Source organism: Stenotrophomonas pavanii, from assembly GCF_900101175.1.
GTDB lineage: Bacteria > Pseudomonadota > Gammaproteobacteria > Xanthomonadales > Xanthomonadaceae > Stenotrophomonas > Stenotrophomonas pavanii.
The window spans coordinates 1-225,634 of the sequence record NZ_FNFQ01000002.1; the positions used below are offsets into that span (position 1 = coordinate 1).

Annotated in this window: 215 protein-coding genes and 4 pseudogenes (1 of these 219 cut by a window edge); 92 read left to right on the forward strand and 127 right to left on the reverse strand. The window is 66.8% G+C overall.

The window, feature by feature from the left end; genetic code table 11:
• The 14 genes from BLS66_RS03425 to BLS66_RS03490 form a co-directional block, all read right to left on the reverse strand.
• Positions 1-501, reverse strand: a 501-nt coding sequence (locus tag BLS66_RS03425) for a flagellin N-terminal helical domain-containing protein (protein WP_462442516.1), incomplete at its 3' end; no start/stop codon positions are given.
• A 72-nt stretch (positions 502-573) separates the two neighbouring features.
• The gene (locus tag BLS66_RS03430; protein ID WP_053463213.1) at positions 574-1,791 is read right to left on the reverse strand and encodes a flagellin; all 1,218 of its coding nucleotides are present in this window, start codon (positions 1,789-1,791) and stop codon (positions 574-576) included.
• Positions 1,792-2,188: 397 nt separating this feature from the next.
• The gene (gene flgL, locus BLS66_RS03435) at positions 2,189-3,391 is read right to left on the reverse strand and encodes a flagellar hook-associated protein FlgL (RefSeq protein WP_053463212.1); all 1,203 of its coding nucleotides are present in this window, start codon (positions 3,389-3,391) and stop codon (positions 2,189-2,191) included.
• A complete protein-coding gene (gene flgK, locus BLS66_RS03440) occupies positions 3,388-5,268 on the reverse strand; it encodes a flagellar hook-associated protein FlgK (protein ID WP_064238486.1) in 1,881 nt (626 codons plus the stop codon). Before flgK ends, flgL begins: the two co-directional genes overlap by 4 nt.
• An 8-nt stretch (positions 5,269-5,276) precedes the next feature.
• Positions 5,277-6,476, reverse strand: a complete 1,200-nt coding sequence (flgJ, locus tag BLS66_RS03445) for a flagellar assembly peptidoglycan hydrolase FlgJ (RefSeq protein WP_074725089.1) — start codon at positions 6,474-6,476, stop codon at positions 5,277-5,279.
• A gap of 1 nt (position 6,477) precedes the next feature.
• On the reverse strand, positions 6,478-7,614 hold the full coding sequence (locus BLS66_RS03450; protein ID WP_053463209.1) for a flagellar basal body P-ring protein FlgI: 1,137 nt from the start codon (positions 7,612-7,614) through the stop codon (positions 6,478-6,480).
• A gap of 2 nt (positions 7,615-7,616) precedes the next feature.
• Positions 7,617-8,309: a flagellar basal body L-ring protein FlgH gene (gene flgH / locus BLS66_RS03455; protein WP_049467794.1), complete on the reverse strand. Its 693-nt coding sequence runs from the start codon at positions 8,307-8,309 to the stop codon at positions 7,617-7,619.
• Between the two features lie 22 nt (positions 8,310-8,331).
• Positions 8,332-9,117: a flagellar basal-body rod protein FlgG gene (gene flgG / locus BLS66_RS03460; RefSeq protein WP_005416457.1), complete on the reverse strand. Its 786-nt coding sequence runs from the start codon at positions 9,115-9,117 to the stop codon at positions 8,332-8,334.
• A 103-nt stretch (positions 9,118-9,220) separates the two neighbouring features.
• Positions 9,221-9,970 (reverse strand): flagellar basal body rod protein FlgF, encoded by a 750-nt coding sequence (locus BLS66_RS03465; protein ID WP_049467791.1) that lies wholly within the window; start codon positions 9,968-9,970, stop codon positions 9,221-9,223.
• Between the two features lie 32 nt (positions 9,971-10,002).
• A complete protein-coding gene (flgE, locus tag BLS66_RS03470; RefSeq protein ID WP_049467789.1) occupies positions 10,003-11,226 on the reverse strand; it encodes a flagellar hook protein FlgE in 1,224 nt (407 codons plus the stop codon).
• A gap of 32 nt (positions 11,227-11,258) precedes the next feature.
• Positions 11,259-11,942: a flagellar hook assembly protein FlgD gene (locus BLS66_RS03475; RefSeq protein WP_049467786.1), complete on the reverse strand. Its 684-nt coding sequence runs from the start codon at positions 11,940-11,942 to the stop codon at positions 11,259-11,261.
• 23 nt (positions 11,943-11,965) lie between these two features.
• Positions 11,966-12,373 (reverse strand): flagellar basal body rod protein FlgC, encoded by a 408-nt coding sequence (gene flgC, locus BLS66_RS03480; RefSeq protein ID WP_074725090.1) that lies wholly within the window; start codon positions 12,371-12,373, stop codon positions 11,966-11,968.
• Between the two features lie 3 nt (positions 12,374-12,376).
• Positions 12,377-12,772 (reverse strand): flagellar basal body rod protein FlgB, encoded by a 396-nt coding sequence (gene flgB, locus BLS66_RS03485; RefSeq protein ID WP_049467779.1) that lies wholly within the window; start codon positions 12,770-12,772, stop codon positions 12,377-12,379.
• A gap of 138 nt (positions 12,773-12,910) precedes the next feature.
• Entirely contained in the window at positions 12,911-13,855 is a 945-nt protein-coding gene (locus BLS66_RS03490; RefSeq protein ID WP_049467776.1) for a chemotaxis protein, read from the reverse strand.
• A gap of 260 nt (positions 13,856-14,115) precedes the next feature.
• Between BLS66_RS03490 and flgA the strand changes: the two genes are divergently transcribed.
• From flgA to BLS66_RS03510, 4 genes are all read left to right on the forward strand, one after another.
• Complete coding sequence (gene flgA, locus BLS66_RS03495; RefSeq protein WP_057494230.1) at positions 14,116-14,772, forward strand: flagellar basal body P-ring formation chaperone FlgA; 657 nt, start codon at positions 14,116-14,118, stop codon at positions 14,770-14,772.
• A gap of 75 nt (positions 14,773-14,847) precedes the next feature.
• Positions 14,848-15,153 carry a flagellar biosynthesis anti-sigma factor FlgM gene (gene flgM / locus BLS66_RS03500; protein ID WP_074725091.1) on the forward strand — a complete coding sequence of 102 codons (306 nt, stop codon included), beginning with the start codon at positions 14,848-14,850 and terminating at the stop codon, positions 15,151-15,153.
• Positions 15,150-15,488 carry a flagella protein gene (locus BLS66_RS03505; protein WP_049467768.1) on the forward strand — a complete coding sequence of 113 codons (339 nt, stop codon included), beginning with the start codon at positions 15,150-15,152 and terminating at the stop codon, positions 15,486-15,488. Before flgM ends, BLS66_RS03505 begins: the two co-directional genes overlap by 4 nt.
• A 90-nt stretch (positions 15,489-15,578) precedes the next feature.
• Positions 15,579-16,799, forward strand: coding sequence for an ATP-binding protein (locus BLS66_RS03510; protein ID WP_074725092.1), 1,221 nt, complete (start codon positions 15,579-15,581; stop codon positions 16,797-16,799).
• Positions 16,800-17,378: 579 nt separating this feature from the next.
• Here the strand turns inward: BLS66_RS03510 and BLS66_RS03515 are convergent.
• Together BLS66_RS03515 and BLS66_RS03520 are read right to left on the reverse strand one after the other, a co-directional pair.
• A complete protein-coding gene (locus BLS66_RS03515) occupies positions 17,379-19,151 on the reverse strand; it encodes an EAL domain-containing protein (RefSeq protein WP_049467766.1) in 1,773 nt (590 codons plus the stop codon).
• Between the two features lie 4 nt (positions 19,152-19,155).
• A complete protein-coding gene (locus BLS66_RS03520) occupies positions 19,156-21,258 on the reverse strand; it encodes a sensor histidine kinase (protein WP_053463205.1) in 2,103 nt (700 codons plus the stop codon).
• A gap of 130 nt (positions 21,259-21,388) precedes the next feature.
• On the opposite strand from BLS66_RS03520, the gene BLS66_RS03525 reads away from it, so the two are divergent.
• Entirely contained in the window at positions 21,389-24,148 is a 2,760-nt protein-coding gene (locus BLS66_RS03525) for a bifunctional diguanylate cyclase/phosphodiesterase (RefSeq protein WP_074725093.1), read from the forward strand.
• Positions 24,149-24,270: 122 nt separating this feature from the next.
• Here BLS66_RS03525 and BLS66_RS03530 read toward each other — a convergent pair whose 3' ends face one another.
• From BLS66_RS03530 to BLS66_RS03560, 7 genes are all read right to left on the reverse strand, one after another.
• On the reverse strand, positions 24,271-24,777 hold the full coding sequence (locus BLS66_RS03530) for a hypothetical protein (RefSeq protein WP_074725094.1): 507 nt from the start codon (positions 24,775-24,777) through the stop codon (positions 24,271-24,273).
• Positions 24,778-24,842: 65 nt separating this feature from the next.
• Positions 24,843-25,058, reverse strand: a complete 216-nt coding sequence (locus tag BLS66_RS03535; protein ID WP_053463201.1) for a hypothetical protein — start codon at positions 25,056-25,058, stop codon at positions 24,843-24,845.
• A 98-nt stretch (positions 25,059-25,156) separates the two neighbouring features.
• Positions 25,157-26,347, reverse strand: a complete 1,191-nt coding sequence (locus BLS66_RS03540; RefSeq protein ID WP_014647075.1) for a methyl-accepting chemotaxis protein — start codon at positions 26,345-26,347, stop codon at positions 25,157-25,159.
• Positions 26,348-26,566: 219 nt separating this feature from the next.
• Positions 26,567-27,181, reverse strand: a complete 615-nt coding sequence (hflD, locus tag BLS66_RS03545) for a high frequency lysogenization protein HflD (protein ID WP_074725095.1) — start codon at positions 27,179-27,181, stop codon at positions 26,567-26,569.
• Positions 27,178-28,320, reverse strand: a complete 1,143-nt coding sequence (gene mnmA, locus BLS66_RS03550; protein ID WP_049467749.1) for a tRNA 2-thiouridine(34) synthase MnmA — start codon at positions 28,318-28,320, stop codon at positions 27,178-27,180. The genes hflD and mnmA overlap by 4 nt, the downstream gene beginning before the upstream one ends.
• The gene (locus BLS66_RS03555) at positions 28,317-28,778 is read right to left on the reverse strand and encodes an NUDIX hydrolase (protein WP_049467746.1); all 462 of its coding nucleotides are present in this window, start codon (positions 28,776-28,778) and stop codon (positions 28,317-28,319) included. The genes mnmA and BLS66_RS03555 overlap by 4 nt, the downstream gene beginning before the upstream one ends.
• A gap of 1 nt (position 28,779) precedes the next feature.
• Complete coding sequence (locus BLS66_RS03560; RefSeq protein WP_049467743.1) at positions 28,780-29,253, reverse strand: hypothetical protein; 474 nt, start codon at positions 29,251-29,253, stop codon at positions 28,780-28,782.
• Between the two features lie 112 nt (positions 29,254-29,365).
• Here BLS66_RS03560 and clpS point away from each other — a divergent pair, with 112 nt between their 5' ends.
• Entirely contained in the window at positions 29,366-29,692 is a 327-nt protein-coding gene (gene clpS, locus BLS66_RS03565) for an ATP-dependent Clp protease adapter ClpS (RefSeq protein ID WP_006444529.1), read from the forward strand.
• 79 nt (positions 29,693-29,771) lie between these two features.
• Here clpS and BLS66_RS03570 read toward each other — a convergent pair whose 3' ends face one another.
• Positions 29,772-30,584 (reverse strand): APH(6) family putative aminoglycoside O-phosphotransferase, encoded by an 813-nt coding sequence (locus BLS66_RS03570; protein WP_074725096.1) that lies wholly within the window; start codon positions 30,582-30,584, stop codon positions 29,772-29,774.
• A 138-nt stretch (positions 30,585-30,722) separates the two neighbouring features.
• Between BLS66_RS03570 and clpA the strand changes: the two genes are divergently transcribed.
• Positions 30,723-33,008, forward strand: coding sequence for an ATP-dependent Clp protease ATP-binding subunit ClpA (clpA, locus tag BLS66_RS03575; protein ID WP_049467738.1), 2,286 nt, complete (start codon positions 30,723-30,725; stop codon positions 33,006-33,008).
• Between the two features lie 72 nt (positions 33,009-33,080).
• Here clpA and BLS66_RS03580 read toward each other — a convergent pair whose 3' ends face one another.
• The 4 genes from BLS66_RS03580 to BLS66_RS03595 all read right to left on the reverse strand — a co-directional run bounded on the left by BLS66_RS03580 (position 33,081) and on the right by BLS66_RS03595 (position 35,905).
• Positions 33,081-33,467 carry a hypothetical protein gene (locus BLS66_RS03580; protein WP_049467732.1) on the reverse strand — a complete coding sequence of 129 codons (387 nt, stop codon included), beginning with the start codon at positions 33,465-33,467 and terminating at the stop codon, positions 33,081-33,083.
• Between the two features lie 202 nt (positions 33,468-33,669).
• Positions 33,670-33,888, reverse strand: a complete 219-nt coding sequence (infA, locus tag BLS66_RS03585) for a translation initiation factor IF-1 (protein WP_005409596.1) — start codon at positions 33,886-33,888, stop codon at positions 33,670-33,672.
• Between the two features lie 86 nt (positions 33,889-33,974).
• Entirely contained in the window at positions 33,975-34,715 is a 741-nt protein-coding gene (aat, locus tag BLS66_RS03590) for a leucyl/phenylalanyl-tRNA--protein transferase (RefSeq protein WP_074725097.1), read from the reverse strand.
• A 65-nt stretch (positions 34,716-34,780) separates the two neighbouring features.
• Positions 34,781-35,905 (reverse strand): GNAT family N-acetyltransferase, encoded by a 1,125-nt coding sequence (locus BLS66_RS03595; protein WP_074725098.1) that lies wholly within the window; start codon positions 35,903-35,905, stop codon positions 34,781-34,783.
• Positions 35,906-36,097: 192 nt separating this feature from the next.
• On the opposite strand from BLS66_RS03595, the gene BLS66_RS20865 reads away from it, so the two are divergent.
• Together BLS66_RS20865 and BLS66_RS03600 are read left to right on the forward strand one after the other, a co-directional pair.
• Positions 36,098-36,385, forward strand: a complete 288-nt coding sequence (locus BLS66_RS20865; protein ID WP_244152940.1) for a hypothetical protein — start codon at positions 36,098-36,100, stop codon at positions 36,383-36,385.
• A complete protein-coding gene (locus tag BLS66_RS03600; RefSeq protein WP_244152941.1) occupies positions 36,345-37,577 on the forward strand; it encodes an N-acetylmuramoyl-L-alanine amidase in 1,233 nt (410 codons plus the stop codon). The genes BLS66_RS20865 and BLS66_RS03600 overlap by 41 nt, the downstream gene beginning before the upstream one ends.
• 106 nt (positions 37,578-37,683) lie before the next feature.
• Here the strand turns inward: BLS66_RS03600 and trxB are convergent, their stop codons facing one another.
• On the reverse strand, positions 37,684-38,655 hold the full coding sequence (trxB, locus tag BLS66_RS03605) for a thioredoxin-disulfide reductase (protein ID WP_005416486.1): 972 nt from the start codon (positions 38,653-38,655) through the stop codon (positions 37,684-37,686).
• A gap of 233 nt (positions 38,656-38,888) precedes the next feature.
• Here trxB and BLS66_RS03610 point away from each other — a divergent pair, with 233 nt between their 5' ends.
• The 5 genes from BLS66_RS03610 (at position 38,889) to BLS66_RS03630 (ending at position 45,971) form a co-directional block, all read left to right on the forward strand.
• On the forward strand, positions 38,889-41,249 hold the full coding sequence (locus BLS66_RS03610; RefSeq protein ID WP_064238502.1) for a DNA translocase FtsK: 2,361 nt from the start codon (positions 38,889-38,891) through the stop codon (positions 41,247-41,249).
• Between the two features lie 39 nt (positions 41,250-41,288).
• Positions 41,289-43,220 (forward strand): DUF3857 domain-containing protein, encoded by a 1,932-nt coding sequence (locus BLS66_RS03615; protein WP_074725099.1) that lies wholly within the window; start codon positions 41,289-41,291, stop codon positions 43,218-43,220.
• 150 nt (positions 43,221-43,370) lie between these two features.
• Positions 43,371-44,009 (forward strand): outer membrane lipoprotein periplasmic chaperone LolA, encoded by a 639-nt coding sequence (gene lolA, locus BLS66_RS03620; protein WP_074725100.1) that lies wholly within the window; start codon positions 43,371-43,373, stop codon positions 44,007-44,009.
• Between the two features lie 216 nt (positions 44,010-44,225).
• Positions 44,226-45,503 (forward strand): replication-associated recombination protein A, encoded by a 1,278-nt coding sequence (locus BLS66_RS03625; protein ID WP_210240759.1) that lies wholly within the window; start codon positions 44,226-44,228, stop codon positions 45,501-45,503.
• 96 nt (positions 45,504-45,599) lie between these two features.
• Positions 45,600-45,971 (forward strand): DUF805 domain-containing protein, encoded by a 372-nt coding sequence (locus BLS66_RS03630; RefSeq protein ID WP_049467709.1) that lies wholly within the window; start codon positions 45,600-45,602, stop codon positions 45,969-45,971.
• A 72-nt stretch (positions 45,972-46,043) separates the two neighbouring features.
• Here the strand turns inward: BLS66_RS03630 and BLS66_RS03635 are convergent, their stop codons facing one another.
• Complete coding sequence (locus tag BLS66_RS03635; RefSeq protein WP_049467707.1) at positions 46,044-46,418, reverse strand: hypothetical protein; 375 nt, start codon at positions 46,416-46,418, stop codon at positions 46,044-46,046.
• A 349-nt stretch (positions 46,419-46,767) separates the two neighbouring features.
• On the opposite strand from BLS66_RS03635, the gene BLS66_RS03640 reads away from it, so the two are divergent.
• From BLS66_RS03640 to BLS66_RS03680, 9 genes are all read left to right on the forward strand, one after another.
• Positions 46,768-47,796: an alpha/beta hydrolase gene (locus tag BLS66_RS03640; RefSeq protein ID WP_057494255.1), complete on the forward strand. Its 1,029-nt coding sequence runs from the start codon at positions 46,768-46,770 to the stop codon at positions 47,794-47,796.
• Positions 47,797-47,918: 122 nt separating this feature from the next.
• On the forward strand, positions 47,919-49,295 hold the full coding sequence (locus tag BLS66_RS03645; RefSeq protein ID WP_074725101.1) for a YncE family protein: 1,377 nt from the start codon (positions 47,919-47,921) through the stop codon (positions 49,293-49,295).
• Positions 49,296-49,346: 51 nt separating this feature from the next.
• The gene (locus BLS66_RS03650) at positions 49,347-50,393 is read left to right on the forward strand and encodes a heme/hemin ABC transporter substrate-binding protein (protein WP_074725102.1); all 1,047 of its coding nucleotides are present in this window, start codon (positions 49,347-49,349) and stop codon (positions 50,391-50,393) included.
• Positions 50,390-51,433 carry a FecCD family ABC transporter permease gene (locus BLS66_RS03655; protein WP_049449512.1) on the forward strand — a complete coding sequence of 348 codons (1,044 nt, stop codon included), beginning with the start codon at positions 50,390-50,392 and terminating at the stop codon, positions 51,431-51,433. The genes BLS66_RS03650 and BLS66_RS03655 overlap by 4 nt, the downstream gene beginning before the upstream one ends.
• Positions 51,430-52,191: a heme ABC transporter ATP-binding protein gene (locus BLS66_RS03660; protein WP_074725103.1), complete on the forward strand. Its 762-nt coding sequence runs from the start codon at positions 51,430-51,432 to the stop codon at positions 52,189-52,191. The genes BLS66_RS03655 and BLS66_RS03660 overlap by 4 nt, the downstream gene beginning before the upstream one ends.
• A 63-nt stretch (positions 52,192-52,254) precedes the next feature.
• On the forward strand, positions 52,255-53,004 hold the full coding sequence (locus tag BLS66_RS03665) for a hypothetical protein (protein ID WP_074725104.1): 750 nt from the start codon (positions 52,255-52,257) through the stop codon (positions 53,002-53,004).
• Positions 53,005-53,463: 459 nt separating this feature from the next.
• Complete coding sequence (gene fusA / locus BLS66_RS03670; protein ID WP_074725105.1) at positions 53,464-55,500, forward strand: elongation factor G; 2,037 nt, start codon at positions 53,464-53,466, stop codon at positions 55,498-55,500.
• A 297-nt stretch (positions 55,501-55,797) separates the two neighbouring features.
• A complete protein-coding gene (locus tag BLS66_RS03675) occupies positions 55,798-56,070 on the forward strand; it encodes a hypothetical protein (protein WP_005409616.1) in 273 nt (90 codons plus the stop codon).
• Positions 56,071-56,180: 110 nt separating this feature from the next.
• Complete coding sequence (locus tag BLS66_RS03680; RefSeq protein ID WP_049467690.1) at positions 56,181-56,936, forward strand: SapC family protein; 756 nt, start codon at positions 56,181-56,183, stop codon at positions 56,934-56,936.
• Here BLS66_RS03680 and BLS66_RS03685 read toward each other — a convergent pair whose 3' ends face one another.
• The 11 genes from BLS66_RS03685 to BLS66_RS03735 all read right to left on the reverse strand — a co-directional run bounded on the left by BLS66_RS03685 (position 56,937) and on the right by BLS66_RS03735 (position 68,109).
• The gene (locus BLS66_RS03685; protein WP_083348127.1) at positions 56,937-59,264 is read right to left on the reverse strand and encodes an ATP-binding protein; all 2,328 of its coding nucleotides are present in this window, start codon (positions 59,262-59,264) and stop codon (positions 56,937-56,939) included. It lies immediately after the preceding gene.
• Positions 59,261-59,887, reverse strand: coding sequence for a LuxR C-terminal-related transcriptional regulator (locus BLS66_RS03690; protein ID WP_074725422.1), 627 nt, complete (start codon positions 59,885-59,887; stop codon positions 59,261-59,263). The genes BLS66_RS03685 and BLS66_RS03690 overlap by 4 nt, the downstream gene beginning before the upstream one ends.
• A gap of 182 nt (positions 59,888-60,069) precedes the next feature.
• A complete protein-coding gene (locus BLS66_RS03695; protein WP_049467685.1) occupies positions 60,070-60,603 on the reverse strand; it encodes a lipocalin family protein in 534 nt (177 codons plus the stop codon).
• An 8-nt stretch (positions 60,604-60,611) separates the two neighbouring features.
• Entirely contained in the window at positions 60,612-61,685 is a 1,074-nt protein-coding gene (locus tag BLS66_RS03700) for an SAM-dependent methyltransferase (RefSeq protein ID WP_074725106.1), read from the reverse strand.
• A complete protein-coding gene (locus tag BLS66_RS03705; RefSeq protein WP_053463177.1) occupies positions 61,682-62,467 on the reverse strand; it encodes a DUF1295 domain-containing protein in 786 nt (261 codons plus the stop codon). The genes BLS66_RS03700 and BLS66_RS03705 overlap by 4 nt, the downstream gene beginning before the upstream one ends.
• Positions 62,464-63,009, reverse strand: a complete 546-nt coding sequence (locus BLS66_RS03710; protein ID WP_057495041.1) for a DUF2878 domain-containing protein — start codon at positions 63,007-63,009, stop codon at positions 62,464-62,466. Before BLS66_RS03710 ends, BLS66_RS03705 begins: the two co-directional genes overlap by 4 nt.
• Position 63,010: 1 nt before the next feature.
• Positions 63,011-64,270, reverse strand: coding sequence for an SAM-dependent methyltransferase (locus tag BLS66_RS03715; RefSeq protein WP_053505302.1), 1,260 nt, complete (start codon positions 64,268-64,270; stop codon positions 63,011-63,013).
• Entirely contained in the window at positions 64,267-65,034 is a 768-nt protein-coding gene (locus BLS66_RS03720; protein WP_053505303.1) for a DUF1365 domain-containing protein, read from the reverse strand. The genes BLS66_RS03715 and BLS66_RS03720 overlap by 4 nt, the downstream gene beginning before the upstream one ends.
• Positions 65,031-66,308: an NAD(P)/FAD-dependent oxidoreductase gene (locus tag BLS66_RS03725; protein ID WP_074725107.1), complete on the reverse strand. Its 1,278-nt coding sequence runs from the start codon at positions 66,306-66,308 to the stop codon at positions 65,031-65,033. Before BLS66_RS03725 ends, BLS66_RS03720 begins: the two co-directional genes overlap by 4 nt.
• A 1-nt stretch (position 66,309) precedes the next feature.
• Positions 66,310-67,260: an acyl-CoA desaturase gene (locus BLS66_RS03730; RefSeq protein ID WP_049467673.1), complete on the reverse strand. Its 951-nt coding sequence runs from the start codon at positions 67,258-67,260 to the stop codon at positions 66,310-66,312.
• An 81-nt stretch (positions 67,261-67,341) separates the two neighbouring features.
• The gene (locus tag BLS66_RS03735; protein WP_074725108.1) at positions 67,342-68,109 is read right to left on the reverse strand and encodes a hypothetical protein; all 768 of its coding nucleotides are present in this window, start codon (positions 68,107-68,109) and stop codon (positions 67,342-67,344) included.
• A gap of 134 nt (positions 68,110-68,243) precedes the next feature.
• On the opposite strand from BLS66_RS03735, the gene BLS66_RS03740 reads away from it, so the two are divergent.
• Genes BLS66_RS03740 through BLS66_RS03750 form a run of 3 tightly spaced genes read left to right on the forward strand, consistent with a single transcriptional unit; the run spans position 68,244 to position 70,244 of the window.
• Positions 68,244-68,867 (forward strand): sigma-70 family RNA polymerase sigma factor, encoded by a 624-nt coding sequence (locus BLS66_RS03740; protein WP_049467672.1) that lies wholly within the window; start codon positions 68,244-68,246, stop codon positions 68,865-68,867.
• The gene (locus BLS66_RS03745) at positions 68,864-69,538 is read left to right on the forward strand and encodes a ChrR family anti-sigma-E factor (RefSeq protein ID WP_049467670.1); all 675 of its coding nucleotides are present in this window, start codon (positions 68,864-68,866) and stop codon (positions 69,536-69,538) included. Before BLS66_RS03740 ends, BLS66_RS03745 begins: the two co-directional genes overlap by 4 nt.
• 13 nt (positions 69,539-69,551) lie before the next feature.
• Positions 69,552-70,244, forward strand: coding sequence for a Rossmann-fold NAD(P)-binding domain-containing protein (locus tag BLS66_RS03750; protein ID WP_049467668.1), 693 nt, complete (start codon positions 69,552-69,554; stop codon positions 70,242-70,244).
• A gap of 2 nt (positions 70,245-70,246) precedes the next feature.
• Here BLS66_RS03750 and BLS66_RS03755 read toward each other — a convergent pair whose 3' ends face one another.
• From BLS66_RS03755 to BLS66_RS03765, 3 genes are read right to left on the reverse strand one after another with little or no spacing between them, the layout of a single operon-like run.
• Positions 70,247-72,646, reverse strand: a complete 2,400-nt coding sequence (locus BLS66_RS03755) for a PAS domain-containing protein (protein ID WP_074725109.1) — start codon at positions 72,644-72,646, stop codon at positions 70,247-70,249.
• Entirely contained in the window at positions 72,639-73,106 is a 468-nt protein-coding gene (locus BLS66_RS03760) for a response regulator (RefSeq protein WP_049467664.1), read from the reverse strand. Before BLS66_RS03760 ends, BLS66_RS03755 begins: the two co-directional genes overlap by 8 nt.
• Positions 73,103-75,340 (reverse strand): ATP-binding protein, encoded by a 2,238-nt coding sequence (locus BLS66_RS03765; RefSeq protein ID WP_074725110.1) that lies wholly within the window; start codon positions 75,338-75,340, stop codon positions 73,103-73,105. The genes BLS66_RS03760 and BLS66_RS03765 overlap by 4 nt, the downstream gene beginning before the upstream one ends.
• A gap of 263 nt (positions 75,341-75,603) precedes the next feature.
• Here BLS66_RS03765 and BLS66_RS03770 point away from each other — a divergent pair, with 263 nt between their 5' ends.
• On the forward strand, positions 75,604-75,897 hold the full coding sequence (locus tag BLS66_RS03770; protein WP_014647137.1) for a hypothetical protein: 294 nt from the start codon (positions 75,604-75,606) through the stop codon (positions 75,895-75,897).
• 16 nt (positions 75,898-75,913) lie between these two features.
• On the opposite strand, the gene BLS66_RS03775 is transcribed toward BLS66_RS03770, so the two are convergent.
• Positions 75,914-76,399, reverse strand: a complete 486-nt coding sequence (locus BLS66_RS03775) for a TspO/MBR family protein (RefSeq protein WP_074725111.1) — start codon at positions 76,397-76,399, stop codon at positions 75,914-75,916.
• Positions 76,400-76,470: 71 nt separating this feature from the next.
• Positions 76,471-78,666, reverse strand: coding sequence for a translocation/assembly module TamB domain-containing protein (locus BLS66_RS03780; protein ID WP_074725112.1), 2,196 nt, complete (start codon positions 78,664-78,666; stop codon positions 76,471-76,473).
• A gap of 133 nt (positions 78,667-78,799) precedes the next feature.
• Here BLS66_RS03780 and BLS66_RS03785 point away from each other — a divergent pair, with 133 nt between their 5' ends.
• The 3 genes from BLS66_RS03785 (at position 78,800) to BLS66_RS03795 (ending at position 82,409) form a co-directional block, all read left to right on the forward strand.
• The gene (locus tag BLS66_RS03785; protein ID WP_074725113.1) at positions 78,800-79,279 is read left to right on the forward strand and encodes a GNAT family N-acetyltransferase; all 480 of its coding nucleotides are present in this window, start codon (positions 78,800-78,802) and stop codon (positions 79,277-79,279) included.
• A gap of 215 nt (positions 79,280-79,494) precedes the next feature.
• Positions 79,495-81,510, forward strand: a complete 2,016-nt coding sequence (locus tag BLS66_RS03790) for an alkyl/aryl-sulfatase (RefSeq protein WP_083348128.1) — start codon at positions 79,495-79,497, stop codon at positions 81,508-81,510.
• The gene (locus BLS66_RS03795; RefSeq protein WP_074725114.1) at positions 81,507-82,409 is read left to right on the forward strand and encodes a transporter; all 903 of its coding nucleotides are present in this window, start codon (positions 81,507-81,509) and stop codon (positions 82,407-82,409) included. The genes BLS66_RS03790 and BLS66_RS03795 overlap by 4 nt, the downstream gene beginning before the upstream one ends.
• A 662-nt stretch (positions 82,410-83,071) precedes the next feature.
• Here the strand turns inward: BLS66_RS03795 and BLS66_RS03800 are convergent.
• On the reverse strand, positions 83,072-83,533 hold the full coding sequence (locus BLS66_RS03800) for a hypothetical protein (RefSeq protein ID WP_229301853.1): 462 nt from the start codon (positions 83,531-83,533) through the stop codon (positions 83,072-83,074).
• Positions 83,534-83,578: 45 nt separating this feature from the next.
• Between BLS66_RS03800 and BLS66_RS03805 the strand changes: the two are divergent.
• The 4 genes and pseudogenes from BLS66_RS03805 to BLS66_RS03820 all read left to right on the forward strand — a co-directional run.
• A pseudogene (locus BLS66_RS03805) lies at positions 83,579-84,010 on the forward strand (tyrosine-type recombinase/integrase); the annotation flags it as partial.
• A gap of 75 nt (positions 84,011-84,085) precedes the next feature.
• Entirely contained in the window at positions 84,086-85,621 is a 1,536-nt protein-coding gene (locus tag BLS66_RS03810) for a hypothetical protein (protein WP_244152942.1), read from the forward strand.
• Positions 85,622-85,669 (forward strand): annotated as a pseudogene (locus BLS66_RS21035) (SEC-C metal-binding domain-containing protein); the annotation flags it as partial.
• 40 nt (positions 85,670-85,709) lie between these two features.
• Positions 85,710-87,080, forward strand: coding sequence for a hypothetical protein (locus BLS66_RS03820; RefSeq protein ID WP_074725116.1), 1,371 nt, complete (start codon positions 85,710-85,712; stop codon positions 87,078-87,080).
• 241 nt (positions 87,081-87,321) lie between these two features.
• On the opposite strand, the gene BLS66_RS03825 is transcribed toward BLS66_RS03820, so the two are convergent.
• The 3 genes from BLS66_RS03825 to BLS66_RS03835 all read right to left on the reverse strand — a co-directional run bounded on the left by BLS66_RS03825 (position 87,322) and on the right by BLS66_RS03835 (position 91,521).
• Entirely contained in the window at positions 87,322-88,755 is a 1,434-nt protein-coding gene (locus tag BLS66_RS03825) for a KAP family P-loop NTPase fold protein (RefSeq protein ID WP_074725117.1), read from the reverse strand.
• Between the two features lie 593 nt (positions 88,756-89,348).
• Positions 89,349-90,662 (reverse strand): serine/threonine protein kinase, encoded by a 1,314-nt coding sequence (locus BLS66_RS03830; protein WP_074725118.1) that lies wholly within the window; start codon positions 90,660-90,662, stop codon positions 89,349-89,351.
• 142 nt (positions 90,663-90,804) lie between these two features.
• Entirely contained in the window at positions 90,805-91,521 is a 717-nt protein-coding gene (locus tag BLS66_RS03835; RefSeq protein ID WP_074725119.1) for a hypothetical protein, read from the reverse strand.
• Between the two features lie 167 nt (positions 91,522-91,688).
• On the opposite strand from BLS66_RS03835, the gene BLS66_RS03840 reads away from it, so the two are divergent.
• The 3 genes from BLS66_RS03840 (at position 91,689) to BLS66_RS03850 (ending at position 93,729) form a co-directional block, all read left to right on the forward strand.
• Entirely contained in the window at positions 91,689-92,444 is a 756-nt protein-coding gene (locus BLS66_RS03840) for a tetratricopeptide repeat protein (RefSeq protein WP_074725120.1), read from the forward strand.
• Between the two features lie 457 nt (positions 92,445-92,901).
• Positions 92,902-93,258, forward strand: coding sequence for a hypothetical protein (locus tag BLS66_RS03845; protein WP_010485758.1), 357 nt, complete (start codon positions 92,902-92,904; stop codon positions 93,256-93,258).
• Positions 93,259-93,729 (forward strand): hypothetical protein, encoded by a 471-nt coding sequence (locus BLS66_RS03850; RefSeq protein ID WP_074725121.1) that lies wholly within the window; start codon positions 93,259-93,261, stop codon positions 93,727-93,729.
• Between the two features lie 39 nt (positions 93,730-93,768).
• Here the strand turns inward: BLS66_RS03850 and BLS66_RS03855 are convergent, their stop codons facing one another.
• Genes BLS66_RS03855 through paoA form a run of 5 tightly spaced genes read right to left on the reverse strand, consistent with a single transcriptional unit; the run spans position 93,769 to position 99,239 of the window.
• Entirely contained in the window at positions 93,769-94,395 is a 627-nt protein-coding gene (locus BLS66_RS03855; protein ID WP_074725122.1) for a nucleotidyltransferase family protein, read from the reverse strand.
• Entirely contained in the window at positions 94,371-95,432 is a 1,062-nt protein-coding gene (locus BLS66_RS03860) for an XdhC family protein (protein WP_074725123.1), read from the reverse strand. The genes BLS66_RS03855 and BLS66_RS03860 overlap by 25 nt, the downstream gene beginning before the upstream one ends.
• 8 nt (positions 95,433-95,440) lie before the next feature.
• Positions 95,441-97,645 carry an aldehyde oxidoreductase molybdenum-binding subunit PaoC gene (gene paoC, locus BLS66_RS03865; protein WP_074725124.1) on the reverse strand — a complete coding sequence of 735 codons (2,205 nt, stop codon included), beginning with the start codon at positions 97,643-97,645 and terminating at the stop codon, positions 95,441-95,443.
• Positions 97,645-98,595, reverse strand: a complete 951-nt coding sequence (locus BLS66_RS03870; RefSeq protein WP_074725125.1) for an FAD binding domain-containing protein — start codon at positions 98,593-98,595, stop codon at positions 97,645-97,647. Before BLS66_RS03870 ends, paoC begins: the two co-directional genes overlap by 1 nt.
• On the reverse strand, positions 98,592-99,239 hold the full coding sequence (gene paoA, locus BLS66_RS03875; protein WP_074725126.1) for an aldehyde dehydrogenase iron-sulfur subunit PaoA: 648 nt from the start codon (positions 99,237-99,239) through the stop codon (positions 98,592-98,594). Before paoA ends, BLS66_RS03870 begins: the two co-directional genes overlap by 4 nt.
• Positions 99,240-99,473: 234 nt before the next feature.
• Between paoA and BLS66_RS03880 the strand changes: the two genes are divergently transcribed.
• Positions 99,474-99,716, forward strand: a complete 243-nt coding sequence (locus BLS66_RS03880; RefSeq protein ID WP_074725127.1) for a type 2 periplasmic-binding domain-containing protein — start codon at positions 99,474-99,476, stop codon at positions 99,714-99,716.
• Here the strand turns inward: BLS66_RS03880 and BLS66_RS03885 are convergent.
• The 4 genes from BLS66_RS03885 to BLS66_RS03900 all read right to left on the reverse strand — a co-directional run bounded on the left by BLS66_RS03885 (position 99,692) and on the right by BLS66_RS03900 (position 103,215).
• Positions 99,692-100,360, reverse strand: coding sequence for a carboxymuconolactone decarboxylase family protein (locus BLS66_RS03885; RefSeq protein ID WP_074725128.1), 669 nt, complete (start codon positions 100,358-100,360; stop codon positions 99,692-99,694). The genes BLS66_RS03880 and BLS66_RS03885 overlap by 25 nt on opposite strands.
• 106 nt (positions 100,361-100,466) lie before the next feature.
• Positions 100,467-100,814 (reverse strand): cyclophilin-like fold protein, encoded by a 348-nt coding sequence (locus BLS66_RS03890; RefSeq protein ID WP_058983026.1) that lies wholly within the window; start codon positions 100,812-100,814, stop codon positions 100,467-100,469.
• A 134-nt stretch (positions 100,815-100,948) separates the two neighbouring features.
• Positions 100,949-102,160: an MFS transporter gene (locus BLS66_RS03895; RefSeq protein WP_074725129.1), complete on the reverse strand. Its 1,212-nt coding sequence runs from the start codon at positions 102,158-102,160 to the stop codon at positions 100,949-100,951.
• Complete coding sequence (locus BLS66_RS03900; RefSeq protein ID WP_074725130.1) at positions 102,157-103,215, reverse strand: alpha/beta hydrolase; 1,059 nt, start codon at positions 103,213-103,215, stop codon at positions 102,157-102,159. Before BLS66_RS03900 ends, BLS66_RS03895 begins: the two co-directional genes overlap by 4 nt.
• Before the next feature lie 110 nt (positions 103,216-103,325).
• Here BLS66_RS03900 and BLS66_RS03905 point away from each other — a divergent pair, with 110 nt between their 5' ends.
• The gene (locus tag BLS66_RS03905) at positions 103,326-104,219 is read left to right on the forward strand and encodes a LysR family transcriptional regulator (RefSeq protein WP_074725131.1); all 894 of its coding nucleotides are present in this window, start codon (positions 103,326-103,328) and stop codon (positions 104,217-104,219) included.
• Positions 104,220-104,642: 423 nt separating this feature from the next.
• Here the strand turns inward: BLS66_RS03905 and BLS66_RS20470 are convergent, their stop codons facing one another.
• Positions 104,643-104,927 (reverse strand): hypothetical protein, encoded by a 285-nt coding sequence (locus BLS66_RS20470; RefSeq protein ID WP_143025125.1) that lies wholly within the window; start codon positions 104,925-104,927, stop codon positions 104,643-104,645.
• A gap of 614 nt (positions 104,928-105,541) precedes the next feature.
• Between BLS66_RS20470 and BLS66_RS03915 the strand changes: the two genes are divergently transcribed.
• Positions 105,542-105,844: a hypothetical protein gene (locus BLS66_RS03915; protein WP_244152943.1), complete on the forward strand. Its 303-nt coding sequence runs from the start codon at positions 105,542-105,544 to the stop codon at positions 105,842-105,844.
• 93 nt (positions 105,845-105,937) lie between these two features.
• Here the strand turns inward: BLS66_RS03915 and BLS66_RS03920 are convergent, their stop codons facing one another.
• The 3 genes from BLS66_RS03920 to BLS66_RS03930 form a co-directional block, all read right to left on the reverse strand.
• A complete protein-coding gene (locus tag BLS66_RS03920) occupies positions 105,938-106,669 on the reverse strand; it encodes a hypothetical protein (protein WP_074725132.1) in 732 nt (243 codons plus the stop codon).
• A gap of 79 nt (positions 106,670-106,748) precedes the next feature.
• Complete coding sequence (locus BLS66_RS03925; protein WP_064238549.1) at positions 106,749-107,225, reverse strand: nuclear transport factor 2 family protein; 477 nt, start codon at positions 107,223-107,225, stop codon at positions 106,749-106,751.
• 62 nt (positions 107,226-107,287) lie between these two features.
• On the reverse strand, positions 107,288-107,857 hold the full coding sequence (locus BLS66_RS03930; protein ID WP_074725133.1) for a TetR/AcrR family transcriptional regulator: 570 nt from the start codon (positions 107,855-107,857) through the stop codon (positions 107,288-107,290).
• Between the two features lie 168 nt (positions 107,858-108,025).
• Here BLS66_RS03930 and BLS66_RS03935 point away from each other — a divergent pair, with 168 nt between their 5' ends.
• Positions 108,026-108,979, forward strand: a complete 954-nt coding sequence (locus BLS66_RS03935; protein WP_074725134.1) for an alpha/beta fold hydrolase — start codon at positions 108,026-108,028, stop codon at positions 108,977-108,979.
• 54 nt (positions 108,980-109,033) lie between these two features.
• Here BLS66_RS03935 and BLS66_RS03940 read toward each other — a convergent pair whose 3' ends face one another.
• On the reverse strand, positions 109,034-110,230 hold the full coding sequence (locus tag BLS66_RS03940; RefSeq protein ID WP_083348130.1) for a GAF domain-containing sensor histidine kinase: 1,197 nt from the start codon (positions 110,228-110,230) through the stop codon (positions 109,034-109,036).
• A 54-nt stretch (positions 110,231-110,284) separates the two neighbouring features.
• Positions 110,285-111,184 carry a GlxA family transcriptional regulator gene (locus BLS66_RS03945; protein WP_244152944.1) on the reverse strand — a complete coding sequence of 300 codons (900 nt, stop codon included), beginning with the start codon at positions 111,182-111,184 and terminating at the stop codon, positions 110,285-110,287.
• A 156-nt stretch (positions 111,185-111,340) separates the two neighbouring features.
• Here BLS66_RS03945 and BLS66_RS03950 point away from each other — a divergent pair, with 156 nt between their 5' ends.
• Complete coding sequence (locus BLS66_RS03950; protein ID WP_074725136.1) at positions 111,341-112,144, forward strand: SDR family NAD(P)-dependent oxidoreductase; 804 nt, start codon at positions 111,341-111,343, stop codon at positions 112,142-112,144.
• Positions 112,145-112,203: 59 nt separating this feature from the next.
• Here the strand turns inward: BLS66_RS03950 and BLS66_RS03955 are convergent, their stop codons facing one another.
• Positions 112,204-114,849, reverse strand: coding sequence for an excinuclease ABC subunit UvrA (locus BLS66_RS03955; protein ID WP_074725137.1), 2,646 nt, complete (start codon positions 114,847-114,849; stop codon positions 112,204-112,206).
• Between the two features lie 274 nt (positions 114,850-115,123).
• Between BLS66_RS03955 and BLS66_RS03960 the strand changes: the two genes are divergently transcribed.
• From BLS66_RS03960 to BLS66_RS03970, 3 genes are all read left to right on the forward strand, one after another.
• Positions 115,124-115,378: a hypothetical protein gene (locus BLS66_RS03960; RefSeq protein WP_064238555.1), complete on the forward strand. Its 255-nt coding sequence runs from the start codon at positions 115,124-115,126 to the stop codon at positions 115,376-115,378.
• Entirely contained in the window at positions 115,375-115,797 is a 423-nt protein-coding gene (locus tag BLS66_RS03965) for a low affinity iron permease family protein (protein WP_049469411.1), read from the forward strand. The genes BLS66_RS03960 and BLS66_RS03965 overlap by 4 nt, the downstream gene beginning before the upstream one ends.
• 87 nt (positions 115,798-115,884) lie before the next feature.
• Entirely contained in the window at positions 115,885-116,115 is a 231-nt protein-coding gene (locus tag BLS66_RS03970; protein ID WP_074725138.1) for a hypothetical protein, read from the forward strand.
• 8 nt (positions 116,116-116,123) lie between these two features.
• Here the strand turns inward: BLS66_RS03970 and BLS66_RS03975 are convergent, their stop codons facing one another.
• From BLS66_RS03975 to BLS66_RS03985, 4 genes and pseudogenes are all read right to left on the reverse strand, one after another.
• On the reverse strand, positions 116,124-116,573 hold the full coding sequence (locus tag BLS66_RS03975; RefSeq protein ID WP_057494785.1) for a BLUF domain-containing protein: 450 nt from the start codon (positions 116,571-116,573) through the stop codon (positions 116,124-116,126).
• A gap of 138 nt (positions 116,574-116,711) precedes the next feature.
• Positions 116,712-118,676 carry a DNA ligase D gene (gene ligD, locus BLS66_RS03980; protein ID WP_425513287.1) on the reverse strand — a complete coding sequence of 655 codons (1,965 nt, stop codon included), beginning with the start codon at positions 118,674-118,676 and terminating at the stop codon, positions 116,712-116,714.
• A gap of 171 nt (positions 118,677-118,847) precedes the next feature.
• Positions 118,848-119,261 (reverse strand): annotated as a pseudogene (locus BLS66_RS21040) (DNA polymerase ligase N-terminal domain-containing protein); the annotation flags it as partial.
• A gap of 13 nt (positions 119,262-119,274) precedes the next feature.
• The gene (locus BLS66_RS03985; protein ID WP_064485350.1) at positions 119,275-119,451 is read right to left on the reverse strand and encodes a DUF3606 domain-containing protein; all 177 of its coding nucleotides are present in this window, start codon (positions 119,449-119,451) and stop codon (positions 119,275-119,277) included.
• Between the two features lie 248 nt (positions 119,452-119,699).
• On the opposite strand from BLS66_RS03985, the gene BLS66_RS03990 reads away from it, so the two are divergent.
• Positions 119,700-120,197: a YciE/YciF ferroxidase family protein gene (locus tag BLS66_RS03990; RefSeq protein ID WP_005416567.1), complete on the forward strand. Its 498-nt coding sequence runs from the start codon at positions 119,700-119,702 to the stop codon at positions 120,195-120,197.
• Between the two features lie 39 nt (positions 120,198-120,236).
• Here BLS66_RS03990 and BLS66_RS03995 read toward each other — a convergent pair whose 3' ends face one another.
• Genes BLS66_RS03995 through BLS66_RS04005 form a run of 3 tightly spaced genes read right to left on the reverse strand, consistent with a single transcriptional unit; the run spans position 120,237 to position 122,195 of the window.
• A complete protein-coding gene (locus BLS66_RS03995; RefSeq protein ID WP_074725140.1) occupies positions 120,237-120,971 on the reverse strand; it encodes a DNA-formamidopyrimidine glycosylase family protein in 735 nt (244 codons plus the stop codon).
• A complete protein-coding gene (locus BLS66_RS04000) occupies positions 120,964-121,731 on the reverse strand; it encodes a DUF72 domain-containing protein (protein ID WP_074725141.1) in 768 nt (255 codons plus the stop codon). Before BLS66_RS04000 ends, BLS66_RS03995 begins: the two co-directional genes overlap by 8 nt.
• Positions 121,728-122,195, reverse strand: coding sequence for a BLUF domain-containing protein (locus tag BLS66_RS04005; protein WP_074725142.1), 468 nt, complete (start codon positions 122,193-122,195; stop codon positions 121,728-121,730). Before BLS66_RS04005 ends, BLS66_RS04000 begins: the two co-directional genes overlap by 4 nt.
• Positions 122,196-122,498: 303 nt before the next feature.
• Here BLS66_RS04005 and BLS66_RS04010 point away from each other — a divergent pair, with 303 nt between their 5' ends.
• Complete coding sequence (locus tag BLS66_RS04010) at positions 122,499-122,822, forward strand: KGG domain-containing protein (protein WP_046430680.1); 324 nt, start codon at positions 122,499-122,501, stop codon at positions 122,820-122,822.
• Between the two features lie 96 nt (positions 122,823-122,918).
• Here BLS66_RS04010 and BLS66_RS04015 read toward each other — a convergent pair whose 3' ends face one another.
• From BLS66_RS04015 to BLS66_RS04025, 3 genes are all read right to left on the reverse strand, one after another.
• Positions 122,919-123,827 (reverse strand): manganese catalase family protein, encoded by a 909-nt coding sequence (locus BLS66_RS04015; RefSeq protein WP_074725143.1) that lies wholly within the window; start codon positions 123,825-123,827, stop codon positions 122,919-122,921.
• A 36-nt stretch (positions 123,828-123,863) separates the two neighbouring features.
• Entirely contained in the window at positions 123,864-124,385 is a 522-nt protein-coding gene (locus BLS66_RS04020; protein WP_057494792.1) for a ferritin-like domain-containing protein, read from the reverse strand.
• 159 nt (positions 124,386-124,544) lie between these two features.
• Positions 124,545-124,889: a hypothetical protein gene (locus BLS66_RS04025; RefSeq protein ID WP_244152945.1), complete on the reverse strand. Its 345-nt coding sequence runs from the start codon at positions 124,887-124,889 to the stop codon at positions 124,545-124,547.
• Between the two features lie 208 nt (positions 124,890-125,097).
• On the opposite strand from BLS66_RS04025, the gene BLS66_RS04030 reads away from it, so the two are divergent.
• Positions 125,098-125,490, forward strand: a complete 393-nt coding sequence (locus BLS66_RS04030) for a response regulator (protein ID WP_074725144.1) — start codon at positions 125,098-125,100, stop codon at positions 125,488-125,490.
• A 16-nt stretch (positions 125,491-125,506) separates the two neighbouring features.
• On the opposite strand, the gene BLS66_RS04035 is transcribed toward BLS66_RS04030, so the two are convergent.
• From BLS66_RS04035 to BLS66_RS04070, 8 genes are all read right to left on the reverse strand, one after another.
• Positions 125,507-125,905 carry a BLUF domain-containing protein gene (locus BLS66_RS04035; RefSeq protein ID WP_074725145.1) on the reverse strand — a complete coding sequence of 133 codons (399 nt, stop codon included), beginning with the start codon at positions 125,903-125,905 and terminating at the stop codon, positions 125,507-125,509.
• A gap of 137 nt (positions 125,906-126,042) precedes the next feature.
• Positions 126,043-126,471: a BLUF domain-containing protein gene (locus BLS66_RS04040; protein WP_057494793.1), complete on the reverse strand. Its 429-nt coding sequence runs from the start codon at positions 126,469-126,471 to the stop codon at positions 126,043-126,045.
• 83 nt (positions 126,472-126,554) lie between these two features.
• On the reverse strand, positions 126,555-127,277 hold the full coding sequence (locus BLS66_RS04045) for a glycosyltransferase family 2 protein (RefSeq protein WP_083348131.1): 723 nt from the start codon (positions 127,275-127,277) through the stop codon (positions 126,555-126,557).
• Positions 127,274-127,861 (reverse strand): class I SAM-dependent DNA methyltransferase, encoded by a 588-nt coding sequence (locus BLS66_RS04050; protein WP_057494795.1) that lies wholly within the window; start codon positions 127,859-127,861, stop codon positions 127,274-127,276. The genes BLS66_RS04045 and BLS66_RS04050 overlap by 4 nt, the downstream gene beginning before the upstream one ends.
• On the reverse strand, positions 127,858-128,616 hold the full coding sequence (locus BLS66_RS04055; RefSeq protein WP_074725146.1) for a PIG-L deacetylase family protein: 759 nt from the start codon (positions 128,614-128,616) through the stop codon (positions 127,858-127,860). The genes BLS66_RS04050 and BLS66_RS04055 overlap by 4 nt, the downstream gene beginning before the upstream one ends.
• The gene (locus BLS66_RS04060) at positions 128,604-129,545 is read right to left on the reverse strand and encodes an acyl-CoA dehydrogenase middle domain-containing protein (protein ID WP_074725147.1); all 942 of its coding nucleotides are present in this window, start codon (positions 129,543-129,545) and stop codon (positions 128,604-128,606) included. The genes BLS66_RS04055 and BLS66_RS04060 overlap by 13 nt, the downstream gene beginning before the upstream one ends.
• Before the next feature lie 102 nt (positions 129,546-129,647).
• On the reverse strand, positions 129,648-130,154 hold the full coding sequence (locus tag BLS66_RS04065; protein ID WP_074725148.1) for a hypothetical protein: 507 nt from the start codon (positions 130,152-130,154) through the stop codon (positions 129,648-129,650).
• 10 nt (positions 130,155-130,164) lie between these two features.
• Complete coding sequence (locus tag BLS66_RS04070; RefSeq protein WP_074725149.1) at positions 130,165-131,328, reverse strand: zinc-dependent alcohol dehydrogenase; 1,164 nt, start codon at positions 131,326-131,328, stop codon at positions 130,165-130,167.
• Between the two features lie 148 nt (positions 131,329-131,476).
• On the opposite strand from BLS66_RS04070, the gene BLS66_RS04075 reads away from it, so the two are divergent.
• The 3 genes from BLS66_RS04075 to BLS66_RS04085 all read left to right on the forward strand — a co-directional run bounded on the left by BLS66_RS04075 (position 131,477) and on the right by BLS66_RS04085 (position 132,960).
• Positions 131,477-131,665, forward strand: a complete 189-nt coding sequence (locus BLS66_RS04075; protein WP_049467297.1) for a hypothetical protein — start codon at positions 131,477-131,479, stop codon at positions 131,663-131,665.
• Between the two features lie 101 nt (positions 131,666-131,766).
• Positions 131,767-132,405, forward strand: a complete 639-nt coding sequence (locus tag BLS66_RS04080; RefSeq protein ID WP_074725150.1) for a DUF6766 family protein — start codon at positions 131,767-131,769, stop codon at positions 132,403-132,405.
• A gap of 3 nt (positions 132,406-132,408) precedes the next feature.
• Positions 132,409-132,960: a cysteine hydrolase family protein gene (locus BLS66_RS04085; protein WP_074725151.1), complete on the forward strand. Its 552-nt coding sequence runs from the start codon at positions 132,409-132,411 to the stop codon at positions 132,958-132,960.
• A gap of 39 nt (positions 132,961-132,999) precedes the next feature.
• Here the strand turns inward: BLS66_RS04085 and BLS66_RS04090 are convergent, their stop codons facing one another.
• The 8 genes from BLS66_RS04090 to BLS66_RS04125 all read right to left on the reverse strand — a co-directional run bounded on the left by BLS66_RS04090 (position 133,000) and on the right by BLS66_RS04125 (position 145,537).
• Positions 133,000-133,425 (reverse strand): Rap1a/Tai family immunity protein, encoded by a 426-nt coding sequence (locus tag BLS66_RS04090; RefSeq protein WP_240908298.1) that lies wholly within the window; start codon positions 133,423-133,425, stop codon positions 133,000-133,002.
• An 81-nt stretch (positions 133,426-133,506) separates the two neighbouring features.
• Positions 133,507-134,352: an aldose epimerase family protein gene (locus BLS66_RS04095; RefSeq protein ID WP_074725152.1), complete on the reverse strand. Its 846-nt coding sequence runs from the start codon at positions 134,350-134,352 to the stop codon at positions 133,507-133,509.
• Positions 134,342-135,379: a glycoside hydrolase family 43 protein gene (locus BLS66_RS04100; protein WP_074725153.1), complete on the reverse strand. Its 1,038-nt coding sequence runs from the start codon at positions 135,377-135,379 to the stop codon at positions 134,342-134,344. The genes BLS66_RS04095 and BLS66_RS04100 overlap by 11 nt, the downstream gene beginning before the upstream one ends.
• 16 nt (positions 135,380-135,395) lie before the next feature.
• Positions 135,396-136,880: an MFS transporter gene (locus BLS66_RS04105; RefSeq protein ID WP_074725154.1), complete on the reverse strand. Its 1,485-nt coding sequence runs from the start codon at positions 136,878-136,880 to the stop codon at positions 135,396-135,398.
• 56 nt (positions 136,881-136,936) lie between these two features.
• Positions 136,937-139,555, reverse strand: a complete 2,619-nt coding sequence (locus tag BLS66_RS04110) for a glycoside hydrolase family 3 protein (RefSeq protein ID WP_208596510.1) — start codon at positions 139,553-139,555, stop codon at positions 136,937-136,939.
• Between the two features lie 74 nt (positions 139,556-139,629).
• Entirely contained in the window at positions 139,630-141,324 is a 1,695-nt protein-coding gene (locus BLS66_RS04115; RefSeq protein ID WP_083348137.1) for a glycoside hydrolase family 43 protein, read from the reverse strand.
• 53 nt (positions 141,325-141,377) lie between these two features.
• Entirely contained in the window at positions 141,378-143,366 is a 1,989-nt protein-coding gene (locus tag BLS66_RS04120; protein WP_143025126.1) for a sialate O-acetylesterase, read from the reverse strand.
• Positions 143,363-145,537 (reverse strand): alpha-glucuronidase family glycosyl hydrolase, encoded by a 2,175-nt coding sequence (locus BLS66_RS04125; protein ID WP_074725157.1) that lies wholly within the window; start codon positions 145,535-145,537, stop codon positions 143,363-143,365. The genes BLS66_RS04120 and BLS66_RS04125 overlap by 4 nt, the downstream gene beginning before the upstream one ends.
• Positions 145,538-145,629: 92 nt before the next feature.
• On the opposite strand from BLS66_RS04125, the gene BLS66_RS04130 reads away from it, so the two are divergent.
• The gene (locus BLS66_RS04130; RefSeq protein ID WP_049467279.1) at positions 145,630-146,688 is read left to right on the forward strand and encodes a LacI family DNA-binding transcriptional regulator; all 1,059 of its coding nucleotides are present in this window, start codon (positions 145,630-145,632) and stop codon (positions 146,686-146,688) included.
• A gap of 70 nt (positions 146,689-146,758) precedes the next feature.
• Here BLS66_RS04130 and BLS66_RS04135 read toward each other — a convergent pair whose 3' ends face one another.
• The 9 genes from BLS66_RS04135 to BLS66_RS04175 form a co-directional block, all read right to left on the reverse strand.
• Positions 146,759-149,320 carry a glycoside hydrolase family 3 protein gene (locus tag BLS66_RS04135; protein WP_103282317.1) on the reverse strand — a complete coding sequence of 854 codons (2,562 nt, stop codon included), beginning with the start codon at positions 149,318-149,320 and terminating at the stop codon, positions 146,759-146,761.
• Positions 149,317-150,726 carry a sugar porter family MFS transporter gene (locus BLS66_RS04140; protein WP_049467277.1) on the reverse strand — a complete coding sequence of 470 codons (1,410 nt, stop codon included), beginning with the start codon at positions 150,724-150,726 and terminating at the stop codon, positions 149,317-149,319. Before BLS66_RS04140 ends, BLS66_RS04135 begins: the two co-directional genes overlap by 4 nt.
• A 49-nt stretch (positions 150,727-150,775) precedes the next feature.
• Positions 150,776-152,110, reverse strand: a complete 1,335-nt coding sequence (gene xylA, locus BLS66_RS04145) for a xylose isomerase (protein WP_074725158.1) — start codon at positions 152,108-152,110, stop codon at positions 150,776-150,778.
• Between the two features lie 43 nt (positions 152,111-152,153).
• Positions 152,154-153,647, reverse strand: a complete 1,494-nt coding sequence (gene xylB, locus BLS66_RS04150; RefSeq protein ID WP_074725159.1) for a xylulokinase — start codon at positions 153,645-153,647, stop codon at positions 152,154-152,156.
• A 165-nt stretch (positions 153,648-153,812) separates the two neighbouring features.
• Positions 153,813-155,345, reverse strand: a complete 1,533-nt coding sequence (locus tag BLS66_RS04155) for a tryptophan halogenase family protein (protein WP_074725429.1) — start codon at positions 155,343-155,345, stop codon at positions 153,813-153,815.
• A gap of 11 nt (positions 155,346-155,356) precedes the next feature.
• Positions 155,357-156,379 (reverse strand): cupin-like domain-containing protein, encoded by a 1,023-nt coding sequence (locus BLS66_RS04160; RefSeq protein ID WP_074725160.1) that lies wholly within the window; start codon positions 156,377-156,379, stop codon positions 155,357-155,359.
• 3 nt (positions 156,380-156,382) lie between these two features.
• On the reverse strand, positions 156,383-157,141 hold the full coding sequence (locus BLS66_RS04165) for a SapC family protein (RefSeq protein WP_074725430.1): 759 nt from the start codon (positions 157,139-157,141) through the stop codon (positions 156,383-156,385).
• Between the two features lie 130 nt (positions 157,142-157,271).
• Entirely contained in the window at positions 157,272-160,400 is a 3,129-nt protein-coding gene (locus BLS66_RS04170; protein WP_074725161.1) for a TonB-dependent receptor, read from the reverse strand.
• Positions 160,401-160,761: 361 nt separating this feature from the next.
• Positions 160,762-161,622: a LytTR family DNA-binding domain-containing protein gene (locus tag BLS66_RS04175; protein ID WP_074725162.1), complete on the reverse strand. Its 861-nt coding sequence runs from the start codon at positions 161,620-161,622 to the stop codon at positions 160,762-160,764.
• A gap of 170 nt (positions 161,623-161,792) precedes the next feature.
• Here BLS66_RS04175 and BLS66_RS04180 point away from each other — a divergent pair, with 170 nt between their 5' ends.
• Positions 161,793-162,992 carry an acyltransferase family protein gene (locus tag BLS66_RS04180; RefSeq protein ID WP_074725163.1) on the forward strand — a complete coding sequence of 400 codons (1,200 nt, stop codon included), beginning with the start codon at positions 161,793-161,795 and terminating at the stop codon, positions 162,990-162,992.
• Between the two features lie 22 nt (positions 162,993-163,014).
• On the opposite strand, the gene BLS66_RS04185 is transcribed toward BLS66_RS04180, so the two are convergent.
• Complete coding sequence (locus tag BLS66_RS04185) at positions 163,015-163,227, reverse strand: hypothetical protein (protein ID WP_049467263.1); 213 nt, start codon at positions 163,225-163,227, stop codon at positions 163,015-163,017.
• Positions 163,228-163,556: 329 nt separating this feature from the next.
• Between BLS66_RS04185 and BLS66_RS04190 the strand changes: the two genes are divergently transcribed.
• Positions 163,557-164,804: an arsenic transporter gene (locus tag BLS66_RS04190; RefSeq protein WP_074725164.1), complete on the forward strand. Its 1,248-nt coding sequence runs from the start codon at positions 163,557-163,559 to the stop codon at positions 164,802-164,804.
• A 24-nt stretch (positions 164,805-164,828) separates the two neighbouring features.
• Here the strand turns inward: BLS66_RS04190 and BLS66_RS04195 are convergent, their stop codons facing one another.
• From BLS66_RS04195 to BLS66_RS04215, 5 genes are all read right to left on the reverse strand, one after another.
• Positions 164,829-166,262, reverse strand: a complete 1,434-nt coding sequence (locus BLS66_RS04195; RefSeq protein ID WP_074725165.1) for an OprO/OprP family phosphate-selective porin — start codon at positions 166,260-166,262, stop codon at positions 164,829-164,831.
• 132 nt (positions 166,263-166,394) lie between these two features.
• Positions 166,395-167,171 (reverse strand): ABC transporter permease, encoded by a 777-nt coding sequence (locus tag BLS66_RS04200; RefSeq protein ID WP_005409726.1) that lies wholly within the window; start codon positions 167,169-167,171, stop codon positions 166,395-166,397.
• Positions 167,155-167,988: an ABC transporter ATP-binding protein gene (locus BLS66_RS04205; protein WP_049467258.1), complete on the reverse strand. Its 834-nt coding sequence runs from the start codon at positions 167,986-167,988 to the stop codon at positions 167,155-167,157. The genes BLS66_RS04200 and BLS66_RS04205 overlap by 17 nt, the downstream gene beginning before the upstream one ends.
• A 14-nt stretch (positions 167,989-168,002) precedes the next feature.
• Positions 168,003-169,061, reverse strand: a complete 1,059-nt coding sequence (locus tag BLS66_RS04210) for an ABC transporter substrate-binding protein (protein WP_074725166.1) — start codon at positions 169,059-169,061, stop codon at positions 168,003-168,005.
• Positions 169,062-169,136: 75 nt separating this feature from the next.
• Positions 169,137-170,258 (reverse strand): 4-oxalomesaconate tautomerase, encoded by a 1,122-nt coding sequence (locus BLS66_RS04215; RefSeq protein ID WP_074725167.1) that lies wholly within the window; start codon positions 170,256-170,258, stop codon positions 169,137-169,139.
• Positions 170,259-170,367: 109 nt separating this feature from the next.
• On the opposite strand from BLS66_RS04215, the gene BLS66_RS04220 reads away from it, so the two are divergent.
• Positions 170,368-171,270 carry a LysR family transcriptional regulator gene (locus BLS66_RS04220; RefSeq protein WP_049410734.1) on the forward strand — a complete coding sequence of 301 codons (903 nt, stop codon included), beginning with the start codon at positions 170,368-170,370 and terminating at the stop codon, positions 171,268-171,270.
• Between the two features lie 141 nt (positions 171,271-171,411).
• Here the strand turns inward: BLS66_RS04220 and BLS66_RS04225 are convergent.
• From BLS66_RS04225 to BLS66_RS04235, 3 genes and pseudogenes are all read right to left on the reverse strand, one after another.
• Positions 171,412-171,728 (reverse strand): annotated as a pseudogene (locus tag BLS66_RS04225) (excinuclease ABC subunit A); the annotation flags it as partial.
• A 44-nt stretch (positions 171,729-171,772) separates the two neighbouring features.
• Positions 171,773-172,243, reverse strand: a complete 471-nt coding sequence (locus BLS66_RS04230; RefSeq protein ID WP_074725168.1) for a hypothetical protein — start codon at positions 172,241-172,243, stop codon at positions 171,773-171,775.
• 166 nt (positions 172,244-172,409) lie between these two features.
• Positions 172,410-172,937: a DUF6622 family protein gene (locus BLS66_RS04235; protein WP_074725169.1), complete on the reverse strand. Its 528-nt coding sequence runs from the start codon at positions 172,935-172,937 to the stop codon at positions 172,410-172,412.
• A gap of 222 nt (positions 172,938-173,159) precedes the next feature.
• On the opposite strand from BLS66_RS04235, the gene BLS66_RS04240 reads away from it, so the two are divergent.
• The gene (locus BLS66_RS04240; RefSeq protein ID WP_049467248.1) at positions 173,160-173,438 is read left to right on the forward strand and encodes a hypothetical protein; all 279 of its coding nucleotides are present in this window, start codon (positions 173,160-173,162) and stop codon (positions 173,436-173,438) included.
• A 6-nt stretch (positions 173,439-173,444) separates the two neighbouring features.
• Here the strand turns inward: BLS66_RS04240 and BLS66_RS04245 are convergent, their stop codons facing one another.
• Entirely contained in the window at positions 173,445-174,314 is an 870-nt protein-coding gene (locus BLS66_RS04245; protein ID WP_074725170.1) for a methylenetetrahydrofolate reductase, read from the reverse strand.
• Positions 174,314-175,228, reverse strand: a complete 915-nt coding sequence (locus tag BLS66_RS04250) for a LysR family transcriptional regulator (protein WP_049467244.1) — start codon at positions 175,226-175,228, stop codon at positions 174,314-174,316. Before BLS66_RS04250 ends, BLS66_RS04245 begins: the two co-directional genes overlap by 1 nt.
• A 75-nt stretch (positions 175,229-175,303) precedes the next feature.
• Here BLS66_RS04250 and msuE point away from each other — a divergent pair, with 75 nt between their 5' ends.
• The 3 genes from msuE to BLS66_RS04265 are packed head-to-tail and all read left to right on the forward strand — an operon-like array spanning position 175,304 to position 178,002.
• Complete coding sequence (gene msuE / locus BLS66_RS04255) at positions 175,304-175,897, forward strand: FMN reductase (protein ID WP_074725171.1); 594 nt, start codon at positions 175,304-175,306, stop codon at positions 175,895-175,897.
• Between the two features lie 56 nt (positions 175,898-175,953).
• A complete protein-coding gene (locus BLS66_RS04260) occupies positions 175,954-176,931 on the forward strand; it encodes a DUF1852 domain-containing protein (protein ID WP_074725172.1) in 978 nt (325 codons plus the stop codon).
• Positions 176,932-176,973: 42 nt separating this feature from the next.
• Positions 176,974-178,002: a methionine synthase gene (locus BLS66_RS04265; protein WP_074725173.1), complete on the forward strand. Its 1,029-nt coding sequence runs from the start codon at positions 176,974-176,976 to the stop codon at positions 178,000-178,002.
• Here the strand turns inward: BLS66_RS04265 and BLS66_RS04270 are convergent.
• The 3 genes from BLS66_RS04270 to BLS66_RS04280 form a co-directional block, all read right to left on the reverse strand.
• The gene (locus BLS66_RS04270; RefSeq protein WP_208596506.1) at positions 177,959-178,504 is read right to left on the reverse strand and encodes a hypothetical protein; all 546 of its coding nucleotides are present in this window, start codon (positions 178,502-178,504) and stop codon (positions 177,959-177,961) included. The genes BLS66_RS04265 and BLS66_RS04270 overlap by 44 nt on opposite strands.
• Positions 178,505-178,721: 217 nt before the next feature.
• A complete protein-coding gene (locus tag BLS66_RS04275) occupies positions 178,722-179,465 on the reverse strand; it encodes a FadR/GntR family transcriptional regulator (protein ID WP_074725175.1) in 744 nt (247 codons plus the stop codon).
• 102 nt (positions 179,466-179,567) lie between these two features.
• Positions 179,568-182,459 (reverse strand): TonB-dependent receptor, encoded by a 2,892-nt coding sequence (locus BLS66_RS04280; RefSeq protein ID WP_074725176.1) that lies wholly within the window; start codon positions 182,457-182,459, stop codon positions 179,568-179,570.
• Positions 182,460-182,521: 62 nt separating this feature from the next.
• Here BLS66_RS04280 and BLS66_RS20715 point away from each other — a divergent pair, with 62 nt between their 5' ends.
• From BLS66_RS20715 to BLS66_RS04310, 7 genes are read left to right on the forward strand one after another with little or no spacing between them, the layout of a single operon-like run.
• Entirely contained in the window at positions 182,522-182,809 is a 288-nt protein-coding gene (locus tag BLS66_RS20715; protein ID WP_167357698.1) for a hypothetical protein, read from the forward strand.
• A complete protein-coding gene (locus BLS66_RS04285) occupies positions 182,802-184,127 on the forward strand; it encodes a polysaccharide lyase 6 family protein (RefSeq protein WP_244152947.1) in 1,326 nt (441 codons plus the stop codon). Before BLS66_RS20715 ends, BLS66_RS04285 begins: the two co-directional genes overlap by 8 nt.
• Positions 184,124-186,352: an oligoalginate lyase gene (locus BLS66_RS04290; RefSeq protein ID WP_074725178.1), complete on the forward strand. Its 2,229-nt coding sequence runs from the start codon at positions 184,124-184,126 to the stop codon at positions 186,350-186,352. The genes BLS66_RS04285 and BLS66_RS04290 overlap by 4 nt, the downstream gene beginning before the upstream one ends.
• Positions 186,349-187,653, forward strand: coding sequence for an MFS transporter (locus tag BLS66_RS04295; RefSeq protein ID WP_074725179.1), 1,305 nt, complete (start codon positions 186,349-186,351; stop codon positions 187,651-187,653). Before BLS66_RS04290 ends, BLS66_RS04295 begins: the two co-directional genes overlap by 4 nt.
• 46 nt (positions 187,654-187,699) lie before the next feature.
• The gene (locus BLS66_RS04300; protein WP_074725180.1) at positions 187,700-188,452 is read left to right on the forward strand and encodes an SDR family NAD(P)-dependent oxidoreductase; all 753 of its coding nucleotides are present in this window, start codon (positions 187,700-187,702) and stop codon (positions 188,450-188,452) included.
• Between the two features lie 21 nt (positions 188,453-188,473).
• A complete protein-coding gene (locus BLS66_RS04305; protein WP_074725181.1) occupies positions 188,474-189,661 on the forward strand; it encodes a GDSL-type esterase/lipase family protein in 1,188 nt (395 codons plus the stop codon).
• 10 nt (positions 189,662-189,671) lie between these two features.
• A complete protein-coding gene (locus BLS66_RS04310) occupies positions 189,672-190,691 on the forward strand; it encodes a sugar kinase (RefSeq protein ID WP_049467222.1) in 1,020 nt (339 codons plus the stop codon).
• A gap of 17 nt (positions 190,692-190,708) precedes the next feature.
• On the opposite strand, the gene BLS66_RS04315 is transcribed toward BLS66_RS04310, so the two are convergent.
• The gene (locus BLS66_RS04315; protein ID WP_244152948.1) at positions 190,709-191,563 is read right to left on the reverse strand and encodes a retropepsin-like aspartic protease; all 855 of its coding nucleotides are present in this window, start codon (positions 191,561-191,563) and stop codon (positions 190,709-190,711) included.
• Positions 191,564-191,877: 314 nt separating this feature from the next.
• Positions 191,878-193,452 carry a S15 peptidase family protein gene (locus BLS66_RS04320; RefSeq protein ID WP_074725183.1) on the reverse strand — a complete coding sequence of 525 codons (1,575 nt, stop codon included), beginning with the start codon at positions 193,450-193,452 and terminating at the stop codon, positions 191,878-191,880.
• A 158-nt stretch (positions 193,453-193,610) separates the two neighbouring features.
• On the opposite strand from BLS66_RS04320, the gene BLS66_RS04325 reads away from it, so the two are divergent.
• On the forward strand, positions 193,611-194,624 hold the full coding sequence (locus BLS66_RS04325) for a DUF4034 domain-containing protein (RefSeq protein WP_074725184.1): 1,014 nt from the start codon (positions 193,611-193,613) through the stop codon (positions 194,622-194,624).
• A gap of 310 nt (positions 194,625-194,934) precedes the next feature.
• On the forward strand, positions 194,935-195,675 hold the full coding sequence (locus BLS66_RS04330) for a DNA/RNA non-specific endonuclease (RefSeq protein WP_049467217.1): 741 nt from the start codon (positions 194,935-194,937) through the stop codon (positions 195,673-195,675).
• A gap of 18 nt (positions 195,676-195,693) precedes the next feature.
• Here BLS66_RS04330 and BLS66_RS04335 read toward each other — a convergent pair whose 3' ends face one another.
• Entirely contained in the window at positions 195,694-196,185 is a 492-nt protein-coding gene (locus BLS66_RS04335; protein WP_244152949.1) for a hypothetical protein, read from the reverse strand.
• 85 nt (positions 196,186-196,270) lie between these two features.
• Between BLS66_RS04335 and BLS66_RS04340 the strand changes: the two genes are divergently transcribed.
• A complete protein-coding gene (locus BLS66_RS04340; RefSeq protein ID WP_049467213.1) occupies positions 196,271-196,966 on the forward strand; it encodes an HAD family hydrolase in 696 nt (231 codons plus the stop codon).
• Between the two features lie 7 nt (positions 196,967-196,973).
• Here the strand turns inward: BLS66_RS04340 and BLS66_RS04345 are convergent, their stop codons facing one another.
• The 4 genes from BLS66_RS04345 to BLS66_RS04360 are packed head-to-tail and all read right to left on the reverse strand — an operon-like array spanning position 196,974 to position 199,021.
• Positions 196,974-197,204, reverse strand: coding sequence for a hypothetical protein (locus BLS66_RS04345; protein ID WP_049467211.1), 231 nt, complete (start codon positions 197,202-197,204; stop codon positions 196,974-196,976).
• On the reverse strand, positions 197,201-197,626 hold the full coding sequence (locus BLS66_RS04350) for a VOC family protein (RefSeq protein WP_057494839.1): 426 nt from the start codon (positions 197,624-197,626) through the stop codon (positions 197,201-197,203). The genes BLS66_RS04345 and BLS66_RS04350 overlap by 4 nt, the downstream gene beginning before the upstream one ends.
• A 10-nt stretch (positions 197,627-197,636) precedes the next feature.
• Positions 197,637-198,098 carry a helix-turn-helix domain-containing protein gene (locus tag BLS66_RS04355; protein WP_074725185.1) on the reverse strand — a complete coding sequence of 154 codons (462 nt, stop codon included), beginning with the start codon at positions 198,096-198,098 and terminating at the stop codon, positions 197,637-197,639.
• A complete protein-coding gene (locus BLS66_RS04360; RefSeq protein WP_049467206.1) occupies positions 198,095-199,021 on the reverse strand; it encodes a LysR substrate-binding domain-containing protein in 927 nt (308 codons plus the stop codon). The genes BLS66_RS04355 and BLS66_RS04360 overlap by 4 nt, the downstream gene beginning before the upstream one ends.
• Positions 199,022-199,112: 91 nt before the next feature.
• On the opposite strand from BLS66_RS04360, the gene BLS66_RS04365 reads away from it, so the two are divergent.
• From BLS66_RS04365 to BLS66_RS04380, 4 genes are all read left to right on the forward strand, one after another.
• On the forward strand, positions 199,113-200,153 hold the full coding sequence (locus BLS66_RS04365; RefSeq protein ID WP_074725186.1) for a hypothetical protein: 1,041 nt from the start codon (positions 199,113-199,115) through the stop codon (positions 200,151-200,153).
• A complete protein-coding gene (locus BLS66_RS04370; protein ID WP_074725187.1) occupies positions 200,150-201,031 on the forward strand; it encodes a TolB family protein in 882 nt (293 codons plus the stop codon). The genes BLS66_RS04365 and BLS66_RS04370 overlap by 4 nt, the downstream gene beginning before the upstream one ends.
• Positions 201,032-201,093: 62 nt before the next feature.
• The gene (locus BLS66_RS04375) at positions 201,094-201,636 is read left to right on the forward strand and encodes a GFA family protein (protein WP_074725188.1); all 543 of its coding nucleotides are present in this window, start codon (positions 201,094-201,096) and stop codon (positions 201,634-201,636) included.
• Positions 201,629-201,937 (forward strand): DUF6958 family protein, encoded by a 309-nt coding sequence (locus tag BLS66_RS04380; protein ID WP_074725189.1) that lies wholly within the window; start codon positions 201,629-201,631, stop codon positions 201,935-201,937. Before BLS66_RS04375 ends, BLS66_RS04380 begins: the two co-directional genes overlap by 8 nt.
• Here BLS66_RS04380 and BLS66_RS04385 read toward each other — a convergent pair whose 3' ends face one another.
• A complete protein-coding gene (locus BLS66_RS04385) occupies positions 201,938-203,290 on the reverse strand; it encodes a sigma-54 interaction domain-containing protein (RefSeq protein ID WP_074725190.1) in 1,353 nt (450 codons plus the stop codon).
• A 396-nt stretch (positions 203,291-203,686) separates the two neighbouring features.
• Here BLS66_RS04385 and BLS66_RS04390 point away from each other — a divergent pair, with 396 nt between their 5' ends.
• The 15 genes from BLS66_RS04390 to BLS66_RS04460 all read left to right on the forward strand — a co-directional run bounded on the left by BLS66_RS04390 (position 203,687) and on the right by BLS66_RS04460 (position 217,437).
• Positions 203,687-204,217 carry a hypothetical protein gene (locus BLS66_RS04390; protein WP_074725191.1) on the forward strand — a complete coding sequence of 177 codons (531 nt, stop codon included), beginning with the start codon at positions 203,687-203,689 and terminating at the stop codon, positions 204,215-204,217.
• A gap of 44 nt (positions 204,218-204,261) precedes the next feature.
• On the forward strand, positions 204,262-204,831 hold the full coding sequence (locus tag BLS66_RS04395) for a hypothetical protein (RefSeq protein WP_401736941.1): 570 nt from the start codon (positions 204,262-204,264) through the stop codon (positions 204,829-204,831).
• 43 nt (positions 204,832-204,874) lie between these two features.
• Positions 204,875-206,191 carry a hypothetical protein gene (locus BLS66_RS04400; protein WP_049467190.1) on the forward strand — a complete coding sequence of 439 codons (1,317 nt, stop codon included), beginning with the start codon at positions 204,875-204,877 and terminating at the stop codon, positions 206,189-206,191.
• A 99-nt stretch (positions 206,192-206,290) separates the two neighbouring features.
• Positions 206,291-206,995, forward strand: coding sequence for a C39 family peptidase (locus tag BLS66_RS04405; protein ID WP_074725193.1), 705 nt, complete (start codon positions 206,291-206,293; stop codon positions 206,993-206,995).
• A 13-nt stretch (positions 206,996-207,008) separates the two neighbouring features.
• Positions 207,009-207,758: a hypothetical protein gene (locus tag BLS66_RS04410; protein WP_074725194.1), complete on the forward strand. Its 750-nt coding sequence runs from the start codon at positions 207,009-207,011 to the stop codon at positions 207,756-207,758.
• Between the two features lie 46 nt (positions 207,759-207,804).
• Entirely contained in the window at positions 207,805-209,088 is a 1,284-nt protein-coding gene (locus BLS66_RS04415) for a transporter (protein WP_074725195.1), read from the forward strand.
• Between the two features lie 51 nt (positions 209,089-209,139).
• Complete coding sequence (locus BLS66_RS04420; RefSeq protein WP_074725196.1) at positions 209,140-210,024, forward strand: NAD(P)-dependent oxidoreductase; 885 nt, start codon at positions 209,140-209,142, stop codon at positions 210,022-210,024.
• A 101-nt stretch (positions 210,025-210,125) separates the two neighbouring features.
• On the forward strand, positions 210,126-211,265 hold the full coding sequence (locus BLS66_RS04425; RefSeq protein ID WP_049467182.1) for an SPFH domain-containing protein: 1,140 nt from the start codon (positions 210,126-210,128) through the stop codon (positions 211,263-211,265).
• A gap of 20 nt (positions 211,266-211,285) precedes the next feature.
• Complete coding sequence (locus tag BLS66_RS04430) at positions 211,286-212,638, forward strand: hypothetical protein (protein WP_074725197.1); 1,353 nt, start codon at positions 211,286-211,288, stop codon at positions 212,636-212,638.
• Positions 212,635-212,892, forward strand: a complete 258-nt coding sequence (locus BLS66_RS04435; RefSeq protein WP_057494852.1) for a hypothetical protein — start codon at positions 212,635-212,637, stop codon at positions 212,890-212,892. The genes BLS66_RS04430 and BLS66_RS04435 overlap by 4 nt, the downstream gene beginning before the upstream one ends.
• A 190-nt stretch (positions 212,893-213,082) precedes the next feature.
• Positions 213,083-213,667, forward strand: a complete 585-nt coding sequence (locus tag BLS66_RS04440; protein WP_074725198.1) for an AprI/Inh family metalloprotease inhibitor — start codon at positions 213,083-213,085, stop codon at positions 213,665-213,667.
• Positions 213,668-213,736: 69 nt separating this feature from the next.
• Positions 213,737-214,696, forward strand: a complete 960-nt coding sequence (locus BLS66_RS04445; RefSeq protein ID WP_074725199.1) for a cation diffusion facilitator family transporter — start codon at positions 213,737-213,739, stop codon at positions 214,694-214,696.
• Positions 214,697-214,768: 72 nt separating this feature from the next.
• Positions 214,769-215,407 (forward strand): DNA-3-methyladenine glycosylase, encoded by a 639-nt coding sequence (locus BLS66_RS04450; protein WP_053463091.1) that lies wholly within the window; start codon positions 214,769-214,771, stop codon positions 215,405-215,407.
• Positions 215,404-215,598 carry a hypothetical protein gene (locus BLS66_RS04455; protein ID WP_074725200.1) on the forward strand — a complete coding sequence of 65 codons (195 nt, stop codon included), beginning with the start codon at positions 215,404-215,406 and terminating at the stop codon, positions 215,596-215,598. The genes BLS66_RS04450 and BLS66_RS04455 overlap by 4 nt, the downstream gene beginning before the upstream one ends.
• Before the next feature lie 120 nt (positions 215,599-215,718).
• Positions 215,719-217,437 (forward strand): sensor domain-containing diguanylate cyclase, encoded by a 1,719-nt coding sequence (locus BLS66_RS04460; RefSeq protein ID WP_083348132.1) that lies wholly within the window; start codon positions 215,719-215,721, stop codon positions 217,435-217,437.
• Here the strand turns inward: BLS66_RS04460 and xth are convergent, their stop codons facing one another.
• Positions 217,438-218,229, reverse strand: a complete 792-nt coding sequence (gene xth / locus BLS66_RS04465; RefSeq protein WP_074725202.1) for an exodeoxyribonuclease III — start codon at positions 218,227-218,229, stop codon at positions 217,438-217,440. It lies immediately after the preceding gene.
• Positions 218,230-218,388: 159 nt separating this feature from the next.
• On the opposite strand from xth, the gene BLS66_RS04470 reads away from it, so the two are divergent.
• Complete coding sequence (locus tag BLS66_RS04470) at positions 218,389-219,975, forward strand: alpha-amylase family glycosyl hydrolase (protein ID WP_074725203.1); 1,587 nt, start codon at positions 218,389-218,391, stop codon at positions 219,973-219,975.
• Here the strand turns inward: BLS66_RS04470 and BLS66_RS04475 are convergent.
• Positions 219,945-220,931 (reverse strand): TIGR03885 family FMN-dependent LLM class oxidoreductase, encoded by a 987-nt coding sequence (locus tag BLS66_RS04475; RefSeq protein WP_057494859.1) that lies wholly within the window; start codon positions 220,929-220,931, stop codon positions 219,945-219,947. The two genes, BLS66_RS04470 and BLS66_RS04475, sit on opposite strands and share 31 nt — an antisense overlap.
• 59 nt (positions 220,932-220,990) lie before the next feature.
• Between BLS66_RS04475 and BLS66_RS04480 the strand changes: the two genes are divergently transcribed.
• From BLS66_RS04480 to BLS66_RS04490, 3 genes are all read left to right on the forward strand, one after another.
• Entirely contained in the window at positions 220,991-221,374 is a 384-nt protein-coding gene (locus BLS66_RS04480; RefSeq protein WP_057494860.1) for a sensory rhodopsin transducer, read from the forward strand.
• A gap of 100 nt (positions 221,375-221,474) precedes the next feature.
• Positions 221,475-222,341 (forward strand): glucose 1-dehydrogenase, encoded by an 867-nt coding sequence (locus BLS66_RS04485; protein WP_064238623.1) that lies wholly within the window; start codon positions 221,475-221,477, stop codon positions 222,339-222,341.
• A gap of 6 nt (positions 222,342-222,347) precedes the next feature.
• On the forward strand, positions 222,348-222,941 hold the full coding sequence (locus BLS66_RS04490) for a mechanosensitive ion channel domain-containing protein (protein ID WP_074725204.1): 594 nt from the start codon (positions 222,348-222,350) through the stop codon (positions 222,939-222,941).
• Positions 222,942-223,044: 103 nt separating this feature from the next.
• Here BLS66_RS04490 and BLS66_RS04495 read toward each other — a convergent pair whose 3' ends face one another.
• On the reverse strand, positions 223,045-224,985 hold the full coding sequence (locus BLS66_RS04495; RefSeq protein ID WP_074725205.1) for an ABC transporter permease: 1,941 nt from the start codon (positions 224,983-224,985) through the stop codon (positions 223,045-223,047).
• A gap of 2 nt (positions 224,986-224,987) precedes the next feature.
• Positions 224,988-225,634, reverse strand: partial view of an efflux RND transporter periplasmic adaptor subunit gene (locus BLS66_RS04500; RefSeq protein ID WP_074725206.1) — the 3' portion only. It continues 535 nt past the right edge of the window; 647 of the gene's 1,182 nt are visible here — the last part of the coding sequence; its start codon lies off the right edge, out of view; its stop codon occupies positions 224,988-224,990.

Below are 225,634 nucleotides of genomic sequence, written 5' to 3' on the forward strand. Positions count from 1 at the left end.
GGCCTTGGCATCGATGGTCTTGTCGATGGCGATGGCCTGGCCGGCGTTGGCGCCGACCTGGAACAGCTGGCTGGAGAACGAGCCGTCCAGCAGCTTGGTGCCGTTGAAGTCCGACTGCTTGGCAACGCGGTCGATTTCGCTGACCAGCTGGGTCACTTCGGCCTGCAGCGCCTTGCGGTCGCTGGCCGAATTGGTGGCGTTGGAAGCCTGCACCGACAGCTCGCGGACGCGCTGCAGGTTGTTGCCGATTTCGGTCAGCGAACCTTCGGCGACCTGGGCCAGCGAGATGCCGTCGTTGGCATTGCGGATGGCGACGTCGGTACCGCGGATCTGCGTGCCGAAGCGCTCGGAGATCGCCAGACCGGCGGCGTCGTCCTTGGCGCTGTTGATGCGCGAACCGGAGGACAGGCGCTGGATGGTGGTAGCCAGCGAGCTGCCGCTGGTGCTCAGGTTACGCTGAGCATTCAACGACATCGTATTGGTGTTGATGACTTGTGCCATGAGGAGAGGTCCTTGAGCGGTTGCACGTGAGTTGGGTTAGACGCCCCCGACGTGCCCCGGGGGCGGCTCATGTCAGCGCTGCAACAGGCTGAGCACGTTCTGCGGTACCTGGTTGGCCTGGGCCAGCATGGCCGTACCGGCCTGCTGCAGGATCTGGGTGCGGGTCAGCTCGGCGGTCTCCTTGGCGAAGTCGGTATCGCGGATGCGGCTGCGCGATGCGGACAGGTTCTCCGAGGAGGTCTGCAGGTTGGCCACCACCGAGGTGAAGCGGTTCTGGATTGCGCCGAGGTCGGCGCGGACGCTGTTGACCGATTCCAGGGCCTTGTCGACGATCGACATCGCCTTCTGTGCGCCTTCGGCGGTGGTGACGTTCAGGTCCTTGACGAAGCTGACCGCTGCACCGGTCAGGGTGCCGCCGTTGGTGCTGGTTTCGGTCAGGCCCAGGCCGGCGATGGTCGCAGCGGTGGCGCCGGCCGGCGGGGTGGCCGCGCTGACGCCCAGGGCGAAGGTCTGGCCGTCCTTGACCGAGGCCAGGCTGATGACGCCGGCATTGACCGAGGCCACCACACCGGTTTCACCCAGCTTGTTGTTGATCGCCGCGGCGGTGGCCGAGGTGATCGACTCGCCGGCCTTCACGGTGAAGTCGCTGATGGTGACCGTGGTGGCGGTGCCGCCCGGCGGGGTCACCGAGACCTGCAGGCCGGAGTAGGTGGTGTCGGCCGTCGCCTTGTCCACCGCCAGTGCGGTGCCGGTGTAGCCGTTGGCGAAGGTTGCCGCGCCCAGCGAATCGGCCTTGGCATTGACCACGCTGTTGATCGCGATGGCCTGGCCGGCGTTGGCGCCCACCTGGAACAGCTGGCTGGTGAAGCTGCCATCGAGCAGCTTGGTGCCGTTGAAGTCGGCCTGCTTGGCGACGCGGTCGATTTCCGAGACCAGCTGGGTCACTTCGGCCTGCAGTGCCTTGCGGTCGCTGGCCGAGTTGGTGGCGTTGGAGGCCTGCACGCCCAGTTCGCGGATGCGCTGCAGGTTGTTGCCCACTTCGTTCAGCGAACCTTCGGCGACCTGGGCCAGCGAGATGCCGTCGTTGGCGTTGCGGATGGCCACGTCCAGGCCACGGATCTGGGTGGTGAAGCGCTCGCTGATGGCCAGGCCGGCCGCGTCGTCCTTCGCGCTGTTGATGCGCAGGCCGGACGAGAGGCGCTGGATGGTGGTAGCGAGCGAGCTGCCGCTGGTGCTCAGGTTGCGCTGAGCGTTGAGCGACATCGTATTGGTGTTGATTACCTGTGCCATGGGGTCGTCTCCTCTTATATGGAACCCGTTGGTGAATGGAACGAAGCGCCGCCTGTTTTTTTGTGTGGCTGTGTGCTTCGCCGTTGCCAAATGAATAACGGCGCTTTGTCAACAACCTTTAGCCGTGAATTCCGTCGAAGCCAGAATTCGTTGCCTGAAGCTGTTTTCCCGGGGTTTTCAGCCCTGATGCCAGGGTGGAAGCGGCCCCGGGAGGGGCGGTCGGGCAGGGCCTGACCAGCGCTGATGAAGGTATCGGCGGGTTCGGGCCGGGCTTGATGGAGAATCACGGAAATCGGCCGGCGACGGCCAGGTGGCCGCGCAGCGGCGGGCAGGCGCGCAAACGAAAAAGGCCGCGATGCAGGGCATCGCGGCCTTTCGGGGTGACGCAGGAGAGGCGTCAGCGCAGCTTGTTGAACAGCGACATCGACTGCATCTGCGAGAAGATCGTCTGCGCCGCCTGCAACGCGGTGCTCTGCAGCTGGTACTGGCTCAGCGCATCGGCGTAATCCAGGTCGCGCATCTGCGACAGCGTGGTTTTCAGGGTCACGCCATTGGCCTCGCGCATGTCGGCGGCATTGTCCAGCGCCTTCAGCTGCGCGCCGCCCGCAGCGCGCGAATCGATCATCCGCTCGGACGCACGCGCCACGTCGCGCAGTGCGCTCTGCAACTGGTTCTGCTGCGCGGCCATCTGTGCAGGGGTGCCAGTGTCGGCGCCCAGCGCGGCCACCAGGTTGTCCATGGTGGAGAAGATGTCGCGGCTGCTGGCCGCCTGCACGTTGAAGCTGTCGCCGGCTGCCGGCGCGCCGGTGATGCGCAGGCGCACACCGTTCACTTCCAGGTCGTCGCCGGCCTTGTAGGTGCCGGTGCCGGTCACGTTGCCCGCACCGTCCACCACCTCGTACTGGGTGCCGGTGGTGAAGCGCACGCTGAAGCCCTGGCCGTTCCAGCTGTCGCTGCCGTCGCGGGTGATGTTGGTCAGCACGCCGTTGCCGGTGTTGCCGGCCGCGGCGCTGCCGTCGACGAAGCCATCGCCGGTGGGAATGCGCATGAAGATCTCGCTGCCGGGCAGCGCGTCCTTCACGTAGGTGTCCGGACCGACTTCGACCTGCCGCTGGGTCTGGTCGCCACGGTAGACCACCTTGCCGTTGATCTTGGCAAAGGGCGGGTCACCGTCGTTGGTGCCACCAAACACGTAGCGGCCGGTGCCATCATCAGCGTTGGCCAGTGACAGCAGGCCATCGCGGATCTGGTTGACCTCGGTGATCAGCGTCTTCTTGTCCGCCGCGCTCAGCGCCGGGTTGCTGGCCTGGATGGTCAGATCGTTGACGCGCGCCATCAGCTCGTTGACCTGCGCCAGGGTGTTTTCCTGCACGCCCAGGCGGTTCTGCACGTTGCCGGCATTGAGCTTCATGCGGTCCAGTGCGGCCAGGCTGCGGTCAAGGCCGACCGCAGTGCCGGCAGCCACCGGATCGTCCTTGGCGCTGACGATCTTGCTGCCGGTGGCGATCTGCTGCTCCAGGTGGCTGAGCTTGGCCTGCTTGGCCATCATCAGCGACACCGACTGGTTGAACATCATGCTGGTGGAAATACGGCTGCTCATCGGCGGACGGCTCCCAGGATGGTCTGGAACATGCTGTCGGCGGTCGAGATCAGCTGCGAGGCGGCCTGGTAGGCCTGCTGCAGGCGCAGCATGTCCGCCGCTTCCTCGTCCAGGTTCACGCCGGAGACTTCGTCGCGGGCTTCCTGCGCTTTGTCATTGATCACCAGCTGCGCGTCGAGCGAGTACTCGGCCGAGCGGGCGGCGGCGCCGACCTGGGTGGTCAGGCCCCCCAGCGCACCATTGAGTGTCACCGTTCCGGCGTTGAAGGCCTTTGCGCTTTCCACCTTGGCCAGCTTCGACGCGTTGCTGTTGTCCGACGAGCCGGCCGGGGTGGGGGTGATGTTGAACGTGTCGCCCACCTTCGGCGCACCGTCCAGCACGAAGCTCCAGCCGTTGGCACTGATGGTCTGGCCTGGCGTATAGGTCTGCGGCGGGCCACCGTCGATGGTGTAGGTGGTGGCCGAGGTGAACACGATCGCTGCCGGATTGCGCAGGTTCGCGTGGGTCGAATCGGTGACGGTTACACCGCTCAGCTTGCCGGTGCCGGTGTTGGCGGTGGCCGCTGCACCCTTGACGGCGGCGGCGGCGGCGATGCGCGACGGATCGGTGATCGCCATTTCCAGGCTGCCGGCCACCCCCGCGGTCGGCTGCAGCAGGAAGCGGTCGTTGGCCGCCGGCGTGCCGCCGACCACCAGCTGCACGCCGTTGATCACCAGCGGATCGCCGGCGGTGCCGGTGCCGGTCAGCGGGATGCTGGCACCGGTGTCGGCACGGCTGGCCTTCCAGGTGGTGCCATCGAACTGCAGCACCACGTTCTGCGCGTCCAGCTTGCCCAGGTCGCCATAGGTTGCGGTCAGGGTGCCGGTGCCGCTGTTGCTGTTGTTGGCGGTGACGCGCGGGTTGCCGATGTTGAAGAAGTCCCCACCCATCTGGCCATACAGGTCCACGCCCTGGTGGTGCACCTGGTTGAAGCTCTCGGCCAGGCCCACCGCCAGCTTGCCCAGTTCGGCCTGGGCCGGGGTCAGCACGGTGTCGCGGAACTCCAGCAGGCCGCCGATCTGGCCGCCGACTGCCTTCGGGTCGAGGCGGATGGTGTTGCCCTGGGTCTCCAGCGCCAACTGCAAGCGCTCGGGCTGGTACGGGTCGGCCACGGTGGTGACCTTGGTCGCCGTGGTACCCACCACCAGTGCGTTGCCGCCGGCGGTGTAGACATTCATGATGCCGCCGTCCTGGATCACCGCCGTGCCACCGGTGTAGCCGATCAGCTGGGTGATCAGCTGGTCGCGGCGGTCGAGCAGGTCGGGCGCCGCGGTGGCGACATTGGTGCCGATGGCGCCGTTGATCTGGGCGATCTCCTGCGCCAGGCGGTTGACCTCGGTGGCACCGGCCAGCAGGCCGTTGTTGACCTCGCTGTTGAGGTTGTTGAGGTGCGTGTTGAGCTGCACGAAGCGGTTGGCCAGTGCTTTGCCACCGTCGAGCATGTTCTGGCGGTCGGCGGTGCCGGCCGCGTTCGACGACAGGCCACTGACCGAATCGAAGAAGTTCGACCAGACGCCAGAGACATTCGTGGCCGCATCGGAGAACAGCGCGTTGACCCGGTCGGCCATGCCCGAAAGCTGTTTCAGGCGCGCCAGTTCACCACTGCTGTCGAGCAGTCGCGAGATCGCCAGCTGGTCGGCGGTGCGGCGGATGTCGGTGATACGGGTGCCGTTGCCGACCGTGCCATAGCCGTAGTTCTGCGGGTCGGCGGTGGCGAAGTTGACCTTCTGCCGGCTGTAGCCGGGCGTATTGAGGTTGGCCACGTTGTGGCTGGTGGTCGCCAACGCACGCTGGAAGGCGAGCAGGGCACCGGTACCGGTGGAAAGTACGCTGGACATGGGGTTCCTCAACGACGGGTGATACCCAGCGCCGCGGTCGCGGTGCTGGCGAAGGTCTGGCCAAGGCGCGAACCGGCGTCGGTCACGGCCGCTACGGCACGCTCGATGGTCGGGCCACCGGCAATCGCGGCGATCTTGGCTGCATAGCGCGGGTCAGTGGCATAGCCGGCGCGCTGCAGGCCACGGGCGAAGCCCTGCACATCGGTGCCGGCCTGCAGGGCCTGCTGGTAACGCGGGCTGGTCTTCAGCAGGCGCACATAGTCGGCAAAGCTCTCGGCGGGCGAGCTGTAGGCGCGGAAGCTGGCGGTTTCGTTGCGGCGCACGCCATCCACATACTCGTGGGTGCCGGCTTCAACGCGCTGGCCGCTCCAGCCGGTGGCCTTGATGCCGAACAGATTGTGCGAGGTGCTGCCGTCGGACTGGCGGATGTGGCGCTTGCCCCAACCGGTTTCCAGCGCTGCCTGGGCTACCAGCGCCCGGGCATCCACGCCCAGTTCCCGGGCCGCGCTCTGCGCGTGCTGCCAGATGCTGGCGACGAAACCCTCCGGCGTGTGCTCGCCGAGCTGGGCGACGGCGGTCCGGGTGGCCAGCGCGTCGACCGGGCTGACGGCGGTGCCGCGGTTGCTGGCCGTGGCCGACCATTGATCGTTGTTGGCGGCCCAATTCTGGCCCTGCAGGCTGCCCATGTACGGATCCTCGGTGCCGAGCGAGCGATGCAGGCCGCTGCTTTCGCGGCCGGCGATCAGGTCCAGCGCCTGCTCCATCGGTGCCAGCGCGGCCTGCGCACCGTGCTGTGCGCCGGCCGCCATCTGCTGCAGCATGCGCACGGCCTGGCTGCCATCTTCCAGCGGCAGCGACGGTGCCGGCTTGTCCGGCGCGTTGAGCTGGTAGGCGCGGCTGGCCTTGGCCGGATCCACGCGGGTATCCAGCGCCGGGCCGTCGGCGGCCTGGCCGGACAGCTGGCGGCTGATCATGCCCGACAGCCCCAGGCCCTTGCCGCGGGTCATCGCCTCGGCGATCTTCTGGTCGTACATGTCGCGGAACGTCTTGTTCTCGCCGGGAAACAGCGAGTCGCCGAAGCTGGCATCGCGCATGCTCTTGACCAGCATCTGCGCGAACTGGCCTTCCAGCTGGCGTGCGACCTTGTCGATCTTCGCCGGATCGTTCTGCTGCGCCGGGTGCAGGTCGAATGCGGGATTGATGCGCATGTCAGATCACCTCGAGCTCGGCACTCAGTGCGCCGGCCTGCTTCAGGGCTTCCAGGATCGCGATCAGGTCACCCGGCGCCGCACCCACGGCGTTCACCGCGTGCACGATCTCGTCCAGGGTGGTGCCGCCGCTGAACTTGAACATGCGGCTGCCGTCATTGGTGGCGGTGATGGTCGACTGCGGGCTGGCGACGGTGCGGCCGCCGGACAGGGCATTGGGCTGGCTGACGTTGGTGTTTTCCTGGATCGTCACCGTCAGCGAACCATGCGAGATGGCAGCAGGGCCGACCCGTACCTGCTGGCCGATGACCACCGTGCCCGTGCGCGAATTGACCACGACCTTGGCCGGCGCGCTGCCCGGGGTCAGTTCCAGGTTCTCGATGCGCGCCAGCAGGCCGATGCGCGCGCCCGGATCGGTCGGCGCAGTGACCGCGACCGTCACGCCATCGATCGCCCGCGCGGCGCCTTCGCCGAACGCGTTGTTGAGCGCGGCGACCATGCGCGAGACAGTAGTGAAATCGTTGTTGTGCAGGTTCAGGGTGATGTCACCGCCGTTGGCCAGCGGATCGGGCAGGGCGCGTTCAACGGTGGCGCCGTTGGGAATGCGGCCGACGCTGGGCACGTTCACCGAGACGCGCGAACCATCCTTGCCCTGCGCACCGAAGCCGCCGACGATCAGGTTGCCCTGCGCGATCGCATAGATCTGGCCATCGGCGCCGCGCAGCGGGGCCATCAGCAGCGAGCCGCCGCGCAGCGACACCGCGTTGCCGATCGAGGACACGGTGATGTCGATCGGCTGGCCCGGCTTGGCGAAGGGCGGCAGCTCGGCATGGATCGCCACCGCCGCCACATTCTTCAGCTGCGGGTTGACGTTCGGCGGTACGTTCACGCCCAGCTCGCCGAGCAGGTTCTTCAGGCTCTGCACGGTGAAGGGCGCCTGGCTGGTGCGGTCGCCGCTGCCATCCAGGCCGACCACCAGGCCGTAGCCCACCAGGGCGTTGCCACGCACGCCGCCGACCTGGGCCAGGTCCTTGATGCGTTCGGCGCTGGCCGGGGCAGCCACGACCAGCAGCATCAGCGCGACGAACGACGCCACGCGGCGCTGCCAGGAAGAAGAGGAGAAGAGTTTCATGGCCATACTCAGAACGGCGTCAGGCCGGAATTGAAGAATCGGCTCAGCCAGCCCATCGCGTTGGACTGCGCGACCGGGCCGCGGCCGCCGTAGACGATGCGGGCCTCGGCCACGCGGCTGGAAGGAATGGTGTTGTCCTGGCTGATGTCGCCCGGGCGCACGATGCCCTGCACCTGCACCAGTTCATCACCCTGGTTCAGTCGCAGGTTCTTCTGCCCCTGCACCACCAGGTTGCCGTTGGGCAGGCGCTGGATCACCGTGACGGTGACGCTGCCCTGCAGGCGGTTGCTCTGCGCGCTGTTGCCCTTGCCGGTGAAATCGCGCTTGCCTGCTGCGGTGGCGCTGAGGATGTCCTTGCCGCCCAGGGTGACCGGCGCGCCGAGGATGGACGGCGTGCCCAGGCTCAGGTTCGATTCCTTGTTGGTGGCAGTGTTGGCACTGGTCTGCGCGGTGGTGTTTTCCAGCAGGGTGATGGTCAGCAGGTCGCCGACATCACGTGCGCGGCGGTCCGAGTACAGCTGCAGGGTGGGACCGGCGGCGTAGATCGCGCCGGCAGTCGGCGCGGCCTGCGGCGGCATGATCGGCTGGATCGGTGCCATCGCCGGGTAGGGGCGCACGTCGCCCGCGATCACGCAGCCACCGAGCAGGGCGACCACGGCGCAGGCGAGGGCAGTGCGGGCGAAGTTGGAAATGGGCGACATGGCGGTTTCCCGGTTGGGCCGGTCAGATCTTGTTGTTGAGGTAGCCGAGCATCGAGTCGGTGGTGGAGATCGCCTTGGCGTTCATTTCGTAGGCGCGCTGGGTTTCGATCATCGACACCAGCTCTTCGACCACGTTGACGTTGCTGCCTTCCAGCGCGCCCTGCACCACGGTGCCGAGGCCGTTCAGGCCGGGGTTGCCGTTCTGCGCCGGGCCCGATGCCGTGGTTTCCAGGAACAGGTTCTCGCCACGCGCCTGCAGGCCGGCCGGATTGACGAAGTCGGTCAGGGTCAGCGCGCCCACTTCCACCGACGCCGCGTTGTCGGCCATCTTCACGCTGATGGTGCCGTCGCTGCCGATGGTGACCGACTGCGCACCTTCAGGAATCTGGATGCCCGGCTGCACCGGGTAGCCGCTGTTGGTGACCAGTTCGCTGTCCTGGTTGATCTTGAACGAGCCATCACGGGTATAGGCCGAGCTGCCGTCGGGCATCTGCACTTCGAAGAAGCCGCGGCCGTTGACCATCACGTCCAGCGCGCGGCCGGTCTGCTGCTGGCCGCCCTGTTCGAAATTCTTGGCGGTGGCGACCACGCGAACGCCGGTACCGAGCTGCAGGCCGGTCGGCAGCTGGGTCTGCGCCGACGAAGAGCCGCCGGGCTGGCGTACCTGCTGGTACAGCAGGTCCTCGAAGCTGGCACGGTCCTGCTTGAAGCCGGTGGTGTTGGTGTTGGCGAGGTTGTTGGAAACCACCGACATGCGCATCTGCTGCGCATCCAGTCCGGTTTTCGCGATCCACAATGCCTGGTTCATCTTCGGTGTCCTGTCTGGGTGAAGCCGGCCGCGCGATGCGGCCCCTGGTAACGGGTGTGCAAGCGGTGTGCCAGCGCCGCGCCCGGGCGGCGCCGGAAATCCGTCAGCTGCCCAGGCGCAGCAGGCTGTTGGCACTGCGCGCGTTGTCGTCGCCGTGCTTGATCACCTGCACCTGCATTTCGTACTGGCGCTGCAGCTGGATCATCTGCACCAGCGCACCGGCGGCATCGACGTTGCTGCCTTCCAGCTGGCCGCTGTGCACGGCCGTGCCCTGCGCCGGGGCGAACGGCTGGCGCGGATCGGTGTTGCGGAACAGGCCATCCAGGCCGCGCTCCAGGCGCTCGTCCGGGGCCTGCACCACCTTGATCCGGCCGATCTGCGCCATCGTCTGCGGGCCTTCGCCCTGCGGGATGATCGAGATCGTGCCGTCGCCGCCGATCTCCATCGCCTGGTAGGGCGGAATGGCGATCGGGTTGTTGTTGTCATCCAGCACCGTGCGGCCGCCGGAAGTCACCAGCTGGCCGTTCGGCGTCACCGACAAGGCTGCGCCGCGCGTGTACGCTTCGCTGCCGTCGCTGGCCTGCACGGCCAGCCAGGTGCCGCTCTGCAGCGCGAGGTCCAACGGCTTGCCGGTGATGTGCTGCGCGCCAGGCCGGCGGTTGAAGCCGGCGTCGACGTGCAGCGCATCCACCCGCGAGGCAAAGCCCGGGCCGCGGATCGGGAAAGCTTCGGTGTTGGCCAGCGCTTCCTTGAAGCCGGGGGTGTCCGAGTTGGCGAGGTTGTGGCTGAGCGTTCCCTGCGCCTGCAGGGAGGCGCGGGCACCGGTCATCGCCACGTAAAGGGCTTTATCCATGCGGGGAGTTCCGTGACAGGGTCAGCAGCTCATCAACGGATGTTGATGACGGTCTGGGTGATCTGGTCCTGGGTGGTGATCATCTGCGCGTTGGCCTGGAAGTTGCGCTGCGCGGTGATCATGTTGACCAGCTGCTCGGTGAGGTCGACGGTGGACGCTTCCAGCGAGCCGGCCTGGATCTTGCCGAGGTTGGAGGTGTCCGGCATGCCGGTGCGCGGCGTGCCCGATTCGAAGGTCTCCACCCACAGGTTGTTGCCCTTCGATTCCAGGCCCTGCGTGTTGTTGAACGTGGTCAGCGCGACCTGGCCCAGCGGCTTGTCGTCGCCGTTGGAATAGCGGGCGTAGACCACGCCGGATTCGGAGACGGTGATTTCGTTGAGCTTGCCGGCGGCGTAGCCGTCCTGCTGGGTGTTGCGCAGCGCGAACTTCTCGCCGTACTGGGTCGAGCCGCTGATGTCCAGCGTCATGTTCAGCTGGCCGGCGCCGGTGGTGGGGGTGAAGGTGCCGAGGCTGACCTTGCCGTTGGCCGGGACGGTCAGCTTGCCGCTGTTGTCGAAGGTGACCGCAGTCGGGGTGCCGGCGGGCTGGCCATCGACGTAGTTGTGCACGGTCCATTCGTTGGGGTTTGCGCCCTTGACGAAGTACGAGACCTGGATGTGGCTCACGCCCAGCGAGTCGTACACGGTGATGCCACCGCTGGAATGGTTGTAGCTGTTGGAATCGGCCGGGTCGAAAGTCGCCACGGTCGGCTGCTTGGCATTGGCCGGCAGGGTGAAGCCAACCTTCACTTCGCTGGTCTGCTTCGGCGGGCTGTCGGTGGTCAGCAGCTGCAGGTCGACCAGGCGACCGGCATCGAAGTTGGTGCCATCGGCATTCGGCGCGAACACCTGCAGGCGCGCGCCCTGCGGGTTGACCACGTAGCCGGCCGAATCGGTCTGGAAGTTGCCGGCACGCGAGTACACACGCGAACCGTTCATGTTCATGGTGAAGAAGCCCTCACCGGAGATGGCCATGTCCAGGCTGCGCCCGGTCTGCTCGTTGTGGCCCTGGATGAACTGCTGGGCGACGTTGGAGACGCGCACACCCGAGCCGGTCTGGTTCTTCGACAGGCCATAGCTGGTGGAGGCGAACAGATCGGCGAACTCGGCGCGCGACTGCTTGAAGCCGGTGGTGTTGACGTTGGCGACGTTGTTGGCGGTGACGCTCAGGTCGGTGTTGGCGGCATTGATGCCGGACAGCGAGACATTGAAGCCCATGGGATGCTCCTGGTTGATGCGGGATGTGCGGCTCAGCTGACGCGGAGCACGTAGTCGATCGGGGCCGTGCCCAGGCCCTTGAGGTTCAGGTACAGGCCGTCGGAACCGACGGTCACGCTCTCCACCGGCGCCTGCACGTAGGTGGACAGCTTGGTGCTCTTGCCGGCGGTATCGACATGGTTGGCGACGATGGAGTACTTGCCCGGCTCCATGCGCTTGCCGTTGGCGTCCTTGCCGTCCCACTGGAAGGCGGTTTCGCCGGCGGCCGTGGCTTCCACGCTCAGCGAGGTGACCTTGGCGCCGTTGGCATCGGTGATGTCCACGGTGATGATGCCGGCCGACGGTGCCGCCACCGTGCCTTCGACGCTGCCTTCCTTCTCCAGCACCAGCTTTTCCGACGGGACCAGCACCTGGTGGCCGACCAGCGCCGCACCACGCAGCACCTGGTCACTGGCCATCGATTCCTGGAAGCCCTTGACCGTCTTGTTCAGATCGGTGATGCCCTGCACGGTGGACATCTGCGCCATCTGCGCGACCATCTGCGTGTTGTCCATCGGCTTCAGCGGATCCTGGTGCTGCAGCTGCTCGGTCATCAGGCGCAGGAAATCGGCCTGGTCGAGCGTGTTCTTCTTTTTCGTGGCGTTGCTGTTGGGGGCGTTCAGGCCCAGCGCGGAGTACACGTCCTGGCTGGTCTGGTTGTTGACGGCGGTGGTCATGGCGGTATCCGGTGCGGCGGGCCTCAACGGCCCATGGTCAAGGTGGCCAGGGCCAGTTCCTTGGCGGTGGTCAACATCTCCACGCCGGCCTGGTAATTGCGCGAGGTCGAGATCAGGTTGACCATCTGTGCGACCGGATCGACGTCGGGCTGGTAGATGTAGCCGTCGGCGTCGGCCAGCGGGTGGCCCGGCTCGTAGCGCTTGATCGGCGCGGCCTCGCTCTGGGTGATCTCCTTCACCTTCACCGAGGTGATGTTCGGATCGTCCTTGCTGGTGACGGCCTGGAAGATCGGTTCCAGCGGCTTGTACACGGCGTCGGCGGAACCGGCGACGGTGTGGGCGTTGGAGAGGTTGGAGGCGATGGTGCTCATGCGCACCGACTGCGCCTGCAGCGCGGAACCGGCGATATCGAAGATCGGCAGGTTGCTCATGGCTTATTGCCCCGTGATCGCGGTCAGCATGGAACGCACCTTGCTCTCGACGAAGCTGAGCGAGGCGCGGTACTCAAGAGCGGCGCGGCCATAGGCGGCACGCTCGGCATCCGGATCGACGGTGTTGCCGTCCAGGCTGGGCTGCACGCCTTCGCGCGCGATCTGGAACGGGTTCAGGCCACTACTGATCTCGTAGTGCTGCTCATGGGTGGTGGCCATCAGGCCGTTGGCATCCTGCCCCTGGGCGTGGCGCAGGGCGGCATCGAAGTCCAGGTCCTGGGCCTTGTAGCCGGGCGTATCGGCATTGCCGAGGTTGCTGGCGATCAGCTTCATCCGCTGTTCGCGCAACGGCATGGCCTGGGCGTGGACGCCCAGGTAGTCGGAAATCAGGTTGCGCACGGTGCACTCCCACGGGAACGTTGCCCGGGAAGCTGCAAGGGGTGTGCCAAATTCGAGGGGGTAGTGCCGGCCGCTGGCCGGCTCCCCGATGGATCTGCGGTTGCCGGCCAGCGGCCGGCACTACCGGATCAGTGGCTGTCAGGCCGCCATCGCCACCTTGCGCAGGCGGTCCAGCACGAAATCGGCCAGCTCGTGCGGCGAGTACTTGGCGACGAACGCGTTGGCGCCGACGCGCTCGACCATGGCGTTGTTGAATACGCCCGACAGCGAGGTGTGCAGCAGCACGTACAGGCCGGCCAGGCCCGGGTGGCGCCGGATTTCCGTCGTCAGCGTATAGCCGTCCATGGCCGGCATCTCGATGTCGGAGATGACCATGGCGTAGCGCTCGGCCGGGTTCTCGCCGGAGGCGTGCACCTGCAGCAGGTGGTCCAGTGCCTGCTTGCCGTCGGAGAGCAGCGTGGCGCCCACGCCCAGCTGGTCCAGCACGCTGCGGATCTGCTGGCGGGCCACGCGCGAGTCGTCCACCACCAGTACCTGCAGCTGCGGCCCGTCGGACGGCATGGCCATCGCCGGGTCGAGCACCGCTTCGCCGCGCACCTGGGCGATATCGGCCAGCACGCTTTCCACGTCGATCACCTGGATCAGTTCGCCCTGGAAGCGCGTCACGGCGGTCAGGTAGCTGGATTCGGCGCCAAGTTCCGGCGGCGGGTGGATGTCCTCCACCGCGATGTTGACGATGCGCTCGACGCCGCTGACCAGGAAGCCCTGGATCGAGCGGTTGAACTCGGTGACCACCAGGTAGCCCGGCGAGGTATCCGCATCGGGCTCGCGTTCGGGGTGGCCGATGGCCAGGCCCAGGTCCAGCACCGGCACCGAGCGGCCACGCACGTCGGCCACGCCAGCGAACTGGCTGGGCAGCCCGGGCACCTGGAACAGCTCCGGGCGCCGCAGGACTTCCTGCACCTTGAAGACATTGACGCCAAAAAGCTGACGTCCGCCGAGACGGAACAGCAGCAGCGCCAGGCGGTTGTGGCCGGCCAGTCGGGTCCGCTGGTCGATCCGGTTGAGCAGGTCATGGGACATGGCTGCTGTATCGGCGTGGCAGTGGCGGAACTTGAGGGCGTTCTGCCGCCCGCGCGGCCCGCACCGCGTTTGTAGAGTCGACTGTCAGTCGACTGCGCTTCGATCCGATCACGGGAAACCCCGCGCTTCGCGCGAAAGTCGACTGTCAGTCGACTCTACCCATCCGGTCGCATCCCCATCCCGGATCCGATCAACGGGCCCCGGCGCTCTGGCACACCCCTTGCACGCTGCTGGGCCAGATCCCATCGACAGGAGGCGCCATGCGCCGGGTCACATCGCTGTTCGCCATCGCGCTCGCCCTGGCCGCGCCGTGGGCGGGCGCCACCGACTGGCAGCCGGTGGCCAGCATCCGCACTGCGGCGCTGTCGACGCTGCCCGCCGGCAGCGAAGGCGAGGCTCAGGTGGCCGATGCGCTGCGGCTGCCGAAATGTGGCGGTGCGTTGCAGGTGCAGCCCACCGCCAACACCACGGTGGAGGTCAGTTGCCCCGATGCCGGCGGCTGGCGGCTGTTCGTGCCGGTGAAGGTGCGGCGCAACCAGACCGTGCTGGTGCTCAACCGCGGAATCGGCGCTGGAGAAACCCTAACGGCCGCCGATATCACTACTGCCCAGCGTGACGCTGCCCGGATTGCCGGTGCGGTGCTGTCCGATCCGAATGCTGCGATCGGCCGCATTGCCCGCCGTCCGTTGCAGGCCGGAGCCCTGCTGTCGAACAACGATCTGGTGGTCCAGCGTCTCATCAAGCGAGGAGACAATGTGGCCTTGGTTTCGCGTCGCGGCTCGGTCGAGGTCCGCATTGCCGGTCGCGCGATGGGTGATGCCGGTGAGAACGAGCGGGTCTCGGTGGAGAACCTGTCCTCGCGGCGGATCGTGCAGGGCACGGTCGACGCCGCAGGTGACGTAATCGTGGCGCGTTGATTTACCGCAAAATATCCCTAAAGATCACGGCCCTGCGGCCGTTATCCCTTGTGAACGGCAACTCCAGGACACCCCATGAGCCAGAAAATCGACGGCAACCTGCAGGTCCCCCAGGCCCTGCGCAGCGTGACGACCCCGGCCCCCAAGCCCGGCGTCAGCACCGATGCGGCGGCACGCCCGGTCGAGGCGGCCGACAGCCTGCGCCTGACCGGCGAGGCCACCAACCTGCAGGCGATCGAGCGTGAGCTGACCACCGCCCCGGCGATCGACGCCCAGCGCGTGGCGGCCGTGCGCGAGTCGCTGCAGAACGGCACCTACAAGATCAATCCGGACGCGATCGCATCGCGCATGCTCGATCTGGACCAGCAGCTGCGCGGATGACTGCGGCGATGAGCGAGCCGCTGCAGCGTCTCGCCCAGGCCCTGGACGTTGAGCGCCAGGCCCTGGTCGAGCACGACGTGCACGCCCTGATCCGTGCCACCGGTGCCAAGCTGGAAGCGCTGCGTGCGCTGGAAGGCGCGCCGCCGGTGGGCGAGGGCGAACAGCTGCAGGAGCTGGCCGAGCGCAACCGCGCCAACGGCGTGCTGCTGGCGCGCCGCCGCCGCGAAGTGAACTGGGCACTGCGCCAGCTCGGCCGCACCGAAGACGCCTCGGCCTACGACGCCAAGGGCCAGTCGCACACGGTCAGCATCGGCCGGCCGCTCGCCGTCGCCTGACGCGACGGCGATTCCACACTGCTTCCCTGCGGGCTGAACCCCGCTGCGTGACCGCGTATATTGGGCGCCTGTTCGAACGCCCGAGTCGCCGTGTCCGCTGCCAACGCCCTGGTTACCGCCCCCCTCCCGCCGCAGCCGGTGCTGCAGGCCCTGCTTGAGCGCCTGCGCGAGGGCCTGCTGCTGTTCACTGAAGACGGGCAGGTGGCCCTGGCCAACCCGGCCGCGCAGAACCTGCTGGCCAGTGGCGAGCACGGTGGCCTGCCGCCGCCGCAGCGCCTGCGCGAACTGCTGCCCCCCGATGCGCTGGAACATGCACGCCAGCATGGCCACTGGAATGGCAGCCTGCCGCTGGGCGAGGGCGTGGTCATTGCCCACCTGTACCACCACGGCCCGGTCGGCGAAGGGCATTTCCTGGCCCTGTTCCGCCACATCGAGGGCCAGGAAGATTACGAACGCGAACTGCAGCAGCGCCACGCCGAGCTGCGCCAGGCCTACCTGCGCCTCAATGGCACCCAGGAGAAGCTGCTGCAGTCGGAGAAGATGGCGTCGATCGGCCAGCTGGCCGCCGGCGTCGCGCACGAGATCAACAACCCGATCGGTTACGTGCACTCCAACCTGGGCAGCCTGCAGGAATACCTGCGCAGCCTGTTCACCGTGATCGAAGCCTACGAGCGCGCCCTGCGCGCGCCGGACCCGAAGGCGCTGATTCCGGAAATCGACGATATCCGTGACCGCCTGGACATCGATTTCATCAGCCGCGATCTGCCGCAGCTGATGGCCGAATCCCGTGAGGGCATCGAGCGGGTGACACGCATCGTGCGTGACCTGAAGGACTTCTCGTACTCTGGCCGCGACGAGTCGTGGAAGCTGGTCGACCTGCACGCCGGCCTCGAGTCGACCATCAACATCATCTGGAACGAACTCAAGTACAAGGTCACCCTGGTGCGCGAGTTCGGGCAGCTGCCGCTGGTGGAGTGCCTGCCGTCGGAGTTGAACCAGGTCTACATGAACCTGCTGCTCAACGCCGGCCATGCCATCGCCGAACGCGGCACGATCACGGTGCGCACCGACGTCGAGGGCGATCACGTGTGGGTCGAGTTCGAAGATACCGGCGGTGGCATCTCGCCGGAACTGCGCCAGCGCATCTTCGATCCGTTCTTCACCACCAAGCCGGTGGGCAGTGGCACGGGCCTGGGCCTGTCGATCTCCTACAGCATCATCAACAAGCACCATGGCCGCATCGACCTGGACAGCACCCCGGGCGTGGGTTCGCGCTTCCGCGTCGTGCTGCCGATCAAGCAGCCGCGCTGACCGCTTCCGGTCGTGCCGGCCGCTGGCCGGCAACCTCATTGAACCGGACATCCCAGAGCAGCCGGCTCTACCCAGGCCAATCGGTCGTGCCGGCCGCTGGCCGGCAACCTCGTTGAAACCGGCCACCCAAAGCACCCGCCCAGCGGCCGGCTCTACCGGGGCCAATCGGTAGTGCCGGCCGCTGGCCGGCAACCCCATTGGAACCGGACACCCAGAGCAGCCGGCCAGCGGCCGGCTCTACCAGGACCAATCGGTAGTGCCGGCCGCTGGCCGGCAACTCCATTGGAACCGGGCACCCAGCGCAGCCGGCCAGCGGCCGGCTCCACCGGGGCCAATCGGTAGTGCCGGCCGCTGGCCGGCAACCTCATTGAACCGGACACCCAGAGCAGCCGGCCAGCGGCCGGCTCTACCTGGGCCAATCGGTAGTGCCGGCCGCTGGCCGGCAACCTCATCGAACCGGACACCCCAAAGCAGCCGGCCAGCGGCCGGCTCTACCGGGGCCAATCGGCTGGCCGGCCACCTCATCGAACCGGACACCCAGAGCAGCCGGCCAGCGGCCGGCTCTACCGGGCCGCATCGTCACCGCGGCGGGCGATCCTCACCGCCGTCTCCGCTTTCCACCTGCACCGGCCCGGCATTGCTGCGGCGCTGCTCCTCGTACGTGCGGAACGCCTGGTGGATGTGCTTGCGCAACTCGTCGTCGTTCCACGGCTTGGTCAGGAAGCGATAGATCGCGCCGCGGTTGATCGCATCGGTCACCGTGTTCAGATCGGTGTAGCCCGACAGCACCAGGCGGATCGTATCCGGGTACAGCATCTTCACCCGGCCCAGGAACTCGGTGCCGCTCATGTCGCTCATGCGCTGGTCGGACAGGATCACCTGCACGTCGTTGATCGCCAGCAGGTCGAAGGCATCGCGCACGTTGCCCGCCGCCAGGATGCGGTAGCCGTCGCGGCGGAACAGGCGCACCAGCGAGCGCAGCACGTTTTCCTCGTCATCCAGCAGCAGCAGCGTCCGGTCCGGGCGCGTTTCGGCGAAGGCTTCCGGGCGCAGGTAGCGGCGGCGCAGGGTCATGCCGGCGGCATCGGCCGACATCGGCTCGCCGAACAGGTAGCCCTGGAACACGTCGCAGTCGTTGCGGCGCAGGAAGCCCAGCTGGGCCTGCGATTCCACGCCGTTGGCGATCACCGTCATGCCCAGCTGGTGGCCCATCGCGATGATCGCGCGGGCAATGGCCGCCTCGCGGTTACCGGCCGGCGCGCTCTTGATGAAGCTGCGGTCGATCTTCAGCTTGTCCACCGGGTAGCGCACCAGCGCGCTCAGGCTGGAGTCGCCGGTACCGAAGTTGTCCAGGCTCAGGCTGATGCCTTCGTTGCGCAGGTTGGCCAGCGTCTCATGGACGAAATTGACGTTGTTGGTCAGCGCGCTTTCGTTGATCTCCAGCGTCAGCATGTGTGCCGGCACGCCGGCGGCCTGCAGCAGGGACATCACCTCGGCGAAGAAGTTGGGCCGCAGCAGCTGCAACGTGGACACGTTCACTGCGATGGTGAAGTCATCAAAGCCCTGGTCGCGCCACAGCCGGGCCTGCTTCAGCGCGCCTTCCAGTACCCAGGTGCCGATCTGCACGATGATGCCCAGGCGCTCGGCGGTGCGCATGAACCGCTCCGGCACCAGCATGCCCAAGGTCGGCGACTGCCAGCGCAGCAGCGCCTCCATGCCGACCACGTGGCCGTCGCGGGCGCTCACCAGCGGCTGGTAGCGCAGCTTCAATTCGCCATTGGGAATGGCGTCGACGATCTGGCGCGCGATGATGCTCTCGCTGTGCGCGCTCGGCGGGGTATCCACCGCATGGATGCGCACGGCATTGCCGCCTTCGCGGGCGGCCTGGTACAGCGCATCCTCGGCATGGTCGAGCAGGCGCGAGGCGCTGCTGGCATGCTCCGGGCACAGGCTCACGCCCAGCTTGCCGGTCATGAACAGCGTGTACGGCAGCACCGACAGCGGCAGTTCCATCTGCTGGCGGATCTCCTCGGCGAAATCCTCCGGCAGCGGCACGTCGTCGGTGCGTGGCACCGCGATCAGGAACTCGTCGCTGCCATGCCGCCACAGCTTGCCGCGCCCACGCAGGTAGGACTGCAGGCGCTGGGCCACCAGCACCAGCGCCTGGTCGCCCACTTCGGCGCTCATGTTCTCGTTGACCGATGCGAAGTGGTCGATGTCCACGTGCATCAGCATCAGCGCGATGCCGCCGGAGGCCGCCTCGGCAACCATTGCCTGCAGCTCGGGGTTGCCGGCGCCAAGGCGGTCGGGAGCATCATCGATGCTGACCGGGGGCAGGTTGGAATTCCACATAGGCTCAGTATTCCGGTGAATCGACGGCGGCCATGCAGGCCGCCTGGTAGGGAAGATGGACGTCGACCAGGGTGCCTTCGCCATGCGCGGACTCGATCCGCACGTGGCCGCCGACGCTCTGCGCGCGCTCGCGCATCACGATCAGGCCGAGGCCGCGCGGGCCATCCGGATCGAAGCCCTCGCCATCGTCGCGGATCTGCAGGTGCAGGCCGCGCTGGCCGACATCGCGCAGCTGCAGCAGGACCTGGCTGGCGCGCGCATGGCGCAGCGCGTTGGTCAGGCTTTCCTGGGCAATGCGGAAGCAGGCCTGTTCGATGCTGTTGTCCGGGCGATGCGGCAGCGGTTCGATCTCGGCCAGCAGCTCCACCGGCGAAGAGCGGAACAGCACCCGCGCCTGCCAGCTCAGCGCCGCCTCCAGGCCCAGTGCATCCAGTTGCGGTGGACGCAGCAGGGTCGAGATGTCGCGCAGCTTGGCCACAGTGGTGTCGGCCAGGCTGACGATCTGCGCCAGATCTTCGCCGCGACGCTGCGGATCATCCTCGTCCTGCGCCGCGTGCGCGGACAGCTTGATCGCGGTGATGGCCTGGCCGATGTCATCGTGCAGGTCGCGCGAGATCGCGCGCCGCTCGTCCTCCTGCAGCGAGAACAGCCGCCCGGCCATCGCCTGCAGTTCGCGGTTGCTGGTTTCCAGCGCGCTGCGCGTGCGTTCGGAATCGCTCAGGTCGCGCACGATCAGCAGCTTGCAGTCGCGGCCGCCGTAGCGCACTTCGCCCACCGCCAGGCCGGCGTGGAAGCTGCGGCCGTCGGCACGCTGCATCGCCACCACGCTGCTGTGGCCCGGCCCCAGGTGGGGCTGGCCGGCGCGCAGCTGGCTGCGCACCCGCGGCAGGTCTGCGGCAGCAACCAGTGCCGACAATGGCTCGCCCAGCAGGGTATGGCTGCCATAGCCGAACAGGCCGGCGGCCCAGGCATTGGCGTACAGCACATGTTCGTCGGACAGGATCACCACGCCGTCGGGCAGCACCCGCACCAGCTCGCGGAACTGCTCCTCGCGCTCGCGCAGCAGGCGCCGCGACTGCTCGCGCTCGGTCACGTCCTGCAGCGTGCCCAGCACGCGGCTGCGACCGGCTTCATCGATGCCACTGGCCGCGCGCAGGTGCACCATCAGCGCGCGCCCGTCCATCGACAGCAGCGGCAGCAGCACGTCCACCTGCACCGGCTCGCCGCAGCACAGCTCGGCCAGCAGCTGTTCGGTCTGGGTGGCGGTGGCCGGGTCGGCCGGGACCAGCAGTTCGTCGAAGCGGTGCCAGCGCCGGGCCTCGGGCGGGCGCCGGCCGAGCAGGCGATAGACCTGGTTGGAATAGCGTCCCAGCCCGGTGGACGGGTCCAGTTCCCAGGCGCCGATGCGGGCCAGTTCGTGGGCTTCCTCCACCCGTGCCAGCGCCTGGTCGCGACGCAGCTGGGCCAGGTCCTCGGCAGTGCGGTCGATGGCGATCAGCAGGCGGGCGTTGTGGCCGTCGTAGCTGATGGCGTTGGAGCGCAGTTCCATGTGCCGCAGCGAGCCATCGCGCAGCTGCAGCTGCGCGCGCAGGATGCACAGCGCCTCGGGCGCCTCGCGGATCGCCTCCAGCTTGGTCTGCAGCGCCTGGTCCTGGCCCGGTGGCCACAGCGCATCGATGGTCTGCTCCAGCAGTTCGTCACGGTCCCAGCCGAACGCGCTGCAGGCGGCGGGATTGGCATCGAGGATCGCCAGCGTGTCCAGGTCATAGACCAGGATCGGGCCGGGGTTGCCCTCGAACATCTGGCGCAGGCGCAGCTCCGAGGCCTGCTGGCGGGCATGGGTGTGCAGCACGTGTTCGGCCAGCGGCCGCAGCAGCAGATACAGCAGGCCTGCGCTGGCCAGGGCGAAGAACGAACCCTTCAGGCCCTGCCACAGCGCCGCCCGCTGCGGATCGGGCACCAATGCCTGGACCACGCTGTCGGTGGAGATCATCCAGGCCAGCGCCATCACCAGGTAACTCAGCACCACCCGCCGGCGGTCACGGCTCAGCGCCTGCGCCATCCGCGGGTCGGGAACAGGGGCGTTGCCGGTGGGGTCTGCGGGCATGGGCGGGGCGGGTGACAGGGGCGCCGGTCATCTTACCCCGCAGCGTGCCGTGACCACTCAATTATCCGCCGCAGGCGCCGTTAACCACTGCGTGCCCCGCTGACGGGCGTGTCATCCGGAGCAAGATCGCGTGGACCAAGGGATCATCGCCAGCCTGCTGCAGCACCCGCTTGCGTCGGCGCTGGTCATCGTCGACCGTGCCGGGCGCCCGCTGGCGGCCAATCCGGCCGCGCGCGAGCATGGCCTGCCGGCCACCGTGGCAGCCTATGCGCCGATGCTGGAAGATCTGCGCCTGATGGCCGCCGATGGCGGCATCGTCGCCTGCACGCTGCCGGGCGGTCCGCGCGGGCACTACGACGGCCACCTGCGTGCGGTGCACGACGGCGCCGGCAACCTGCTGGCCTTCACCCTGAGCATCCCCGAGCCGGTGCCGGTGGACGGAGGCGGGCGCTGGGAGCTGGCGCTGGACAGTGCCGGCCACAGCCTGTGGGACTGGGACATTCCCGGTGACCGCGTCACACGCACGCCCGCGCTCAGCGAGGATGCTGCGACCGGCATGCTGGCACGCGTGCACGGCGAGGACATCGTGCAGGTGCGCGCCGCGCTCGACGAGCACCTGCGCGGGCACAGCGAGCAGTACAGCGCACAGTTCCGTTTCCGCCAGGCCGACGGGCAGTGGCGTTGGGTGCTCGATCGCGGCCGGGTGGTCGCCCGCACCGCCGATGGCCAGCCCCTGCGCATGGTCGGCACGCATACCGATATCGAGCAGCAGAAGCAGCTCGAATCGCTGCTGCAGGAACAGCAGCTGCACCTGAGCGAGGCCCAGCGCATCGCCAGCATGGGCAGCTGGTCGTTTGATCCCAACAGCGGGCATTTCTGGTGGTCGCCGGAACTGCGTTCGCTGCTGGCCCTGGAGCAGGGCGCCGTTCCGGGCCAGCGGCGTTGGCTGAAGCAGCTGCATCCACGCTCCCGCGGCGCGCTGCGCGCGGCATGGCGGCGGTTGTGGCGCGATGGCCGGGCTGCCAACCTCGAGCTGGAGCTGACCCGCGGCCACGAGCCCTCGCAGCACCTGCGGCTATGGATGCAGCCGCTGCTGGACATGGATGGGCAACCCAAGCGCCTGCTCGGCCAGGTACAGAACATCACCGAACAGCACCAGACCGATGCGTTGATCCGCTGGCGCACCGAACTGCTGAACCGGGTCTCCGCGCTGGGCCGCATCGGCGGCTGCGAGATCGAAGTGCAGACCCGAAGCATGCAATGGACCGAGGAGTGCTACCGCATCCATGGCCTGCGCAAGGAACCGATCACCCTCGACCAGGCGCTGGCGCTGTACACCGAGGACTCGCGCAACGCGTTCGAGGCGGCGCTCGCCCGTATCGCCAACGGCGGCCTGCCCGAGCAGCTGGACCTGTGCTTCTACCGCCAGTCCGGCCTGCGCGTCTGGGTGCAGGTGCTGATCGAACTGGACCGTCGTGACGGCCTGCCGCCGCGGTTCGTCGTCCTGTTCCGTGACATCACCCGCGAGCGCGAAGCCAACGAGCGCATCGAACTGCTGGCCCACTACGATCTGCTGACCGGCCTGCCCAATCGCGTGCTGCTCGGCGAGCAGACTGCCGAGGCCATCGAGGAAGCGCGCGATCGCGGTACCTCGCTGGCGATGCTGTTCATCGACCTGGACGGCTTCAAGACCATCAACGACAGCTTCGGCCACGCCACCGGCGATGCGCTGCTGAAGGCCGCCGCCACCCGGCTGCACCAGAACCTGCGCAACAACGACCTGTTCGGCCGCTTCAGTGGCGACGAATTCATCGTGGTGCTGCGTGACCTGGCCGAGCCGGAGGACGCCGGTCACGTGGCGCGCAAGCTGATTGCCTCGTTGGCTGAGCCGCTGCGCCGTGGCGAGACCACGTTGAAGGTCGGCGCCAGTGTCGGCATCGCCATGCTGGGCGATGCGCAGACCGATTTCGACTCACTGCTGCGCGCGGCCGACGCCGCGATGTATGCGGCCAAGGAAGCCGGGCGCAATACCTACCAGTACTACAGCCAGGACGCGCTGGCCCGCATCCAGCGTCGGCTGGACGTCGAGCATGCCCTGCATGGGGCGATCGAGCGCGACGAGTTCAGCCTGGCCTACCAGCCGCTGCTGCACGCCCACCACGGCGAGCCACCGGCGATCGAGGCACTGTTGCGCTGGCACCGACCCGGCATCGGCTACTGCAGCCCGGCCGAGTTCATTCCCATTGCCGAAAAGTGCGGCGAGATCGTGCGCATCGGCGACTGGGTGCTGAACGAGGCCTGCCGCCAGGCAACCGCGTGGGATCGTGCCGGACTGCACTTTGATCGCATCGCGGTCAATGTGTCGGCGGTGCAGCTACGGGATCGCGGCTTCGCCGAGCGCGTGATCGAGATCTGCCATGCCCATGGCTGGCCGCCGCAACGGCTGGAACTGGAGCTGACCGAGTCGGCGCTGATCCGTGACACCGACATCCTGCGCCACTGCTTCGACGTGCTGGAGCGGCACGGCGTGCCGCTGGCGGTGGACGACTTCGGCACCGGCTTCTCCAACCTCAATTACCTCAATCGCTTCCCGGTGGGGCGCCTGAAGATCGACCGCAGCTTCGTGCAAGGGATGCTGCATGACTCGGGCACGGCCGAAGTCACCCAGGCCATCGTCCACCTGGGCCACGCGCTGGGCATGAAGGTGGTGGCCGAAGGCGTGGAAACCCACCAGGAAGAAGACATGCTGCGCCGCCAGGGCTGCGACGAGATCCAGGGCTACCTGTACTCGCGCCCGCTCAGCCCACGTGATCTGGCGCAGTGGCTGCGCCAGCAGCGCCCGGCGCCGATGCGCACCGACGCCAGCGGCGAAGCGGTGCTGGTGCGCTGACGATCTGCGCTGGCAGATGCCGGCCCGGTGTGGCCTGACTCTGGTGCGCCCGGCTCCGGTGGGTGCCGGCCGTCGGTCGGCACGGATGCGCGGGCGCGCGACCATCCACGCACGGCGTGGCCCTACCTGGGAAACTCCGCCTTCAACTGCATGCGCAGGGCCTCGACGACGGCCGCGTAGCGCCGCTTCTGGACCAGGTAGCTGGCCAGGAACAGCGGCAGTACCAGCAGCATCGGCGCCACCATCGGGCGCATCGCCACCAGCGGCAACAGCAGCAGCGACAGGATCGCCACGAACCAGCTGCACAGGCCCGTCACCCGCACCTCGTGCCGTCGCACTTTGAGTACGATGCGACCGCGCATCACCGGGAAGTAGCGCAGGCCGAAGCTCGGCGCGAAGCTCTCGCGGAACGCCATGCTGCCATCGGGCAGCGCATGGAAAGCCAGTCGCAGCCACTTGTCCTGTGGCAGGTCACGTTCCAGGCTGCCCAGCGAGAGGCGGGCCTGCATGGCCGGTGACGCCGCAATGCGTTCGTTGAACAGGGTGATGCCCCAGCTGAAATAGCCGGCCACCCAGGCCATCAGAAGGATCGTTTCGATCAGGAGTACTGCGATCAGGGCGATGGCCATCGGTCTTCCATGAACGGGACCGGTGGATCATGCCATGCGCGACGGCCATCACGCAGGACGCGGATCTACTTCAGGGCTTCGCCATCCAGCCCCAGGTCCCATGCCAGGCCCAGCAGTTCATCGTCGGCTCGGGAGGGGGCGGGGCGCGCATCGGCCAGGTGCTGCAGTTCGAGCAGTTCCTCGCGGGCGACGTCTTCCAGCTGCTGCAACTGCTCACGCACGCTCGCGTTGCGCGGGCGCTCGGTGTCGGTGAGGGCGGGCAGGGCGCGGATCAGGGTCATGGTGCGCGTACAGGATGCATCCAACGGCGGGTCACAGGCAAAGGCCCCGGGTGAACCGGGGCCTTGCGGGCTGCCGGCGAGGGCAGCGGACATCAGGATCAGAACAGCTCGACGGTGCCGGCGCCCATGCTCTGCTGGGCGACCGGCTTGTGCGGCGGGCGTTCCCATTCGCTGCGCAGCTCGCGCAGGCGGTTGCCGGTGCGCTGCAGGGCGCTGGCAATCTCTTCGTCGAACACGCCGCCGTTGCGGTGCAGCAGCTCCTGCAGGGCCACCGCTTCGCGATTGATGGCGGTCAGGCGGTCCAGGTGGGTGTGCACGCCGCCCAGGGCCTGGGTGGCGATGTCTTCGAACTGCAGGGCGCGCACGGCTTCGGCCACGCTGCCATCGATCGCACGGGCGCACTCGGACACTTCGCGCATGCCGTCGCCGAGCGAGGCATTGATCTGCGCGACATTGTCGAGCATTGCCGCCGCTTCCTGGCGCGCTTCGCGGGAGCGGTCCATGTCACGCGAGGCCATGTGCGAGACCGTCTCGCGCACCTTGGCAATGGCGTCCTTGGAGCTGTGCGCCAGCTTGCGGATCTGCTCGTTGAAGGTGGTCGAGCGCTCGGACAGGTTGCGCACTTCGTCGGCGACCACGGCAAAGCCACGACCGGCTTCACCGGCACGCGCCGCTTCGATGGCCGCGTTCAGCGCCAGCAGGTTGGTCTGGTCGGCGATCGACTTGACGTCTTCCAGCAACGCGAAGATGCCATCCAGGTGCTGCGCCATCTGGTCGATGTGCTGCACGGTGGTGCTGCTCTGGCCGCTGACCTGTTCCAGCGCTTCCACCAGCTGTTCCATGCGATGGCTGGCGTGCTGGGCGAAACGGGCGACGTCGAGGCCGGCATTGCCTTCATCACCGGCGCGGTCGACGATGCGCGACAGGGCCTGGCTCTGCTGGCGCGACTTGCGGTTCATCGCATCGAAGCTGCCGCCGAGGCTGGAGACGGCCTGGCGGATCAGGTCACGGGCGCGTTCCACTTCGCCACGCGAACCGTCGATCTCGTTGCCGACGAAGTTGCGCAGCTCGGTCAGCAGCTGGTCCTGTTCGCGCAGGACACGGGCGTGCTCGGGGGAACGATGTGCCTGGGCGCGGGTGGTCCACCACGCAAAGCCGAGCCAGCTCAGCGTCATCGTGGTCAGGATCGCCCAGCGCAGGGCGGCCGGCCATTCGAAACCGATGGCGAAGGGGAGCAGCAGGGTCAGAGCCAGGGGGGCGGCCAGACGGATGAAAATGCGTGAGTACATGGACGTTCTCGGGAGGTGCACGGAGGATGTATCGGCCGTACCCCCTTTCTCTTTAACGTCGATGTGCCTCGAAGTGCATTCTGAATGCGCCGGTTTTCCGGCGCCCTGGCGGCCTCGGGGTCAGAGCCCTTTCCGTGCCGGAAAGGGATCCGACCCCTTGGGCAGGCAGCAACGGGGTCGGATCCCTTTTCCATGGAAAAGGGCTCTGACCCCACACCCTCAGGCCAGCAGGCGGTCCACGGCCTCGATCATCGCCTTTCGCCCGAACAGGAAATCCCAGTAGCTGCCACCCAGCTGCCGCCAGAGCACCGCCGCGCGCACCGCGGCCAGCAGCAGGGCGCGGATCTCCGCCACCACGCCGGCCTGGCCCAGGTAGTGCGGGTTGCCCTGGACCATCACCCGCGGCTTGAGGTGGCTGATGGTGTCGGCGTACAGGCCGCCCAGGCTGGCGAGCACGTCCGGGTGACCGCTGTCACCCAGTTCGGCGGCCTGGCGCTGGGCGCGCTCGATGCCGGAGGCGACCTTGTTCACGGTCGCCCCGTCCTGCACGAAGCGGCGCTCCAGCTGCAGCACCGACAGGGCCAGCTTGGGCAGGATCGGGTCCTGGCCCTGGCTGCGGAAGTAGTTGTGCAGCAGGCGCAGCCCCGCCTTCAATGCATGGCGGTCACCGAACACCGCCTGCGGCGAGGACGCATCCACGCGGAACACGCTGTCCATGGCGGTGCGTACGGCGGCGGCGTCGGAATGGCCGGTATCGGCGATGCGGCGGACCTGCTGCAGGGCCTGGGCAATGCCGGCCAGGGCCAGGACGCGGTCGTCGACAGTGAAACTCATGCAGCGATTACCTCAAAAGGGGAGGGGGTGGTGCGCAGGCGCTCTTCCAGCGGCGCATCGGTGGCGGCGATCACCGCGCCACCCAGGCACACGTCACCGTCATACAGCACCAACGATTGACCGGGGGTAACGGCGCGCTGCGGGCGCGCGAAGGTGACCAGCACGCTGCCGTCATCCAGCACCTGCACCGTGCAGGGCTCATCGGGCTGGCGGTAACGGGTCTGGGCAGTACATTCGAAACGCCGCGCCGGCGGCGCGCCGGCGATCCAGTGCGCGCGTTCCGAACGCAGGCGCCCGGACAGCATCCACGGGCTGTCGCGGTCCTGGTCCACGTACAGCACGTTGCTGGCCACATCCTTGCCGACCACATACCACGGTGCAGCCGGGCGGCCACGCACGCCGCCGATGTTGAGGCCCTCGCGCTGGCCCAGCGTGAAATAGAACACGCCCGGATGCTCGGCAATCACGCTGCCGTCGGCCGGGTCGAGGATCTGGCCCGGCTTGGCCGGCAAATAGCGTCCAAGGAACTCGCGGAAATCGCGCTCACCGATGAAGCAGATGCCGGTGGAATCCTTCTTGGCGTGGGTCGGCAGGCCAACGTCGCGCGCGATCCGGCGCAGGTCGCTCTTTTCCAGGTCGCCGATCGGGAACAGGGTGGCCGCCAGCTGCTCCTGGCCCAGCTGGTGCAGGAAGTAGCTCTGGTCCTTGGAACGGTCGGCGCCGCGCAGCAGCAGCCACTGGTGGCCGCGCTGGGTTACCCGGGCATAGTGGCCGGTGGCGATGCGCTCGGCGCCCAGCTCGCGGGCAGCATCCAGGAAATGCTTGAACTTCACTTCGCGGTTGCACAGCACGTCCGGGTTCGGCGTGCGGCCGGCCGCATACTCGGCCAGGAAGTGCTCGAACACGCCCTGCCAGTACTCGCTGGAGAAGTCGCGGAAGTGGAATGGGATGCCGAGCAGGCCGCAGACCGCCACCGCATCGCGGCGGTCGTCCTCGGCGCGGCAGTCACCGCTGCCGTCGTCGGCCCAGTTCTGCATGAACAGGCCAGCCACGGCCTCGCCCTGCTGGACCAGGCGCCAGGCGGCGACCGAGGAATCGACGCCACCGGACACGCCCACCATCACGCGCGGAGTGCTCATGCGACCTCCCGGACCAGTGAAAGCGGATGGCGCTGGCCACCCAGGTAATCGGCCACCACCTGCCATACCAACGGGCTGCGCTGGCGCGCGCCGGCGGCCTGCAGCTCGGCCGGGGTCAGCCACAGCGCACGGTCGATGCCGGTGTCCAACGGCTGCGCCGGGTCGTGCGAGACCGGGCGCGCCGCATAGCAGAAGCGCAGGAAGGCAGTGCCGTCGCCGGCGGTCCACTGGTAGCAGCCGATGAAGTGGGTCAGCTGCACGGTCCAGCCGGTTTCCTCGCGGGTCTCGCGCAGGGCAGCCTCGGCCAGGCTTTCGCCCGGCTCGAGGTGGCCGGCCGGCTGGTTGAGCACCGGACGGCCGTCGATGGTCTCTTCAACCAGCAGCACGCGGCCGCCGTCGACCACCACCGTGGCGACGGTGGCGTGCGGTGCCCAGCGCGGGTCCGGCGTGGCGTTCAACTCAGAACTCGTCCTTCTTGGTCAGTTCCAGCTCCATTGCGTCGGCGGTGCGGATGGCCGCATCGATGGCGTCGCTGAGCTGGTCGGGGGTGGCATCGGCGTCGATCTTCACCACGAACATGGCGGTGGTGTCCTGCTTCACCCAGCCGCCCATCTTGGCGTCCTGCGAATCTTCCAGCAGGCGGTTGGCCACGGCCACCGGGAACTGCTTGGTCTTGGCACTGTAGGCCGGCGACCAGATCTCGCGGATGTTGTGGCTGCCGAAGTCTTCCACCGCCGAGCGCACGTAGACCATCTGGGTGCGGTCACCCTCGACGTCGAAGACCATGCGGTAGTCGCCATCCTCGTCGACCTCGTAGGTGTAACCCAGCTTGTCCAGGTGGCGGGCCACGGACTTGTCGGCCTGGGGTGCGGCGGTGGCAGCACCGGCAGCGGCCAGGGTGATCAGCAGGGCGGGCAGAAGGGTCCTTTTCATGAAGATCCTGTGAAGCAGTGTTGAAAGAAGCTGCAATTGTGACGTTGGGCGTGCGTGCCGTCCAATCCGCGGCGGGCCGACGCAGGCGCGGTGCAACCTCTATAATGGGTGGATGCCCCATGAGTCCTCCCCCGATTCCCATCACGAGCACGGCGTTGCCGTGGAGCCCGCGCGCCCGGAAGTGGCGCCGCCGCCGTTCTACCAGGTGATGCTGCTCAACGACGACTACACCCCGATGGATTTCGTGGTGGATGTACTGCAGCAGTTCTTCAGCATGGACCTGGACAAGGCCACGCAGGTGATGCTGCACGTCCATACCCGCGGCCGCGGCGTCTGCGGCGTGTTCACCCGCGAGGTCGCCGAGACCAAGGTTGCCCAGGTCAACGAGTATTCGCGGATGAACCAGCACCCGCTGCTGTGCACGATGGAAAAGGCCTGACCGGCTGCCGATTCTCGTCCGGGCACATCGATCCCGGATGGGTGTGCCCACCAAGGTGGGCACCTGCCAAGCGCGGGTCTCACCTCTCCGCCAGCGCCTCCAGAGCCATCCGCGCCACCGCCTCGTCGATGTCGGCGGGGTCGCCATCGTCCCGGAACCACACGGCCGACAGTGCCGCGCTGGCGGCAATCCAGCGCAGCAGGCGCGCCCGTTCCAGCCCGGCGAGCGCACTGACCTGTTCCAGCCGGGCGGCAAACCGCTCCGGCCGCGTGGCCACGTGGATGCCCGGGCCGCACAGATCCGGATTGCTGAACAGCGTCGTGTAGTCGAACGCGCGGTCACCCAGCAGCCGTTTCGGATCGATCGCCAGCCAGCCGCGCGCACCAAAATCCAGCACGTTGTCATGGTGCAGGTCGCCGTGCAGCGGCCGGATCTCCTGTTCTTCCTGCAATACCCCTTCTGCCAGTGATCTGCACTGTTCCAGCAGTGGCGGCAGCGCGGCCCTTGGCTGCAGCAGGTCGGCGAACCATCTACGCAGGCAGACCAGGTCTGCTGGCGGCGCGCTCCGTGGCCGGTGCAGCCTCCGCAGGACCTGGCACAGGATCGTGGTGCAGGCGTCATCGGCGCCATCGATCGAGCGTTGCCGCAGCGACTGACCGCTGGCGCGCTCGATCAGGATCGCCGGCCCCTCGTGGACCAGCAGCCGGGCAGCGCCATCGCCGTCCCACCAGCGCAGCAGGCGATGGCCGTTCTGCTCCTCGGTTTCGCCGGCAATCTTCAGCATCGCCGGCTCGCCGCCGGCGGTCAGCACCGGCCAGAGCCGGGCGTGGGGCGTACGGATGGCCGGGCCATCACGCCGCAATCGCCAGCGGCTCAGGTAGGGTTCGCTCATGCCGGTTGTACGATCCTGGAGTGAATGAAGATCAAGCGATCTGCAGTGCTAACGCCATCTGAACGCAGCAATCCGCTAGGGTGATGGAAATCGCGTAGTCAGGCCGCATATTGTTCCCATCTGCCGCCGGAGTAATCCATGTTCAGCAAAGACCTCGAACACACCATCGGCCAGTGCTACAAGCGCGCCCGTGAGGCCCGGCATGAGTTCATGACGGTCGAACACCTGCTGTTGGCACTGCTCGACAACCCGTCTGCCCAGGCCGTACTGAAGGCCTGTGGTGCCGACGCCGAACGCCTGCGCCAGGAGCTGGAGCAGGCCATCGAGGCCTCCGTGTCCCGCCTGGCCGAAGATGACGGCCGCGATACCCAGCCGACACTGGGTTTCCAGCGGGTGCTGCAGCGGGCCGTGTACCACGTGCAGTCCTCGGGCAAGAAGGAGGTCACCGGCGCCAACGTGCTGGTCGCCATCTTCGGCGAAAAGGACTCCCACGCCGTCTATTACCTCAACCAGCAGGATGTGACCCGGCTGGATGTGGTCAATTACCTGTCCCACGGCATCGCCAAGCTGGGCGAGGAAGGCGAGCAGCCGTCCTCCTCCTCCGAGGGCGAGGGCCGCATGGAGGGCGGGGAGGGCGAGCCGAAGGGCGATGCACTGACCGAATTTGCCAGCAACCTCAACGAACAGGCGCGGTCCGGCCGCATCGATCCGCTGGTCGGCCGCGCCGACGAGATCGAGCGCACGATCCAGGTCCTGTGCCGCCGTCGCAAGAACAACCCGCTGTACGTGGGTGAGGCCGGCGTGGGCAAGACCGCCATCGCCGAGGGCCTGGCCCGCCGCATCGTCGAGGGCTCGGTACCCGAAGTGCTGGCCGACGCGGTGATCTACTCGCTCGACCTGGGCGCGCTGGTGGCCGGCACCAAGTACCGTGGCGACTTCGAGAAGCGCCTGAAGAGCGTGCTGACCGCACTGAAGAAGGTGCCCAACGCGGTGCTGTTCATCGACGAGATCCACACCATCATCGGTGCCGGCTCGGCCTCGGGCGGCACCATGGATGCGTCCAACCTGATCAAGCCGGCGCTGGCCTCCGGCGAGCTGCGCTGCATCGGCTCGACCACCTTCCAGGAATACCGCGGCATCTTCGAGAAGGACCGGGCGCTGGCCCGCCGCTTCCAGAAGATCGACATCGTCGAGCCGACCGTGGGCGAGACCTACGAGATCCTGCAGGGACTGAAGTCCAAGTACGAGCTGCACCACGGTGTGACCTATTCGGACGAAGCGCTGCAGGCGGCGGTGGACCTGTCGGTGAAGCACATCGGCGACCGCCTGCTGCCGGACAAGGCCATCGACGTGATCGACGAGGCCGGTGCCCGCCAGCGCCTGCTGCCGGAAGGCCAGCGCAAGGAGCTGATCGACGTCGAGGAAGTGGAAGCGATCGTGGCCAAGATGGCGCGCATCCCGACCAAGCAGGTCAGTGCCACCGACAAGGACGTGCTGCAGCACCTGGAGCGCAACCTGAAGATGGTGATCTTCGGCCAGGACCCGGCCATCGAGACGCTGTCCTCGGCGATCAAGCTGGCCCGCTCGGGCCTGGGCAATCCGGAAAAGCCGATCGGCAACTTCCTGTTCGCCGGGCCGACCGGTGTCGGCAAGACCGAGGTGACCAAGCAGCTGGCGCTGCAGCTGGGCATCGAGTTGGTCCGCTTCGACATGTCCGAGTACATGGAGCCGCATTCGATCAGCCGCCTGATCGGTGCCCCTCCGGGCTATGTCGGCTTCGACCAGGGCGGCCTGCTGACCGAGAAGATCGTCAAGACGCCGCACTGCGTGCTGCTGCTGGACGAGATCGAGAAGGCGCATCCGGACATCTTCAACATCCTGTTGCAGGTGATGGACCGCGGCGTGTTGACCGATACCAACGGTCGCGAGGCCAACTTCAAGAACGTTGTACTGGTGATGACTACCAATGCTGGCGCGGCGCAGGCCTCGCGGCGTTCGATCGGCTTCACCAAGCAGGACCATGCCACCGACGCGATGGAGACCATCCGCCGCAGCTTCACCCCGGAATTCCGCAACCGCCTCGATGCGGTGGTGCAGTTCCAGGCGCTGGGCTTCGAGCACATCCTGCGCGTGGTCGACAAGTTCCTGATCGAGCTGGAGATGCTGCTGCAGGACAAGCACGTCAGCCTGTCGGCCACGCCGACCGCGCGCGACTGGCTGGCCCACCACGGCTTCGACCCGCTGATGGGTGCCCGTCCGATGGCCCGCGTGATCCAGGACAAGATCAAGCGGCCGCTGGCCGACGAGCTGCTGTTCGGCAAGCTGGTCAATGGCGGCAAGGTGAGCATCGATGTGCGCGACGACGAACTGGTGGTCGAGACCCAGGCCGAGCCGGAGCGCTTGCTGCCGGTCACGGTGGAGTGAGCTGACCTCCGTCCGGTTTCGACGGACCTGACATGACAAGGGCGGCTTCGGCCGCCCTTGTTGTACGCGACGTCAGCGGCTGCGCTGGCGGGCTTTCTTCTTGAAGGTGGCCTCGTCGATGGGTTCGACCTGCGCCACGGTGCAGCGGTTGGCGTCGGTGCGCAGCTGGCTGCGCCCGGCGGCGCACAGCAGGCCCTGCTGGCCATCGGTGAAGAAGCTCAGCTTGCGCGAATGGGCCGCAGCGGAGCAGTCGTCCTGGAAATGCACGACATAGTGGTCCTGGCCATTGCGCAGCAGGATGTTGCGCGAGGCGCCGGCGCGCACCAGTTGCTGGTCGCCGCCCAGTTGGATGCAGTCAGCGGCGTTCGCCGCAGCGGGGGTATCGGCGGCGCGCGCAGGCAGCGCGCTGGCGGACGCGACGAGGGCGATGAGCAGGGCGGTCAGCGAGGGCATGTTCATGGCGGGGCAGGGGATGGCGATCCGGACTGGATCGGTTCCTACGATGCCGCCGCGGATGCAGATGCGAATCTGCCGCAAGCAGGGCTGACCGACGTCACGGTGAGTTCGGTCACGATGACCTCCGGCAGGGCCGGATGGCAGGCATGACAAAAGGCCAGCAACCAGGGCTGGCCTTGTCGACGTGGCGCCAGGCGCCGACCGCTTACTTCATGCGGTAGGTGATACGACCCTTGGTCAGGTCGTACGGGGTCATTTCAACCTTGACCCGGTCACCGGTGAGGATGCGGATGTAGTTCTTGCGCATGCGGCCGGAGATATGGGCAATGATCTCGTGCCCATTTTCCAGACGAACGCGGAAAGTGGTGTTCGGCAGCGTCTCGCTGACGGTGCCCTCGAACTCGATGGAATCGTCTTTCGACATGTAGTCCTGTGCGGTTCAGAAAACGGCCACGCTGGGCCTAAGGCGCAGTATTTTACGCGTGACCGGCCCAGCTTGCAAAGTTTGTGTTAACCCCCGGCCAAACGCCGAGCCGGCAGGCGTCCCACCGCCTGCGTCCACGGGCCTTCACGGCCCTTGTCGCGCACCGCCTGGCGCACGTGATCCAGAAACGCCGCGCGCGGCAGATGCGTGGCGCCCATCCGCAGCAGGTGTGGATTCTCCACCTGGGCATCGATCAGCGGCCAGCCCCAGCCGGCAAGCGTGGCCGCCAACGCGGCCAGCGCGATCTTGGAGCCCCCGCTGGCACCGCTGAACATGCTCTCGCCGAAAAACACGGTACCGATCGCCACACCGTAGATGCCGCCGACCAGCGTCTGCCGGTCCCAGACCTCGAACGAGTGGGCAAACCCGAGGTCGTGCAGCTGGCTGTAGGCCTCGATCATGGCCGGGCTGATCCAGGTGCCGTCCTGGCCGGGCCGCGGCGCGGCGGCGCAGGCGCGCATCACCTGGCCAAACGCGGTGTCGGCAGTGACCTCCCAGTCGCAGCCACGTAGCTGGCGGCGGAAGCGGCTGGACAGGTGCACGCCATCGGTGCGGAACACCATGCGCGGGTCGGGCGACCACCACAGGATCGGTTCGCCCTCGCTGAACCACGGAAAGATGCCGCCCGCATACGCGTTGAGCAGGCGCGCCGGGTGCAGGTCGCCGCCCACGGCGAGCAGGCCGTCGGGCTGGCGCAGGGCGGTCTCGGCTGGGGGAAAGGGCGCGTCCGGCGCGTCGGCCAGGCGCCAGGGCAGCTGGCGGGTCATGCCGGCATTGTATTCGTCGCGGCCCCGCGCGAATGCCGCGGCAGATGCCCACCTTGGTTGGCAGGTCACCCGTCCGCGCGAAATGGGCTGTGCCCCAGCAGCTCCTGCCGGTACCGCCGCACATCCCGTCGCTCCTGCCGGCACCAGTCCTGCAGCGCTTCGGCAAAATCCGCGTCCGCCACCCAGTGCCGGCTGCGCACCAGGGTCGGCAGGAAGCCGCGCGCCAGCTTGTGCTCGCCCTGCGCGCCCGGCTCGAAACGGCTCAGGCCTTCGCGCAGGCAGTACTCGATGCCCTGGTAGTAACAGGCTTCGAAATGCAGGCCGGGCAGGGTGGCCCCGCCCCAGTAGCGGCCATACAGAGTGCTGCCGCCCCGCAGGCAAAGTGCGCCGGCAATCGGCTGGCCTTCCTGCTCGGCCAGGAACAGCACCAGCCCACGCCCGAGCGAGATCGCCAGATGGCGCAGGAAGGGCTCGGTCAGCGCCGGGGCATTGCCGTATTCCAGGAAGGTCTGCAGGTAGAAGCGGTACATCGCCTGCAGGTCGGCGCGGCTGGCCTCGTCGCCGTGCACCACGCGGAAGGTGATGCCCTGGCGGGTGACCTTGGCCCGTTCCTGGCGGATGTTCTTGCGGTGCTTGTGGTCCATCGCGGCGAGGAACTGCTCGAACGTTGCCCACTCGCCGGGGTTCTGCCACTGGAACTGCACATCCTCGCGCAGCAGCCAGTCCTCGCCGAACAGCGCTTCGTCCGCTGCGGTGTGGAAGTTGATATGGGCCGATGACACCTCCAGTGCCGGCAGCGCATCACGCAACACCGACAGCAACGCGGCGCGATCTGAATCGTGACGGGCCAGCAGGCGCGGCCCGGTGACCGGCGAGTACGGTACCGCGCCCAGCCACTTCGGGTAGTAGTCGCGGCCATGCCGGGCATAGGCGTTGGCCCAGGCATGGTCGAACACGAATTCGCCGTGGGAGTTGGTCTTCAGGTAGCCCGGAATGGCGCCGATCAGGCGCTCGCCCTCCCACAGCGTGCAGTGCCGGGGTTGCCAACCCCAGTCCTCGCGCAGGCAGCCGTGCTGTTCCAGGCCTGAAAGGAAGGCGTGGCTGACGAACGGGTTCTGGCCGTCGTGCAGGGCATCCCAATCGGTGGCGGGAATGGACTGAAGGGAGTGGAGGAAGCGGGTGGAGGGCATGGTTGGCAAGGATAGGCCAGGTGGATCGCGAACGGTGTTGGCGGAGCTGGGTTGGTTTGTTTCGGTTGGAGGTGAGGAAAATTTGAATTCTCCATCCGTGTGCGCTGGGTGCGGAATCGCCGGCGCACGGGTCGGCAGGGTGGCGGGGCGCTGCATGAGCGGCGCGCATCCCACCACATGGAGAAATCAACGATGAAGGGATTGAAGCTTGCAACTGCCGCGGTCGCGTGCGGCCTGATCTTTGTGCCACCCGTGTTGGCTTCTGGAGATCAGCCGGCAAAAGTGCTTGAGGATCCAGGTGCCTACGCGGAGGTGGTTGCGCTGTTGGAGCGTGAAGCTGCGAACCAGCTGACGCGTCATTTGCAGGAGAGGGGTGAGCTGCGACAAATCAGCGTCAGCATCCGTCTGGATGTGAAGGCAAGATCGATGGTGATCAGCTTTGGGCCTGGATACCTTCCCGGCCGCGGATCGCGGTTATGACGAGCTCTTCCTGATTCCGATGGCGTCTACGTTGAGGCACTACGCCGAGAAGTCGGGACTGGATGTGAATGATATTGACTTCCTGTTTGACGGAAAAACCCTTGAGGAATACTACCCCGAGGATCTGGCCGTTCCGCCGAAGACGAAAGAGAAGTCGACGCATACATCAGCTTTGGTGTCAGCAAGCCATGGCTACATCAGCTTGCATCCCAGCAGAGAATGGAAGTTCCAGCGCCCAGCGCCTCTCGGCATCCAGGAAGACACGCTGAGTCCACTGTTTGGTGACGAACTGCAAGGATTGATCGAACAACGTAGCGGTTTGACGGTGCACCGGGCACGCAGCCGCTCCAAGGAACTCCATCCGGAGTCCGGGAAGCCATGGGAGCACATGTCATCCCGCTACCACCTCAAGGCGCTTTTCCCCGAACGCACCGACATGTGGAATGAGTTTCCGAACAGCCCAGAGTCTGCTCGCGAAAAGGAAGAGGACATACGGGCTCGTCCCAACTACGCAAACCATCTGGGTGTGGATGTCATGCTGAGCCTGCACACCAATGGCAGCGATTCAGCCAGCCTGCGTGGAACCGAGGTCTACTATCATCAGGACAAACCGCAGGACAAGGCGCTGGCGGATAGCATTCTCTGTGGGATGCGTGAAATCATCCGAGCGCAACCGGGCTATCGGGATTTCCCGATTCGCGAGAGTTCGACCTCGGCCAGGCACGGCGAGAACCGCATCGGGAAGATGCCCTCGGTGATCGTCGAAACCGCCTACCACTCCAATCCTGAGGATGTGGCTGCCTTGCAGGATCCCGTCTTCCGCTCGGCGTCGATGAAAGGGGTGGAGAAGGGCTATCGCCTGTGGGCAACGGGAAAGACGTGCGAGCCCTTGGCGCTGCATGCGATTCCAGACACCGATGTGCCCGTTCAATCGGCCAGGGATGTCGAAGTCCGTTATGCCGGGAACCCCCAGTATCCGTTGTCGGTGGAGCTCTCGCTGACGACCTGTTCCGAGGTGGGTGCGTGCTCCTCGTCGACGAGGACCTTTGATGATCCGATGCAACCGGTGGTGATCAATCTTGCCTGCAATGGCGTCGGCACGGGCGTCGCGCGCTGGAGTGCGCTCCTGAGGGACGCGGACGGGGTTGCGTCGGCACCTGTCGAGTTCTCGCAGGCGTGCGTGCGGACGTGAGGGTGGGCATGGCCTGGCACTCCTGAAAGCACGAAGGCCGGCGCTTTCGCGCCGGCCTTTGGTCTCGGTCGAGCATGGCTCGACGCTACAGAAGCAGGTTCGCTTCTCAGCTGGCCTTGCCCTGCGCGTCCAGATAGCGCTCGGCGTCCAGAGCGGCCATGCAGCCGAAGCCGGCCGAGGTGATCGCCTGGCGGTAGTGCTGGTCGGCCACGTCGCCGGCGGCGAACACGCCTTCCACCGAGGTCTGGGTGGCGTTGCCGCCCAGGCCCGAACGGATTTCCAGGTAGCCGTTGTTCATCGCCAGCTGGCCGTCGAACAGGGTGGTGTTCGGGTGGTGGCCGATGGCCACGAAGAAGCCGTGGGCGTCGATGTCGCGGGTGCTGCCGTCCAAGGTGGACTTCACGCGAACGCCGGTCACGCCGGCGTCGTTGCCCAGCACTTCCTCCACCTGGTGGTGCCAGACGGTCTCGATCTTGCCTTCGGCGACCTTCCTGAACAGCTTGTCCTGCATGATCTTCTCCGCCTTCAGGGTGTCGCGGCGGTGGACCAGGTAGACCTTGCGGGCGATGTTGGACAGGTAGAGCGCCTCTTCCACGGCGGTGTTGCCGCCACCGACCACGACCACGTCCTGGTCGCGGTAGAAGAAGCCGTCACAGGTGGCGCAGGCGGAGACACCGCGACCCTTGAAGGTCTCTTCGGTCGGGATGCCCAGGTACTTGGCGGTGGCGCCGGTGGCGATGATCAGCGCGTCGCAGGTGTACTCATGGCTGTCGCCGATCAGCTTGAACGGGCGCTGCGACAGGTCGGCAGTGTGGATATGGTCGAAGATGACCTCGGTCTCGAAGCGCTCGGCGTGGGCCTGCATGCGCGCCATCAGGTCCGGGCCCATCAGGCCGTGGGCGTCACCCGGCCAGTTGTCGACCTCGGTGGTGGTCATCAGCTGGCCACCCTGCTGCAGGCCGGTGATGACGACCGGCTTCAGGTTGGCACGGGCGGCGTAGACGGCGGCGGTCCAGCCGGCCGGTCCGGAACCGAGGATGACGAGGCGCTGGTGGCGGGAGGGCAGGCTGGTGCTCATGTAAACTCGCGAAAAGGTAGATGGGACAAGGCGCTGGCGATGTTTGCGCAGCATCCTCGGCAGGTCATAGAGTGGCGGCTGGGGCAGGGCGATTCAAGCCGATGAACAGAACGCCGTCATCCAGCGGTGGTTTCGGCCCGGTCCGGACCCGGCCAGATGTCGCATAACTGAAAACTGACGCCGTCTCATTTATTATCAATCACTAACAGCACATTCCAAAGGTATGGTCTAAGGTGGCGAAGCAGGTCCCTGAACGCTCCAAGTCGGACGACAGCAAGGCGTCACGTCGCACGGCCGCGGCGGCGACGACCGACAATCCACGCCGCCAGCGCCTCTGGCGCGACCTGGGCCTGATCGCCATCGCGCCGGCCCTGCTCTATCTGGCGGCCAGTCTGTTCACCTATTCAGCGACCGATCCGGGCTGGTCGCACACCGGCAGCGTGGTTGCGCCGGTGCACAACCTGGGCGGCCGCGCCGGCGCCTGGATCGCCGACGTGCTGCTGCAGCTGTTTGGCTACATCGCCTTCCTGCTGCCCATCGTGCTGGGCGCGCTGGCCTGGATCGCCATGTTCGGCCTCAAGCGCGAGAGCAAGGGCGAGAACGACCTGGATCCGGCACTGCGCCTGGTCGGTCTGGTCGGGTTCCTGATTGCCGGCACCGGCTTCCTGCATGTGCGCCTGTTCAGTGGCGATGTCGCCAGTGCCGGCGGCATCCTCGGCAAGCTGGTAGGCAACTCGCTGACGGTAGGCTTCGGCGCGCTGGGGGCCAACCTGTTCGTACTGGTGCTGCTGCTGGCCTCCATCACCCTGGCGACCGGGCTGTCATGGTTCACGGTGATGGAGAAGATCGGCCGCGGCGTGATGTCGCTGGCGCCGTTGCTGGAGCGCAAGAAGGAAGAAGTCACCGAGTGGAAGCAGACCCGGGTGATGCGCGAGGAACGCCAGGAAGTGCGCAAGGCCGACGCCGAGGTGCGCGCCAAGCGCGAGCCGGTGAAGATCGAGCCGCGTCCGGAGCCGGTGATCGAGAAGAGTGATCGGGCCAAGCGCGATACCCAGATTCCGATGTTCCGTGGCGTCAACGGCGATGGTTCCGACCTGCCGCCGCTGGCGCTGCTGGATGATCCCAAGCCGCAGCCGAAGGGCTATGACGAAGAAACGCTGGAAACGCTGTCGCGGCAGATCGAGTTCAAGCTGAAGGATTTCCGCATCGATGCGCAGGTGGTCGGCGCCAACCCTGGCCCGGTCATCACCCGCTTCGAGATCGAGCCTGCACCGGGCATCAAGGTCAGCCAGATCAGTTCGCTGGACAAGGACATCGCGCGTGGCCTGTCGGTGAAGTCGGTGCGCGTGGTCGATGTCATTCCGGGCAAGTCCGTGATCGGCCTGGAGATCCCCAACGTCACCCGCGAGATGATCTTCCTGTCCGAGCTGCTGCGCTCGAAGGAATATGACAAGTCGGCCAGCGTGCTGACCCTGGCGCTGGGCAAGGACATCGCCGGCCGCCCGACGGTGGCCGACCTGGCGCGCATGCCGCACCTGCTGGTGGCCGGTACCACCGGTTCGGGCAAGTCGGTGGCGGTCAACGCGATGGTGCTGAGCCTGCTGTTCAAGGCTTCGCCCAAGGACCTGCGGATGCTGATGATCGACCCGAAGATGCTCGAACTGAGCGTCTACCAGGGCATTCCGCACCTGCTGGCACCGGTGGTCACCGACATGAAGGAGGCCGCCAACGGCCTGCGCTGGTGCGTGGCCGAGATGGAGCGCCGGTACAAGCTGATGAGCGCAGTGGGCGTGCGCAACCTGGCCGGCTTCAACAAGAAGGTGAAGGAAGCCCAGGACGCCGGCCAGCCGCTGATGGACCCGCTGTTCAAGCCGAACCCGGAGCTGGGCGAGGCGCCGCGACCGCTGGAGACGCTGCCGTTCATCGTCATCTTCATCGACGAATTCGCCGACATGATGATGATCGTCGGCAAGAAGGTCGAAGAGCTGATCGCGCGCCTGGCGCAGAAGGCGCGTGCGGCCGGCATCCACCTGATCCTGGCCACGCAGCGCCCGTCGGTGGACGTGATCACCGGCCTGATCAAGGCCAACATCCCGACCCGTATCGCCTTCCAGGTCAGCTCCAAGATCGACTCGCGCACCATCCTCGACCAGTCCGGCGCGGAAACCCTGCTCGGCCACGGCGACATGCTGTACCTGCCGCCGGGCACCGCGCTGCCCGAGCGCGTGCATGGTGCGTTCGTGTCCGATGACGAAGTGCACCGCGTGGTCGAGCACCTCAAGGCGATGGGCCCGGCCGACTATGTCGACGGGGTGCTGGACGAGGTGCAGACGATGGGCGACGGCGTGGTCGTCGGTGCCACCGGCCTGCCCGAGACCAGTGCGGCCGGCGACGAGTCCGACCCGCTGTATGACGAAGCGCTGCGGGTGGTCACCGAGACCCGCCGCGCCTCCATTTCCGGCGTGCAGCGCCGGCTGAAGATCGGCTACAACCGTGCAGCGCGACTGATCGAGGCCATGGAAGCGGCCGGCGTGGTCAGCCCGCCCGAGCACAACGGCGACCGCACGGTGCTGGCACCGCCGCCGCCGAAGTAAGACCCGAGGTATCCCCCACGACGTCCAAGGAACCGACGCATGCTTCACCCCGTACCAAGCGCGCTGGCACTGGCGCTGGCAGCCTTGCTGGCTGCCAGTCCGGCACTGGCAGAAACCGCCACCTCCGCGCCCGCCACGGCGCCGCCTTCCACCAGCGGCGATACCGAAGCCAGCAATAATTTCAGCATTGTCCGTTACCGCGCCGACTACCAGGTCCGGCCGGATGCGGGCAATGTGCAGACCGAAACCTACGAAGTGCTGCTCAAGACCAAGGCCTCGGTCGAGCAGTTCAGCCAGGTGCGGCTGAGCTACAGCGAGAAGATGGAAACCCTGGAGGTGCTTGGCGCCTACACCATCACTGCCGACGGCCAGCGCCGCGACGTGCCGGCCGACCGCATCTACACCCAGGAAAGCTACTCCAGCGCCTCGGCGGCGATGTACGCCGACCGCAAGGTGCGGGTGATCGTGTTCCCGAACCTGGCGCCGGGCACGCGGCTGTACTACCAGGTGCGCCGGACCCAGCTGACGCCGTACTTCCCGGGCTATTTTGGCCTGTGGGAGACCTTCAATGTCTTCACCGAATACGAGGACGCCGAGGTCACCCTGAGTGCGCCGGCCAACCTGCCGATGTTCATCGACAGCCGCGGCGTGCAGGGCAGCGATCGCCCGACAGTGAAGAACGGCCAGGCGCAGTGGCGCTGGCGCTACCAGCGGCGTGAGGCGATGCCGGCGCAGAACTGGTCGGCCGCCGGGTGGGAGTTCGGCCCGAACATCATGGCCAGCACGTATCGTGACTGGGCGCAGATGGGCCGCGCCTACCAGCGCAAGGCCGGGCCGGCGGCGCAGGTCACGCCGGAACTGCAGGCGCTGGCCGACCAGATCACCGCCGGCATCAGCGACCGCCGCGGGCAGGCCGATGCGCTGTACCGCTGGGTGGCGCAGAACATCCGCTATGTGGCGGTGTACCTGGGCAATGGTGGCCTGGAGCCGAACAGCGCGCAGAGCATCCTCGACAACCACTATGGTGACTGCAAGGACCATGTGACGATCCTGGAAGCGCTGCTGGCGGCCAAGGGCATCGCCAGTTCGCCGGTGCTGATCGGTGCCGGGGGCGGTCCGACGCTGCCGAAGATTCCGGTGCTGGGCCGCTTCAACCACGCCATCACCTACATCCCCGAGTTCGATCTGTACCTGGATTCGACCACGGCATGGGCGCGCTTCGGACAGTTGCCGGAAGGCGATCTGGGGGCGCCGGTGGTGCGCACCCGCGACGCCACGCTGGCGCGCACCCCGGCCAACACGCCCGATCGCAACGCCACGTCGATGGAAGTGCGCTTCACCTTCGACGCCAATGGCGACCTGCGCGGCGAGACGATTCCGAAGCTGGGCGAGAACGCCGAGATCGGCATGCGCGCGCAGTTCTCACAGCTCAACGCGCAGAACCGTGCGCGCGCTGAGGAGCAGATCATGGCCGCGTCGGGTTTTGACGGACGGGGGCAGTTGCAGATCCAGGGCGTGCCAGGCGATCTGACCCGGCCCTTCGGCTATCGCATGGCGTTCCAGGCCGAGGACTACGCCGATTTCAGCGTGGCCGGCGGCATGGCCGTGCCGGACCCGCCGGGCGGCGAGTCGGTGCGCGGCCTGTATGCCACTGCCTCGGCGCCGGCCAACGAAACGCCGTTCTACTGCAATGCCAGCCTGCGCGAGGAAACCTATCGCCTGCAGTTCCCGGCCAATGCACCGATCATCGCCATCCCGGCCAGCCAGCGTTTCGCCAACGCCGCCGGCGAATATCGCGTGGACTGGAGCCGCGAGGGCCAGGACGTGATCGTGCACCACCGCTTGCAGCAGAACGCGGTGCGTGGCCCGGAGGCGCTGTGCCAGCCGCACGACTATCCGGCGTTCCGCGCGCTGTATCGCGAAGTGCGGCGCGGCTTCCGTGGCCAGGTGCTGTACGGTCGGCTGAGGTAGAACCGCGCCCTGCGTGGATGAAGCCGCGTTCGTGCGTGCATCGCGGTTCGACGATCAGGGCGGCATAATGTCGCCCTGATCGCCCATTCAGCTTGCACCGGGCACACTCACATCCAACTTTCCTGGCCTGCGTGCCCACAGGATTTCCGCATGAACGTCCGCTTCCGCCGTTTCCTTGCTTCCACCACCCTGGCCGTGGCCTGCGCCGCCGCCGGCAGTGCCTGGGCTGGCGCCCGCGATGACCTGAAGACTTTCACCAGCGGCCTGAAGGGCCTGGATGGCCAGTTCAGCCAGCAGGTGTTCGACAGCCGCGGCAAGGTCAAGGAATCGACCAGCGGCCGCGTGGCCCTGTCGGCGCCGCGCCTGTTCCGCTGGGAATACGTGCGCCCGCACGAGCAGTTGATCGTGGCTGACGGCAAGAAGGTCTGGATGTACGAGCCGGACCTGGAGCAGGCCACCGTGCGCGAGCAGGGCAAGGAAGAGCAGAACAGCCCGCTGACCGCGCTGATCAATCCGGCGCTGCTGGAACAGCAGTACGACGTCAGCGAAGAGGCTGCGCAGCGCGATGGCCTGCAGTGGCTGTCGCTGTCGCCGAAGCGTGAGACCGAAGCCAGCTTCCAGTACGCGGCGCTGGGCTTCAACGCGCAGGGCCTGGCCAAGATGGAAATCACCGATGCGGTTGGCCAGCGTACCGTGATCAGCTTCAGTGGCTGGAAGCGCAACCCGGGCTTCGCCGCCGGCACCTTCAGCTTCACCCCGCCGAAGGGCACCGACGTCATCGGTGATTGATCAGGGCGCCGGGCATGGCCCGGCGCTACCTGCTCTGATGGGTGCCAACCGTTGGTTGGCACGCTTGGGATCTGCCGGCCAGCGGCCGGCACTACCGGAATTGCTGGCACGCTCTCGCGGTACAATAAGCGGGTGCCAAGACATCGCTCCACTTCCTTCCCCGGTCCCGATCTGCTGAGCGTTGATCGGGAGCACCTGCGCCCGCTGGCCGAGCGCATGCGCCCGCGCACCCTCGATGAAATGGTCGGGCAGAAGCGCCTGCTGGCGCCGGACAGCGCGCTGCGCCGCGCGGTCGAGTCCGGTCGCGTGCATTCGATGATCCTGTGGGGGCCGCCGGGCTGCGGCAAGACCACGCTGGCGCTGCTGCTGGCCGAGTACGCCGATGCGGAATTCCGTGCCATCTCTGCCGTGCTGTCCGGGCTGCCGGAGGTGCGCCAGGTGCTGGCCGAAGCCGCGCAACGCTTCGCGGAGGGCCGGCGCACCGTGCTGTTCGTGGACGAGGTGCATCGTTTCAACAAGGCGCAGCAGGACGCATTCCTGCCGCACATCGAGCGCGGCACGATCCTGTTCGTCGGCGCCACCACCGAGAATCCGTCGTTCGAGCTGAACTCGGCGCTGCTGTCGCGTTGCCGCGTGCATGTGCTGGAAGGTGTTTCGCCGACCGATATCGTCGAAGCGCTGGAACGTGCGCTGGGGGATCGCGAGCGCGGCTTGGGCGAAGAGCGCATCGAGGTCGCACCCGAACTGCTGCTGGAGATCGCCACCGCCGCCGATGGCGACGTGCGCCGTGCGTTGACCCTGCTGGAGATCGCCGCCGAACTGGCGGGCGGGGAGGGGGGGCGCATCACGCCGCAGACCCTGACCCAGGTGCTGGCCGATCGCACCCGTCGCTTCGACAAGGGCGGCGAGCAGTTCTACGACCAGATCTCGGCACTGCACAAGTCGGTACGCAGTTCCAACCCGGACGCCGCACTGTACTGGCTGACCCGCATGCTCGATGGCGGCTGCGATCCGTCGTATCTGGCGCGTCGACTGACCCGCATGGCCATCGAGGACATCGGCCTGGCCGATCCGCGCGCGCAGAGCATGGCGCTGGAAGCCTGGGACATCTACGAGCGGCTCGGCAGCCCGGAAGGCGAACTCGCCTTCGCGCAGCTGGTGCTGTACCTGGCCAGCACTGCCAAGTCGAACGCCGGCTATGCGGCCTTCAACCAGGCCAAGGCTGACGTGCGTCAGAGCGGTACCGAAGAGGTGCCGCTGCACCTGCGCAATGCGCCGACCAAGCTGATGAAGGAGCTGGGCTATGGCGCCGAATATCAGTACGACCACGATGCCGAAGGTGGCATCGCGCTGGACCAGACCGGTTTCCCGGACGCGATGGGCGAACGGGTGTACTACAACCCGGTGCCGCGCGGCCTGGAAATCAAGCTGAAGGAAAAGCTGGACCGGCTGCGTGCCGAGCGCGAAGCGGCGCGGGCCGCGAAGGGCCGTTGAGCCGGCTTATGTGGGGTCGAGCCATGCTCGACGCTGCATTGTTCCCGCCGCCGGTCTTTGGCACACTGCGCGGCCACTTTTTCAAGGATCGATGCCGTGCAGGAAATGATTCTGCCGTTGAAGCGTTACGCCCAGTTCGAGGGTCGTGCCAACCGTCGCGAGTACTGGATGTTCCAGCTGTTCCTGTTGATCGTATCGGCCGTACTGATGGTGCCGCTCGTTGCCGGGCTGGTGATGCAGTCCGACGTCCTCGGCATTGCGTCGATCATCCTGTTCGTCGTGTTCTGGCTGGCCACCGTGCTGCCGGTCATCGCGGTGACCGTCCGTCGCCTGCATGACTGCAACCAGTCGGGTTGGATGTACCTGCTGGCCTTCATTCCGTTCGGTGGCCTGGTGATCTTCGTATTCGCGCTGCTGCCGGGCACGCCGCAGGAGAATGCATACGGTCCGGTGCCTTCGGGACCGTGACACGGCGCGAGTCGAGCGCGCCTCGACGCTACAGGGCAGCAGAATGAAGCCGGCATTTCGCCGGCTTCGTCTTTACTTGATGGTGCAGTCGCCAAAGGACAGGTAGTCGGTGCCCGAGCTGAACTGCAGCGTGCAACTGGCGGTGAACGTCGCGCCTTCTTCCAGCGCGCCCAGCTTGGCCGCCTGCTGTTCGTCGTCGCTGGTCAGCCGGGCCAGCACATTGCCCTGGTCGTCGCCGGCCTCGATCAGTGGCTCGCCCGCCAGGTTGCTGGAAACGCTCAGGGCTACGGCAGTGAATGTCACCGTCTGGTTGAGCTGGTCCATGCCCAGTGACGAATTGCCGGCTTCTTCAAAGGCCTGGTAGAGCGTTGGCAGGTCCTGTGCGGCATGGGCAGCCAGCGGTGCAAGCAGGCCGAGGGAAAGGGCGATCAGGGCGGTGCGCTTCAAGGTGTTCTCGCAGTCACGGGATCCATTCCCGTGGGTGGTGGTGACCTCCGCGTCATTCGCGGAGGATGGTCGGCAGATCCACGCCACGCGTGGAGGCGGGCAGCCATGGACAGGGCGCGGCCGATGGCTCGATCCCCCATCCATCCGCAGCCCTGCGAGGGCGGGGCGCTCCTGCGCCCCGGCGCCTGGGAAAATAGTGGATCCGGTGTTTCCAGCGCAACCGGGAAAATGAACACATCGCGCGCGTGATACACAGCGTGACGTTTGATCGATGTGATAATCATTCGCGTTTAAGGTAGACTGCGGTTCCCTGTGAACCGGCGGCCCCGTGCCGCGTCTGCCGCCGCTGATGAAGCATTTCGTCCCGCCTTCGCGCCGTGGTCCGCTGGCCCGCGGCCTGGCCGCCCTGATGATGGCTCTGCTCCTGGTCACCTCGTACGCCCATGCCCAGCAGCGCAATCCGCTGCAGACGATCGGCCATACCGTGCTCGACGAGCCGGCGATCAGCTATCGCTTCGAACATTTCGTGGTGGACAGCCCGGACCAGCAGCGCCGTTGGCGGGTGAATCTGGCGATCCCGGTCAAGCCTGGCAAGGCGCCCTCGCCGGTGCTGTACGCACTGGATGGCAATGCGGTGGCCATGGTGCTGGACCAGCCGTTGCTGGCCGAACTGGCCGCGCGCAAGGCGCCACCGGTGCTGGTGCTGATCGGCTACGACAATGAACTGCGCATCGATTCCAAGGCGCGCACCCGCGACTACACCGCGTGGATCGACCGTGCCGACGACGAGGGCGGCACAACCCAGGCGGTCGGCGGTGGTGCTGCGGCCTTCCTGGATGTGATCGAACGCCGCATCAAGCCCGAGGTCGAGCGTCGCGCACGCATCGATACGCAGCAGCAAGCGCTGTGGGGGCACTCGCTGGGCGGGTTGTTCGTGCTCCATGCGCTGTACACGCGTCCCGCCGCCTTCCAGTCCTATCTGGCGGCCAGCCCCTCGCTGTGGTGGAGCCAGGGTGCGGCGCTGGGTGATCCGGAACAGCAGTTCGTGCAGAACGTGCACGGCCAGCAGGCCAACCTATGGCTGATGCTGGGCGGCGCCGAACGCGTCGGCGATCGCGGCAAGCGTGACCTGACCAATCCGCGCGTGGTGGCGCACCTGCGCCGTATCGGTGGCGCCACGCCGGACGCGGCAATGCAGTTGGCCGAGCGCTTGGGCAAAGTGCCGGGCCTGAGCGTGCGCTACCGGGAATTTCCTGGCCTGGGCCATGGCCCGATGCTGCCCGCCTCGTTCCACGCGGCGCTGCACGAGCTGTACGGCGTAACCGACCGTAGTACCAGCGATGGCGCACCCAATGGCGGTGACAACGCCGCCGAGTGAGCCGACCCGCACGCGATGCCGTGCGATCCCACCACCCAGGCGAGGCTGCCGGCGTGCAGCGGCCCAGGCAACCGATGAATCCCGCGCCACGTGGCGCGGCCTACGTGTGCAAGGAGCCTGCCATGTCGTTCCGTCCGTCTTTCCGTCTTACCACTCTTGCTGCCGGCCTGCTGCTGGCGGTGACCGCCACCGCGCAGCCGGTGTTCGACCAGCCGGCCAAGGCTACCTTCAAGGGTGAGGTCGTCTCACGCGGTGAGAACGTGGTTCCCGGCAGCACCGCCGACGTGGTCGGCCGTGGTTTCGTGCCGGGCCAGAAGGTCAGCCTGCTGCGTGGCGACAGCGTGCTCAACGCACAGCCGCTGGTGGTCGATGCCGATGGCAACTTCAAGACCCAGCTGAGCATTCCGACCGACGCGGTGCCGGGCACCCACCCGGTGGTGGTGCGCGCCAGCCAGCCGGCCGCAGCCACGGTGCTGAAGCTGCGCGTGTCGCCGCAGCTGCCGCTGTCCGGCCAGGCGCAGTTCGCCACCCGGTCCAGCAAGCTGGTGCCGGGCCTGTACCAGTCCGCCTACAGCGCCGCCAGCAATGCGCTGTTCGTGACCTCGGCGGTGGGGCGCCCGCCGGTGACCCAGTCGCAGCTGCTGAAGCTGGACCCGACGTCTCTGAAGGTGACCCGGGCGATCACCCCGGCGCAGGTGCCGGGCAACACCCATGGTGCGGTCTACGCGGTTTACGGTGTGGGCGTGGATGACACCCACGGCAATGTCTGGGTCACCAATACCCGCCAGAACTCGATCGCGGTCTATCGCCAGAAGGACCTGTCGCTGGTCCATCAGTTCCCGGCCGACACTGTGCCGCACGCGCGCGACGTGGTGGTCGATGGCACCCGCGGCAAGGTGTTCGCCTCGGCCACGGGTGAAGACCACCTGTCGGTGTTCGATGCCAGGACTTTCAAGGAACTGCCGCCGGTGACGCTCGAATCCGGCGTCGATGACGGCACGTTCACCCCGATGAGCCTGGTGCTGGATGAGAAGGGCGGCAAGCTGTTCACCGTCAGCATCGGCACGCCGGAAGCGGCGGTGATCGATGTGGCCAGCGGCAAGGTCGAGAAGGTCATCGACCTGGGCAATTCGATCAGTGCCTCGGGCGTGGCCTTCGACGCGGCACGCAACCGCCTGTACGTGGCCTCCCAGGGCACCGACAACCTGCTGATCGTCGATGTGGCCGCAGGCAAGGTGCTGCACGACGTGCCGGTCGGCGCCGGCGCGCTGAACGTCGCCTTCGATGATGCCTCCGGCCTGGCCTACGTCAGCAACCGGGGCGCCGGCACGGTCACCGTGGTGAATGGTGACGGCAAGGTGGTTGCCAACCTCGATGGCGGCACGCTGCCGAACCATGTCCGTGCCGATGGCAAGGGCAACGTGTTCGCGGTGAACAAGTCGCGTGGCGCCGAAGATCCGAAGGGTGACCGCATCACCCGCATTACCCCGAAGCAGTAAATCACAGGGCGGGGCGGCCTGCACGTCGCCCTGCCAGCAAGGAGAACGAGCATGAACATCGCGTCCCGTCTGCGCCTGTGTGCGCTTCCGTTGGCTGTTTCGCTGGCGCTGGCCGCCTGTAGCGGTGCGTCGACACCGCCTGATGGCCACAAGGCCGCCGAGCCGCCCGCCGCAACCGCCGCTGCGGACACCGCGTTGCCGGCAGGCTGGCAGCGCGTGGCCGGTGCCGAGATGCCGGCGGTGCATGACCAGAAGGCGGTGCTGCCGGCCAAAGTGCATTCCGATGACGGCGCCGATATCGAGGTGACCGATACCCGCCGGATCATTGCCGGTGGCGACGACGTCATCGCGGTGATCGAAGCACTGGGCCTGGGCACGCAGGTATTCGCCGCGCCGACCAACACCACCACCCAGGCCGGCCTGGCCGCGCCGCACCAGTTCCTGTTCAACCGCACCACCGGCGTGGAGGGCGTGCTGAGCCTGCAGGGCTCGCTGTTCCTCGGCAACAGCCTGCGCCGCCACACCGAGCTGGCGAAAAAGCTGCGCGAGGTGGGCGAGCCAGCGGTGGTCATCGATGACCTGCAGCCGGCGCCGGACAAGGTGCGCAAGGTCGCCGCCGCACTAGGGCTGGCCGAAGCGGGGCAAACACTGGCCACGCAGGTGCAGCGCCAGCTCGACGAGGCTGCAGCGATTGGCAAGGGCCTGGGCCATGCGCCACGACTGATCCACGTCTCGGCCACCGGCGCTGGCGGCTCGCCTACTGTTGCCGGTGCCGACAGCGCGTCGGCGCAGCTGATCGCCCTGGCCGGCGGCATCAACATCGGCACCGAGGCCGGCGTGAAGAACTACTCGCAGCTGAGCAACGAGGGCGTGGTCGCGGCGGCACCGGAAGTGATCCTGGTGACCGAGCATGACCTGCAGCTGTTCGGCGGTGCCGAAGGCCTGTGGAAGGCCTACCCGACGCTGAAGCAGACCCCGGCCGGGCAGGCCAATCGGGTCTGGGTGATGCCGGATGTGCAGCTGAAGTACACCAGCGTGGGTTCTGGTGCGGGCGCGCTGGCGCTGGCCAAGGCCCTGGCGGCGTTGCCCAAGGCATGAGTCCGGCGGATCGGCGCCGCCGTCGCGGGCGGGCGATGTTGATGGTGGCGTTGCTGGCACTGCTGGGGGCAGTGCTGGCGTCGTTCGCCGTGGGTCCGTTGCGGTTGCCGCCGCTGGAGGTGATGCAGGCGCTGGCGGTGAAGCTGGGCCTGCTTGACCCACAGGCGGTCAGCAGTCGCGACCTGGCCGTGGTCTGGCAACTGCGTATTCCGCGTGCCCTGTTGGGCGCAATGGTGGGTGCATCGCTGGCGATGGCCGGTGCCAGCCTGCAGGGGCTGTTCGGCAATCCGCTGGCGGACCCCGGCATCGTCGGTGTCAGCCAGGGTGCTGCGCTGGGGGCGGTGGCCGCCATCGTGCTCGGCGCTGCCGGTGCGGCCGGTTGGCTGGTGCCGGTGGCGGCGTTCGCCGGCGGTGCGCTGGCGATCGGCCTCACCTACGCACTGGCCCGGCCCGGCAAAGGTTCGGGCAACGCGACGCTGTTGCTGGTCGGCATCGCGATGGCTGCATTCTGCTCGGCGCTGATCGGTTTCCTCACGTACATTGCCAGTGAGAGCGAGCTGCAATCGCTGGTGTTCTGGCAGATGGGCTCGCTGGCGCGCGCCAACTGGGCCGATGTGGCAGCCGTGGTGCCGTTGTTTGCGATTGGCGTGTTTGCGCTGCAGCGGCTGGCCACGCCGCTGGACATGCTGGCACTGGGCGAGCGCCAGGCACAGCACCTTGGGCTGGATGTCACCCGCACGCGACGTCGGCTGGTGGCGTTCAGTGCGCTGCTGGTGGGCGCAGCGGTGGCGTTTGCCGGCTCGATCAGTTTCGTTGGCCTGGTGGTGCCGCACGTCGCGCGCCTGCTGGTCGGCCCCGGGCATCGCTGGTTGCTGCCGTTGTCCGGCCTGCTGGGTGCGCTGCTGATCGTGGTGGCCGACACCGCTGCACGCACGCTTGATCCGCCCGCGGAGATTCCGCTGGGCTTGTTCTCGGCCGCGTTGGGCGCACCGTTCTTCCTCTGGCTGGTGCTGCAGCAGCGCCGCAAGGCGGCGCCATGAGCGTGCTGCTGAAGCTGCACGAGGTGGTGGTGCGCCGCCAGCAGCGCGAGATCCTGCATGGCGTCTCGCTCGCGTTCGAGCCGGGCACGGTGACCGCGCTGGTTGGCCCGAACGGCGCAGGCAAGTCAACGCTGTTGGCGGTGGCTGCCGGTGATCTGCGTGCCGACGTGGGTGAGGTGAGCCTGCTGGGCAAGCCGTTGGCCAGTTACAAGGCGGGGCCGCTGGCACGCGAGCGCGCGGTGATGCCGCAGGAGCATGGCGTGCGCTTCGCCTTCAGCGTGGAAGAAGTGGTGGCGATGGGACGGTTGCCGCATCCGCCGGATCCGCGTGTGGACGATGCACAGGTGGAAGCTGCCATCGATGCCGCCGAACTGCAGGCGCTACGCCTGCGCGAAGTACAGCAGCTGTCCGGTGGCGAGTCCGCCCGGACCACGTTCGCGCGCGTGCTGGCGCAGGACACGCCGCTGCTGTTGCTTGATGAGCCGACCGCCGCGCTGGATCTGCGCCACCAGGAGCGCACGCTGCGCAGTGTGCGTGCCTGTGCCGAAGCCGGTGCGTGCGTGATCGTGGTGCTGCACGACCTCAACCTGGCCGCCGGCTATGCCGACCGCATCGTGCTGCTGGAGCAGGGCAGGGTGGCGGCCGATGGCACGCCGCTGCAGGTGCTGACCGAAGACAACCTGCAGCGGGTTTACCAGCAGGATGTGGTGGTGCTGGAGCATCCGCGGCGCGGGGTGCCGTTGGTGGTGGTGACATAGGCCGGATCTGCCGCCGTCGCCGCGTATCATGTCCGGCCGGTATTCCCTCAATGGACTGATGCAATGATCTGTAGCATTTCGCGCGGCACTGTGCTGGCCGTGTTGGCTGGCTTCGCAGGCGCTGCGACTGCGGCTTCCACCTCGCCGGTTTCGCTGACCGATGCAGCGGAGAATGCCTCGCTGATCGAGATCCGGCATTCCGCTGGCGCGGGCTCCCCTGTTGCGTCCATCCGGACGCAGTACTTCGCCAACGAGGAAATGTCCGTGAGCTGGGACGACCAGCAGGTGCTGGTGCTTTGCAAGGAGGCGGCGTACCTGCAGATTCCCCCTGCCAAGCTCAAGGCCGCTGCGTTGAGCACCGAGCAGCGGCAGATGATCGTCTACCAGGCGCTGATGTCCGGCCTGGGCGCCGTCGCGGGCGTGGTCGGCCCGGCGGGCGAGGTGGTGGCGGTGGCGTATGACGGAAGCGAGACCCGCAGCGTTGGCGAAAACCCTTGGGCGTACGGTATCGAGCGCTACGACGTCACCACCCAGCGCATGCCGGGCGGCGCGCTGCGCGTGCATTCCCGCAAGACCGCGACCGTGAACACAACGCCCCCCGCGAGCCCGGACGACACGTTCAGCACCGAGGATGACCAGGCGGCACGCCTGTCCGAACTGGCCCCGGTCGGTAGCTGGACCGAGGTGGTGATCCATGCCGGCCCACGGCTGCCGCACATGGACCCGGCGACGTCGCTGAAGGGGTGGATGTCGATGGGTGATGACCAGGCGGCGACCGTGGCCGAGGCGCGCACGCTGCACGGCTGCAAGTAAAGGCTGAGAGGGGTCAGATCCCTTTGCCGTCGCAAAGGGATCCGACCCTGATGCCCGCCGGCCTCATCGTTCCATCTGTGTGTGCAATATTCACTTGCGCGCCAGATTGGCAGGTCTACAATGCGCGCCATGAACCGGATGCCGCTCCTGAAGTTTTTCACCCTGACCCGCGCAAGCGCGGAACGGGCGTGTCTGCCTGGAGCCCCACGAGGCCGTTGAAGCGGCCATCGCTGGACCTTCGACAGAGCGCCCTCCGGGGCGCTCTTTTCGTTTTTGATTCTTGCACTCGACTAATTTCCCGCGAGTCGACTAACAGTCGACTCTACCCAGCCGACGCTACCCAGTACCGCAAAGGAGAACGTGCCATGCACCAGATCGCCGAGACCGAACGCTAGCCGCGCACCCTGTCGCCAACCGGGGTGCGCGGCCCCCGAAGTTGGCTTTGCAGGAACCTTTCTCATGAACACCCAAGTCCTTTCCCGCCGTCGCAACCTTGGCATCATTGCCCACATCGACGCCGGCAAGACCACGCTGACCGAACGCCTGCTGTGGAAAAGCGGCGAGATCCACCGCGTCGGCGAAGTACACGACGGCAACGCGACCACCGACTTCTCGGCGATCGAGCGCGAACGTGGCATCACCATTGGCGCGGCCGCCGTGCAGGCGCAGTGGGCGCCGCGCGACCTGCCGCCGCATCGGCTGACCCTGATCGACACCCCTGGCCACATCGACTTCGCCATCGAGGTCGAGCGTTCGCTGCGGGTACTCGACGGCGCCGTGGCCGTGTTCTCGGCCGTGGATGGCGTGCAACCGCAGTCCGAAACCGTGTGGCGCCAGGCGCGTCGCCATCGCGTGCCGCTGATCGCCTTCGTCAACAAGATGGACCGCGTCGGCGCCTCGTTCGAGCGCGTGCTGGAGCAGCTGCAGGACAAGCTGCAGGCACGACCCTGGGCGCTCGGCGTTCCGCTGGGCAGCGAAAGCGGCTTCAACGGCTGGGTCGACCTGGTCGACGAGCGTGTGCTGCAGTGGCAGGACGGTGCGGCCGCGTCCATCACCGCGTGGGACGACGCGGCGCGTGCGCAGTGGCAGCCGCAGCGCGATGCGCTGGTCGAAGCCGTGGCCGATCACGATGAGCAGCTGGCCGATGCCTGGCTGGAAGGTCGCGTGATCGATGCCGGGGTACTGCGCGCGGCGATCCGCCGGGCGACGCTCGCCGGTGCGGGCGTGCCCGTGCTGGCCGGTGCCGCGTTCAAGGACAAGGGTATCGAGACGCTGCTGGACGCTGTGGTCGATTACCTGCCGTCGCCGCTGGATCGCCCTGCCGTCAGCGCCGAAAGCGATGACGGCGAGGTGGTACTGCCGCCGGACCCGGACGGTCCGCTGGCCGGCCTGCTGTTCAAGATCACCCACCAGCAGCACGGCGCGCTGAGCTTCGTGCGGCTGTACTCGGGCAGCTTGAAGGTGGGCGATGCGGTGGCCAGTTCGCAGCATCCGCAGGGTCGGCGGGTCAGCCGGCTGGTGCGGGTGCAGGCCGACCAGACCCACGACATCGACCAGGCCGTGGCCGGGGACATCGTCGCGGTGCTGGGCTGGAAGGATGCGGTCAGCGGTGAAACGCTGAGCGGTTGCGCACGCCCGCTGCGTCTGGAGAACATCCAGGCCCAGGCGCCGGTGCTGGCCTGGCGCCTGGAGCCGGCGCGTGCGGCGGACCTGATCCGGATGGCGCAGGGCCTGGCCAGCCTGGCCCAGGAAGACCCCTCGTTCCGTGTGGAAACGGACCGGGAAACGGGTGAAACCCTGGTCTGGGGCATGGGCGAGCTGCACCTGGAAGTGATGGTCGAGCGCCTGCGCAGCGAATGGAAGGTCGATGTAGGCGTGGGTGCGCCACGCGTGGCCTACCAGGAGACGCCGATGCGCCCGATGACCGGTGTCGTCGGGCGGCTGGTCAAGCAGACCGGCGGCCAGGGCCAGTTCGCGCACGTGGTGCTGGACGTATCGCCGCGCGAGGACGACCAGGTGGTGTTCAATGACCGCATCGTCGGTGGCGTGGTGCCGCGCAGCTTCATCGCGGCGGTGGAGAAGGGCGTGCGGGCTGCGCTGTCGGAAGGCCCGCACGGGCATCCGGTGGTGGGTATCGAGGTCACGCTTGTGGATGGCCAGACCCATGCGAAGGACTCGTCGGAGATGGCGTTCCATCGTGCAGGTGCCGAGGCGATCAAGGCGGCGCTGGCCGAGGGTGGCACGCAGCTGCTGGAGCCGGTGATGGCGGTGACGGTGCATTCGCCGTCGGCGTCGGTGGGTGACGTGGTCGGCGACCTCAACCGTCGCCATGGCCGCATCGCCCGCATCGAGGACCAGGACGGTCGCGCCGAGGTCAGCGGCTTCGCACCGCTGGCGCAGCTGGTCGGGTATACGACCTCGCTGCGCTCGCTCAGCCAGGGACGCGCGAGCAGCGAGGCCCACCTGCATGGCTACGAGCCGGTACGCGCGGCATGAGCAAAGTGAGGGGAGCCCGTTCACGGGCTCCCTTTTTTCTGTGCGTCCAGATTTCCGTATCCACGCATGGCGTGGATCTGCCATGTGCTGGCGGGTTTCCGCATCCACGCATGGCGTGGAGCTGCCGGGTGACCGGGTCGTGAGCTCTGCAGCAGATCCATAGGATGCGTGGAGGGAGTGCTGGCGGCGCGATTTTTGCACTGCATCGCAACAAAAGTGCAGAAAACGCTGGATTAAAGTGATGCCTCACGATAAATTGCGCACCCCCCGTTGCTCGCCGCCGCCCGCACCCTGCCCATGCGTGATGACAAAGACCCCGGAACCCTGGAGCTGACCCTGCCGCGCAAGCGCGGTCGTCCGCCCAAGTTCGGGTACGCGATGAGCGACGCGCAACGGGCCGCGCGCTACCGTGCGCGCAGGGCAGGGCAGGCCAACCACGCCGACGTCCGCTCCTGCAGCGACATGGTGCTGCTGGACAAGATCCGCGCCGCAGTGAGCGCGCGCGACACCGAGCTGGCCGGATTCCTGGTCCACGTACTCTGGCAGCGCTATCCGTTGCAGCTGAAATAGTTTGCCGGCGGGGTGGCCGTTGTCATCGTGCTTGTTGATAATGCGGGATTCAGGTTGTTCCCGCTGGCGTGCCCGGGATGGCAGGCGCGCATGATCGAACGGTTCCCAAGATGACCACCACCAGCGACACCACCACCGAAGCGGCGCCGAGCGGCGCTCCCCTGTTCTATACCCGTCCGGTGCCGCTGCAGGCCGATGTGCACGCCGATCTGCGCATCCTGCCGGGCAAGCTCGAGTTCGCCGCCGGCAACAACGCCATTCCGCTGGTGCTGGGCGAGTTCTCGCTGGCGCTGCACCACTTCCCGATCCTGTTCGCCGGCCCGGGTGCGGTCCCGATGGCTGCGGTGGGCGTGTCCGACCAGAACCTGTTCATCAAGGACGGGCTGTGGGAAGACGAGGCCTATATCCCGGCCTATCTGCGCCGCCACCCCTTCATCTTCATCGACACCGGCGCGGACAATGACTTCCTGCTGGGCATCGACGAGGAAAGCCCGCGCGTGGTAAAGGGCGGCGAAGAAGGCCAGCCGCTGTTCGTTGACGGCAAGGCCACCGAGATGGTGCAGCAGGCGCTGGAGTTCTGCGGCCAGTACACCCGCGAACACGAACAGACCCTGGCCTTCTCCAAGGCCCTGACCGACAACGGCCTGCTGGTCGAGCGCAACGCCACCGTGCGGACCCCGGATGGCCGCGAGTTCAACCTCAATGGTTTCCTGGTCGTGGACGTCGAGAAGTTCGTTGCGCTGCCGGAAGCGACCGTGGTCGAGTGGCACCGCAGCGGCTGGCTGGCGCTGATCCACCAGCACCTGATGTCGCTGGGTCGCTTCAATGACCTGACCCGTCGCCAGGTCGAGCGCCTGGCGGCCTGATCACGGCACCTGCAGGGTTCCCGCACCGCGGGAACCCTGTCCGGCCTGCAACAGGTCCAGCAGACGACGTGCGCCGGCCCAGTCCGGCGCTGCGTCATGTGCCAGATCGACCAGCTGCGCAGCGAGGGGCGCCTGCGCGTGTCGCCCCAGCATCTGCAGCGTGCCCTGCAGGCGATGCGCGTGGTGGCCCAAGCAGGGTGCGTCGGCGCGGCCGATGGCCTGCGCGATCTTCTTCAGCTCTTCGCGGACATCCGCGTCATAGGCCGCATCCATTGCAGCCACCGGCGGCACTGCATCCAGCCCCTCCGGCGCCGCAATACCGAGCGCAGCCAGCAGTTGGGCAGCGCGCAGTGGCTTGGTCAGCACCGCGTCGAAGCCCGAGCGGCGGCAGCGTGCGCGGTGACGGCGGCCGGTGCGCGCCGACAGCGCGATCAGGCGCGGCGGTTGCCAACCCTGGCGGCGCAGTTCGCGCGCCAGCGCATGGCCATCGACGCCACGCAGGCCGATATCGATCAGTGCGGCAGCGCGGGGCTGGCGCATCTGTTCGGCCAGAGCACTGGCCGCATCCTCCAGCGCACATACCTCTGCACCCCAGCGCTGCAATTGCGTGGCAAGCACGTGGCGATTGAGCGCATGGTCCTCGACCAGCAGCAGCCGCACGCCGGCCAGCGGCGTACCGCCGACGGGCATGTCCTCGACGTCCTCACCGCTGCCCGCCGGACCGGTCGGCAGGCGCAGGATGAAGCGGCTGCCGCGCCCCAGCACGCTGTGCACGGTCAGGTCGCCTCCCATCGCACGGGCAAGCTCGCGCGCGATGGAGAGCCCCAGGCCCGTTCCGCCGCGCTGGTGGCCGCCGCTGCCCTGCTGGAATGGCTGGAACAGCGTGGCGACCTGGGCCGGCTCGATGCCGATGCCGCTGTCGATCACCTCCAGCAGCAGTTCCCGCGGCCGCGCGGCGGGCGTGAGCTGCAGGCGCAGCTCGATGCCGCCGACGTCACTGAATTTCACCGCGTTGGCCAGCAGGTTGCTGGCGATCTGGCGCACGGCATCGGCATCCACCAGGACGAGGGTCGTCGCGGTGGAAGGCGCATCCAGATGCAGTGTCAGGCCCTTGCGCTGCGCCTGCGGCCGGATCGCCTCCAGCGCCTGCCGGCAGACCTGGGCAATATCACAGGGATGCGCATGTGGCTTGAACGCCCCGCTGGCCAGGCGCGAAAAATCGAGTGCGCGGTTCAGCAGGCCGCGCAGTGATTGGCTGGCATGGCTGGCAGCCGCAAGCAGATCGCGCTCGCCTTTGCGCAGGGGCGATTGTCCCAGCAGCTCGATCGAGGTCAGCACGGCCTGCGCCGAATTGCGCATCTCGTGGCTGATGACCCCGATGGCCTGCGCGCTGCGCCGGTCGCCGCTTGCCTGCCGTTGCCGGAACATGCGCCACAGCAACGGCAGGGCGATCAGCACGGGCGCCAGCAACAGCCAGCCGCGCGGGGGCGCTGACCACATCCAGTCCAGGGCGCTCCCGGCCGCCGCAGGCAGCGTCTGTCCGGCCCAGAGATGGAGCAGTCCGGCATGCTCCTCCAGCGTGATCTGCCGCAATGCCTGGTCGATGCGCTGGAGAAGCTGCTGGTCTTCCTGGCGGACGAGCAGGTACAGGTCGGTGGAAAATCCGCTGTCGAATGGCTGCAGGCGCAGGCGTCCGTTGAAGTGGCGACGGACCAGCGGGCGCAGTGTCGACTCGATGCCGATCGCCATGTCCGCCAGCCCGGATTCGACGGCCGCCAGCGCTGCGTGCCGGTCAGGCATCTGCATCAGCCGGATCTGCGGATGATGCGCGCTCAGCCAACCGGCGTAAGGCCCGCCTTCAACGACCGCGATGACCTGCCCGTCGAGCTCGCCCATCTGCCGTGGCAACCACTCGCCTGCGCGCCCGGCCACCAGAGTGGCGCCGCCGCGGAAACGGCCGGAGGCGGCGAGGCCGGGGCAGGCCAGCGACAGGTGTCGCGCGCCGTCGAACACCATGACCAGGTCGGCGTCGTGGTGGCACACGGCGAGGATCGAGGCGGCGGTCGTCGGATAGGGATGCTCCAGGAAGCGGAGCTGGGCGTGCCGGGCGACGAGGTTGGCGTAGCCATGGGCGAGCGTGGGCGGCGCTGTCGCATCGATCAGCGTCGACGGCACCGGACGCAGCGAGGGAGCGGTGGCCACCCGCACGCTGCTGCCCGGCAGCCAACGCGGCGAGCGGATGTCTTCGGCCGACGCTGCGGGCAGAAGCAGCAGCGCCAGCAGGCCGATGGACAGCAGGCGCCGGCGCAACGGTGCCTGGCGGGTCACGGCGATTCCATCCGTTCGCGCAGCGCATAGATTTCCACATCGCTGCGCAATCCCAGCTTGCGCAGTACGGCGACCTTCTGGGTACTGACGGTCTTGATGCTGCGGTGCCGGCGCAGCGCGATCTCGGACACGGTCAGGCCCTGCAGCAGCAGGCCCAGCACCTCGCGCTCGTTGCGGCTGAGCTCGCCGCGATCGCCGGCCAGCCGGACGTCCGGCGGCACCCGCAGCAACCCCTGCGACACGCGTACAATGGCATCCGACAGGGCGGCAAGCGGTTCGGCCTTGCTGACGAATCCGTGGAGCCCGGCATCGATCAGGCTATTGAGGTTGGTGGTGGGCGAGAGCGTAGCGAACGCCAGCAGCGACGTGCGCGGGAAGTCCCGGCACAGCAGCGATACCAGCTCGATGCTGCACAGATCGCCGCGGGCCAGCGAGAGGTCGATGACCGCCACATCCACCGGCGTGCAGCGCAGGCTGTGGATCAGGTCGCTGCTGCAGCCATGGCTGACGACGATGTCGAAGCGGAGGTCACCGGAGAGGTGCAGGGCGGTACCGCGGCGGACGACTTCATGGTCGTCCAGAAGCGCCAGCCTAAGCCGACGCGGTGCAGGAAATCCATTCATGCGCGGGAGGTGGTCGGCGCCCGTGGGCGTGGCCGCCATTCTGGCGCCGCTGTCGCGTCGAACATCGAATTCGTTGCGTTTTTACGACTATTCCTAAAGATCGATGGCTCTGATCCATCGATCCTTGTTCATTCATGAGCGCTACCTATCGTCAGGGCGGCGCAACACGCGTGAAACGCGACCTAGCGCACCGACTGCGGCACGCGCCGCAGCTTCCCGGTGTCGTAACCCATGGCCGCAATACGCTGCACCGCCTGCTGGTAGTCGCGCTCTGACACCTGTGGTGTCCGTGCCATGAACCAGACATAGTCACGCTTGCTGCGCGCGACGATGGTCTGGCCATAGTCATCGTCCAGCCAGGCGATCACATACTCGGCCTGGATCGGCCAGATGAACTGCATGCCCCAGATCGCGCCGTTGCCCTCCTTCTCGACCCGTCCGATGGGGTGCATCGACTTCTGCGGGGCATCGAAACTGCCCTTGCGATAGGTGAACGTGGTCTGGATGCGTCCATCCGGTTTCAGCGCATAGCTTTCCACGGCGTCGAAGGCCTCGCGCTCGGGCCATGATGGAATGTGGGCAATGACATACCAGTCGCCCATGAAGCGCGGCACCTCCACCGAGGGCGGGCGGGGCAGGGGTCGGGTCTCGCTGGAACTGCAGCCGGAACCGAACAGGCTCAATGCCAACAGGGGAAGCAGCGAACGGATGTGCATGTCACACCTCAGCGGGGACGGAACAGGTAATGGGCAACCAGCCATTGCTGGCCGTCGTCGTAGCCGAACAGCTCGGCACAGGCCATCCAGAACATGCGCCAGCGCTGCCACCAGATCTTCGCGGCGGCCTGGCCGTAGGTCGCGACCAGCACCGGCATCACCGCCTCGCGGGATGCATCCTGGTTGGCCAGCCAATGGTCGGCCGTGCGCTGGTAGTGGGTGCCGTCCAGCAACCAGCGCTGGTCAAGCCGCAGGTCGCGCTGGAAATGCAGCAGCGTGTCGGCCGCCGGCATCAGGCCGCCGGTGAAGAAATGGCGGCCCATCCAGTTGTCGCCGCCCTCGGTCTCGAACGGGTACATCAGCGTGCGGTGGGCGAAGATGTGCACGAACAGGGCGCCGTCGGGCTTCAGCCACTGGCCGATGCGCGCCAGCAGGCGCTCGTAGTTGCGCACATGCTCGAACATTTCCACCGAGACGCAGCGGTCGAAGCGTGCGGCGGGCAGTTCAAGCTGGTTGACGTCGCGGGTGATCACCTCGACGTTTTGCAGTCCCCTGGCCTGGCACTGCGCCATGATGTGCTGGCGCTGGCTGTGCGAGTTGGACACGGCGGTGATTGCTGCGTTGGGATAGCGCTCGGCCATCCACAGGGTCAGCGAACCCCAGCCACAGCCCAGTTCGAGGATCTGCTGGCCATCGGCCAGCTCGGCGCGCTGGCCGTACAGCGCAAGCATGGCCTCCTCGGCCTGGTCCAGCGTCTCGCGCCCGGTGGGGTAGTAGCAGCTGCTGTACTTCAGGCGCCTGCCCAGGCAGGCCTGGAAGAACGCCGCCGGAACTTCGTAGTGCTGGCGGTTGGCTGCCTCGGTATGCAGCGCCAGCGGGCTGTCGGCCAGCTCGGCGATGCGATGGCTGAAGCGCGCGGACTGGGCCTCGATGCCGCCCGCCAATTCCTCATGCAGGCGCTGCGCGCACAGGCGACGGATGCCGGCACGCAGCGCCGCATCGGGAACCAGTCCGCGTTCGGCCCAGGCGATCAGCCCGGTTTCCGCATCGTCGGCCGGGTTCAGTGACGGGATCGCGTTCATGCGGAATGCTCCTTGGAAGAATGGGGAAACCAGGGAAAGAACATCGGGGTGCTGCGCTGGTAGGCGCGGTAGTCGTCGCCACGGCTGCGAAGGGCCTGCTTTTCAGTGAACGGAACACCGCTGAGGTAGCGCAGGAACACGTACATCAGCAGCGGGCCGGTCCACGCCAGCCACCACAGCGGTGAGCCGACGGCGAGCAGGACGTAGCTGAACCAGTGCAGCCACTCGAAGAAGTAGTTGGGGTGCCGCGAATAGCGCCACAGTCCCTCACGGCAGGTGCGGCCCTTGTTTGCCGGGTCCGCGCGGAAGCGGGCAAGCTGGCGGTCGGCCAGGGCCTCGCCGCCGACGCTCAGCAGCCACACCAGGCCTGCGCCCACGATCCACCCGGTCACGCCGGCCTGCGGGTTGGATGCCACGGCGACGAAGGGCAGGGCGAACAGCAGCACCAGCAGCGCCTGCGCCATGAAGAAGCCGAAGATCTTGCCCTGATGGCCCTGCCAGTGTTCGCGCAGGTAGCGGTAGCGGCCGTCTTCCGGTTCGCTGCGCACCCTGTGCCACAGGTGCAGGGCCAGCCGGCTGCCCCACAGGCCACCGAGCACGCCCAGCGCAACCCGCGGCACCAGCGCGCCTTCGCCGAGCAGCGCCAGCAGCACGGCCGACACCGCCACGCCCTTGGCCCAGAGCACGTCGACCACGCCGATGTTCTGCCGGCGGCGCTGCCACGCCCAGCCCCAGCTCATCATCAGCACGGAGTACAGCAGGACCCACAACAGGTGACTCATGACGGTGCTCCGGCCAGCGGGGGTGAGGGGGTGCGTGAACCGCGGCGGGCGCACTGGCACAGCAGCGACAGCGCAATGCTCCAGCCTGCGCCCAGCACCAGCAGGCCTTGCCAGGCCGGCGCCGTGAACTGCACCGCATCGAACCCGCGCGCCGCAGACAGATAGGCCAGCGGCGCCAGCAGCAGGCCGAACACGGCCGGCAGGACCGGGTGGCGCTGCAGGAAGCGCATCGAGGTGGTCAGCGTCATGGCAAAGGCAGCCCACAGCGCCAGGATCCACGGTGGCGGCGCCCAGCCGAGTGGCGCGGCGGCATAGCGCACGGTGCCGCTGGCGGCGGCGCTGGCATCCACCAGCCAGGCGCAGGCCAGCGCGAGCACCATCAGTCGCAGGTCCAGCCGCGGATGCGGCGAGGTCAGCAGCTGGCTGCCGATGTAGAGCGACGCCGCCAGCAGCGCCGGCCACTGCCAGCCGCGTCCTGCTCCCGCCACGGCACACAGCCAGACCAGCTGGTTGCCAAGCAGATTGGCCCAGAACCGGCGCATGTCAGCCGGCCCGGCCCGCTGAGAGGGCTGGCCGATGCGCAGGGCGAGCGAGCAGCAGGTGCGAGACGCCGATCGAACGCTCGAGGAACCCGCCTTCGCAGTAAGCCAGGTAGAACTCCCACATCCGGCAGAAGCGGGCGTCGAAGCCCTGCGCCTGCACGCTCGGCAGCTGCGCCAGGAAACGCTGCCTCCAGGCCCGCAGCGTCAGTGCGTAGGAGTGCCCGAAGTCCTGCTGCGCGATCAGCTGCAGGTCGCTGGCACGGGTCTTGGCCGCCAGGATCGCATTGATCGACGGAATGAAGCTGCCGGGGAACACATAGCGCTTGATGTAGTCGACGCTGCGCCGGGCCTGCTCGTAGCGATGGTCCTCGATGGTGATGGCCTGCAGCAGGGCCACGCCGTCCGGCTTCAGCAGCCGCTGCAGCGTGGCCATGTAGGTGTCCAGGTACTCCGCGCCGATGGCTTCGATCATCTCGATCGAGACCAGCTTGTCGTACTGGCCCTGCAGGTCGCGGTAGTCCTGCATCAACAGCGTGACGCGGTCCTGCAGGCCGGCGGCGCGCACGCGCTCGGCGGCCAGTGCATGCTGTTCGGCAGAAATCGTGGTGGTGGTGACATGGCAGCCGTAGTGCTGCGCCGCATGCACGGCAAAGCCTCCCCAGCCGGTGCCGATCTCGACCACGCGGTCGCCGGGCTTCAGCGCCAGCTGTTGGCAGATGCGGTCCAGCTTGCGCCGCGACGCCACCTCCAGCGGTTCGTCTTCGTCGTCGAACAGGGCCGAGGAATACATCAGGTCCGGCGACAGGAACAGCGCGAAGAAATCGTTGCCGAGGTCGTAGTGCGCGGCGATGTTGCGGCGGCTGCCTTCCCGGCTGTTGCGGCGCAGGCGGTTCCAGCCGCGCAGCAGCCAGCCTCCCACGCGCGCCGGCCCGTGTTCCATGCCGTCGAGCAGATCGCGGTTGCGCACCAGCAGGCGGATCAATGCCACCAGATCGTCGCAGTGCCACTCACCCTGGATGTAGCTTTCACCTGCGCCGACGCTGCCCTGCGCTGCGACCTTGCGGTAGAACGCCGGGTCATCGATGGTGACCGTGACCTGCAGTTCGCCGCGCGCATCGCCCAGCCAGACTTCGCCGAGCGCGTCGCGCACGCACAGGCGGCCGTCGCGCAGCGGCGCAAGCTGGGCCAGCAGGCGGCGTCGCAGGAATGCATCCAGCGCGCCGGGGCGCGGCAGCGCGACCGAAGGAGTGATCGAATTCATCGCGGTTTCTCGGCAAGGGTGGGGTGGTCGTGCACGGGATTGCGCTTCAGCCACAGGCGCAGTGCGTGCCAGTGGATGGCGGCCACCACCTGGGTGGTCATCAGTGGATAGCAGGCCAGGACACGGGCCAGCCCGCGACCGTCGATGGCGTGCCGCTGCATGGTCTGGGTGGCGTCGAACTGGCGCACGCCGTCGCGCCAGACCTGCATGTGCACGCGCAGGTCCGCATCGGGACGGTTGAACCGCCAGTCGTAGTGGCAGTCCATGGGCATGAACGGTGACACATGGAAGCGCTTGTCGAACTGCCAGCGCAGGGAGCTGCCTTCGTCTGTGGCGGTGGCCGCCGGCAGCACATAGGCGTGCCGCTCCTTCCAGGGCGTATTGGTGATTTCGGCAACGATGCAGTCCAGCGTGCTGCCATCGGCTTGGTAGCAATAGTAGAAGCTGACCGGGTTGAACACGTGGCCGGCAAAGCGCAGATGGGTGAGCAGGCGTACCGGGCCGGCGGGCCGGTAGCCCAGGGTCACCGCGGCATGGTCGCGCACCGCATCGGCCAGCGGCTGAGCGGGATCGCCGAAGTAGTCGCTGCGCCGGAACTCGGCCAGGTTGCGGCGGTTGACCGACCACAACCAGCGCCCGGCGAACACCGTATCGAGTTCATCCAGATCGAGCAGCAGCTGCGCGATCGGGTAACGGAACGCATGCGGGTGCGGGTGATGCCGGCGGTGCATCACCTGCCCGAAGTAGAGGGCACTGGCGCTCATGCGGCGACCTCGTCCGCGGCCGACGCCTGCCGGTGCGATACGCAGGCCCGCAGCGCGTCCACCACCCGGCGGGCGCTGCGGATGCCGTCCTCGTGGAAGCCCCAGCCCCAGTAGGCGCCTGCGAACCAGGTATGGCGGCGACCCTGCACCTCCGCCCAGCGCTGTTGCGCGCGGACTGCGGCGTGGTCGTGGACCGGGTGCGCGTAGTGAAGGGTGCGCAGCACCCTGGCCGGATCGATTGCCTCGGTACGGTTGAGCGTCACCACCAGCGGCGTGTTGCCGGGCAGGCCCTGCAGCAGGTTCATGCAGTAGCTGACCGTACAGGGTGAGGTGGGGTCCTCCGGCACGTGCGCGTTCCACGCCGCCCATGCCTTGCGGTTGCGCGGCAGCAGCGATGCATCGGTATGCAGCACGGCTTCGTTGGATTGGTAGCGGATCGCGCCCAGCACCTCGCGCTCGCCGGCGTCAGCATCGGCCAGCAGGGCCAGCGCCTGGTCGCTGTGGCAGGCCAGGATCACCTCGTCGAACGCTTCCACGCCGGCCGCGCTGTGCACGCGCGCGCCCCAGGGCATGCGTTCGACCGCCGTGACCGGGCACTGCAGCCGCTCATGCACCCGCCAGCGGCGGCGCAGCGCATCCACATAGCGTGCCGAGCCGCCCTTGACCACGCGCCAGCTCGGGCGCCCGGTCATCTGCAGCATCTGGTGGTTGGCCATGAACTGGGCCAGGTAGCGGGCCGGGAAGTCCCGCACGGTGGCCGCAGGCGAAGACCACAGTGCCGAGGCCATCGGCAGCAGGTGCTCTTCGATGAAGACCTCGCCATAACGCTGACGGTGCAGGTACTCGCCGAGCGTCGGGCCTTCGGGTTCGGCCAGCAGCAAGGGCGCATCCCGATAGAACCGGCGCAGATCGGCCAGCATGCCCCAGAAGCGCGGGGAGACCAGATTGCGGCGCTGGCAGAACAGGCCGTCCAGCGACGTCGCGTTGTATTCCACGCCGCTGCGCTCGCTGTGCATGGAGAAGCTCATCGTGGTCGGCTGCGAGGCCACGCCCAGATCTTCAAACAGCGCCGTCAACAACGGATAGTGCTGCGGATTGAAGACGATGAAGCCGGTGTCCACCGCCATGGCGGTGCCATCCACCTGCACGTCGTGGGTGTGGGTGTGCCCGCCCAGGTAGTCGTTGGCCTCGAACAGGGTGACGTCGTGCTGGCCATCCAGCCACCAGGCGCTGGCCAGGCCGGCGATGCCCGAACCGATGACGGCGATGCGCATGTCAATACCTCGCCTTGGCCAGCACCCAGTCGGGGATCGGCTTGAGTCCTTTGACCAAGCCCAGCGCCGCCATCGCACGCAGGCCGTACCAGGTCAGGTCGATTTCCCACCAGCGGAAGCCCTGGCGGACCGTGCCTGGGAAGAAGTGATGGTTGTTGTGCCAGCCCTCGCCGAAGGTCAGCAGCGCCAGCCAGAGGTTGTTGCGGCTGTCGTCGCGGGTTTCGAAACGGCGGCGGCCGAAGCGGTGCGCCAGCGAGTTGATGGTGACGGTGGCGTGGAAGAGCACCACGGTGGAAATGAAGAAGCCCCACACCAACAACTGCGGGCCGGAGGTGTGCAGGCCCGGGGCCCAACGTTCCAGTCCCGCGCCCAGCGCGTACAGCGCTGCAGCCAGTACGACCGGCACGGCGGTGTCGAAGCGGTCCAGCCAGCGCAGCTCCGGGTAGCGCGCCAGGTCGGGTACCCGCGACAGGTCGGTGGCAAAGGCCTCGCGCGTCAGGAACCAGCCCATGTGGCTCCGCCAGAAGCCGCCCTCGCGCGGCGAATGCGGATCAAGCGGCTGATCGGCGTGCCGATGGTGATGGCGATGATGGGCGGCCCACCACAGCGGCCCGCGCTGCACGCTGGAAGCACCGATCACCGCGAACACGAACTGCACCGGCCGCGATGCCTGGAACGTGCGGTGCGAGAAGTAGCGGTGATAGAACGCGGTGATGGCGAACATGCGCACCGCGTAGAGAGCGGCTGCGACGATCACCGCGGTCCAGGAAATACCCACCCAGATCACCGCGATGCACGCCAGGTGCATCAGTGCGAACGGTACCGCGCGCACCCAGTCGATCCGCCCGGGGCGTTCATCCGTGACCTCCGCAGCGTTGCCGGTATCGATCCAGCGCTGCAGGGTGCGCAGCAGGCGCCAGCGTCGACGGGGAAGGGGCGCTACAGAGGCCATGGCGGATCTCGGCGGGTTTCGTGTCTTCCTCTACGCGGCAGAAGGCACACTGGATGCGGAGCGCGGCAGGAAATTTCGATTTCACCTGGCCGTAACGGCGCAGCGATCTGTCAGCGGCTGTGCCCAGGCCTGCTGCCAGTCGCTGGCGGGGCGACCCGCCGCTGCGGCGATGAAGCGCACCGTCACCTGTGGGTAGGCGCCGCGTTGATCGCGCAGGTTGCTGGTGCCACGGAACTCGAGCAGGCGCTGGTCTGCGCTGGCATACACCAGCGCAAGGCGTGGCGCGATGCCGCCGTACCAGGTGTCCAGGCTGACCTCGATCGACTGCGCATCGATCCCCTGCCAGCGCTGCGGGCCGGTGCGCCTTACCTGTACCGGGAAGTAGCGCTGCCGGGCTGGGACCAGGAAGGGCAGGGTCACACGCTCGCCGCGCATGAGCGCCTGCCAATGCAGGCGCACCGCCGCGTCGAACCCTGCGTCGATGACCGCGCCCGTCGGCAGGTCGAGCTCGCGCTGCACCGGCGGGCTGCCGGCATCCTCCTTCCACGCGATCGAGACCCTGCCGCTGGCGGCCTCGACTTCGGCCTTCTGGCCGCTGCGCCGGTCCTCCAGGGTATAGCCGCGCGCCTGTGGGTTCGCGCTGGCCGGCAGGTGCTTGCGGGCGAAGGGCCGCCCGTCCGCGCACTGGTACATCACCCAGCGCTCGGCCCCCTCGGCCGCATCGCGTCGCCAGTGCACCTCGCGGTAGAGCAGGTCGCCGCGCGCCGACGTTGCTACCCCCTCGCTTCGCAGCCAGGGCGCGGCCAGCGCGACATGGGGCAGGCACAGCAGCAGCCAGGCGGTACGCATCGCGTTCATCCGGAAAAGGAGGGCTGAGGTCATACGGCGGGGATGGGCGGTTGGATGCGCCTGCAGCGGCTGCATCCAATCACGGCCCCCGCGCGTACAGAGGACAGACCTTCACCCGCCCGCCGCGAACGCCGATGTACCCTGACGCCGCCAGCCACCCCCTCAACTTCGATACCGCACGCATCGTGTCCAGTTCCCAGCAGCCGAGCAGCGAGCCGACGAACTGGGCCGGTGACATGGACGGCGTGGCGCGTCTTCGCGACCGCGACTGTTTCATGCGCATCTATGATTACTTCATGCCGCGGCTGTGCGTGTATCTGCGTGGCCTGGGCGTGCCTGACGCGGTAGCCGAGGAGCTGGCGCAGGAAAGCCTGTTGCGCCTGTGGCTGCGGGCGGCCGATTTCGATCCGGCGCAGGGCGCGCTGAGCACATGGCTGTATCGCATCGCCCGTAACCTGCACATTGACCGCATCCGCCGCGAGCGCAGCTGGATGCAGGTGCAGGCAGCCGTGGAGGACGCAGCAACCCTGGACGTGATCGAACGCAGCAGCGCCGAACAGTTTGCCGACCAGGCCCGGCTGCGCCAGCGCATCAACGAACTTCCCGCCGTGCAGGCGCGCCTGGTGCGCATGTCCTATTTCGAGGCCAAGAGCCACAGCGAGATCGCCGAGGCGATCGGCATGCCCTTGGGCACGGTCAAGTCGCATCTGCGGCGCGCGTTCCTGCAGCTGCAGGCCAAGGTGGGAGGTGCGCTGTGAACCCGCATCACCACCTGCACGAATCGACATTGATGAGCTATGCCGCAGGCGCGCTGCCCGCGCCACTGAGCGTGGTCGCGGGTGCGCATCTGGAGCAGTGCCCGCACTGCCGCCAGCGCCTGCGCGAGGCCGAGGCGATCGGCTCGGTGCTGCTTGAGCAGACCCAGCCGCCCGCGCCTGATCCGCGCCGCGAACAGCTGCGCGAGGCCATGCTGATGCGACTGGCCACGGAAACGCCGATCACCCTGGCGGCAGCTGCTCGCCCGGCGCCGAGCGAGCGGCCCGAGGCCGATCCGGACCACCTGCCTGCCTCGCTGCACCCCTATTTCGGTGCGTCGCTCAGCGGGCTGCGCTGGCGCTGGATGGCGCCGGGCGTGCATTGCATCCGTGCCGAGCAGATGCCTTCGCTGATCATGCTGAAGATCGCCCCGGGCAAATGCCTGCCGATGCACAGCCACGGGCGCAGCGAGCTGACCCAGATCCTGCGTGGCTCCTACAACGACGCGCTGGGACTGTTCGCACCCGGCGACGTGGCAGACCTGGATGAAGACGTGGAGCATCAGCCGGTGACCGCGCCGGGGGTGCCGTGCATCTGCGTGTCGGCGCTGGATGCTCCGCTGGTGTTCAGCGGGTGGCTGGCGCGCAAGATCCAGCGGTTCGTGAAACTCTAGCGCGGCCCTGGCCATGGCTCAGGCACGGACATTGCGGATTCTCCTGACCGGCGCTGCAGGCCTGGTGGGGCAGGGCGTTGCCCTGGCCTGCCAGCGCTCGCCGCAGGTTGCCGGCCTGACCGCGCTGGTGCGGCGCCCGGGCAGCCTGCGCGGGCCCGGCAGCGAACGGGTCGTCCCGGATTTCCTGCACATCGACGCGCAGCGTGATGAACTGGCCGGGTACGACGCATGCTTCTACTGTGCCGGTGCGCCACCGGTCGGCACTGCCGAGGCCGAGTACCGGCGCGTGACCCTGGACACCACACTGGCAGTGGCCCGCGCCTGGGCTGCGGTGAATCCGCAGGGGTGCTTCCTGTATGTCTCCGGCGTAGGCGCGGACCCGCAGAGCCGGCTGATGCCGCTGCGGGTCAAGGGCGAGACCGAGGTGGCGTTGCAGGCGCTGCCGCTGCGCGCGGTGATGCTGCGTCCGGGTGGGGTCAGGCCGGTGCCGGGGACCGGTACCCGGCATGCCGTGCTGAAACCCCTGTACTGGGGCGGCGCACCGTTGATGAAACTGGCCGGTGTGCTCGCGCCCTCGCTGATGACCAGCAACCTGGCGCTGGGCATGGCCATGATCGCCCTGGCCGGAAGAGAAAACCCGCCGGCCACCATCGAGTGCGCGGATATCAACCGGATCGCGGCGGGCGTGCGCGATCCGTCCGCCTGACCTCAGCGCGGCGCAGCCTCCAGCGCGGTGCGCACTGCCAGCGCCAGGTCACTGCGGGTAAACGGCTTCGGCAGCAGGGCGGCTGCACGCCCCTGCGCGCCAACCGCATCATGGTCGCGTGGATAGCCTGACGTGAACAGGACCGCGATTGCCGGCCAGCGCTCACGCACTTCACGCACCAGCTCCCAGCCGGACATGCCCGGCATCACCACGTCCGAGAACAGCAGATCGACCTTGGTGTCCGGCCGTTCCAGCAGCCGCAACGCCGAGGGGCCGTCGTGCGCTTCCAGCACGCGGTACCCCAGCAGGCGCAGCGCATCGACCGTATGCGCACGGACATCGTCGTTGTCCTCGGCCACCAGCACGGTTTCCTCGCGTGGCGAGTAGCCGGCCAGGCCCGTCTGCGGGACGCGAGCCTCGCTAGGCAGCGCCAACGGCGAGCGCGGGAACATCATGGTGATGCTGGTACCGCCGCCTTCCACCGAATCGATCAGCACGTGGCCGCCGGACTGCTTGACGAAGCCGTGCACCATCGACAGGCCGAGCCCGGTGCCGCGGCCGACCTGCTTGGTGGTGAAGAACGGCTCGAACACGCGCGCCAGGGTGGCCGCGTCCATGCCGTGGCCGTTGTCGCGCACCCGCAGCATCACGTACTCGCCGGGGGACGCATCCGGGAACAATGCGGCGTAGTCGTGGTCGAGGTGGCTGTTGTCGACTTCGATCACCAGGCGGCCGCCGTGCGGCATCGCGTCGCGCGCATTGACCGCCAGGTTCAGCACCGAGGCTTCCAGTTGGCTGATGTCGATCTCCACGCACCAGATGTCCTCGGCGGTGCGGATGTCCAGTTGCACCAGTTCGCCCAGTGCCCGCTGCAGCATGTCCTGCATGTCCAGCAGGCACTCGTTGAGGTTGGCTGCCTGGCTGCGCAGCGGCTGGCGCCGGGCAAAGGCGAGCAGGCGCTGGGTGAGGCTGGCGGCACGGCCAACCCCCTTCAGGGCATTGTCCAGGGCGCGGCTGGCCATCGCGCCGGGTTCGCCGGCCCGTTCGCTGAGCAGCATGGCGTGCTCGATGTTGCCGGAGATCACCGTCAGGATGTTGTTGAAATCATGCGCGATGCCGCCGGTGAGCTGGCCGACCGCCTCGATCTTCTGCGACTGGCGAAGCGCATGCTCGGCCTGCCGCCGCGCAGTGGTTTCCACCGCCTCTGATACCACGGCGGTGGCCACGCCGTCGGCGTCCAGCAGCGGGCGCAGCGAGACGTCGAAGCTGCGCCGGCCGGTTGGCAGCTCCAGCTCGAGGGAATGCAGCGAGCTGCGACCCTGCGCCGCCGCGGCGACGGCCTGGTCAACCACCGCGCCGACGCCGTCGGTGTTGGCGAACCACAGGGATTCGCCGAAGCGCTGGCCGACAATGTCCTTCTTGTCCGCCAGCACGGCGGCCAATGAGGCGTCATTGGCATCGACCACGCGCCCGGACAGATCCAGCAGCACCTGATGCTGGAAGCTGGATTCGAAGATCGCCTGCAGCCGCCGCTTGCTGGCCCGCAGTTCGGCGGTGCGCGCCTGCACCTGCTGCTCCAGGGCTTGGTTGTCCTCACGCAGGGCCAGTTCGGCCTGCTTCAACACCGATACGTCGCTGCCCATGCAGATGTAGCCGACCACGCTGCCATCGGCGGCATGCTCCGGCACGCAGTCCATCTGCACGAATCGTGACTCGCCGCTGCGATGCACGAGCTCGACCTGGAAGCTGGTGCGCTCGCCCTGCAGCACGCGTTCCAGGCTGGGGAGGGCCTGTTCGAAGGCGCTGATGCCGCTGACATCGCGGGCAAGGCGGCCCAGCAGTTCGGCCTGGCTCACGCCATGCCAATCCAGGAACGCCTTGTTCGCGAAGCGGTAGCGGTGGTCCTTGTCGAGCCGGGCGATCAGTGCCGGAACGGCGTCGGTCACCTGCTGCAGCTGCGCCTGGCTTTCATTCAGCGCAGCCTGCGCCTGCACCAGCTGGTTGCGCTCGTGGGCTTCCTGCCGCGCGCGACGGATGGCATCCGGCAAGCGCTGCAGGCGCTGCTTCACCACATAGTCGCGTGCACCGCGGGTCAAGGCCTGCACGGCCAGCTCTTCGGTCAGGGTGCCGGAGACGAAGATGAAAGGCGTGTGCGGGATGCGCTCGCGCGCCAGCGCGAGGGCGGCATCGCCATCGAATCCGGGCAGCACGTGGTCGGCCAGGATGATGTCGAAGGGGCGATTGTCGATCGCCTCGATGAACGCATTGCGGGTCCACAGCCGCTCGGCCTCGAAGTCGAGGCCTGCACGCTGCAGCTGTGCGCTGATCAGCTCCGCGTCAAGCGCGCTGTCCTCCAGCATGAGGATGCGCAGGCGCTCGCTGCGGCGCGATCCATCACGCATGGTGCTGCCCCGAACCGTTGGGCCGGTGCGGCGGCGGCTGGTTGGTGATGCCCCAGAACATGCCCAGCCCCTGGATGGCATCGAAGAATTCCTTGAAATCGACCGGCTTGACCACGAATGCATTGACGCCCAGTTCGTAGCTCCGCACCAGGTCCTGCTCCTCGCGCGAGGAGGTCAGCATCACGATCGGGGTGCTGCTCAGCTGCGCGTCGCCACGGACCTGCTCGAGCACCTCCAGGCCGTTGACCTTGGGCAGCTTCAGGTCCAGCAGCACCACGACCGGGCCGCCGTGCATGGCGCCGGCGAACTTGCCTTCGCAGCGCAGGTAGTCCAGCGCCTCGGCGCCATCGCGCACGTGGACGACGTCGTTCAGCAGCTGGCAGCGTGACAACGCGGCCATCGTCAGCTCGGCGTCTTTGGGGCTGTCCTCGACCAGGAGGATCGGCCGCAGGTCCCTCATGGGTGATCTCCTGTGGAACGGGGTAGGGTGAAATGGATCGTGGCGCCCTTGCCGGGCTCGCCCTCGGCCCAGGTGCGGCCGCCGTGGCGGCCGATGATGCGGCGCACATTGGCCAGGCCGATGCCGGTGCCTTCGAATTCCTCGACGTGATGCAGGCGCTGGAATACGCCGAACAGCTTGTCCACGTAGCGCATGTCGAAGCCGCAGCCATTGTCGCGCACGAAGAAGTGGTCTTCGTCGTCGTTGCGCTCGTGGCCGATCTCGATGACCGCCGGCTCGCGCTCGCGGGTGAACTTGATCGCGTTGCCCAGCAGGTTCTGCCAGACCAGGCGCAGCATGGTCGGATCGGCCTCGACTTCCGGCAGCGGCGCCAGCGTCCACTGCACGTCGCGGCCGGCATAGTCCAAGGCGAAGGACCTGCGCACGTCCTCGGCCAGCGCAGCCATGTCCAGCCGCACCCGGCCCACCGTCGAGCGGCCCATCTGCGAGAAGCTCAGCAGGTCATCCACCAACGTGCCGGCCGATTTCGCCGATTCCACGATGGTGTCGAGGAAGCGCCGTTCGGTGTCGTTGAGACGCTCGCCCGCAGAGCTGCCCAGCAGCTCCGAGTAGCCGACGATGTGGCGGAAGGGAGCGCGCAGGTCGTGGCTGACCGAATAGGAGAACGCTTCCAGTTCCTTGTTGCTGCGCACCAGCTGTTCGTTCAGCTCCGCCATTTCCTCGGCCTTGCGCAGCACGATGTCGACAATGGCGGTGCGCATTTCGTGCGCGGCATCGCAGTCGGCATCACTCCACGGCAGGCTGCGCTGCTGCACGGTCTCCTTCCACGCCTCGAACGAGTTGCGCGGCGACAGGGCCACGCCGGGTGCCTCGGTCTTGCGCGGGTCGCCTCCCCAGCGCACGGTGCGCACGACCTCCGGCCGGAACCACATCAGGTAGCTGTGATGGAGCTGCGAGATCGACACCGCCAGCAGGCCGCTGGCCACGTCGGTCAGGCGCGCGGCAGGCGACCAGTCGGCGGCCAGATGATCGGTGCAGTACATCTCCTGCCCGGCGTGCTGGTTGGCCAGCCAGTCGGCCAGGGCCAGCACCTCGCTGGTGGGCGGGCACTGCCCCACGCGCATGCAGTCCCCCTTGTGCACGATGGCCGCGCCGGCCGCGCCGGTCAGGGACAGCAGGCTGGCCTCATCGTGGCGCAGCGCAGCCATGAACTCTTCGTCCCCGGCCATCCGTGCCAGCAGCTTGACCAGCACCGAGCGACGGGCCACGCGTTCCTCGATCGCGCGCGCGCGCTCCTTCAGCGCGATCTGCAGCGACAGGATCTGGCCCATGAACTCACAGGCCGTACGCACGTGGTACGGCAGGCGGCGCGGCTGCACCGTGTGGCAGGACACCAGGCCCCACAGCCGCCCTTCGTGCACCAGCGACACCGACATTGATGCCCCGGTGCCCATGTTGCGCATGTACTGCAGGTGCACCGGCGAGACGCTGCGCAGCACGGCCAGGCTCAGGTCGGTGGGAGGCGCGTCGCGATGCGCTTCCGCGCGCAGCAGCGGCGCAGGGGTGTAATCGTTGTCTGCGATCAGGCGCACCCGGTTGCGGCGGTACAGCTCACGCGCCTGGGCGGGGATGTCCGATTCGGGGAAGCGCAGGTCCAGATAGGAGGGCAGCAGGCCGTTGCCGTCCTCGGCCACCACCGTGCCATTCCAGCCTGCATCGAACTGGTAGACCAGGGTGCGGTCGAAGCCGGTGAGGCGTCGCACGTGCGCGGCGGCCAGCCTGCACAGGTCTTCCACCGTCGCGGCGGCTTCGATGCCGGACATCAGCTCGCGGATCGCCGGGTACAGCTCTTCCAGCGAACCGGGCTGGCCCGGAACCGGCGCTTCCAGTTCAACCAGAAGGTCGGTCGCAGACCGGTGCACGAGCAGCTGGTGGCGGCCATGGCCATCCAGATGCACCGCGCCCACGTGCGCGCTGCTGCCAACCGTGGCCTGCTGCAACACCGCCTGGAACGGCGCCAGCACGCCACCCAGCACCTCGGCGACGTGGTGCATCAACGGCTCGCCGAACTGCTGCAGCAGGCCGGGGTGGCTGATGGCGCGCTCACGCACCTGCAGCGAGTGCGGTTCCACCACCAGAAGCACACCGTACGGCTGGATCGCGCCGGGGGTATGGATCGGTTCGCGCGCGCAACGCGACAGGGCAGCGTCGTGCGTGGGCTCAGCAGAAGGCATCAAGGGCGGGACTCATGATTCGTGAAGGGCAGGAACGACCCAGCGGTGTATCCGGTAACCATGGATGGTGAAGCAAAAGAGCGTATCCGCCTACCTCCCTGTGCATGGGGCGCGTCCTCCCTCTGAAACTGAATTCTTCATACAAGCAGCGATGCACGTGCGGCAGGCGCCTTTGCCGGCTTCGCGGCCAGTGCATCTGCGCTGCACGCCGGCTCGACAGCGGCTGCCCTAGGGTGGCTCGACTTCCGTCGGATACCACGCCCGTGAACCTGCAGACCCTGCCTTCTACGCCGTACCGCATGCTGGCTGACAGCTGCCAGTTCGAACTGCTGGATGTGGATGCACTGCAGGACCCCGCCAGTGGCCGGTTGCTGCACCTGTATTCGCTGGTGGCCCGCTGCCTGTCCTGCGAGACGGTGTTCAAGGCCGAAGAAGGACAAGGCCTGGTCAGCCATTCGTCGGCGCGCGTGGTGCGTTGCCCAACCGGCTGCGGGCAGCAGGCGTTCAAGCCGGCGCTGCTGAGGAACTGGCGCCCCCAGGTCGTGGCCCAGGCGTAAGCGATGCGACGCGCTGTCACAGCAGCCCGGGGTTGGCACGCCAGACTGCGAAGTTGAGCGCCGAGGCGAACGCAATCCAGGCCAGGTAGGGCAGCAGCAGTACCGCTGCCATTGGGCGGGCGCGTACGAACGCGAGCATGGTCGCGCACACCAGCGCCACCAGCACCAGGATGTCGACGAAGGCCAGGGCGCCCAGCTTCCAGCCGAAGAACAGCCAGCTCCACAATGCATTGACGGCCAGCTGCACCAGATAGAGCCACAGCGCAGACCGCGCGCCGCGCCAGCCGCGCTCCCGCCAGACCAGCCACGCCGCAAGCGCCATCATGGCGTACAGCAGGGTCCATACCGGGCCAAACAGACCGGCAGGCGGCGCCCATGCCGGCTGGACGAGGGTGGCATAGAAGCTGGCGGCGGACGTCGAGGCCCACGCGCCCAGTGCGGCGGCGGCGAAGGTGATCGCCCCCCATCCCAGAAGGCCATAGGCCTGTGTGCGCTTGTTCATTGCGTGCAACTCGTCGATTGGGGCGTTGGTGTATACGCACCGGGGCCGCCAATGGATGCAGGCGATTGCCTTCAGTCCGAAGAGCCGACGGCGCCCGTGCCCTGGCCCGCGGGCAGCAGGGAAGGCTGCTGGTCAAACCATTCGCGTGCCTTGGCCAGATGCCATTGGCGCCGGTCGCCATCCAGCTCGATCCCTGCGCCCAGCAGCCCCCAGCGCAGGTAGAGATCGCCGCGCTTGCGCTGGTCCAGCAGATCCAGCCGCGCGCGCACCGAAAGGCGATCGTTCTCGGCCTGCAGCCCGTCAATGACCAGATGGCCCGGACGCCAGCGCAGCGTTGCCTGGGCCTGCACCTGGCCGGAATCCAGCAGGGACAAGGTCCAGCGCGGGTAATCGGTGCGCTCTGCGAACAGCGCCAGCAACGGTCGTGCATCGCTGAGATCCAGGTCCGTGGTCGCATCCACCTGGAACGGCGACTGCGCATCGATGCGCCCACGCTTGAAGTCCACGCGGCCTTTCCATGCCGTCGAGCCCTGCGTGCCCGGCACCTGCACGTTGCGCAGCTCGACCGTGGTGCCGGACAGATCGAAATGACGCTGGCTGAAGTCACCGCGGCGCAGGGTTGCGTTGACGTCGATATCGCCGCCCATGTCCAGCCCCGCAACCCTGGCGCTGGCGTTGCGCCCCAACAGCCGGGCCGTGCCATGGCCGACGCGCCCGTCGGTATCGAGGGTCGCGTCACCGCTGACGGTGCCGGTGCCACGGAGCAGTCGCACCTGGGGCGAGCCCAGGTAGCGGTTGTAGGCGGTCAGATCCGGGATGGTGGCTTCACTGAAGCGTAGCTGCGCGCGGACGCCTTTGCGCAGTTCCTGCAGGCGGCCGTCGCCGGTCAGGTCGAGGGCCAGATCCCGGCCGTCGAACAGGCGCACGTCCTTGGCATCGGTTGGTCGCGCAGTGAAGCGGGGCAAGCGGACGGCCAGCCGCGCCTGGCTGGGCGTGCCGGCCTTCAGTTCGCCGTGCGCACTGGCCGTGCCCGCCAGGCGCACACCCGCCACCTCGGCCACGGCTTCGGCCGCAGGAATGTCCACGGTGCTGCCTTCGGTCAGTTCGCCGTTGCGAAGACGCAGGTCCGCCTTCAGCGTGCCGCCACCGTCCAGTTGCAGCCACGGCTTGCGCACGAACAGGGCAGGGATCCAGTTGAGCGAGGTGAACGCCCATTCGCCGCGCACGGTACCGGAGCTGCGCTCCAGCAGCTGGGCAGGTGCCTGGAACGGGATGTCGCGGCCGTGGATATGCAGGTCGGCATCTACTTCGCTGCCCGAGCCGGGGCGCGGGGGCAGGCGCGCCTGCAGGCGCAGGTCCTTGGCCACATTGAGTTGCAGCGCCAGCAGGCCGCGATCCGGGGCGCCGTCGCCCAGGTAGAGGGGCACCTGCCAGAGTGCATGGTCGCCGGGCTGCAACTGCCCATCGATCAGATGGAGTGCGGCCTGCAGCCTTCCGGGCACTGGTGCGCTGGAGATCCTGGGCGTTGTGGCATGGGTGTCCATGCGCAGGCCCTGGCTGCGGGCATCCACCTCGAGCTGGGCATGCAGCAGCTTCAACTTGGCCAGGCCCGGCGCCTGGTCCCGATAGTGGCGCGGATAGCTGAAGCGCGCGGTGAGATTCATGGCGCCCAACAGCTGCACGCCGTCGAAACTGGTGTCGGTATCGCTGAATGTCACCTCGGATTCGAACAGTTCCGACGGACCGCCGCGCAACTGCTTGAGGAAGCCCACCGTGCCCTGGCCCTGGCCGATGATCAGCAGCTTGCCGAAGCGTGCGCTGCGAATGCTGTCGCTGTGGATGGCATCGAAGCGCAGGGTCCAGCCGCGGTCGCTGCGCGGCGGTGGCGGGATGGCGTCTTCCACGCGGCTGATCTCGGCCGAGACCCCGGTTGCCTGCAGCCGGGGCACCCGCACCTCGCGCCGGAACAGGGGCAGCACTGCCAGACGAGCGCTGGCGCGGTCGGCATGCAGCACGTAGACCGTGCGGTTCACATGGCCGCGCATGTGCACGTTCCAGGCGATCACGTGGCCGGGCAGCACGGTAATGGCCGGGCCGGTGGTCATCACGAACTTGTGCGGCTTGCGGTTGGTGACCTGGTCGAACAGCGGTGTGTTGAGGAAGATGTTGCCGGCCAGCAGGTACAGCAGGTAGATGCCCAGCAGAACGTAGGCAGGGACCCTCCACCGTCGAAGCCGGTGCGGGATGTGCGCGGAAACAGGGGGCATCTACTACTCTGAGGGCCGGAATATCTGCAACTATTGCGGAGCCGATGGCGGTGGCGCGTGAAGCAGCTACGGGGCAGGGGCTGGATTCTGGTAGTGTCCGGCCTGGTCATGGCCACAGATCTGCAGGAGTCGCATGGATATCCGGCCCGCCCGTGCAGGCGATTTCGACGTGATGTGGGGCATGTTCAAGCACGCCATTGCGACGCAGGATGCGCTGCCTTTTGCTGGCACGTTTGAGGTCGAGACCTTTCGCGCGCATTGGTTCCAGGCCCAGACGCCCTATGTGGCCGTGCTGGAGGACCGGGTTGTGGGCATGTACAAGATGGGCCCGAATTTCCCTGACCTTGGGGCGCATGTGGCCAGCGCCACGTATGTGGTCGACGCTGCGGCACGGGGGCGAGGCGTGGGCCGGGCACTGGTGGAGCACAGCCTGGAGCGGGCGAGGGCGGAAGGATTCCTGGCCATGCAGTTCAATTACGTGGTCAGCACCAACGGCCCGGCGGTGGCGCTGTACCGGAAGCTGGGGTTTGCGGTGGTTGGGACGCTGCCAGAGGCCTTCCGGCACCGGAAATCGGGACTGGTGGATGTCTTTGTGATGCACCGGTTCCTGTAATGCGCACAGGACGGCGTCACTGAAGAGTGCGGTCGGCGTGGCCAACGTCGCGCGTTGAGGTTCAATGATCCGTCGCTGACGCCGGCATCACGTCAGGTGCCTCAATAATTTGGCCCTGCGCGACACGCGCTGGCAGCGCCAGCGACTTTCGAAGGGGGTGACTGCCTTCATCGAACGCTCATTATTCGGCCAGCATCAATCGAGGGAACGCAAAGATGAACAACGGTGCGCGCGTGCCTCGTGGACATGTCCTGGGCATCCTGGTGGCTCTCACGCTGCTCGACTCCGGCACTGCACTGGCTTCCAGTACTGCTGCTTCGCAGCGCACCCCGCCAGCGAGTGCGAGCAGGGCTACCGAGGACCTCAACCGTCGCGTTCTCTCCGAGCTCGATTTCAGTGATCGTGCAGACTTCGACTCGGCCAATCGCGGATTGATCGCTCCGTTTGACGGGATCATCCGTGGCGACAAGGGCCAAGTCGTATGGGATATGCACTCCTACGCTTTCCTGCATGAAGAAGCAGCGCCGGCCACAGTGAACCCCAGCCTGTGGCGGCAGGAGCGCCTGAACCGCATTGCGGGACTCTTCAAGGTGACAGATCACGTTTACCAGGTGCGCGGGCTGGACCTGTCGAACATGACGATTATTGAGACGCCCAACGGGCTGGTCATCATCGACCCCCTCGTCTCAACGGAAACGGCCAAGGCTGCGCTGGATCTCTATCGAGCCCATGTAGGGCAGCTGCCCGTAAAGGCGGTGATCTACTCGCACTCCCATGTTGATCACTACGGTGGCGTAAAGGGCATCGTCGACGAGCGTGACGTCCAGCGGGGAAGCGTTCGGATCTATGCGCCGGCAGGCTTCATGGAGCACGCGGTTTCCGAAAACGTCTATGCGGGCAATGCCATGACCCGTCGCGCACAGTACATGTACGGCGCGTTGCTGCCCAAGGGCGTACAAGGCCAGGTGGGTGCGGGGCTGGGCAAAACGACGTCGCGCGGGACTGTAAGTCTGATCGCGCCGACCGATATCATCGGCTCCGGCGGGCAAGCGGTGGAAAGCGTGACCATTGATGGCCTGCAGCTCGAGTTCCAGCTGACGCCAGGTACGGAGGCGCCAGCGGAGATGAATGTCTACGTGCCGCAGTATCGCGCCCTTGGCATCGCAGAAAACGCAACGAGAACGCAGCACAACGTGCTGACCATTCGTGGCGCCCAGGTCCGGGACCCAAAGGTCTGGTCGGAGTATCTGGACCAGACCATCAGCCGCTATGCAGCACGTTCGGACGTGGTATTCGCGCAGCACCATTGGCCCACCTGGGGTGGGGCGGAGATCACCACCTTCCTGTCCGACCAGCGGGACATGTACCGGTACATCCACGACCAGACATTGCGGCTGGCCAACCGTGGCATGACGCCACTGGAGATTGCCGACACCCTGAAAGAACTGCCCGAGCCGCTGCGGAAACGTTGGTACAGCCGCGGATACTACGGCACGCTGTCTCACAATGTGAGAGCGGTCTACCAGCGCTATCTCGGCTACTACGACGGCAACCCCGCCAATCTCAATCCGCTGCCACCTTCGGATGTCGCGCAGCGTTACGTTGATTTCATGGGGGGCGAATCGGCAGTACTGGAGAAGGCACGGCGTTCTTTTGAACAGGGTGACTATCGCTGGGTCGCTGAAGTAGCCAAACACATTGTGTTCGCCAATCCGGATTCGCGCGAAGGACGCGCACTCCTGGCAGATGCGTTGGAGCAGATGGGATACCAGAGCGAGGCGGGCACATGGCGCAACGCCATGTTGATGGGAGCACTTGAGCTGCGCGATGGCGTACCGAAGGGCGGTGCCACCACCGCATCACCTGACGTGCTGAAGGCCATGACCGTCGGCATGCTGTTCGACTATCTCGCGATACGCCTGGACGGACCTGCGGCTGCAAGGGCAGGGAACGCAACCATTGCCTGGATCATTCCAGATTCCAAGGACCGCTACTTGATGACGCTGCGGTCGGGCGCGCTCTCGTATCGGCCGCTCGCTAACCAGGACCAGGCAGACGCGACCGTAGAGCTTCCCCGGAGCACACTCAACCAGCTTGTCATGGGGGCACAGCCGGCGCACGAGCTGCTCGCCGGGCCGGCCGTGAAGCTGCATGGCAAGCGATCCGCAGTCGAGAACCTGTTTGCGAACGTAGAAACGTTCGACGTCATGTTCAACATCGTAACCCCATGAGCACCTGCCTCCGTCCCCTGGCCGCGCTCGCCGTTGCGCTTGCCGCAGTCGGGGCGCAGCCCGACGCGCGCGCCGATGGGGCGCGCGATTGGGAGAACGTTCCCATAGATACCAACCTGCTGTTCGTCTACTACACGTATGCGCGCAACGAAATCGCTTTCGACCCGTCGCTTCCGGTCGATGGCGCCCAGATTGAATCCCAGCTGGGAATCATTCGCTATGCGCGCACCTTCGCTCTGGGCGACCGCATCGCGGGCGTCCAGGTCTTGGCGCCCTATGGGAAGGTAACCGGCAGTATCGGGGGCACACCGCTGCGCACATCCGCCTCCGGCATGGGCGATGCCACGGGAATCTTCCTGGTCAACGTGTTCGGGGCGCCCGCACTCACTCCGCAGGAATTCCGGGCCTGGGACGCCGGCGCCTACCTAACCGCGTCCGTCGCCGTTACCGCGCCCACGGGCAGCTATGACCGGGATTCCATCCTGAATCTGGGGAAAAACCGCTGGTCCTACAAGCCTCAGTTGGCGTATGGGCTGCCTCTGGGTGAGGGGACACTGCTGGCCATCAACGGCAACGTTCAATTCTATGGTGATGCGGAAAAGCCCGGAGAGGCTGCGTTGGAGCAGAGGCCGCTCTACGGGTTGGATCTGCATCTAAGCAGGGATGTGGGCGAACGGGTCTGGCTGTCGGTAGATGCCAATTACGCACACGGCGGCAGGACCGGCTCCGGCGGCGCATGGAAAGACAACGGCCAGCGGACCTTGAAGATGGGCGTGAGTGGCAATTACGCGTTTTCGCCTCGAGTCGGGTTGAGCGTATCGGCCAATCGCACCGTTCTCAGGCGGGATGTCACACCGGCAGCGACGACTGTGTCGGTCAACTGCAGCTTCGTGTTCTGAGGCTGCACCGGACTCGTCCTGCAGATACGGGGCGCAGGGTTGTCTGTATTAACGTGACGCATCACGGGCTTCAGGCGGCGATGGCCCCGAGGGCTCCCGTAATCCTTGGTCCTGAAAGCAAAGGGCCACGCGCTCGCGCGACGGGAGCCCCCGAAGTCTCGATATCAAGCCGCTGCAAGTTGCTATTCCGGACAAGCGCAGCTTTAGCGCGTACCGGCAGGCATGCTGAACGCGTTCTCGGGTGCTCTGCGGCCAGCCCAGCAGAGGCGCAGGAGCGGTAGAGTGAGGGGAACTTCGATCAAGAGCCGTAATCGCCAGAATCGGGGCGATGGCTTGCCGACCGTAACATAATATACATTATGCGAAATGCTGTATCGGGCTGTGGCCGCGTTCGTGTCCTCGGCGTGGCAATGGTGTCAGTACCAGCGCCCTGCGTTACTGGGCCGGCTGGCACGCGGCGCGCTGCGGCATCGAGTTGGAGCCGACCCAACTAAAGTTGTTACGCCGCTCAACGTATTAGTGCTACTTCTCTGAAGTTCGCGCCTCCATCAAGTAAGTAGCGCCATTAGTTGGCGTCCACTAGGCTCGACTGCAGTAGCCGAGGTGATTCGGCTCGCCTTCTGGAGGCGAGCCTTCCAAGTAAAAGTGCTACTTCAGCGCGCTCATTGCTTCGGCCGCTTGCGTTTCGGCCTAACATCAGCAGCGATGCGAACTTCTTTGGATCGCTTGAATGCAACTTCCAGCTGAGCTGGCAAATCTCGAAGCCCTGAAAGTTGTCCCTCGAGCGCGTCACATCTGCCGCGCAGGATATCGGCAGACTGACTGGCCGTGGCGGCCGCTGCTTGGGCGGTCTGGATATCCTGGCGCAGCTGCTTCTCAAGAGCTCTGTGTTGCTCGGATGCCTTGCTTAGCTGCACCTGGAGTTCTTTCACCTCCTGTCGGGCGCGATCAACATCGCTGAGCGCCCGATTCTCGACAGATCTGGTGTACTCGGCCCAGTCTTCTCGCTCAGATTTCGCCGTTTCTAGCGCCTCATGAAGCCTGGCGTCGAGTTGCTGTCTCGATGCTTCATTTCGATCGGCTCTTCGAAGCTCGACATCCCGCTGCTCTACAAGCTCTGACATCTGCAGACGGAGCTGGTCAACCAATCGCTGTAGCTCTGCAGCTTGCGTATCGGCGAAGAGGGCTATATCTACCGTCTGGAGCACAGCAAGACCCAGCAGGCCGGCGTCACCGCAACCTCGACACCGGACAAGCCGGTGCTGGATCGGGCTGCCCTCGCCCTGCAGGATTGGCTGGAGGCGTCTGGGATCACCGAAGGGGCAATCTTCCGGCGGCTGTGGAAACAGCGGGTCGGCCCTGCCCTGTCCCCGGCCGCCGTGGGTGAGATCGTGCAGCGGCGGGCGCGCCTCGCGGGATTGGAGGGGGATTTTGGCGGGCACAGTTTGCGGTCGGGGTTCGTGACCGAGGCCAGCCGCCAAGGCGTGGCGCTACCGGCGTTCATGCAACTGACCGAGCATCGCTCGGTGTCGAGTGTCGTGGGGTACTTCCAGACCGGCGGAGCTACAGCAAATCCAGCAGCTCGACTGTTGGAGGATTGATTGCCTTGAGCGTACTATGGATTTGGGGCGCTATCACCGAAAGCGGCCGGCAAGGCGCTGAACGAGCACCCCTGGATGGCGCAAGCGATCGGTTGCTTCCAGGCCGGCGAGATCACCCAAAACCCCGCGGCCCGCATGTGCTCGACGGCGATGCGGAAGCCGCCCGCTAGACTGCATCGTTCCCGTTCAGGAGTGTTACGCATGGAGGCCGGCCATAAGTCTGCGGGGGTTACTGAAACCGAGCGCATGCTCGCGGACTTCTGCGAGCGCTCCTTCCTGAAGTTGTGGACCTACCCGAACCCGTATAAGGACGACGGCAAGGAGCTCTGCGACGTCCTGGCGGCTTTTGGTGACCACATCTTCGTCTTCTTCGATCGCGAGAAGGCCTATGGGGAGAACCCGGACACCGATCCCCTGATTGCCTGGGACCGCTGGAAGCGACGCGCGATCGATCGCCAGATCATTACCGCCCACGGCGCCGAGCGCTATCTGCGCAGTGGCCGCCCCATCTACCTCGATGCCAAGCTGACCGTGCCGTTCCCGTTGTCTGTCGACCCGGCGGCCACCGTCCACAAGATCGTGGTGGCACACGGTGCCAAGAACGCGTGCGCGCGTAGCTCTGAGCAGAACATCTACGGCAGCTTGGCCATCACCTACTGCGATCCGGACAAGGGCCACGCACCGCGCCCTTTCCACGTCGACCTGGACCGGCAGGATCCGGTGCACCTGTTCGACAGCCACAACCTCCCAATCATCCTGGGCGAGCTCGATACGATCAGCGACTTCTCACGCTACCTCGATGAGAAAGTTCGAGCCATCCGACGTTTCGACGTTCTGGCGTACTGCGGCGAAGAAGATCTGCTCGGGCACTACCTATTCAACTTCGACCAGGCGACGAATGTGCATAGGATCGGCTCCGACGAGCCGGTCACCGGGGTGATGATCGGCGAAGGCGAATGGCACGGCTTCGTGAACTCCGCCCTGTATCAGAACACCAAGCGCGAAGACGAGGTCTCCTACTTCTGGGACGAGCTGATCCAGCGCACCTGCCAGAATCTGCTGGACGGCACCTTGGGCGGCAACGCCGACCTGCTCCGCGGCCAGAGCGCCATCGCCGAGATGGTGAAGGAACCGCGGTTCGTGCGACGCGCCCTGTCGAGCAAGATTCGCGAGAACGTCATCAACTTTCCCAACACTGGCGGGTTGACGCGTCACGTGTCCTTGATGCCTTCGTTCTATCCGGAGGTCGGCTACGTCTTCTTCCAGTTGCGCGCGCCCGAGGCGATCCGCGCGCAGCCCGACTATCTCGACAAGCGTCGCACTTTGCTCGAGATCGCGTGCGGCGCGGCGCGCAACAAGTTCCCGCACCTGCACAAGGTGATCGGCATCGGCATGGACGCGCCGAAGTTCGCCGGGAACACCAACTCCGAGGACTTCATCCTCATGCCCGGCGAGCCGTGGCCGGACGACGTCCGCGATCACTACCAGGCGCTGAATGAGGATTGGTGCTTCTTCGACACACCGCAGCTTCAAAAGTACGAACAGACAGTCACCCAGTTTGTCCCACCGAAGGCTGCTCTCGTCGGTGAAAAGCTTGGGCGCAATGAATAGTGCCCCTGTGGATCAGGCAAGAAGCACAAGAAGTGCCACGGCGCGTGACCCATGCGCCGGCAGGGATACCGCCTGATATCCTAGTCACATGCATCCAATTTCCCTGCCCCGGTTCAATGCGTTGGCGGCGTGGTGCCGCTTCGGCCCTTCCATGTGGATTCTGGACGAGGTCGCCTGGTTTGAATCGGCCGACGGGCAGCTACTTGGGGTGATCGTGCGTGACCGCACCGACGGCGACTTCCTCGGCATCTACTTGGCCCAGGATCGCGTCGGGCGGTTCCGCCAGATCACCCAGACCGACGCCTTTTTCGATACCGCCGAGGCTGCCGCAGCCGCGCTCGTGGGCGGAGCCCCGGCGTTGTTGACCCGCCTCGAGGCCGAACGTGGCCAAGGCGACGAAGGGCCCGCGTCGGTAGATTTCTTCCGGCTCGAGGTGGAGCGTGAACGCCTGCATCCGAGCTTCGCCATACTCTTGGATAAAGAAGGATTCAGTCCGGCACGCGCTATCGTCGAGGCGATGATGCGCTGGTACGAGGACGTCGACGGCAACTTCATCGAGCAGTTTCAGACCCGTGCCTTCGACGCGCGACTGCTCGAGCTCTATACGTACGCAATGCTCGTCGAGAATGGCTTTGAGCTCACACGCGAGCATGAAGCGCCCGACTTCCTCGCCCGGGATATCCTCGGCACGATCGCGGTAGAAGTCACTACCGTCAATCCGACCCAGGACAGTCAGGGCAATCTGCAGGCACCACCGGAGATCTCGACAGAGGACGAGCGGCTTGCCTACCTCAAGCACTACATCCCAATCAAGTTCGCCGGTGCGCTGAAGAAGAAGCTCCGCAAGGCGTACTGGAACCTGCCGCATGTCACCGGCAAGCCATTGGTATTCGTCATTCAGGACTTCCATGCGCCGGCGGCGATGACATTCGCGCGCGGCGGGTTGATCAACTACCTATACGCATACGAGCACAATGCATACCACGACGTGGACGGAAGGCTCGTCGTGGTGGCGACCAAGGTGGAAGAGCATCGTTGGAGCGACAGGAGGGCGGCGTCAGGGTTTTTCGATCTGCCCGGGGCCGAGCATGTTAGCGCCGTGATCTTCAACAGCGGCGCGACGCTGCCGAAGTTCAACCGGATAGGCTACGTAGCCGGTTTCGGTTCCCGGCGGGTCCGGATGATTCGCCACGGCACCGTCTGGAACCCCGCCCCAGACGCGGCCGAACCGATCCCCTTCGCAGTGCGCGTCGACGATTCGGACTATGCCGAATCGTGGACCGAAGGCCTGGACGTTTTTCACAACCCACGCGCGGCAATTCCGCTCAACCCTGAGCATTTTCCGGCGGCCGTGCACCATTACCTGCAGGCGGACGGCACCATCAATTCCGTTCAGTCGGCCGACCTCGTGCAGCCGTTGGCCTCCTGGACGCAGATTTTCATTTCTGAAGATATCTAGGCCCTGGACTGCAAGTGAGAATCCAGGCATCCTCCGGATGAATTTTCCTTCGCTATCTACATCGCGAGATCCGCTTTCATCCAAGAACGGAAGCTCTCAGTGACTTGCGGCTGACCGAAAAGCCCCCTCCCCTACCGCTGCGGGATGCAGCGTGATTCATCAGTCGCAAGCAACACGTCCTCAGTTCTTCATCAGCCCACGCGTCTGAGCGACTGCTGCCCTTTGACTAAACAGATTAAAGCTATGCCCTAGCGAGCCTTGAGAAGGAAGAGGTCACATCGGAAAGACCGATATTGCTGAGTTTTCTTAAGCGCGCATGGATTGGAAGCAGTTCAGGCTCATCAACACTTCCGTACTCTCTAGCATTGTTGACTATGACTGATGATTTCTGCTGACTAGGACGATCCCATGACGCGAGGGCAGTAACCCAATCCCTTAGAGGCTTTAGGCCACTGCTCTCCGGACGCTCGAAATCCATCTGACCGAGGAACGACTGCGATGTGGGATTCTTGATGATCTCGCGATACTTCTTTTCACGCCCAAAACGCATACATGCCAAGAAGACCGAGAGCTGTGGGAATGCAACCTCTTCTGGCTCGCGAGTGCGGAGGTATACGTCTATGAGAGTGAAGGCTTGCGCCTGGTCCCTTAGCTTCAGATCGAGCCAATCGGCTACTTTAGGGAAGAGGTCAAGTGCTTCAGAGTAGTCGTAGCGCCGATCAAATGACTGTATACCATGAACATACGAAGCGATCTGCTCTCGCGAACCGAAGCCCTGATCAAACAGCATGTTACCTTCAGGCACGATTCGGTCCCAGCCAAAGGACTGAAATAGCACGCCTGTGAACTGTAAGGCATTGGGTTCGGGCAGCACGTACTCATAGTCGAAGAATTTCCGAAGGTACTCCTCACTGTTTAGTCCGGAGCCGTACTGGGAGTTGACTGCAGCAGGCAGATTCTTTCCATCGGATGCTATGAGGAAGACAATGCCGTTGACGTCAAAAAAGTGCTTGACGCGCTCCAGCATGCGCACAGCGTAGTCGGGCCTGCACCTATCGAGTTCGTCGATGATAATTACCAGTGGCTTGACGATCGGGCTAACGACGCCTGGGCGCGCTCGCCCCGTTAAATAGTCCCGCGCATGCTCGATGCCAATGCGGAGATCCTTGCTAGCCTTAACCCTTCGCGATACCACCTCTTTTGCAGCAACCAATGCGCCCTTCAATGCGGCACCCGTCGCCGCGAGTAGCGGCGTGGCGACCGCAGTGGCAGCAACTCCAATCTCCGAGAGCGGGAGAGCTATCGCCAGCGAAGCCTCCAAGAGTTCATCAGGGGACCTTGTTAAGCCTCCGCCGTGAGCGGCCGCCTCATCTGCCTGTCTTTGATTGATGGCTTCGACGAGGGCGACAAGTGGATCCGCCAGATAGTCAGTTCTCCACGCATCCACCCGGACGGCGGGCACTTTTTCCTGTTCCAGCTCGAGCTGAAGCTGGTGCATAAACACCGTCTTTCCGCTTCCCCAAGGTCCGTAAATGCCTATGACATAGGGCTTGGTTGTGGCTCTAATGAGGCGTGTAAGTGTTACAGCGCATTCACGACGGCCAAGTGGGTCATCACCCCAGATGTCCTCGTTGGTCGGTGTGTGCTGCTGGAGTTTCGAAAGAAACATCACCATCGGCCTTGCTTGGGTTGCCTCATTCTGGTGCCAACGCTCGTCCGCAGCAAGAGTTTCAACGACCACGAGCAAGGTTCGCCGCGTCTCAGAATGCTTCCCAGGACAGGATTCGGACAATGTTCCACCCCTGAGCGAAATTTAGCCCAGGGACATCGAGCTGCTCGCAGACAAGCGAGCGCTCTATGGCATGGTCGGGCTGCTTCGCCATACTGAAATTGGGCTAGATCGACGCAGCTGACATGATGGTTCAGCTGTGCGGTCACGCGACCCGCCTGGTCATAGCCTGATTGCAGTCCACAGCAATCGGCCAGCTTACTTTCCAGGTTATACAACGGGCGGCGGAAGCAGCTCCCGAAGAAGCGTTAAGGTCTGTCGAACAATGGTTGGATGGGCTAAAGGCCGAAACATGCGTTTCCCTAAACGACAGCGGACCTTTCTCGACTCCGCACGCTCGTGAGACAGTCCTGCCGGCCAAAAGCCGCCCCTACCCCCGATAAATCTTCCTAATCCGGTCGATCTGACTTCCGAGCAGCTTACAGCTCTGCTCGGACGTCTAACAAGTTTTGCTGCAGAGATGCTCATTCCTCGTGTCTCTAATATTTGAGGACATCTCCGATCAAGCCCTTCCGATGCATGGCGGAGGCGAGCACAGCAGCGAACAAGGCCTTTGCCTCCCGTTGAACTTCCTCAATGAGGCGCCGCTGGTCGGCGGAGGGCCCCCTATAGTACGTGCGTGTACTGCCTCGCAGTCCAGAGATACACTCTACGGTGTCTCCGCAGGCGCGCACGACATGGGAGCCCTCAGCGCCGAACCCATGCGTTTTGTGGCGAAATCGCATGCTTGTCACCCAGGAACTATCCTGACGCCGTGGGCTACCAGCCATCATTGCAACCTCGAAACTACGCTGATCGCATAACAATCGAATGTCCCTTTCGAACACAGCCGCAGCGTCATGCAGCGCAGTCAACTGAAGGTGGCGGTTTTCCTCCTCGTGCCCATTCATCATTTCGTCGAACTGCTTGAAAACAATCTCATACTCACTTTTCGGGCAATCATTCGCGATGACTTCCTCAATCCTGGCAATCAGCTCAGCGGCAGAGGAGAAGCGCTGATTAGGATAGGTCTTGAATCCAACATCAAAGATGCTGAGGATCCTTCCAAACCTGGGATCTTCGATAGTGGCTTTCGTAAAGCGATCACGCATGTAGTCATGCGGAGGTAAACCACCTCCGCCATAACCAAGTTTGTAAGGCTTCTTGTGCGTAAGCAGGTAGAAGAGGATGCCTACTACAAACGTCACGTCGGATCGTCGATCAGCTCGTTCGTGGCCGCCAGCCATCTCAGGAAGACGGAGAAAGCGATTTCCAAGCTCCTGATTGATATCAGTCTCCTCGTCGCCATCGGGTCGCTCATCCTCAGGAAGCCATGCAATACCAAAATCAACCAGATGCACCACGCCTTCGCGGTCAACAACGATATTGTCCGGCTTAATGTCCCGATGCAGGACGTCGATTGCATGGCAGCGGCTTACGATGAGTGCAAGATCGCGCGTTATGCGAAGCGCTTCGTCAATAGCTAGTGGCTTCTTGATGTGTCGCTGAAGCGCTTCACCGTCTATCCATTCCATTACAATGAAAAGATCTTCGTCGTCCGCAGCGTGCTCAGTGTTCGAATCGAGCACGCGAGGTATACCTGCGCCTTGGGCTCTGCGAAGTCCGATGACTTCCTTCTTCATGCGCTGACGCCGCTCGGAGCTTTGGGGGGCATCCGATCGTAGCTCTTTCAGCGCACCGAACTCAGTCCCGTGCAGACGGTGAACGCGTCTAACCACTCCTTGTCCGCCACGTTGCACTTCAGCTCCGTTGTCTTCGTTCCAGTTTTTCATCCACGGAGCTTGGTGAGACATTGATACATCCATTCTGGGGTCGCAGGATTGTCCCATCAAAGCCTGAGTTGTTGTAGGTCGCCAATATTGAAAGGGCGCTACTACCCCGACTGCCGATCAGGGTCGGAGGCCGCTCTCACCCGGCACCCCCGATAAACATCCCTTATCGCGATTGGACTGACTTGGCAGGCAGAACGAATTTTTGCGCAATCTCCAGCCTACTCACGTTGTCCACTGGCACAAGAACTGCAGCTTTCTGTACCGGGTCCCAAAGCACATAGCTATCACCCAAACGCCCCACTAGGCCCAGGCTGCCTTGCACCTTCTCATCAATAGTCACATTGACCGTGTAATTGCTGCTGCCAGAAGTAATCGCCTTGGCGCGTTCGAAGCCAAGCCAGTTTGACGAGATCGGGACATAGACAATCATCACGAGCGCATACACCAGCCAGGGCGACTCCTTCACGGCGGCCGGCAACACTGGAGACAGGCGTACTGCCATTGCACATATGCCCGTCAGCGCCACACCTATCAAAACGGGCCAGGCATTGGACCACCAAAGCAAGGCACCCATTCCAACAAGACAAAGAGCCAGGATCAGCCACATCAGCAGATTGGCTTGGGACGGCGTCGTTGTCACCTTCCCCTCGACCCACCCTCCAAGCAGCAGCGCAATCAGTATGAAGAACAACACCATGCCGATCCCCGCAAGCCCTGCCAGCGCAAGCTCACTCACGGCAACAAACTGAAAGGGATCCAGGCCGAAGTGCCCCCAATACGCCTTCAGATAGAAGGCCCCTTGAATCAATCCAAAGGTGACGAGCGCCGAACCCCATCCAGCAACATCGGCCATCGTCAGTGTCTTTTTCGTACGCTCCATGTATCCGTCTTCCATCAATGCAGCCCCACCACATAGTGGCATGCAGCGCTCCGCCCTGCAGAATTCACCCCATTAACGTGACGCGTCACGCCCGATCACCTCACCCCATTGGCGCTCCACCCCTCCCCCACTATAGTGCCAACCCTCACAAGGACGAGGCGGTACACATGCCCTATATTGGAATCGGACTCCACGTACTGGCGGCCATCTACTTCGCGGTGCACGCCATCCGCTCGGGCCAGAGCCTCTACTGGCTCATCCTGCTCTTCTCGTTCCCGCTGCTCGGCAGCGTCGTCTACTTCCTGGCGATCTACTTTCCGGAAGTCCGCCACTCGCGTGGCGCCCGGCAGGTCGTCCGTTCGGCCAAGCAGCTTATGGACCCGGGCCAGGACCTGCGCAACGGCCGCGCCGAACTGGCGCGCACGCCCACCGTGCAGAACCGGGTTCGCTTGGGCATGACACTGCTGGATGCTGGCCAGGCGGAGGAAGCCAGAACCCTGCTCGAGCAGGCGGCCAGCTCGCCGCTGGGCGACGATCCTTACATCCTGACCGGCCTTGCCCGTGCCCGCCTCGAGTCCGGGCACGCTGCGCTTGCGGTGGAGACGCTGGACGGCCTGTTCGTCCGCCACCTGGATGTGCGCCGCAAGCCGGAACAAACCCTGCTTTACGCGCAGGCACTGGCGGCTGCCCAAGCGCCCGGCACCCGTGCCGCGTTCGAGCGCGCTGTTGAATGCGGAAACGATGCGGCCGCTCGCTGCCTCTACGCCGAATGGCTGATGGCGCAGCCGCAACCCGACGATCGCGAGCAAGCCCGCAGCCTGTTCGCCAGCATCATCGACGATGCCCAGCACTGGTCGCGCCACGCGCGCAGCCACAATGCCGTCTGGTTGGAGCGGACCAAGGCCGCGTTGAAGGGCTACTGACGCCTGGCAGCCGTTGGCAATCCTGTCGCATCTGCCTCGCTCACAGCCTCGCCGGGTAGATGCCGACACTCGCTAGGCTTGCACCACCGACATCGCCGATAGCGTTGCAGCGCAAGGCTCCAGCTTGGTTGCGTCGTATGCAACGATTCTGAAAATGTTGAAAGTAGTGACGTCATCAGCCCTACTGCATTGGCATCACGCATAGGTCCGCGTATTCCTTGCCCTGCCACCGTGCATCGGTGGTCGGGATTCGAAACCCCGGTTGTGTGGATGTTGCTCGCACTTGCCAGCCGGCACTGCTTCGCGCGGTGCCGGCTGGCAATCCGTCAGTCGGCTATGGCGGGCGGTGCGTGGAGGCCTTGCGCCTGCCCGGTCATCCACACACGGGGTTTCGAACCACGCATCGTCCGCCACCTTTATCGGTGGCGGCTTCTGCATGCACGCAAGGAGCCCAGCCATGACCCAGCCCCACTCCCCTGCCCCGCACCCTATCCACGACGCACCCGCCAACGGCCCGGCGCTGGACCCGAACACCCTCATCGCCCTGCTGCACAGCATCGGCTCGGGCGCTGCCTCCGATGGCCAGCCCTGGCCGGAACGCCATCAGATGCCCGGCCGGCGCATCGCCCTGGCGGATACCGACTGCTCGCTGGCGGGCCTTCGGGTGGTGCTGGAGATCCTGCTGGCCGCGCAGCGCGCCCGCGAGAACGGTGAACTGGAGCAGTACGTTGGCCCGCGCGTCATGGAGGGCCTGATCATGGCCGGAATCGGCCTTACCGCACACGCCAGTACCCGACTGCATCCGGAGGGCTGAGTGGCGTGGTGCCGCTGGGCGGCCAACGCGCTCTGTCTTGTGGTGGTGGTTGCGGCACAGGCGCAGTGGCCGGCAACGCCGGCGCCCTCGCCTGTCGCGTTCCAAAGCATCAACGACGATCGATTCTTACAACTGCGCCGCCAGGCGATGCAGTTCGTGGACTCTCGGCCACGACAGGGCTTCCAGTTCGTCGAGCGGCACCGAGATGCCGAGTTCCAGGTTCTTTGCCGAGGCATACCCGTGCTGTGGCTGGAGAGGCGCTCGCACCATCTGCTGTTGCAGGTCTCACTGGACGCGGAGCAGCGGGCGCCCGCCGTTGTGCAGCTTGGTACGCTGCTTCAATGGCAGCTGGAGCCGGTGGGCTATCTGGAGCAGGTACTGGCTGACGTGCCGGAACCTGTTCTGTTGGATCGGGTTCTGCAGATGTTCGGGGGCGAGGTGCCTGAGGGCGCGCGATGTGGCCCACACTAGTCACCTGCGCGACAGGCATTGGCCCAGTGATCATGCGGGTCACCTCCCGGCATCGATCCAGCCCGCATCGCGCGCACGCGCAAGATCTTCTGGCGTATCGATATCCAGGGCCAGTTCCGGCGCCTGCAGGACATGCACCGTATCGACAGGAAGTTGCCGCAGGCGCGCTCCGAAGCCGCGGTCACCGGCTGCACCGACAGCGGTGAACCAGGCGCGCGGCACGACTGCGGGAACGCCAAGCGCATTTCCGTGGCGGGTGCCCGCGCACGTTGACGCTGCGGCGCGGGCACCCGAAAGCAGCGCCTGCAGATGGGAGCGCTCGATTGCAGGCTGGTCGCACGCCACGACCATCACCGCGGTCACCGTGGGCAGCAGGTGTGCGCCGGCAACCTGCAGACTGCTCGCCAAGCCACGCTCCCAGTGGTGGTTGGCTACCGGAGTGGCATCCAGCCCGGCAATGCTGGATGTCACGGCCTGTGCGTTCGCGCCCACCACGACCAGTACCTGCGCTGGCGCGACCTCCCCCGCCAATCGCACCACGCGATGTACCAGGGTCTCGCCCTGCCGGGTGAGGAGCTGCTTGGGCTGGCCAAGTCGGGCGCTCCCGCCGGCAGCAAGCACGATGACAGCATGCGTGTCAGTCACCTGCCGTGCGCGCTTCGCCATTGCTGCAGCTGCGCGGCGATGCTGAGCGAAATCGCCTCTGGCCCTCGGCCACCGATGTTCAGGCCGACCGGTGACCGAAGTCTCGGGGAAAGGCGGTGGAGCTGATCCGGGGTCAGCAGCTTGAACAGGTCCTCGCGCCTTCGCCGCGGACCCAGCAGTCCAATGAACGCGACGTTGGTATCAGCCAGGGCCACCAGCGTCTCCCTGTCCAGTTCGAAATCGTGATGCATCACCAGTGCCGCGTCGCACCGGTCGCCATGAAGGGCCTCGGCCGGGCTGGTCTGAAGATGCGCATCCGCGCACTGCCCGGCTGAGGCCCAGCGCGCTCGACGTTCGGCCACGCTGACCCGCCATCCCAAGCCGCGCAGCAACGGAACCAGGAAGGGCGTTTCGGGACCGCCCCCCAACACCAGGGCGCGCGGAAGCCGGGGCAACGGCAAACGCCACTCGCCCTCGCCAAAGGGCTGCGTACCCTCCATCGGATGCAGCTGCCACGCCTGCTCGCGATGGCCGGCACGGAAAATGACCTGCCCCGACGTGCGAAGGTCGCGCTGGAGTGACACGCCCTCGCGCAGCCAAGCCTCGATGACGTCGTCGAGGCCGGCCATGGCACGCAACGGCAGGAGCGCAATCCGAAGCCGGCCGCGGCAGCCGAGCGCGGACCCGCTCAACAGGTCGTCGTCACTGCGGGTGTCGATCTCGATCCAGTCGACCTGCCCTGCCGCACTTACCTGCTCCGCGCGTCGGGCGAGCTCGGGCTCCAGGCATCCGCCGCTCAGCCAGCCGACCTGGCTGCCGTTGCAGAACAGCACCATGTCGCCGGCACCGGCGTAGGTGGAGCCATCGGTTTCCAGCACCAGCGCGAGCACGGCGTGCTCCCCCGCGCGCACGCGCGTCAAGGCCGTCTCGAGTACGCCGCGCGGGCTGCCTTCGGCGAGGAAGCCCGGCGCTGCGGACAGGTGCTCGGCAAGATCGCCGGGCTCCCCTCCGCCTGCGGCGGAGACCTCCAGAATGGGCGAGGCTGCGGGTCGGTCCATGCGCACCGTCAGCCTACGTCGGGCAAGCCGGGCAACAGCTTGTCCAAGGTGATGGGATAGTTGCGCACGCGCACGCCGGTTGCGTTGTAGATCGCATTGGCGATCGCGGCGCCAACCCCGCAGATGCCCAGTTCACCCACACCCTTGGCCTTCATCGGCGAGATCACCGGATCCAGCGTGTCGAGGAAGACCACCTCCTGGTACGGGATGTCGGCGTGCACGGGAACCTCGTAGCCCGCCAGGTCGTGGTTGATGAACAAACCAAGCCGTTTGTCGACCACCAGCTCCTCCATCAGGGTTGCGCCCGCACCCATCACCATCCCGCCGATGACCTGGCTGCGTGCAGACAGCGGATTGAGGATCCGGCCGCCATCGCATACGGCAAGCATGCGACGAATGCGCGTTTCTCCAGTGTAGGCATGCACGGCGACCTCGCAGAAATGCCCTGCATAGGTGCCGACGTCGTAGCCTTGTTTGAAGTCGCCGAAGGTAATGCCGTCCTCCGCCGACAGTGTGCCCGCCTCCGCCAGCTTGATGGTCCGCCCATCCGCCTGGATGCGGCCATTGGCGAAGTCTGCGGTGTCGCCGTCGAAGCCGAGTTTCTCGCCCACCTTGCGGCGCAGGCTGACGCACGCCGCGTACACGCCCGCGGTGGAGCTTGCCGCGCCCCACTGGCCGCCGGAACCGGCGGAGGCGGGATGACGGGAGTCACCGAGAGTGACCTGGACCTGGTCCAGCGGCACGCCCATGGTCTCGGCTGCCGTCTGCGCGATGATCGTGTAGGAGCCGGTGCCGATGTCGGTCATGTCGGTCTCGACAATCACGCCGCCCTGGCCGTCAAGCCGGACACGCGCCGCCGACTTCATCGTCGGTGCGCCGCGATAGCCCGCGGACACGCCCATGCCGACCAGCCAGTGCCCTTCCCTGACCTGTGCCGGCCGGGCGTTGCGCTTGTTCCAGTTGAAGCGCTCCGCGCCTTCGCGCAGGCAGCGCACCAGGTTGCGGTCGGAGAACTTCTTGGACGGATCGCCGGGCACGACCTCGGGCTCGTTGAGGATGCGGAACGCGATCGGGTCGAGACCCAGCTTCTCGGCCATTTCGTCCATTGCCACTTCCAGCGCCATGTGGCCCGGTGCTTCGCCCGGTGCGCGCATCGCATTGCCTTCGGGCATGTCGAGCGTGGCGATGTAGTTGGCCACCAGGCGGTTTGCGCCTGCATAGAGCTTGGGCGTCTGCAGGGTGCCGTTCTCGCCATCCTCGCCGTTGATGTTGCCCGACCAGTTCTCATGGGCGATGGCGGAGATCCGGCCATCCTTTCCGCAGCCGATCCGCACGCGCTGGAGGGTGGCGTGCCGGTGCGTGGTGTTGTTGGGCATCAACGGGCGTTGCAGCGCGATCTTCACCGGTCGCCCGACCTGCTTGGCCGCCAACGCGGCCAGCACCGCGTCGGCACGGATGAACAGCTTGCCGCCGAAGCCGCCGCCGATATAGGGCGAGTCCACGCGCACCTTGGCAGGATCGATGCCGAGGATCGCCGCCATGCCCTGCCTGGCCCAGTCGATCATCTGGTTCGCCGTCCACAGCGTGAGCGTGTCACCCTCCCAGGCGGCGATGGTGGCGTGCGGCTCCATCATCGAATGACTTTCGTCGGAGGTGTGATAGGTCTCGTCGAGCTTGACCACGGCGCTCGCGTAGGCGGTGTCGAAATCGCCCAACGCCTGCCGGTCGGGCTTGCCGTCACGCCCCTTTGCCAGCGGTGCGGACGGTGCCAGGGCCGGGAAATCGAAGCGGCCCTTGCTGCGCTCGTAGCGGGTGCGGATCAGCGCCGCGGCGGCGCGGGCCTGCTCGAAGGTCTCTGCCACCACGCACGCGATGGCCTGGTGGTAGTGGGCCACTTCGGGTCCGCCGAACAACGGCGCGTTGTTCCAGTTCGATTTGCCGACCGGCTTGGTTTCCGGTGCGGTGATGACCGCCAGTACGCCGGGCGCGGCACGTGCGCGGGAGGCATCCATCGAAATGATGCGCCCCTTGCCAATGCCCGCACCGACGATGTAGCCGTAGGCCTGGTTTGGGGCCACGTCGTGGCGCTCGTAGGCATAGGGGGCGGTGCCGGTGGTCTTGCGTGGACCGTCGATGCGCGGCGTCGACTTGCCGACGACCTTGGCCTTGTCGAACAGGTTGTCGCCGGCGGGGGCGTTGAATTCAAGGGGCATCAGCGCTCTCCTTCCACCAGCACGGCTGCGAGGGTGCGCTCGGCGAGCGCGATCTTGAACGCATTCTCCCGCGTCGGACGGGCACCGGCGAACACCTGCCGGGCCGCGGCCTTTACGCCGTCGCGCAGCAGCTGTTCGGCTGCCTCGACGCGCCACGGCTTCGGCGCAACTCCACCGAAGGCGAACCGCGCCGAGCCGTCTCGCTGCACGACCGCGGCGACCGACACCAGTGCGAACGCATAGGACGCGCGGTCACGTACCTTGTGGTACACGTGCCGACCGCCCAGAGGCTTCGGCAGCGTGACGTGGGTGATCAGCTCACCGCGCTGCAGCACGTTGTCCTGCTGTGGCCTGTCGCCGGGGGAACGATGGAAATCGGCAATCGGGATGCTGCGCGTACTGCCGTCACCGCTGACGGTCTGAATCGAGGCGTCCAGCACCCGCAGGGCCACCGCCATGTCGCCCGGATAGGTCGCGATGCAGCTGTCCGAGGTGCCGATCACGCCCATCTGCCGGGAGAATCCCTCGAGCGCGCCGCAGCCTGATCCGGGCAGGCGCTTGTTGCAGGGCAGATGGGGGTCGTAGAAATACGGGCAGCGCGTGCGCTGCAGCAGGTTGCCGCCGGTGGTGGCTTTGTTGCGCAGCTGCCCGGAGGCGCCTGCCACGATCGCGCGGGTCAGCACCGCGTAGTCGCGGCGCACGCGCTCATGCGAGGCCAGCGCGGTATTGGTGACCAGCGTGCCGATGCGCAGGCCACCCTCGTCGGTGGTTTCGATCCTGTCCAGGCCGATGTCCTGCACATCGACCAGGTGCGCTGGCGTCTCGACCTCAAGCTTCATCAGGTCGAGCAGGTTGGTCCCTCCGGCCAGGAACTTCGCGCCCTCGGTACCGGCGACGGCCTTGGCGGCCTCGGCCGGGGATTTGGCGCGTTCGTAACTGAAGGCCCTCATGAGCGCCTCCCTGTAGAGGTCACGCCAGCGACCTCTTCCATTGCCTCGGCAATGTTGGAATAGGCCCCGCAGCGGCAGAGGTTGCCGCTCATGCGTTCGCGCATTTCCATGTTGGTGGCCCGGGGCCGTGCACTGACGTCCGCCTGTACATGGCTGGGGACACCCCGCTTGATCTCGTCCAGTACCGCCACCGCCGAGCAGATCTGCCCTGGCGTGCAGTACCCGCACTGGTAGCCGTCATGCTTGATGAAGGCGGCCTGCATCGGATGCAGGTCGTCGGGGGTTCCGAGGCCTTCGATGGTGGTGATGGCATCGCCCTGGTGCTGCACCGCCAGGCTGAGGCAGGCATTGATGCGCTCACCGTTGACCAGCACGGTGCAGGCACCGCATTGACCGTGGTCGCAGCCCTTCTTGGTTCCGGTCAGCTTCAGATGTTCGCGCAGGGCATCGAGCAGCGTGGTCCGGGTGTCGAGCTCAAGCTCCCGCCGCTTGCCGTTGACGGTCAACGCCACCGTGCTGATGACCGGCGGCCTGGGCGGCGGGGGCGTCGCCAGCTCGGCGGCGAGCGATGACGCCCCCGGTGCGGCGGACATTGCCACGGTCGTGACGCCGCCGGCGATCACCTGGCGACGCGTCAACTTCATTCCTTCATCACAACTTGGCACAGTGACCTCCTGGCGTTCGGGAAAATCCCGTGGCTGGATGGACGCGCTCAGACTACCCAAGGGGCACTATGCCCATCTGCAAGGTACAGATCTGTGAAGTCGGTCGGAGGCGCGCCGGCATCATCGGCCGAGCCTGCTGGCCGGTCATCCTCAACGCCGCCTCTGGCAAGAGTGCGCCACTGACACTGATCCGCGCCACTTCCTCACTGATGCATGCACATCCGGCATCGCCCGGACGGAGCGATCCATGCCTGGGAGTTCGAAGAAAAGGGCAAGGAATTCACCGTGCGCGGCGACGAGCCGTGGGTCTTCAACAGCATGACCCACGTCATCAATGCCGCACTGGATGGCTTGGGCTTGGCATACGCACCGGAACCGCTGGTGGCCGAGCACATCGCGCAAGGCAGGCCGAAGGAGCACTTTCCCGACCATCATTCTTTTCGAACCTCAAGCTGACGTTGAATCGCGACGCGAACACGTTCGGCAGCATCGAGGCTGACGCGCTCCTCAAGCACATCGGCCAGATCGTATAGCTGCTCCGGCCCCAGGCCGATGTTCATGCTGATTCCAATGTGGGACTGCAATTGGGGCTCCACCCCGTACATGGCGGCCAGCATGCTGACCGTAGCCAATTCGCGGCTTTGCCAATCAAGATTGTCGCGCTCGAAGATGTCGCCGAAGAGGTGCGTACGGAGGTATTGATTTGCTTGCGGGGCAAAATCGAACAAAGGCCCTGAGACAGGAGCGCCGGCCAGCCTGGTCTGGTTTGCCGTGCCTGCAGCGAGCAAGGCATCGCCTGTGGGAATCGGCTTGCGGGGCTCGCGGCCGGCGTCATCCTGGATGCCCTGCTGTCTCCGCGCATCCGCCACCTTCATCAGTTCGCCCAGCGCGTTTAGGCTCCGCGGAAACCCCGCATAAGCGTAGAGCTGCATCAGGACCTCTCGCGTTTCGGCCAGACTCAATCCCGCGTCCAGGCCCTGGTTCAACGCCTGATGAAGGCCATCCAAGTCGCCGGCCGCTGCGAAGGCGCCGATCGGAATGATGGCTTTCCGGCGCGGATCCAGTTCAGTTGTGGGGGCTTGATTTGATTTGGTGTGCATCGCTATTCCTTCGTGTGCGAAAGCCATCTGACCTGGAACGGCAGCAAGCGTCGCCGCGCCCAGCAGATTGGCAAGAAGGCTGGGCCCCAAGATAGGCAGCCAGCCTCTAGAACGACTCAATGCGGACCTCCACGGCCCCGGTCTTGCGAAGGAGCTGCAGCCCTCCTTCGATGCGACCCAGCCTTACGAGACCCTTTGAATAGCCAAAAGGCCTGTGAAAAATCGCCAGGTTTCCCCAAGGCGCATAGAAGGCCATATCACCTGCCACGGGCGTGATTCCCTCCGGCTCGCCCTCCACGTTCAGACTGCGCGGCAGCTGCGCAATCTTCTCAGTCGCGGCGTAGTCTTCAAGTTGCAGGGTCAGCGGCAACTGAGCAATGAACTCGCGTGCAGGAAGGCTGTCCTCCAGGGTGGCTGACAGCACTTGATCATTGATGATCAGTCGAATTTTCATGGGATGACTCTCCTGATTGGCCTCAGTTCTGGCGGCAGCGACGGCTGGATGATCGGGCGCGGCTGAGCAAGCTGCTACCGCCCCAAAAGCAGCGAGGAGCACGAGCAGCTTCGCCGTTATCGAAGTGAGGCGTGTCATCGCTTCGGAGCCCCTGTGGCAATCGCCGCAGCTGACGTGTGCACCTCTTCAGCCGCAGTGGCGTAGGCAAGCAGCGCGGCAAACAACAGGATGCCCGCACTCGCCAAGAACGTGCTGGCAAAGCCAAGGCTGTCGAACAGCAGCCCGCCGAGGGTGGCACCCAGCGCAATGGAGCACTGAACCACCGCAACCATCAGCCCGCCGCCGGCCTCGGCATTATCGGTGAAGGTGCGCGCCAGCCAGCTCCACCAGCCGACCGGTGCGGATGTGGCCAGCAGACCCCACGCCGAGAGCAGTGCGGCGGTCGGCCAAAGGTGGGGCCCGAGTGGAACCAGAGTGACGGCAATCAGCGCCATGAGGGCGGGAAGAATCACCAGCGTGCGGTAGAGCCCGCGCCTGATGAATGCCCCGATGGCAAGTGTGCCCACGAAACCACTCACTCCGATCGCCAGCAGAACCCACGGAACCGCAGATACCCCAGCATGCGTGACACGCTCCAGGAACGGCCGCACGTAGGTGAACAGGGCAAACTGCCCCATGAAGAACGCAGCGCAGGCCATCATGCCCAGTGCCACCACGCGTCGTCGCAGCAACACGACGACCCCGCCGTGTGATCGGCCCTCCTCCGCTTCCATGGACGGGAGACAAACCCACTGCCAGGCCAGGGCGACAGCTGCCACCGGCACAAGACAGAGGAATGCGCCGCGCCATCCCATCATGCTGCCAAGATAGCTGCCCAGTGGTGCCGCAATGACCGTTGCAAGGGCGTTGCCACTGTTGAATATCGCCAAGGCTCGCGGTACCTCGGCCTCCGGTACCAGCCGCATCGCGGTTGCGGCGGACAATGACCAGAAACCGCCGATCACTACGCCGATCAGCGCACGGCCTGTCATGTAGACCGGATAGTTCTGGGCCAGCGCTACCACCAGTCCCGACACCGCCATCAACGCCGTGAGGGACAACAGCAACGTTCGGCGGTTCACGCTACCCGCCAATCGCGAGATCGACAGGCTGGTCAACACCGCAAATACACCCGAAATGGCAATGCCGTAGCCGGCAAGGCCCTCGCTCACGCCCAGGTCTGCCGCCAAGGGAGTGAGCAGGCTCACGGGCATGAATTCCGAGGCGATCAACGCGAAGACGCACAGCGTCATTGCGAACACGCCGCCCCAGTTGGCGCGATGTGCGGGGGCGTCGGTGCGGCTCATTTCCCGGCCAGGCCGCGCTGGAAGAACGTGGCCAGCTTGTCAAGGGGAATCAGCTGGATGCGGTCGTACAGATCCACGTGGCCGGCACCCTTTACCCAGTAGATCTCCTTCGGCTGCCCTGCCCTTCGGTAGGCGTCCTCGCTGAACTCGCGGGAATGCGCGACGTCGCCGGAGACGAAGAGCATTGGTCGGGGCGAGATCGTCTCGATGTCGTTGAAGGGATAGAAGTTCATGAATTTGACCAGGCTGCTGAAGAGCGGCTGGGTTGTCAGTTCGGCCTTGTCACCCTTTGGCGTATAGGCGCCGCGCGGGGTGCGGTAGAAGTCGAAGAACTCACGCTGGATGGCGGGCGTGTCAGCATCGAGGTGGTTCACGGTGCCAGGCACGAACACCGGCGCCCCGCCCTTGAATTCGGCCAGACGCTGATCTGCCGCGGACTGGATCACCGCCTTGCGCTGCTCCAGCGACTGGCCACTGTTCAGCCCCTGCCGTGCCGCCGCACCCATGTCGTACATGCTGACCGTGGCGATGGCCTTGATGCGTGGGTCGATCTTGGCGGCACTGATTACAAAGCTGCCGCTGCCACAGATGCCCAAGCCGCCGATGCGGTCCGGGTCCACAAATGACTGCGTGCTCAGGAAATCCACGGCCGCACTGATGTCGTCCGAGTAGATTTCCGGCGCCACCAGGTGTCGCGGTGCGCCGCCACTCTCGCCCCAGAAGGAAAGATCGATCGCCAGCGTGACGAAGCCCTGCTCGGCCAGCTTCTGCGCATAGAGCTGGGAACTCTGCTCCTTCACTGCGCCCATCGGGTGGCCAACGACCACTGCGGGGGCGCGGCTGCCGTCGGGCAGGCCTCGAGGGCGGTAAAGCGTACCCACCACCTGCATCTCGTACTGGTTGTGGAAGCTCACGCGCTCCCCCTTGACCGTGGGGCTGCGGTAGAAGTTGTCGGATCCATGGGGCGGGGCCGGCACCGGTGCGTCAGCGGCCATGGCCGAAGCTGGAACGTAGAGGCTGGCGAGCAGCGCCAGTAACAGCGTGGTGCGTTTCATGGGCGTATGGCCTCGGTTGGGGACACGGGTCGCCACGATAGGCCCCAGCCCCTATATCGATAAGCCGGTTGAAAGTTGATGCATTACTGAGTTGCGCTCACAATTGACCCATGAGCACCGTGAAAACCCATGACCTGCAAGCGTTCCTGGTAGTGGCGCAGGAGCAGAGTTTCACCAAGGCGGCGGTTCGTCTTGGGGTAACGCCCTCTGCGCTGAGCCATTCGATGCGCCTGCTGGAAGAGCGCCTGGGAATTCGCCTGCTCGCGCGGACCACGCGCAATGTCTCTCCCACTGAAGCGGGCGAGCGCCTGATGCGCTCCATCGCACCACATTTCGAGGCCATCGGTGCCAGCGTGGAGGCGCTGGGTGACCTGCGCGACCGCCCAGCTGGAACGCTACGAATCTCCTGCACGGATGATTCCATGGAAACCATCATCCGTCCGCGGCTTGCCGGATTCCTGGACGCATACCCGGACATTACGCTTGAGTTCTACGTAGATTACGGCTTTACCAATGTGGTGGAGCAGCGCTTCGATGCGGGCATCCGGCTCGGAGAGGCACTGAGCAAGGACATGGTTGCTGTCAGGGTCGGCCCCGATTGGCGTCTGGTCGTGGTGGGCTCACCCGACTACTTCGAGAAGTATCCGAAGCCGAAGAAGCCTGCCGACATTACGCGCCACCGCTGCATCCACATCCGGCATCGCCCAAGCGGTGCCATCTATGCATGGGAGTTCGAAGAGAAGGGCAAGGAATTCACCGTGCGCGGCGACGGGCCGTTGGTCTTCAACAGCATGACCCACGTCATCAATGCCGCACTGGATGGCTTGGGCTTGGCATATGCACCGGAACCGCTGGTGGCCGAGCACATCGCGCAAGGCAGGTTGGTGGCAGTGCTGGACAGGTGGTGCGTCCCCTTCCCCGGCTATCACCTTTACTACCCGAACCGTCGGCAGCCGTCGCCGGCATTTGCAGCGCTGGTTGCGTGGTGGAAGCTGGATAGGTGACGTGGATGCCGATGCCGGGTGCGGTCTTGATTCCCCTTTGTGCACTGTATCGGCTGGAAACGGACACCAGCCCCACCCTCGATAAATCTTCCTAATCCCCCAGCCGGGCGACAGCTTCCCTGCCCCATTTGCTAGCCATTGAACGTTATCGAGCACGCGCGGGCGGTCAATTCTGGAATCAACATGACCAGCGAAGATGGTTTCGCGTGGGTGAATTTTCAGGCACGGCCATCGTGCACCCAGCTTTCAGCTAACACTCTCCGGAGAGCTTTGCGTGACGCCTCGCCAAGTTACGCACGCCCCCTCCCGTCTCGTTGTTCGCTGGAGCATGCCCTTGGCCACCGAAGCCCATAATTCACGAGGCTCAGTTGTAGCCGTGCTGGCAATCCTGACTCTACTTTAATCTCAGCACGCCTCTTGTACTTACTCCGTCACCGAACAAAATAGACGCGCCGCGCGGGAACGCATGTTGCGCGTCCTCATGTTGAGGAAAGACACCACACACGCCACTCTCTCGCCGGGAAGAATGACGTCAACGGTACTGTCATTGATCACGAATCCGTACCAGAGCTCACCGCCGCGTCGCGACAATGCCATGGGGCGTGCGTTGTTCTGACGCATCTCAAGAACGGGTCCGCCCAAAGAATCAACCATATCCAAATGGATCTCAGCTCGCGCTGGAACCATGTTCGGGAAAACAATCGTCATCTCAGCAACTCTTCTGCTTGATGTGCGAGCCCGTACTTTGGACTCTGTGAAATTGCGTGCTTGGCACATTGATTGATTGCATCGGGACGCCATGCACGTCCGAGAGCAGGGCCTTCGATGCTGAATTTATCACGCCGGCAGGGGCTACTCCTTGGACGACGGTATGCTCTTCGCCATACAACTTCGCGTGCCCACGAGCAAGCCCCACGCGCGCAGCCACAATGCCGCGTGGCTGGAGCGGGCCAAGGTCGCGTTGAAGGCCTACTGGCGCCTGGCGGCCTTTGGTAATCCTGTCGCATCTGCCTCACTGAGGGCCTCGCCGGGCGGATGCCGACACTCTTGACGCGTGCACCGCCGGCATCGCCGATAGCCTTACAGGGCATCGCCCAGCCTCATTGCGCCGCATGCAACGATTGTGAAAATGTTGAAAGTGGTGTCGGCATCAGCCCTACTGCGTTGGCATCTCGCACAGCCAGGGGTATTCCTGTTCATGCCACCGAAAACGGGTGGCCGAGGCCTCGAAATCCTCGTGAGTGGCAGGGTGCCGATCGGCGGCCACGGCGCAGTGCCTCGTGGCGCTAGTCGCGTCGCCAACGCAGTGGCTTGCCCCGCCCGTGCCTTCGCCTATCGGGTTCCAGAACATCCCCAACGATCGCTTCCTGCAACTGCGCCGCCAAGCGATGCAGTTCGTGGAAGCTCGTTCACGACAGGGCTATCAATTCGTCGATCAGCGTGAGGGCGCCGCTTTGCAGATCTACTGCCGCGACGTTCCGGTGCTGTGGCTGGAGAGGCACCCGAATTATCTGCTGTTGCGGGTATCACTGGATGCCCGGCAGCGGGCGCCGGCCGTTGTGCAGTTGCGGGCGCTTCTTCAATGCTTTGGGCGTTCTGCAGCAGGCGCTGGCCGGGGTGCCTGAGCCTGTTCTGATGGAGCGGGCGCTGCGGGTTGTTGCTGCTGAGGTACCTGATGGGGCGCGATGTCGCCCGCAGTAGCCGAGCGTGGCTCGGCTCTACAGGGACGTTGGTTGCGAGGGTTCGGGTTCGTGGATGGAGCCTTCAAGCAGGGCGACGTAGGTATCCAGGCGCGAACGCAGCCCGATCAATAGCCATCCTGTGAGGTATAGCAGTACGAGGGCGTAGATGATGAAAGCACCCAGCGCGCCAACATCAAAGGCGCTGCTCCAGTCACCCCATCTCCATTGGCGGAACTGCAGATAGAGGGCAATCAAGAGTGGGAATGGCCCAAGGCGCTGCAGCCCTCCGTACATTAATCCCATGCGCTCGATCATACTGGATCGCAAGTGGCTGACATACTTGAGGCGGCGCTCACGCTCGACTCTGGGGAACTTCCGAAGCTCGGCGATCACCGCTTGCCACAGTGCAAATTCGCCATCCATTTCCTGCGCGTGCGACAGCCGTGGCTGTACGAACTGCCGGAGTCCGCGGCGGGCCGCGAGAAACCCGCCGATGACAAAACCTCCGATTTCCACCGCCAGGCAGACCCTGACCAAAACCAGCGCAGCCGTAAGCGGAAGCCATCGATCAGGCAGCTGGCTACCGAGAATGCCGATGGCGGCCGCCAGTGCGCCCACCCGGAACGCCCACGTCTCCACCCTGCCCGCTTTCGGGTAGATGCTGTGCTCAACCAGCCCCTGCACCCGCTGGTAGAGCCAGTGGAAGGTCAGTTCCTGCGAATCGGTCGTTGCCGGCGGATCGACGCCGCCCCCTGCCTGCATGTCCATTGCACCCGTGCCCCGGCCGGCGCAGATGCCGGCCGCCCCATCGTACCTGAGCACGCTTCGGAAGGCGCCTCAGCGGGAATCACATGCCCAGCTCCGACAACCCCGGGTGATCATCCGGGCGACGCCCCAGCGGCCAATGGAACTTGCGGTCGCTTTCCTTGATCGGCAGGTCGTTGATGCACGAGAAGCGGCGCTGCATCAGGCCGTCCTCGCCGAATTCCCAGTTTTCGTTGCCATAGGAACGGAACCAGTTGCCGGAGTCGTCGCGCCATTCGTATGCGTAGCGGACCGCAATGCGGTTTTCGGTAAAGGCCCAGAGCTCCTTGATCAGGCGGTACTCGAGTTCCTTGTTCCATTTGCGTGCCAGGAACTGCCGGGCTTCCTCCCGGCCGTTGGTGAATTCGGCACGGTTGCGCCACTGTGTGTCGAGCGAATAGGCAAGTGACACCTTGTCGGCATCGCGGGAATTCCAGCCATCCTCGGCAAGACGCACCTTCTGCGTGGCCGATTCGAGGGTGAACGGAGGAAGCGGCGGACGGGGTTGTTCTGCGGACACGGGGAGACCTCCAATCGAAATGGATATACGGGTTGCTTCAAAGGATCTGGCGTACCCAGGCGCTAACGCTTGGCCTGTTCCAACAACAGCTTCGCGACATCCTTCGCGGTGTCTGCGGCGTCGAGATCACCCATCACGCGCGACAGGGTGATGGCGCCTTCCATCAGGATCAGTAGCTGGCGGGCGAGGTCCGCCGGCTGCTGCACATCCAGTTGTTCGGTAAGTTCCAGCGTGTAATCGAGCAGCTTCTGCTTGTGATTCCGCGCGATCTGCCGGATCGGATCGGCCGGATCGCCGACCTCCCCCGCGGTATTGATGAACGCACACCCGCGATAGCCCTCGGACTGGAACCAGCTCTTGAGCGCGGTGAACATGCCGAGGATGCGCGCTTCCGGGCTGTCGGCCTTGTCGCACTCCTGCCGGAACCAGGCCAACCAGCGCACATCGCGCGCCTTCAACGCGGCGGCGGCCACGTCGTCCTTGTTCTCGAAATGGCGGTAGATGCTCTTGCGCGCCACGCCCGAGGTCTTCACCAGCAGGTCCATGCCGGTGGCATGGATCCCGTTCTGATAGATCAGCGCCTCGGCCGTGGCCAGGATCTTCTGTTGCGTGTCGGTGCTGCCGTTGCTCATGGCTGCAAGGTAGAACGCTCGTTCTACCCTGTCAACAGGCAATCGCGAGCGATGGGGGCGCGCACATCCATGCAAGACGATCTATCAAGAAATCCGGACACTTCATCACCCGGGCGCCTGATCACAGGCGCAAAGTACGTCTCACCACCCACCCATGAGAGTTCCCGCATGAACACCTTCGCCCGTACGCTGGCGGTTGCCGCCCTCGCCCTCTCGGTCCAGGCCGGCCTGTCCGCGCAGGCCGCCGAACCGGCCAAGCCGGCCCCGGTCACCACCATCGCGCGCACCGCCAGCTACATCACCACCGCCGACGGCGTGCAGCTGTACTACAAGGACTGGGGCCCGAAGGACGGCCCGGTCGTGACCTTCAGCCATGGCTGGCCGTTGAATTCGGACAGCTGGGAGTCGCAGATGATCTTCCTGGCCAATCATGGCTACCGCGTCATCGCGCATGACCGTCGCGGCCACGGGCGCTCCAGCCAGCCATGGGACGGCAACGACATGGATCACTACGCCGATGACCTGGCCACGGTGATCGATACGCTGGACCTGCACGATGTGACCCTGGTGGGCTTCTCCACCGGTGGCGGCGAAGTGGCGCGCTACATCGGCCGGCACGGCACCGGGCGGGTGAAGAAGGCCGTGCTGATCAGCTCGGTGCCGCCGTTCATGCTGAAGACCGCCGACAACCCGAACGGCCTGCCGATCGAAGTGTTCGACGGCATCCGCAAGGCACAGATGGAGAACCGCGCGCAGCTGTACCGCGACATTCCGTCGGGCCCGTTCTATGGCTTCAACCGCCCAGGCGCGAAGGTGTCGCAGGGGCTGATCGACGCATGGTGGGCGCAGGGCATGCAGGGCGGCCACAAGAACACCTACGACTCGATCGCCGCGTTCTCGGCCACCGATTTCCGCGCCGACCTGAAGAAGTTCGATGTTCCTACCCTGGTGATCCACGGTGACGACGATCAGATCGTGCCGATCGATATCTCTGGCCGTCAGTCAGCGAAACTGATCAAGGGTGCCAGGCTGATTGTCTACCCGGGTGCGCCGCACGGCCTGACCGACACCCACAAGGACAAGGTCAACCAGGACCTGCTGACGTTCCTGCAGGAAAAGTGACTGGCCAGGGCTCCGGCGCCGTGCCGGAGCCCTCCTGTTGCCTGGCGCCCACCTTCATGTGCGCGCCGCTGTCGGCATCTGGAATGTGAACATAGTGCCGTCGCTCTCACTCGACCGCACGTCCAGTGTTCCGCCGTGGGACTTGGCAATTTCCGATGCAATGTAGATGCCCAGGCCAAGCCCTAGCCTGGGCAGTTCGCCCTGCTCACGCGAAAATGGGCTGAAAATCGTCCCCAGCCGCTCAGGCGCAATGCAGCCGGCGTTATGCACATCCAGCGTGAGGCGATGGGATGCGGCCTGGACTCTCAGCGTGACAGGCGCGGAGCGCTCGCCGTGCTGGGCTGCGTTGGTCAGCAGGTTGGCCAGCAGCTGCGACAGCCTGCCGGGATCGCAGACCACGCTGCCCTCGATCCGCATCTGGACGTTGATGTCCTGCCGACCGGTAGCGATCGCCACTTCTTCTGCAACCTGTTCAAGCTCCGCCTGCAAGGTGTGGCTTTCCTGGAGCGAGACCGGAATGCCTCCTCCCAGCCGCCCCCTGGCGAAATCAAGCACATCACCGATGAGGCCATCCATCCGGGTGACGCCGGCAGCGATGTGCGCGAGCATCCGCTGCTGGCGCTCGGATGTTGCCTCACGTTCCAGCGAATCGGCGGCCACGCTGATGGCCTGCAGCGGGCTGCGAAGGTCATGGCCCAGTACCGCGATGAACTGATCGCGCAGATCGGAAACACGTTGTGCCGTTGAAAGTGCTGTCTCTGCCTCCAGCAGCTGATCCTCTTTGTCGAGGTAGTTGCCAACGAGGTCGGCAAGCAGCTCCATGGATCGTTGCACGTGCGCCTCATCGAAGTTGCCCGGCGACGAATCAATGGCACACAGGGTGCCGAAGAAGCTGCCATCCGGCCGATGGATCGGCACGGAGGCGTAACTCTCCAGCCCGTAGATCCTGGGCGTATGGTGTTCGGAATACAGCGGGTGTGCACTGGCGCGCGCGAACACCACGGAGGTCGATGACTGCCTGATCTCGTCACAGAGGGTGGTTTCGAGGACCAGTTGCCCGCCCGGAACGAGCCCGAACCCCAGGGTGTCGAGGGTGGCGCAGGCGGTCCACGTGGTTTCTGTCACCCGGGCAATCGCGGTGAATCTTGAGCCTGTGATATGGGCGACGGTCTCAAGGATGCGCGGCACTGCCTCAATACGACCGATCTCAGCGATGTCATTCAGCAGGTGGGGATCGGTCAGTGTGTGCATGTAGTGGCAGTCGGGCGCAGTGGTGCATCATCCCACGAATCCAGCCACGAACACTCAGTCCGCCCCGCCCCGTGCGTTGCGCCGTAGCGATTGCGGGGGCTGGCCAAAGGCGCGCAGGAAGGCACGTCGCATGCGTTCGGTATCACCGAAGCCCGTTTCAGTCGCGACTTCATCCATCGTGTAACGGCTTTGCTCGATCAGCACACGCGCGGCCTCCACGCGCAGGCCCTCCACTGCCTTGGCGGGGGATTGCCCGGTTTCCTCGCGGAACGCGCGACTGAACTGGCGGGTGCTCAGATGCGCGGCCTGCGCCAGTTCTTCAACGGACAAGGTGGCGCGCAGGTTGCCGCGCGCGAAAGCCAGCGCGTTCTGGATGCGATCGGACCGTGCATCCAGTTCGAGCAGCACAGAATGCTGGGACTGCCCGCCTCCGCGGCGGTGGTAGATCACCAGCTTCCGGGCCACCGCCCTGCACAGATCCGCACCGAAGTCCTGCTCGATCATGCCAAGCGCCAGGTCCAGCCCCGCACTCATGCCGGCGGAGGTCCAGATCGGGCCATCGGTGATGAAGATGCGATCTTCCTCCACCTGCGCGGCGGGAAAGCGCCGCCTGAGCGTACGTGCGTGGAACCAGTGCGTGGTGGCGCGGCGCCCGTCCAGCAACCCCGCTTCGCCGAGAAGGAATGCGCCGGTGCACACCGACGCGGTCCGGCGCGTGCGGGCGGCCGCGTGGCGGATCGAATCAATCAGCGTGCCACTGGACGGGGCTGGCTCCAGCAGGCCGGCCACGATCATGGTATCCAGCGGCTGCTGCGCAAGCGGCGCTGTCTGCATGGCCATGCCCAGCGAGCTGGGCACCAGCCCGCCCTGCTCGGACAGCATGTGCAGATCGTAAAGGCGCGCACCTTCGGTGGCATTGGCCAGTTCGAAGGCGGACGCCGCGGCGATCGCCATGGTCTGGAATCCGGCCGGCAGGACACATCCAACACTGAGCATGGCGGGTTTTCCGGCGTGACCTGAAACGAGGTATATACGACATTTACGCCCTGCACAAGCCAGCCTAGAGTCTGCCCTGACCCCGGCGACCCCCGCCGGTTTGGACCGACTCCTGTGAACGACCCTACCCATCACGGCACCGCCCTCATCACTGGCGCATCGTCCGGCATCGGGGCGATCTATGCCGATCGCCTGGCCCACGCCGGCCATGACCTGATCCTGGTCGCGCGACGCGGCGACCGCCTGCGCCAACTGGCCGAAGCGCTGGCCCGCAGTACCGGCCGCACGGTGGACATCGTCGCCGCGGACCTGACCACCTCCGACGGGCGTGCCGAGGTTGAAAAGGTCATTCAAGGCCGAGCGGACATCCAGGTGCTGGTCAACAATGCCGGCATCGGCGCTACGGCGCCCCTGCTGCAGTCGGACATCGGCGAAATGGAGCGCATGATCACGCTCAACGTGAACGCCGCGATGCGCCTGGCCTACGCCGCAGCGCCGGTGTTTGTGGCCCGTGGCCGGGGCACGATCATCAACATCGCCTCCATCGTCGCGCTGGCACCAGAGCTGCTCAACGGGGTCTACGCGGGAAGCAAGGCGTTCCTGCTGGCGTTCTCGCAGTCGCTCCACCATGAACTGGCCGACAAGGGCGTGCGTGTCCAGGTTGTCCTGCCGGGTGCCACCGCAACGGACTTCTGGCACCTTTCCGGCCTACCGGTGGAGCACCTGCCACAGGGCATCGTGATGAGCGCCGAAGCGATGGTGGACGCGTCGCTGGCCGGTCTGGCACAGGGTGAAGTCGTGACCATTCCCGCGCTTCCGGACATCGCTGAGTGGGACGCCTTCGAGCACGCACGCAAGGCGATGGCACCGGGCCTTTCGCGCGCGCAGCCGGCGCAGCGCTATCTGGGCGGCGCCTGATCGGCGAACGCGTTGCAGCCGCCCGGCGTGGCGCAGTGCGCTGGCCGGGCATGGCGTCGCTACAGCGCCAGTTCCCTGGCGAGGAACGGCGCTGTCCTGCTGCCCTTGGCGCGGGCCACCTGGCGTGGCGTACCCTTCGCCACGATGGCGCCGCCCGCGCCGCCTGCGCCCGGGCCGACGTCAATCACCCAGTCGGCCTGTGCCACGGAACGCATGTCGTGCTCGATCATCACCACGGTGTTTCCCGCGTCCACCAGCCGCTGCAACTGCACCAGCAGCCTGTCTGCGTCCAACGCATGCAGGCCGGTGGTGGGTTCGTCCAGCACATAGAGCGTGCGACCGCGTTGGCTGCGCTGCAGCTCGGTCGCCAGCTTGATGCGCTGCGCCTCGCCCCCTGAAAGCTCCGTGGCCGGCTGGCCGAGCCTGAGATAGCCCAGGCCGATCTCCTGCAGCAGCTGCAGCGGCCGGGCGATGGCGTCTTCACCGGCGAAAAATGCCTGTGCCTGGTCGACCGTCATCTGCAGGACCTCGGCGATGTTGCGGCCGTTCCAGAGCACCTTCAGCGTGGCCTCGTTGTAGCGGGCACCATGGCAGGCCGGGCACGGCGCATAGACGCTGGGCATGAACAACAGTTCGACACTGACGAATCCCTCGCCTTCGCAGGTCTCGCACCGGCCCTTGGCCACGTTGAACGAGAAGCGGCCGGCGTCGAAGCGGCGACGTCGCGCGTCCGGGGTCGCGGCGAACAGCTTGCGCACGTGATCGAACAGGCCCGTGTAGGTGGCCAGGTTGGACCGGGGCGTGCGACCGATCGGTTTCTGGTCCACCTGCACCACGCGCTGGATGGCGTCCACATCGCCGGCCAGCTGGCCCCGGGTGGCCTCGATCACCGTGGGTCCCTCGGCCGGCGCGCTGTCGGCGCTGTCGTCCACCGGCTCGTGCCCCAGGTGTAGCAGCATCAGCTCAGGCAGGGCCTGCGCCATCAGGCTGGACTTGCCCGAGCCGGAAATGCCGGTCACCGCGGTCAGCACTCCCAGCGGCACCTGCGCGTCCACGCCCTGCAGGTTGTGGCGGTGGATGCCTTTCAGCTCCAGCCAGCTGCCGGCGCTGCGTTGCCGGCTGGCAGGCGCAGGCACCTGGTCGAACAGGTAGCGCGCGGTGCGCGATGCCTCGATGCCGCGCAGGCCGTCGGGCTTGCCACTGTAGAGAACCCGCCCGCCGTGCTCGCCCGCCTGCGGCCCCACGTCCACCAGCCACTGTGCACGCCGCATCAGTTCCAGATCGTGTTCAACGACGAACACCGAGTTGCCTCCATCGCGCAGGCGGTCCAGCGCGTCGTACAGCGCCTGGCTGTCGGCAGGATGCAGGCCGGCTGAGGGCTCATCGAGCACGTACAGCACGCCGAACAGCAGGGAACTGAGCTGCGTGGCCAGCCGCAGGCGCTGCAGCTCGCCGGCCGACAGCGTGGGCGTGGCGCGGTCCAGCGAGAGGTAGCCCAGGCCCAGGTCGCGCAGCTGCCGTACCCGCGCCATGACCCCACCCGCCAGTCGCTGCGCGGCCAGGCGCTTTTCTTCGGACAGGGCCGAGGTCAACCGCACGTCGGGGGCGCCTTCGTGGGTCGCATGGCCACGGGCTGCCCGCTTCGCGCGATCGCGGGGCGTCGCACTCCTGCGCGTGCGTGCGCCGTGACCGTGTGTACTGAAGTCACCCTGCGCAATGGGCTCGAGCAGCCCGGCCAGTTGGTCCAGCGGCAGCCGCATGAATTCACCGATGTCCAGACCGGCAAAGGTGACCGAAAGCGCTTCGGGCTTCAGGCGCTTGCCCTGGCAGGCGGGGCACAGCTTGCCTTCCATGTAGCGCGATACACGCTTGCGCATCAGCGCGCTCTGGGTAGTGGCGAAGGTGTGCAACACGTAGCGGCGGGCGCCGGTGTAGGTGCCCATGTAACTGGGCTCCAGCTTGCGCTTGAGTGCGGCACGCGTCTCGGCAGGCGTGAAGCCGGCATAGACGGGCACGGTCGGCGTGTCCTCGGTGAACAGGATCCACTCCCGGTCCTTCTTCGGCAGCTTCTTCCACGGCACGTCGATGTCGTAGCCCAGGGTAACCAGGATGTCGCGCAGGTTCTGGCCATGCCAGGCCGGCGGCCAGGAGGCGATGGCGCGCTCGCGGATGCTCAGCGACGGGTCCGGCACCATCAGCGCTTCGGTCACTTCGTAGACGTGGCCCAGCCCATGGCAGGTGCTGCAGGCCCCCTGCGGCGTATTGGGCGAGAAGTCCTCGGCGTACAGCATGGGCTGATGGGCCGGGTACGCGCCTGCACGCGAATACATCATGCGTACCAGGCTGGACAGCGTGGTCACGCTGCCCACCGATGAACGTGCATTGCTGGCACCACGCTGCTGCTGCAAGGCCACCGCCGGCGGCAGGCCGTCGATGGCATCCACGTCGGGCACGCCCGCCTGGTCGATCAGGCGGCGCGCATACGGTGCGACGGATTCAAAGTAGCGACGCTGGGCCTCGGCGAAGATCGTGCCGAACGCCAACGATGACTTGCCGGACCCGGACACCCCGGAGAACACCACCAGGGCGTTGCGCGGAATGGAAACATCGACATGCTTCAGGTTGTGCTCGCGCGCGCCGCGGACCTCGATGCAACCGCTGGCCGCGGCCGCACATGACGATTTGCCAAAGGGGGTGTGGGACATCTTCGTGATCCTGCTGGCAGTGAGCGGCACGCGCAACGGCGCACCGAGGCCCCATTGTCGCCGCGACGGGGTGAACGGGGCGAGGATCCTGCACTCCCGTTCTGCTCGGCAGCAGCGCGTCGCGGATCCCCGACCCCGCAATGCGCCTGATTGTTAACGCCTGTTGGCTGAAGGGTTGACACCACGTTGCCGCGTCGTTGATGGGGCCGCTCACGGCCCGGTTCCTATGCTTGACGCGCCACTTCCACAGTGGCACTCAACCTGGAGATGCATCATGCAACGCGATCAGAAAGACCTGCCCCACCCGGACCCGGAAGCACAGCGCACCGATCCGGTCAGCCCGCTTCAGGCCAAGCTGCATAACCACCGCAATCATGAAGAGGCGTTGCAGGAGACGTTCCCGGCCAGTGACCCGATCTCGCCCTTCGTCGCAGCCCCGACGCCCGAAGAGCAGGCCACGCGCCTGGGCGAGCGGGTCAAACTGCCAGACCGCCGGACGGATGAGGAGGCCGGCGGAGGTGAGCAGTGATCCGGCGCGGCTTTGCGCGCGTCGCGGCGGCCACGGCGCGGTTGTCCGGCAGTCTTGGGGCGTTCGTCGCGGCACTGGGGGTGATCATCGCCTGGGCCGCCAGCGGGCCGGCCTTCCACTTCAATGACACCTGGCAGCTGGTGGTCAACACGGGCACCACCATCGTGACGTTCCTGATGGTGTTCCTGATCCAGCACACGCAGAACGCTGACACCGCTGCACTGCACATCAAACTGGATGAGCTGATCCGGGTCAGCAAGGACGCCAACCAGGAGCTGCTGAACCTGGAATCGATGGAGCCGGCCCATCTTGAAGAGATACGCCAGCGCTATGAGGCACTGGCGAAGACCGCTGCAGACATCAAGTCCAAGAAGGAGCGCTGCATGCCCTGCGAAGCGGATGCAGCCGCCGAAGCCTGAGGCAACCGCTGCGGCGGCGTCGGCCTACAGCGATGGCGGTGTGAGGCCCTGCCTGGTCGCTAACGTGGCTGCATGGAGGATCAGGCAGTGAGCACGCACCTGGAAATCGACCTGATGATCGCGCAACTGGAGGAAATGTTGCCCACCTGGGCAGCGTTCTATTCCGAGCCGCAGTTCATCCTCATGCTCGCCGAGGCACTGGACTACATTGCAGCCAGTGCGGACCCGGATGCCCGCCTGTATTGCGTGATGCGCACCGGGCACCTCGATGCGTGCAGCGGCGAGATTCCCTGGGCAGCGCGCTATGGCGGGCGATAGGCAGTCGCTTAGGCCGCGATGGCGTAGGGCTCGACCAACCTGGCCAGGACATCCATCGCCGTCTCAGCCACCCCGTCGTCGTCGCCATGCTGCACAAATCCCAGCCAGTCTGCACAGGCCAGGCGCTTCAACTCCGCCGGTTGTGTCGGCAGCCAGCGCATCGGCCAGAATGGCAGACGCCGGTTACCGACCCTGCCGCGCTGCAACTCGATCAGTCCTGTATGGCTGGTAGCGCCAAGCACCCGCGAGTACGCCACGCGCAAGCCGTCCTCGGGCCCCTCCATGTACTGCAGGAAGCGGCTGCCATCGAACAGCAGGACCCCGGTGACGCCGGCGTTCCGGTTGAAGCGGGCGGCATCGTCGACCAGATCGTCCAGTTTGCCGCTGCGCAGGCCCAACGGGTCACCGGCCACGGCTGGGCCCGCTTCACTTACGTATGCGACTGCCCTGATAGGCATCGGCTGCTCCGGTAGCGAATCCCCCCAGATTCCGTATCGCAAGCATAGGCCAACCACGCCGACGATAGGTTCCGGCCCTGTGTATTCTGCGAATCAGCTGGGTTCGGGCTGACAGACGGTACGCAGCACGGGCCTGGCCTACGGGTCTGCCTGGGCCCATCGGGCGAGATTCTGCTTCACTTCCGCGATGCCGGCCCAAGGATCCTTGCGTCGCCGCCTGAGCTTTGCGGGCACGTCCTTGATCGTGAACGCATCGGCGCGCTGGAGTTTCGACAGATCGCCCCAGGCGATCGGCAGCGCCACCGGCGCGCCCGGCCGGGCGCGCAACGAATAGGACGCGACCGCCGTTGCGCCGCGCCCATTGCGCAGATAGTCGACGAAGATCCGCTTGTTGCGCAGGCTCTTGGTGGCGGTTGCCAGGAACCGCTGCGGTTCGGACTGTGCCAATGCATCGGCGAAACCCTTCGCAAAACGCTTGGTCAGGTCCCAATCGCACCCTGGGTTGAGCGGCACGACCACGTGCAGGCCCTTGCCGCCGGAGACGCGCAGGAACGATTCCAGCTCCAGCTGCGCCAGCAGTTCTCGGATGTCGGTTGCCGCTTTCTTGACTTCGGCAAAGGGCACATCCGGCCCGGGATCCAGATCGAACACGACCCGGTCGGCCCTGTCGGGCGCCTCGGCGTGGCTGCCCCAGGGGTGGAACTCCAACGCGTTGAACTGCACCAGTTCAAGCAGGCTGGCTGCGTCCCGCACCACCAGGTAATGGGCGTTGATGCCGCTTTCCTCCTTCAGCCTTACCGAATCGACCAGCGCCAGCCCGGCCGTATGGTGTTTCTGGAAGAAGCAGGGTTTTGCGGTGCCACTGGGGCATCGGATGATCGACAGCGGACGATCAATCACTTCGGGCAGCAGGTGCTCCATCACTGCCGCGTAGTAATCCCATACATCCTGCTTGGTGTAACCGTCGCCGGGAAACAGGATCTTGCCGGGAGAAGACAGCCCGGGTGGCGCGCGGTCCGCTGCCGCCGCCCTTTCCACCTGGCGCCTCCGCCGCGAGGGCGCATGCGACCGCCCGGCGGCCGGGACCGTTCCGGCGCGGTCGGAATCGGCGAGGTCGGCGACGTCCTTGTCCGTCCGCACCGCCTTCAGCGACGCCTGGCGCAACAGCTGCTGCCCACCGATCCCGCGGTAGAAGACCTCGACCACGAAACGCGGTTCGAACCAGGTCGCGGCGCGCAGGTCGGTGTCCTGCGTGGGCACATGCGCGGTCGGCCTGCGGCCGCCGCCGCCCTTGATGCGCTTGCTGATGTCGCCAATCAGTTCATCCGAGAACCCGGACCCGACGCGACCGGCGTAGAGCCAGCCATGCGTTGCGTCCGGCCGGGCCAGCAGCAGCGAACCAAAGCCGGTGCGGCTGCCTTTCGGTGCGGTGTAGCCCACCACCGCGAACTCGTCGCTGGCCAGCTGCTTCGTCTTGCGCCAGTCCTCGCTGCGGCCGCTGTGGTAGCTGCGATCGCCGCGCTTGGAAATGATGCCCTCGAAGTGCTGCTCACCGGCCAGGCGGTAGGCCTCCTCACCCTCTCCCTGCACATGCGAACTGAAGGCCAGGGGACTGCCCCGCCCCTCAAGCAGCGATTGCAGCAAGGCCTTGCGTTCCAGCAGGGGCGCATCGGCAACGTCCACGCCATCAAGATGCAGCAGGTCGAACAGTGCATACGTCAGGACGCCCTGCTTCTCGCCGGAAAGCGTCGCCTGGAGCAGGTTGAAGTCCTCCTTGGTGCCGGCGCCGGCGATCAGCTCGCCGTCCAGCGCCGCCGACGTGAGGCCCAGGGTCGCGACTGCGTCACGTATCTCGGGAAGCTTGTCGGTCCATTCCAGCGCGTTCCGTGACCACAGCTGCACGTTGCCCTCGACGACAGTGGCAAGGATCCGGTATCCGTCCCATTTGATCTCGTGGACCCACTGCTCGCCCTGGGGCGGCGCCTCTCCCAGCCTGGCCAACTGCGGTTCGAACGGCCCGGATGGCGCCGCTGCCCTCCCTGCCCTGCTGAGCGCAAGGGCCTTCTTCGACCAGTTCTTTCGCCGGGTGCGTGTGGCAGGCACCGCCGTCAGCCGCTTCTTCGCGGCCTTGCCGGCCCCGGCGCGCTTCAGATCCTCCGGTGGCGGCGCAGCGACATCGGCCAGCAGGTCGTCTGCCTCAAGGTCGCTGGCGAAGGCATCGTCCTCCTTGAACAGCAGCCACTGCGGCTGGCGCGCGGGCTTTCCCGACCGAACCAGATGCCAGCCGCCTTTCAGCTTGGTACCGAACAGTTCGAAGCGAAGATGGCCCTTGGCCAGTTGGGCTTCCGGATCGCCCTGCGTGGCCCATACACCATGGTCAAACTGGGCGACATGGCCGCCGCCGTACTGGCCCTTGGGAATGTCACCCTCGAACGCCGCGTAGTCCACCGGGTGGTCTTCCACTTCCACCGCCATGCGCTTGACCTTCGGGTCGTAACTGGGGCCCTTCGGCACGGCCCAGCTCTTCAGCGCATCGCCAACCTGCAGGCGGAAGTCATAGTGCCTGCGGCTGGCATGATGCAGCTGCACCACGAAAATGGCGCGCTGGCCTTTCGGCAGCGTCTTGCCCGGCTCGGGCTCCTGGGTCTGGTCAAAACGACGCTTGCGGCGATACTCGACCAGCGACATGGCCAGCTCCGCGCTATTTGCCCAGGTGCTTGCGGACGGCAACCGCCGTGGGCCCGACCGCCGCGACGGCCGCGCGAAGCTCTTCGGCGGACACGCCCAGCGTCGTGGTCCAGTACCGCAGTTCGTAATCCTCATTGACGTTGATGCGGTCCCGGTCCGGGCTGCCGGCGTTGTTCTTGTCATCGCTCATTGGGAGTCTCCAGCGTGATCGGGGGTGGACTGACCGTACCGGCCATTCCATGCGCACGGAGCGATGCCACTGTGAAGCCATGGCGAAGGCCGCCGGCACGGCGCCGCACCCCTGCGCGAAAGACGCCGCTTCGTGAAGGCAGCGCGCAGGATCCGCGGGGGCGTTCACATGCCGCCTTCACTCCTTCCCCGCCTGCTCGCAACCGGGCAGACCCTACGCTGGCCACTCCACTCACTGCGGAGCCCAGCATGGCTATCAAGACGGCGGAAGACCTGTTCATCCACGAGCTCTCGGACATCTACAGCGCCGAGAAGCAGCTGACCAAGGCGCTTCCGCGCCTGGCCCGTGCGGCCGAGAATCCGGATCTGGCGGCAGCGTTCGAAACGCACCTGGAGGAGACCCAGGGGCAGATCGAACGCATCGACCAGGTGGTCGAGGTGCTCGGCATCCGCCTGAAGCGCATCAAGTGCGCGGCGATGGAAGGCCTGGTCGAGGAAGGCAAGGAGGTGATCGACAGCATCGACAAGGGGCCGGTGCGCGACGCTGCCCTGATCGGTGGCGCGCAGAAGGTCGAGCATTACGAAATTGCCTCCTACGGCACCATCGCCGCGCTGGCCAAGCAGCTGGGCTACAAGGATGCCCTGCCGTTGCTGCTGGAGACGCTGGAGGAAGAAAAGGCGACCGACGAGAAGCTGACCCTGCTGGCCAAGGGCGGCGGCAATGCCAAGGCCGCGCAGGCCGCCTGAGTCGCATCGCACGCCCCGCGGCTGCCACGGAAGGCGGCCTCAGGGTGGGTAGAGCACCTGGTCGTTTGGACAGAAGAACGTGCGCCGCCGCGTTGTACCCATGTACAGCTTGCTGATCGGGCCACCACAGAGCGGGCACACCTTGCGCGTGTGCACCTGCCAGTGCTTCTTCAACTCGAAGCGCCGTTTCCACTCCAGGAAGTCGAAGCTGTAGGCACGGGCCTGGGTGATCAGGGCGGTGAGCCTGCGCGGTGGCAGGTCGCCCAGTCGCGTGGCCGGATGCACGCCGATCCGGAACAGCACCTCATTCTTGATGATGTTGCCGACGCCGGCGAAGATCGTCTGGTCCAGAAGCGCATCACAGACCAGGGTGTCCGGCAGTGCCTTCAGCTTGCGCCGGGCCAGTCTTGGATCCCAGGCGTCGCTCATCACATCCGCCCGCCAGTCGTAGACGTCGTCCAACGGCTCGTCGATCAGCCGCACCGAACACGCATAGAAATTCAGTTCGCCGTTGTCGAATGCCAGCGACACCCGTGCAGGGGTCGGCTTCCGTTCGTCGATGCGCCAGCTGCCGAACATCATCAGATGGATGCGCAGCGTGACCTGGCTGAACTCCAGCAAGAAGTGCTTCCCCCAGCTGCGAACCGCCTTGACCCTGCGTCCCTGCAGCGGTGACAGGTCGATGCGGCTGTTGCCGGAGACGCCGCGCACGACGTGACCCTTGAAGTGGCTGGCGGCCTCGCGCAGCAGGACAATGGAGGGGCCCTCAGGCATTCGCGTTCTCCTGCAGCAGTGCCTGCAGGTGCAGGGCGTTGCCGGTGGCGTGGCCCAGCGCGGTGTTGTCCAGTACGCACCAGGCACGGCGCTGTGCGGCGGCTTCGCGATGCAGGTGCTGGGCCAGCCCCGCCAGCGCCTGTTCGCTGTAGGCGCTGCGATAGATCTGCGGCTGCCCGTGCCAGCGCCAGTAGCTCCACGTGCGATCACCGCCCGGGACCGCTGCTGCGGGTACCCGGGCCGGGTCAGCCGCGACCCGTGCGATGCCATGGTCGCTCAGCAGCGCATCGACGTCCGCAGTGAACCAACTGGGATGGCGCGGTTCGCAGGCGACATCAACCGAGGTGCGTGCGCGCAGTCCGTGCAGGAATTCGGTCACGGTTGCCGGCTCATACGCCAGGCTGGGCGGCAGCTGGAGCAGCAGCGGGCCCAGCCTGTCCCCCAGCGCCATCACGCCATCGAGGAACAGCGCCAGCGGCTGCATCGTGTCGCGCAGCCGGCGTTCATGGCTGATCACGCGTGGCAGTTTCACCGCGAAGCGGAAACCCGCGGGCACGCTGGCCGCCCAACGGGCGTAGGTCGCCGCCTGGTGCGGGCGGTAGAACGAGGAATTGATCTCGACCATCGGCAGGCGGGTGGCATAGCGCTGCAGCACGCTGTCGCCTGCGCCGAACGCCGCCTGCGCCGCCCGCGACAGCGACCAGCCTGCGCAGCCGATGCGTACCTGTCCTGGCGTGCCCGGGGCGTCGGCTGCGCTCATCGTGCCACCGGTCCGTCCGGTTCCAGCAACCGGCCATCGCCGGCACCTGCCGGCGCCTGCGCCACCGATTGCAATCGATCAAGCGCACTGGTGCCAGGCGCGAGCGCGGAGGCGCTGCGCACGAAGCCGGTCCAGTCGGAAATCGCGATCTTCCCCAGCGCCAGCTCATCCACGCGCACGCTGTGCATGCGCCAGTGCGGGAACTGCCGCCGCCCCACCCTGCCCCGGTTGAGTTCGACCAGTCCGTTGTGGCTGCTGGCCGCCAGGATGCGGGTGTACGCCGCGCCGACACCGGCCTCCGGGCCTTCGAGGTATTGCAGGAAGCGCGTGCCGTCGAACAGGAGGACACCGGTCACATCAACCGACTCGTTGAACAGCATCGCGCCCGTGACAAGCTGCTGCAGCCGCTCTGCAGTCAGGTTTCGGGTGGCTTCACTTACATAGGCAATGGCACGAAGAGGCATGACAGCACCGGGTTGTTGCAGATGGCTCTACCTTAGCGAGGCCGATCAAACGCGTGGTGACACTGGCGTGGAGGCGGCGTTGAACCTGGACGTGCCAACGCCGCGCTGCGTTGACACCCGGCAACAGCGCCACGGCCGACATGCCGTGTCGCCCGCTGAGGGATGTCCTTTCGTGGAGAACGCATGAGGAAGCACGCGCCTGCGCATGACACGACGTTGGCGGTGGTGCCACCGCCGTCTAGCGGCGGATCTGGAAGATGGTCGCTGCCGCCAATCGGGCGGCTCACTCCAAGGAGACTTTCCATGGCCAACCAGAACCAGAACCAGGGCAGCAGCAACCGCGGCTTCGCTTCGATGGACGAAGACAAGCAGCGCGAGATCGCCGCCAAGGGCGGCCGCGCCGCGCATGAATCGGGCAACGCCCATGAATTCAGCTCTGAAGAAGCGCGCGAAGCCGGTCGCAAGGGCGGCGAAGCGGTGAGCCAGGATCGCCAGCACATGGCCGACATCGGCCGCGAAGGCGGCCAGAACAGCCATGGCGGCGGCAACCAGGGCGGCAACCAGGGGGGGCGGCAGCAACAGCAGGAACGTGGCGGCAACAACAACCGCGGTGGCCAGCAGCGTTGATCGAGACTGACCGGTTGCACCCCAAGTGGGCGGACAGCGTGTCCGCCCACTTTTTTTGCGAGGCGCGGGGCGGACGCCCGCCCGGCCGGTTCCGCGTCAAGGCTCCCGTGGCGGCAGGTCGAGCGCGCCGGCGCCCGGGCCGGCGCCCAGTTCGGCACCGGTTGTCGGCCGTGCTTCGGGATCGGAAAGCGTTCGCAGGGTCATGGCCTGCACCGCCGCCTGCTCGCGTGGGTCCAGGCCCACCGTGGCGCTGCCGTCACCGCCGTCCACAGCGGCCTGTGCCTCGCGGTCGCTGACCCGCTCCCACAGCTCGCCGCTGTTCCAGCTGCCCAGCAGGTCATCAGCGCCGTCGCCCTGCGACATGTCCATGTACAGGTCGGTAAAGGCGGGGTCACCCGGCTGCTTGCCCGGTGGGAAGTTGGGCTGGATGCTGTGCAATGCCTTTTCGAAGGACTTCTGGTGGGCGATTTCGCGCGTCATCAGGAAGCGCAGTGCGTCCTTGATGCCCGGATCATCGGTCACCGTGATCAGGCGTTCGTAGACCAGCTTGGCGCGGGCTTCGGCGGCGATGTTCGAGCGCAGGTCAGCGGTGGGCTCCCCGATCGAATCGACGTAGGCCGCCGTCCAGGGAACACCGCTCGAATTGACCAGTGCCGGGCCGCCCCCGTACAGCAGCTGCTCGGTATGGCTGGTGCTGTTCTGGCCCAGCAGGCGCATGTCCTCGGCTTCGGCAAGCCCCTCGGACTGAATGGCCTTCGGGCCGCGGTTGAGCATGGCGATGATGGTACCGATGACCTCCAGGTGGCTGATCTCTTCGGTGGCAATGTCCATCAGCAGGTCCTTGCGTCCGGGATCGCATTCGCCCAGCCCCTGGGTGAAGTAGCGCATCGCGGCGGCCAGTTCACCTTGTGGGCCGCCGAACTGTTCCAGCATCAGGCTGGCAAGCTGCGGGTTGGATTCGCGCACGCGCACGGTGTACATCAGTTTCTTGTGGTGGAAGAACATGGGACTGTCTCCTGTGTCTGGCAGGCGGGATCGGGATCAACGCTTGGCTTGGGCGCCGGGCGTTTCGTCACGGTTGAGGAAGGCGCCGACCAGGCTGTCCTGGTGGTCTTCCAGCCAACGTGCCATGGCGATCTCTTCCTGCAGGATCTGGCCGCACACGGCCGCGATATCCGGCGCGGCGGCCCGCTCGGCCGCGATCACCAGCGCCCGGTAGGTGGCGATCTCGGTGTTTTCGAAGCCAAAGGAGATGCCGACGCTCTTGACGACTTCGTCTTCCATCAGGGTATTGCCGGCGGCGTGGATCGCTGCGGTCATGCTCGCGAACAGCCCCTTGGCGGTGGGCACGCTGCCGCCAAGTGCTTCAATGCACTCGCGCAGGGACGCGGCCTGCTGCTGCGTCTCCTGCACGTGCTGGCCGATACGTGCGGCAAGATGGGGATAGTTCTGGATGCGCGAAGCCATGGCCTTCATCATGGTCTCCGCCTCCTGCTCCATGGCGTAGGCGTCCTGCAGCCATTTCAGCAGGCGCTCGCTGCGGACGGTGTTCTGGTCTGCCATCACGGTCTCCGGTAGTGGGGCGACATGCCTCCGGAGACCATGGTGGCGAGGCCGCAATCACTGCCTCGTCGGCCGGCGTGAGCCGCCGGGCGTGCGCGCTGCACCTGGCGCTGATGCCGTCATAACATCCGCCGGTGCGTGGCAACGCCTGCGGCGCACTCAGGCGGGCATCGCGCCGGACACTACTGCACTGCCGCCGTCGCGACGGGGGCTTGCTGCGGGTGCGCGCCCGCCTGCGGACGCCTTCAACGCCTGGATCACCCGATGCTGCGCACGGTGCGCGCCACCTTCCACGCCCACGACGTAGACAAAGCGCCCATCGAACTTGGCCTGGGCACCCTCCAGCACGTCATCCTCCTGCAGGGCGCGCTTGAGCGACTTCATCCATGCCCGTTCGGGGGTGCGGTCCAGCTCCACGACGATCGCAGCGCCGCCGCAATCCAGGGACATGCATTCCACGCGCAGTGCGCAGGGGGCGGTGGCATCGGTTGCAGATCGGGGCATGGTGGTGGCTCCAGTGCTGGGGGACGGCGGCAGTATCCATGCCCGCCGCCAACGCGCTGTCAAAAAAGGCGCAGCGCCTTCCACGCCGCATCGACGGCACCGGGCGACCTGCGCAAGGCGGCTTCGCACCGGGCTGACACGGCCCACGCGCGCCGTTGATGCACTACAGCACACACTGCAGTTCCCACGGCAACACAGGCATGCGCGCATGCAATCGGAAATGAACCAGCGCAGGTGCAACCTGCTGCTGGTTGAAGACCAGCTCGACCTTGCTGCACTGATGGAACAGGCGCTGGAAGACGGCGGCGGCCGGGTGACCCACGCCTACAGCGTGTTCGATGCGCTGGGGCTGCTTGATACGCAACAGTTCGATGGCGCGGTGCTGGATGTGGAGCTTCGCGATGGCGTGGTGTTCCCGGTTGCCGATCGGCTGGCGGAACTCGGCATCCCCTACCTGTTCGTGTCTGCGGTCTATGACCAGCTGGTACCGCTGCGCCACCGCCGCGCAACGTTCGTGGCCAAACCCTTCCACATCGACCGGTTGCAGGAAGCCGTCCAGCAGGTGGTGGGTGACGCCTGCGCGCCCCCGACCACGCATTGAGCGGCCAACGCCGCGGTCACGCCAGGTGTGGAGCTACCACCTGGCCCAGCTGACGCAGCGCCCCGCCACGGGAGAGCCCGCTCCAATTGCCGCGGGCGACGCTGCGGATGTCGGCGGGGTCGGTCCAGAGCAGCCGCATCGACCAGTACGGAAAGAACCGGCCGGACACCCTGCCCCGGCCCAGCTCAAGCAGTTCGCAATGGCTGCGCGCACCGAGGATGCGGCGGTACACCACGTTGATGCCGCCTTCCGGTCCCTCGATGTACTGGAGGAAGCGGTGCCCATCGTAAAGAAGCACTCCCGTCACGCCTGCTTCAAGGTTGAAGCGGGCAGCGGCCCTGCTGAGGTCGTCCACATGGTCCATGGAAAGCCCCGGTATCGCCTCACTTGCGTAGGCGATTGCGCGGAGGGGCACGTTGATTCCTTCTGACACAGGAAATGTCCTGCGCTTGCAGGATGCCGGGCGCGCTGTAGGTGGGCATGAGGCGATTCACAACCCGGCTCGCTCCACCCTCTCCCCGGCCGCACGCCGCAGTAACACGCCCGCTGGATTCAGGCGGCCTTCGCGTAGGGTTCGACGATCAGCAGCAGCTTGTCCATCGCCGTCGCGTCAGACTGTTCCGATGCTGCGCGCTGGATGAAGCTGGTCCAGTCAGCGCCCGCGATCACGCGAAGCTGGTCCGCCGTAACGGAGAGGCAGCGCATTGGCCAGAACGGCAGCCGCCGCTGGCCGACGCGGCCACGCGCAAGTTCGATCAGGTGGGTGTGGCTGCTGGCACCGGTGACGCGGGAATAGGCCACATCCAGCCCGTCGGCAGGGCCCTCCATGTACTGCAGGAAGCGCTGCCCGTCGAACAGCAGCACGCCGGTCACGCCTGCGCCCCGATTGAAGCGGGCGGCATCCTCCATCAGGGTGTGCAGGCGCTCCGGCGTGAATCCGTCGACGGCCTCGCTGACATAGACGATCGCTCTGTTCGGCATGGCGGCACTCCTGCTCTCTCAGCCCTTAACTGTAGGGCCCGCGGCGTCGCGGGGCCGTAAAGGACAGGCGTGCAGGCCTCACGCTATCCCCAATTCAGCACCGTGTTGACCAGCTCTTCATGCGCGTGCAGGGTTCCGCGTGGCACGTCGGCACGCGCCCCCTCGATCCCGGACAGGTAGGTCGCGAATCCTCCGGTGGCGCGCCCCACCAGGCGGGCGCTGGTCATGACCACGGGCGCACCGGCCCAGCGAACGTTGGCGCCCAGGCACTGCAGCCGGCTGACCAGCGCGACATCTTCACCGCAGCGCAGGGGCGCAAAGCCCCCCGCGGCACGATAGGCGCGGGCAGAGACACCGAGGTTGGCGCCGTGGATGCGCCCGTGATCGTCGCCCCAAGGCTGCCCTTTCCGGAACGCGCGACGCAGGCGCTTGCCGTCCCGGGAAGTGCCCGCGATGTCCACCAGTCCGCAGAAGGCGTCGCAGCGGCCCTCCAGCTGGGCCGCCAGCCATTCCGGAGGCACCTCGCTGTCGGCATCGGTACTGGCCAGCCAGCGCGCTCCCTGTTGCAGCAGCTGGGCCGCAGCCGCTGCCCTGGCAACACCGACGCAGCGTGCCTGCAGCCGCACCGTATCGACCCGCTGCTGCCGGCAGATGGACGCGGTCGCATCGGAGCAATCGTCCAGCGCAACCACCACCTGCACCGCCTCGCCGCGCAGCCCGGGATGCAGCGCCGCCCTTCGGATCGATTGCAGGCACCGCGCCATGCTGGCCGCCTCGTTGTGTGCCGGTACCAGGACACCGATCACCGCAGTCCCTCGTTGCGGGCCAGCGACAGCGCGCCACGCGTCCAACCCTGCAGCACGAAGTCCGCGTCACGATAGTGGAAGGCCTCCTGCAGCCCCTCGCCCAGGCATCGATGCACGACTTCGGTGCGGCTCGCGCGTCCGGGGAAGGACGGCAGCCAATGGCAGGCCACCAGCAGCCCGTCATCGCGGAGTGCTTGGCCGATGCCCGCGCGCAGCGCCTGCAGTGCGCCTGTGCCGAGGTAGTAGCCCATCTCCCCGCAGACGATCAGGTCGAAGCGACCCGGCGGCCATTGCTCGGGGTGGCTGGCGCAGTGGACCTGGACATGCGGCAGGTGGGCCAGGTTGCGGCGGGCGCGGAAGGCCGCACGCGGGCTGATGTCGGTGGCCAGCAGCCGCTCGCAGCGGCCCGCCAGGGCCTCGGTCAGCACTCCGTTGGAGCACCCCAGCTCCCAGCCCCGATGGAACTGGCGCTGGCTCAGGCTGGCCAGCAGCAGCGCTCGCTTGCGCTCCTCATACCATCGGCTGCGGTAGCCGAAGGGGTCCTCCTGCTCATGCAGTTCGTCGAAGTACGGTTGCGCGCTCATGCCAGGAAAACCTCGTGGTTCCGGAAGAATCGGGTCAATACATGGGCTGGCAGCACCGGTGGGCTGTGCAGCCCCGGCACTGCGCCGGTCTGGGTGCGGAAGTGGGCGATCGCGTTGCGCTTGGCGGCCACGACGTCGGTGATGTCGAGCAGTTCGGGCGCCTCCCAGGCCATGTGCACACAGGCCGGGTCCAGCCAATGCCAGCCCCACACCGGATACTCCAGGCGCCGGCAGCCCACCGTACGCGCGGCCCGGCAGGCAGCACGGCCTGCCGCTTCGTGGTCGGGGTGCCCATCGAAGCGCCAGGGTGCCAGTACCAGGTCGCGCGGCTGCAGGTACTGTTGCAGCCAGTCCTCCAGGCCCTGTTCGTGCGCACTGACCGCGCCGTCGGCAATGCCAAGGTGGAACGCGGAGCCGGCCTGGATGCCGAGCTCGCCCAGCGCTGAGGCAAGCTCGGCGCGCCGTGCCGCGCGCAGGCGCTCCGGCGTCCACCAGCGCTCGTGTGGATAGCACGCCTCGCCATCGGTTACCGCGACGACGCGGACCTGCATGCCCTGGCCCGCGGCGTGGCCAAGCAGGCCGCCGCAGCCAAGGATCTCGTCGTCGGGATGGGGTGCGACCACCACCACCCGCTCATGGCCGGCCAGCAGTGTGGCCGCCGAATTGGCCGGATGCTGCCACAGCCACTGGCAGCGCAACCAGGCCTGCTCCTGTGTGCCGGTCCCCTGCAGGGGCGTGCTGGCTACAGCGCCCATGTTGCCTCCTCGGTGGCGCGCTGCTCACCCAGCCATTCCCAGTCGCGGTCGGCATGGCTCTGCCGCATGAATACCGTCAGGTCGGCCCAGCGACGGGCATGCGCCTGCTCCAGGCACATCGGCGCCGGCCCCAGCGCCCGACCTGCCAGATCGAGCACGCGCGTCGCCGCGCGCTCGACCACGCAGCGCACGCGCACCACGTCCTCCCGATGCGCTGATCCCGGCGCCGCATCGATGCGCGCCGCCAGTTCGCGCAGCAGCGCCGTGGCCGGGCCCAGGACCAGGTCCACTTCGCCCAGCAACCGCGCGCGGTGGCCCCTGCTGCAGGCCGGCCGCATGCGCTCGGCCAGGGCGACGGCCGCACCAAGCCAGACCGCGGCGATGCCCGCGCCGCCGTGCCAGAAACCGGGGCGCTGCAGATAGTCGTCGCGCGTGCCGACAAGCGCCATCTCCGCACCGTCGAACCGCACCGTGGTGGACGGAATGCCGGCCATGCCGACGGCCGGCCACGGCTCGCCCTTCAGCGTGTTCCACTGACCGGCCGACACCTGGCACAGCCATACGCCCTGCGCATTGCGGACCGTTACCAGCGCCGCGTCCACCCAGGCGCTTCCGGAGCACCACGGCTTGTCGCCGCGCAGCCTGCCCTCGCTGTCAATGCGGAGCGTGTTGGCGGGCCCCTCGGCCGCCCATACCGCCAGCAGCTTGCCTTCTGCTGCGGAAGGCGCCTTCAGTTCGGCGAGGATCGCCTGCGCGTCATGGTGCGCTTCCAGCACTTTGGCCAGGCAGAGGTCCTCTGCCCCCCAGGCGGCCAGCGCCTGCCAGCGCTGCAGTGTGCGGCCGCTTCCGGGCAACGGCAGTTCGGGCTGCTGGACCAGCACCTGGCGGGCGCGGTTGGCCAGCGGCGTAGGCGAAGACACATCCTGCATGAAGGGATCTGCAGTGGGGACAGGCGATGACCGTAGGCGGCAGGCGGTCACATCACTGTCTTGGAGGTGTGGCCGGCGCATGAATACTCTGCGCGACGATCCTCACGCACGCGCCTGCCGACGGTCTCGCCGGGCGCGGATGCAGCGCAGCAACTCCCATAGCCACGGCAGGACCACCAGGCCGAGCGCCGGCACCACGAGCAGCGCCGCCACCTCGGGCGCCGCAGGTTGCGCGCGGAATGCCCACTGCGGCTGCGCGTGCCAGCCGACCCAGACCAGCAGAATCCACGGCGCGGCATCCAGCACGCTGTGCACATGCTGCTCGGCCGGGCTGATCCGTCGCCGCCGGTCAGCACTGGCCGTATCCAGGTAGCCAGCGGTTGCATGGGCCAGGACCAGCACGGCCAGCAGGGCGGCAAGTGACCAGGTGTTGGCCAGCAGCAGCCAGGCCAGTATGCCACCGCCGATCAGCACGAGCTGGACCCCGTGCAGCACGCTCTCGCGCAGCCCCGAGGTATGTGGCAGGTCGGTGCGCCGGTGGAAATGGAAGTCCAGCGCACCGGCCGCCAGCCACAGTGCGTAGACGCCGGCCATGATGGTCGCACTCATCGCCCCGGTCTCAGGGCGTCAACACGATCTTGCGGCAGTCGTCATCCTTGGCATCGAACAGGGCATACCCCTGCGCTGCATCGGCAAGGCGCATCCGGTGCGAGATGATGTCACCCGGGTCCAGCTTTCCTTCCATGATCGCGTCAAGCAGCTCGGGCATCAGGCCCTGCACATGGGTCTGCCCCATCTTGAACGTGAGCCCCTTGTCGAACGCATCACCCAGCAGGAACCCGTGGATGAAACCGGCATAGACCCCCGGAATGCTGACCACGCCGCCGCGACGTACTGCCGCGATGCACTGCCGGATCGCAACGCCGCTGCTCCCTTCCAGCTTCACAGCGGTCAACGCTGACTCCAGCGCACTGCCCTCGGCCTCGAAGCCCACCGCCTCGATGCAGGCATCCACGCCCCGGCCGCTGGTCTGGGTAAGGATGTAGTCGGCCGGATCCTCGATTTCCCTGAAGTCGATCGGCGTCACCCCGTAGGCACGCCGCGCGTAGTCCAGGCGGTAATGCAGGTGATCGACCATGAAAATGGTCTCGGCGCCCAGCAGGCGGCAGCAGGCGGCACTCATCAACCCGACCGGCCCTGCGCCGAAGATCGCCACGGTCGAGCCTGCCTTGACGCCCGCGTTCAGTGCGGCCTGGTAGCCGGTGGGCAGGATGTCGGACAGGAACAGTACCTGCTCGTCGGCCACGCCGTCCGGAATGCGCAACGGGCCCACGTTGGCCTTCGGTACGCGGACGAATTCCGCCTGGCCGCCGGCCACGCCCCCGTACAGGTGGCTGTAACCGAACAGTGCCGCCGGGGGCAGTATGCCCTTCTGGTTCAGCGCCGCGCCCTTGCCCGGATTGGTGGTTTCGCACGCAGCATACTCGGCCAGCCGACAGTGGAAGCACTCACCACAGGCGATCACGAACGGGATCACCACCCGATCGCCCGGCTTCACCTGGGTCACGCCGCTGCCGACCTCTTCCACGACGCCCATGAATTCGTGGCCGAGGACATCGCCGTCGTGCAGATCGGGAATCTTGCCCCGGTAGAGGTGCAGGTCCGACCCACAGATCGCGGTGGCGGTCACCCGCAGGATCAGGTCATCTTCGGCGGCCAGTACCGGGTCGGGCACAGTCTCGACGCGCACATCCTTGCGGCCGTGGTAGGTCAATGCCTGCATCGTGCTGCTCCAGGAGGTCGGGCGTCCAGCATCGCAATGCCTCCATCCCGTGACAGTGACATCCGGGTGTGCACGGTGTTCATTGCGCAGCGTCGTCGCGTTAACCCGGCCTGCGGCAGGCTTCAGGTTCCCGCCGCAGGAGCTGCACATGAACGACAAACTGCCTTTCAATCCAACCACAGACGTGGACGATCAGTCGAAGGCGCATACGCCGGACAAGCGGCGCAATGACCACGCCAGGTGGAAGGACCACGACATGCCTGACGATGGCGATGGCCCCAAGGCCGTGCCGGAAGACTACGAGCGGCCCGATCCCGATCCCACCGGGCGGCGTTGAGTCCGTCTCACGCACTGGATGCGCAGGATTCACGGATGCTTGTCCGCGACCCGAGCACGCTCCATGACATGCCTTCCGGAGTGACCTGAACGAGGTGCTGCATGTGGAAACGCAATGGTCTGTCGCTGGTACTGCTTGCGCTCACTGCAGTGTTCATCATCGGGCAGGCGATAGCGGGGCACCACGTGCACAACCAGGAGCTGGTCGAGCACGGCCGCGCACCGCTTGATCTCTGGCACTACCTGGCCACGGGTCATTTCGTCAGCGCCACGTTCGAGAACTGGGAAAGCGAATTCCTGCAGATGGGGATGTACGTGCTGCTCACGGTCAGCCTGCGCCAGCGTGGCTCGGCCGAGTCGCGGCCGTTCGATCCGGCGCAGGAACACAGCCGCGTCGAGCCAGGTCCCACGCCATGGCCGGCCAGGCGCGGTGGCGTGTGGAAGGTTCTCTACGGCCACTCGCTGGCCATTGCGTTCGGGCTGCTGTTCCTGCTCAGCTTTACGCTGCATGCACTGGGGAGCTGGCGCGCCGAACAAGCCGAACAGCAGTTGCAGGGCCTGCCCGGCCCCGGTTTCCTCGAACACCTGGCCAGCAGCACGTTCTGGTTCGAATCCATGCAGAACTGGCAGAGTGAGTTCCTGGCCGTGTTGTCCCTGGTGGTGCTGACGATCTTCCTGCGCCAGAAGGATTCACCGCAGTCCAAGGCGGTCGAGGCGCCGCATGCGCAGACCGGAGATTGAGCCATGCAGACGCACCCAGCGACCGCGTTGCTGATCATCGACATGTTCAGTCGTTTTGATTTTCCCGGAGCAGCGCAGCTGGTCCCCAGCGCGGAGGCGGCGGCCAGGCAGATCCGGCGCCTGCGCGATCGCTTCGACGCACGGCAGTGGCCGGTGATCTATGCCAACGACAACTTTTCGGAGTGGAAGCAGGATTTCCGCCAGCAGGTGGCGCAGTGCGTGCAGGATGGCGGCCCGGCCGCCCGGATTGCCACGATGCTGTCTCCCACTGCCGACCACTATTTCGTGCTCAAGCCCAAGCACTCTGCCTTCCTGGCCAGCCCCTTGCCGATCCTGCTGGCCAAACTGAGCGTGCGCCGCCTCTGGCTCAGCGGGATGACGGCGGACTCCTGTGTCCTGGCCACCGCCTTGGATGCCAACGCCAGGGAATTCGAGGTGCGGGTGGCGCCAGAGGCCGTTGCCGGGCTGCCTGCCGCGAAACGGCGTGCCATGGCCCTGCTCGCCAATTCCGGTGCGGCGCAGGTGGAGCGCTTCAGGATGCCTGCGCGCGGCTGACAGCTGCGCCGGGCACGGCCGGCCGGACGCTGCACCGGCTCACTTCCCTGCCGGGCCGCACGGGAAGGCCTGCTCCAGCGCTTCCACCACCAGCACCGACGCATCCTCATGCAGACGGCGCTGCGGCAGCTGCCGGAGGTGCGTGGCAACGCGATCCACCAGTTCGTGCGGCAGGATCTGGCCCTGTCCACACCAGTGCCCACGACTGGCATCGGCGACACCCTGAATATACGCGCTGGCGCGGGCGCTGGACTGGGAGCGGCACTGCTCGCCGGCGCAGAATCCGTCCGCCGCGTTTCCCTGCAACAGCGACACCAGCTCGCTTCCAGTGACGAACCACGTACGTGCCTGCGGAGCCGCGGCCGCCGATGCGCTGCCTGCCCACAGGCAGGCAAGACCCAGTGCCCACATCGGGAAGAGGCGACGCGGCGGCGCGGTGGAGCGCCCGCTGTTGGCAGGATTCATGGTGGCCGGTCTGCTGCTGGAGGTCACAGAAGTATGTACCAGACCCTGCAGGACCCCGCCATATCCGTCCGTGCGCCCGGCTCAAGCGCCGTCGACCGACCACGCCAGTTCGAACGTCAACGCCAGCCGCTGCCCCGGCTCCAGCCGATGCGGCGCCAGGGTGAAGCCATCCGGCGGGCCACTCTGCGGCTCGACACAGGTTGCGTGTGACGCGCCGTCGTAGACCACCCAATGGTCGTGGTCCGACCGCAGTCGCAGTCGTTGGCCACCACGCAGCAGGGTGATGTCACTGTCGGCGATGAAACAATCGTCCCAGGGACCGGGAACAGGATCGACTGCGGGCAGCGTGGCGATGCCCTCCCCGTCCCGCGGGTACATCGCGCGGGGCGAGAACAGCAGCCGCTCTGGCTTGAGAAACCAGGGGTGCCAGCCCAGCACCGCCGGCATCGCGCGCTCGCCTGCCTGGACCGAAAGACGCAGCTGCAGGCGGTGAGGCTGCAGAGCGACCTCCTGCGTTGCAACGCCGCCAAAGGGCCAGTACCTGTCGCACGGCAGCGCCAGCGACAGCGTGGCCGTGGCCGCCTCCATGCGCTCGACCTGCCAGGGCCGCGTGAAGCCCACGCCATGGATGGCATGCCCGCCGAAATTGAGCGGCAGCGCATGCGGCGCGCCATCGAAGCGGAACTGTCCCCGGCGGATGCGCCCGGCCCACGGCACCATCGGGTAGCAGCCCCACGCGATGGCGGCCGGACCCGCCTGCTGCGCATCCACCAGCCACTCCATGCCGCGGTAGCGCAGGTGCGCCACGCGCCCGCCTGCCCCTGTCGCCAGCGCGACCTCCAGGTCGCCACACCTCAGCCAGTGCAGCTCACCCGCCGGCAGCGCGGCGAGCGCATCGTCCACCGCCGGCACGCGCTCACGCACCATAGGGATCGATCGTGCGGATGCTGCCGTCCGGCTCCATGTGCAGCGGCGTGCACTTGGCCGAGCGCAGGTGGGTGACGCCGCCCGACAGCAGTGCATCGTGATAGAACAGGTACCACTGCCCTTCGAACTGGCAGATGGAGTGGTGCGTGGTCCAGCCCACGACCGGCGTGAGGATCACGCCGCCATAGGTGAACGGCCCGTAGGGGCTGTCGCCCACCGCATAGCACAGCAGGTGCGTGTTGCCGGTGGAATACGAGAGGTAGTACCGGCCCTGGTACTTGTGCAGCCAGGGCCCCTCGAAGAAGCGTCGCGCGTGATCATCCGCGCGCAGTGGCTGGCCATGCTCATCCAGGATCTGTACCTCGCGCGTGGCTTCGGCCAGCTCGGTCATGCCCGCGTCCAGCCGGCCCACGCGCGGGCCCAGGGCCGGTGCGCTGCCCTCGGGCTCCTGGTGGGCGTCGTCGTACTGGTTGTCACGATACTTCTGCAACTGCCCGCCCCAGATGCCGCCGAAGTAGAGATAGTGGCTGCCGTCGTCGTCCTCGAACACGGCCGGGTCGATCGAGTAGGCTCCCTTCATCGGTTCCGCGAGGGGAACGAACGGTCCCTCGGGACGCTCACCGATGGCCACGCCGATGCGGAAGCGACCGCTGGCATCCTTGGCCGGGAAGTAGAGGTAGTAGCGGCCGTCGCGACAGGCTGCATCAGGCGCCCACATCTGCTTGCGGGCCCAGGCCACGTCGCGTACGTGCAGCACGCAGCCGCAATCGACGGCGGCGCTGTCGGGCGTATTCATCCGCAGCACATGGTAATCCTGCATGCCGAAATGGCCGCCCTCATCGTCGAACGGCTGCCCGCCGTCGATGTCATGCGACGGATAGATGTACACGCGCCCCTCGAATACATGTGCCGAGGGATCGGCGGTGTAGATGTGGGTCACCAGCGGTTGCGAAATGGCATGCGTGGCGAGCTGCGCCAGACGGGCTTCACGGGCCCGGCCGTCTTCACCGGCAGAGAGGTCGATCATGGTCGTCATCTTGGAGTTAAGCGGAAGCGTCGGCGGAGCGGCGACGCAGCAGGAGATCCTGTTCGATGCGGGTTTCGGCACGCTTGTCGATCTCGTAGGCGAACAGCAGCGCCACCGCGAGCAGGAAAGGAATGGCGCAGTACACGCTGACGGTCAGCCGTATGCCTTCCACCACCGCCTCGGGCTGCTGTGCCAGGCCCGCCTGATAGCCGTAGTGGGCAAGAATGGCGGCCACCAGTGCACCGCCCACGCTGAGGCCGATCTTCAGGCCGCACAGCATCGCCGAGAAGATGATCGCAGTGGCGCGGCGGTGGTTCTTCCACTCGGAGTAATCCGCTACGTCCGCGATCATCGCCCACAGCAGCGGGATGGTGATGCCGTAGCAGAAGCCATGCAGCATGAAGGCGCCGAAGGCCACGGCGACCGCGGTGGGCGGGAAGAAGTAGAAGGCGAGCAGGAACAACGTCGAGACGAACAGCGCGCCGCCAAAGACATCGCGCTTTCCGAAGCGGTCGGCGAGCCGTCGCGACAGGCCGATACCCAGGATCATGCAGAGGATGCCGCAGGCGTTGAACAGGCTGAAAGCCGAGGTGGCGGCATCCGTGGGCCAGGTGAATGCCGCAAAGCCGGCACGGGCCAGGCCGGCGTTCAAGCCGCCGATCAGTCCATTGAATCCCGAATCCTGCAGGAATGCGGCCAGTGCCGCTTCACTCATGTAGTACTGGAAGTAATAGATGTAGCTGCCGCCTTTCAGCGCCAGGTTGATGAACACCAGCACGGTCAGCGCGAGCATCACCTGCCACGGCCGGTTGTGCAGCAGGTCGGACAGATCCTGCAGTACGCCGCCACTCTGCTCGCGGGTCGGCACGATGCGTTCACGGGTGGTGGCGAAGGTGATCAGGAAGAACAGCGTGCCGATGAAGGCGAACGCGGTCATCACCTGTTCGAAGCCGCGCACCCGGTCGCCGTCCCCCAGGATCAGCACCAGTGGCATCAACAGCACCTGGATGATGAACTGCGCGATCATCACGGCCACGAACCGGTAGGCCGAGAGGCTGTTGCGCTGGGCCATGCTGCCGGTCAGTACACCGCTCAACGCGGAGTACGGCAGGTTGTTCGCAGCGTAGACGCAGACCAGCAGCGCGTAGGTGGTCAGCGCGTAGACCACCTTTCCACGTTCGCCCAGGTCCGGTGTACTGAACGCCAGCAGTGACAGCACGCCGAACGGAATGGCCGTCCACAGGATCCACGGGCGGAAGCGCCCCCAGCGCGTGGACGTGCGGTCGGCCGCGATGCCGATCAACGGGGTGAACACGAATGCGCCAAGCAGGCCGACCACGAAGATGATCGTTGCCGCCGTAGCAGCCGGCAGGCGATAGACGTCGGTGTAGAAGAACGCCAGATAGGTGATCAGGGTCTGGAAGATGAGGTTGGCCGCGAGATCGCCCAGGCTGTAGCCGAGCTTTTCGCGTACCGATAGCGCGTGTTCAGTGCTTGCCATGCAGCGGACGTCCTGGAAAAGGGATCTGAACGGATGGGAGTGGCCGGCGGTGACGATCAGTCATGCGTGGGCACCACCGTGAACCTGCCCTGCGCACGCACATCCGCACTGGACGCCCCGACCCTGACCTCGTAGGCACCCTGCCGCACCACGTACGCGGCGCGGGCGTCGTCATAGTGGCGCAGCGCCTGCGGCGCCTCCAGGGTGAATGCCACCGTGCGGCGTTCGCCCGGAGCCAGGTGGACACGCTGGAAGCCGCGCAGCTCCTGCACGGCGTCGCCCGTGCTGCCGCGCTCGCGACGTACATACAGCTGCACCACCTCGTCACCGGCGCGGCTGCCGGCGTTCGCCACGTCCACCTGCACGCGCAGGTGGCCGTCGGTGCGGATCGCATCCGCATCCAGGCGAAGGCCTCCGTACTCGAACCGCGTGTACGACAGCCCGTGGCCAAACGGATACAGCGGGGTACCGCGGAAGTAGCGGTAGGTGCGGCCCTCCATGGCGTAGTCGTCGAACGCCGGCATCACTTCGCCTGCCTTGTAGAAGGTGACCGGCAAGCGACCCGCCGGATTGATGTCGCCGAACAGCGCCTGGCCGACGGCAGTGCCGCCGCGCTGGCCCGGGTACCAGCTCATCAGGATCGCCGGCAGGTGTGCCTGCGCCCAGTCCACGGCGATGGCCGAACCGCCGGTGAGCACCATCACCACCGGCTTACCGGTGCCGTGCAGGGCCTCCAGCAGGGTGCGCTGGGGCGCAGGCAGCCGCAGATCGGTGCGGTCACCGCCGGCAAAGCCGGGATAGTTGACGGTCATCTCCTCGCCTTCGACATCGCCGGTAAGGCCACCGACGAACACCACCACGTCGGCATCGCGTGCGGCATCGAGCGCTTCATCGAACGGCGCCTTGGCGCCGGGCATGCGCCAGCCCAGGCGCACGCCGGCATCGCGCTGGTCGTCGTAGTACTCCAGCTTCAGCTCATAGGCCCGCCCGGCCTGCAGGTCGACTTCAATGCCTTCCGCATGCAGCCGGTCACTGTTTACCCAGTGATCGATCACGCGCTTGCCGTCCAGATACAGCCGGTAGCCATCGTCGCCGGCCACCTCCAGACGATAGCGGCCGGACACCGGCGGCAGCAGCTGGCCGCTCCAGCGGATGCTGAAGCGGTCGTTCGGGATCCCCTGCCCCGGTGCCGCTTCGCCGCGCGCCAGCAGGTTGTCGGTCGGCGAGCCGCGGTCCCAACGGAAGCCGATCTGCGCGTCGGTACGCACCAGGGCCGGAGTGCCGGACAGGTCTGGCGTGCGGAAGTACTCGCCGCGCAGGCCACGCTCGGGCGAATCCGCCGATGGCCGCAGGAAGGTTGGCTCGATCAGCGGCGTGGCACCGGGATCGTCGCGCCCTTCCACCAGGTCCACGCCGCGGGCATAGCGCACCTCGATGCCCTTGGCCGCCTCGCGTATGCCCTGCAGGATCGTGATCGGCGCCGCCGGTGTGCCGAAGTAGTTGCCGAGCAGTGCCATGGTGTCGTCGGCGGTGGGTCCGACCACGGCAATGCGCTTGAGGTCGCGCGACAGCGGCAGGATGCCGTCGTTCTTCAGCAGCACCAGCGACGCCTGCGCGGCCTTGAGGGCCAGCGCATCATGGGCCGGGGCCTGGTTCACCGACGCCGGAATGCGCGCCCAGCGCACCCGCTCCGGCGGATCGAACATGCCCAGTCGCATCCGTGCGGTGAACAGGCGCGTCACCGCATCGTCGATCTCCGCTTCGCTGATCAGCCCCTGGCGCACTGCGGCAGGCAGCGTGGCGTACTCCTGGCCACATTCCAGCTCGGTGCCGTTCCTGACCGCCAGCGCCGCGGCGGCTTCGCGCGTGGCGACGATACGGTGGTGCTTCCAGATGTCGACGATGGCCCAGCAGTCCGAGACCACGTAGCCCTTGAAGCCCCAGTCGCGCCGCAGCACATCACGCAGCAGGAAGCGGCTGGCGCTGGCGGACTCGCCGTACACGCGGTTGTAGGCGCCCATGACCGCATCCACATCGCCTTCCTTGACCAGCGCTTCGAACGCCGGCAGGTAGGTGTCGTAGAGGTCACGACGGCTCGGGCGTGCGTCGAAGTGATGGCGGTCGGCTTCCGGGCCGCTGTGCACCGCCAGATGCTTGGCGGTGGCGTCCAGCTTGCGGTAGACCGGGTCGTCGCCCTGCAGGCCGCGCACGAAGGCCACGCCCATGCGGGCGGTGAGGTAGGGATCCTCGCCATAGGTTTCCTGTCCACGACCCCAGCGCGGGTCGCGGAAGATGTTGACGTTCGGCGACCAGAAGGTCAGCCCCTGGTAACGCCCGTGCGCGCCTTCGCGGAGGAACTGGTGGTGCTTCGCGCGGGCCTCGTCGCTGATGGTCGTGGCCACCTGCCCCATCAACGGCACGTCGAAGGTCGCGGCCAGGCCGATTGCCTGCGGAAACACCGTGGCCTGCCCTGCCCGTGCCACGCCGTGCAATCCCTCGTTCCACCAGTCGTAGGCGGGTATCCCCAGGCGTTCGATCGCCGGCGCAGCGTTCTGCATCTGCGCGGCCTTCTCTTCCAGCGTCATCTGCGCGACGAGTGCGGCGGCCCGTTGCTCGAAGCTGGCCGAAGGATCCAGCCAGGGCTGCGGCGATGCCGCCGACGCGACGGTCGCCATGCACGCCAGGACCGCCAGGACCGGCAGGCCGCGCAACCTGCTGCGACGGGCGGCGATGGACAGTGACGGCAACTTCATTTGCTCCTCCCGGTGCGCTCATCGCGCGCAAAGGGACCCAGCAGTGCGCCTACGAAGCCGCCTGCCCGGTCCGTACTCAGAACGGTGCCATCCACCTTGCCTGCGAGCAGCTGCCAGCCCTGCCCGTCGCCTGTGTCGAACGAGAACGTGTAGTCCCCCTCGTTGCCGGCAATCTTCAGCCGCAACGCCTCCGGTGCCCGCACTTCGCGGGTGGCCAGTGTGCGCGTACTGCCACCGCCGTCACGGACTTCCAGGAACAGCGCAAGCCGCTCGTCCGGCAGGCTGCGAACGCCCAGGAAATACCAGTACGCCTCGCTCTGGAACGCGGCCAGGCCGGCCGCCACGCCAGGCCCGGGGCGGCTCATCGCGGTGCTCGCCTCGAACTGCAGGTGCTGCTGGCGTCGGCCAAGGAACGCCGGATTGCGCAGCGTGTCCAGGTCCTCGGCAAGCGGGTGCACGGCCAGCATTCCCGGACGCGTGGCCAGGTCGGCCCAGGCATGCTTTGGCACCCGCACGCGCAGCCACTGCCGATCAAGCGTCGGGCCATCAAAGTTGTCGCGCTCGACGAAGTTGCCGGTCGAGGGAGCCTGGGATGCCTCGCCCTGCATCCACGACGGCGCCTTGACCACGTAGGGGATGGCCTGGTCGGTCGGCAGGATCCGTGGCCAGCCGTCCTGCCAGCGCACCGGCAGCAGATAGGTCTCGCGCCCGGTGTTGTAGTGGCGCTTCTGATAGTTGCGGCTGGCCAGGAACACCGCCCACCACGAGCCATCCGGGCCTTCGACCAGGTCGGCATGGCCGGCATTGGTGATCGGCAGCGGTCGGTCGTCGGGCAGCTCGCGCTGGGTCAGGATCGGATTGCCCGCGTAGGGGACATACGGGCCCCACACGGTGCGGCTGCGCAGCACCACCTGCGAGTGCTGCGGCCCGGTGCCGCCTTCGGCATCGGACAGGTAATACCAGCCCTGGCGCTTGTAGATGTGGGGGCCTTCGATCCAGATCGGGTTCTTCGCTGGCTCCACGCCCGCATCGACCAGCACCCGTCGCGGCCCCACCGGCTGGAAGGCGGCCAGATCGATCTGCTGCATCCAGATCGCGCGGTGGCCGTCATAGCGGGGTGTGCCGGGCGGTGCGTCGTTGTTGATCAGGTACACCTTGCCGTCGTCATCGAAGAACAGTGATGGATCGATGCCGTCGATGCCGGGCAGCCAGTGCGGGTCCGACCACGGCCCGGCCGGGTCGCGCGCGGTGGCAATGAAGTTGCCGCCACTGTCGGTGGCCGTGGTCACCACGTAGAAGACCCCATCGTGGTATTCGATGGTGGGGGCGAAGATGCCGCGGGACACGCTCAACCCGTCAAAGTCCAGCTGCGCCGGCCGCTCGATCACATTGCCGATCTGCTTCCAGTGCACCAGGTCGGCACTCTCGAACACCGGAATGCCCGGGAAGTACGTGAAGCTGGAATTGACCAGGTAGAACCGGCCGTTCGCGCTCACGATGCTGGGATCGGCATGGAAGCCGGCCAGCACTGGATTGCGGTAGTGGCCGGCCGGCAGCGGCGTGTCGAACGCCGCGTCGTGGCCGCGGTATTCAAACCAGTCGAAGTACACCGGCGGTGCGTCCGGCGGCGCGCTGGCCGGGCTGGTTGCGGCCGACAGCAGGAGTACCGCCGCCAGCAGGGGGCGCACCAGTGACCTCAGGCCGGCCCTGTCGCGGGCCGGAGGGGACTGCTTGGACAACGTCATCATCGTCGCGTCTCGGCTTCGGCAATGGGAAGTTCAAAGGGGCCTGCCGGCGCCCCGCTGCGATCGCGCAGCGTGCACACCGGGCCATCGGCCCAGCAGTAGCGGACATGCGTTGCACGCCTCGACAGCGGGCCGCGCAGCAGCACCCGGTGCCCCTCCAGTGCAGCGTCGCCGTACTCGCAGTGGCGGGTATCGCGCTCCGACCCGCAGAGTTCAAAGCCGATCGGACCCACCGCGCCGGTCGCGGAGAGTGCGCCGTCGACGTCCTCGAACGCAATGGCCACGCCCGCGGGCGTCCGCACCGCGGTGACCGCCCGCGGACCTGAAGGGGCCACGTCCTGCTCGCCGTATACGACGTGGCGCGCCACGCGCGCCAGGCGGCGCCCGAGCTCCTGCTTGTTCGGTGGATGGATGTCGTAGGCATCGCCGATGTCGATGGCGATGGCGAGCCCGCTCTGCGCATCTTCGGCCGCAACCCGCCGCTGCGCCTCGCGCACCTGCGCCCAGCCGCTGTCGGCCGGCGCAACCGGTGGCTGGCCATAACCGGCCAGCTGCACCAGCAACAGGGGCAGGCGTGCGCCGAACTGCCGCCGCCAGTCGTCGCGCAGCGCACGCAGGCGCAGCGCATACGTCGCGCCCTCGCCGGTGTTCGATTCTCCTTGATACCAGAGCATGCCGCGCAGCCCGACGCCGCCGAGCGGCGCGATCATCCCGTTGTACAGCGTCGACAGCCCGGTGGCGGCCTGCCAGGGGGCAAATGGCGGCGCCTGTTGGCCCGGCGCCACCCGGTACTTCCACGGCGCCTGCAGTACCACCCGCTCACCGTTGTCGAGCCGCAGGCCGTGTGCCGTCGCGGGGCCCGCCAGGCCACCTTCGCCGTAGGTGTCGAGCACGTTGACCGCAACGCTGTTCAAGCCTGTCTTCAACAGGCCGCGGGGCAACGGGTAGCGCCTCTCGCCGGCGCCGTACTGGCTGCCCACGGCAACGCCGTTCACCCAGGTCACGTCCGCCTCGTCGGCCGATCCCAGCTCCAGGGTCGCACCGCGTGCAGCCTGTCCAGCGCTCAGCACCACCTGCGTTCGATACCAGACCATGCCGTTGTAGTCGGCAAGCGCGGGCACGTTCCACCGCTCCCACGCCCCCAACGCCGCCGGTGCGCGCGACCATCCGCGGTCATCGGTGTCCGCGCGCCAAGGCGCGTCGCCGGGCGGCGCGCCCTCACGCGTGGCCCACCAGTGCTGCCAGTAGCGGCCCCAGGCTGCGCGTGCCGCCAGCGGATCACGCGCGGACCGCGCGAGGATATCAAGGGACTCGTCCATGCCGCCCTGCCCTCGAAGTGCATCGGCACGGGTCCAGGCCTCGATCCGCGAGCCGCCCCACGCCGCCTGGATCAGCCCCATCGGCACGTCGACCGTGCGCTGCAGCTCGCGGGCGAAGTAGAAGCAGGCTGCCGAGAAGTCGCGGACCGCATCGGGCGTTGCCGGCGACCATGCGACACGACCATTGAAATGCGCCTGTGCCTGCACGGCCGCGGCGTGCGGCACAGTGAACAGCCGGATGCGTGGGATCGTGGCCGCGGCGATCTCGCTGGCTGCGTTGAGCGAGCGCCACACCGGAAGTTCCATGTTCGACTGGCCCGCGCACAACCAGACGTCGCCGACCAGCACATCGCGCACTGACTCATGCCGGGGCCCGGCGGCGGCCTCCAGGGTGTACGGCCCGCCTGCGCCGGTGGCAGGCAGCGTCGCCTGCCAGCGGCCCGTGGCGTCGGCGTGGGTGGTCACCGCCTGGCCGGCGAAGGTCACCGACACCACCTCCCCGGCCCGGGCCTGGCCCCAGACGGCGATCGGCTGGTCACGCTGCAGGACCGCGTGGTCCTGGAACAGCGGGTGCAGCAACCCTGCCGTTTCAGCGGCCGCGACCGGCACGGCAGGCCACGCCAGCACCATCATCGCCGCCGCACGCGCGGCCCATCCGATCCGGCTCATCGCCCATCCCCGGGTGCGAAAGGAAACTGCAACGCCTGGTAGTACGCCAACGGATGCGGCGGTGGCCGTTCGCCGGCTGGCAGCGGCCGTCCGCTGAGTGACTGGAAGTACGCCACGCTGGCATCACGCCACCATTGCGCTTCGTCGCGCTGGATCTGCAGGAACGCAGCAACGTGCCGATGCCGCTGCGGATCGATCCGGTCGCGCAGGCCTGCCCAGGTCGCCTGCATCGACTGCACCTGGCGCACGCCGCGCGAATAGCGCCCGACCAGTTCGTCCCAGAGCGTCCTGCCCGAGCGCATGCGGTGATCCCACGGCACATGATGGAACCACAGCAGCAGCGACTCGGGCACCCGCGCCGGGTCGCCATAGACCTCGGCCACCTGCGGCGCATACTGGCCCACCGCGTTGCTTCCGCGGGCGCTGCGGTCGAAACCAATGCCGTCGCGGCCTGCGCGGTGGTAGTACACCGACGTCCAGTCCGCGCGCGGGCCCCCGTCCACCCAGGGGCCAGGGCCGTAGTGATGCCCGCGCGCCATCAGGTGATGCAGGCCCAGCGGCGTCATGTAATCTACCGCCGCCTCGCGCGAGTCCATCATCATCCGCACGATCGGGCCGGTCACCTGCGGGTCGGGCGAGAAGGTCAGCGCGGCCCAGTCCTCGGCGATGCCACGCGCGGACTGCCGTGGATCCCAGGCCAGTCGCCCGAACGCATACCAGTTGGCCTGGTCGAAATGCGAGCCGCTCCAGGTACGGTCCACGCCGATGTTGGCGACGCCGGCGATGCCGGTCAGCGCATGGCCCTCCAGCGAGCCATCAACCACGCGGGCGACCGTGGAGCCTTCGCCACGGGCATGGGTATCGGCCTGCAGCACTTCCTGGTAGAGCGTTCCCAGATACACCAGGTGTGTCGCGAAGCCCAGGTACTCCTTGGTGATCTGCAGTTCCAGCATCAGCGGCGTGCGTGGCATGGCGCCGAACAGCGGATGGAACGGCTCGCGCGGCTGGAAGTCGATGGGGCCGTTCTTCACCTGCACGATCACGTTGGGGCGGAAGGCACCGTCGAGCCCGACGAATTCGCTGTAGGCCTGCTTGGCGCGATCGTCGGGCACTTCGTGCGAGTACACGAAGGCCCGCCACATCACCACGCCGTTGTACGGCGCCAGTGCGTCGGCCAGCAGGTTGGCACCGTCGGCGTGGGAACGACCGTAGTCCTGCGGGCCGGGTTGCCCCTCCGAGTTTGCCTTGACCAGGAAGCCACCGAAATCCGGAATGAGCGCATGGATCTCATCGACCTTGTCGCGCCACCAGCGCTGTACACCTGGATCGAATGGATCGGCGGTCGCCAGCCCGCCCAACTCGATGGGCGCACTGAAACGCGCGCTCAGGTACACCCGGATGCCGTAGGGACGGAACAGGTCGGCCAACGCGGCCGCCTTGGCCAGATAGGCCGGCGACAGGCTGAGGGCGCTGGCATTGACGTTGTTCAGGACGGTGCCGTTGATGCCGAGCGAGGCGTTGGCCCGCGCGTAATCGGTGTAGCGCGGATCCCGCCAGTGCGGCAGGGTCTGCCAGTCCCACAGCGAGCTGCCCGCATAGCCGCGCTCGACGTAGCGATCCAGGTTGTCCCAATGGTCGAGCACACGCAGGGCGACCCGTGGCGACTCACGCACCTCCAGCCCCAGCAGCGACGTGCCACGCTGCAGCAGGCGCAGCAGATGGAACGTGCCATACAACACGCCGACGTCCCCGCGCGCCGCCACCAGCAGCACATCGCGTCCGTCGATCCGGACCCGCCGGATCAGGAACCCGTCGTCGCCCAGCGTGGCGATCTCCTTGCCAAACCCGGCGACCAGGGCCGAGGACTGCGGCGTACCCAGCACCAGGGCATGGCCGGCGCTGATCGCCGTCCGCATCGGCGGGGCCGATCCCAGCAAGCCTGGCAGGCTGCGCGCCAGCTCATCGCGGGTGGCACGCTGGACCGGCGTGCGGTCCGGCGCAACCACCTCCGACAGTTGCAGCCGGTACTCGGCGGCGACCGCCGGGGCAACCGGCACGTAACGCATCCACAACGCGTAGCCGTCCTCCGCATGCACGCCGCCGGCGCACGCCAGCAGCGCCAGGAGGGCGCATAGCCGCTTGCCGACAGCGCGGAACAACGGCGTTAACATGCGCCTTTGTAGACTACGGCCGGGCCCGCGACGGTTCATCATCGTCCCGCGCACCGGCGCGGCAGCGCCACCAAGACCAAAGGGATCGTGCATTGGACAAGCCGAAGAAGTCGGTTCGCCGCAGAACCGCGGGCGTGACCATCGACGAGGTTGCGGCCCTTGCCGGCGTTTCGCCGATGACCGTGTCGCGGGTGATCAACCAGGGCAAGGTGCGTGACGTCACCCGCGAGCGCGTGCTGCGCGCCGTGCGCGAGCTGGGCTATACGCCCAATCTTGCCGCCAGTTCGCTGGCCGCCGCGCAGCACACGCGCATTGCCCTGATCTATACCAACCCCAGCGGCGCCTACCTGCGCGAGCTGCTGGTGGGGCTGCTGCGCGTCGCGTCCAGTTCCGCGCTCCAGCTGGTCATCGACTACTGGGACAACCTGGATGCCGAGTCCGAGCGCAAGGCGGCGCGTGCGCTTGCCGGGCGCGTCGACGGGGTGATCCTGCCGCCGCCCCTGTGCGAATCGCAGGCCGCGGTAAGCGAACTGGTCAAGGCAGGCATTCCGGTGGTGGCCATCGCATCGGGTCGCCTGAGCGACGCCCTGTCCTGTGTCCGCATCGACGATTTCAGCGCCGGCAGGGAAATGACCGAGCACCTGCTCCGCCAGGGGCACACCCGTATCGGCTTCATCCGAGGGCGCACTGACCTGAGCGCGAGTGCGCTGCGCTACGACGGCTTCGTCACGGCGCTGCGCGAAGCGGGGCTGGCGGTGGAACCCGGCCTGGTCCAGCACGGCGACTATACCTACCGGTCCGGCCTGGCCGCGGCCGAAAAACTGCTCTCCCAGCGCCGGCCGCCGACGGCGATCTTCGCCAGCAACGACGACATGGGCGCCGCCGCCATTTCGGTGGCGCATCGACGCGGACTGGACGTCCCCCGCGACCTGTCGGTGGTCGGCTTCGATGACACCTCGGCCGCAACCACCGTGTGGCCGGAACTGACCACGATCCACCAGCCGATCGCCTTCATGGCCAACGCGGCGATCGACATCCTGCTGCGCACCATCCGCCGTCCCAGTGGCGACACGCCCGTGCTGCGCGACCACGTGGTGCCGCACCGGTTGATCGCACGTGATTCGGTCGCCGCGCCGCCCAAGCCCCGATAGCGCTCGCGCCTGGCTCACGCGCGTGGCCTCGCGGTGCATGTACCGGCAGCGATGGCTGCGGTGCGGATGATCAACGCGCATCGCAGCGCACCGTGACCTGCGCCTCGTTCAATGCCCCCAGGGCGACGCGGGACACCGAGAGCGTCATGGCGCCGGCCGTGGCCAGCGCCCAGGGCCGGTCGAGCGCATCCAGCTTCGCACCGGCCGCGGCCAGGCATTTCAGCGGAACGCCCACCCGCGTCCACTGGCCCGCCGGCATGGCGGCCAAGGTGGGCGCGATGGCGATCCGCGCCGAACAGCCGGCACCACAGCCTACCGACAGCCATGCCTGGCCACGCGGTGCCGCATCAACGCGCAACGTGGTCAACAGCATCAGGTCACCGTTGGCCTCGCGCTGCAGGTCCAGTGGCGTGTGCGACTGCAGCGCGACCACAGCCTCGCCGTTGCCCGACCACGCCAGCCGCCGCCCGTCTTCCTGGGCCAGGTGATCGACGCCGGTGATCTTCAACCGGTCGCCGGGCAAGGCATCCGGCACGCGGGTCACGTTCAACCCCTGCCCTGCCGCATCCTCGATCCGCAGCGCGATGCCGGGGCCCGCGTCACCGCGCGCGAAGAACACGCCGGACGCGCCTTCGTTGCCGGTGAGGCCCGACGCCTCGGGCAGCACGGGCAGGTCGCCCTTGTCGGCATAGGTCAGGCCGAAGCCGAATGCGAACAACGGGTCGTAGTCCTTCTGGCCCACGTTGTTGGCGTACTGCGTAGCGGTACGCGGCCAGCTGAAACTGAGCCTGCCCTTGAAATCGTGCTGCACGCGGCCATCGGCCCCGCGCAGCAGCACATCGGCGATGCCGCCGCCTTCCGAGCCCGGCAGCCAGGCGGCCACGAAGGCATCGGCGGCGTTGATTTCCCGGTTCACCCACAGCGGCCGCCCGCTCAGGAAGACCGCAACGACCGGGATGCCCTCGGCCTTGAGCCGCCTGAGCAGCGCCAGGTCCGTCTCGTCGCCCGGTTTGTAGGCCAAGGTGGGCCGGTCCCCCTGGAACTCGGCATAGGGGTCTTCGCCAAACACCACCACGGCCACGTCGGGCTTCACCGCGTAGCGGCCGTCAACGGCAAGCACGGCCTCACCGCCGGCCGCCGTGGCCTGCCGCGCGATGCCCTCGTAGATAGAGTCCGCGTTGGGAAAGTCCTTGCGGGTGGTACCGGTGCCCTGCCAGTTGAGCGTCCAGCCGCCGGCCTGCTTGCCGACTTCGTCGGCGCCGTCGCCGGCCACCAGGATCCGCTGCTTCGGCGACAGCGGCAGCAGTCCGTTCTGGTTCTTCAGCAGCACCAGCGATTCGCGTACCGCCTGGCGGGCCACCGCGCGATGCTCGGGCGCGCCGATCAGTGCGAACTGGCCGCCAACGGCCCGCGACGACGGCCGGCCCGCTTCGAACAGGCCGAGGCGGAACTTGACCCGCAGGATGCGGCGCACCGCGTCATCCAGGCGCTGCGATGAAATCCGCCCGTCCTTCGCCGCTGCCAGCGTGGTCTCGTAGAAGCCCTTCCAGCTGTCCGACGCCATCGCCATGTCCAGGCCAGCGTTGATGGTGGCCGGGCAGTCCGTGGTGGTGCAGCCTTTGACCTGGCCATGGCCGTTCCAGTCACCGACCACGAAGCCACCGAACTGCATGCGCCCCTTGAGCACGTCGGTGAGGTAGTGCCGGTGCCCGTGCATCTTTTCACCGTTGACGCTGTTGAAGGAGGCCATGGCCGTCTGCGCGCCGGCGGCGATCGCAGGGGGATATCCGGCCGCGTGGATGCGCACCAGGTCGGGCTCGCTGATGCGCGTGTCGCCCTGGTCCTTGCCACCGGTGGTGCCACCATCGCCGAGGAAGTGCTTCACCGACGCGATCACATGACGGCCATCGAGAAACTCGGGCGTGCCCACCCTGCCCTGCAATCCCTCCACCATGGCGCCCGCGTAGCTGGCCACCACCTCGGGCGATTCCGAGTAGCCCTCGTAGGTGCGGCCCCAGCGATCATCCTGGGGTACCGCAACGGTCGGCGCGAACGTCCACTCCATGCCGGTGACGCGGGTCTCCAGGGCGGTGATGCCACCGATCTGCCGCAGCAGCTCCGGATTGCGCGTGGCACCCAGCCCGATGTTGTGCGGGAACAACGTGGCGCCAATGATGTTGCTCTGCCCATGCACGGCATCGATGCCGAACAGCACTGGAATGGCTTTCCCGCCGTTGGAGGTATCCATGGACGCGTCATAGAACGCATCGGCCAGCGCCAGCCATTCGGCCGGTGACGCGTCGTAGCGGCCACCCGGGTCGGAATTGCCACCGGCCAGGATCGAACCGAGGCGGTAGCGCCGCACGTCATCGGGAGTGAGGCTGGCGATGTCGCCCTGCACGAGCTGGCCGACCTTTGCCTCCACCGTCATGCCGGCCATCAGGTCGGTGATCCGCTTCTCCAGGGCAGGATCCTCGGCCAGTGGCCAGGTGACCTGCGGCCACGGGTCGCTGCCGGTTGCCGCAGTGGCGGCGGGCCGGTCCTGGCCGTGGCAGCCCAGCAATGCCAGCGCCAGCACGGCGACCAGGGCGCCGCTGCGGGATACGGAGGTCTGCAATGCCATGGTGCTCATCCTTCCATCTGCTCCAGTTCCTTGCCCTTGGTCTCGTGCACATGCCGCACCACGAAAATCACCGAGATGATCGCCGCCACCAGGTAGATGCCATAGGTGGCCGCCAGCCCGGCCGCAGCCAGCAGCATCGGGAACGTCACGGTCACCACGAAGTTGGACGTCCATTGCGCCGCGCCGGCCACCGCCAGGGCCGAACCGCGGATCTGGTTCGGGAACATCTCGCCCAGCATCACCCACATCACCGGCCCCCAGGACAGGTTGAAGAACACGACGTAGGCATTGGCCGCCACCAGTGCCAGCGTGCCCATGCGACCGGGCAGCTGCAGGTGCCCGTCGGCCAGCGAACCGCTGGCAAAGGCCACCACCACCAGTGCCAGTGACAGCGACATCCCGGCCGAGCCGAACCACAGCAACGGCTTGCGGCCGATCCGGTCGATCAGCAGCACCGTGACCACGCAGGCACCGATGCTCAGCGCGCCGGACAGCACGTTGATCAGCAGTGCGTCGTTCTCGGAGAACCCGACCGCCTGCCACAGCACGGCGCCGTAATAGAACACCACGTTGATGCCGACCAGCTGCTGGAAGCAGGCCAGGCCGACGCCGACCCACACGATCGGGCGGATCCGCCCGGTCGCCCGGCTCTTCAGGTCGGACAGGCGCGGGCGATGGTGGTCGTTGGACAGCGAGGCATCGATCTCTTCGAGCGTGGCGCGGGCCTTGTCGCTGCCGAGCAGCCGGGTGAGCACGCGCAGCGCGTCGTCCTTGCGCCGCTTCACCACCAGGTAGCGCGGGCTCTCAGGAATGGTCAGCAACAGCAGCAGGAACACCAGCGACGGCGCGGCCTGCATCCAGAACATCCAGCGCCAGGCGGCCTGCCCGGCCCACAGCGGCTCGGTCGACGCGCCCGCCGCGGCCGCCAGCAGGTAGTTGGACAGGAAGGCAGCGGTGAGCCCGGTGATGATGGCGATCTGCTGCACCGTGGCCAGGCGGCCGCGATAGCGGGCCGGAGCGACCTCGGCAATGTAGGCCGGCGAGATCACGCTCGCCGCGCCGACCGCGAATCCGCCCACCACGCGCGCCGCAATGAACCAGCCCGACGAGACCGCCGCCCCGGCACCGAGTGCCGACAGCAGGAACATCACCGCCGACAGGATCAGCACGTTGCGGCGGCCGAGGCGGTCGGCCAGGCGGCCGGCACTGAACGCGCCCACCGCACAGCCCAGCAGCATCGACGCGATCTCGAACCCCTGCATCCATTCACCGGACCGGAACGCCTGGTGCAGGCCATCCTGGGTGCCATTGATCACACCGCTGTCGAAGCCGAACAGAAAACCGCCAATCGTCGCTACCACGCTGATCAGTACGATCAGCCGGGTGTTCTCCCCGCTGCCTGCTGCCTGGTTCATCCCCGTCCCCTTGAGTGCACCGTTGCCGCCGTTGGCCTGCCTGCCGCGCTCAGCGCAGCAGGTACTGGTTGAGCAGGTTTTCGTAACGCTCCTGCTTGCCGCTGGTCTGGCGCGGTTCGCCGAGGCGGGCGGCCAGGCCCGCCAGGTCCGGCAGGCTGAGCGTGCCGCGCTCGAACTCCTGGCCGGCGCCGCTGTCAAAACTCGCGTAGCGCTCCTTGCGCCATTGCTCCCACGGCGACTCGGTCAGCAGTGCATGGGCGACCTCCAGCCCGCGTGCGAAGGCGTCCATGCCGCCGATATGGGCAATGAACAGATCCTCCAGGTCGGTCGACTCGCGGCGCACCTTCGCATCGAAGTTCAACCCGCCCTCCAGCCCACCCTGGCGCAGCACGACCAGCATCGCACCCACGGTGTCGTACAGATCACTGGGGAACTGGTCGGTGTCCCAGCCGTTCTGCGCGTTGCCGCGGTTGGCATCAATGCTGCCGAGCAGGCCATGATCCGAGGCGACCTGCAGATCGTGCTCGAAGGTGTGCCCGGACAACGTGGCGTGGTTGGCCTCGATGTTGAGCTTGAAGTCCTTGTCCAGCCCATGCTCCTTCAGGAAGCCCACCACCGTGGCGCTGTCGAAGTCGTACTGGTGCTTCATCGGCTCCATCGGCTTGGGCTCGATGAGGAAGTTGCCCTTCAGGCCGATGCTGCGACCGTAGTCGCGGGCCAGGGTGAGGAAACGCGCGAAGTGCTCGATCTCGCGCTTCATCTGGGTATTGGCGAGCGATGCATAGCCCTCGCGTCCGCCCCAGAACACGTAATGCTCGCCGCCCAGCTCGACCGTCGCTTCCAGTGCAGCCTTGACCTGCACCGCGGCGCGCGCGACCACGGCGAAATCGGGATTGGTCGATGCACCGTTCATGTAGCGCGGGTGCGAGAACAGGTTGGCCGTGCCCCACAGCAGCTTGACGCCGGTGTCGTCCTGGCGCGCCTTGGCCAGGCCCACCATGTGCGTGAGGTTCTTCTGGTACTGGCCGATGTCATCGGCATCCGGCGCCAGGTCGATGTCGTGGAAGCACCAGTACGGCACGCCCAGCTTGGTGAAGAACTCGAACGCCGCGTCCACTTTCGCTTCGGCCGTGGCCAGCGGCGAGCCCGCCTCCCACGGGAACTGCCGGGTACCCGGGCCGAACGGGTCGTGCCCGGCATTGCAGAAGGTGTGCCAGTAGCACACGGCGAAGCGCAGGTGCTCCTGCATGGTCTTGCCGCCGATGACCCGGTTGGCATCGTAGACCTTGAAGGCAAGCGGATTGTCCGAGCCCTTGCCCTCGAACGGAATGCGGCCGATGCCGGGGAAGTACTCCTTGGCGCCGATGAAGGGCTGCGTGCTCATGGTGCGTGCTCCTGTCGTTGTACGGGGTGTCGTGGAGGAGCCATCAGCCGCGCTGCAGCGGCGTGATGGCATCAAGATGACTGAGGAAGCGTGCGTAGGCCCGTGCATAGGCATCGCTGCGATCCGGATCCGGGCGCGCGGACAGCGTGGGATCGACGGTGACGTGCCGTGCGGTGATGTCGCTGATCGAAGTGGCGTTGCCCTGCGATCGGGCGAGCGCCCACAGCGCCTGCAGTGCCGCGCCAAACGCCGCGCCTTCGGCCTGCACCGGGACCTCCACGGGCAGGCCGAACACATCGGCCACCAGTTGACGCCAGGCCGCGCTGTTGCTGCCGCCGCCGGTGAGCACGATGCGATCGAACTGCATGCCGGCGTGGACGAAGGCGTCGTAGCCGTACTTCAGGCTGTAGGTCGCGCCCTCCATGGCGGCGCGGTAGAGGTGCGCCGGGGTGAAATTGGCAGTGTCCAGGCCGGCCAGCACGCCCTTGCCGAGCGGCAGGTCCGGCGTGCGCTCGCCATTGAGGAAGGGCAGCATCACCAGCCCGCCTGCTCCCGGTGGCGTCGCGCGCAGGTGCGCATCGCCGTCGCGCGTGCTGAAGCCGAAGGCACGGGCGACCTGTTCGGTCGCCACGGTGCAGTTCATGGTGCAGATCAGCGGAAGCCATCCCCCCGTGGACGAGCAGAACGCGGCCCAGGCGCCGTCGGCATCGATCACCGGCGATCCGGAGTAGGCAAACAGCGTTCCAGACGTTCCCAGGCTCATCGCCAGGCGTCCTTCGGTGACGCAGCCCGTGCCGATCGCGGCCATCATGTTGTCGCCGCCGCCAACGGCAACCTTCACCGTCGCTGGCAGCCCCAGCGCGGCTGCCGCAGCAGGCGCGATATCGAACAGCGCATCGGGTGATGCGATGGGCGGCAGGCAGGCGGCCAGGTCGCGATCAGGATCGGTCGCGCGCAGCAACGCCTGCGACCACGTGCGTGTGCGCACGTCCAGCCAGCCGGTTCCGGACGCATCGCCATGCTCGCAGAACCGCTGGCCGGTCAACACGAAATTGAGGTAGTCATGCGGCAGCAGGATGGTCGCCAGCCGTGCGTAGGCGTCGGCACGGTGGGTCCGGGTCCAGGGCAGCTTGGATGCGGTATAGCCGGCCAGGATCGGGTTGCCCGCGAGCGCGATGGTGCGGCGTACCCCACCCACGGCGTCCATGATCTGCGCGCATTCGGCCGAGGTGCTGGTGTCGCACCACAGCTTGGCCGGCGCCAGCACCTCGCCTGCCGCATCCACCGGCACGAACCCATGCTGCTGGCCGGAGACCGCCATCGCGACGATGCGTGCGCGCAGCGCGGGATCGATCCGGGCGAAACAATCATGGAGGGCCGCTACCCAATCGGCGGGCGCCTGCTCGCGGCTGCCGTCGGCCGCGCTGTCCAGCGTGAGCAGCGCGCTGGTGGCGGCGGCCACCGTTTGCGCCTGCGGGTCGTAGACCAGCACCTTCAGGCTCTGCGTCCCTGCATCGATCCCTGCAACCAGACCCATCGAAACCGCCTCCGATCAGCAAAAAGGTAGCGCTAACATTCCGTGGACTCAAAAAGGGGGCGTGCTGTCCGGCCCCCGCGTTGCCACCGCATGCGTCATCGCCTGCGGTGTTTCCGCACTGTAACCAGCTGCAGCGGAAAAAGCGTGCTGCAACGCAAAACCCTGCTACGCGGGCGTCGCCATCGAACGCCACACGTCTGCGCCGGACCTGCAGTACTGCGCGATGAACTCTACCTGGGTCGGCATCTGCGCCGCGGCGTGCTGCACCGGCTGCTGGATGCCCTTCAACAGGGTGCGCAGATCGGCGTCACTCACCGCCCGCGCCAGCGGATGCGGCGGGCCTGGCGGAATGCCCTGCCCGAGCAGCACGCTGGTCCAGGACTCGACGCGGAACAGCTCGCCGGGGTCCTGCCAGGCGTGCGCACGCTCGCGCCACGCCTGCAACCGCTGCTGCAGCGATTCGGGCACGCGCATCTCGCGGCATGCCTTCCACATCGGCTCGGTGCGCTGCGTGGCGTGGTAGTGCAGGATGATGAAGTCGCGCACGTGCTCCATTTCCTGCCGGCTGACATCGTTGTACAGCTGCACCAGCGACGCGCGGATGCCATCGAACGGGAACAACTGGATCAGGCGCACCACCGCGCTGATCGTCAGGTGGATGCTGGTCGATTCCAGGGGCTCGATGAAACCGCTCGCCAGCCCCAGGGCCACCACGTTCCTGTTCCAGGCCTTCAGCCGGCGCCCGCTGCGGAACGGCACCTGCCACGGGTCGCGCAAGGGAGGTGCCCCCACATCGCGCAGCAGCTTCGCCGTGGCCTCGTCATCGGACAGGTGGCGGCTGGAATACACCAGCCCGCAGCCGACCCGGTGCTGCAGCGCGATGTGCCAGCGCCATCCCGCTTCGTGGGCGATCGCCCGGGTATAGGGCACAGGGGGCGCAACCGCTTCGGTCTGCACGGCCACGGCCCGGTCGCACGGCAGCCACTCGTGCCAGTCCTCGTAGCCGGTGCCCAGCGTCTGCTCGATCAGCAGGCCACGGAAGCCGGTGCAGTCGATGAACAGATCCCCCTCGATCACCTGCCCGTCCTGCAGCACCAGCGCCTGCACCGATCCGTCATGCGCATGCTGCCGGACCTGGGCGATCCTGCCTTCGATCCGGCGCAGGCCGTGGCCCTCGGCCCTGCGGCGCAGGAACCGCGCATAGAGCCCGGCATCGAAGTGGTAGGCGTAGCTGGCCTGCGGCTGGGTCTGCAACGAAAAGCGGTCGCCCCGCGAGGCAATGCTCTCCAGGCAGAAGTCACCCAGGTCCGAGGGCATGCCGCGGCGCAGGCTGTCCAGCCAGAAGTGATGGAACGGTGCCGCCCAGGTGCCGTGGCCAATGGTGCCGAACGGGTGGAAGAAGCGGTCCCCCGGCAGCCGCCAGTTCTCGAACGAAATCGACAGCTTGAAGGTGCCGGCCACCGCGCGCAGGAAGTCCTGCTCGTCGATCTGCAGGAAGCGGTGGAAGGTGCGGATGGGCGGCACGGTGGACTCGCCGACGCCGACGGTGCCGATCTGCTCGGACTCGACCAGGGTGATCTCCAGCTGGTCACGGAACTGGTGCGCCAGCGCACAGCCGGCCAGCCATCCCGCGGTGCCGCCGCCGGCAATGACCACCTTGCGGATGCGTCCTGCGGGGGTGCTCTCGGTATCCACTATGGCGCTCCTTCTCAACGGTTGAGCCTGCCCAGCAGCATCGCGCGCATGCGGCGCGCGCGCGGCTCGTCGAACGGTGCCAGATCGCCGCGCGCGGCATCAGGCAGGTGCTGCCCGGCGCGCTCGCCGGGGCCGAATACGTAGTACTGGAAGAGCCCTTCCCAGGCCTGCTTTTCGCGCGCCGGCAGGTCGCGCACGGCCCACATCGCGTGGTGCAGCGCCGACAGTGGAGATCCCAGCCAGGCCGGCGAACGGCGCCACCAGTAGTTCACCAGCACGTTGAACGGCGCCAGGCTGCGCACATGGTGCCACCACATGCCCGGAATGAAGATCGCATCGCCGGGCCCAAGCACGGCGCTGCGTGCGTTCGCCAGCGCTTCCCGGAAACGCGGGTACCGCTCGAAGTCGGGGCGCTCGAAGTCCACCACGCTCACCACCTGGCCACCGGGCGTGGGGTCGAGCGGGCCCGGATACAGATTGTCGATCTGCTCGGGCGGGAACACGGTGAACTCGCGCTGCCCCACTGCACAGCAGGCGAGATTGTCGGGCGTGTCGAAGTGGCACGAGGCCGTCACCCGGTTGCCGATCCAGATGCTGGCCGTGGCATCGATGCCCTGCTTCGCCAGCCCGGCGTCGTTGGCCTGCGCGAATGCCGGCCGCAGTGCCCGCTCGATCGGCAGCGAGGCCACGTAATAGGTCGGCGGCCGCGGGGACTGCAGCGTGGTGGCGATCTCCTCCAGCACCTGCGCCAGCGCGCCGCGCCGCACGTCGAAGTTCAGCCGGGTGTAGTCCGCGCTGTAGAACGGGCGGCCCTCGATCTCGGCGCCGCCGAACGAATACTGGATGGGCCCGCCCGCGTCGACGCTGCGCAGGTAGGCCATCGCGTCCTGCGCCGAGCGCACGCCCGCCTGCACCAGTGGCCAACCGCTGGCGATGCCCCGCAGCACGACCGGTTCACCCGCCTCCGCCAGGGCAGCCAGCGGCAGCTCGGCAGGATCGACGCCTTCCAGAACCGGCAGCGGCAGGTTCGCGCGCACCGGTCAGTTCCTGGCCGGTTGCGCCGCGCCGTCCTGGGCGCGGAGGCGGCGCTGCTTCTCGGCAATCAGGCGGCGCATGTTGTGCAACGACGCAAGCATCAGGTACGCGCCTTCCAGGTAGCCGGCGCGGTTCAGTTCAGCCAGGCGTGCGCTGTCCAGCGTCGCCAGGCGCTCCCGGTCGATGCCATGCAGTCCGCTCACGCTCACCCGGTGATGCGGCGCGACCTGCACGTCGAGCGTGACCGGCTGGATCAGGCCGCTGTCGTCGAGCATCGCGAACATTGCGGCCGCGTACGCGCTGCCCTCGTGGATGCCGCGCAGTACCCCGGCAATGTGGTCCAGGTAAGGCGTGTTTCCACCCTGCGGCAGGAACACCGGCTCACCGCCGTCGGAGGTGACACGCGGATGGTCCAGGTCGACGTGCATCACCGCGTCCTGGGTGAGCAGGCCGTCCACGTAGTGCTCCTGGAAGCCGATCAGGAACGGCCCTTTTGCGGCCGCGCCGGGCAGGTAGGAGGCATTCCAGCGTCCGTCCTGCAGGTACAGGTTCTCGTGCTGCTCGAAACCCAGCAGGGCGACGGACTGCCACGCCCCGGTCCCGGTCTCCCGGCGCAGGAAGATCGGATACTCGCGCTGCAGTTCGGCAAACTCGCTGGGATAGGCGGGCACCATGCCCACCGCATCGCCGAACTGTGGCCCGAATCCGGTAGCGACCGTCAGGTCCCGATGCGCGATGTTGTTGAGCATTTCATAGCGGGCCATCAGGGTATCCAGTCCAGTGCGGGGTGGCTGGCCGGCAGAGTAGCGCAGGCGCGACAGGTGCGGCGACACCGTCCCGGCGCGGCACCGCTGGCGGGCAGCGGTGCCGTGCCGGGCGCATCGGCAACCAGGCTCAGAACTTGTAGCGTACGCCCAGCATGTAGCGCGGGCTCTGGTCGGCCAGCTTGACGATCATCTGCGAGGTGCGCGAGCGCCACCGCACATCCTCGCCGGTCAGGTTGATCGCCTCCAGGCTGAAGGACCAGTGGTCATCCAGCGCGTAGTTGACGCTGAGATCCCATTGCTCGTACGGCTCCACATAGTATGGATTGCGGCTGGAGCCCTGGTTGGCCAGGATCAGGTACTGGTCGCGCCAGTTCCATGCCAGGCGCACCGACCACCCGTACTTCTCGTACATCAGCATAGCGTTGGCAGTGTCGCTCAGGCCGGTGAGCGAGAACTGGTCGATACCCGGATCGCCGCCATTGTTGTAGCCGACATCACCTTTGACCACGGTGTAGTTGGCCAGCACGCCGAAGCCGGTGTCACCAAAGAAGTACTGGCCGCCCAGCTCCCAGCCATGCAGCTTGGACTTGTTCTGGTTGATCGGGCGATTGACGTTGAACTGGTAGAGCGGATCGTTGGCCTGCCCGTGCAGGTCGTAGGCTGCCTCGGTGGCCAGCACCTGCGCATCGGTGCCGTTGTAGGCACCCAGGCCGGCGGGATTGTTGCGCAGCAACGCCAGTGCGGTGAACAGCGAGGTGTCGTTGGCCGAGCAGGCAGCGGCATTGGCCGGCCCGACCTGGGCGACGCAGGCGCCGCTGGTCAGGAAGTCCAGCGCCGCCCGCGCATCCGGCCCGGAGGTCGGATCGGTGAGGCCGTACAGGCTTTCCTGGACGACGGTGTTGCCGATGAAGTTGCTGACCGACTTGTTCCAATAGGTCAATGACACATAGCTGGCGTCGGCGAAGTACCACTCCAGCCCCAGGTCGAGGTTGTCCGATTCCAGCGGCTTCAGGCTCGGGTTCTGCGAGTTGCCGCTGGCGCGCGACGACGGATCGATCAGCACCGAACCGAACGGCTGCTGGGCCCCGGGTCCTGCATAGAGATTGCCGTACGGCGCGCGGGCGATGCTCTTGCCGAACGAAACGCGGCCCTTCAGTTCCTCGGTGAGGTCGATGCTGAAATCGAGGTTGGGCAGGATGTAGCTGTAGCGCGCCTTCTCGGTAAAGGGCTGCTGCTCATCGGACAGCACGATGCGGAAATCGTTGTTGGCCTGCCACTCGATGGACTCGGGGACGGCAATGACCGAGGTCGACACCACATCGGTGGTTTCATAGCGCACGCCCAGGCGGGTGTTGGTGCGCATGCCACCCAGTTCCCCGTCCAGCTCCACCTGGAAGTACGCCGCCTTGGTCTTCTCTTCCACGAAGTTGTCGGCCGCGCGTTGCGGGTTCACACCCAGGCCGACGCCGTACTCGCGCGATGCCCATTGCGCCAGCTGCCCGGCATTGCCGCGCCAGGCCGGCCAGCTGTTTGCACTGTAGTCGTCGAACAGGCCGACGATGCTGACCGGCTGCAGCAGGTCCATCAGGCCGCCGGCGGTATCCCGGTCCACGTTGGCCACGCCCCAGTCGCCCAGGGTCGAATAGGCCTCGGCCGCCTGGATGCGGTGGGTGGTGGACTTGTTGGCATCCACGCCGAACTGGAAGCGCCCGTGGTCGAAGTTCCATTCGCCGTCGACACGCGCCTGCTTGATCTCGCTGATCTGCGTCTGCGCGTTGACGCGCAGCACCTGGGTGCCGATCTCGCCTTCCTGGAAGCCCGGGTTGACCACGCCATTGGTGCCGGCGATCGCATCGGCAGTACTGGGATACCAGACCTGGGTGCCGACCGGCAGGCCATTGTTGAAGTTCAGCTCCTGCACCCAGGAGCCACCGCAATGCGGGCCACGGGTGCAGTTGTTGGTGCCGGCAATGCTCATGAAAATGGAGCCGCCGCCGGTCAGCGGGTCGTTGGGGCGGCTTTCATTCTTCGAATTGTGCGCATCGAAGCTGAGCTTGAAGCGGTCGCTGACATTCCAGACCGCGTTGAAGCCCAGCGAGCCCAGCTTGTACTCCTGCATGCTGCGCTGCTGTTCGAGCCCGAAGTCCTTGGTGCCGGCGATCTCGCGGATGTAGACCGGGGTGGCGACCGCGCCGGAGGTGTCGAACTGGACATTGGTGTAGTTGCTGTTCTGCAGCCACATGCCCTGCTCGCCACGATTCTCGGTGATCTCGTTGGTCGAGTAGGTGTAGTCCATGGTCAGGGTCAGGCTGTCTGTCGGTGCGAACTGCAGCACCGCCTGGCCATTGACGCGTTCGCGCTCGAACTCGGAGAACGCATAACGCAGGTCGTTGGGACGTGCGTAGAGCTGGCCGATGGCCGGCGCATTCACCACGGCTGGGTTGCCAGGCATCGACCCCGTCCACGGCTGAACGTTCCAGTAGTTCTCCGTGGCCTGCACCGAACCGCCCTTGCGCTTCTGCTGGCTGGCACTGAGGCTGACGCCGAAGGTCTTTTCGGGGTTGCTGTAACTGAAGATGCCCGACAGCTCCGGGGTCAGGTCATTGTCGAACGGCTGGCTGCGGTCGGACACCAGCTTCGCGCCGGCATTGGCCACGATGCCAGCGTGATCCAGCGGACGGGCGGTCAGGATGTTGATCGTCGCGCCGATGCCGCCGCTGGGCACCTGAGCCTGGCTGGTCTTGTACACCTCGATGCCATTGATCGCTTCGGCCGCCAGCTGCGCGAAATTGAAGGCGCGGGTACCGCCGTCCACACCGCCGATGGCCACCTGCCCGGACGCACCGAAGGCATCGGCCCCCGGCATCTGCCGGCCATTGAGCGTGACCATGTTGAACTGGGGACCAAAGCCACGCGCGGTGACCTGTGCGCCCTCGCCATCACGGCGCTCGATGGAGATGCCGGTGATGCGCTGCAGCGACTCTGCAAGATTGGTGTCGGGGAACTTGCCGATGTCTTCGGCACTGATCGCGTCGACCACGCCGGCCGAGTCGCGCTTGATGTCCATGGCCTGGCTCAGGCTGTTGCGTATGCCCGTGACCTGCACGGCATCGAGCTGGGTGGGCTGCGACGGGCTCTGCGGCGGCTGGCCGGTTGCCGGTGCAGCGTCCTGCGCAAAGGCCGGGTTGATGACCAGGGCGCCGCCCACGAAGGTGAACATCGCCCTGGACCGGAGCTTCGCCAACGTGCGGCTCATGAACCGATCCTCGGGCCTTGGGTGCCACGGAAACTGCAAGTGCTCATGAAAGTCCCCTCTGACATACGATCGAATGGATGTACCGCCCCCTCCCAGGGGCACGCACGGGCGTGGCCCGCATTCCAAACCGAACAGCGCGGGTGCTGGAGCACGCCGCGACTTACACTTGCTTTTCAAGCCTGCCAGGACAAACACGCGGCAAAGAAGGCAGCCCCAGGACCTTGGATCCCCGTCCTACTGGTAGCGCTACCATCGCGTTGCAGCGGAGAGTAATCACCCAGGTTCACCGTTGTCACCATGCAGCGCAGCAAATCGACCGCGCACCGATGCAATCGATGCCAGCGGTCCCGCGCCCTACCCGCTAGCCTGCCGCCAGCGCCTGCCGGAGCACGGGCAGCTGCCGCCTGCTGCACGGCACCCGTGCGCCATCGGCCATGTGCAGCACCGCGTCGCCGCCATCGGCAGGCTCGATCGAGCGCAGCTGGTGGCGGTTGACGAGCCAGCTGCGGTGGCAGCGCAGGAACACCGATGGATCCAACCGCAGCGCAAGCGCCGCCAACGTGGTACGCAACGGATAGTCATGCCCGCGCACGTGCAGGTTCACGTAATTGCCGGACGCCTGCGCATATTCCACATCGTCGGTGGCCACCAGGAATTCCTTGCCCAGCTTGCGCACCAGGAAATGCCGTGGCCGCTCAACCGACTCCACCGGCGCCGCGTCTTCCGGCGCCGCGAGCAGATGCGCCTCACCCTGTTGGCGGCGTCCGAACCAGCTCATCAGGTGTTCGAGCAGCACGATGCTGAAGAACACGCGTACGTCCTTGAGGTATTCATAGCCCAGGCGCGAGACCCAGCCGGCACCGTCCACGTAGCTGGCACCAAGACCCAGGTAGACCAGCTTGCGCAGCGCCATCATGGCCAGTACGTGCAGCAGCGACCAGCCGATGCTGGCCAGCAGATAGAGCGGAAGGCGGCGCCGCCAGGTCTCTGCATGCAGGGGCCAGCGCCTGCACCCCCACCAGATCGCCGGCAGCGTGAGCAGGATCACGCCGACGCTGCTGAGCTCCCAGGTCAGCGGCTCCCAGAACGCCAGGGCGTCGCCGCGCCGCTGCGCGTCCATCACTTCCACGGCGCTGTTGGCCAGGGCCATGAACAGCAGCAGCGCCGCCCACACGGCCAGGCGGAACGTGAGCCGCCAGGGCGGCGTCGAAGCTACAGGCATGCGGTTTCCCTACCACGCGCGCAACGCGCGACGAAGGCGCCATTCTAGGGATGCCGCTGGTCCCTGATCGCCTGCCGTTGGTCACTACCGGGCCGCAGGCAGGCCCTTCCCACCCCATGGGACCATGTCGCGGCGGCACGCTGGCTGCCCCTGTCCGCTGCTGCCCACCCATGAACCGACGCCACGACATCGACGCGCTCCGCGTCTTCGCCTTCGCACTGCTCATCCTGTATCACACCGGCATGGCGTACGTGGGTGACTGGGGCTTCCATCTGAAAGGCAGCTTCACCGCCGACGCGCTGCAGTGGCCGATGCGGCTGCTGAATGGCTGGCGCATGTCGTTGCTGTTCCTGATCTCCGGCGTCGCCATCGCGCTGGTGCGGCCGCGCCTGCAACGGGGGCGGTTCATCCTCATCCGCAGTTGGCGCTTGTTGCTGCCGCTGCTGTTCGGCATGTTTGTGGTGGTGCCGATCCAACCCTACTGCGAGGGTGTCAGCCGGGGCATGGTCGCGCCAGGCTTCTGGGACTTCCTGCTGCGCTACTGGCAGGTGCGGCCGTGGCCGGACGGTAGCTTCGCGGGGGACCGCTTCGGCATCACCTGGAACCACCTGTGGTACCTGGCCTATCTGTGGACCTATACGGTGGTGCTGGTGGCAGCCCTGCCGCTGCTGGATTCGGCGCCGCTGCGGCGGCTGAGTGCCGGGCTGGCCGGCGCACCCGCCGCTGTGCTGATCGGCACGCCCGCGCTGGTGCTGCTGCTCTGGCTGGCCTGGCTGGCGCCCGACCACCCGCCCACCAACACCTTCGTGGAGGACCTCTACCAGCACGCCAAGTACGGCACCGTGTTCCTGGCCGGCTATCTGCTGGGCCGCGAACCACGCTTCTGGCAACGCGTGCAGGCCCTTCGCCGGGTGTCGCTGTGCATCGCTGCGGGTGCGGTGGCCTGGTACCTGCTGCTGGAAGCGCTGGGGCACTGGCTGCCCGTCGATTCGGTGCTGCGGCGCTGGCCGCCGCGGTTCTGGGGCCTGCAGTCGCAGTACTGCGAAGTGCTGTACGCCTGGGCCATGCTGCTGGCCGTGCTGGGCTGGGGCAAGCACTACCTGGACAGGCCGTTCCGCTGGTTGCCGTACTGCACCGAAGCCGTCTACCCGTGGTATGTGCTGCACCAGAGCCTGCTGATCGTACTGCTGTTCTGGCTCAAGCCACGGCAGCTGGGGCCGTGGCTGGAGCCGACGCTGCTGCTTGCGGGCACCATCGCCGGTTGCCTGCTGCTGCATGAGGGGGTCATCCGCCGGTCCCCCTGGTTGCGGCCCCTGTTCGGACTGAAGCGCAGGGCAGCACGTACCACCGCGCACGCGCGTGGCGATTGATCGGCATCGCAGCGCGCAGGCGCTACCACTCCGGTCCCAGCAGCTTGTTGACTTCAGCCTCGAGCTTCTGCGCGGCTTCGTCCTGCGACGCAACCTTGATGCACAGGCCGGACTGCGCCGGCCCCGGCGTCACCTGGTAGCGGTTGATGATGCCGCCGCCGTCGCCGTCCAGTTCCACCCGCGCCACCACCGTGCGCCCGTTGGCATGGAAGGTCCAGTCCTGATAATCAAACATCGTCGAAAAACGGCCTGCCTGGGAATGGCCCCACTTTAGGCAGGCCGGAGGTGAAGAACGCTCCAAGAAGACGTTCAGCGCGCGTGGGCACGCTGTGCTTCGCCCCGCGTCTGCCACATCCTGCAGGCCCCCGGATGCCCGCGCGCCCGTCGCGGACCGCCGCTGTCACGGAACGTGCCGGGCAGCGGCGTTCGCTGCACCAGTCCGCACGGTATGATGCCGCGATCCCGGAACCTGCGATGACCGCAGCGGCCGTCCATCCGCTGATCGCGCGCGCCAGGCCCCCTCGCGCCGGGGTCGCTGCAGGCACCGCTGAAGCCCCCACCCCCATGCTCGCCTCCCATTCCTCCCTCGTCATCTGGGCAGCGGTCGCCGTTGCCACCGCCGGCCTGCTGTTCCGCCCCTTCCGCATCCCCGAGTACATGTGGGCGCTGGCTGCTGCCGCGCTGTTGCCGTTGCTGGGCGCGGTATCGCTGGACACCGTCTGGGGCGCCGTCGCCGAAGGTCGCGACGTCTACCTGTTCCTGGTCGGCATGATGGTGCTGGCCGAACTGGCGCGCCGCGAAGGGCTGTTCGATTGGTTGGCGCTGTATGCGGTGCGGCATGCCGGCGGATCGGGGCGACGCCTGTTCGACCTGGTGTTCCTGGTCGGCACGCTGGTGACGGTGTTCCTGTCCAACGATGCAACGGCCGTGGTGCTGACGCCGGCCGTCTACGCCGCCTGCAAGGCCGCCCGCGCCAATCCCCTGCCCTACCTGTTCGTCTGTGCGTTCATCGCCAATGCGGCCAGCTTCGTGCTGCCCATCTCCAACCCGGCCAACCTGGTGGTGTACGGCCAGCACATGCCGCCGCTGCTGCAGTGGCTGGCGCAGTTCGCATTGCCCTCCGCGGCGGCGATCGGTGCCACCTACCTGGTGCTGCGCTGGGTGCACCGGCGCGAGATCGCGCAGCCACTGGTGGCCGCGCCGGAGCATCGCCCGCTGACGGCAGGCGGACGGCTGAGCGCACTGGGCGTGCTGTTCACCGGCAGCGTGCTGCTGGTGACCTCCGCACTGAACGGACCGCTGGGCCTGGCGACCTTCTGTGCCGGTGCGCTGAGCGTGGCGATCGTGGTGATCCGCCAGCGCCATAGCCCGCTGCCGCTGCTGCGCCATGTCTCCTGGGGCGTGCTGCCGCTGGTGGCCGGGCTGTTCGTGCTGGTGGAAGCGGTCGCGCAGACCGGTGTCATCCAGAGTGCGGCCGGCGCGCTGCAGGCGATGGCCAAAGCGTCGCCCCACCAGGCCAGCTGGCTGGCGGGCGGTGCGGCGGCTCTGCTCAGCAACGTCGCCAACAATCTGCCGGTCGGCCTGGCCGCCGGTTCGCTGGGGCAGATGGCAGACCTGCCGGCGCAGACCCGTGCTGCACTGCTGGTCGGCGTGGACCTGGGCCCGAACCTGTCGGTGACCGGCTCGCTGGCCACGATGCTGTGGCTGGTGGCGCTGCGTCGCGAGGGCGAGCATGTCAGCGCGCTCGACTTCCTGCGCGTCGGCGCGCTGGTGATGCCGCCTGCCCTGATCGGGGCACTGTTGCTGCTGTGACCCGAAGGCAGGCGGCACCCGGCGCTAGAAGGCCAGCTGCAGGCGGGTGTTGAACGTCGTGCCCTCGTCCTTGCCCGCTGCACTGCCGTTGCGGTGGCGGGTCTGCCAGCGGACCGCCTCGAACATCACCCGGCTGAAGTCGTTGAGGTACCAGTTCGCGCCCAGTGTCCACGCGTGGCCGGTACCGCCACTGGGCAGCTCGGCATAGTCCACGTCCTCGTAGCGGCCCTTCAGCTCCCACGCGCCGCTGCCGCCGCGCGTCACCGGATCGGCAACCTTCACCTTTCCCCAGGTACCCGTCTTGCCCGCGTAGGACGGTTGGGCGCCCGCCACGAACCAGCCGGCCGAGATCGCCCACGCGTCGTGATCGCGGTCATAGCGACCGCTGGCATCGCTGCCCCGCAGGCTGCGCGTACCCCATTCACCGGTCGCCCATGCCGGGCCGAAGAAGCCGGCCAGTTCCGCACCGTAGGCGGTGCTGCGCTCGGCCCCCAGCAGCGTGCCCGGCGTGATCCTGACCAGATCATTGAAATGACCGGCGATGGCCGAACTGCGCACCACGCTGCTGGCGCCGGCGGGAATCTCCTCGTGGAAGGCCCATGCACCCAGATGCAGGGTGGCGCCCGCGGTGTCCAGCGGGTTCCAGTGGACGCGCGTGGCCCAGGTCTGGCTGTCGTTGTCGGTGCCGGCGTTGTTGAGATCGTTGCCGGCCACCGACAGGCTGGCATGCCAGCCCTTTCCATACACCCGCTCGGTGAGCCCGACACCAAACAGGCCGCGCTGTGGCAGCAGCAGCGTGCCGACCACGTTGCGTTCCTGGAACGGCGTGTTGGAGGTGCTGCTCGAGCCGTCGATACCGCGATCGTTCAAGCGGTTGCCGATCGTGAGGTCGGCCGGCACGCCGAACAGCGTGTGGTCCAGCGTGGCATAGACCGACTTCCACGCCACCGCGTTGTCGGCGAAGTCGCCCTCCACGACCCAGCCCAGGGTGCCGTAGCGGCCCTCGGCCCCCAGGCGCACCGAACGGATCTCGGTACCCGAAACGTTGCGGTCGGCGACCGCCGAACCGTCGGTGCTGGAGGCATCGACGAACAGGCGGCCACGGGGACGGAACACCGTCGTGCCGTCGGCGCTGCTGAACTCCGGTGCGCCCTTGCCCCAGGAGACCTTCGGCAGCTTGGACTGGCTCGATTCCAATGCGGCTACCCTCGTCTCCAGCGCAGGCGCGGGCGGCGTGGACGGTGCGGTCGCACTGCCCTGCCCGCCTTCGACAGCGCGAAGGCGTGCTTCCAGTTGCTGGATCTGCAGCGCCTGCTGCTGCACCAGGCGTGACAGCTCGGCCTGGCTCAGCGGCGCGGGCAGCGAGGACGTGGACTGTGCGTCGGCCTGGCCACTGGCCAACAGCAGGCCGAGCGCGACCGACAGCGCTGCCAGCGGCAGCACGGTGGGAGGGTTCATGGGCTCTCTCCGGCCAGCCGGCCCCCTGGCCTGGCGCTGGCCCGTTGCGGTGGTGCGGGGGAAGATCGGGGAAGGAAGCACGCGCCGCCGGATCGGTCCGGCGGCGCGGCAGGCGGGCTCAGCCCGTCCGGGTCAGCTGGTGGCCTGTGCCTGCGCGTTGGGACGCCAGGTGATCAGTTTGTTCTCGACCACGTCCAGCAGCGCGTCGATGACCAGCACGAAGGCGGCCAGGATGATGATGCCGGCGAACACACCCACAGCGTTGAAGTTGCCTTCTGCCTGCGCGATCAGGTAGCCCAGGCCCGCCGAGGCGCCGAGGTACTCACCGATGATCGCGCCGACCACGGCAAAGCCGACCGAGGTACGCAGCGACGAGAGGATCCAGCTCGCGGCCGCCGGGAAATACACGTGGCGCAGCAGGTCGCTGCGGCTCGCCCCCAGGATGCGGGCATTGGCGAGCACCACCGGGTTCACCTCGCGCACGCCCTGCATGGCGTTGAAGAACGTGGTGAAGAACACCAGCGTGACCGCCAGCGCCACCTTCGACCACAGGCCCAGGCCCAGCCACAGCACGAAGATCGGCGCCAGCACCACGCGCGGAATCGCGTTGAAGCCCTTGATGAAGGGATCGAGGATGCGCGCCGAGCGCCGGCTCAGGCCCAGCCACACGCCGCCCGCCACGCCCAGGCCGGTGCCGATGATGTAGCCCAGCGCGGTTTCGGTCAGCGTGATGTACACGTGCTGGTAGAACGAGGTGTCGGACAGCCAGGTCCAGGCCTGCTGCACGATCGCCGTCGGCGACGGGAAGAAGAACGGATCGATCACGCCCAGCGCGATACCGCCCTCCCAGCCCCCGAACACGGCGACCACCAGGGCCAGCTGGATGAACTTGTCAGTCTTGGCGTGCATAGCTCTTCTCCACTTCGCCGCGCAGGCAGGCCCAGATGTCGCGGTACAGGTCGGTGAAACGGTCATCCAGCTTGATTTCGGCCACGTTCCGCGGCCGTTCCAGATCCACGTCGAAACTGCGCACCACACGGCTGGCCGGGCCGGAGGACAGCACCACGACGCGGTCGCCCAGGGCGATCGCTTCTTCCAGATCGTGGGTGATCAGGATCACCGAGCGCCGGTCCTCCTGCCACAGGCGCAGCAGCTCGTTCTGCATCAGGTGCCGGGTGTGGATGTCCAGCGCCGAGAACGGTTCATCCATCAGGATCACCTTCGGTTCGACGATCAACGCCTGCGCCATCTGCACGCGCTTGCGCTGGCCACCGGACAGCTGGTGCGGGTAGCGATGCTCGAAGCCGGCCAGGCCGACCTTGGCCAGCCACGCGTTGGCCTTGGCCTTGCGTTCGGCCTCGGGCACGCCGCGGAAGCGCAGGCCGAGTTCAACGTTCTGGTACGCCGTCTTCCACGGCAACAGCGCGTCCTGCTGGAACAGGTAGCCGACCGACTCCTGCACGCCGCTGACGGCACGGCCATCGATGCTGACCTGGCCCGACGACGGCTTCAGCAGGCCCGCCACGGAATTGAGGATGGTGCTCTTGCCGCAGCCGGTGGGTCCGACGATGGCGAGGAATTCGCCGTCACCTACCTGGATGTCGACATCGCGAACGGCGGTGAATTCGCCGAAGGACATGGTCACCTTGTTGATGGCGACCATGGTCTGTGCAGGCTCCAGCTGCGGCGCGCCATTGAGCTGGCGCACGGTGGCATTGAGGGCCATGGGGTTACCTCCGCTTACGGTTGGGCAGCCGGCGCCGCAGCGTTGGCACGCTCGACGAAGGCATTGGTGTAGGTCCTGGACAGATCGATGTTGGCCTTGGCCACATCCGTGTTGAACTCGCGCAGCACCTTCAACGGCGTTTCCAGGTCGGCCGGCGTGAAGTGACCGTCGCGGGTGAAGATCGCGCGGGCGTTCTCCACTGCGCGCGCATAGGTGGCACGGTCGCCAGAGACGTAGCTGTCCGGCAGCGCCGCCACGATGTCTTCGGCACTGTTGTCGGCGATGAACTTCAAGGCCATCTGCTCGGCGCGGGCGATCTTCTCGGCCGCTTCGGGACGCGTGTCCAGGAAGCTCTGGTTGGCATACATCACCGAGGTCGGGTACAGGCCGCCATAGACCTGGCGGGCGCCGTCGTCGCTGCGCGCGTCGAGCAGGATCCTGCCGACCTTGCGTTCGGTGATCAGGGTGGCGGCCGGGTCGTAGTTGACCAGCAGGTCGATCTTGCCCTGCTCGAGCGCGGCCACCGCTGCGGCGCCCGAGCCGACGCCGATCAGCGAGATGCTGTCGGCCGGAATATCGTGCTGGGCGAGGAAGTGACGGACGAAGAAGTCCGACGATGAGCCCGGCGCGGTGATCCCGACCTTCTGGCCCTTGATGGTCTCCGGGCGGGCCGGATCGAAGGTGGCATCCTCGCGGCCGGCCATCACCAGGCCGGAGTTGCGCGAGAGCAGCACGAAGGCCACCACGTCCTTGCCCTTGGCCTGCATCTGGATGGTGTGGTCGTAGAAGCCGACGGCCACGTCGGTGGAATTGGCCACCAGCGCCTGCAATACCTTGGAGCCGCCCTGGGCGAAGTTCTCGGTCTTCACCTGCAGGCCGACGTCCTTGAAATACCCCTTGGCGTCGGCAATGAAGAACGGCAGGTTGTTGAGGTTGTAGGAGCCGACGCTGATGCGTACCGGTGCGTTGTCACCACCGCCGGCGGACGCGCCTTCGGTGCGCCCGCTGTTGCTGCATCCGGCCGCGGCCAGGCCGGCCGCGCACAGCGCGGCCATCAGGAACTGCTTGTACATCATCCCTCCCAGGAGTGAAGCATCTACGTTGTGGTGGCGGGCAGGCACGCCTGTGCCGACCCGGCCGGTTTCAGATCATGCCGCTGACGTCCATTGGCGGTCTTGGGTGGCACTGGCCCGGGCGGGCGCGGGCGAGGTTGCATATACCCGGCCGTCGAACAGGCGGCGCGCGGTGCGGACCACGCTGGCAATCACCGGCGCATCGCCCGAACTGCGACTGAGGCCCACCTCCAGGGCCCCGCTCGGATGTTCGAGGGTAATGCGGCCGGGAACGGACAGGCATCCGACCAAAGTGTGGGCCAGCGTGCCCGGCGTGACGGCGGCGGTGGCCAGGCCGACGGCGCCGGTGATCGCCAGCGCGGTGTGGCATTGGTGCGGCATGAAGTAGCGCACCTGCAGATCGCCGCCGTGTTGCGGCGCCGACAGCAGCACCGGCTTGGGAATGACCTTGTTGCCGGCGTCGGCGATGCCCATGCGGGCGCCCGCCTCGATGCGCAGCGCTTCCAGCCGGCGCATGAACGCGGCGTCCGCGTTCAGTTCGGCGGGCGAGGCATCACCACGCACGCCCAGGTCTTCGGCACGCACCAGCATCATCGGCATGGCACAGTCCACCAGGCTGACCGGCACGCCATTGATGGTTTCCTGCGCGTGGCCACTGGGCAGCAGCTTGCCGGTGCGGGCGCCTGCGGCATCAAGGAAGGAGAGCCTGACCGGCGCGGCCGAGCCCGGCGCGCCGGCAATGCGCGTATCACCGCGGTAGACCACATGGCCGCCCGGCGTTTCCACCGTGGCGATGATCAGCTTGCCGGTGTTGACGTTGTGGATGCGCACTTCAGTCTGCGGATCCTGCGCCTGCACCAGCCCACGCTCGATGGCATACGGGCCCACGGCCGCCAGCATGTTGCCGCAGTTGGGCGAGGTATCCACCACCTGCTGCTCCACCCGTACCTGGGCGAACAGGTAATCCACATCGGCGTCCGCCCGGCTCGAGCGGTCGATGATCGCCACCTTGCTGGTCAGCGCGTTGCCACCGCCGATGCCGTCGATCTGCAGCGGATGGCCCGAGCCCATCACTTCCAGCAGCAGGCGATCGCGTTCGGCGGTGTCGGCCGGCAGGTCGCTGGCCAGGAAGAACGGGCCCTTGGAGGTGCCGCCGCGCATGAGCACGCAGGGAATGCTGAGCAGATCGTTGGTCATACGTGTGCTAGATTGATGCGTATAGGGGATGAATGACCCCTCTGTGATTCGATACTGGCATGACCTCAATTGATCTGTGAATTGCTGATTTTTGGATGATTGATACCCAATGAGCATCAATTGCGAAATCCTGGATCTGCGCGCATTCCTGCTGGTGTCGGAGACACGCAGCTTCCACCGCGCCGCTGAAATCCTGCACGTCTCCCAGCCGGCGCTCAGCCGGCGGATACAGAAGCTGGAGCAGGCCGTGGGTTCGCCGCTGCTGGAGCGCACCACGCGCAGCGTCAGTACCACCGCTGTCGGCGAGAACCTGCTGCCGCTGGTACGCCGCATGCTGGAGGAATTCGATGGCTCGCTGTTCTCGCTGCGCGGCCGCGAAGACACCCGCGGCGCCACCGTCACCATCGCGTGCCTGCCGACGGCGGCGTTCTACTTCCTGCCCAGCGTGATGGCGCGTTTCCACGAAGCGCACCCGAACGTGCGCTTCCGCATTCTGGATATCCCGGCCACGGAGGGTCTGCAGGCCGTGGAACGCGGCGAAGTCGAGTTCGGGATCAACTTCATGGGCGCCAATGACCCGAATCTCGATTTCGACGTACTGGCGGAGGACCCCTTCGTGCTCGCCTGCCGGCGTGACCATCCGCTGGCCCGAAAGCGAAAGGTGGAGTGGGCCGACCTGGCCGAGCACCAGCTGATCACCGTGCATCGCACGAGCGGCAACCGCACGCTGCTGGACGGTGCACTGGCGCGCGAGAACCTCAAGTTGAGCTGGCACTACGAAGTGACGCACCTGTCCACGTCACTGGGCATGGTCGAGGCCGGCATCGGCGTGTCGGTGCTGCCGAAGATGGCCACGCCGGACGGGGATCATCCCACCCTGGTGACACGCGCGATCGGCAACCCGGTGGTGTCGCGCACGATCGGCATCGTCCGCCGACGCGGCGCCCTGCTCTCGCCCACGGCGGAGCGATTCCTTCAGATGCTGATGAGCCAGTGGCGTGGGAACGTCTAAGGCGCTGGATGACTGGGCCGCTGCGCAGGCTGGGCTTCGCCATGCACCCTGCCTGGTCACCGAAGCGTCGGACAGCGATCTGTCCTGCGGCAAGCGTGCGCCACTGATACTGATCTTCGCCAGGTCCGCATCGATATGCACCTCGGTCACTTCGTAGACATGTCCCAGGCCGTGGCAGGTGCTGCAGGCGCCCTGCCGCGTATCGGGCGAAGAGTCCTCGGCATACAGCATGGGCGGGTTGGCCGGGTAGGCGCCCGCGCGCGAGTACATCATGCGCACCAGGCTGGACAGGGTGGTCACGCTACCCACCGATGATCGCGGATTGCTGATGATCGCGGATTGCTGGCGCCGCGCTGTTGCTGCAGAGCCACCGCCAGTGGCGACCCATCGGTGGCATCGACGTCGGGCACGCCCACCTGGTCGATCAGGCGGCGTGCATAAGGTGCGACGGATTCGAAGTCAGGAGATCAATGCGTTTGGCGCACTTCAATCGCCCCTGGATTCAATGGCACTGCTGCGCGACATCGATGCCGTCTCGATGCTTCATGATGAGCGCCTCCAGTCCCGAGGGCTCTCCAGAAATCGGGCCGGGCTTGCCGGGCTGACCCTCCGGGATCAGTCTCGATGTCATCTGATCTTGAAGCTTGGCAATGCCTGGCGCACGTCGGTCTGCGTATCCAAAGATATCGAGGGTGAGCAGGTCATGCCCGTTCTCGACCAGGAGTAATGGAACCTTTCTGCACCGCAGTTCGAACACGCTCGATTGCGGGGGGCCTGCTTCGACGGTAATGCCTTTCGATGCGTTCGCCCGAGCGAAGGCGATCGCATCGTCACGAAGCATCTTGAATGCTTCTGGTGGAAGTGAGCGGAATGTTCTGAGCTCAGATTCGAGAGAGGTCGGATACGTTATCCAAACGATTCCTGCCGCAACCACCAAGCCCAGGAACGTGAGGGAGGAGATCAGAAACTTCATTTTGGAGCCTTCATTTGACCTGTCTGAACCTTGGCGGTACCTACTACGCTGACGTGCCAAGCTGCGAAGTACAATCCGCCCACCGCATAGTTCATCGTGACGACTGCGCCAGCTCCGCACAACCCTGCCTGGGGAAGCCGGCCAGCGGCCGGCACGACCAGGTCAATCAGCCTGCGGTTTCCAGTCCCTTGCCCGCCGCATCCACCCGCAGCGAGGCCAGGTACCGGGCGTACTTGCCGACGAAGATGCCAGTGAACCCGCCCGTCAGCAGCAGGTAGGCCACACTGAAACCGGCATGGGCGGTCAGCGACGGCGACACCGCAAATGCGACTTCGAAGCCGTACTTCACCAGGAAGGTGACCAGCAGCAGCGGCAGCAGGCTGAAGTCCGCGCTGCGCCAGAGCTTGCCGGTGCTGCGGTCCAGCGTCAGCTTCAATCGATTCAGCAGCAGCCAGGCAAGCGCCGCGCCCGTGGCGATGCCGGCCAGCCACTCGCTCCAGGCGATCAGCGACGCGCCGAAGCGATGGCTGATCGACCACGCGCCCCAGACGGCAAACAGGGCGGGCACGATCGCCAGCTTCTGCAACGAGGTCTCGGCCGGCTTCATGGCGGCGATGCCACGGGTGATCAGGAAGGCCAGGAGCAGCCAGACCCAGATCGGCGTCTGCGAGGCGAGCTGCTGGAGCATGTTCATGAGCGGTCTCCTTGGTGAGTGGTGGCTGATTGGTGGCGAGGTGCCCTCGCCTTGGCGCTCACTATTCGCGTCCGCCCGGGCTGCAGCCAGTGACAGCTGTCAGCCATCGCGGGTTACGCCGTGGCGAGCATGCCCTGGCCTGACCCCGCCTGGCCGGGCACATGCTGTTGACGGCCCCGCCCTATGCTGGGGGCCTCATTAGAGACCTGCCAGGTACGAACCATGACGAAGCTGCACACCCTGATGCTGACCGGCGCCCTGCTTGCGCTGAGCCCACTGGCCTCGGCCGAGACCGTGAATCTGACCAACAGCGCCGAGGGTGCCAACCGCGATGCCGGTATCACTGCTGTCAGGAAGAAGCTGCAGGACGCGTGTACCGAGCGCAAGGGCACGCCCGATGCTGCCTCGTTCGAGGTGGTCTTCGAGAAGACCAGCCCAAACCCGAACGTACCCAAGCCGTACTACGTGGACGGCAAGATGAAGTGCGACCTGCCAGGCTGAGGCGATTCAGCCACCGGTGCCGGAAATGCGCCGCCGGTACTGCACCATCCACTCCAGCGACGGCGCAATACCGCCAAACGGGAAGAAGTGCGGGCTGACCTGGCCATGGGCGCTGGTCAGCCCCCTCACCAGGCGATCGACGAACACCTCGGGCCCTGCGGTTCCAATCAGCCGGCCGATCGAGATGCCATACCTGGCCAACATCGATGCGCTGGCGCCTACGCCGCACATCGCGGCGTAACGCAGCAGCCGGGTGATGCTGGCCGGACCCGGCACGCCGACCAGCACCGGAACGCTGATGCCACGGGCGCGCAGTCCATCCAGCCAGGCCAGCACGGTATCGGCATCGAAGGCGAACTGGGTGACGACCAAAGGTGCCATGCCACGTGCTTCGATGGCCTGGCATTTACGCTCAAGCGCCTGCCAGCGTTCGTCACTGCTCATGACCGGATGCCCTTCCGGGTGCCCGCCGATACCAACGACCTTGATCCCGGAGTGCTCCAGAAGACCGGTCTGGATGATCGAAGCACTGTCGGCAAACGGTCCGGCGGGCGTGGCCAGGTCGCCCGCGATCAGCAGGCAACGCGCGACTCCGGCTTCGCCGGCAGCACGTTCCAGGAAGCGTGCAAGCGCTGCGGCTGACCCGATGCGGCGGGCCGAGAGATGTGGCATCGGCTCGAAGCCGAGGGCGCGCACCGTGCGCGCGGCGGCCAGGCGGGCGTCGTCATCCTCGCTGGCCAGGTACGGTATGGAGATGACCGTACCGCGCGGGATCCGATCCGCCTCGGCGCGCAGCGCCGGCATGGCTTTCGCGCTGACTTCCAGCGAAAAGGCGTTGATGAAGGCGTCCGCCCGCAGTGACAGGCCCGCCGGCATCAGCGCGCTCCGCCCACATTGCCGGCAAGCGGCGAGCTGTTGCGCGCCAGTTCGATGAAGGCCTGCAGGTAGTCGATGCCGGTATCGGCCTCGCGCGCGCCCAGGTAGATCTGCTTGGGGATGCCTTTGGCGCCCAGGCGGACGGGCACCACGTCCATGCGCGCGGCGTACTCCTCCACCAGCCAGCGCGGCATGGCGGCCACGCCGCGGCCGCTGGCCACCATCTGCATCATGATGTCGGTGGTTTCAATGGCCTTGTGGCGCCGGGGCGTGATGCCGGCCGGCAGCAGGAACTGGTTGTAGATGTCCAGACGCTCGAACGGCACCGGATAGCTGATCAGTACTTCCTGGCCGAGCTGGCGTGGCTTTACGTAGTCCACCTTGGCCAGGGCATGGTTCCCGGCCACTACCAGTACCTGTTCGTAGTCGAACACCGGGATGAACTTCAGGCCCGGCTTCAGCAGCGGATCGGGGGTGACCAGCAGATCGATCTCGTAGCCGAACAATGCGCCGATGCCGCCGAACTGGAACTTCTGCTTGACGTCCACATCCACGTCCGGCCACGCCGCCAGGTAGGGCGAGACGATCTTCAGCAGCCACTGGTAGCACGGGTGGCATTCCATGCCGATGCGCAGCGCGCCGCGCTCGCCCTGGGCGAACTGGCGCAGACGCTCCTCGGCCAGGTCCAGCTGCGGCAGCACCCGGTTGGCGACCGCCAGCAGGTACTGCCCGGCCTGGGTCAGCCGCAGGCTGCGACCCTCACGCAGCCAGACTTCGGTCCCCAGCTGCTGCTCCAGCTTCTTCATGCTGTGGCTGAGCGCCGACTGGGTCAGGTTCAGCACGCCGGCGGCGGCGGTCAGCGAGCCCTGCTGCTCGACCTGCTGCACGATGCTGAGGTGGATGCGTTCCAGCATGACGATGAATCTCATTCATGGATTGGTGAAGTAATACCATTTTACGTCATGGAACGGCATGACTAGCATCGGGTCATGCCTTCACCCCACTGCCCCCTCCGTATCGTCGCCGTTTCCGGCGGACTGCAGCGCCCCTCGCGCTCGACCACCCTCTGCGAACACCTGCTGGACCTGATCGGCGAGCAGGTGCCGGGCAGTCCGCAGCTGGTCGAACTGGGCCAGCTGGCCCCACAGCTGGCCGGCGCGCTGTGGCGTTCGCAGCTGCCCGAGACCGTGGAGCGGCAACTGCTGGCCGTTGAACAGGCCGACGTGCTGGTCGTGGCCACGCCGGTCTACCGCGGTTCGTACACCGGCCTGTTCAAGCACTTCTTCGACTTCATCGACCAGGACGCGCTGGTCGACACCCCCATCCTGCTGGCCGCCACCGGCGGCAGCGAGCGCCATGCGCTGGTGATCGACCATCAGCTGCGGCCGCTTTTCAGTTTCTTCCAGGCCCGCACCCTGCCGCTGGGTATCTACGCCACCGACCGCGACTTCGCCGAAGGATGCGTGCACAACGAAGCATTGATCCAGCGTGCGCGACTGGCGGTGCAGCGGGCCATGCCGTTGTTGGCGCTCTCGCACCGCGCCGCGCCGCCCGTCCCCCGCGCGGCCACCGAAGCCCTTTGAATGCCAGATGCGCCCATCCGCACCTGGATGCCACCCGCAGACCCGGAACGCCGCCCATGACGACCGACACCTTCACCTTCAGCATCACGCGCATCCCGTTCAACGAGGACTACCAGCCGGCCGAGGGCACGCGCATCACCACCAACTTCGCCAACCTGGCCCGCGGCGCGTCCCGGCGGGAAAACCTGCGCAACACGATCCGCATGATCAACAACCGCTTCAACGACCTGGCGCACTGGGACAACCCGAACGCGGACCGTTACGCGGTCGAGCTGGACATCATCTCGGTGGAGATGCACATCGACGGCGCCGACGGCAGCGATCCGTTCCCGTTGATCGAGGTACTGCAGCCCACCCTCGTCGACACGCAGACCGGCGTGCGTACCGAAGGCATCGTCGGCAACAATTTCTCGTCCTACGTGCGTGACTATGATTTCAGCGTGGTGCTGCCGGCCAGCAACGAGGGCAAGGCCACCTTCGGGCTTCCGGAAGGCTTTGGCGACCTGCACGGCAAGCTGTTCAAGCACTTCCTGGGATCGGACGCCTACCGCGCCAACTTCAGCAAGGGCCCGGTCATCTGCATCAGCGTCTCCAGCAGCAGGACCTACCACCGCACCGAGAACCACCACCCCATCCTGGGCGTGGAGTACCGTCAGGGCGAGTTCTCCCCCACCGACCAGTACTTCGACAAGATGGGCCTGCAGGTGCGTTATTTCATGCCGCCGGGCAGCGTCGCGCCGCTGGCGTTCTACTTCCAGGGTGATCTGCTGGGCGATTACTCGAACCTGGAACTGATCGGCACCATCAGCACCATGGAAGCGTTCCAGAAGATCTACCGCCCGGAGATCTACAACGCCAATTCCGTGGCCGGCAAGGTCTACCAGCCCAGCCTGAAGCACCAGGATTACTCGTCCACCCGCATCGTCTACGACCGCGAAGAGCGCAGCCAGCTGGCGGTCAAGCAGGGCCGGTTCACCGAGGAACACTTCATCAAGCCCTACCGCGCCGTGCTTGAGCAGTGGGCTGCCCGCTGATCCATCGATTTCCCATTCGCATTCCAGGACAATCCGATACCGATGAAGAAACTGCTCCCCACCTCCACCGCCGGCAGCCTGCCCAAACCCTCCTGGCTGGCCGAGCCGGAGAAGCTCTGGTCGCCCTGGAAGCTGCAGGACGAAGGCCTGGCTGAAGGCAAGCAAGATGCCCTGCGCCTGTCCCTGCAGGAACAGCAACACGCGGGCATCGACATCGTCAGCGACGGTGAGCAGACCCGGCAGCACTTCGTCACCACCTTCATCGAGCATCTGCACGGCGTCGACTTCGAAAAGCGCGAAACCGTGCGCATCCGCAACCGCTACGATGCCAGCGTGCCCACCGTGGTCGGCGCCGTGAGCCGGCCCAGGCCGGTATTCGTCGAGGATGCAAAATTCCTGCGTCGGCAGACCACGCAGCCTATCAAGTGGGCGCTGCCCGGCCCGATGACGATGATCGACACGCTGTACGACGCCCACTACAGGAGCCGCGAGAAGCTGGCCTGGGAGTTCGCGAAGATCCTCAACGAGGAAGCGAAGGAACTGGAGGCCGCCGGCGTGGACATCATCCAGTTCGATGAGCCGGCCTTCAACGTGTTCTTCGACGAAGTGAACGACTGGGGCGTGGCCGCGCTGGAGCGCGCAGTCGAGGGGCTGAAGTGCGAGACAGCCGTGCACATCTGCTACGGCTACGGCATCAAGGCCAACACCGACTGGAAGCAGACGCTGGGATCGGAATGGCGCCAGTACGAGGAATCGTTCCCGAAACTGCAGACCTCCAGCCTCGACATCATTTCGCTGGAATGCCACAACTCGCACGTGCCGATCGACCTGATCGAGCTGGTGCGCGGCAAGAAGGTGATGGTCGGCGCCATCGACGTGGCCTCCAGCACGGTCGAGACGGCCGACGAGGTGGCCAGCACCCTGCGCAAGGCACTGCAGTTCGTCGACGCCGACAAGCTGTACCCCAGCACCAACTGCGGCATGGCGCCGCTGGCACGCGACGTGGCCAGGGGCAAGCTGCGTGCGCTCAGCGAAGGGGCGAGGATCGTGCGCGGGGAACTATCGGCATAGCTCGCGGGGGAGCAGCGGGCGCCGTGCCGGGACTCCATCCGTTCTGGCCGCGCGCCTGCACGTCGGGCCTGGCCATCGCGGCAGGCCGCCGCGGCGCCAGCGCCTGCTTGATCCGTGCCACCTCCCCTGCCCCGGCCTCGGCCAGGCGCCGCGCCTGCTGGCGCTGCTCGCGCGTAAGCGCAGGCTGCGGTGCAGCGCCTGCGCCGGGCGCTACGTCCACCAGGCGGGCGACCGCGTCGCGCAGCCGCAACTGCGGCCAAAGCCGAGCCGCGCACCAGCGCTCGGCGTAGCGCCTGGCCTGCCGCACGTTGGCGGCCTGGACGACCTTGGGCTGCGACGCACCGCGCGCATCCAGGCGCACCCGGAAGCCGGACACCGCGTGCGGGACGATGCAGGCCACGGAGCGGCCGTTCCACCACAGCTCGCAGCGTTCACCGCGTTGCACCCAGCCGGAGGGCGCGGTGACGGCTGGCAGATCGTGATGATCGAAGGAGGGCTGCATGGCCGGAAGGATACGAGCGGCCGTCGCAGGGAATGAGATTGCGAACGGGTCCGGATCTGCGATCGCGAAGCGTTCGACAGAGAAACAGCAGCCCCGTGCGGCCGCACGCCACGTTGGCGGGGGCAGGAATCATTACCGTGACACGTCACGGCCGATCACCGCTTCGAGCCACTCGGCTCGGTTCGCGCGACCGCTCGATCGAGCGCCGCTTCGTCGATCAGATCCGCGTCGTGGCCATGAACCGCTCGCGGTCCTGCTGCGTGCGACGGCGGATCTCTTCCAGCGCCATGCTTTCGGTGGCCTGCAGCATGGCTTCGAACAGGCGCTGGAAGTGATGCCGCATCGCATTGCGTGCGGCCACCGGATCACGCGCGCGCAGCGCATCGAAGATCGCCATGTGCTCGTCGGCACGGCTGGCACCATCATCATGGCAGACCCGTGCATAGACCTCGGTCACCCGTGGCAGTTCACTGCGCATGCGCCAGATCTGCTGCACGAAGTACTCCACGACCGGGTTGCCGGAAAGCCGCGCGATGGTCAGGTGGAAGCGGCGGTCATACTCGCCGGCCTCTTCATCGCTCAGGTCGCGCCGGCACAACGCTTCGGCCAGCACCTGCAGCTCGGCGATGCCGTCGTCATCCAGATTGCTGGCGGCCAGCGCCGCCGCTTCGGCTTCGAACACCGCGCGGGCCGCGGTGAGGTCGAAGGCGCTGACATCCGGCAGCCCGCCCGGCACCTGCGCCGGCCGCGGCTTGACATGCACGCCCGACCCGATGCGGATCGCAATCCAGCCCTGGGCCTCCAGTGCGATTTCAGCCTCGCGGATGGTGACCCGGCTGACCCCGAAGCGCTCGGCCAGCTCACGCTCGCCCGGCAGCCGCGATCCGGGCGGGAACTCGCCGTCCTCGATCAACTTGCGCAACTTGCTGGCGATGGTCTGGTAAAGACGGTTGGCGGACATGCGGCTGACCCTTGGCGATTCCGTCCCGGCCCCTGCCCTGCCACCGTGGCCGGCAACGGTCCGGTTGGAGCGACGGCGCGACCACTGGCCGCGCCGCCCTGTTCAGAACGTGTATCGTACACCGAAATACGCACGCCGCCCGTAGCTCACCACTTCGCGGAAGTTCCTATAAAGCGGCTGGTAGGCCACGCGTGGTTCATTGGTCAGGTTCATCAGTTCCAGTGACAGCGACAGCTGCTTGTTCACCCGATAGCGCAGGCGCAGATCGACACTGGTGTTGTCATCGTAATAGCGGTTCTGCTGCGCGGCGTTGCCGGTGAAATCCTGGTAATAGCGCGAGCGGTACTTGCCGATGGCCTGGACGTTGAAGCGCCCGACATCCCAGTAGATCGAGCCGGACAGCACGTGCCGCGAGAAGCCGCTCAGGCCCGCCGGTGGCACGATGGCCGGAATGATCGTGCCGTCGCTGGCCAACTGCTCACCCAGGCGCGAATCCTGGGTCTGGTAATCGGCATCGGCATAGTTGTAGCTGATCTTGAAGCCCAGCCCATCGAACGGCTTCGGCAGGTAGGACAGGCGGTGAGTGGCCGTCAGCTCGAAGCCGGTCAGCGTACTGTCCTCGTCGGTGGTTACCTGCTGGCGCACCGGCACGGTCACACTGCGGCCATCGATCGTATAGGTCTCTGGCACCAGCGCGGTGGCGGTGCCGCCGTTGAACTGCTTCCAGTACACCGCCCCGGCCAGCATCGTATCGGGATTGGGGTACCACTCCAGAGAGAGGTCGCCATTCCAGGACATCAGCGGCTGCGCGGCGGGATTGCCGCTGGCGCTGATGTCATCCAGCGCGTCAGCCAGGTTGCCGTAGGTGGCATCACTGCTGACGTTGATGGTGCGCCCGGCCCCCAGCGCGGCGATGTCCGGCCGGGACATCGCGCGGTACGCACCCACCCGCAGCAGCAGGTCCGGGCGCAGCTCGAAGGCCGCGTTGAGGCTGGGCAGCAGCTTGTCGTTGCCTGCCTTGAACACCTGCGTGCTGTAGGCGCCGGTCGGCTGCAGGCGGATCGTCCCGTCACCGTTGTCCTCGACCCGCAGACCGGTACGCACACCTTCGGAACGCACATCGGTCCTGACCCAGCGCAGGCCAGCATTGCCGGTTACCGGCAGGCCGAACAGGGTGCTGCTGAACTCCCCCATCAGGTATACCGCGCGGGTCTTCTCGGTGACATCAACGTTGTTCGGGTCCTGGAAGCCCGGGTCGAGCCCGCTGTCCAGGCTGCCACGGAACGATTGGTACAGGCAGTCGGGATCAAAGTAGGCCCACGAGGAAATCGTGTTGCCGCTGGCCGCATCCATGAAATCGTCCTGCGGGAAGGGCGCGCGGCAGGCCCGGCCTGCAGCGATGATCTTCGCCTTGTCGGCCGCCACGCGCGGGTCGTAGTCGGTCACCAGGGTGTTGTCGCGCAGCCGGTAATCGGCCTGGCTGGCGCGCACGCCGCCCTTGATGCGGGTGAAGAAGCCGGCCTCCGGCATGAAGCTGGCATCGAAGCGTCCGGCCTTGATCCTGTGGTCGTTCTCCGTCGCGCTGGAGGTCACGCGCGCCACGCCGGTGTAGGCATCCCAGTTGCCGGGGTCGAAACTCGGTGCCAAGGCAACACTGGGCACTTCACCCCGCCAGTCCCAGTCATAGTCCACATAGCCGGTAGCTCCACTGCTGATGCCCGGCACCACGGCATTGTTGACGTCGCGCTGGTTGGCGCGCAGGCGGCTCATGCGTTCGCTGTCGAGGCGATGGGTGTGCGAATAGGAAAGGTCGGTGGACAGCTCCCAGGCCGGGCTGGGGCGCAGGATCAGGTTCACGCCGCCGCCGGTGTATTCCTCGCCGCGCCAGTAGCGGTTGGAAGTCGAGTCGATCGAGGTGCTGCCATGCAGGTGATGCACGATGCCATCCTCGTCCACCTCCCGCCGGGTGATGCCACGCCGTGCGTTGGACAGGCTCAGGTCGCTGCGGTTCTCGTACCAGTTGCGCTCGGTATGTTCGAAGTCGAGGTTCAACTCGACCGTGTCATTGGGCCGCCACTGCAGTGCGGCGAATTCGCTCTGCCGATCGTTGCGCTCCTGCTTCATGCGGTAGATGCGGCTGCTTGGCACCAGGTAGTACGGTGCGCCGTTGGCAATGGCCTGCGCGGAGACTTCATTGCAGTTGGCATTGGCCACGTTCTGCGTGCCATCACAGGCATACCAGGTCGAGCCGCTGGTGATGCTCTCTTCCGGGTCGGTGCCATCCAGTCGCTGGACGCCCAGCGAGACACCCAGCTTCTGCCCGTTGCCGAATTCGAACTGGTCGATATAACTGGCGGTGCCGCGGTAGCCGATGCCATCCCTGTCGCGGTATTTGTGGTCGTACTCGGCCCAGCTGCCGCGCAGGTCCAGTTGCGCCGCCCGCTTGCCGTACTCCAGTGGGCGCACCGTCTCCAGGCCGATGGTGCCGGCCACGCCACCCTCGATGATGTCAGCGCGCTGGGTCTTGTAGATCGCCACGGTATTGATCAGCTCAGCCGGGAACATGTTGAAGTTCACCGAGCGGTCACCGCTGCCATTGGTGATCTCGCGGCCGTTGAAATGGGTGCTGCTGAGGAATGCGCCAAGGCCGCGGATCGAGATCTCCGAAGCGCCGGTCTTATCGCGGGTGGATGCGGCGCCGGTCAACGTTTCGATGGCGTCGGCCAGCGACGGGGCCGGCAGGTCACCGATGTCGTCGGCCGAAAGCACGTCGGCGATGACGGTGTCGTCGCGCTTCTTGTTGATCGAACTCTGCATCGACTCACGGATGCCGGTGACCTGCACCTGGTCGAGTGTGGTGGGGTATTGCCCCGCCGTATCCCTGCTGGACTGGGCCAGGGCGGCAGGCGTACCCGCCAGCACGGCGAGCAGGGCCACGATCAGGGGCGTGGGGGACAACGAGATGCTGGGCACTGCTCCGGCGGGTTGCCGCATGGTTCCTCCTCCCAAAGGATCGCCTGCAAGGCAGGCGTGGGACGCAGCTTCGGCATGCGGACATGAAATTGTCAACCAACTGGTCTGTTCTTTTTCGAATGCCTTTGTTTCATACCAATCAACGGCAATTTAATGTGCTAACGCAGCATGACTTTGCGCATCCACTGGCTTACAAAGGTCCCGCAACTGGTCCGCACCCCATCCCTGAAACGACGGCGCGGCCGTCTCTGGAAGGACACCATGCGCAGTACACGCCTTTCGCGCCACCCGACCTCTCTTTGCCTGACCACAGCCCTGGCATTTTGCCTGACCACTTTGCCGGCAACCGCCGCAAGCTGGCTCGTGCATGACGCTGCGGAGTTCGACACGGCCGCCGCGTCGTTACAGCCGGGTGACGAAATCGTGCTGGCCGATGGCACCTGGACCGACACCCGGCTGTTGCTGAAGGGCCAGGGAACCGCCGCCGCGCCGATCGTGCTGCGGGCGCAGACCCCGGGCAAGGTGATCCTCAGCGGGCAGTCGGACCTGCGCCTGGCCGGCAGCTACCTGCAGGTGTCCAACCTGGTGTTCCGCAACGGCTACACACCGGGCGACGCGGTGGTGGCGTTCCGCGAATCCAGCAAGGCGGTGGCCAGCCACAGCCAGGTGAGCGGCCTGGTCATCGACAACTACACCAACCCGGACCCCGGCGACCAGGACTACTGGGTATCGCTGTATGGCAGCCACAACCGGCTGGACCATAGCCAGCTGCGTGGCAAGACCAACGCGGGGCCCACCGTGGTGGTAGTGCGCGATGCCACGCAGGGCCTGGACAACCAGCACCGCATCGACCACAACTGGTTCGGCCCACGCCCTGCGCTGGGCGTCAACGGCGGTGAAACCCTCCGCATCGGCACCAGTGACACCTCGCTGAGCGCTTCCAACAGCACGGTGGAGAACAACTGGTTTGAAGGCTGCGACGGCGAAACCGAGATCATCAGCAGCAAATCCGGGGGCAACACCTATCGCGGCAACGTGTTCTACCGCTCTGCCGGCGCACTCACACTGCGCCATGGCAACGGCAACCGGGTGATCGACAACGTCTTCCTCGGCGATGACAAGGCCGGTACCGGGGGCGTGCGCATCATCAACGGCGATCAGATCGTCAGCAACAACTATTTCGAACGCCTGGCCGGATCCAGCAACCGCTCCGCGCTGGCCGTCATGGATGGACAGGCCGATCCCCCGCTGTCCGGTTACGCACCGGTAGTGAATGCCACGATCAGCCGCAATACCTTCGTGGATGTGGCCAAGATCAGCTTCGGCGTGGGCCATGATGAAGCCAAGGGCATCGTGGTGGCCGCCAGCAACAGCCGCTTCAGCGCCAACCTGATCGTCAATCGCACCAGCAGGAATCCGCCCAACACGGCCAGCTCGCTGGCCGGCATCACCTTCAGTGGCAACGTGCAGTCACCGGCGGCCAGCAGCGTGTTTCCCGCCGGGGTGGAAGGCCGCAGCGTCAGCCTGCTGCAGGCTGGCAGCGGGTTGTGGGTTGCCACGCCTGCGCTGCCCCAGGTGGGCGCCGATCCTGCCTTGGCGATGACCGCGCGCGAGGCGACCGGCGTGGACTGGTATCCCAAGGTGGGCGAGGTTGCCCTGTCACGCGTCAGCACCGGAGTTGATCGATGAGGTTGCAGCCGCTGTTCGTTGCCCTGGCCCTGGCGGCCCCCTTCGCCCTGCTGCCGGCCACGCCGCTGCTGGCAGCGCCCGCTGCCGCTGCGCGGCAGGCCGACACCGCGCCGGTGCTGGTCACTGCCGCGCAATGGCAGCAGATGGCCAGCGAAGGCAGTCGTTACCCGTGGTTCGCCAAGGAGCAGGCGCGCACCGAGGCAACACTGAAGAAGATGATGAAGGCCGGCATCGACGTGCCGGTACCGAAGGACAAGGGCGGCGGACGCACCCATGAACAGCACAAGCGCAATTACCAGGCCCTGCTCGCGGCCGGCACGTTGTATCGGCTGACCGGTGACAGGGCCTACGTGGACTACGCGCGCGACATGCTGCTGCAGTATGCCCGGCTCTACCCGACGCTGGGCCCGCATCCCGAAGGCCGTGGGCAGATCCCCGGACGCGTCTTCTGGCAGGTGCTGAACGATTCGGTGTGGCTGGTCAACGCCATCCAGGGCTACGACGCGATCCGTGACGCGCTGTCCGCCGATGACCGCGACACCATCGAATCAAAGGTGTTCCGGCCGATGGCCGGGTTCCTCGCCAGCGAGCCGAAGAACTACGACCAGATCCATAACCACGCCACGTGGGCGGTGGCGGCTACCGGCATGACCGGCTATGTACTGCGCGATCCTGAGCTGGTGGAGAAATCCCTGCGCGGGAGCCAGAAGGATGACCGGTTCGGCTTCCTTCGCCAGATCGACCTGCTGTTCTCACCCGACGGATACTACGAGGAAGGTCCGTACTACCAGCGCTATGCACTGGCGCCGTTCCTGCTGTTCGCCAACGCCATCGAACGCAACGAGCCGCAGCGGAAGATCTTCGCGCGCCGTGATGGCGTACTGCTGAAGGCTGTCGATGCGCTGGTGCAGTCCAGCTATGGCGGCCTGTTCTTCCCGATCAACGATGCCATCCTGGACAAGGGCATCGACACCGAAGAGCTGGTGGCCGGCATCGGCATCGCCTATGCACGCACCGGGGACGACCGACTGCTGTCGGTAGCCCAGCAGCAGAAGCGCCTGCTGTTGTCGCCCGAGGGCCTGCAGGTGGCGCAGGCACTGGCCGCGAACAGGGCCAGGCCCTTCGATTACCACCCGATGCTGCTGCGCGATGGTCCCGACGGCGACCGTGGCGGCCTGGCGATCCTGCGCATGAACGGCGAACGCGGCCAGGCGCTGGTGCAGAAGGACACCCTGCAGGGGATGGGACATGGCCACTTCGACAAGCTCAACTGGCTGTTCTACGACAACGGCAATCCGGTGGTGACCGATTACGGCGCCGCCCGCTTCCTCAACGTGGAAGCCAAGCGTGGCGGCATCTACCTGGCCGAGAACCGCAGCTGGGCCAAGCAGACGGTGGCCCACAACACCCTGGTGGTGGACGAGCAGAGCCACTTCCAGGGCGACTGGAAGCGCGGCGAGGCGCATGCCCCGCAGGTGCGCTTCTTCCAGGCCGACGCCGATACCCAGGTCGCCTCGGCGAGCATGCGTGACGCCTACCCCGGCGTGGCGTTCACCCGCACCCAGGCACTGCTGCGCCACCCCGACCTGGGCCTGCCGGTGGTGCTGGACCTGCTGCAGGTCCACGGCGAAAAGGCCGCACGCTACGACCTGCCGCTACACTTCAACGGCCACATCGTCACCACCGGCTTCGAGGCCGCGCACTTCCCCGCCCAGCGCCCGGTGCTGGGCAAGGACAACGGCTACCAGCACCTGTGGCTGGACGCACGCAGCGCGCCCGGCAGCGAACCGCGTTCGCTGGCGTGGCTGCTGGATGGGCGCTTCTACACCTACCGCTTCGGCAGCAGCGCGCCGGCACAGGCGCTGCTGGTGGAGAGCGGCGCGAACGATCCGGAGTTCAACCTGCGCCGTGAGCCGGCCCTGCTGCAGCGCGTGGATGGCCAGAAGGACGTCACCTTCTTCAGCGTGCTGGAACCCCATGGCGAGTACAACGGCACCGCCGAGTACGTGCACGGTGCGGACAGCCGCATCAAGGCGATCGTGCGCGGCCGCGGCAGCGACGCCGAAGTGATCGAACTGCGCCTGGCCAGCGGTGCACGCATCGCCCTCGGGGTGGCCGACGACAGCAGCGCCCAGGGCGAGCACAGCGTGACCATCGACGGCCACGCCTATCGATGGAGCGGCAGCCACGCGCGCATGGACCGCAGCAAGGGGGACGGCGAATGAACGGCCCTGCGGCGGTGGCCAACCTGCGCAAGGTGCCGGTGCGTTCAGCAGTACGCTGGCTGATCGTGGGCCTGATCGCCGTGGCTACGGTCATCAACTACATCGACCGCAACGCCCTGGCCGTGATGTGGCCGGAAATCGCCAGGGAAGTGGGCGCGACCAAGGACGACTATGCCCTGCTGGTAACGGTGTTCATGCTGTTCTACGCCACCGGGCAGTTCCTGTTCGGTCGCCTGTTCGACATGATCGGCACACGCCTGGGCTTCGCCCTGTCGATCAGCGTATGGTCGATCTCCATCGCCCTGCACGCGATCACCCATTCGATGCTGTCCTTCAGCCTGGTGCGGGCGATGCTCGGCATCAGCGAAGCGGGTGCGTGGCCGGGCGCGGTGAAGGCCAACGCCGAATGGTTCCCGGCGCGCGAGCGCGCGTTGGCGCAGGGCGTGTTCAATGCCGGCGCGTCGATCGGCGCGATCGTCTCCGCACCGGCCATCGCCGGCCTGTACCTGTGGCTGGGCTGGCGTGGCACCTTCGTGCTGGTCGGCGCGATCGGCTTCCTGTGGCTGTTGCCGTGGCTGTTGGTCTACCGCGCCGGGCCGGACAAGCATCCGTGGGTGAGCGATGCCGAGCGCCGCCTGATCCTGGAAGACCAGGCCGGGCGGCAGGCGCAGGCAACGCCCAAGGCCAGCGTGCGCGCGCTGCTGGCCCATCGGCAGAGCTGGGGCATGCTGGCCTGCCGCTTCCTGCTGGACCCCATCTGGTGGTTGTTCGTGTCCTGGCTGCCGATCTATCTCGCTGAAACCTTCGGTTTCGACATCAAGCAGATCGGCCTGTTCGCCTGGGTGCCATTCGTAGGCGCGATGTTGGGCAGCCTCGGGGGTGGCTGGCTGTCCGGGCGCCTGATCCGCGCCGGGTACAGCGTGGACCGCGCGCGCAAGCTGGCGATCACCTTGGGCTGCGTGATCATGGCCCCCGCCCTGCTGGGCGCGGTGCTGGCCAACCAGCCGCTGCTTGCGGTACTGGCGATCGCCGCGGTGCTGTTTGGATTCCAGGTGGCCATCGGCAACATCCAGACCCTGCCGGGTGACCTGTTCGACGGCCGGTCGGTTGGCACCCTCGCTGGCCTGGGCGGCCTGGCCGCAGTGGCCGGCACTCTCATCACCACCTGGCTGGTGCCGGTGCTGACCCGTCATTCCTACGCCCCGATCTTCATCCTCGTCGCCGCACTGGTGCCACTGTCGCTGGCCGCGCTGTGGTGGTGGACCGGGCCGATCCACAAGCTCGACCGCCGCGTCGGCTGAGCCCGCGTCTCCCTTTCATTCCCCCGCAAACCAAGGAGTTTTCCGCATGTCGTTCCAGGACAAGGTGGCCATTGTCACCGGTGGTGGCCGCGATATCGGCCGCGCCGTCTCGCTCAAACTGGCCGCTGCCGGTGCACGCGTCTGCATCAACTACGCCAATGATGAAGCCAGTGCCCAGGAAACACTGGCACAGATCCGCGCGGCAGGTGGCCAGGCCATGGTGCACCGCGCCGATGTCACCGATGCCACAGCCGTGGCCGGCCTGGTCGCAGCGGCGCAGGCCGCCTTCGGCACGCGCATCGACCTGCTGGTGAACGTGGCCGGCGGCATGGTGCAGCGTCGTCCGCTGGCCGAGATCGATCCAGCGTTCTTCCACGCCGTGATGGACCTGAACCTCACCTCAACCTACCTGACCACGCACGCAGTGGTGCCGCACATGGGCGAAGGCGCAGCGATCGTCAACTTCGCCTCCCAGGCCGGCCGCGATGGCGGCGGCCCAGGCGCGTCGATCTACGCGACGGCCAAGGCCGCAGTGATGACCTTTACCCGCGCCATGGCCAAGGAACTGGGACCGAGGGGCATCCGGGTCAATGCCCTGTGCTGCGGCATGATCGCCACCCGCTTCCACGACGAATTCACCAAGCCGGAGGTGCGCAGCGCCGTCGCCGGCGCCACCCCGCTGCGCCGCCAGGGCATGCCGGAAGAAGCGGCTGACGCGGCGGTGTTCCTGGCTTCGGATGCGGCGGCGTTCATCACCGGTGCGAACCTGGACGTCAACGGCGGCACCTACTTCTCCTGACACCTGACCGGACTCCTGCCCATGCAGCGCTGGACACTTCTGTTTTCATTGACGCTCTGCTCCGCCATGACGGCGCCCGCTGTGTGGGCCGCACCCGTGTGGGTCACTGCCTGGACGGCAGCGCCCGCGCCCGACCGCAAGGACGGAACGTCCGATGCGCCGGTACAGTTCGCCGCACAGACCGTGCGCCAGGACATGCGCATTGGCAGCCGTGGCGATGCGCTGCGGCTGCGCATCAGCAACGAGCTCGGCACGGCGCCCTTGCGGGTCGAGGACCTTCGCGTGGGAGTGAAGAACGGCAAGGCCGCACCGCTGCCGGTAACGGTTGATGGCCGCGCAGCCATTGAAGTGCCGGTGGGTGCCGCGCTGCTGAGCGACCCGGTGCGGATGCCGGTGGCGGCGCTGCAGGAGATCAGCGTGAGTGCCTATTTCCCGCAGCCTACGCGTCCCTCGGTACGCCGCACCGAACTGCGGGTCGTGGACGGCAGGCAGGCGACCGTCGCCGACAGCGTACGGCTGAGCTACCAGCAGAACGTGTTCTCGGCCGTCATGGTGCAACGCGCCGAACGCCCGCAGGTGATCGTGGCGCTCGGCGACTCGATCACGGAAGGCGCCACTGCGCGACGCGGCACCTTCAACCAGTGGCCGGAACGGTTGGCGCAGCGCCTGCAGCAGGCATGTCCTGATCGCTTTGTCGTGCTCAATCAGGGCATCAGCGGCAACAAGCTGCTCGACCCTGGCCGCAGCCACAGCGGGCTGTCCCGCCTGGATCGCGATGTGATTGCAGTGGCCGACGCCGATCAGGTGATCCTGCTGGAAGGCATCAATGACATCCGCCACGGTGGCGGCGCCCAGCCAGTACCCGGACGCAACGCGGCGGACATGATGCAGGGCTATCAGCAGGTTGCGACGCGACTGCATGCGCACGGCATCCGCGCCTGGCTGGGCACACTGACCCCGTTCGGCGGTTCCGAGCGCTACGAGCCCGTGTCGGCGGCGACCCGCATCACGATCAACCAGTGGGCACGCGCCGGCAACAGCGGCTTCGATGGCATCGTCGATTTCGATGCCGCCCTGCGTGACCCGAAGGCCGCGGAATCGTTGCCCAGCGACATCACCCGCGACCATCTGCATCCCAACGACGAAGGCTACCGGCGCATGGCCGATGCCATCGATCTGCGCATGCTGGGCTGCACCACCCCCGAGTGAGAGAGAACCGATGAGCCGCGTCGTTTGTTTCGGTGAGTTGCTGCTGCGCCTGGGCGCGCCCGGTCGTGAACTGCTGCTGCAGACGCCGCAGCTGCAGGTGCATGTGGGGGGCGCCGAGGCCAACGTCGCGGTCTCGCTGGCCCACCTTGGCCACGAGGTGCAGATGGTCAGCACGGTACCTGCCAACGCGCTGGGCTGGCACGCCGTGGCCGAGTTGCGGCGACATGGCGTGGGCGTGGCCGGCGTGCGTGAAGTGGAGAATGAACGCATGGGCCTGTACTTCCTGGCAACCGGCGCGGTGCAGCGGGCCAGTGAAGTGGTGTACGACCGGGCCGGGTCCGCATTCGAAAACAGCAGCGCCAAGGATCATCCGTGGCCTGCTCTGCTGTCCGGCGCGCACCTGCTGCATGTCTCGGGCGTGAGCCCGGCGCTGGGCGCCAACGTGGCCGAGTCGGTGCTGGGTGCCGTGCATGCGGCTCGCGCGGCCGGTGTCCGGGTATCGTTCGACGGCAATTACCGTCCCTCGCTGTGGCGACGCTGGGACGGCGACGCCGCGGCGATCCTGCGCGAGCTCTTCGCCGGGGCGGACATCGTCTTTGCCGATCACCGGGATATTGAACGGGTGTTGGGGCTGCACTTTGCGCAGGACGATGCGGTCGCCCGAACCGTAGCGGCTGCGGCCGCCGCGTTTGCCGCCTTCCCGCACCTGCAGTGGCTGGCCTGCACCCAGCGCGACGTGGTGAGTGCCGACCATCACCGCCTGGGCGCGCTTCTGTTGGGACGCGACGGGACGCGGGCGCAGGCACCACCGCGCCCCCTGCCTGGCATCGTCGACCGGATCGGCGGCGGCGACGCGTTCGCTGCCGGCATCCTGCACGGATTGCTGTCCGGATTCGACGCGGAAAGCACGGTGGCGTTCGGACTGGCGTCAGGCGCCTTGAAGCACTCCATCCCCGGCGACTTCAACCCGGTCGCTGAGGCGCAGGTGCTGGCGCTGCTGGACAATGCAGGCGCAGATGTCCGGCGCTGAACGCACAACGCGCTCGCTCATTCCGGCCGATGGGTGGCCGAGCGCCGATTCGGCCGCAGATAGATGGCACCGGAACGGGTGTCCAGCATGATGGTGAACTGCTGCAGGATTTCGCTGCCGAGCGTCCCATCGCCACTGGAACCGTCGTCGTCGATCGTGATCGACGCCTTCGCCCCGTTCAGCGGCAGGGCCGAAATGGCGACCACGGGTACCCTGACATCCACCGCACGGATCTTGCGCCCGGCGCTGCCGCTGAACTGTGATGTGCCCAACCGCTCCGGAAATGCCTGCTGCAGATGATGGCGGGCGCCGAATGCGTAGGTCAGGTCGATGCTGCCATTGCTGCCAGTGTCCAGCGCAAGCCAGGGAGCAAAAGCATCGCTGCCGTTGCCGAGCGTGACCTGGACAGCCGGGGTATTGTCGATCCAGCGCGCGTGGGCCTGGGTATACCCGGTGAGATCAGGAAGCGCGTCGTGCACGCGCAGCAGGCTGCGGTCGTAGTCGATCTCCAGCACCTTGCCCTGGAAGAACGTCCAGCCCAGGACCGCATCGAAGGGCCGACCCTGGTAGTCGACCACTACGGCTCCCATCGGCTTCCGCACCGGACCGACCTGGACGACGTTGTGTGTGCTGTAGTCGAGGAACGTGACACCGTCGGAGCCGGTGTTCTCGCTCCGGTCATCAATGACCAGTTTCGCGTCCTGCTGGATGCGCCGGGCCACCGCCACGGCCGAGGCGCCGGTATCGACGAGAAAGCGCAGCGGTCGCGAGCCGTTGATCGTGCCCTCGACATAGATCCGGTGATCCTTGCCCTGCTCGAAGGGAATGTCGGTGACCACAGCACCCGCCGCGGGAGCCACCAGCAGGAGCATCGTGCATTGGAACGCAGTACGTGGCAGTGGGCGCATCGAAGGGGTCCTTCCTCCAGTGGAGCCGCAGCGGATGCCGTGCTCATGGCGGGTTGGATGCCGCTGCCGGCAGAAAGGTTTAATGCACCCGCACAGCGGCGCCCGCAGTCCAGCAGGACCTGATCACTGTCCGGAGAGCCACGCCTCCAGCGCTGCCGTGTCCCTCATGTCGCCTTCATGGCGGCAATCCGGAACATCACTCCTTGCCCGGAAGCAACACCAGTGGCGCAGTCTTCCAGCCCAAAGGAACGCGCCCGCCCCAGCGGGCGCGCCCTGCTTCAATGCAGGGGTACCTTCAGCACCGACGGCGCGTTGGCCGGGGAACTGAAAGTCAGCGTACCGCCCAGCTGGCTGATGCCCGCATAGCGCAGGTCCACGGTATCCACCACCAGGGTCAGGCGGCTGCCGGCCGGAATGTTCCAGCTGCTGGCTTCCAATCGCAGGTCGATGGTCCTGGGCTGGCCCGGCGTTGCACCCCGCAGGGTGTACGGCTTGTGGCTGATCAGCTGGCCATTGCCCAGCACGTCCTCGGCATAGAGATAGGCATACAGCGTGGTGTCGGCGCGGCTTGGCGTGACCGTCATCCGTACTTCCGGCGCGCCATCCAGACGGCGTGCACCCCAGTACACCGGCCCCTGCCAGACACCGGCGGCGTTGCGGCCGACGAACGGCACATAGGCGCCTGGCGGCAGGTTGATCATCTGCAGCGCGCCCGATGCCATCACCACGCCGGAGTTGGCGGCCGTCAGCAGGCCGCTGCCGATGCGGTAGCTCCAGCCGGTGCCGCCCCCGTTCGCCGCCAATCCGCCGGTGGGCTGCAGCAGCCCGCTCGGCGCGGTCAGCCCGTAGCTGACGGCACCCGTCTGCGTCGCCTGCCAGTCCGGATAGTGGCTCCAGCTGCCCTTCTGAGACTTCAGCTGCACCGGCGCCTGGCGCTCGATGCCATTGGCTTCACCCTTCAGGTAGTGATCGAACCAGTCGCCCACGGCCGCATACACCTCGTTGGGAATGCCGAACGCGCCAAGGGCCTCGTTCAGCGCGTGGTCGCCATGGCGCAGCTGCAGCTGCTTGGGTCCCTTCAGCCCGTTGAAAAAGTCCACCAGCTGGCCCGGCGGGAACAGGCTGTCGTTGAAGGCGTTGGCCAGGAACACCGCAGGCCGGTGGGCGTTGATCTCATCCAGGCTGGCCGCCGGGCTGCGCTGCGCCGCCACCGGCAGCAATGACTCTACCGCCCCCTGATAGTTGCCGACCAGCACATTGCGGTTGATGGTGGCCAGTTCCGCCCCGGGGCGGCCAGTGGCCAGCCCTGCGGCCACCAACAGGGCGATGCCCTGCGCGCTGGGGGTGTCGTTGCTGTACAGCGACGCCTGCAGGTCAGCCCAGCCGCTCAGCGCCGCAACCGCCTTGATGCGCGGGTCGCGCGCTGCGGCCAGCAGGCTGGTGCCGGCGCCGTAGGAGATGCCCGAGACACCGATTTTTGCTGGATCGGCCCGGGTGTTGGCCAGCGCCCAGTCGATCAGGGCGCTGACATCCTCCACCGTGGCGGGCCCGGCGATGTCGATGCTGCCACCCGACTCCCAGAAGCCGCGCGAGCTGTAGCTGATGACTACATAGCCGCGCTGCGCCAGCGACTGCGCCACCCCCACGTACTCCGCGCTGGGGACCGCCCAGCTGCTGGGCATCACCAGCAGCGGATAGCACCCAACGCCGCCGTCCTGGGGTTCGATGACGAAGGCCCCGAGGGGCGTGCCATCCCAGCCCGGGAGGGTGCGATGGGTGGTCTTGACCGTGGCCGCATGGGCCGTGGGCGCCAGCCCGGTCAGCAGGATCAACAGCAGCAATACCTTGCGCATCGTCGTCTCTCCCCGTCGGTGGTGGTGCAACGGATCGGACCGTACCAGTGCGCATGGTGGCTGGCACCTTGCGACGCAGCATGGCGCAAATCGCGACTTGCTATGCTTCGCGGCACTGCGGGCCCTCCGCAGGCTCCCACCAAAGCAAGGACGCCCCGATGCGCAGGATGCTCTTCGCAGGCACGCTATCCAGCGTGGCCTGTCTGTTCGCCCCCTCTGTGATGGCGGAAGATGCCCCCGAACCAACCGACGACTGCGCGGAGATTGCGCGGCTGATGGCCAGCGACGACTTTGCCGCACTCGACGCGATGGCCGCGCGTTTCCGCAAGGGCGAGCTCAACGCCGCCGGCCAATCCAGGCTCGGCCGTTTCTACATCTGCATGTCGCGTGCAATCGGCACGTCGCGGCAGGAGGTGCAGGCCTGGAACGACTGGTCTGCATGGCCCGCGCGCTGGGTTCAGCACGCGCCGAAGTCGCCGGCGGCGCACCTGATCACCGCACGAATTCCACTCAATCTGGCCTGGAGCTACCGTGGCAACGGATACGCCAACACCGTCAACGCCGAAGACTGGGCTCAGTTCCATGAGTACAACGCGGTTTCGCGGGCCTATCTGCAATCACATGAGGACGTTGCCGGCGTCGACCCGTTCTGGCACGAGATGAGCGTGCTGATCGCGCTGCGCGAAAGCGCGGATGACGACGAAATGCTGGCGCTCGTCGATCGCGCAGCGAAGGCCTTCCCCGACTACGAGCCACTGCACCTCATTGCTATGGAGCACTTCACGCCGGCCTGGGGCGGCAGCGCGCAGAAGATGGAAGCCTTCGCTCGGCACTCGATGGCGAGTGCGCCGAAGAGGAAACGGGCCATGCGCTACGCACGGCTGTACTGGTCCGCCACCGGGTACTCGGCCGATCACTTCCGCGCAGCGAATCCCGATTGGCCGCTGATGCGCCAGGGACTGGACGAAATCGCCCAGCGTTACCCGACCATCGACAACCTGGAATCGATCGTCCGCTATGCCTGCCTGGCACGCGACAGCGACGCACTCGTCCGCTGGAATCGTTTGTGGTTGAGCCGAAGCGGTTTCGGCGAGGCGGCCATTGCGCACTCGACCGAGCAAAGCAAGGCCGCATGCCTGGCGCCGGACGAGGGACCGGAAGCGTCCTTTTGATGCCCGCCGCCGAAGGTTCAGTCCGCAGCTTGCACATCCAGCGGGCGCCTAGCACGCGCGCATGTCAGCCACCGGCCGCGTGATCTGACACCTCTCCAGTGCTTGCGGGCGGTCACAGCTTCGTCTTTTCGTCGTTGACCGAAAGACGACAGCTTGTGACGCTTACGACACCGCAGGGCTGATGGCCCAACAGCGCGGTCAAGTCCCACCGCAATCCGCAGCACCCGTCTCCGCAGCATCTCCGCATGACCTTGCCACGGCCAGGGCGTGACGGGTGGCTGCGTCCTGAATCTTCTGCCGGAGAACCGCAATGCGCCTTGCAAGCTTCTTCCTCGCGTTCGTCCTCAGCGCCGTCGCCGGCGCTGCCCAGGCCCAGGTGGTCACCCTCAACAAGGGTGGCTTCGTGCTCACCTATGACTGCAGCATCCACAGCGCCACCCGCTATGAGTACACGCTCACGGCCGATACCGGCTCCGCCGCACGGCCGTCCAGCTTCTACAAGGACCCGGACCTGCCGGCCGGCTGCCTGGGCCAGACCAGCACCGCGTCCTATGCCAGCATCAAGTCCGGTTATGACCGTGGCCACCTGGTCACGTCCAACCACATGGACTACGACGCGACCTACATCCGCCGCGCCAACTACATGACCAACATCGTGCCGCAGGTGTCCAGCTTCAACCAGGGCATCTGGGTGAAGGCCGAGAACGTGGCCGAGTGCTACCGCGACATCGCGCCGGTGGACGTCTACGGTGGCGTGGTGTACGGCGATGCTGCCAACGACTATTTCCTGGCCAGCCACGGCATCCCGACGCCGGAGTTCTTCTGGAAAACGATCATCACCCGCGACCCGAACACCGGCACCGCCAAGGCGATCAGCTGGATCATCCCCAACGAGGCCAACCTGGGCAGCCTGGACAACTACCTGGTGACGATCGCCGATCTGGAGGAACTGCTGGGCGCCAGCTACGTGGCGATCAACGCACCGGCCTCGCTGAAGAACATGCTGCCGGCCACCACCTGGCCGCAGCCGGCCGGGTGTGACCTGGGCTGATCGGCGGGTAGAGGAACGTCACGATGCCTGTGCGCGCAGCCATCGTGACGCCAGCACTCTGGCGAACAGGAACTGCAGTACGGCGCCGATGAGCACGGCCAAGGCAAGCCCGCGCCCGATCGTCGGTACCCCAGCGGACAGCATTCGCAGCAGATACGCCACGCCGGCCAGGCTGATCAGCAGGGAGGTAGCAAGCAGGACCAGCGACACCACCATCGTGCGCACCATCGATGCGGGTCGCGGTGACAGCTCGCTGGCCCAAAGGCCGGCAAACGTGGCCAGTGCGCAGCACACCAGCACGATCAGGCTGGCAATCTGCAACTGCGCGGGCCCATCGAAAACCGGCATGATGAACTCGCCAGGCGAGATTGCCGCAGGCAAGTGCAACGCCAGGATGGGAAGCACGCAGCTACCGGCCACCAGCGTCACCGCGCCGGCGATGCTGGCACTGATGAGGTGATGGTGCACGCCCTCGGCACGGATGCGCCGCTGCATCAGCAGCGCCGGCACCAAGGCCTGTGGCTAGCGTGCCCTGCCCGCCCTCCTGTGGGAAAATGACGCGTACGTCGCCCTTTTGGCTGTTCCGGAGTAGTAGATGTCCCGTTTCCCCTTCGATGCCGTGCTGTTCGACTGTGACGGCGTACTGGTCGATTCCGAGCCACTGGTGGCCCGGGTCCTTTCGGAAATGCTGACCGCTCGCGGCTGGGCGCTGACCCCGGCGCAGGCGGGTGAAGTCTTCCTCGGCCAGTCCGTGGCCCATCTGGCCGGGCTGATCGCAGAGCGCACCGGCAAGCCGTTCACCGAGGAATGGCTGGAGGAGTTCCGCCAGCAGCGCAACCGGGCGCTGGAACGGGATCTGGAGCCGATCCAGGGGGCGCCCGAGGCCGTGCGTGCGATTGCTGCGGCTACCGGTGGCCGCATTGCCTGCGCCTCCGGCGCCGACCTGTTCAAGGTCAAACTGCAGCTGGGCAAGGTTGGCATGCTGGATGCCTTCGGCAACAACGTGTTCAGCGGCCAGGACATGCCGCGGACCAAGCCGCACCCGGACGTGTACCTGGCCGCGGCCGCCGCGCTGGGTGTGGACCCGGCGCGCTGTGCGGTCATCGAGGACACCGTTACCGGCGCCACTGCCGGCGTTGCCGCTGGCGCCACCGTGTTCGGCTTCAGCGAAGGCGGCCCGCACCACAGTACGCCCGAGGCCCTGCGCGCTGCGGGCGCGAAAGTGATCTTCCAGCGCATGGAGCAGCTGCCGGCATTGCTTGCGGCCTACGCCGCCGACGTCGCCGCCTGAGGCGGCCTCAGCCCGCAGCGCCCAGTGCGGCGCTGCGGCGTTTCCCGGCGTAATGCAGCGCGAACAGGTACAGGCCAGTGAACAGCTGCAGGAACAACGGCGGCAGCGGCGAATAGGTGATCCACGCTGCAGGCTCGCCGTGCCCCAGCCCACGCACGGCGAAGTTGGCGATCACCGCCAGGGTGAAGACGATCGAGGTCCAGCGATGCACGGGCCGCGCCCAGCGACCCCGGCTCATGGACGGCGCCTCGCTTCGGAGCGGGCTTCGATCATCTTCCAGCCGTTGCCGGACGGGTCGCGGAACCCCGCATCGATGGCGCCGTAGCGTTCGACCGGTTCCTGGGTGAACTCGACGCCCTTTGCCTGCCATTCCGCGTAGCGCGCGTGGCAGTCCTCCACTGCGAGTACCAGCGGCGGCATCGCCCCCTTGGCGACCAGCTGCTGCAGCGCCTGTGCAGTGGCCGCGTCGTGGGCAGGTGGACCGGGCACGAACAGCCCCAGCTGGAATCCATCCTGGCCGGGGCTGCGTACCGTCAGCCAACGGTAGCTGCCATTGCGCACGTCGGTATGCACTTCGAAGCCGAGCGTGCCGACGTAGAACGCGAGCGCCTCATCCTGGTCGCGTACATACAGGCCGACCGTGTTCACCGTGTTTGTCATGGGACCTCCCTCAGGTGGGGTCCACGTTAGCAACCGCTTGTCGACGTCGCTTCTCCAAAACTGCGGTCTTCAGGTCCGGGCGCTGGGCGGCGCGTGCATGGCATTCCGGCACGCTGGTGGCCCTCGCCTGGCCTGCGCGCTCGCGCTCGCGCACATTGCCCGGGCTGTCACCGGTGATGTCGCGGAAGATGCGGCCAAAGGTACCCAGGCTGCTCCAGCCGGTCTGCGCGGCGATCTCGGTGACCGGAAGATCGGTGTCACGCAACATCGCCACGGCCCGTTCGATGCGGTGGCTGAGCAGGTAACGATGCGGTGGCAGGCCAAAGGCCTGCTTGAACGAGCGCGCGAAATGCGCGGCAGATACGGCACTGACCTCGGCCAGGCGGGCCACTGGCCAGTCCTCGTGACTGGCGTGGTCGATCCGGTCCTTGGCGCGCAGCAGGCGCCGCAGCAGTTCGGGGCTCTGGTTCATGGCAGCCCGGCGCGGGCCAGTTGATGGCGTGCTGCATGCCGCGCTTCGCCGGCCTGCTCGACCAGCCAGTCACGGAATGCAGTGACCTTGGCGCTGCCGCTCCGTGCAGTGGGCGCCACGAACCAGAAGCTGCGCCCGTCGCCGGCCACACCCGGATGTGCCTGCACCAGCCGGCCGCTGTCGAGCTCGGCCTGGAACAGGATCGGCGAGCCGATGGCGATGCCCTGACCTGCGATGGCGGCGCCGATATCCAGATGCTCCACCGCAAAGGGACTGACGAAGCTCTCCTCCGCCGGCGGCGGAACTGCGCCCTGTGCGGAGAACCACAGGGCCCACCAGTCGCGCCGGCCGAGCAGCGGAACGTCCAGCGCCCGGCGACCGAGCCCGGCCGCCGCCGGCAGCAGCGCCGGTGCGCACAGCGGGGTGAAAATGCTGGGGAACAGGGGCGTGGCCTGCAGCCCGGGCCACGCACCCTGCCCGTTGCGGATGGCGGCATCGAAACGCCCGGCGGACAGGTCCTGCGGCTCTGCCGACAGGTCCAGTTCCAGCACAATGCTTCGATGGCGCGCGCGGAAACTGCCCAGACGCGGCGTCAACCAGCTGGTGCCCAGCGTCGGCAGAACGGACAGGCGCAGTCGTGCTGCATCCATGTCAGCGGCACGCATGAAACTGGCGCGCAGCGCGTCGAAGGCCCGGGTGGCCTCCACTGCGACGCTCGCACCGGCGGCGGTCAATTCCACATGCTGTGCATGGCGCAGGAACAGGCAGGTGCCGGTCTGCGCCTCCAGCCGGCGCACGTGATAGCTCACCGATGCTGCGCTGGTATCGAGCTCTTCGGCGGCGCGGGCGAAACTGCCCAGCCGCGCCGCCGCCTCGAAGGCGCGGATGGCGACAAGCGATGGCAGCTGGCGTTGGGTCACCATAAGTGTGGCTTAGCCTGAGCCCCGATATCCGCGTGGTCAATCCCCCTCGCACCCGCAACGATGGAAGTACCTTCGGTAACGGATCACGCAGATGGATCGACGGCAGTTCCTGGCCACTGTGGCCGCAGCGACAGCGTCCAGCGCGCTGCCCTCCGGATGGGCCCTGGCCAGCCCCACCGCTGACTGGAAATGGTTGCAGGGCAACTGGCAGGTCCGGCACCAACGCCTCAAGGAGCGCCTGGTGGGCGATACCCGCTGGGAGGCATTCACCGGCGCCAGCGCGGTCTGGCTCACCCTGGGCGGGCTCGGCACCATCGATGACAACGTCATGGCGCTGCCCTCCGGTCCCTACAGGGGCCTGGGCGTGCGCGCGTTTGATCCAGTGTCGTCCACGTGGTCGATCTGGTGGATCGATGGCCGCAACCCTGCCCATATCGAAGCGCCCGTGCGGGGCGCCTTCGACGGCGATGGCGGCAGCTTCCGCGGACGCGACCACTTCAAGGGGCGCCCCATCGACGTCAGGTTCCGCTGGCATGACATCCATGGCGAAGTGCCGTGGTGGGAACAGGCCTTCTCCGCTGATGGGGGCGCGCACTGGGAAGTGAACTGGCGCAACTGGTTCCACCGCACCGCTGCGGTGCCGTCGGCACTTCCGGTGCTGCCGGATGCGCCGGCCGATTTTGATTTCCTGGCGGGCCACTGGAACGTGCGCCATCGCCGCCTGCGTGCTCGGCTGGCAGGCAGCGATGCGTGGGACGCGTTCAACGGCACCCTGCACAACTGGCCGGTGCTGGGGGGATTCGGCAACGTGGGTGACAACCTGATGGACATGCCTGGAGCGCCGCTGCGCGGCATGGGCATCCGCGCCTGGAATGCGGCGGAGCGGCAATGGCTGAGCTGGTGGCTGGATGGCCGGGAGCCGACCCGGATCGGCGCGCCACTGCGTGGTGGCTTCGAGGCCGGTGTCGGCCGCTTCTTCGGCGAAGACCAGCACGACGGTCGCGCGATCCAGACGCGGGTGATCTGGTCACGCATCACCCCGCGTTCGGCGCGCTGGGAACAGGCGGCTTCGGCCGATGGTGGACGCAGTTGGGAAACCAACTGGGTCAGCGACTTCGAGCGACGCGCATGAAGGCGCTGCTGGCCGTGATGCTGCTGGTTGCTGCGTCGCCTGCCGCGTCTCAATCAAGGCCGCTGCAGCTCGTCGGCCCCGCCGAACGCTTTGCCCCGGGTGTTGCATCCACGCAGTACGACGAGATTCGACTGACCTTGAGCCCGGACGGAAAAACCGCACTGTGGTTCAGCCGCAACCGGCCCGGCGGTCCGGGCGGGTATGACATCTGGGTCTCCCGCCACGATGGGCAGCGCTGGCAGCCGGCGACGCCGGTCTCGTTCAACACGCCGGGCCGTGACTTCGATCCCGCCTTTTCCGCCGATGGCCGCGTGGTGTATTTCTGTTCGGATCGAGCAGGCGGCCAGGGCGGCGACGATCTGTATCGGGTCAGCATGGGCAACGACGGTCGATTCGGGGAGCCAGTCAATCTTGGCCCCGCAGTGAACAGCGCGGCCGATGAGTTCGCGCCGATGCTCTCGCCAGACGGTCGTACGCTGTTGTTCTCCAGCGATCGTGCGGGCGGTGCCGGCGGCCATGACCTCTACAGCGCGGCGATGATCGGCGGCGTCGCGCAGCCGGCACGGCCGCTGGCTGGCGGCATCAATACCGCAGCGCAGGAGTTCGATGCCACCTTCCTGGGCGACGGGCGAACGGTGGTGTTTGCCCGCGCGCTGGACTTCGGCAGTGCACCGGTGCGCCAGTTCATTGCCTACGACCATGGCGGCCGGTACGACGCGGGCCACGCTTTGCCCTCGCCGTTGAACGAGCCCGCCGGCGACAGCTACGGCGCGATGCTGGATGGCTCGCAACCCGACACCTTGACCTATTCGGCGCGGCGCGCGGACGGTGCAGGGTTGGACCTGTACCGCATCCGCTACCGGATGTCGCGACCCTGAAGGCAGGTGGTGTCGATTTCCCACGCGCCCGTTCGTCGAGAGGTTGAGTACCCCAGGAGAAGATGCAGATGCCCTCCCAACAGTCCCTTGCGTGCACGTGCGGCCAGGTCCGCCTGACCACCACCGGCCGTCCCATCGCCACCGTCGAATGCTGCTGCGACAGCTGCCGCAGGGCCGGCGCCCGGATGCAGGCGTTGCCCGGCGCACCGCAGGTGCTGGGGCCTCAGGGCCAGACGCATTTCGTAATGCAGCGCAAGGATCGCGTCCGCATCGACGCCGGGCATTCCCGGCTGCAGGCGTGGCGGTTGTCCAGCACGGCCGGCAGCCGCCGCGTCGTGGCGGGCTGCTGCAATACGCCCCTCTTCCTGGAGTTCAGCGGTGGCCATTGGCTGAGCCTGTATGGCCTGTTGTGGCCGGACGCGCTACGCCCCGCAGTGGAGATGCGGACGATGGTCAACGATCTTCCCGACGCGTCTGTCCTTCCCGACGATGTGCCCAACCTGAAGACCCACTCGCTGCGGTTCTATGCCCGGCTGTTGAAGGCGTGGATCGCCATGGGCTTCCGCAGCCCACGCATCGACATCGCGGGAGACAGCCATGTCTGACCCCGAGCGGATCGAGATCGAGAGCATCACCACGCCCGGGCACATCCAGCGCGTGGATCGGGCCAAGTACACAGCCATGCGCGCGGCCCTGCTGCGCGCCTTGCCCAGGCAACCTCCCGGGATGACGGTGCCGCAGGCGAAGCAGGCGCTGCTGCCGCACCTGCCCGCTTCGCTGTTTCCGCAAGGGGCCACGGCGGGCTGGTGGCTGAAGGCCGTGCAGCTGGACCTGGAGGCCAAGGGGGTGATCGAGCGTCTTCCAGGCAGGCCACTGCGCCTGTTCAAGCACGTGCCGGCCGGCTGATCAGCGCTGCGCCGGCAGCTCCAGCCGATGCTTGCGGCACAGGCGATACACGGTCACCCGCGAGATCTGCATCTGCCGCGCGCATTCGGAGACGTTGTAGCCGGTCTGGCGCAGGGTCTGCAGCAGCACATCGCGTTCGGCCTGGCCGCGGGCATCGTGCAACATCGCCCCCGGCGCATTCACCGGCCCACCCAGTTCGAGGTCACGCTCGCTGATCAGCTCGCCTTCGGCCATGATCGCCGCCCGCTGCACCCGGTTCAGCAGTTCGCGCACGTTGCCGGGCCATTCGAAACGCCGCATCGCCTGCAGCGCAGCGGGTGCAAAGCCACGTGCACGCACGCTGTGGCGCAGCCGGAAGCAGCGCAGGAAATGTTCAGCCAGCAGCTGCACATCGGCGCCGCGCTCGCGCAGCGGCGGCATCAGCAGGCGCAGCACGTTCAGACGGTAGTAGAGGTCGCTGCGGAACCGCCCTTGCGCCACCGCGTGTTCCAGTTCGACGTGCGTGGCAGCAAGCACGCGCACGTCCGCGCGCAGCGGCTGGCTGCTGCCGACGCGCTCGAAGGTGCCTTCCTGCAGCACGCGCAGCAGGCTGGTCTGCGCTTCGGCTGGCAGGTCGCCCACCTCGTCAAGGAACACCGTGCCGCCGGATGCGGCTTCGAATACGCCGATCTGGCGCTTGTCGGCACCGGTGAACGAGCCGCGCTCGTGGCCGAACAGCTCCGATTGCACCAGGCTGGCCGGAATGGCACCGCAGTTGACCGCGATGAACGGCCTGCCGGCACGCCCCGACAGCGCATGCAGCGCGTGTGCGGCCAGTTCCTTGCCGGTGCCGGTTTCGCCGGTGACCAGCACCGGCAGTTCCACCGGCGCGAACTTGTGCAGCACGGTGCGCACCGCGTGCAGCGCAGGACTCTCGCCGATCAGTGTGCGCGGCCCTTGCCCGTTGCACACTTCGTCGGCGGTTGGATCATCGGCGTCGAACTGCTGGCGCATCGCAGCCACCAGGTCCTGCAGGCCGAACGGCAGGGTGAACCGCGAGATGCAACGCTGCAGCAAGGGCAGCCACGGCGCAGGCGTAGGCCCCGCGCCGGGCGGCAGCACCGCAAGCCACGGCAGATGCGCGTGCTGTTCGATCCATGGCGCCAACAACTGCAGTGCAGGCGCATCCAGATGGCGAAGATCCAGCACGGCGAGCAGCCGATCACGCCCGCGCAGCCCGATCGCCATCGCCGGGTCGGGATGGATGCGGCGCACGTACCAGCCTGCGGCCGCCAGCGCACTGCGCTCGTCCGCCAGCGGCTCGCCGAACCAGAGCACGCAACGTGACGTAGAAGCCTCCGGGACCGCTGCCATGCTTCCCCCAGCATCCGGACACCGTCGGCGGACTGTCAGGCAATCACCGGCGTGCCGCCCCCCGCCGGGACCTCTACGGCCACCGCGGCGGCCCTTGTTGGGCGGATCCTAGCGCCTCCCTAAACGGCGGCGCAATGAGCAGTGCGTCAAGAAATTCCCGGCTGAAGCGGCGCCGTTTCACACTGCGGCGCGACCTGTAACACCCCTGCGACAGTCGTCCGCCGCCCAAGCCCTGCGGTGGCTGGGGCTCCGAAATCCCAACAATCCCGCGACGTGCCTGTAACACGGCGGCAGCAGCAGCGTGCAGCGCAGCACGGCCTGGGCATTGGCAGGCGGTCACTTCGAGGTTGGCACGGTTGATGCGTTGTTCCGCCGCACCCATCGCGGGAGGTCGGCATGAACGGCACCACCCTGTTTCGCGGCCCCGCCACAGCACTGGCACTGGCCCTGCTGTCGATCGGCGCGGGCGCCTCCGCGTCCGGTGCCCGCCAGGGCGTGAAGGCGCAGGCCGGCGAGATCGTGCTGTTGCGGGACGTATCGGCGCGGCCAGCCTATCGCATGGCACCGCCGGGCATGGCGCTGATCGCCGATCCCAAGCCGCAGCGCGAAATCGCCATGGCCCTGGGCACCGCTGGTGCGGCGAGCGGGATGGATGAACTGAGCGAACAGGAGTATGCCGGCATCGGTGCAGGCCAGGCAGCGTCCGTCGCCGCACCCGGTGGCACCACCGTCGAACGGATCACCCAGCAGGCCCTGGGCGGCACGCTCGGCCGCAGTGGCGACGGCAATGTCGGCGGCAGTCTCGGGGGCGCCCTGGGTGGCCCGCTCGGCGCGGTCGGCGGCAGCACCCGCGGTGTCGCCGATACTGTGCGCGGCGCCCTCGCCCAGTTCCCGTTGCAGGGCCCGGCCCCGGCAGGTGGCAAGTGAAGCGGGTGCGCTGGCTGCTGCTGATCCTGTCCGCCACGCCGTTGATGGCGCAGGCCGACGAGTACAGCGGCATGCTCGCCTACCTCGACGTGACCCGCATCGACGGCCACGCCCTGGCCGGTGCAGGCGGCGCGATCGCGGTGAACCAGGCGGCCGGCGACCTCAACCTGCAGGCCAACCTGCGTGGCGTCGCTACCGGCGAACGTGCCGACGTCTCGATCAGCCACCTGCAACGACGCGGCGGCAACCGCGTGCTGGGCGCACCGATGCACGCCGCTGCCAGCATCGACGGCACGGCACTGGCCGGTGCCAGCGGCATCGCATCCATCAACCAGGCCAGTGGCACCGCCAACACGACGCTCAACGTCGTCAGTGCGACGCTGGCGCGACAGGGCATACGCGAAACCGACGATACGGCCCTGGCTGCCGAAGGTTACGCGTTCGCAGGGGAGCGGGAGGGTGCCGGTGACGGCACCGCGACCGGCACCCGCAGCGCCGGTGTCACCAGCACCGCGCTGCGGGGATTCGACGGTGTCCTGCAACTCAACCAGATCGCGGGCAACGCCAACGACACGGCCAATGTACTGGGCCTGGTCGTGCAGGACCGTCCGTGACGACCACCCAACCGATGCACCACCCAATGAGAGAGAGGGCACCATGAAAGCGACCGTCAAACGGACCATGCTCGCCATGGCGATTGCCACTGCCTCGACCGCCGCTGCGGCCAATGGCTGGGACAACCAGAACGCCAACGCGAACATCAACCACACCCACACCGTCAGCGAAACCCGCAACGACACCCACAACCACACCGACAACGACGTGCGCAACCGCACCGTCAACGTCAATGTGCAGAAGCACAGCAACATCCAGGCCGACGAGCGCAAGGAGAAGAACAACCACGGCGTCGACGTGAACCTGGAGAAGGACCTGCGGCTGGGTACCGACATCAGTTTCTCCGGCGACCCGAACATCACCGGCGACATCGACCTCGATTCTGCAGCCATTGCGGTGATCGACAACCGCCAGTCGATCAGCAACAACGCCACCAGCAACAGCCTGGTGACCAACCGTGCATCGATCGGTGACAGCGTCGGTGCCGGTGCCTCCGGCAACCTGGGCTTCAACGTGGTATCCGGCGACAACAATGCCCAGGACAACGCGGCCTCGCTGTCTGCTGCCGATGCATCCTTCAGCTTCGGCATGGCCGACGCCGAGGTGTTCGTCAACCAGGCTGGATTCGGCAACGCCACCATGAACTCCGGCGTCACCAACGCCGCCGGCCTCAGTGGCAATGCCTTCGGCGGCGCGTCCGGCAACATCGGCGTCAACATCGCTTCGGGCAACAACAACGAGCAGAAGAACGCGCTCGCGGCCTCGGTCGCGACCACGGCAATGGCGCAGTCGAGCATCAGTTCCAACCAGGTGTCCACCGGCAACACGGTCAGCAACGCCGGCTTCGTGCAGTCCTATACCGATACCGTGCAGGTCGGCCTGCATGGCGGCGTCAGCGGCCTGACCTGGGGCTATGGCGCCGGCACCTATCGCGGCACCGGCAACGCCTACCAGATGGCCAACTACTACCTGGATACATGGAACGGCGCCCTGCCGCATCCCGGTGGCAACAGTACCGGCCACATCGACCTGGACAACGAGATCCAGAACGCCACGATGAACCCCAACCGGCCGGGGGTCGGCGGCCTGGGCTTCGATACGCGTGAAAGCGGCACCAGCCAGTTCGTCGAACTGGGCGTGGCCGATCTGTACGCCAGCCTGAGCGGCACGGTCAGCACCACGCGCTGGGTGAACGTGGATGCCACCAACACGTCGGCCTTGTCCGGCAGCGCCTTCTCGGGTGCCTCCGGCAACATCGGCGTGAACGTGGCGGCGGGCACCGGCAATCTGCAGGCCAACAGCCTGGCCCTGGCAGTCGCCCAGCCCGGCACCGGCGGCGGTGGCGGCAGCGGCGAGTAAGCGCACCACCCCGGCCGTCCGCCAACGGCCGGGTCCCCGGGAGCCCCTGTTCCTCCTCCCCCTTGGGACAGGGGCTCCCCCCTGCTGCCGGAGAACGCGATGATCGGCCACCGTCTCTCGCTGTGCCTGCTGGCCTGCGTGCTGTTGCTGGGCGGCGCGCCTGCACGGGCGGGCGACGTCGGCTTCGCTGGCGTGCTGCCCAACGGCGCGCTGCTGCAGCAGAAGGTCGAAAGCATGCAGGAACGGCGCTACCGCAACGTGGTGCGGCAGCATACCGATTACAGCTGCGGGGCCGCTGCACTGGCGACGATCCTGCGCCATGCCTACCACCTGCAGACCGACGAAGCGACGGTGATCGAGGGAATGATGGGGGTGTCCGATCCGGCGCTGGTGGCCGAGCGCGGCTTTTCCCTGCTCGACATCAAGCGCTATGTGGAATCGCTGGGCATGCGTGGGCGTGGCTACCGCATCGATGAAGCGCGCCTGCGCACACTTCGCGTTCCCGGCCTTGTGCTGATGGACGTGCGCGGCTTCCGCCACTTCGTGGTGCTCAAGCAGGTGCGCGAGGGCGTGGTCGAAGTGGCCGATCCGATCCTGGGCAACCGCAGCCTGGCGTTGCCCGAATTCCTGGCCGCCTGGCCATCACGTGCGGTTTTCGTGGTGATCGGCAGTGACTTCGATCGCAACACGGTCCTGCTGCAACCCAGCGAACGGCCCAGTGCCCGCGCGCTCTATGCGCGACAGGGGCCCATCACCGATGCCGAACTGGTCGACTTCGGCTTCAGCCACGCCGACCTGTTCTGAAGGAGGCTTCGCCATGTTCCGCCACCGCCTGTTGATGGTACTGCTGCTGGCATGCCCCGCCCTGCATCTGCAGCCGGCAGAGGCTGCGCCCGGGCACGGCCTGAAGGAGATTCCGGATCCCGAACTGAGCCTGATGCGTGGCCGCTACACCGTGGGCGGCAATACCGTGGCGTGGTTCGGGGTGACGATGGTCTCGCAGTGGCAGGCCGGCAACGGAAGCATGCTGCAGGGTGCGTTGACCCTGGGCATGGACTTCCGCGGCGGCGGCAGCCCGACGCTGAGCTTCCAGCCCAGCGTGCACGTGACGGCTGCGGACGCGCCACTGCCGGAAACGCAGGGTCGCCACATCGACAGCAGCGGCCTGGCCAATGCCAGCGGCCTGGTGCAGAGCGTGCAGGTGGCCGGGGATGGCAACGTCGCCCGCAATGCGACCACGCTGGTGGTACGCAATGGCGCGGTGCCGGCCCCGCCGGGTGACGGCCCGCATTCGATCAGTGCGCAGGCTGCCGGCATGTCGGCCGCCGCGGTGCTGGACGGCAACCAGGCTCGCCTGCAGCTGCAGGTGGATGGCCAAGGCCTGGTCCAGCAATGGATACGCAATGGCAGCGTCGGCCAGGGCATCGCCCTGGCCGCAGACGGCCAGATCGCCAGCAACCAGCTGCGGCTGGAGCTGGTAAGGGACACCGTGGGCGGCAACCTGCCGTTGAGCCAGAACGTGGCCCAGGCAATCGCGCTGAACCGCGGCATGGGGCCGGGCCGGTAACAGCGGCACGGCGTTGGGGGAGCGTTCCACAACGCAGGACACGAACATGCACACCTTGATGAGGATCACCCCGTTGGCGCTGGCGGCGCTGGCGGGCACCGCCTTCGCCACACCACCGGCGGATGATGGCGCCGACGTGCAGGCCCTGGCCAACCAGCTGGAGCAGCTGAAATCCAGCTACGCACAGGAAGTGCGGCGGCTGCGCGAACTGGACATGCAGGTGCAGGCGATGCAGGCGCGATTGAACGGGAAGGTCGGACCGATGGCCCCGCCTGCGGCCGGCGAGCAAGGCCCGACCGCGCAGGCTTCGCCGGGCACCGAGGGCTATGCCAGCAGCGCCGCCGAGGCACAGCAGGCAAGGCAGGAATCGCGGCGCAGCGTGGATGATGTGAAGCAACAGCAGTCGGCGCTGTTCTCGCGCCGCTTCACCGTCGAGAACAGCCTCACCTACGCACGCTATGACCGCAAGCAGCTCACCCTCAATGGCTTCCTGGCGCTGGACGCGATCTTCCTCGGCAACATCGCCATCGAAAACGTTGAATCCGATTCGCTCACCTACAACCTGGCCGCCCGCTGGGGCGTCAGCCCGAACCTGACGCTCAACCTGGATGTGCCGTACCTGGCGCGGCGCACGGTCTACCAGAAGGGTGGCGCCGGGGGTGCGGCAGCCGCCATCGCGCAGGAGCAGACCAACGGCAACGGCCTCGGCGACATCGGCCTGAGCGCGAACTACCGGCTGTTCGGCGAACGCGGCTGGCGCCCGGAGACCGTGCTCACCGCCGGCGTCACCGCTCCCACCGGGCGCGCACCCTACGGCCTGGACTGGAAGGTGATCGAGCGCGACGACGATGACTACATCCGCTTCGCCGTGCCCAAGGAACAGCCCACCGGCAATGGCGTGTGGCAGGCCAATGTGGGCCTGTCGATGGTCAAGACCGCCGATCCGGCCATCCTGTTCGCCAACCTCGGCTATGTGCATTCGTTCCCGCGTGGCTTCAGTGATATCGACAGCAATCCCGATACGCTCAACCCGGGTGACGTGAAACTGGGCGGCTCTGTCTACTTCGGTGCGGGCGTCGCCTTTGCATTCAACGAGCGCACCAGCCTCAGCCTGTCCTTCAGTGACCGCATCAGCGCCCGTGCCTCCACCCGCTTCCAGGGTGGAAAGTGGATGAAGGTGATCGGCAGCGACGCCAATGCGGCGTCACTGAACCTGGGCGTGACCTATGCGCTCAACGCGCACACCACGCTGGTCACGCTGCTGGGCATCGGGCTGACACCGGATGCCCCCGACTTCACCTTGGCATTCAAGATTCCGTACATGCTGTAGCGGCGAGGCGCCGTGGCATGATGGCGTCCCTGCCGCCAGTGGACGCCCATCATGCCCATCGGATTCATCGGCCTTGGCGTCATGGGCATGCCCATGGCAGCGCACCTGGCGCGCGCCGGCCACATGCTCTGGGGCTGGTCCCGCTCCGACCGCAACCATGCCACCGCCCGCGCCGCCGGCATCCGCGTCCCAGCGGCCGCCGGGGACGTGTTCGATGCATGCGCAACGATCGTCCTGATGCTTGCCAACGACCCGGCCATCGACGCGGTCCTGTCACGAAACGGCCCTGCGTTCGCTGCCCGCGTCGAAGGCCGCCTGGTGATCAACATGGGCACCAGCTCGGCGGAGTATTCCCAGGCACTGGGCGAACAGATCCGCGCGGCCGGCGGGCGCTACGTGGAGGCGCCGGTCTCCGGTTCACGGCTTCAGGCCGAGTCCGCGCAGCTGGTCATCATGCTGGCCGGCGATGCGGCTGACGTTGCAGAAGCATCGCAGCTGTTTGCGCCGCTGGGCCGGCAGTGCGTGGCGTGCGGCCAGGTACCCGCGGCGTTGCGCATGAAACTGGCGGTGAACCTGTATCTGATCACGCTGGTCACCGCACTGGGCGAGGCCGTGCGCTTTGCCGAGGTCCACGGCATTGCCCTGGAGCGCTTTGCCGAAGTGCTCAACGCCGGGCCGATGGCCAGCGACGTATCGCGGATCAAGCTGGACAAGATGATCAGGGAAGACTTCGCCGTGCAGGCCTCGATCACCGACGTGCTGAAGAACAGCGGGCTGGTGGCTGCGGCGGCGCGCGAGGCAGGCATGCAGGCACCCCTGATCGACGCCAGCGATGCGCTGTTCGCCCGGGCACAGCAGATGGGCCTGGGAGGCCAGGACATGGCGGCGGTACTGCAGGCGATCCGGGGCACCCCGCCGGCCACCGGCGGCGCCTGATCCGGATTCATCTTCCGGCACCACAGCGGTCGCTGCCCGCTGCTATATTCAGTCCAGTTCGGCAGGCATGGTGCCTGCCCTTGAATCACAGGGAGTTGGACATGGGTCTGGTACAGGCGGTGAAGGGTGCGGTCGGCGGCGTGCTGGCCGACCAGTGGAAGGACTTCTACACCGTGCCGACGGGCCTGCCTTCCACGGCGGCCCTGTTCGCGGCGGTGCCGCGCGGCACCAACGCCGGCCGCGGCTCCAACACCAGCGGCTCGTCCAACATCATCAGCAACGGCTCGAAGATCATCGTGCCAGAGGGCTACGGCCTGCTGCTGTTCCAGGACGGCGCCATCACCGCGTTCGTCGCCGAACCGGGTGGCTACGAGTGGCGTTCGGACGACCTGAACTCGCAGTCGATCTTCGCCGGCGACGGCCTGGTCAGCACCTTCATCAAGCAGAGCTGGGAACGCTTCAAGTTCGGCGGCCAGCCGGGCTCGCAGCAGGCTGCCTATTTCGTTTCGCTGAAGGAGCTGCCGGACAACCGCTTCGGTACCCAGTCGGAAATCTACTGGGACGACGGCTTCCTCAACACGCAGGTCGGCGCGGTCACGCGCGGCTCGTACACGCTGAAGATCGTCGACCCGATCCTGTTCGTGAAGAACTTCGTGCCGGCCAGCTACCTGCAGCCCGGCCAGGTGTTCGACTTCACCGATCTGGACAACGCCGCCGCCAGCCAGCTGTTCAATGAAGTGGTCGGTTCGCTGGCCCCGGCCTTCAGCCTGTATACCAACGATCCGGGCAAGGGCAACCGCATTACCCGGTTGCAGCAGGATTCGATCGGCTTCGCGCAGAGCCTGTCGGCTGCGGTCGAGCAGGCCTACCAGTGGCAGAGCGATCGTGGCCTGGCCATCGTCAAGACCGCCATCGTTTCGATCGAGTACGACGCCAACACCCGCGAACTGCTGAAGACCGTGCAGCGTGCCGATGCCCTGTCCGGTTCGCGCGGCAATTCCAACCTGCAGGCCAGCGTCGCCCAGGGCATCCAGTCGGCCGGCGAGAACGGCGGTGCCGCAGGCCTGGTCGGCGTCGGCATGGCCTCGGGGATGTTCGGTGTCGGCGGCATGCAGCAGCCGGTCGCCCCGGCCGCGGACGACCCGGTGGCCAAGCTGAAGAAGGCCAAGGAAATGCTGGACCTGGGGCTGATCACCCAGGGCGACTATGACGCCCTGAAAGCCAAGGCACTGGGCCTGTAACGGCAGGACGCACGACCCACATGTCCGATCCCCGAAACGGCCCACCGCCGCTGCCCGGATCCGCGCCCGCGACGCCGCCGCCCCTGCCGGCGGCGTCGTTGGATGGGCCCGGTTCGCCGCAGGACGTCCCTCCCCTGCCCGGCAGCTTCCCGCTGGACACCTCGAAACTGCCGCAGGCCATCCGCGATGAAGTGGAAGCGCCTGACCCGGTGGCCATCGACACCTCGGCCAGCGAACTGAAGGACGGCCTCAACCGCTGCCCGAAGTGCGGCGCCAGCGACATCCGTCCCAAGCCCGGCACTGACATCCTCGTCTGCCTGTACTGCCGTCACCAATGGCATGGCGCGCGGGTCGAGGAAGAATTCGGCCTGGGCGAGGCCATCGACCAGCTGCGCGGCACGGTCATCGCCTCCGGTGCGCGTGACATCGATGCCGACACCTCGGCACTGATGACGTTCAAATGCACCGGCTGCGGCGCCGAGGTCACGGTCAATACCGAGAGCACGATGACGGCGCGTTGCCACTGGTGCCGCCATGTGTTCGGCGTCAACGAACAGATCAGCAATGGCGCGGTGCCCGATGCGGTGCTGCCGTTCCATATCAGGAAGGACGATGCGGTCGCGCGCATCCGCCAGTTCGTCGACAAGCGCCGCATGTTCGCGCTGAAGGCGTTCAAGGACCAGTTCACCCCGGAAAACGTGGTGGGCGTGTTCCTGCCCTACATGATCGTCGACAGCAATGTCAGCGCGGCCGTGGCCGGCAAGGGCGAGATCAAGACGCGCGAGTACACGGTGGGCAGCGAGAAGAACAAGCGCACCCTGTACGATGCCGATGTCTACCAGGTCGAGCGCCAGGTGGATTTCACCGTCGATGACCTGCCGCTGGAATCCTCGGCCGAGCGCGGGAATCTTGATACCCGCGCCAACACCAACAACATCATCAACACCATCCTGCCGTTCGACACCAAGAACGCGGTGAAGTGGAACGCCTCGTACCTGGCCGGCTTCACCTCTGAAAAACGCAACCTGGATGTGGAAAAGCTGCGGCCGCGGCTGGAAGACCAGCTGCTGTCGATCGCCCGTGCGCAGGTGGAAGGGTCGGTGAGGCGCTACAACCGTGGCGTGCGCTGGGAACAGGAACAGCTGGACGTGCACGGCACCCGCTGGGTCTCGATGTACCTGCCGGTGTGGCTGTACTCCTACCACCAGCCTGGAAAGAACGGCGGCATGCTGCACTACATCGCGGTGAACGGCCGTACCGGCGAAGCCATGGGCAGCGTGCCCGTGCAGCAATGGAAGATGCTGCTGGCGGCACTGGCCACCGGCACCATCATTGAAGCCCTCGCAATTGCCTTCCTGGTGGCAACCACATGAGCGACGACAGTGGCCTCTGGCTGTTGGCGGCAGGTCCGGCCAGCGCAACCGCGCTGTACTGGGCGCTGTACCGCTATTACCGCAACACCGATAAATCGCATTCCTTCGAGCACGAGACCGCCATCGAGGCCAAGCCGGTCACCGGCTCGGACCAGCAGGTGGGCCGGGTCACCGGCACCGAGGAGAAGCGCATCCGCGGCGACAATGTGTACGAGTACCGGAAACGGGTCGCTCGGGTGAAACCCGAAGGATAGAGCCAGGCCAAGCCTGGCTGCGGGGCGTGCCGGCCGCTGGCCGGCATTCCTTCGGTTTCTGGGCGCCAAGCGGGAGCCGGCCAGCGGCCGGCACTACCTTTCAGTAGACAGCACCTTGGGCGCGTCCTCACGCCGTCTCCCACCCCACCGGTTCGATACTCGCGCGATCCACCCTGCCGAGGATCCTGCGATGGCCGCCGTTCCTGCCCGTGCCTGCCTGTCCGTCCTGTGCTTCCTGGCCCTGCCCGCCCTTGCCCAGGACGCGTCGTTCGGCTTCGGTGAACAGACCTCCCGTACCGAGCAGACCACGCAATCCAGCAGTACCCAGACCCAGAGCAGTGGTGCGATGACCACGCAGACCACCACCAGCGGCAGCTCGCAGTCCGAGACGCGCAGTGAAAGCAAGGGGCTGGACGTGGACTTCGGCTTCCACGACAACAACGATGACTGGGACCACGACCGCCAGCGCGGCGGCCGCGGCGTGCGCGAAGGCGATCTGTTCGGCAGCTGGACGCTGGGCCAGGAGAACGGCAGCACGTGCACCATCGAACTGAAGAGCATCGAGTGGTTCGGTGGCTACAGCGCCTACGTACCCGCCGGCTGCCCGGACGGCTTCTTCTCGGCCAACCGCTGGGTGCTGTCGGGCAACCAGCTGCTGCTCACCGATACCAGCAACACGGTATTCGGGCGCTTCCGCGCGTCGGGCGGCGGGCGCTGGTCGGGGTTCCGTGAATCCGACGGTGCGCGGTTGTATCTCAACCCCAAGGGGCGCTGAGCGTAGCGTGCACGCAGCGGGCACGCGCCGACCGCGAAGATCAGGCGTCCGCCCCGCCCGCTCGCCGAAATGTCCGCTCCCACTGGTTCCCGCCTTGTCATCTACGCCGCGCTCGCGGGCAACCTCGCCATTGCGATCGCCAAGTTCATCGCCGCCGGCATTTCCGGCAGCTCGGCCATGCTCAGCGAGGGCGTGCATTCGCTGGTCGATACCCTGAATGAACTTCTGCTGCTGTACGGCCTGCGCCGCGCCGGCAAGGCGCCGGACCCGGTGCACCCATTCGGCTACGGCCGCGAGCTGTACTTCTGGAGCTTCATCGTTGCTTTGCTGGTGTTCGCAGCCGGCGCAGGCGTCTCGGCCTACGAAGGCATCCAGCACATCCGCCATCCCGAGCCGGCACGCAACCATGCCCTGAGCTACAGCGTGCTGGGCATTTCCATCCTGTTCGAGGGTGCGTCCTGGTGGGTGGCGCTGCGCGAGTTCCGCCGGACCAAGGGCAAACTCGGCTATTTCGAAGCGTTCCGCCGCAGCAAGGATCCCTCCACCTTCACCGTGTTGCTGGAAGACAGCGCCGCCCTGCTCGGCCTCGGCTTTGCGCTGACCGGGCTGCTGGCCGCCCAGCTGCTCGAAATGCCGGTGCTCGATGGTGTTGCCTCGTTGTGCATCGCCGGCGTGCTGGCTGCGACTGCCTTCCTTCTCGCCCGCGAGACCAAGGGCCTGCTGGTGGGAGAGCCCGCCCATCCGGCGGTGGCCGAGCGGATCATGGCCGTGGCCGAAACCGATCCGGACCTGCGTCGCGCCAATGGCGTGACCACCATGCAGATGGGCCCGGAACAGGTGGTGGCCATGCTCAGCGCCGAGTTCGAGGATGACCGGCAGACCCCACAGATCGAAGCCTGCATCACCCGGATCGAAACGGCGGTGAAGCGCGAGTATCCGGAACTGGTGGCACTGTTCATCAAGCCGCAGACGCCCGAGGTCTATGCCGCCCGGCGCGCCGCCCTGGCGCCCGCTTCCGCACCACGATGACACGCTGTCTGCGCGCGTTTCACCTGCGCGGTGCCACAGTGCCCCGGTCCTTCACCTGAAACTGCCGCTGCCGTGCCGGACTGGTTGCCCGCCTCCCTGCAGATCCTTCCGCGCAGCTTCTACCAGCGCCCGCCGACCGAGGTCGCCCCTGAGCTGCTCAACAAGCTGCTGGTCCGCGACGACGGTCGCACCGGCCGCATCGTCGAGGTGGAAGCCTACGCCGGCCGTGATGATCCGGCGGCGCACTCCTATCGCGGACAGACGCCGCGCACGGCCAGCATGTTCGGCGAGGCCGGCCACCTCTATGTGTATTTCACTTACGGCATGCATTGGGGCAGCAACGTGGTCTGTGGAGAGGTCGGTGAAGGCGTGGCGGTTTTGCTGCGGGCCGTCGAGCCGCTGGCGGGCCTTGAGCGCATGCACGAGCTGCGCCCCGCCGCGCGCCGGGATCACGATCTGGCCAGTGGGCCGGGCAAGCTGTCGCAGGCCTTCGGGCTGGACCGCGGTTTCGACGGCGCCGACCTGGTGACAGGCAGCCACGGCATTGTCATTGCCAGCGATGGCGTGCCGCCTCCGGCGGATCCGGTGGTGGGGCCTCGCATCGGCATCACACGCGCAGTCGATTTCCCTTGGCGCTGGCACATCCGTGATCACCGTCACGTATCGATTCGACCGCGCTCCCCTGCATCGTCTGTGAAGAGACGCCGATGACCCCTCTCGACAAACCATTGCGGCGCGAACTGCAGATCGACGGCCAGCCCTACACGCTCACTCTGGATCCGGAAGGACTGAAGCTCGTTGAAAAAGGCCGGCGCAAAGGCATCGCATTGCGCTGGCAGGACCTGGTGTCCGGAGACGCCGCGCTGGCCACGGCACTGCAGGCCTCGCTCAGCGAGCGCTGAGCCGGCGCTGCCGCCTCACATCGGCATCACCCAGCCATGGCGATACATAACGCCGTGCGCACTAGCGTAGCCCCAGACAGCCGCCGCAACCGCCCTCGCCACCCAGCCCTGAAAAGCGCCATGGACGAAGCCGAACGACTGCTCGAAATCGACCGCCTCCGCCTGCTCGACACGCCGCCGGAACCGGTGTTCGATGCCATTGTCGCCGCCGCGCGCGCCGCCACCGGCATGACCATGGGCCTGATCACGGTCGTGGCCGAAGACCGACAATGGTTCAAGGCCAACATCGGGTTGGAAGGCGTCAGCGAGACGGCCCGGGAGATCTCGTTCTGCACCCATGCGATCCGCCAGGACGGGCTGTTCGAGATTCCCGACGCGCGCCAGGACCCCCGCTTCTCCACCAATCCACTGGTGACCGGCGGCCCTCGCATCCGCCACTACGCCGGTATCCCGCTGGGCTCGGCGCAGGGCGCGCGCATCGGCACGCTGTGCCTGCTCGATGCCATGCCCGGCGTGCTGTCGCCGTCGCAGCGCGAGCTGATGGTGCACCTGGCGCGGGTCACCACGCAGGTGCTCGAGCAGCGCAGCACGCTGATGGCCCAGGTCGGCCAGGCCAAGGCGCTGCATCGCGAGCTCAAGCGCAGCGAGGATTTCCTGGAGCGCACCAACCGCGCCGCGCGGGTGGGCGGCTGGGAAATGGACCTGGTCAGCAACGAGGTGCGCTGGACCCGCGAGACCAAGCAGATCCACGGCGTGCGGGCCAACTACCAGCCCACGCTTGATACCGCCCTGTCGTTCTATCGCGAAGACAGCCGCGCCATCATCCGCACTGCGGTGCAGCGCTGCATCGATGAAGGGACCTCCTGGGAAGTGCAGCTGCCGATGACCACTGCCGACGGGCGCGCGATCTGGACCCGGGTGGTCGGGGGACGTCAGCAGGTCGATGGACGCCCGCGGCTGGTCGGGGCCATCCAGGACATCACCGAAGAGCGCGCCGCACTGGACGCGCTGGAGGCCAGCGAGACACGCTACCGCCGGCTGTTCCACTACAGCCTGGGCCTGATCTGCACCCACACGCTGGAAGGCGTGCTGACCTCGGTCAATCCGGCCGCCGTGCAGTCGCTGGGGTTCGAAGAGAGCCAGATGATCGGGCGCAGCCTGTGTGACCTGATGCCGCCGGAAAAGCGCGAGGGCTTCAAGGCCTACCTCAAGCGGATACAGGCCAACCACACCGACGCCGGCGTGATCGAACTGATCGCCGCCGATGGAACCCGCCATTACTGGGCGTACCACAACGTGCTCGATACCGAGGCCGATCCGCCCTATGTGCTTGGACACGCGCAGGACGTCACCGCCCTGCGGATGCAGGAACAACAGCTGCGCGAGATGTCCTTCAAGGATCCACTCACCCAATGCTACAACCGCCGCTTCCTGCACCGCCTGGATGAACTGGTCGACGAGCGCTGGGCCTGCGTGATGTTCGATCTGGATCATTTCAAGCGCATCAACGACACCCAGGGCCATCGCCGCGGCGATGCCGTGCTGGTCGAGTTCGCGGCCTTCCTGCGCTCCGCCCTCGGCAAGGATGAAACCGTGGTGCGGCTGGGCGGCGACGAGTTCATGGTGGTGCTGGTCGCACCCGCGCACGGCCGTCTGAGCGAGCTTGAACACTGGTACCGGGACCATGCAGCGCTGTCACCCACCGCGTTCTCGATGGGCGCGGCGATCAATACGCCCGGCGAGCCAGTGGCCGACACCATCCAGAAGGCCGACAGCCGCCTGTACCGTACCCGCGAGCGGGTGCGCCGCGAGCGGCGCGAGGACCCCGCCGCGCGCTGATCAGGCGCGCACCGTCACCCAGGCCGGCGCATGATCGCTGGCCTTTTCCTGCAGGCGTACCCAGCGGTCGACGCCGGCATCCTTCAGTCGCTCCGTCAGCACGGGATTCAACAGCAGATGATCGATGCGCAGCCCACGGTCGCGCTCGGCATGCTGGCGGAAGTAGTCCCAGAATGTGTAGATCGTGGCGTCGCCGTGCACCTGCCTCAGCGCATCGGTCCAGCCCTGCGCGAGCAGCCGCTCGAAGGCCTCGCGAACCTCGGGCTGGAACAGGGCATCGCGGCGCCAGGCCTTGGGGTCGTAGACGTCGGCATCGGTGGGAATCACATTGAAGTCACCCAGCAGCAGTGCCGGGTGCGGCAGATCGACCAGGCTGCGCGCATGCCGGAGGAGGCGCTCCATCCAGCGCAGCTTGTAGTCGAACTTCGGCCCGGGCTGCGGGTTGCCGTTGGGCAGGTAGAGGGCGCCCACGATGACGCCGTGCACGGCCGCTTCCAGGTAGCGGCTCTGCGTATCCCTGGGTTCGCCCGGCAAGCGCCGGCGGCTCTCAACCGGGGTGGTCCCCCGTGCCAGCAGCGCCACGCCGTTCCAGCGCGCCTCGCCCTGCCACAGCGCACCGTAGCCGGCCTCTTCCAATGCTGCAGCGGGAAACGCGGCGTCGGTCGCCTTCAGTTCCTGCAGGGCAACCACGTCCGGCGATTCCCTGTGCAGCCAATCCAGCAACTGCGGCAGGCGCGTGCCGATCCCGTTGACGTTGAACGTGGCAATGCGGAGCGTCTTGCGGCGGGCCATGCACGAGGCCTCTCTGCGCTGCGGATGAGCCTTCACTGTGCGCGCCGGCGCATGCACGGTCCGTGGATGCCGCGTCACGGCAGGGTTCCGTTCGTTTCACGAGCCGCTGTCACGCCCGGCAGCAGGCTGTTCGCCCGTGAACGGTGCTGGAGAAGCCTCATGGCGGTGCGTCCGCTGCGCGCCATCTACCAGATCGACCCCTACCTGTTCCGCGACAGCAATGGCCGCGGCTGGGGCACGCTGGATGGCATCACCGAAAAGCTGGACCATCTGCAATGGCTCGGCATCAGCCATGTGTGGCTGCTGCCGTTCTACTGCAACGCCGGCCGTGACGGTGGCTACGATGTCACCGACCACTATCGCATCGATCCACGCCTCGGCGATGAGTCCGCGTTCCAGCGCCTGGTCGATGCCGCCGATGCACGTGGCATCGGCATCATCCTGGAACTGGTGATGCAGCACACTGCCAGCGCGCACCCCTGGTTCGTCGCCGCGCAGCAGGGCGACCCGGCCTGGCGCGCCTGGTATCTCTGGAGCGACCACGTACCGGACGACGGCCTGCAGCCGATGTTCCCGCCCATCGAGGCCTCGGCCTGGACGTGGGATGCCGAGGCCGGCGCGTTCAACCGGCACATGTTCTACCGGCACGAGCCGGACCTGGAGCTGGCCCACGCACCGGTTCGCGACGAACTGCTGCGGGTGATGGAATTCTGGCTGCAGCGCGGCGTAGCCGGCTTCCGCGTGGACGCCGTCCCGTATATGGTCGAGCGCGCCCGCCACGCGGACCCGCACGACGACGGACTGTGGCTGCTGGAGGCGATGCGTGCCACGGCAGACGCGCAGCAGCCGGGCCTGCCGCTGATCGGCGAAGCGGACGTCAGCGCATCCCACTACGGTGACTTCCTGTGCGAGGGGCGGCGCCTCTCGCACCTGCTCGACTTCCACCTCAACAATCACTTCTTCCTGGCACTGGCGCGCGGTGACGCGAGCGAAGTGGCGCGGGTCATGGCCGAATACGGCCCACAGGCGCCGCCGGACACCCGCATCGCCTGGCTGCGCAACAATGATGAGCTGGACCTGGAGCAGCTGGAGCCGGACGAACGCGAAGCGGTGATGCAGCGCTTCGCACCCGAACCTGGCATGCGCATCTATGGCCGCGGCATCCGCCGCCGGCTTGCACCGATGCTGGAGGGCGATGTCGCATGGCAGGCCATGGCCTGGGCGGCGCTGCTGTCGCTGGGCCAGGTGCCGGTGATCCGCTATGGCGAGGAGATCGGCCTGGGTGACTGCCTGGAGCTGCCCGAACGCAATGCCGTGCGCATGCCCATGCACTGGCATGGCCGCCCAGGGGCGGGGTTCACCGATCGACCGCGGCATGCGTGGCGCGCGCCACCGGCAGACGGCCCCTACGGCTACCGGACGGTGAATGTCGAGGTGCAACGTAGAACGCCCGGCTCGCTGCTGCTGCGCGTGCGCGAGCTGCTGCTGCAGCGCAATGCCCATCCCGTGCTGCAGCAGGGGCCACATGCGCTCGACCCACCGTCACCTGCGTTGCTGATGCTCTGCTACGGCGACGCGCCCCGGCAGGCGTTGGCACTGATCAACTTCGGCGACGAACCGGTGGAGGTGGATCTGCCCCTGCGCGGCCCGCTGCGCACGCTGGTGGCCCATGGCGCCAGGCTGCGCGATCACCGCTGCACCCTGCAGGGACACGGCTACACCTGGCTGGCCGCAGACGGGGCCTGAGTGCGCAGCGCGGGCAGCACGTGTTCGGCGAAGTCATCGATGAAGCGTTCCTGCTCACGGTTCACGTTGTGCAGGTAGATGCGATCGAACCCCAATGATTGCAGTTCCTGCAGCCAGGCCTTGTGCCGGGCCAGGTCTGCCGATACATGCACGCGCCCGCGTAGCTCCTCGGCGCTGATCGATCGGGCGTGTGCTTCGAACTGTTCGGGCTGGTCCAGCCCTTCGGCCAGTTCCGGTGGGAGCACGTTGGCGCTCCACTGCTCCATCGCGCCGTCCAGCGCCGCTTGTTCGGCGCGGGCGTAGGAGAGCTTGGCCTGCAGGTACATCGGCTTGCCCCTGCCACCGCCGTCCTCGAACGCCGCCACGACGCGCCTCAACTGCGCCAGTGGCTGGCTGATGGTGATCAGGCCATCGGCCCAGCCGCCCATCCAGCGTGCGGTTTCCTCAGTGACTGCCGCCCCCAGCAGCGGCAGCGGCAGTGCTGGCCGGCTGTACAGCCGCGCCTTTCGGACCTGGAAGCCCCCCGTGTGGTCGACCTGCTCGCCGCCCCACAACCGCCGCATCACCTCGGCCGCATCGCGCAGTGCCTTCTGCCGCTCCCGCTTGGCTGGCCACGCCTGTCCGGTGATGCGTTCGTTCAGCGCCTCGCCGGTGCCGAGTGCCAGCCAGATCCGCCCCGGCGCCAGCTGCTCCAGGGTGGCCGCGGCCTGCGCCACCAATGCCGGGTGCTGGCGCAGCATCGGGCACGTCACCATGCCCAGGGTCAACGCGCTCTGCACTGCCAGTGCGCCCGCCCATACCCAGCTATGGCCGGACTGCCCTTGCGCGGCCGTCCAGGGGTGGAAGTGGTCCGAGCACATCAGGGCCTCGAATCCCGCCTGTTCGGCGCGCAGCGCCAGGCCCAACAGCGTGGCGGGCGGGAACTGCTCATGCGATGCGTGGTAGCCGATGGTCATCACGGATTCCCTGCGGGCACTGGACACGATGGCAACACGCCCCCAGCTAAAACGGCGTCATGGAAACGAACGCTTCCTGCATCGGGCATCGACGCTGGGCTATCGCTGAGGGCTACATTCCCGCCTGGAGCAACGGCCCGTCACCGGAGATGCAGAGCCACGAAACCTGCTGCGTACTCAATGCCGGCAACGAGGACGCGCATGTCACGCTGACCCTCTACTTCGAGGACCGCGATCCTGTCGGCCCCTACCGGATCACCGTACCCGCGCGACGCACCTGCCATCTGCGCTTCAATGACCTGGAGGACCCGGCGCCGGTGCCGCGCGGCATGGGCTTCGCCACCCTCGTCGAATCCGACCAGCCGATCATCGTGCAGCACACGCGGCTGGATTCGCGGCAGCCGGCCAACAGCATCATGACCACGATCGCCCATCCGTTGTGAAGCCGCACGCGAGCGCGTCCACACAGTCACGACACTGTACCCTCCGGTCGTTTACCCGTTCGGCGCGACACTGGGGTCAATCAACGATCGGAGAGTGACGATGGCCCTGCCCGACTACCCACGCCCGCCCTTCCCCGCCCAGCAGCAATCCTTCCCCGGCAAGACCGCGCAGATGCAGCCGCGGCCGGACCACGGCGAGGACAGCTATCGCGGCCATGGCCAGCTGCAGGGCAAAAAGGCACTGATCACCGGCGGTGACAGCGGCATCGGCGCAGCGGTGGCCATCGCTTTCGCGCGCGAGGGCGCCGATGTCGCCATCGCGTTCCTCGATGGCGAGCAGGACGACGCCCGCCATGTACAGCAGCAGATCGAACAGGCCGGGCGCAAGGCCGTGCTCGTGCCCTGTGACATCAGCGACCCGGCGCAGGCGCGCTCGCTGGTGGATCGTGTGGCCAGCGAGCTGGACGGTCTCGACATCCTCGTCAACAACGCGGCCTACCAGCGCTACTACGAGCATTTCGACGACATCACCCTGGATGACTGGAAGCGGACGTTCGATACCAATGTCCACGCCGTGTTCAATCTGACGCGGTTGTGCGTGCCGCACCTGCGCGGTGGCGGCGCGATCATCAACACCGCATCGGTCAATTCCAAGCGACCGACCCCGAACATCCTTCCGTACTCTGCGACCAAGGGCGCCGTCGCCAACCTGACGCTGGGGCTGGCGGGCCTGCTGGCCGAGTATCAGATCCGCGTCAATGCCGTGCTGCCCGGCCCGATCTGGACGCCGTTCATTCCGGCAGGCATGGCCGCCGAAGAGGTCGAGCAGTTCGGCTCGCAAACGCCGTTCGGCCGCCCCGGGCAACCCGCCGAACTGGCCTCGGCCTACGTGATGCTGGCTTCCGACAGCGCCAGTTACACCTCCGGTGCATTGCTGACCATCTCCGGCGGCGCGGCAACGCTGTGACCACTCATGGCCGGACTGCCTGCCTGGATCGCGGATTGGCTGCTGGTGGTGGTGCCGGTGGCCGAGGTGCTGGTCATTCTCGGGGTGGCCTGGTTGATGGTGCGTGCCCTGGCGTGGTTGCTTGTGCAGGCCCGGCAGCGCGGCCGGCTGGCGCCTGAACTGCACGTAGGCCTGCGCCGCGGCGGTGCGCTGCTGCTGTACCTGGCGGCCACGCTGCTGATACTGGAGCGCCTGGGCGTGTCGCGCTCGGTGCTGTGGACCGCGCTGACCGGCTTCATGGCAGTCGGTGCGGTGGCATTCTTCGCCGCATGGAGCGTGCTGTCCAATCTATTCTGTTCGTTCCTGATCGTCGCCACGCGCCCGTTCCGCATCAACGACACCATCGAGGTACTGGAGAGCGTGGACAAGCCGGGCCTGTGTGGCCAGGTGGTGGACATCAACCTGATCTACACCACGCTGAGTGATCGTGGCGACGGCGCGCGTGGTTGCCTGCTGCGCGTGCCGAACTCGTTGTTCTTCCAGCGCATTACCCGCCACTGGGGTGACAGCGGCTATTCGCAGCTGCCGGGCAGCCTGCCGATAAAGGGCAAGGTGCGCTGAGCAGCGGCAGGGCCGCGCCCATGCCCGGCTTGCTGCGCGCAGCGCAGGGGGCATCGCGGCCGAACGGAGTGCAGCCGAGCGCGGGCCCGGCTCTACAGTGACCCTACTCCGCCGCCAATGCCTGGATAGGGTCCAGCTGTGCCGCACTGCGTGCCGGGAAGTAGCCGAAGCCCAACCCGATCGCAGACGAACACACCAACGCGGCCAGCACCGGCCCTGGCGTGAACAGGAACGGCACACCCAGCGCCAGCAGGCTCGACAATGCGCTGACGCCAAAGGCCAACAGCACGCCCAGCGCCCCGCCGAACAGGCAGATCAACACCGCTTCGATCAGGAACTGGCGCAGGATGTCGCCCTGCCGCGCCCCTACCGCCAGCCGCACGCCAATCTCGCGCACGCGCTCCTTCACCGACACCAGCATGATGTTCATCACGCCCACCCCGCCGACCACCAGCGCCACCGCCGCGATGGCCGAGACCAACGCGGCCAGGGTCTGGCTCGACTTCATCACCGCTTTGCGGATCTGGTCCGCGTTGTAGATGAAGAAATCACGACGCCCGTGCAGCCGCTGCAGTTCGGCACCCAACGATGCCTCCGCTGCTCGGGTTGGCACGTCATCGCGCACCCGCACGGTGATGCTCTCCAGGCGCGGGCTGCCCAGCAGCCGCGAAGCCGCCGAGGTGTACGGCACGTAGACCGTCGGCGTTGCGCCACCGGCGAACGCACTGGCCCCCACCACGCCGATCACTTCCACCGGCATCCCGCCCAGCAGCACCGTGCTGCCCACCGGGCTGCCACTGGACAACGCCTTGGCCGCCTTCTGGTCGAGCACGCCGACAGCACGATGCGCGTGGACCTCGTCATCCGTGAAGAACCGGCCGGCCTTCAGCCGCAGCCCGCGCACGCGCGGTAGGTCAGCGCCCACGCCAAGCACCTGCGTGTTGGCACGCCGGCTGCCCTGCAACGCGGCCACCGAACCGCTCAGGTTGGGGCTTACGCTGTCTACGTAGCCCAGTGCGGCCAGGTGATCGGCGTCGGCCACCACCAGTGTTTCAATCTCCGCCGATCGCGGGTCGCCAAAATCAGTGCCCGGGAAGATCTCCAGCGTGCTGGCACCCAGTTCGTTGATCTGTGACTCGACCTGTGCCTGCGCGCCTTTGCCCAGTGCCACCACCGTCACCACGGCAGCCACGCCGATGATGATGCCCAGCATGGTCAACAAGGTACGCAGCCGGTGGGCCAACATCGAACGTACTGCCATGCGCGTCGCCTCCCGCATGGCATCGACGCGGGCGCGCCGTTCGGCGGCCACGGCGGGTGCGCGCTCCGATGCTGCATGCGGTCGCACCGGCTGGCCTCGCGCCTGTCGATCTGCCACCACGCGTCCATCGGCGATCTCGATCACACGCGACGCATGCGCGGCAATCGCCGCGTCATGCGTCACCAGGATCACGGTATGGCCCTGGCCGTGCAGGCGCTTCAGTTCGGCCATCACCTGCTGGCCGCTGGCATGGTCCAACGCGCCGGTGGGTTCGTCAGCCAGCACGATCGCGCCGCCGTTCATCAGCGAGCGTGCAATGGAAACGCGCTGCTGCTGGCCACCGGACAATTGGCTGGGCCGGTTCGTGGTCCGCTCGCCCAGGCCGAGTGTTCCCAGCAGCAGGCGAGCCCGCGTGGTGCGCGCGTCGGCGTCCACGCCGGCATAGACGGCAGGCAACGCTACGTTCTCAATGGCACTCAGGTTCTCCATCAGGTTGTAGCGCTGGAAGATGAAGCCGAAGTGCTCGCGGCGCAGGCGTGCCAGCTGGTCGGGCGACATCTGCTCGGTCGCTGCCCCATCCACGCGGTAGCTGCCTTCAGTCGGCCGGTCCAGGCAGCCCAGGATGTTCATCAGGGTGGACTTGCCTGAGCCCGAGGGGCCGATGATGGCGATGAACTCGCCGGCGTCGATGCGCAGCGAGACCTCCTTCAGCACCACCACTTCACCGGCGGCCGAGCGATAGGCGCGCGATACGCCCTGTAGTTCCAGCAGTGCGTCGGCCATGCTCACATCCCCAGCAGGCTGGTGGGTTCGGCGTCGCCGCCGCTGGATGCCTGGCCAACCACCACGTTCTCGCCGGCTTCCAGGCCGGACAGGATCTGCACGGCGGTGGCGGTGCGCAGGCCGGTGGTCACTGCGCGCTCGCGGGCACGGCCCTTCGCATCGACCACCCGCACGGTCGCGCGGGTACCGGCCCCGTCACCGGCCTCGGTCAATGCGCTCAGCGGCACCTGCAGCGCATTGGCCACGCGTGCTAGCTGGATCGTCACCTTCACCGTCATCGAGGGCTTCAGCATCAGGCCCGGATTGGCCACGTCGAACAGTCCCGCGTAGTACACCGCTTTGGGCGTCTGCGCCGATCCGCCGCTGTTGCCGCTGGCTGCGTCGGCGATCGACGAAGGCGCAGGCTCAAGCTGTTGCAGATGGGATTCGTAGCGGCGCCCGCTCGGACCCAGCGTCGAGAACCACAGCCGCTGGCCGGGTGCGATCAGCTCCACGTCGGCCTCGGCGATCTCGGCGCGTACGGTCACGATGTCCATCTGTGCCAGCATCACGAGGGTCGGCGTGGTCTGCATCGAGTTCAGCGTCTGCCCCGCCTTGGTGACGATGGCCACGATGTAGCCCGCGGACGGCGAGACGATACGGGTGTAGC

Bases quoted from the DNA above. Each gene is read 5' to 3' on its own strand.
- BLS66_RS03930 (WP_074725133.1), bottom strand. From the start codon at position 107,857: ATGAGCAACGGCAGCACCGACACGCAACAGAAGATCCTGGCCACGGCC.
- BLS66_RS20470 (WP_143025125.1), bottom strand. From the start codon at position 104,927: ATGACGATTGTTTTCCCGAACATGGTTCCAGCGCGAGCTGAGATCCAT.
- BLS66_RS03845 (WP_010485758.1), top strand. From the start codon at position 92,902: ATGACCCAGCCCCACTCCCCTGCCCCGCACCCTATCCACGACGCACCC.
- BLS66_RS04485 (WP_064238623.1), top strand. From the start codon at position 221,475: ATGGCCCTGCCCGACTACCCACGCCCGCCCTTCCCCGCCCAGCAGCAA.
- paoA (WP_074725126.1), bottom strand. From the start codon at position 99,239: ATGAAGTTGACGCGTCGCCAGGTGATCGCCGGCGGCGTCACGACCGTG.
- BLS66_RS04425 (WP_049467182.1), top strand. From the start codon at position 210,126: ATGGGTCTGGTACAGGCGGTGAAGGGTGCGGTCGGCGGCGTGCTGGCC.
- BLS66_RS04065 (WP_074725148.1), bottom strand. From the start codon at position 130,154: ATGAGTGCGACCATCATGGCCGGCGTCTACGCACTGTGGCTGGCGGCC.
- BLS66_RS03790 (WP_083348128.1), top strand. From the start codon at position 79,495: ATGAACAACGGTGCGCGCGTGCCTCGTGGACATGTCCTGGGCATCCTG.
- BLS66_RS04445 (WP_074725199.1), top strand. From the start codon at position 213,737: ATGTCCGCTCCCACTGGTTCCCGCCTTGTCATCTACGCCGCGCTCGCG.
- BLS66_RS03960 (WP_064238555.1), top strand. From the start codon at position 115,124: ATGCAACGCGATCAGAAAGACCTGCCCCACCCGGACCCGGAAGCACAG.
- BLS66_RS04080 (WP_074725150.1), top strand. From the start codon at position 131,767: ATGTGGAAACGCAATGGTCTGTCGCTGGTACTGCTTGCGCTCACTGCA.
- BLS66_RS04190 (WP_074725164.1), top strand. From the start codon at position 163,557: ATGCTCGCCTCCCATTCCTCCCTCGTCATCTGGGCAGCGGTCGCCGTT.
- BLS66_RS03945 (WP_244152944.1), bottom strand. From the start codon at position 111,184: ATGGCGATCGCCGCGGCGTCCGCCTTCGAACTGGCCAATGCCACCGAA.
- BLS66_RS03570 (WP_074725096.1), bottom strand. From the start codon at position 30,584: ATGAGCGAACCCTACCTGAGCCGCTGGCGATTGCGGCGTGATGGCCCG.
- BLS66_RS04120 (WP_143025126.1), bottom strand. From the start codon at position 143,366: ATGAGCCGGATCGGATGGGCCGCGCGTGCGGCGGCGATGATGGTGCTG.
- BLS66_RS03725 (WP_074725107.1), bottom strand. From the start codon at position 66,308: ATGCGCATCGCCGTCATCGGTTCGGGCATCGCCGGCCTGGCCAGCGCC.
- BLS66_RS03490 (WP_049467776.1), bottom strand. From the start codon at position 13,855: ATGTCCCATGACCTGCTCAACCGGATCGACCAGCGGACCCGACTGGCC.
- BLS66_RS03880 (WP_074725127.1), top strand. From the start codon at position 99,474: ATGCACATCCGGCATCGCCCGGACGGAGCGATCCATGCCTGGGAGTTC.
- BLS66_RS03730 (WP_049467673.1), bottom strand. From the start codon at position 67,260: ATGGCCTCTGTAGCGCCCCTTCCCCGTCGACGCTGGCGCCTGCTGCGC.
- BLS66_RS04055 (WP_074725146.1), bottom strand. From the start codon at position 128,616: ATGGGCGCTGTAGCCAGCACGCCCCTGCAGGGGACCGGCACACAGGAG.
- BLS66_RS03885 (WP_074725128.1), bottom strand. From the start codon at position 100,360: ATGCACACCAAATCAAATCAAGCCCCCACAACTGAACTGGATCCGCGC.
- BLS66_RS04370 (WP_074725187.1), top strand. From the start codon at position 200,150: ATGAAGGCGCTGCTGGCCGTGATGCTGCTGGTTGCTGCGTCGCCTGCC.
- BLS66_RS03540 (WP_014647075.1), bottom strand. From the start codon at position 26,347: ATGTACTCACGCATTTTCATCCGTCTGGCCGCCCCCCTGGCTCTGACC.
- BLS66_RS04400 (WP_049467190.1), top strand. From the start codon at position 204,875: ATGAAAGCGACCGTCAAACGGACCATGCTCGCCATGGCGATTGCCACT.
- BLS66_RS20865 (WP_244152940.1), top strand. From the start codon at position 36,098: ATGAAGGGATTGAAGCTTGCAACTGCCGCGGTCGCGTGCGGCCTGATC.
- BLS66_RS04270 (WP_208596506.1), bottom strand. From the start codon at position 178,504: ATGCAGCCCTCCTTCGATCATCACGATCTGCCAGCCGTCACCGCGCCC.
- BLS66_RS03665 (WP_074725104.1), top strand. From the start codon at position 52,255: ATGATCTGTAGCATTTCGCGCGGCACTGTGCTGGCCGTGTTGGCTGGC.
- BLS66_RS04005 (WP_074725142.1), bottom strand. From the start codon at position 122,195: ATGCCTCTTCGTGCCATTGCCTATGTAAGTGAAGCCACCCGAAACCTG.
- BLS66_RS04275 (WP_074725175.1), bottom strand. From the start codon at position 179,465: ATGTCCGCCAACCGTCTTTACCAGACCATCGCCAGCAAGTTGCGCAAG.
- BLS66_RS03655 (WP_049449512.1), top strand. From the start codon at position 50,390: ATGAGTCCGGCGGATCGGCGCCGCCGTCGCGGGCGGGCGATGTTGATG.
- BLS66_RS03785 (WP_074725113.1), top strand. From the start codon at position 78,800: ATGGATATCCGGCCCGCCCGTGCAGGCGATTTCGACGTGATGTGGGGC.
- BLS66_RS03940 (WP_083348130.1), bottom strand. From the start codon at position 110,230: ATGCACACACTGACCGATCCCCACCTGCTGAATGACATCGCTGAGATC.
- BLS66_RS04185 (WP_049467263.1), bottom strand. From the start codon at position 163,227: ATGTTTGATTATCAGGACTGGACCTTCCATGCCAACGGGCGCACGGTG.
- flgH (WP_049467794.1), bottom strand. From the start codon at position 8,309: ATGTCGCCCATTTCCAACTTCGCCCGCACTGCCCTCGCCTGCGCCGTG.
- BLS66_RS04075 (WP_049467297.1), top strand. From the start codon at position 131,477: ATGAACGACAAACTGCCTTTCAATCCAACCACAGACGTGGACGATCAG.
- BLS66_RS04015 (WP_074725143.1), bottom strand. From the start codon at position 123,827: ATGTTCTTCCACCACAAGAAACTGATGTACACCGTGCGCGTGCGCGAA.
- xylB (WP_074725159.1), bottom strand. From the start codon at position 153,647: ATGGGTCTGGTTGCAGGGATCGATGCAGGGACGCAGAGCCTGAAGGTG.
- BLS66_RS04300 (WP_074725180.1), top strand. From the start codon at position 187,700: ATGTCGTTCCAGGACAAGGTGGCCATTGTCACCGGTGGTGGCCGCGAT.
- BLS66_RS04365 (WP_074725186.1), top strand. From the start codon at position 199,113: ATGGATCGACGGCAGTTCCTGGCCACTGTGGCCGCAGCGACAGCGTCC.
- BLS66_RS04345 (WP_049467211.1), bottom strand. From the start codon at position 197,204: ATGAGCCGGGGTCGCTGGGCGCGGCCCGTGCATCGCTGGACCTCGATC.
- BLS66_RS04295 (WP_074725179.1), top strand. From the start codon at position 186,349: ATGAACGGCCCTGCGGCGGTGGCCAACCTGCGCAAGGTGCCGGTGCGT.
- flgG (WP_005416457.1), bottom strand. From the start codon at position 9,117: ATGAACCAGGCATTGTGGATCGCGAAAACCGGACTGGATGCGCAGCAG.
- BLS66_RS04305 (WP_074725181.1), top strand. From the start codon at position 188,474: ATGCAGCGCTGGACACTTCTGTTTTCATTGACGCTCTGCTCCGCCATG.
- BLS66_RS03720 (WP_053505303.1), bottom strand. From the start codon at position 65,034: ATGAGCGCCAGTGCCCTCTACTTCGGGCAGGTGATGCACCGCCGGCAT.
- BLS66_RS03715 (WP_053505302.1), bottom strand. From the start codon at position 64,270: ATGAATTCGATCACTCCTTCGGTCGCGCTGCCGCGCCCCGGCGCGCTG.
- BLS66_RS03450 (WP_053463209.1), bottom strand. From the start codon at position 7,614: ATGGCCATGAAACTCTTCTCCTCTTCTTCCTGGCAGCGCCGCGTGGCG.
- BLS66_RS03700 (WP_074725106.1), bottom strand. From the start codon at position 61,685: ATGAACGCGATCCCGTCACTGAACCCGGCCGACGATGCGGAAACCGGG.
- BLS66_RS04480 (WP_057494860.1), top strand. From the start codon at position 220,991: ATGGAAACGAACGCTTCCTGCATCGGGCATCGACGCTGGGCTATCGCT.
- BLS66_RS04245 (WP_074725170.1), bottom strand. From the start codon at position 174,314: ATGCCGGCGGGCCTGTCACTGCGGGCGGACGCCTTCATCAACGCCTTT.
- BLS66_RS03530 (WP_074725094.1), bottom strand. From the start codon at position 24,777: ATGGCCATCGCCCTGATCGCAGTACTCCTGATCGAAACGATCCTTCTG.
- BLS66_RS04200 (WP_005409726.1), bottom strand. From the start codon at position 167,171: ATGCACGCCAAGACTGACAAGTTCATCCAGCTGGCCCTGGTGGTCGCC.
- paoC (WP_074725124.1), bottom strand. From the start codon at position 97,645: ATGCCCCTTGAATTCAACGCCCCCGCCGGCGACAACCTGTTCGACAAG.
- BLS66_RS03505 (WP_049467768.1), top strand. From the start codon at position 15,150: ATGACTGCGGCGATGAGCGAGCCGCTGCAGCGTCTCGCCCAGGCCCTG.
- BLS66_RS03890 (WP_058983026.1), bottom strand. From the start codon at position 100,814: ATGAAAATTCGACTGATCATCAATGATCAAGTGCTGTCAGCCACCCTG.
- clpA (WP_049467738.1), top strand. From the start codon at position 30,723: ATGTTCAGCAAAGACCTCGAACACACCATCGGCCAGTGCTACAAGCGC.
- clpS (WP_006444529.1), top strand. From the start codon at position 29,366: ATGCCCCATGAGTCCTCCCCCGATTCCCATCACGAGCACGGCGTTGCC.
- aat (WP_074725097.1), bottom strand. From the start codon at position 34,715: ATGACCCGCCAGCTGCCCTGGCGCCTGGCCGACGCGCCGGACGCGCCC.
- BLS66_RS04325 (WP_074725184.1), top strand. From the start codon at position 193,611: ATGCGCAGGATGCTCTTCGCAGGCACGCTATCCAGCGTGGCCTGTCTG.
- BLS66_RS03920 (WP_074725132.1), bottom strand. From the start codon at position 106,669: ATGGACATGCAGGCAGGGGGCGGCGTCGATCCGCCGGCAACGACCGAT.
- BLS66_RS04180 (WP_074725163.1), top strand. From the start codon at position 161,793: ATGAACCGACGCCACGACATCGACGCGCTCCGCGTCTTCGCCTTCGCA.
- BLS66_RS04105 (WP_074725154.1), bottom strand. From the start codon at position 136,880: ATGGCAAGCACTGAACACGCGCTATCGGTACGCGAAAAGCTCGGCTAC.
- BLS66_RS04240 (WP_049467248.1), top strand. From the start codon at position 173,160: ATGACGAAGCTGCACACCCTGATGCTGACCGGCGCCCTGCTTGCGCTG.
- flgL (WP_053463212.1), bottom strand. From the start codon at position 3,391: ATGAGCAGCCGTATTTCCACCAGCATGATGTTCAACCAGTCGGTGTCG.
- BLS66_RS04265 (WP_074725173.1), top strand. From the start codon at position 176,974: ATGAAGAAACTGCTCCCCACCTCCACCGCCGGCAGCCTGCCCAAACCC.
- BLS66_RS03560 (WP_049467743.1), bottom strand. From the start codon at position 29,253: ATGAAAAGGACCCTTCTGCCCGCCCTGCTGATCACCCTGGCCGCTGCC.
- BLS66_RS03595 (WP_074725098.1), bottom strand. From the start codon at position 35,905: ATGCCCTCCACCCGCTTCCTCCACTCCCTTCAGTCCATTCCCGCCACC.
- BLS66_RS03580 (WP_049467732.1), bottom strand. From the start codon at position 33,467: ATGAACATGCCCTCGCTGACCGCCCTGCTCATCGCCCTCGTCGCGTCC.
- flgE (WP_049467789.1), bottom strand. From the start codon at position 11,226: ATGGGCTTCAATGTCTCGCTGTCCGGCATCAATGCCGCCAACACCGAC.
- BLS66_RS03465 (WP_049467791.1), bottom strand. From the start codon at position 9,970: ATGGATAAAGCCCTTTACGTGGCGATGACCGGTGCCCGCGCCTCCCTG.
- BLS66_RS04490 (WP_074725204.1), top strand. From the start codon at position 222,348: ATGGCCGGACTGCCTGCCTGGATCGCGGATTGGCTGCTGGTGGTGGTG.
- trxB (WP_005416486.1), bottom strand. From the start codon at position 38,655: ATGAGCACCAGCCTGCCCTCCCGCCACCAGCGCCTCGTCATCCTCGGT.
- xylA (WP_074725158.1), bottom strand. From the start codon at position 152,110: ATGAGCACGCAGCCCTTCATCGGCGCCAAGGAGTACTTCCCCGGCATC.
- xth (WP_074725202.1), bottom strand. From the start codon at position 218,229: ATGGCCCGCCGCAAGACGCTCCGCATTGCCACGTTCAACGTCAACGGG.
- BLS66_RS03765 (WP_074725110.1), bottom strand. From the start codon at position 75,340: ATGCCTTCTGCTGAGCCCACGCACGACGCTGCCCTGTCGCGTTGCGCG.
- BLS66_RS04095 (WP_074725152.1), bottom strand. From the start codon at position 134,352: ATGGTGCGTGAGCGCGTGCCGGCGGTGGACGATGCGCTCGCCGCGCTG.
- BLS66_RS03995 (WP_074725140.1), bottom strand. From the start codon at position 120,971: ATGCCTGAGGGCCCCTCCATTGTCCTGCTGCGCGAGGCCGCCAGCCAC.
- BLS66_RS04495 (WP_074725205.1), bottom strand. From the start codon at position 224,985: ATGGCCGACGCACTGCTGGAACTACAGGGCGTATCGCGCGCCTATCGC.
- BLS66_RS04310 (WP_049467222.1), top strand. From the start codon at position 189,672: ATGAGCCGCGTCGTTTGTTTCGGTGAGTTGCTGCTGCGCCTGGGCGCG.
- BLS66_RS04395 (WP_401736941.1), top strand. From the start codon at position 204,262: ATGGCGCAGGCCGACGAGTACAGCGGCATGCTCGCCTACCTCGACGTG.
- hflD (WP_074725095.1), bottom strand. From the start codon at position 27,181: ATGAGTTTCACTGTCGACGACCGCGTCCTGGCCCTGGCCGGCATTGCC.
- BLS66_RS03705 (WP_053463177.1), bottom strand. From the start codon at position 62,467: ATGAGTCACCTGTTGTGGGTCCTGCTGTACTCCGTGCTGATGATGAGC.
- BLS66_RS04070 (WP_074725149.1), bottom strand. From the start codon at position 131,328: ATGCAGGCATTGACCTACCACGGCCGCAAGGATGTGCGCGTCGAGACT.
- flgA (WP_057494230.1), top strand. From the start codon at position 14,116: ATGCGCCGGGTCACATCGCTGTTCGCCATCGCGCTCGCCCTGGCCGCG.
- BLS66_RS04235 (WP_074725169.1), bottom strand. From the start codon at position 172,937: ATGAACATGCTCCAGCAGCTCGCCTCGCAGACGCCGATCTGGGTCTGG.
- flgK (WP_064238486.1), bottom strand. From the start codon at position 5,268: ATGTCCAGCGTACTTTCCACCGGTACCGGTGCCCTGCTCGCCTTCCAG.
- BLS66_RS03690 (WP_074725422.1), bottom strand. From the start codon at position 59,887: ATGAATGGATTTCCTGCACCGCGTCGGCTTAGGCTGGCGCTTCTGGAC.
- infA (WP_005409596.1), bottom strand. From the start codon at position 33,888: ATGTCGAAAGACGATTCCATCGAGTTCGAGGGCACCGTCAGCGAGACG.
- BLS66_RS03640 (WP_057494255.1), top strand. From the start codon at position 46,768: ATGAAGCATTTCGTCCCGCCTTCGCGCCGTGGTCCGCTGGCCCGCGGC.
- BLS66_RS03750 (WP_049467668.1), top strand. From the start codon at position 69,552: ATGGCTCAGGCACGGACATTGCGGATTCTCCTGACCGGCGCTGCAGGC.
- BLS66_RS04050 (WP_057494795.1), bottom strand. From the start codon at position 127,861: ATGAGCGCGCAACCGTACTTCGACGAACTGCATGAGCAGGAGGACCCC.
- BLS66_RS04460 (WP_083348132.1), top strand. From the start codon at position 215,719: ATGGACGAAGCCGAACGACTGCTCGAAATCGACCGCCTCCGCCTGCTC.
- BLS66_RS04135 (WP_103282317.1), bottom strand. From the start codon at position 149,320: ATGAGCACCATGGCATTGCAGACCTCCGTATCCCGCAGCGGCGCCCTG.
- BLS66_RS03905 (WP_074725131.1), top strand. From the start codon at position 103,326: ATGAGCACCGTGAAAACCCATGACCTGCAAGCGTTCCTGGTAGTGGCG.
- BLS66_RS04410 (WP_074725194.1), top strand. From the start codon at position 207,009: ATGTTCCGCCACCGCCTGTTGATGGTACTGCTGCTGGCATGCCCCGCC.
- BLS66_RS04020 (WP_057494792.1), bottom strand. From the start codon at position 124,385: ATGGCAGACCAGAACACCGTCCGCAGCGAGCGCCTGCTGAAATGGCTG.
- BLS66_RS04140 (WP_049467277.1), bottom strand. From the start codon at position 150,726: ATGAACCAGGCAGCAGGCAGCGGGGAGAACACCCGGCTGATCGTACTG.
- BLS66_RS04320 (WP_074725183.1), bottom strand. From the start codon at position 193,452: ATGCGCAAGGTATTGCTGCTGTTGATCCTGCTGACCGGGCTGGCGCCC.
- BLS66_RS04315 (WP_244152948.1), bottom strand. From the start codon at position 191,563: ATGCTCCTGCTGGTGGCTCCCGCGGCGGGTGCTGTGGTCACCGACATT.
- BLS66_RS04060 (WP_074725147.1), bottom strand. From the start codon at position 129,545: ATGCAGGATGTGTCTTCGCCTACGCCGCTGGCCAACCGCGCCCGCCAG.
- BLS66_RS04470 (WP_074725203.1), top strand. From the start codon at position 218,389: ATGGCGGTGCGTCCGCTGCGCGCCATCTACCAGATCGACCCCTACCTG.
- BLS66_RS04040 (WP_057494793.1), bottom strand. From the start codon at position 126,471: ATGCCGAACAGAGCGATCGTCTATGTCAGCGAGGCCGTCGACGGATTC.
- BLS66_RS04165 (WP_074725430.1), bottom strand. From the start codon at position 157,141: ATGGCCCGCTATGAAATGCTCAACAACATCGCGCATCGGGACCTGACG.
- BLS66_RS04330 (WP_049467217.1), top strand. From the start codon at position 194,935: ATGCGCCTTGCAAGCTTCTTCCTCGCGTTCGTCCTCAGCGCCGTCGCC.
- BLS66_RS04405 (WP_074725193.1), top strand. From the start codon at position 206,291: ATGATCGGCCACCGTCTCTCGCTGTGCCTGCTGGCCTGCGTGCTGTTG.
- BLS66_RS03475 (WP_049467786.1), bottom strand. From the start codon at position 11,942: ATGACCACCGCCGTCAACAACCAGACCAGCCAGGACGTGTACTCCGCG.
- BLS66_RS04215 (WP_074725167.1), bottom strand. From the start codon at position 170,258: ATGACCAACGATCTGCTCAGCATTCCCTGCGTGCTCATGCGCGGCGGC.
- BLS66_RS04475 (WP_057494859.1), bottom strand. From the start codon at position 220,931: ATGACCATCGGCTACCACGCATCGCATGAGCAGTTCCCGCCCGCCACG.
- BLS66_RS04280 (WP_074725176.1), bottom strand. From the start codon at position 182,459: ATGCGGCAACCCGCCGGAGCAGTGCCCAGCATCTCGTTGTCCCCCACG.
- BLS66_RS04010 (WP_046430680.1), top strand. From the start codon at position 122,499: ATGGCCAACCAGAACCAGAACCAGGGCAGCAGCAACCGCGGCTTCGCT.
- BLS66_RS04090 (WP_240908298.1), bottom strand. From the start codon at position 133,425: ATGAATCCTGCCAACAGCGGGCGCTCCACCGCGCCGCCGCGTCGCCTC.
- BLS66_RS04175 (WP_074725162.1), bottom strand. From the start codon at position 161,622: ATGCCTGTAGCTTCGACGCCGCCCTGGCGGCTCACGTTCCGCCTGGCC.
- BLS66_RS03820 (WP_074725116.1), top strand. From the start codon at position 85,710: ATGCATCCAATTTCCCTGCCCCGGTTCAATGCGTTGGCGGCGTGGTGC.
- BLS66_RS03515 (WP_049467766.1), bottom strand. From the start codon at position 19,151: ATGTGGAATTCCAACCTGCCCCCGGTCAGCATCGATGATGCTCCCGAC.
- BLS66_RS20715 (WP_167357698.1), top strand. From the start codon at position 182,522: ATGAAATTGTCAACCAACTGGTCTGTTCTTTTTCGAATGCCTTTGTTT.
- BLS66_RS04260 (WP_074725172.1), top strand. From the start codon at position 175,954: ATGACGACCGACACCTTCACCTTCAGCATCACGCGCATCCCGTTCAAC.
- BLS66_RS04210 (WP_074725166.1), bottom strand. From the start codon at position 169,061: ATGTACAAGCAGTTCCTGATGGCCGCGCTGTGCGCGGCCGGCCTGGCC.
- BLS66_RS04230 (WP_074725168.1), bottom strand. From the start codon at position 172,243: ATGAAGTTTCTGATCTCCTCCCTCACGTTCCTGGGCTTGGTGGTTGCG.
- BLS66_RS04290 (WP_074725178.1), top strand. From the start codon at position 184,124: ATGAGGTTGCAGCCGCTGTTCGTTGCCCTGGCCCTGGCGGCCCCCTTC.
- BLS66_RS04000 (WP_074725141.1), bottom strand. From the start codon at position 121,731: ATGAGCGCAGCCGACGCCCCGGGCACGCCAGGACAGGTACGCATCGGC.
- BLS66_RS04195 (WP_074725165.1), bottom strand. From the start codon at position 166,262: ATGAACCCTCCCACCGTGCTGCCGCTGGCAGCGCTGTCGGTCGCGCTC.
- BLS66_RS04390 (WP_074725191.1), top strand. From the start codon at position 203,687: ATGAACGGCACCACCCTGTTTCGCGGCCCCGCCACAGCACTGGCACTG.
- BLS66_RS03985 (WP_064485350.1), bottom strand. From the start codon at position 119,451: ATGAGCGATGACAAGAACAACGCCGGCAGCCCGGACCGGGACCGCATC.
- BLS66_RS03780 (WP_074725112.1), bottom strand. From the start codon at position 78,666: ATGCCCCCTGTTTCCGCGCACATCCCGCACCGGCTTCGACGGTGGAGG.
- BLS66_RS03710 (WP_057495041.1), bottom strand. From the start codon at position 63,009: ATGCGCCGGTTCTGGGCCAATCTGCTTGGCAACCAGCTGGTCTGGCTG.
- BLS66_RS03835 (WP_074725119.1), bottom strand. From the start codon at position 91,521: ATGGAGCGTACGAAAAAGACACTGACGATGGCCGATGTTGCTGGATGG.
- BLS66_RS03810 (WP_244152942.1), top strand. From the start codon at position 84,086: ATGGCGCAAGCGATCGGTTGCTTCCAGGCCGGCGAGATCACCCAAAAC.
- BLS66_RS03645 (WP_074725101.1), top strand. From the start codon at position 47,919: ATGTCGTTCCGTCCGTCTTTCCGTCTTACCACTCTTGCTGCCGGCCTG.
- BLS66_RS03740 (WP_049467672.1), top strand. From the start codon at position 68,244: ATGTACCCTGACGCCGCCAGCCACCCCCTCAACTTCGATACCGCACGC.
- BLS66_RS04100 (WP_074725153.1), bottom strand. From the start codon at position 135,379: ATGATCGACCTCTCTGCCGGTGAAGACGGCCGGGCCCGTGAAGCCCGT.
- BLS66_RS03430 (WP_053463213.1), bottom strand. From the start codon at position 1,791: ATGGCACAGGTAATCAACACCAATACGATGTCGCTCAACGCTCAGCGC.
- flgC (WP_074725090.1), bottom strand. From the start codon at position 12,373: ATGAGCAACCTGCCGATCTTCGATATCGCCGGTTCCGCGCTGCAGGCG.
- lolA (WP_074725100.1), top strand. From the start codon at position 43,371: ATGAACGTCCGCTTCCGCCGTTTCCTTGCTTCCACCACCCTGGCCGTG.
- BLS66_RS04205 (WP_049467258.1), bottom strand. From the start codon at position 167,988: ATGGCCCTCAATGCCACCGTGCGCCAGCTCAATGGCGCGCCGCAGCTG.
- BLS66_RS04360 (WP_049467206.1), bottom strand. From the start codon at position 199,021: ATGGTGACCCAACGCCAGCTGCCATCGCTTGTCGCCATCCGCGCCTTC.
- BLS66_RS03760 (WP_049467664.1), bottom strand. From the start codon at position 73,106: ATGAGGGACCTGCGGCCGATCCTCCTGGTCGAGGACAGCCCCAAAGAC.
- BLS66_RS03735 (WP_074725108.1), bottom strand. From the start codon at position 68,109: ATGCGTACCGCCTGGCTGCTGCTGTGCCTGCCCCATGTCGCGCTGGCC.
- BLS66_RS04435 (WP_057494852.1), top strand. From the start codon at position 212,635: ATGAGCGACGACAGTGGCCTCTGGCTGTTGGCGGCAGGTCCGGCCAGC.
- BLS66_RS03975 (WP_057494785.1), bottom strand. From the start codon at position 116,573: ATGCCTATCAGGGCAGTCGCATACGTAAGTGAAGCGGGCCCAGCCGTG.
- BLS66_RS03680 (WP_049467690.1), top strand. From the start codon at position 56,181: ATGACCACCACCAGCGACACCACCACCGAAGCGGCGCCGAGCGGCGCT.
- BLS66_RS04220 (WP_049410734.1), top strand. From the start codon at position 170,368: ATGAGCATCAATTGCGAAATCCTGGATCTGCGCGCATTCCTGCTGGTG.
- msuE (WP_074725171.1), top strand. From the start codon at position 175,304: ATGCCTTCACCCCACTGCCCCCTCCGTATCGTCGCCGTTTCCGGCGGA.
- BLS66_RS03840 (WP_074725120.1), top strand. From the start codon at position 91,689: ATGCCCTATATTGGAATCGGACTCCACGTACTGGCGGCCATCTACTTC.
- BLS66_RS03660 (WP_074725103.1), top strand. From the start codon at position 51,430: ATGAGCGTGCTGCTGAAGCTGCACGAGGTGGTGGTGCGCCGCCAGCAG.
- BLS66_RS04350 (WP_057494839.1), bottom strand. From the start codon at position 197,626: ATGACAAACACGGTGAACACGGTCGGCCTGTATGTACGCGACCAGGAT.
- BLS66_RS04455 (WP_074725200.1), top strand. From the start codon at position 215,404: ATGACCCCTCTCGACAAACCATTGCGGCGCGAACTGCAGATCGACGGC.
- BLS66_RS03615 (WP_074725099.1), top strand. From the start codon at position 41,289: ATGCTTCACCCCGTACCAAGCGCGCTGGCACTGGCGCTGGCAGCCTTG.
- BLS66_RS03535 (WP_053463201.1), bottom strand. From the start codon at position 25,058: ATGACCCTGATCCGCGCCCTGCCCGCCCTCACCGACACCGAGCGCCCG.
- BLS66_RS03775 (WP_074725111.1), bottom strand. From the start codon at position 76,399: ATGAACAAGCGCACACAGGCCTATGGCCTTCTGGGATGGGGGGCGATC.
- BLS66_RS04085 (WP_074725151.1), top strand. From the start codon at position 132,409: ATGCAGACGCACCCAGCGACCGCGTTGCTGATCATCGACATGTTCAGT.
- flgM (WP_074725091.1), top strand. From the start codon at position 14,848: ATGAGCCAGAAAATCGACGGCAACCTGCAGGTCCCCCAGGCCCTGCGC.
- flgJ (WP_074725089.1), bottom strand. From the start codon at position 6,476: ATGCGCATCAATCCCGCATTCGACCTGCACCCGGCGCAGCAGAACGAT.
- BLS66_RS04385 (WP_074725190.1), bottom strand. From the start codon at position 203,290: ATGGCAGCGGTCCCGGAGGCTTCTACGTCACGTTGCGTGCTCTGGTTC.
- BLS66_RS03870 (WP_074725125.1), bottom strand. From the start codon at position 98,595: ATGAGGGCCTTCAGTTACGAACGCGCCAAATCCCCGGCCGAGGCCGCC.
- BLS66_RS03520 (WP_053463205.1), bottom strand. From the start codon at position 21,258: ATGCCCGCAGACCCCACCGGCAACGCCCCTGTTCCCGACCCGCGGATG.
- BLS66_RS04355 (WP_074725185.1), bottom strand. From the start codon at position 198,098: ATGAACCAGAGCCCCGAACTGCTGCGGCGCCTGCTGCGCGCCAAGGAC.
- BLS66_RS04440 (WP_074725198.1), top strand. From the start codon at position 213,083: ATGGCCGCCGTTCCTGCCCGTGCCTGCCTGTCCGTCCTGTGCTTCCTG.
- BLS66_RS03800 (WP_229301853.1), bottom strand. From the start codon at position 83,533: ATGTCAGAGCTTGTAGAGCAGCGGGATGTCGAGCTTCGAAGAGCCGAT.
- BLS66_RS04340 (WP_049467213.1), top strand. From the start codon at position 196,271: ATGTCCCGTTTCCCCTTCGATGCCGTGCTGTTCGACTGTGACGGCGTA.
- BLS66_RS04025 (WP_244152945.1), bottom strand. From the start codon at position 124,889: ATGCCCCGATCTGCAACCGATGCCACCGCCCCCTGCGCACTGCGCGTG.
- BLS66_RS04250 (WP_049467244.1), bottom strand. From the start codon at position 175,228: ATGCTGGAACGCATCCACCTCAGCATCGTGCAGCAGGTCGAGCAGCAG.
- BLS66_RS04125 (WP_074725157.1), bottom strand. From the start codon at position 145,537: ATGTTAACGCCGTTGTTCCGCGCTGTCGGCAAGCGGCTATGCGCCCTC.
- BLS66_RS03895 (WP_074725129.1), bottom strand. From the start codon at position 102,160: ATGAGCCGCACCGACGCCCCCGCACATCGCGCCAACTGGGGCGGCGTG.
- BLS66_RS04170 (WP_074725161.1), bottom strand. From the start codon at position 160,400: ATGAGCCGCACGTTGGCGAAGCTCCGGTCCAGGGCGATGTTCACCTTC.
- BLS66_RS03675 (WP_005409616.1), top strand. From the start codon at position 55,798: ATGCGTGATGACAAAGACCCCGGAACCCTGGAGCTGACCCTGCCGCGC.
- BLS66_RS03830 (WP_074725118.1), bottom strand. From the start codon at position 90,662: ATGTCTCACCAAGCTCCGTGGATGAAAAACTGGAACGAAGACAACGGA.
- BLS66_RS03900 (WP_074725130.1), bottom strand. From the start codon at position 103,215: ATGAAACGCACCACGCTGTTACTGGCGCTGCTCGCCAGCCTCTACGTT.
- BLS66_RS04375 (WP_074725188.1), top strand. From the start codon at position 201,094: ATGCAGATGCCCTCCCAACAGTCCCTTGCGTGCACGTGCGGCCAGGTC.
- mnmA (WP_049467749.1), bottom strand. From the start codon at position 28,320: ATGAGCACTCCGCGCGTGATGGTGGGCGTGTCCGGTGGCGTCGATTCC.
- BLS66_RS03860 (WP_074725123.1), bottom strand. From the start codon at position 95,432: ATGGACCGACCCGCAGCCTCGCCCATTCTGGAGGTCTCCGCCGCAGGC.
- BLS66_RS03935 (WP_074725134.1), top strand. From the start codon at position 108,026: ATGAACACCTTCGCCCGTACGCTGGCGGTTGCCGCCCTCGCCCTCTCG.
- BLS66_RS03755 (WP_074725109.1), bottom strand. From the start codon at position 72,646: ATGCGTGATGGATCGCGCCGCAGCGAGCGCCTGCGCATCCTCATGCTG.
- BLS66_RS03825 (WP_074725117.1), bottom strand. From the start codon at position 88,755: ATGGTGATGTTTCTTTCGAAACTCCAGCAGCACACACCGACCAACGAG.
- BLS66_RS03695 (WP_049467685.1), bottom strand. From the start codon at position 60,603: ATGCACATCCGTTCGCTGCTTCCCCTGTTGGCATTGAGCCTGTTCGGT.
- BLS66_RS03625 (WP_210240759.1), top strand. From the start codon at position 44,226: ATGCGCCCGCGCACCCTCGATGAAATGGTCGGGCAGAAGCGCCTGCTG.
- BLS66_RS03855 (WP_074725122.1), bottom strand. From the start codon at position 94,395: ATGGCGAAGCGCGCACGGCAGGTGACTGACACGCATGCTGTCATCGTG.
- BLS66_RS03795 (WP_074725114.1), top strand. From the start codon at position 81,507: ATGAGCACCTGCCTCCGTCCCCTGGCCGCGCTCGCCGTTGCGCTTGCC.
- BLS66_RS04030 (WP_074725144.1), top strand. From the start codon at position 125,098: ATGCAATCGGAAATGAACCAGCGCAGGTGCAACCTGCTGCTGGTTGAA.
- BLS66_RS04420 (WP_074725196.1), top strand. From the start codon at position 209,140: ATGCCCATCGGATTCATCGGCCTTGGCGTCATGGGCATGCCCATGGCA.
- BLS66_RS04415 (WP_074725195.1), top strand. From the start codon at position 207,805: ATGCACACCTTGATGAGGATCACCCCGTTGGCGCTGGCGGCGCTGGCG.
- BLS66_RS03990 (WP_005416567.1), top strand. From the start codon at position 119,700: ATGGCTATCAAGACGGCGGAAGACCTGTTCATCCACGAGCTCTCGGAC.
- fusA (WP_074725105.1), top strand. From the start codon at position 53,464: ATGAACACCCAAGTCCTTTCCCGCCGTCGCAACCTTGGCATCATTGCC.
- BLS66_RS04430 (WP_074725197.1), top strand. From the start codon at position 211,286: ATGTCCGATCCCCGAAACGGCCCACCGCCGCTGCCCGGATCCGCGCCC.
- BLS66_RS04380 (WP_074725189.1), top strand. From the start codon at position 201,629: ATGTCTGACCCCGAGCGGATCGAGATCGAGAGCATCACCACGCCCGGG.
- BLS66_RS04110 (WP_208596510.1), bottom strand. From the start codon at position 139,555: ATGGCGACCGTCGCGTCGGCGGCATCGCCGCAGCCCTGGCTGGATCCT.
- BLS66_RS03650 (WP_074725102.1), top strand. From the start codon at position 49,347: ATGAACATCGCGTCCCGTCTGCGCCTGTGTGCGCTTCCGTTGGCTGTT.
- BLS66_RS03955 (WP_074725137.1), bottom strand. From the start codon at position 114,849: ATGTCCCACACCCCCTTTGGCAAATCGTCATGTGCGGCCGCGGCCAGC.